The organism is Acidovorax sp. KKS102 (assembly GCF_000302535.1).
In the GTDB taxonomy this organism is placed as follows: Bacteria; Pseudomonadota; Gammaproteobacteria; order Burkholderiales; family Burkholderiaceae_C; genus Acidovorax.
In genome coordinates this window covers 1-226,419 of record NC_018708.1, presented here as the reverse complement: position 1 = coordinate 226,419, position 226,419 = coordinate 1, and the positions used below count along the sequence as shown (strand labels likewise).

The following is a 226,419-nucleotide window of genomic DNA, read 5'->3' as shown; positions in this document are numbered from 1 at the left end:
AGGCCGCCACGCGGTCGCCTGCGAACTCGGGCGCCAGCGCTATTGCCATGGCAGCGATGTCGCGGCGGCCCTGCAGCGGGCCCCAGGGCTGGCGCTGCAACACGGCGGTGCGCAGCTGCTCCAGCGCCTGCTCGCGGCTGGTGGCAGTGCCCTTGCGCCATTCGGCGGGATTGCGGCGGTAGAGCTTGTCGGCCAGGCGCAGCAGGCCTTCCAGGTTCTCTTGCATGGCCAGGGTGGCCATGCGGTTGGCGTCGGACTGGGCCAGCTCGGCGGCATGGGTGGGCGTCCCCTTCACCTCGCCGCGCGGCGTGGGGGCGTTGCTGGCACAGCCTGCCAATACGCAGCAGGACACCGCTACGCCAGCCCACCGGCCCGGCAATCCCCGCAGCAGCAGCAACAACAAAAACGGCCCTCTCATGGGGCCGATTATGGGTGGCGGCTGAGCGTCCCTGACCGCCGGTGAAGGGCGGTTGACATTGTTTGAAGAAGCGCGCTCAAGGCCTTTGTTACGACGCTGCCATGGCCGATGCAGGCAGGCCGAACAGGTGGTCGAACACCCAGTTGAAGACAAAGGTGTAGCCAAGGAAGAACACGATCAGCCCCAGGTCCATCACAAACGCGTGCCACAGGCTCACGCCAAACCACCAGGCAAACAGCGGCACCAGCGTGAAGACCAGGCCGCCCTCAAACCCGATGGCGTGCGCCACGCGCCGCGCCACGCTGCGCCCGCGCACGGGCTGGCGCGCCTCCCAGCGCTCGAACGCCCAGTTGAAGACGATGTTCCAGACGATGGCGATCGCCGAGGCCGCCACCGCCACCACGCTCGAATGCCCAGCGCCCTGGCCCGTGAGCAGCGCCAGGCCCACCGTGGCGGCGCCAATGGCGATCAGCTCGTACAGGGTCACGTAGATCACGCGGCGTTTGACGCCTTGCAGGCCAAAAAGAGTCGGTGTCTTGTCCATGGCCGGTACTTTATATTCGCCGCACTGACACATAAAGTCAGCTTGTTTCAGTTTTACTGATAGATAAAACCGCCATGGCCTTCAACTCCGACAGCGTGCAGGTGTTTCTGACGGTGCTCGACCACGGCTCGTTCTCGGCCGCCGCGCGGGCGTTGTCGCGTGTGCCGTCGGCCGTGAGCATGACCATTGCCCACCTGGAGGCCGAACTGGATGTGCAGCTGTTTGACCGCAGCGGACGCGAGCCCCGCCCCACCGCCGCCGCCCGCGCACTAGAGCCCCAGGCCCGGCTGCTGGCGGGGCAGCTGCAGCAGCTCAACGCCCAGGCGCTGGCGCTGACCCAGGGGCTGGAGGAGCGGCTCACGCTGGCCATCGCGCCCGAACTGCTGGCTGCGCGCTGGACGGAGGCGCTGGCGGCGCTGGCGCAAGAGCACCCGCTGCTGCAGATCGAGGTGCTGGCCGCGCCGCAGGTGGATGCGCTGGCGCTGCTGCACAGCGGCCGCGCACAGCTGGCGCTGGTGTTCGAGCGGCCCAGCATCGACGGGCGCGAGGGCTTTCAGGAAGTGGGCACCGAAACCCTGGTGGCGGTGATGGCGCCGCAGCACCCGGTGCTGGTAGCCGCCCGTGCCGCCGCCCAGGCACGGGGTGCATCACCCGAAGACGCCATGCTGCGCGAAGAGCACCTGACCACCACGCGCCAGATCGTGGTGGCCAGCCGCGACCTGGCGCAGACCGACCCGCGCTTTGTGTTTGCCCGCCACCACTGGCGCACCGACAACCACCTGGCCGCGCTGGGCCTCATCGAAGCCGGGATGGGCTGGGGCTGGCAGCCGCGCGCGCTGGTGCAATCGCGCATCGAGGCGGGGCGACTGGTGGAGATGCCGTTCGAGAACCTGAGCAACGGCGCCGCGCTGTGGGTGGACGTGGTGTGGTCCAAGGAACGGCCGCTGGGCCTGGGCGCGGCGCGGTTTGTGGCGTTGATGCGGGACCAGCGGGCGCTGGAGGCCGAGCTGGCGTGAATTGCAGCCTTTTTGGGCGGTAGCGCTATTCAATCATGCCTCTGTAGCTACTGAATTCATAGCATTTCTTTCGACGGTGGAATCGGCGTAGTCACGACTCTCGCCGTCCTCGGGCACCCACAGGCGGTGCGCCCACCCGCCGCGCTGCGCCAGGGCGCGCACCTGCGCGCGGGTGGTGGGGCAGTGGTCCAGCGCCTCCAGGTGGTTGACGACCACGGCGCCGGTCGTCAGTGCGGCGGCCTGCGCAACCTCGGCGGCGTCCATCAGGATGTCGGCGCCCAGGTCGAACCGGGCGCCACCGGCGGGCAGCACGGCCACACCGGGCTGCAGGCGCTGCAGGCAGTCGCGCACCGGGGGCGTCAGCACGGTGTCGCCCGCCAGGTACACGCTGGGCTCGCCCGGCAGCTCCAGCAGGTAGCCGTGGCCGTGTTCCATGAAGCGCGCCACCCAGCCCCGGCCGTGGGTGCAGGCCACGGGCGTGACCTGCCCGCCCAGCGCAAACGGCTGGCGGCCCTCGCCCGCCAGCGGCTGCACCTGCAGGCCGCGCTGCGCGAGGTAGGCGGCGTCGTGTGGCACGCAGAAGACGGGAATCTGGCGCTCGCGCAGAAACTGCTTGCCCGCGCGGTCCAGGTGGTCAAAGTGCCCGCGCTGGCAATGGGTGATGAGCGCGTGGGTCACGCGCTGCAGCGCGGCGTCGGCCTCGGCGGGCAAATCCACCAGGGGGTTGCGCTGGCGCCGGGTGCCCAGGTAGCGCAGCGCAGGCAGGCTGCCCCGGGGCGCGAGCATGGGGTCCACCAGCAGGCCGACGGGGCGGCCCGCGTGCTGGAACTCGAGCAGAACGGTGGCGTTGCGCAATTGGGTGATGAGCATGGGGGGCTTTCAGTGGGAGGAGGTGCTGCCATTGTTGAAAAGCAGGCCTCCCGCGAAAATGGCGCAGATTGACAATTTCTTGCGCTTTTTTGCCACCCATGGTTTCCCCATCCTCCACACCCCAGCCGCCACTGCGCGTGGCACTGCTGCTCTACCCGGGCTGCATGCCCGCCGGCCTGTTTGCGGCGGCGGACATGGCACGCGCCGCCAACCTGCGTGCGCAGGCCAGCGTGATGGACATCTGCTGGGCGGGGGTGGACCGGTTGCCCGTGCCCACCTGGCAGGGCCCCGCGCTGGCCCCCACCGTTGCGCTGCAGCAGGCTGAGGCCGATGTGGTGCTGGTGCCGGGCCTGTGGCTCTCGTCGCCTGACCAGCTGCAAGGGCCGCTGCAGCAGCTGGCCCCGGTGGTGCAGGCCTTGCGCGCGCTGCCCCGGCGCACGCAGGTGTGGAGCTACTGCGCGGGCGTGCTGCTGGCGGCCGCCAGCGGGCGGCTGCGCGGCCAGGGCGCCACGGCAACCTGGTGGTTGCGTGCCGCGCTGGAGCAGCAGTTCGCGCAGGTGAACTGGCGCTTTGACGAGCCGCTGGTGGCCGGCCCCACCGCCACCACGGCCGCCGGGGCCAACGGCTATCTGCCGCTGATGCTGCACGCGCTGGCCGCCCGCCTGCCAGCCCAGGCATTGACCGACCTGCAAGAGCTGCTGATGCTGCCCCGCCCCCGCACGGCGCACCCGGCATTTGCCGGGCATGACCTGATGACGCTGGCAGACGCCGACCTGCGCCGCGCCATGCTGTGGGTGCAGCGCAGCCCCGCCACCGATCTGCGGCTGCCGGCGCTGGCCCAGGCGCTGGGCCTCTCGCCCCGCACACTGGCGCGGCGGGTGCAGGCCCACACTGGCCTGACGGCGGCCCTGTGGATGCGCCGCATCAAACTGCGCCAGGCCAGCGAGGCGCTGTGCGACACGCCGCTGCCGCTCAAGCGCATCGCCGAAGACCTGGGCTTTGCCAGCGAGGCCGGACTGCACCGCGCGTTCCGCCAGACCACGGGGCAGACGCCGCTGGCCTACCGCATGGCGCATGGCGCGCGCTGAGCAGCTTTTGCGGCCAGTTTGGATTCGAATCCGCCCCAAGCGCTAGTGAATCATACCTTGAAAGCTATCAATTTTATAGCATCATTTTTTGAACACGAGGAAAACCGCCCCCACGCTGCTGACGTACGATGGCCTATCGAGGAGCCCGCATGAACCACCCGTTTCACAGCAGCAACAAAGACGTGGCCCAGCGCTGGTCGCAATGGCAGCCGGACGCGCCGCAGCATGACGATGACAAGCGGCCCGACGGCCAGCCCGAGCGGCGCAAGGCCGGCAAACACCGCCGCACGGTGTCGCTCAAGGACTTTGACCCGTCGGCCAAACCTTTTTCGCTGGGCGACAAGCTCAGAGACAAAGCCGTCACCGAGTCCATTGCGCAAGAGCTGGACACACTGCAGAACCTGTTCTACGCCGACAAGCGCTACAAGCTGCTGGTGATCCTGCAGGGCACCGATACATCGGGCAAGGACGGCACCATCCGGGGCGTGTTTGGCCGTATGAGCGCGCTGGGCGTGCACGCCGTGGGCTGGAGCGCGCCCACCGAGGCCGAGCGCGCCCACGACTACCTGTGGCGCATCCACCAGAAGGTGCCTGGTGCGGGCGAGATCACGGTGTTCAACCGCAGCCACTACGAAGACGTGCTGGTGCCCGCCGTCAACGGATGGATCACGCCCGAACAGCACCACCAGCGCTTTGGGCACATCAACGACTTTGAGCGCATGCTCACGCATACCGGCACCATCGTGCTCAAGTTCATGCTGCACATCAGCGCTGACGAGCAGCGCGAGCGCCTGCAGGAGCGCCTGGACGACCCGGCCAAGCACTGGAAGTTCTCGATGAGCGACATCGAGGCCCGCAAGCAGTGGAGCCAGTACCAGAAGGCCTACGAAATGCTGCTGGCCGCCACGCACACGCCCTGGGCGCCGTGGACCATCGTGCCTGCCAACTCCAAGACCCACCGCAACCTGATGATCGCCACGCTGGTGCGCGAAGTGCTCACCGGCCTGGACCTGCGCTACCCGCCAGGCGACCCGGCGCTGCAGAAGATCCGCATCGAATAGGCCCGCTCCGCCTGCGGCCCATGCGAGGGTTGGGCGCAGTGCCCATACCTACTGCAGCTTGTGACCGCAGTGTTCGCAAAAGCGGTCGTCCGCGTGCACCACGCCCGCGCACTGGGGGCACCGGGGGCTCGGGTGCGCGGCCACGGGGGCGCTGGCGCCAACAGGCGCAGCGGCGGCAGGTACTGCTGCGGGGGCCGCCGGGGTCTGCGCCTTGTCCTTGAGCTCAGCCACACGGGCGTTGACGTCCTGCAGCGCGGAGTCGGTAGCCGAGCGTATGGTGCCTCGGTCCACCTTGTCCGAAAACTCGCACCAGGTGAGGACGCCCACCATCAGCGGCAACAGGAACACGAAGGCCGATGCGGTGACAAACACCAGTGCATAGCCAACGCCCGCGCCGACCCAGTGGCTGCTGCCATAGCCACCCACCAATGCATTCCAGTCGAACCCCATGCCCGTGCCGATGATCGGCGCTGCCAAGCCGCCCACGATAAGGCTGGAGATGCCGACCAGGCCGAACACCATGGCCGCAAAGATGCCCGACAACAACAAGCCGCCAACGATTTTGCCGATGGCCTCAAACGGGTGGTTGCGGGTGATGCTCCAGGCGATGGATAGCGCGTGCATCACACGCTCCCCGTCCCAGATTGCAGGGCCCACGATGGACACGGCCACGTAGTACCCCAACAGCGCCAGCGCCACCGTGAGCACCAGCAGCGGAACCGCCATGACCAGCAACACAGGGCCAATGCCGGGCAGCTTGCACACGAGCAGCACCAGCGCCACGCCCAACAGCACCGCGCCATACAACAGCAGCATCAACAGCCCGGCGCCCACCAGCTTGGGAAGGCTGAACAGGCCCGCCACGCAGTAGCTCAGCACGCCCCGATAAGGTCGCCCGCGCGCCAGGTCGGTAAGGCATACGCCAGCACCGCTGGTCCCGGCGATCACGAGCACCAAGGCCAGCAACCCCAGGAGCATGGGAAAGATGATGGACGTATGGGCCAACATGCTGCCAAGCGCACCCAGCAGTCCAGCGCCCAGGTAGGACGCACCCATCACGGCCACCGCCTGCCAGCAGCTCAGGGCCTCGGGCAGGCGAAAGATCGAATACGGGTGGTCATCTTTGGCAAGAAGTCTCTGGGCCTGATTCATGGTCGTTTCCCTCTCTCTGTTGTTGTGGTGTTGCGTTGTGGTTTGCTTGCGCTCATTGGCCTCACGGGCACTCGGGGATACGACCCCAAGCGTCGCCGCAGAAATTCTGGCGGGTGCGCGCCAGGCAAGTGGCGCGCGACAACTCGTTGCTCATGGCCGCGCACTGCGCCAGCGCGCCACGCAGGCGGGCCAGGCTGTCACCGGGCGACGGCATGGGCCGTGCCACTGAAGGCCAAGGCGCGTCGTCGGTCGGCGCCGCAGAGCGCTTGGTGCTACTGGGTGGCGGTACAGCATCGGACACACGGGGCACGGTGACGGGGGTGAACGGCGGCTCGGCTACCGCTGGCGCAGACGCGGGTACCGGGGACGGTAGGGTGACGGTGGCGGCAGGTGCAGCGGCCGCTGCTCGCGTCCGCTCCGATTCGATGATTTCTTCCACCGGTTCGGCACGGGCGGGGGCAGACTCGGCCGCGCTGGGGGCATCAGGCACGGTAACAGGCGCTGCGATGGCAGGGGTCTGGGACATGGTCGAAGCGGTATCCGGCCGGCCCAACAGGTACCAGGCCGCAGCGCCGACTACGGCGAGCACGGCTGCAGCTGCCAGCACGTAGGCCGCGACAGGGCGCTGGCGAGCCGCAGCAGCTGCAGGGCGTTCGTCATCCTCGAACATGAACTCCATCGGCGGGGGAGCTGCGGGTGCGGGCACCGCTGGGGGCGTCACGGCCCGCGCAGCGTCAGTGGCAAGTGGCTCGGGGTGCAGCAGTGGTGCAGGGTCTACAACGGCCGCGACCACAGGGGCATCAATGGGTTCCGCAACAGGATCGAAGGTCGGCTTGACGACCGAATCAGCAACGGTGTCCACGTCAACGGCAAAGATTGGGGCAGGCGCCTCTGTAGGCACAGGCTTTGGCACTGCCTCGCTAGACACGGTCTGCGTAACCAGAGAATGTCCGCACTGCGCGCAAAACCGCGCTGCAGATTTGTTGCGGGCCTGGCATTGCGGGCAGGGGGTGGTCAGCTCAGCGCCGCAGGTGGTGCAGCAGCGGGCGCTGTCACGGTTGTGGCCATGGCAGGCAGGACATATCACACTCATTGAAATCCCTCTCTCTTCATAACCCAGTATCCGGTTCTGTGCCCGGTCGGCCGAGTCTAGACGCTATGGATGGCCCAAAGATGACGGCACCGTTCTGCGCGGCTTGACTCAGCGCAAATTGCCGCACTGCAGCATTGGAACGCGTTTTGTCAAACCATGCACAAAACGCATAACCCACAAACACACCGGCCTTGGACAGTGCCCCAGCCCAGGCATAAGCTTCGCAGCCTGAACTGATCCCACAAGGAAATTCACCATGTCAAACCCTGTCGGCGCCCCCGCCGCACAATCCCACCCCCTGCCCTCGTACCTGCAGGCCGACCACCTCGGCCCCTGGGGCAACTACCTGCAGCAGGTGGACCGCGTCACCCCTTACCTGGGCAGCCTGGCGCGTTGGGTGGAAACGCTCAAGCGCCCCAAGCGCATCCTGATCGTGGACGTGCCGATTGAGCTGGACAACGGCACCATCGCCCACTACGAAGGCTACCGCGTGCAGCACAACCTGAGCCGCGGCCCCGGCAAGGGTGGCGTGCGTTTTCACCAGGACGTGACGCTGTCCGAGGTGATGGCCCTGTCGGCCTGGATGTCGGTGAAGAACGCGGCGGTGAACGTGCCCTACGGCGGCGCCAAGGGCGGTATCCGCGTGGACCCCAAGAAGCTCTCGATGGGTGAGCTGGAGCGCCTCACGCGCCGCTACACCAGCGAGATCGGCCTGCTGATCGGCCCGTCCAAGGACATCCCTGCACCTGACGTGAACACCAACGGCCAGGTCATGGCCTGGATGATGGACACCTACTCGATGAACGTGGGCGCCACCGCCACCGGCGTGGTCACCGGCAAGCCTGTGGACCTGGGCGGCTCGCTGGGCCGTGTGGAAGCCACCGGCCGCGGTGTGTTCACCGTGGGCGTGGAAGCCGCCAAGCTGACCGGCCTGGCGCTCGACGGCGCCCGCGTGGCCGTGCAGGGCTTTGGCAACGTGGGCGGCATTGCCGCCAAGCTGTTTGCCGAAGCGGGTGCCAAGGTAGTGGCGGTGCAAGACCACACCGGCACCATCTTCAACAGCAAGGGCGTGGATGTGCCCGCCCTGCTGGCGCATGTGAAGACCCGTGGTGGCGTGGGCGGCTTTGCCGGCGCCGACGTGATGAAGGCCGAAGAGTTCTGGGGCGTGGATTGCGAGATCCTGATCCCTGCCGCGCTGGAAGGCCAGATCACCAAGGACAACGCGGGCCAGATCAAGGCCAAGCTCGTGATCGAAGGCGCCAACGGCCCCACGACCACCGAGGCCGACGACATCCTGCACGACAAGGGCGTGCTGGTGCTGCCCGATGTGATCGCCAACGCCGGTGGCGTGACAGTGAGCTACTTTGAGTGGGTGCAGGACTTCTCCAGCTTCTTCTGGAGCGAGGACGAGATCAACGCCCGCCTGGTGCGCATCATGCAAGAGGCCTTTGCGGGCATCTGGCAAGTGGCGCAAGAGCACAAGGTGAGCCTGCGCACCGCCACCTTCATCGTGGCCTGCCAGCGCATCCTGCACGCCCGCGAAATGCGCGGCCTGTATCCGTAAGCCCTCGCCCGCCCCACCGGCCCGCCTCTTACCCGGGGCAGGCCGTCACACCACCGCCAGCCGCTGCGATCCAGCCCTGGCGGTTTTTCTTTGCCCAGGCCTTGCGCAGCCACCGTGGCTGTTGCGCCGTGGCGACGCAGCAAGCGCGCGCAACGGCCGTTCAAGGCCCCAGAACGACCGCGCAGCCGCCGCAGAAACCAAAAGATACGCACGCATACAAATGGTGATCTTTCCACCGGACCCTGCGTGAAAAACTGCCTGGACTTCGCACTCACGCCGTCTTCGGGAGATTCTGGTGGCCCTTCCATCCCTGCGCAGCCTGCTGGCGCGCTTTCTGCTCAGCCGCCTGCGCACCGCGCGCTCTGTGGCCCGTCTGGCGTACCGCCTGCACCCCCACAAACCCGCGCTCATCGACCGGCGCGGCACCCTCACCTATGCGCAGTTGCAGGATCGCGTGTACCGCCTGCAGGCCTGGATGCAGGCCCAGGGCGTAAAAAAAGGGGACGTGGTCTTCACCTGGATGCCCGAGACCGGAGAGCAGTACGAAACCCGCCTGGCCACGTTCGAGAACGGCACCATCTTTGCCAGCTTTCACAAACACCTGCCGGCCGAGGCAGCGCTCACGACCATGGGCCGCGTCAAGCCCACCGTCTTCATCCATGACCCGCTGCTGAGCGCGCCCATCCTGCAGGCCGTGCGCGAGCAGCTGCCCTGCCTGCGCGTGCTGGCGCTGGGGGATGAATACGAGCGCGCCCTGGCGCAGCAGACCCCCTCTGCGGGAACGGCCGACGTGCACGAGGACGATGTGTTCGCGCTGCACATGACCTCGGGCACCACGGGCCTGCCCAAGTCCATCGGCTACAGCAACCGCAAGTACCTGGACAGCGTGCGCCTGATCTCCCGCGCCATCGACTTCAAGCCACCCGCCAACGGGCCGGACGTGAACATGCTGGGCCTGCCGCTCACCGGCCCGGGCTCGGGCCTGGTGCTGCCCACGCTGCTGGCGGGTGCGGCGCTGGTGATGCCCGAGGACTTCCGCGCCACCACGCTGGCCGGGCTGATCCAGAAGCACCGCGTGTCGCGCGCTTTCCTTTCGCCCTCGGCCATCATCGACCTGCTGGACGAGCCCACGCTGGGCCAGTACGACCTGTCGTCGCTGACCCATATGCCCTACGGCTCGGAGATGATGCCCGCGCCCAAGATCGCCGAGGCCATCCGCCGCTTCGGGCCCATCTTCCAGCAGGGCTACGGCTGCCTGGAGGCCCTGCCCCCCATCACCTGGCTGCTGCCCCACGAGCATGTGGACGCGCAAGGCAACCCGCTGGGCAACGACATCCTCTCCACCGTGGGCCGCGTGATGCCGGGCGTGGACGTGGTCATCCGCGACGAGCAGTTTGCGCCGCTGCCGCTGGGCCAGATGGGCCTGATCACCGTGCAGACGCCGGTGCGGTTTGATGGCTACTGGCTGGACCCGGAAAAGACCAGCGAGACCCTGCGCGACGGCTGGGTGGTGATGGGCGACCTGGGCTATTTCGATGCTGCGGGCTATCTGCACGTGCTGGGCCGCAGCGCCGACCGCGTGGTGCGCCACGGCCAGGCACTCAACCCGCGCGAGATCGAGGAAGTGGCGCACTGCCACCCGGCCGTCAAGGAGGCCTGCCTAGTGCAGCATGGCACCGCCGCCGTGCTGGTGGCCAGCCTGCGGCAAAGCTGGCGCAACGACCGGGGCACCCAGGCCCTGGAGCACGATCTGGCGGAGTTTCTGGTGCAACACCTGCCGCCCGAGATGCAGCCCGACGATGTGCGCCTGGTCACCGAGATTCCGCGCAGCTTCCTCAACAAGATGCTGCGGCGCGAGGTGCGCCTGATGCTGGAGGCCATGCCGCCGCGCAGCAGCGCGGCGCACACGGCGCGCGCAGAGCCTGTGGCGGGCTCGATGGCGACGGCTGCCCAGGCCGAAGCGATGGCATCCGCGCACCCATGACAGCCCCCATGAACATGCAGCCCACCCCACACATCCGGCTGAGCCTGGGCACCAAGCTCGGCTACGCAGTGGGCAACGTCGGCCTGCAGATGCTGATTGCGGCCATGAGCTTCCTGCTCATGATCTTCTACACCGATGTGGCCCTGGTGCCTCCGGCCGTGGCCGGTGCGGCGCTGCTGGTGGGCAAAGTGTGGGACACCATCAACGACCCGCTGTTTGGCTGGCTGACCGACCGCACGCGCTCGCGCCACGGCCGCCACCGCGTGTACCTGATCTACGGCGCCCTGCCCCTGGCGGTGGTGGCTGCCGCCGTGTGGATGGTGCCGCCGGGCCTGAGCCCCTGGGCAGCGTTTGTGTGGATCGCCGTCACCTACACCTTGTTCGACACCGTGATGACGCTGGTGCAGCTGCCCTACCAGGCCATGGCCGCCAACATGACGCAGGACTACGACGAGCGCACCAGCCTCACGGCTTTTGCATCCATGGGTGCCCTGCTGGGGTTTTTTGCGGGCAGCGTGTTCATGCCCCTGCTGGTGCGGGCCGCGCCCGATGCACGCACGGGCTACGCACTGGCAGGCGCCTGTTTCGGGCTGGCCGCCGGGGTCGCTGTGGCCGTGGTGGCCTGGCGCGTGCGCGAGCCCGCCACCACCGGCGACTTATCGCCTGCGGCCCCAAACCCTCCAGCAGCCACACCCGGCTGGGCGTCGGTACGCAGCACCCTGCTGGCCACTCTGCGCAACCGCCCGTTTGTGATGCTGGTGAGCGCAGCCGGGCTGGTGCGGCTGGGCCTCACGCTGGTACAGGCCTCGCTCGCTTATTTCGTCATCTACCAGCTGCAGGGCGACAAGGGCGATCTGCCACGCTTCATGGGCATCCTGCTCGCGGTGGTGGGCGTCTCGCTGTTCGTCTGGAAGCGCGTGGTGGACCGCTGGGAGAAAAACCGGGCCTACATCCTCGGGCTGGTGTTCTGCTGTGCGGGGCTGGTGGCGCTGTACTGGGTGGGCCCAGGCCAGCAGGCCCTGGTGACGGGCATCCTGGTGGTGGTGGGCATTGGCATGGGCGCGCACTGGATCGTGCCGTTTGCCATGGTGCCCGACACCATCGACCACGGCCACATGCAAGCGGGCGAGCGGCAGACCGGCATGTACTACGGCCTGTATGGCCTGGTCGACAAGCTGGCTCGCACCCTGGCCACGGTGCTGGTGGCCGGCATGCTGGAGCTGACCGGTTATGTGCCCAACGTGGCCCAGTCTGCCCAGGCGCTGCAAGGCATCACGGCCATGACGGGCCTGCTGCCGGCGCTGTGCCTGGTGCTGGCCATTCCGCTGCTGATGGCCTACCCCATCACCCGCGCCCGCCATGCAGACCTGGTGCGCAGCGTGGGCGCTGCCGCCCCGGCGGAGACGGCCAGTGCGGCAGCAGTGGCCGCAACCCCTGTGCGCCAGAGCGAACACACCACCCGCCCTGCGTGGGAGCCCTCACGCAACCTGCCCGGCGGTGGGCACGACTTCGCACACAGTGGTTAGAGAACATCCGGGAGCGCCCTCAGGCAGACGACGCTGGCCCGACGGGTTCGGGCGGCAACACGCCGCGCAGCGCCAGACAGAAGGGCTGCGCACACTCAGCACGCGCTGCATACGGGCAGCCCACGGTCTCGCACAGGCCCGATGCCCCGTTGCGCGCCCGCGCGTCCTCGCGCGGCACCTGGCCGCTGGCTTGCAGCACGGCCATCTGGGTCCAGGGGTCCAGGCGCCCTGTGGCCTGCTGCAGCATGTCGCGGCCATACACGGTGGCAGCCAGTTGGGGCTGCAGGTCCAGCACCAGCAGCGCGCTGGTGCGCGGCGCGGCAGCATCCATGCCCTGCAACACCAAGGCCATGACCCCCGATTGCAACGCCTGTCCGCCGCCCGCAAAAGGCACCTGCAGCGCGCCGCCCGCAGCGGTAGCGCCCGCGCCCAGGCTTGCGCTGACTTGCGCCGCCGCAGCGCCCACAGCGGCAGGTGACGCCTGGGCCGCCAGCCACGGCACCGGCGCACGCAGAGTGAGCGCCATGCCACGCGGCCCCTCAGGCGTCGACACCACGCCCTGGCGCACCAGCCAGGTTTGCAGCGGCGGCTGGTCGGCATCCAGCGCGCCGCTCTCCAGCGCCTGCGCCATGCCGATGGGCCAGGGCTGCGCGGCCACCACGCGCTGCGACACTCCAGCCTGGGCAGTGACCTGCGCCACCAGGGCACTCACCATCCGCAGCAGCGGTGCGCTGAGGCCCGACGCGGGCCAGGCCGTGCCACTTGTGGCGGAGGCAGCGGACGCCGCGACATTGCCAGACGTACCCGGGGTTGCGCCACGGGGCAGCGCCGATGCCCCCGGTGGCGAGGCCCGCGCGGCCCCCTCACCCCTTGCGCCCTGCAAGCGGCCATCGGCCCCGCCCGCCCGGCGCGGGTCGAAGCCCGCCGCCAACTGTTCGCGCGCCTGGGGCGAGATGCTGGCCTGGTCCGCCGGTGTGGGCAGCGGCCCGCCGGGCGGACTGGGTGAGGTGACCGAGGGCGGCGGCGCGCTGGGGTCTGCCGTGGGCAACGGCGAGGGTGCGGCGGGTAAAGCAGGTTTGGGCTTGTCCAGCCCCAGCAACGCCGTCTGCCGCTGCAGCGCCGCCTCGGCCAGGAACTGGGCCACGGGCGGCAGTGCCGTGCGGGACGGATCGATCGGGAGGGTCATGCCGGGTTGCCTGGGGAATGGATGTCCGATTCTGTAGTGATTCGTCCGGCGTGAACAGGCCATGGTGCGGGCAGGCCTGCCGCGCGCATCAGCTATCAACTACATAGCAAAAGGTGCAATAAAGTCCTGCGCTACCGGCACTTTTTGCCCACAATCCGGTTCCACCGCCCGCCGCGTTGCCTCTCAGTGCGCAGCCACCTCCCCGCCATGCCCCCGCACACCACCGCCCGCCCGCGCCTTGTTGATCGCCACCCCACACCCCACACCGGGGTTGCGCCTGCACTGCTGATGGCCGTGCTGGGCTTCCTGCTGTTCAGTGGGTGGATGTATGCGCCGCAGTGGGAGCGCGCCTTCCGCTCGGACGGCTCGCCGGTGTCGTGGCTGTCGAGTGCGCTGCTGCTGGCGCTCAGCATCACGGCCCTGCGGATGGTGGGGGACCGCGCCCTGCCCCGGCAGCTGGGTGCTTGGCTGGCGCTCTCGTTTTTTGTACTGGCGCTGGACGAGCAGTTCATGCTGCACGAGCTGTGGAAGTTCCGCTGCCATGAATGGACGGACGCCTGCCGCTGGGCCCCCGTGCGCGAAGCCCCCATGCTCGCCGTGGCGGTGGTGGGCCTGCTCACCATGGCCTGGCTGCACCGCGCCTTGCTACACACCGGCACCCGCGCCCTGCTGTGGGCGGGCCTGGCTGTGGGCTGGCTGGCGATTGGTGTGGACCAATGGCCCGAAGTGCAAGCGCGCTGGCCCCGCCTGCCCGAGCTGCCCACCCTGCTGGCCACGCTGGAAGAAGGGCTGGAAGTGCTGGCCGAGGCGCTGGTGTTGGGGGCGTTGTTGCGTCAGCCAGGGCGGCGATAAGAGGGAGACGCCGTGCAGATCCGCTGGCAGACAGATGAGAGCCATGCCCGACGTTCAGCAGTACTCAGCTGAACTGCTCATAAAACACATCAATCGGGCTCGTGGCGACCTTGGCCTGGAGCGGAAAAATCTCCCAGGGATTTTCAACGCTCATGTCATCAAGGCGAGCCAACAATTGATCCCGTACAGCCGCTTTCACTTCCTGTCGCCAGTTCAAGACCTGGCCCCAGGTTGAACTCCCATTCAAATGCAATGGAAACCGCACAGCTTGCACTGATGCGCTATAGGCCAGAGGAAAGAGCCGCCTGTAGGCGTGAAGGTTGTAGAGCCACGAAACGCCACGCACTGTTGTAGCCATTGGCGCACTTCGCTGAACATGTGCAAACAAGTCGCGCAGGTCTGACATCCTCGCGCCGACGTTCTCAACGGCCAATGGACTGGAATTGAGTCCACTTGGCGGTAGAAAGTGGATGCGCAAGGTACCGGTGGCATCGGGCGGGTCGTACGAGAAGCAGCCAAACGACCGTTCGAGTTCGGGGTAGGAGTGGGGCCGCTGGTACTCGGCGCACAAGGCGAGTTGGGCAGCATGGTCACTGCCTGTGCTTTGAACTCTGGCCAAGAAGCGATGCCATTGAGTCTCGCCGGCGTTGCCCCAAAGGTTTAGCCTGCGTCGCAGGTTAGTACAACGGTCAATGGCCACGTCAATTGGAACCGCCGCTTTCACCGCATAGTGCGCGGCAAACTTCAATTGAAGAGAAAAATAACATTCAAGCATTGAATTGGACGGTGACACTGGCTCGCCGACTGCCGCTCCCAGCCGAACGTTGTCCAGCAGCCTCCCCTCACGTGCACTCCTGATCCACCCAATACCCCGCCGGAAACCACTGGCCGTTGATATTGAGGTACCAGCGCCATTCAAAAATGGGCTCAAAGCTCATGCCCCCTGGCGAAGGGGTGTCGATGCGCAGGATGTCCGCCACGCCGTCGCGGTCCAAGTCAATCTCATGCACCATCACGGCGGTGTTCTTGCGCTGGGGCTTGTCCCGGATGGGCGGGTCCGCGGGCTGCATCCAGCTCGTGGCGTAGCGCCGGGTCTTCACCTTCACCGCGTCCGGCGGAAGCTTTGCGGGCAGCACCAGGCGGGTCAGTACCTGGGCACTGTCGGACAGCTTGGCATAGCCGCGCACGGGCTGGGCTTCTTCACCAGGGTCGTTGAACCCACGGCCGGGGTAGTGGCCGCCGCAGTAGTGGTCTTCGTTGCTGATGTCCCAATAGCGCTGGCGCACAGTATGGGCGCCCACCAGGCCTTGGTGGGTGATGGCATAGATGGTCAGCGCAGGTGCGAAGGCCTGGTCGGCAGTGCCCACGTCCCAGAAGCCGGTGATGTACTCGATTTCTGGACCACTGTGGCGATTGAACCGCCCCACGGGCACACCGGTAGGGATGACGCTGATGCGGGTGCCCGCCACGGCGGCCAGGCCGTCGGCATCGGTCTCGTGCAGCAGGGCCACGCTGGTGTGGGAGCGAAAGTACGAAGGGGCGATGGCTGGCAACGTGGGCGGGGCGGCCAGGGGTGCCACGGCAGGGATGTGGTCCACGGCACGGGTGGCCAGCTTCAGGTCATCCAGCGGGTTGACGGAGCGGCCCCGGTCGATTTCCTGCTCGGGCCGCAGCACCACGCCAGCGCGCATGAGCTTCTTGGCGGCTTCCCACTCAGCTCGGGTGGGGTACTGCACCGGCATTTCATGCGCGTGGCTTTTGGCCAGCGCGGGCAGCTGCAGGGAAGGCGGGCGTGGCAGGGCATTGCCGTAAGCGCGCAGGCGGTTGGGTGACGGAGCGACCCAGAAGGCGCGGGCGGCGTCCTTGCCCGCCTGGGCCAGGGTGAGGGGCTGGTCGGCCAGCAGGTTGCAGGCCACATGGGCTTGCAGGGGCTCCGCCAAAGGCGGGCCCAGCCGGGCATCGCCTGCGTAGAGCACGGCACACCAGCCGTCGCGCTCGGTGAGCTGTTGCAGCGCGGTGTTGGCGGGCACCTGGGCCACGATGCGGGCCGAGGACTGGGTCGACTCGCGCAGGTTGACCCACGAGCCCTGCACGTAGCGCTGCTTGGCGGTGGCAACGCCCTGCCCCTGTGCAGCGGCGCTGCCGCTGAAAACCACGGCCAGTGCAGCAGCCGCGATCACCCGGTGGGGGCTGCATTCAAAAAGAGTTGTCATTCCGGAGCCCCGGGGCGTGCTCAAAAGAATCAGACTGCCAGCGCAGGCTCTGGCTGGGCGGCGGGCGGTTGCGACTCGATCACCCGCGCCAGCAGCGCGCCGCTGTAGCGTGCGGGCAGCGGAATCCACACGCGCACCGGGCTGCCCTGGGCGACCTGCACAGGCTGGCCTTCCACGTTGCGCATTTCCTGCAGGCGCACGTTGGTGTTGCCGCTGGGGTGCACCACTTCGATCAGGTCGCCCACGGCAAAGTGGTTCTTGGTTTCCACCTGCACCCAGTCGCCCGTCAATCCCACTTCAGCTTGCCCCTCAGCCCCCAGCACCTCACCCACAAACTGGCTGCGTTGCGTGGTGGAGTGGCCGTTGATGTAGTTCTGGTAGTCGTTGCTCGGGCGGCGCTCCAGCAGGCCGCCGGTGTAGCCGCGGTTCGACAGGCCTTCCAGCTCGATCAGCAGCTCGGGGTTGAAGGGACGGCCCGCCACGGCATCGTCAATCGCGCGGCGGTACACCTGGGCGGTGCGGGCCACGTAGTACAGGCTCTTGGTGCGGCCTTCGATCTTGAGCGAATCGACACCGATCTGCGTGAGGCGGGCCACATGCTCCACCGCGCGCAGGTCCTTGCTGTTCATGATATAGGTGCCGTGCTCGTCTTCCATGATGGGCATGAGCTGGCCGGGGCGGCCGGCTTCTTCGATCAGGTAGACCTTGTCGGCCTTGGGGTGGCGTTGGCCGCTGCCGGTGGTGGAGAACGATTGCTCGGCCTTTTGCTGCGCGGCCTCGAAGTTGAAGTCGCCGTCCATCTTCTGCGCAATGGCTTCGCCCGTGGTGGGGTCGATGTCGGCGTCGTGCGTGGCGTAGTTCCAGCGGCAGGCGTTGGTGCAGGTGCCCTGGTTGGGGTCGCGGTGGTTGAAATAGCCGCTGAGCAGACAGCGGCCCGAGTACGCAATGCACAGCGCGCCGTGCACGAACACTTCCAGCTCCATGTCGGGGCATTCCTGGCGGATTTTTTCGATCTCGTCCAGGGCAAGCTCGCGCGAGAGGATGATGCGAGACACACCCATCTTCTGCCAGAACTTCACCGTGGCCCAGTTGGTGGTGTTGGCCTGCACGGACAGGTGGATCTCCGTCTCCGGCCACTTCTCCTTCACCATCATGATGAGGCCTGGGTCGGCCATGATGAGCGCGTCCGGCTCGCAGTCGATCACGGGCTCGATGTCGCGCAGGTAGGTCCGGATCTTGTCGTTGTGCGCAATCAGGTTGCTGGTCACGAAGAACTTCTTGCCGCGCGCGTGGGCCTCGTCAATGCCTTGCTTGATCTGCTCCAGGCGGAACTCGTTGTTGCGCGCGCGCAGCGAGTAGCGCGGCTGGCCGGCGTACACCGCGTCGGCGCCAAAGTCGTAGGCGGCGCGCATCTTGTCGAGCGAGCCAGCGGGCAAGAGGAGTTCGGGGGCTTTGAGCGTGGTCATGGGGTGGCCCAATCTAAAAATCGTCGGGGGTCGGGTTCAGCGGGGCATCAGGGGCAGGCCGCCGAGCATGCCCACGGCCTGGGCTGGAAACTCTTCGGCATCAAACGCCTTGTCGCCATCGGCGTCCTGCACACCGTTGGGCACCAGGCCCTTGAAGTCGAACTGGCGCGGGTCCATGAAGTGTGAAGGCACCAGGTTGCGCAGCGCCACGGCCATGTTCTCGATGCGGCCGGGGTAGAGCTGTTGCCAGTCGCGCAGCATCTGGCCGATCTGCTTGCGCTGCAGGTTCTCCTGGCTGCCGCAGAGCGTGCAAGGGATGATGGGGAACTGGCGGTGCTCTGCCCAACGCGTTAGGTCATCTTCGGCCACATAGGCCAGCGGGCGGATGATGAGGTGGTCGCCCCGGTCGCTCTGCACCTTGGGTGGCATGCCCTTGAGCTTGCCGCCGAAGAACATGTTCAAAAAGAAGGTCTGCAGCATGTCATCGCGGTGGTGGCCGAGCGCAATCTTGGTGCAGCCCAGCTCGTCGGCCACGCGGTACAGGATGCCCCGGCGCAGGCGGCTGCACAGGCTGCACATGGTCTTGCCTTCGGGGATGTGCTCTTTGACGACGCTGTAGGTGTCCTGCGTCTCGATGTGGAAGGGCACGCCCACCTTCGTCAGATACCCGGGCAGCACATGGGCCGGAAAGCCTGGCTGCTTCTGATCGAGGTTGACAGCGATCAGCTCGAAGCGGTTGCCGTTGCGCTGCTGCAGCAAACGCAGCACGTCGAGCATGGCGTAGCTGTCTTTGCCACCCGACACACACACCATCACCTTGTCGCCGTCTTCGATCAGGCCAAAGTCGCCAATGGCCTGGGCCACCTGGCGCACCAGGCGCTTTTCGAGCTTGAGCGCGGCGTGCGCGGCAGCCTTGGCGGCCGCTGCGGCTGCGTCGTCGCCCTCCACAGAGGAGGGTGCGGGCGGGGTGGCGGTATCAAGCATGGAGTGGACGGACCGGACGGCGAAACGGGAAGGAGCAATCAAGGGGGATTGCAAGGTTGCCGCACCCGGCGGCGCCTTGCAATGGGCTGCCGCACTGCGCTGGTACGGCATTCACTACTTTTTTTATAGCTGCTTGCGCTTATTGAATAAGCGCTAGAGGACGATTTGACTCAAATTCAGGCTTCTGCGGGGTAGAACATCTTGCGCGTAGGCACATCGGCTACCGCCTTGGCAATGGCGCCAATGTGGTCTGGCGTGGTGCCGCAGCAACCGCCCAGGATGTTGACCAGCCCCTCCGCCGCGAACTCGTGCACCAGGCGGCTGGTGATCTCGGGCGTTTCGTCAAAGCCGGTGTCGCTCATGGGGTTGGGCAAGCCGGCGTTGGGGTAGCAGCTGATGAACGTGTCCTCGGCCACGCGGTTCAGCTCCTGGATGTAGGGGCGCATCAGCGTGGCGCCCAGGGCACAGTTCAGACCAATGGCCAGAGGGCGCGAATGGCGCACGCTGTGCCAGAAAGCCGTCACCGTCTGCCCACTCAGGATGCGGCCGGAGGCATCGGTCACCGTGCCGCTGATGATGAGCGGCAGGCGCTCGCCGCTCTTTTCAAAGAACTCGTCAATCGCGAACAGCGCGGCTTTGGCGTTCAGGGTGTCGAAGATGGTCTCGACCAGCAGCACGTCAGCGCCGCCTTCGACCAGCGCTTCGGTCTGCTCGTAGTAGGCAGCGCGCAGGGTTTCAAAGTCGATGTTGCGGGCACCGGGGTCGTTCACGTCGGGGCTGATGCTGGCCGTCTTGGGCGTGGGGCCGAGGGCTCCGGCCACAAAGCGAGGCTTGTCGGGCGTCGAATATTTGTCGCAGGCTGCGCGCGCCAATTGGGCGGAGCGCAGGTTCATCTCGCGCGCCAGATGGGCCATGTGGTAGTCCTCCTGCGCCACGGTGGTCGCGCCGAAGGTGTTGGTTTCGATGAGGTCGGCCCCGGCCGCCAGGTAGCGCTCGTGGATGTCGCGGATCACGTCGGGACGGGTGATGCTAAGCAGCTCGTTGTTGCCCTTCACGTCGTACGCAAAGTCCTTGAACCGGTCGCCCGCGCCATCGGGGCCGGTGTAGCCCTCGCCCCGGTACTGCGCCTCGCCCAGCTTGAAGCGCTGGATCATGGTGCCCATGGCACCGTCGAGGATGACGATGCGTTGGGCGAGGATGTCGGGGAGCTGCGGGGCGCGGGTGTAGGTGATCTGCTGCATGGCGCAATTGTAAGAAGCGGCGGTTCAGGGCGCCGCTGGGGCCTCTTCGGCAACGGGACGCAAGGCCAGCAGCAAATCGATCAGCAGCGTCAGCGCCGGATGGCGGTGCGCGTTGCGCCGCGCGATGAGTTCGTACGGCTCGCTGCGCGACTTGAGCCGCAGCGGCAGGCGGGCGACCATGCCGTGCTGGCAGACGTAGTCGGCCACGTCGTCCGACACCAGGGCCACCAGATTGGGGTTGTGGCTCAGCAGCGAAAGCGTGGCCAGCGCGGATGTGGTCTCGATCAGATGCGTCGGAAAGAACAGGTTCTCTTCGAAGAATTCGCGCTCCAGCGTGCGGCGCATTGGCATGTGCGCGCGGTACACCACCCAGCGGCTGGCAGACAGATCCTGCAGCGTGATCGATGCCAGGCCCGCCGCCGGATGCGCCTGGTGCGCGATGACGGCGAGAGACTCATCCTTGACCACGACAGTGTCGTACAGGTGGGGTTTGGGACTGACCGACGAGCGGCAGATGGCCGCGTCCAGCCGCCCCTGGTCGATGAGCGCAAGCAGACTTTCGCTGGTGTCCTCGACGATCTCCACCGAGATGTCCGGCTGCTGGTCCATCAGCTGCGTGAGCGCCCGCGTCAGGAGCGGCACCGCGCCCATGATGGTGCCTACGGCAATGCGGCCACCTGCGCCACTGGCGATGGCGCTCAGCTCCTGCTGCAAGTGGCTGATGTCGGACTGGATCAGCCGCGCGAAGCGCACCGCGCAGGTTCCCGCTTCCGTAGGCACAAGCCCGCGGTTGGTGCGCATGAAGAGCGGCGCGTTGAGCGTGGACTCCAGCTCCTTCAACGCCTTGCTAGCCCCGGGTTGCGTCAGCCCCACGCGGTCCGCCGCCGCCAGCAGCGAGCCCTGCTCCGCCACCGCGATCAGCAACCGCAGCTGCCTGGCATGCAGACGCGACATCACAGAGTTGAGGTTGTAAGGGCTCTGCATTGACTCGGAGTTATAGCTGTATCGATAACGGTTAGTTTATTCGACGTCGCCTCACTCATAGACTTCCGCGATTGACGGATGAATATGAAAATTCTTGATATCAGGAGATAAACGATGGCGATGATCAACTACGTGACGGAAATCCGCTTCGGCGCGGGCAGTGCCGCTGAGCTGGCACAGGTGTGCCAGACACTCGGCTTCAAAAAACCGCTCTTCATCACCGACAAGGGCGTGGTTGCGGCGGGGCTGATCGAGCGCATCCTTGCCGTGAACGACCTGCCGCACTTTCACGTGTTTGACGGCACGCCCTCCAACCCCACCGAGGCGGCGGCGCGCGAAGGGGTGGCAAGCTTCCATGAAGCAGGCTGCGACGGCATCATCGCCGTGGGTGGCGGCTCGTCCATCGACCTCGCCAAGGCCGTGGCCGTGTCGGCCCGCCATCCGGGGCCGCTGCGCCAGTTCGCGCTGATCGAGGGCGGGCTTGCCCGCATCACGGCGGCCACGGTGCCGGTGGTGGCCATTCCCACTACGGCGGGCACGGGCAGCGAGGTCGGGCGCGGCGCGATCATCATCCTGGACGATGGCCGCAAGGTGGGCATCATCTCGCCCTACGTTATCCCCAAGGTGGCGCTGTGCGACCCGACGCTGACCGTGGGCCTGCCGCCGGGCCTGACGGCCGCCACCGGCATGGACGCCGTGGCGCACTGCATCGAGACCTTCCTCGCGCCCAGCTTCAACCCGCCCGCCGAAGGCATCGCCCTGGACGGCCTGCGCCGCGCCTGGAAGAACATCGAAACCGCCTTCCACGAGCCAAGCGACATCGAGGCCCGCACCAACATGATGAGCGCGTCGCTGCAGGGTGCGCTGGCCTTTCAGAAAGGCCTGGGCTGTGTGCACAGCCTGAGCCATTCGCTGGGCGGTCTCGACCCGCGCCTGCACCACGGCACCCTCAATGCGGTGCTGCTGCCGGCGGTGGTGCGCTTCAACCGCGAATCCGACACGGTCGTGCGCGACGAGAAGATCGACCGCCTGGCGCAGGCCATGGGCCTGCCGGTACACGTGTCGGTGGAGGATGCGATCCAGGACATGTCGCGCAGGCTCCGGCTCCCGGCCGGCCTGGGCGCGATGGGCGTGACGGCCGACCTGACGCCGCGCATCGTCACCGGCGCGCTGGCCGACCACAGCCACAAGACCAACCCGCGCGAAGCGAGCGCGGACGACTACGCCCGCCTGATCGAAGCAGCGATGTGAGCGCTTCTGCCCGCCCAGGGTGCGGGCGGCGATACCGCCACCGGCGCTCCCGGTGGTTGTCCCGTTTTCTTTTTCACAACGAGTCCGCCATGACCATGACCACGACCCTCACGGGCAAGATGCTGATCGGCGCCGCTGCGGTCGCCGGCACCGACGGAGGCCAATGCGCCTTCAACCCCGCCACGAACGCCGACATCGCCGAGCCCCGCTTCGGTTTCGGCACCGCAGCCGACGTGGACCGCGCCGCCATCCTGGCCGCGGCAGCGTTCGACGAATACCGCGCGCTGCCGCTGGCACGCCGTGCGGCCTTCCTGGAGGCCATCGCCGACAACATCATGGCGCTAGGCGACGCCCTGCTGGAGCGCGCCCATGCGGAAACCGGCCTGCCGCTGGCGCGCCTGACGGGCGAGCGCGGCCGCACCGTCGGCCAACTGCGTCTGTTCGCCAGCGTGGTGCGCGACGGCCATTTCCTGCACGCCACCATCGACCCCGCCCAGCCGCAGCGCCAGCCAATGCCGCGCGCGGACCTGCGGCTTGCCAAGGTGCCGCTCGGCCCCGTGGCGGTGTTCGGCGCCAGCAACTTCCCGCTCGCGTTCTCGGTGGCCGGGGGCGATACAGCCTCGGCCCTCGCCGCCGGCGCGCCCGTGGTGGTGAAGGCGCATGGCGCCCACCTGGGCACGTCCGAGCTGGTGGGCCGCGCCATCCAGAACGCGGTGCGCGAGCAGGGCCTGCCCGAAGGCGTGTTCTCGCTGCTGATCGGCGCCGGCCGCAGCATCGGCGAGGCGCTGGTGGCCCATCCCGCCATCAAGGCCGTGGGCTTTACCGGCTCGCGCCAAGGCGGCCTGGCCCTGGTGGCCATCGCCAACCGCCGGCCCGAGCCGATTCCCGTCTATGCCGAGATGAGCGCCATCAACCCGGTCTTTCTGCTGCCCGCCGCCCTGGCGCAGCGCGCTGACGCCATCGGACAGGCTTTTGCCGACTCGCTCGCCATGGGCGCCGGCCAGTTCTGCACCAACCCCGGCCTGGTGCTGGGCATCGACGGGCCGGATCTGGACCGATTCGTGCAATCCGCGGCTGAGGCCCTGGAACGCAAGAGCGCGCAGACCATGCTGACCGCTGGCATCCATGGCGCCTACCGCAGTGGCGTGGAGACGATGGCCGCCACGCCAGGCGTGCAGCGGGTGGCCGAGGGCCAGACTGCGAGCACCTTACACAACGCCGCGCAGGCCGCGCTGTTCACCACCGACGCCCGTACCTTGATGGAGCAGCCTGCGCTTTCGTCCGAGGTTTTCGGCCCCGCATCGCTGGTGGTGCGAGCGAAGGACGCGGATGAGCTGATCGCCGTGGCCGAGCAGCTGGAAGGCCAGCTCACCGCCACCCTGCATCTTGAAGACGCGGACCATCCGCTGGCCCGCCGCCTGCTGCCGGTGCTGGAGCGCAGGGCCGGCCGGTTGCTGGTCAACGGCTTCCCGACGGGCGTGGAGGTGTGCCATGCCATGGTGCACGGTGGGCCGTATCCGTCGACTTCCAACGCGATGTTCACCTCGGTGGGCGCCAGTGCCATTGACCGCTTCCTGCGACCCGTGTGCTACCAGGACCTGCCCGACGCCCTGCTGCCCGAGGCGCTGCAGCAGGCCAACCCGCTGGGCCTCTGGCGGCTGGTCGACGGCGCGCCCGTCCGCGCATGACGGCCATGCCACCGGCAGCCGCCCTCGCACCCTCCGACCTGCTGGCACGACTCAAGGAGATCGTCGGCGGCGGCCATGTGCTGACGGGCGATGCGTCCACGCGCCGCTACCGCAGCGGCTTTCGCTACGGCGGCGGCGACGTGCTGGCCGTGGTGCGCCCCGGCAGCCTGACGCAGCTGTGGCACACGCTGAAGGCCTGCCACGCCGCCGGCACCGTCATCCTCTGCCAGGCCGCCAACACAGGCCTCACGGGCGGCTCCACACCGATGGAGGGCGGCTACGACCGCCCGGTAGTGCTCATCAACATGCTGCGGCTCAAACAGCTGGACCTGCTGCAGCGCGGCGAGCAGGTGCTGGCCCAGCCCGGTGTCACGCTCGAACAGCTCGAACGCAGGCTCAAGCCGCTGGGCCGCGAGCCGCATTCCGTGATCGGGTCGAGTTGCATCGGCGCCTCGGTGACAGGCGGCATCTGCAACAACTCCGGGGGCTCGCTCATCCGGCGCGGTCCTGCCTTCACGCAGTTCTCGCTCTTCGCTTGCATCGACGAGGACGGCCAACTGCGGCTCGTCAACCACCTGGGCATGGCACTCGGCGACGATCCCGAGCAGATCCTCGCCACCCTGGAGAGTGGCCGTTTCGCTCGCGACGACCTGCCGGCCGAACCCGGCCGCATGGCCTCTGACCGCGAGTACTCGCAGCATGTGCGCGACATCGATTCCAGCGAGCCAGCACGCTACAACGCCGACCCGCGCCGCCTCTACGAGGCCTCGGGCTCCGCCGGCAAGATCGCCGTCTTCGCGCTGCGCCTGGACACCTTCGCGGCGGATACGGACACCCGAGTGTTCTACATCGGCACCAACCAGCCGCGCGACCTCGCGGACCTGCGCCGCCACATGCTGGCCTGCTTCGCTTCCCTGCCCGTGGCGGCCGAGTACATGCACCGCTCGGCCTACGATCTGAGCCGCACCTACGGCAAGGACCTGTTCGTCTACATCCGCAAACTGGGCACCGCGCGCGTGCCGCTGGCCTTCGCGCTCAAGAGCCGTTTCGACGCGCTCGCCGAGCGCTGCGGGCTGGGGCGGAACCTGGCCGACCGCCTGCTGCAGCGGCTCGCCAACCGGATGCCCGAACACCTGCCTGCGCGCATGAACGCCTTTCGCGACCGCTACGCGCACCACCTGCTCTTGAAGGTAAGCGACGCGGGCATCGAGGAAACGCGTGCCTATCTGCAGACCTTCATGGCCGAACGCCCGGAGGCAGGCTTCTTCGAATGCAATGAGGAGGAGGCCGGCGCGGCCTTCCTGAACCGCTTTGCCGTCGGCAACGCCACCAACCGCTACCGGGCGGTGCATGCCGACACGGTGGAAGACGTGGTGGCGCTGGACATCGCGCTGCCGCGCAATGCGCTGGAATGGTTCGAGATCCTGCCGCCGGAGCTGGCTGCGCAGGTCGAGCAGCCCATGTACTGCGGACATTTCTTCTGCCACGTGATGCACCAGGAATACCTGGTGAAGAAGGGCGTGGACTGCGCGCAGTTCAAGGAGCGCGTGCTGGCGCTTCTGGACGCGCGCGGCGCGAAGTACCCGGCCGAACACAACGTCGGTCACATCTACCGCGCAGGCCCGGTGCTCGAGGGCTTCTACCGCAGCCTGGACCCGACCAACACCTTCAATCCCGGCATCGGCCAGACCTCGACGCGGCATCGCTGGCGGGCGGTGTGCTGCGACGAGCATCGCGGGCCGCCCGGCCGGTGATACCGCGGTCCTTCGGGCCGGGCCCTGGCGGTCCGGCCCTTTTTTTGCGTCCGGCCCGCGCCCGTTCCGACCCGAGCGCCAGCCAAGAAGAAACGGCCTGAAGACCTCTTGCGAGTCTTCAGGCCGTGAGCCCGGGGCGCCGCAGCGCTCCCGTCGACCGGCGCAGGCTCGTGGGCCCGGCGTCAGCCGTCACCCATGGAACCAGCGCGCAGGCCCCGTGACCAGGATCGGGAAGAAGATCATCAGGAACATGACCGCGAACTCGGCCAGCATGAAGGGCAGCACGCCGCGCGTGACATCGTCCATGCGCATCTTGCCCACGCCGGCCACCACGTTCAGCACCACGCCCACGGGCGGCGTGATCAGGCCGATGGAGTTATTGATGATGAACATCACGCCGAAATACACCGGATCGATGCCCGCCGCGTTGACCACCGGCATCAGGATGGGCGTGAGGATCAGGATGGTGGGCGTCATGTCCATCGCCGTGCCGACGACCATCACCAGCACCATGATGGCGGCCATCAGCAGAATCTTGTTGCCCATGAAGGGCTCCAGCAGGCCCACCACCTTGGAGGGCAGGTCGGCCACGGTGATGAGCCAGGCGCTCACCATGGCGGCGGCGATCAGGAACATCACGATGGCGCTGGTCTTGGCAGCACCCACGAAGACGCGGTAAAGCTGGCGCAGCGTGAGTTCGCGGTACACGAAGGTCGCCACCACGAAGGCATAGACTGCGGCCACCACGGCGGCTTCCGTCGGCGTGAACACGCCCATGCGCAGGCCGACGAGGATGATGATCGGCAGCAGCAGCGCCCAGCTGGCCTCGCGCGCAGCGGCCAGGACTTCGCGCATGGACTTGCGCGGCGGCGGCTGGATCTTTTCACGCCGCACCAGCCAGGCCCAGGTCACCCACAAAGCTCCGCCGATCAGCAGGCCCGGCACGATGGCCGCCATGAACAGCTTGGAGATGGACACGTTGGCCGCTACGCCGAAGATGACGAGCCCGATGCTCGGCGGGATGACCGGGCCGATGATGCCTGTGGCTGCAATCAGGCCGCCAGCCTGGGCCTTGTCGTGCCCGGCCTTCACCATCATGGGGAGCAGCAGTGCCGTGAGCGCCGCCGCGTCAGCCACGGCCGAACCGGACAGCGCGGACAGCAGACAACCGGCCATGATGGTCACGTAGCCCAGGCCGCCGCGCACGTGGCCGACCAGCGACAGCGCCAGGTTGACGATGCGTTTGGACAGCCCGCCCACATTCATGATTTCGCCGGCCAGCATGAAGAAAGGCACGGCCAGCAGCGGAAAACTGTCGGCCCCGCCGATCAGGTTCTGGATGAGGATCTGCGCATCGAACAGGTCCAACTGCCACATGAGGGCCACGCCACTGGCCAACAACGCGAAGGAAATAGGCATGCCGATGGCCATCGCCAGCAGCAGCGACGCAAGAAAAACCGCGATGGTCATGATCAGGAACTTGTGGAGTGTTGGGAGCCACCAGCGGGGGCGGCGGGAGAGGTGCCGGGCGCGCCTAGCGACCCGTGCGGACCGAGCGCCTGGGCCAGGGCTCCGGCTTCTTCGGACTCCTGGATGGCCACCAGCTCGTCCACCGACAGCCGGCCTGTCAGCAGCCGGACGCCATCCGTCAGCAAGATAAGGGCAGCACACACGGCGAAGACCGCCCCGGCGGCATACACGATGGCCATGGAGGCGCCGGTGACGGGCGCTTCGGTGTCCCAGTTGATGCGCACCTGCGCCAGACTGCCTTCATACAACAGCCACAGGATGTAGAGCATGCAGGCGTAGCTGGCCGCCAGGCAGAGCTTTTTGCCCGCCACGGGGAGCCGCGACACCAGCATGTCCACGCCCAGGTGCGCCCGTTCTCGCAGGGCCACCACGGCGCCCAGGAACGTGATCCAGATGAAGAGCCAGCGGGCCACTTCTTCGGAGATCGCGATGCCGGAGTTGAAGCCGTAGCGCAGCACCACGTTGCCGAAGACCAGGATCACCATCAGCGCCAGCATGAGCGCGATCAGGAATTCAAAGATGCCGCAATAGATGTCGATGATTTTTCGCACGAGATCGTCCCCTGAGCGAAGGTCGCTGTGTTGTTATGGTTTTTAAGAAAGGCCGAAGCCACCGGCCAGTGCGCACATCCGTGCACGCGCACAGACCGGCCGAAGCGCGCTTGCACGCCGCGACCGAGCGCGCCTGTTGGTTATTTCTGCTTGATCTTCTGCAGTTCGGCGAAGAAGCCGCGCGTGATCGCCGGGTCGTACGTGGCGGCGAACTTGTCGGTGACGGGGCGCACCACGGCCTCCATGCGCTGCAACTCGGCGGGGCTTACGTCGTTGATCTTCATGCCCTTGGCCTTCACTTCCGCCATCGCCGAGGTGGTCGCCTGGCGGCTGAGCGCGCGCTGGTAGGCCTGCGCCTCTTTGAAGGCGGCCTGCAGGATCTGCCGTTCGCTGTCGGAGAGCTTGTCCCAGAAAGGCTTGCCGGCCAGCACGATCAGCGGGCTGTAGACGTGGTTGGTGTTGCTGGCGAACTTCTGCACCTCATAGAACTTCGAGGTGTCGATCAGCACGTAGGGGTTCTCCTGGCCGTCCACGGCCCGCGATTCGAGCGCGCCGTACAGCTCGCCGAAGGGCAGCGGCGTCGGGTTGGCGCCCAAGGCCTTGAAGGCTTCGATGAACACGGGGTTGGGGATCACCCGCAGCTTGAGCCCTGCGAAATCCTCTGGCTTCTGGATGGGCCGAGCGCTGTTGGTGACGTTGCGAAAGCCGTTCTCCCAGTACCCCAGGCCGATGAGACCCTTGGCGGGCAACCGCTCGAGCAGCGCGGCGCCAGCAGGCCCGTCAAGCAGCGCTTCGGCCTGCGCCGTCGTGGAGACAAGGAAGGGGAAGTCCAGCAGGCCGAATTCCTTGATCACGGACGCAAGCGAAGTGGTGGTAGGGATGAAGAGTTCCTGCGTGCCGCCGCGCAGCGCGCCCAGCTGCTGGGCTTCGTTGCCCAGCTGCGAGGCGGGGAATTCCTTGATCTTCAGGCGCCCACCGCTCTTTTCGGCCACCAGTTCGGCGAACTTGCGTGCGGCTTGCGAGATGGGAGCATCGGGCTGGGCCTGGTGGCCCACGCGGATCGTGCGGTCGGCATAAGCCTGGGCGGCCGCGTGCAGCGACACGCCCGAAACGAGCAGGGCCACCGCGAGGCGGCGCAGCGAGGTGATTTTTTTCATGACAGTCTCCTTCATTGTTTTGACGGGTAAGCAGCTGCGGGCTGCCATCCGCATGTGCGAATGCGCCTGCCGCCAGGCGGTTGCGCTGGCCCGTGGGGGGCCATGCCGTGACGGCCGGTATTTGCGCAAGTCAAGTCTAGTGGCCGCAATTTGCGAAATGAACTGACGACTGGGGATATGGATATAGCCACAAGCAATACCAGGACAGGGCTTGGCAGCCATGCATGAGTCCGGGTCGATGGTGTGCACGGGCTGCGCAGCTATTGCACGCGAGGGCAGAGCGGCGGCGGAGCGCGCAATGGAGCTTCATCGCAGTGAGGGTCTGACTGGCCGGCAGCGCGATATTTCAAGCCTTTTCGGCCCTCAGCGCTTATTGCATATGCGCCAGCTGCTATCAATAGGAGAGTTCATGTTTTGTCTTTCATGGCGCATTTCGCTCCCGAGCGGCCGCCCAAGGCCGCTGCGGGTGATTCCCGTCCTACCGGGGATTCCGTGCTTTTAAAACCCCAAGAATATTGATCACCAACTACATTACAGATTGCAATATAGCCACCTCAATTGCAGTCACGTCTCCTGACCAGTTTCGTCACCGCAACGCCTGCGCACCGCGGCGACTCGCCGTCCCCTGCAGGCTGATCTTTGCGACCTTTGTCGCCCCAGTGGATCTGTCGAGCTGCAGTCCACCGAGTCCGTTCAATGCTCACGCAGGCTGCTTTAAGCGCTTGCGTTCCAGACTGAGTGCACCCCATTTCACAGACAGCCATTTCCATGGGCCCGTTCGTCGTTTCGCCCTCGACACATCCGACCGACTGCGGCCGCTTCTTCCGCGCCTCGTTTTCCGTCCACCGATCCCAGGGCAACGGCAGCTACAGCCGCGTGTTCCGCTTTGACAAAGCCTTTGCCTCGCGCGAAGCCGCACGGCTTTTTGCCGTCACCCAAGGCTGGCTGCAAACGAGCATGGCGCACCCGCCTGCGTGCTGACAAAGCACCGCAAGGCCCGAACGCATCCTGAATCCCCCTCCCGGTTGCCGCGGATTCCTGATTCGCACAACCGCCTCCCCACGGCGCGCTCTTGCTGGCGCGCCAGCATTCTTCAGAAAGGCTCCCCCATGAGCACCAAGATCTCCGTGGGTAACCTTCCCTACTCCGTGACCGATTCCAGCCTGGAAAGCAACTTCGCCGAATTTGGCGGTGTCTCCTCCGCCAAGGTCATGATGGCCCGCTAAACCGGTCGATCCAAAGGCTTCGGTTTTGTCGAAATGGTCAACGCCGAAGTGGCGCAGGCCGCCATCTCCGCACTGCACGGCGTCTCCGTGGATGGCCGCACGATTGTGGTCAACCTGGCGCGTCCCCGCGAAGACAGCCGTGGCGCAGGCGGCGACGGCGCCCAGGGCTACCGCTCCAGCACACGCTCCGACGTGGGCTATGGCAACGGTGGCTACGGCGGTGGCCGCTACTGAGCCAGACAGCTCCCTGTAAAAAGCCGGCACTCAGGGGCCGGCTTTTTTTCGCCCTGCCCATCCGCCGACGCGCCCCGGTGGACGGGCCCACGGCCCGGCGGTGGTAGACGCCGCCGCACGGGGCGCAGCACCCGGCGCACAATACGCGCTTCGCCAGCGGCACGCCCGCCAAGAAATATCAGTCAAATCAGCCTCTAGCGCTTTATTTATAAGCGCTGATAGCTATCAAATTCAGAGTCACCGCTTGTCTTCCCGTCCATCTTCCGCGCTGTCGCCTGCCCAATCGGTTTTGCAGGATGTCTTTGGCTACGAGGAGTTCCGCGGCCCGCAACAGGCCATCGTTGAGCATGTGATTGCGGGCAGTGACGCGCTGGTGCTCATGCCCACGGGCGGCGGCAAGTCGCTGTGTTATCAGGTGCCAGCCATCGTGCGCCAGCAGCAGGGGCGTGGGGTCACCATCGTGGTCTCGCCGCTGATTGCGCTGATGCACGACCAGGTGGGCGCGCTGCACGAGGCGGGGGTGTCTGCCGCGTTTCTCAACTCCACGCTGAGCTATGACGAGACGCAGGACGTGGAGCTGCGGCTGCAGACTGGCGACATCACACTGCTGTATGCCGCGCCCGAGCGGCTGAACACGCCCCGGTTCCTGGGCCTGCTCGACAGTCTGTACCACGGCGGTCACCTGTCGCTGTTTGCCATCGACGAGGCGCACTGTGTGAGCCAGTGGGGCCACGACTTCCGCCCCGAATACCGCGCGCTCACGGTGCTGCACGAGCGTTATGCGGGCGTGCCGCGCATTGCGCTCACGGCCACGGCCGATGCGCTGACGCGCGCCGACATCGTGGAGCGGCTGCAGCTGGAGGGCGCGCAGCACTTCGTGAGCAGCTTTGACCGGCCCAACATCCGCTACCGCATCGAGGAAAAGAAGGAGCCGCTGGCGCAGTTGCTGCGCTTCATCGAGCGCGAGCACCCGGAGGACGCGGGCGTGGTGTACTGCCAGTCGCGCAAGCGCGTGGAGGAGATGTCGGCCGCACTGGTGGACGCGGGCCTCAAGTCCCTGCCCTACCACGCCGGCCTGCCTGCTGAGGTGCGCCAGCAGAACCAGGACCGCTTCCTGCGCGAGGAAGGCATCGTGATGGTGGCCACCATCGCGTTCGGCATGGGCATCGACAAGCCCGATGTGCGCTTTGTGGCGCATGTGGACATGCCCAAGAACATCGAAGGCTACTACCAGGAGACCGGCCGCGCAGGCCGCGACGGGCTGAATGCCGACGCCTGGATGGCCTACGGCCTGCAGGACGTGGTGAACCAGCGCCGCATGATCGACGAGAGCCCCGCAAGCGAGGAGTTCAAGCAGGTGATGCGCGGCAAGCTCGATGCGCTGCTGGCCCTGGCCGAAGCCACCGATTGCCGGCGCGTGCGGCTGCTGGGCTACTTCGGGGAACACTCCACACCCTGCGGCAACTGCGACAACTGCCTGAACCCGCCTGCGGTGTGGGACGGCACGGATGCCGCCCGCAAGCTGCTATCCACCATCTATCGCGTGCAGCAGGCCAGCGGCCTGAGCTTTGGCACCGGCCACATCATGGACATCGTGCGCGGCAAGGACACCGAGAAGGTGAAGCAGTTCGGGCACGACAAGCTGTCCACCTTCGGCGTGGGCAAGGAGTATTCCGAAGCGCAGTTGCGCGGCGTGCTGCGCCAGCTGCTGGCCACCGGGGCCGTGGGGCTGCAAAAGGTGATGCTGGAAAGCGGCCACAGCTTCGACACGCTGAGCCTCACCGACGGCTCCCGCCCCGTGCTCAAAGGGGACGTGCCCGTGCTGCTGCGCGAATCCACGGCCAGCGCGCCCGCCAAGCGCACGCGCCGCAGCACGGCACCGCCCGCCGCTGCCGCCAACCTGGGGCCCGATGCCCAGGCACGCTTCATCAACCTCAAGGCCTGGCGCGCCGAGGTGGCACGCGAGCACAACCTGCCCGCATATGTGATCTTTCACGACGCCACACTGGCTGCGATTGCCGAGCGCAACCCCGCGTCCCTGGACGACCTGCAGGGTATCAGCGGCATGGGGGCGAAGAAGCTGGAGGCTTACGGGGCGGAGGTGCTGAGGGTGTGCCAGCAAGGCTGACGCTCTGCGCTAAAGACCGAGTCCGCAACAAAAAAACCGGCCTCTGGGGCCGGTGAAGGGAGGTGCCCTCAGGCCCTACCGATGGATGGGGAACGGCTGGAGCGCCCAGCCATTGGGCCTATCAATGGCAATCAGCGGTTTCTTCCTCTTCGATGCGTGGATAAAAGTCGTGGTCCTCGCGCTGCATGCGTTCAAACACGCGGCGCAGCACCACATTGGCTTCACTGCGAAAGCCCTCGGCATCGCGCCGAACCTGTTCGGCAGTGTTCCAGCGGCGTGCGAAGGCGTCGTAGGCGCTGGCAATGGAGGCCATCTCGCTCTGGTACTGGCGCCCCATGCGCGCCAGGTCTGCATTGCCGCCGCGCTGCAGTGCGGGGTACAGCACCTGGTCCTCCACGGCCAGGTGCAGCTTGATGGTGCCGCTCATCGCAACGATGCCCTGGGCGATGGTCGTGGCGTTGGCCTCCACACCGGCATGGGCCAGGGCGCGCAAGGTGGCGATGCTGCGCAGGATGTCGGTGTGCTGGTGTTTGAATTTGTCGAGGTTCATGTTCGCTCCTTGTGGGATGAATAAGGGCCTGCGCTGCCGCCGGGGATGGTGGTGGCAGCGCACGGCGCGGGTCAGCGGCGGGTCTCCGCCAGGGTGGCGCCTGCAGGGACGGCTGGCGCACGCGATCCCAACACGCCGCTCACCACCTGCCAGGCCACGGCCAGCGCGCCGACGATGAAGACCACGTCGCCGAAGGTGCGCACCCAGCGCAGCGTCTGGATGAAGGGCTGCTGCATGAAGGCCTCGCCCCGGGCGTACCACAGGCCTTCGCTCACGCTGGCGTGGAACTGGAACAGGCCGATGGGCAGCAGGCTGGTGGCAATCATCAGCACCAGGCCCGCGTTGAGCCACCAGAAGCCCGTGGCCATGAGCCGGTCGCTGAATACCAGCTGCGGCCGGATGTAGCGCAGCACCAGCAGCGTGAAGCCCAGCGCCAGGAAGCCGTACACACCGAACAGCGCGGCATGCGCATGCACGGGCGTGGTGTTCAGGCCCTGCACGTAGTACAGCGAGATGGGCGGGTTGATCATGAAGCCAAAGACGCCCGCGCCCAGCATGTTCCAGAAGGCCACGGCGACGAAGCACATCAGCGGCCAGCGCAGCCGCGCCATCCAGGGCGCGCGGTGCTGCAGGCGCCAGTGTTCCCAGGCCTCGTGGCCCAGTACCACCAGGGGCACGACTTCAAGCGCACTGAAGGCTGCGCCCACCGCCATCACCGGCGTGGTGGTGCCGGCAAAGTACAGGTGGTGGAAGGTGCCAGGCACGCCGCCCAGCATGAAGAGCGAGGCCGAGGCCAGGCTGGCCGTGGTGGCCATGCGCACCGACACCAGCCCCAGCGTGGAGAAAATGAAGGCCAGTGCCGTAGTGGCGAAGACTTCAAAGAAGCCCTCGACCCACAGATGCACCACCCACCAGCGCCAGTACTCCATCACCGACAGGTGCGTGCGCTCGCCATAGAAGAAGCCGGCGCCGTAAAACAGGCCGATGGCGATGACCGATGCAGACAGCAGCGCCAGCAGGTTCTTGTCGCCGGGCTGGCGGAACGCCGGCAGGATGCCGCGCAACATCAGCACCAGCCAGAAGGCCACGCCGGTGAACTTGCCGATCTGCCACAGGCGGCCCAGGTCCACGTATTCATAGCCCTGGTGACCCAGCCAGAAGTTCCACTCGGGCGGCATGATCTGCGCAATCGCCAGGTAGTTGCCCGCGAACGAGCCCACCACCACGACCACCAGCGCCCAGAACAGGATGTCCACACCGAGCTTCTGGTACGCCGGGTCTTTGCCGCCGTTGATGAGCGGTGCGAGGAACAGGCCGGCCGCCAAAAAGCCCGAGGCGATCCAGAACAGCGCGCTCTGGATGTGCCAGGTGCGCACCAGCGAGTAGGGGAACCACTGCGACACATCGATGCCGTAGAACTGCTGGCCCTCCACCGTGTAGTGCGCCGTGAAACCGCCCAGCAGCACCTGGAAGCTGAACAGCGCGACGATGAGGAACAAATACTTGCCCAGGGCACGCTGCGAGGGCGTGAGCGGCACGCGTGCCAACGGGTCCTGGCGGGGCGGCTCGGGGTCGGCCTCGTCGTGCTTGCGCAAAAACGCCCAGCCCCACACGAGAAAGCCCACGCCCGCCATCATCACCACCACGCTCATCACCGACCAGACCATGTTCTCTGCCGTGGGCTTGTTGCCGATGAGCGGTTCGTGCGGCCAGTTGTTGGTATACGTTGCTGTCGTACCCGGGCGCTCCGTGGCGGCGGCCCAGGCCGTCCAGAAGAAGAAGCCCATCATCTGCGCGCGACGCTCGGCACTGGGCAGGGTGTTCTCCTTCATCGCGAAGTGCTCGCGCGTCTTGTGCAGGGCGGGTGCATCGCTGAAAAGCTGGTCGTAGTACAGCGCCGTTTTTGCGATCGCATCGGCCCGCGTGGACGACACCGTGGCCACGCCGGTGGCGGGGTCGTAGGTGTTGGTGCGGTACTCGGTCTTCATGCGATCGCGCAGCACGGCCTGCGCGGCGGCGCCGATGTCTGCAAAAGGTTTGCCGTGCGTGCGCTCGGCCGCGACGTCGAGCCAGTTGAGCAGCTCGCGGTGCAGCCAGTCGGCCGTCCAGTCGGGCGCCTGGTAGGCACCATGGCCCCAGATGGAGCCCAGCTGCATGCCGCCCACCGACTGCCAAGCGGTCTGGCCGTCCAGGATGCTGTCATGGGTGTAGAGGACTTCGCCCCCGGCCGTGGCGATGCGCGCGGGGATGGGCGGCGCGGTGCGGTACACCTCGGCGCCGTAGTAGCCCAGCAGGCTGAAGGTGACGATGAGCACGCCGATCAGCGTGAACCAGAGCTTGCGGTAGTTACCCATGGCGGGCCTCCTGCTTCGATGAGACGGCGAACGGGCGGGGCCAGCGAGGGCTGGCCGCCGGGAGACGGGCGGCGGGACGGACCGCCCGGAGGGCCAAACAGGCCGCAGGTGGACAGGATGTGATGATCATGGTGAGGTGACGAGTGAGTCGATCCACCCCCCTATCGCAAGCGCCGGGCCAGCGGCGGCACCCAACAAAATCAATCGCTTACGAAGTTCATGGTATTTATTACCCCAACGGATTGGGGTTAAATTCACCCATATGAGGTAAAAATCACCATGGATCACCAACCCCTGCTGGCCGACCTGTCCACCGATCTGCCGCAGGCCGTGCGCCTGCAGCGGCTGGTGGACCACCTGCGCGCCCGCTTTCACTGCGGCGCTGTGGCGCTGCTGCAGCTGGAACAGGACCACCTGCGCCCCGTCGCCGTGGACGGCCTGGTTCGCGAGGCGCTGGGGCGCCGCTTTGCAGTCGGCCAGCATCCGCGGCTCGCGGCCATCCTGGCGCGGCGGGAGGTGACCTGCTTTGACCATGACAGCACCCTGTCCGACCCCTACGACGGCTTGCTCGACACCCTGGTGGGCGAGCCCCTGCCCGTGCACGACTGCATGGGCGTGAGCCTGCAGGTGGACGGTCAGCCCTGGGGCGTGCTCACGCTCGACGCCCTGCAGACCGGCACCTTTGGCGAGGTCGCACGCGCTGCGCTGGCCGACTGCAAGGTGCTGGTGGAGGCCGCCGTGCGCATCTCACGGCTGGAGCGCGAGGTGCAGGCGCTGCGCAGCGCACCCCACAGCCGTGGTGCCGACGACGAGCGCCCCACCCGCGCGGGCGAGGGCGACATGGAGATCGTCGGCCAGAGCGAGCCCCTGTTGCGCCTGCTGCACGAGCTGGAGGTGGTGGCGGGCTCGGACCTGCCCGTGCTGCTGCTGGGCGAAACCGGCGTGGGCAAGGAGCTGTTTGCGCGCCTGCTGCACCGCCAGTCGCCGCGCGCTGCACGCCCGCTGGTGCATGTGAACTGCGCGGCGCTGCCGGAGTCGCTGGCCGAGAGCGAGCTGTTTGGCCACGTGCGCGGCGCGTTCTCGGGCGCGGTGACCGACCGACCCGGTCGCTTTGAGGCCGCCGAGGGTGGCACGCTGTTCCTGGACGAGGTGGGCGAGCTGCCGCTGGCCGTGCAGGCCAAGCTGCTGCGCACGCTGCAGAACGGCGAAATCCAGCGCCTGGGCGCCGACCGGCCACGCCGTGTGGACGTGCGGGTGGTCGCCGCCACCAATCGCAACCTGCGCGAGCAGGTGGCTGCGGGCGACTTTCGCGCTGACCTGTATCACCGGCTCTCCGTGTACCCCGTGCCCATCCCGCCGCTGCGCGAGCGGGGCAACGATGTGCTGCTCATTGCGGGCCGGTTTCTGGAGTTGAACCGTGCGCGCCTCGGTCTGCGCAGCCTACGGCTGTCGGCCAGCGCGCAAGAGGCGCTGCGCCGATACCCTTGGCCCGGCAATATCCGCGAGCTGGAGCATGTGATCAGCCGGGCCGCCCTCAAGGCGCTGAGCCGGGGCGTGAGCCGCACCGACATCGTGACGCTGGAGCCCGTGCTGCTGGACCTGGACGCCCACGCCGCCAGCGCAGCCCCTGCCCCGCTGGACGCGAGTGCTCCCGCTCAGGCCACAGAGCCACCCGCGACTGCCTCCACGACGGACACAGCCGGCAGCCCGCTTCGCGACGCCGTGGATGCTTGCCAGCGGCACGCCATCACCCAGGCGCTGGCGCGCCACCAGGGCAACTGGGCCCAGGCCGCGCGTGCGCTGGAGGTGGACGCGAGCAACCTGCACAAGCTGGCGCGCAGGCTGGGTCTCAAATAGATCATCAAAATTGATAGCTGCTAACGCATGATCCTCTAGCGCTTGGGGTACTTTTCACTCCATTTTTCGGCCTGCACCCGCCGCCGCGCTCCAACGGCGCGCATTGCGCCACAATCGGCCCATGCTGACCCTTCAAGACATCCGCGACGCCGCCACCCGCTTACAAGGCCAGGTGCTGGACACCCCCTGTGTCGAATCCAAGACGCTCTCGCAGATCGTGGGTGCGCAGGTGTTCCTCAAGTTCGAGAACCTGCAGTTCACCGCGTCCTTCAAGGAGCGCGGCGCCTGCAACCGGCTCACGCTGCTGACCGACGAGGAGCGTGCGCGCGGCGTGGTGGCCATGAGCGCTGGCAACCACGCCCAAGGCGTGGCCTACCACGCACAGCGCCTGGGCCTGCGCGCAGTCATCGTGATGCCGCGCTTCACGCCCGGCGTGAAGGTGGAGCGCACGCGCGGATTTGGCGCCGAGGTGGTGCTGCATGGCGACACGCTGGAAGAAGCCCGCGCCCATGCCTATGCGCTGGCAGACGCGCAGGGCCTGACCTTTGTGCACCCGTATGACGATGAAGGCGTGGCTGCAGGCCAGGGCACGCTGGGCCTGGAGATGCTGCAGGCCGTGCCCGACCTGGACACGCTGGTGATTGCCGTGGGCGGCGGCGGATTGATCTCTGGAGTTGCCACGGCCGCCAAGGCGATCAAGCCGGGCATCGAAATCATCGGTGTGCAGACCGCGCGCTTTCCGGCCATGGTCAACGCCGTCAAGGGCACGCACCACTCGCAGGGCACGTCAACAATAGCCGAGGGCATTGCCGTGGGAACCCCGGGCAAGATCACACAGGAGATCGTCAAACGTCTGGTGGACGACCTGGTGCTGGTGGACGAGGGCGACATCGAGCAGGCGGTGCTGATGCTGCTGGAGATTGAAAAGACCCTGGTCGAAGGCGCAGGGGCTGCTGGCTTGGCGGCGCTGGTGCGCTACCCCGAACGCTTCAAGGGCAAGCGCGTGGGCCTGGTGCTGTGCGGCGGCAACATCGACCCACTGCTGCTGGCGGCCATCATCGAACGCGGCATGGTGCGCTCGGGGCGCCTGGCGCGCATCAAGGTCAGCGCACGCGATGTGCCCGGCGTGCTAGCGCGCATCACCGCCACGGTGGCCGACGCAGGCGCCAACATCGAGGAAGTGCACCACCAGCGCGCCTTCACCATGCTGGCCGCGCAGAACGTGGAGATTGAGCTGGTGCTGCAAACCCGGGGCAAGACCCATGTCGATGAGGTGCTGGGACAGCTGCGGGCGGCAGGCATGCAGGCCGACCTGATCTGAGAGCCTGTGCATAGAGACCACAGGGTTTTGCCCCTGCGCAGGTTCTCGCGGCTAGAATTGCGCAAGTTTTAAGCATCTGGAGCCCACCATGTCTGACCACCACACTTCGCACGCCTCAGCAACGCCATCGAACGACCCCGTGGAAAACGTCGTTCACGTGGTCCCCGTCGTGCTGCCGGTGGTGGGCGGCATCATGATGTTCCTGCTGGCGTTCATCGCCGTGATGATGGCCTGACCGCTCCGGCAGGCATCACCCCCACAGCCCCGCAGTGCGGGGCTTTTTTTCGTCTCGCCCCCACATTCCATCCTCGTTTGACCTGGAGAACCCCCATGAGACCCGGACACGCACTCGTCCTCTTTTCCGGAGGCCAGGACTCCACCACCTGCCTGGCCTGGGCCCTGGAGCACTTTGCCCATGTGGAAACCATCGGCTTTGACTACGGCCAGCGCCACCACATCGAGCTGCAGGCGCGACAGACGGTGCTGGCGTCGCTGCGCGCGCAGTTTCCGCAGTGGAACGCCCGGCTGGGCGACGACCACATGCTGGACCTGGCGGTGCTGGGCCACATCAGCGACACCGCGCTGACCAGCGACGCCGAGATCCAGATGACCGCCGCCGGCCTGCCCAACACCTTTGTGCCGGGGCGCAACCTGCTGTTCTTCCAGCTGGCGGCCGCCGTGGGCTACCGGCGCGGGCTGCACACCCTGGTGGGCGGCATGTGCGAGACCGACTTCTCCGGCTACCCCGACTGCCGAGACGACACGCTCAAGGCGCTGCAAGTGGCGGTGTCGCTGGGCATGGGCCAGCGGTTCACGTTCGAGACGCCCCTCATGTGGCTGGACAAATCCGAAACCTGGGAGCTGGCGCGGACCCTGGGTGGGCAAGCACTGGTCGATCTGATCGTGAACGACTCGCACACCTGCTACCACGGCGTGCGCGACACGCTGCATGCCTGGGGCTATGGCTGTGGCACCTGCCCGGCCTGTGCGCTGCGCAAGGCGGGCTTTGAGCGCTGGAGCGGTGCGGCGACCCGGCCTTAAAACCTGTTTGGAGTCTTTTTGAACAGGTTCTCGAGCCCCAGCCCGGCACCTGCAGGGCGTCGGATTTCATGCATAACCTCATGTTTTTTTTGCATGGTTTTGACCCCTGTCTGACAGACAAATGGGCGGCAGATTCATAAAATTGACATCCCAGCCGACCCGCGGAATCCGTGGAACTAGCCTCCACCCGTGGGGCTGACACACGCTCCCGCCCGCCGACTGAGCACGAAAGCCGTTTTTTCAAAGGCAGCGCTCAGCACCGCAATTGCGCCAGGCCTCGCCGTGACCCGTTCGGTCCGCTTCCTTTGAAAAAACGTTTTTTCAACTTAGGAAGCTCCCCGATGAACGCACCCACGATGCAGGGCCTGAATCTCAACGCCCCCGCTTACGTCAAAAACGCCCGACTGCTCGCCTGGGTGGCCGACATGGCCGCCCTGTGCAAGCCCGATAGCATCTACTGGTGCGATGGCTCCCAGGAAGAGTACGACCGCCTGTGCCAGCAGCTGGTCGATGCCGGCACCTTCAAGAAGCTGAACCCCGCCAAGCGCCCCGGCAGCTTCCTGGCCTGGTCCGATCCATCGGACGTGGCCCGCGTGGAAGACCGCACCTACATCTGCTCGGCCTCCAAGGAAGACGCCGGCCCCACCAACAACTGGATGGCTCCCGCTGAAATGCGCGCCACGCTGCAGCCGCTGTTTGACGGCTGCATGAAGGGCCGCACCATGTACGTGGTGCCCTTCAGCATGGGCCCTTTGGGCAGCCACATTGCCCACATCGGCGTGGAGCTGACCGACAGCGCCTACGTGGCCGTCAACCAGCGCCTGATGACCCGCATGGGCAAGGCCGTGTACGACGTGCTGGGCGTGGAAGGCGAGTTCGTGCCCTGCATGCACACCGTGGGCGCGCCCCTGGCCGAAGGCGAGAAGGACACGACGAGCTGGCCTTGCAACCCCAAGGTCAAGTACATCGTGCACTACCCCGAAACGCGCGAAATCTGGTCCTACGGCTCGGGCTACGGCGGCAATGCGCTGCTGGGCAAGAAGTGCCTGGCCCTGCGCATCGCCTCCACCATGGGCCGTGACCAGGGCTGGCTGGCCGAACACATGCTCATCCTGGGCGTGACCAACCCCCAAGGCAAGAAGTACCACGTGGCAGCGGCCTTCCCCAGCGCGTGCGGCAAGACCAACTTCTCGATGCTGGTGCCGCCCGAGGCGGGCTTTGCCGGCTGGAAGGTCACCACCATCGGTGACGACATTGCCTGGATCAAGCCCCATGCCGACGGCAAGATGTACGCCATCAACCCCGAGGCTGGCTACTTTGGCGTGGCCCCCGGCACCAACATGCACACCAACCCCAACTGCATGCGCAGCCTGGACAAGGACGTGATCTTCACCAACGTGGCCCTGACGGACGACGGCGACGTGTGGTGGGAAGGCATGGAAAAGGACACCGGCAAGCTGCCCGATCACCTGATCGACTGGCAAGGCAAGGACTGGACGCCCCAGATCGCCAAGGAAACCGGCGCCAAGGCTGCGCACCCCAACTCGCGCTTCACCGTGGCTGCCACCAACAACCCAGCCCTCGACCCCCAGTGGGACGATGCCAATGGCGTGGCCATTGACGCCTTCATTTTCGGCGGCCGCCGCTCCACCACCGTGCCGCTGGTGACCGAAGCCCGCACCTGGACCGAAGGCGTGTACATGGCTGCGACCATGGGCTCCGAAACCACCGCCGCCGCCTTTGGCGCCCAGGGCGTGGTGCGCCGCGACCCCTTCGCCATGCTGCCGTTCTGCGGCTACAACATGAGCGACTATTTCCAGCACTGGCTGAACATGGAAGGCCAAATTGCCGCCACCGGCAAGGCGCTGCCCAAGGTGTTCTGCGTGAACTGGTTCCGCAAGGACGAAGCCGGCAAGTTCGTCTGGCCCGGTTATGGCGACAACATGCGCGTGCTCAAGTGGATGATTGACCGCATCGAAGGCCAGGCCCAAGGCCAGGAAACCATGTTCGGCGTGGCCCCGCAGTACGCCGAGATCAACTGGACCGGTCTGGATTTCAGTGCCCAGAAGTTCGACGCCGTGACCAGCATCGACAAGGCCGCATGGGCGGAAGAGTTCAAGCTGCACACCGCCCACTTTGAGCAGCTGGCCTACCACCTACCCCAGGCACTGCTCGATACCAAGGCGCAACTGGAAAAGCGCCTGGCGGCCTGATACGCCCATTCGATCCAGGAAGCTCCCCCACTCAAAGCCGTCTCGCACTCGCGGGACGGCTTTTTTTCGCCTCCGCGCTGCAGCTACAGCAGCGGCCTGGAGCACCAGGAATGGGGCATGTGGGGCATGACAAACGCAGACACAAAAAAAGCCGTGGCGTCTGCCACGGCTTAAATTCGCTGGATTGCGCAGCGTGTGCTGCGCTAAACCCTCAGTTCAGTAGTACTTGCGAATGCTGTCCACGGTGGGAATGCCCATTGCGTGGTTCAGCTCGGCCATGATGCGGGGGTCCTTCAGGGCCACTTGCCAGGTGCGCTGGTCTTCAGCGGCGCGGCGACGGCTTTCGGCCCAGGCCAGCGCGGAACCGCGCAGCGCCACACCAGCGCGACGGGCGGGGCTGGTCAGCAGGGCCAGCGCAGCAAAGGCCACGAGCCACAGCACCATCCAGGCAGCCAGCAGGTGGCCTTCGGTCCAGGTGTCGATGACCTGGTTGGCAACCACCAGCAGCGCGGAGACCACGGCGGCCAGCAGCAAGGAGGCAGCGCCACGCGCGCCGTCAAAATGGGCGGCAGCGCTCTTCAGGGCGGCGGCAGCGTTTTCGGCGCGGACAACGCCGGGGTGTTCGGTGGGGTACTCAACGTGTGCAAAGGCGGTCATTTCGGTTTCCCTTTTCTAACGCTTGTGGCGAGATTGCCGGGCGATGGGGTGATATTAGGGTTTACCCTTTGCATGTTCAAGTTTATATTTTGAATCATTGATATTCATTTCAGTGATGAATATGCTTTGAGACCACCATGACCCCTTTGAACTTCCGCTCCCTGGACCTGAATCTGCTGCGCGTCTTTGACGAGGTGATGGCCGAGCGCAGCCTCACCCGGGCCGCGCACAAGCTCTCCATCACCCAGCCGGCCGTCAGCAACGCCATGCGGCGCCTGCGGGACGTGGTGGGGGATGAACTGGTGGTGCGCAGTGGCCAGGGCGTGGAGCCCACGCCTCGCGCGCTGGCCCTGTGGCCGCCAGTGCGCGAGGCTCTGGCCCATTTGCAGGAGTCCCTGGCGCCCGGTCACTTTGACCCGGCAACGGCCGAGTCCACCTTTGTGCTGGCCATGGCCGATGCCACGGCGGCGACGCTGGTGCCCGCCCTGGTGGAAATCATCGAGCGCGAAGCCCCTGGCATCTCCATTCGCGTGCTGCCGCTCACCACGCGCGACCCCCGGCGCCTGCTAGAGGAAGAGGCGGCCGACATGGCCGTGGGCTACTTTCCCGCAGCGCTGGCCGACCTCACCGCGCGGGCGCAATCGGGCGGCGTGGTGGCCTTTGAAAGTCGCCGACTGTACGACGGCGAATACGTGTGCGTGATGCGCCAGGGCCACCCTTTGGCCGACGCCCCGCTGACGCTGGACACCTACTGCGCCGCGCGGCACATGCTGGTGAGTTTTTCGGGCCGCCCTTTTGGCTTCATCGACGAAGCCCTGGCGTCGCTGGGCCGCGAGCGCAAGGTGGTGATCACGGTCAATCAGTTTTTCACGGCAGGGCGGGTGGTGTCGGGCTCGGACCTGTTGACCGTGCTGCCACGCCACTTTGTGCCGGTGACCGGCATTGCCGACGCCCTGGTGCAACGGGCCCTGCCGCTGGACGTGCCCGCCGTGCACGTAGATGCCCTGTGGCGCCGGCGCGGCCCCCAGCAGGCCGCGATGACCTGGCTGCTGCAGGCCCTCGCGCGGTCAGCGCGACGCACCTTCCCCGGGCAGGACCTGCACGGCACGCCGTAGACTGCACCCATCTGCGCCCAATCTGATGAATATCCAGCTTCTCTCCGACCTCCATCTGGAGGCTCACCCGCACTTTGTGCCCGAACCCGCCCCCGGCGCCGATGTGCTGGTGCTGGCGGGGGACGTGGGCTCCTACCAGCAGGGCTCTCAACTGGACGACGACGACTTCGGCCTGGCCCGGTTTTCGACGTTGCCCCAATATGCAGGCTGGCCGACCCCCGTGCTGTTTGTGCCCGGCAACCACGAGTACGACGCCCAGGACTTCGATGCCGCGCACCTGCGGCTGCGCCAGACCTGCGAGCGCCTGGGCATTGTGTGGCTGGAGCGCGAAACCCTGGTGCTGCAAGGCGTGCGTTTTGTCGGCACGACGCTGTGGAGCGATTTCGACGCACTGGCCGACCATGAGGGCACGACCGACCTCACACGCCGGCTCAAGCTGCGCGACAAAGCCTTTCGCGCGGCCAACTTCTACCTGCGCAAGACCGGGGGCACGCGCCACACAGAGCCGTTTCTGGCCGAGCCCATGCGCGAGCAGGCGCTGGTCTGCCAGCAGTGGCTGCGCGATGTGCTGCAGCAGCCTTTTGACGGCCCCACCGTGGTCGTCACCCACTTTGCGCCCAGCCTGCGCAGCGCCGACCCCCGCTACGGTCTGGTGCCTGGCACAGCAGGGTTTTGCAACGCACTGGACGACCTGCTGATGCACACCCCGCTGTGGCTGCATGGCCACCTGCACGCGCCGAGCGACTACACCGTGCAGGGCCAGCGCAGCGACGGATCGCCCTGGCAGTGCCGGGTGGTGGCCAACCCGCTCGGTTACGCACGCAAGGGCGAGCAGGCAGCGTTTCAGCCGCGCTGCGTGGTCACCGTATGATCAGCATGCGGTTCGTACGAATCCGCCACGCGCCGAACAGAACAACATGACCCAGGTCAAGACAACAGGCACCCGCGCAGAGTAGTCTGCCCCATCCCTTTTCGGAGAACACCATGAACATCCTGCTTGCTGTCGATGGCAGCGCCTACACCAAGAAAATGCTGGCCTACCTGGCCACCCACGAAGAACTGCTGGGCGGCACCCACACCTACACCGTGCTGACGGTGCAGGCCCCGCTGCCTCCCCGCGCCCGTGCCGCGCTGGGCAAGGAAGTGGTGGACAACTACCACGCCGAAGAAGCCGAAAAAATCCTCGCACCGGTGTGCAAGTTCCTCGGCCGCCATGGCGTGGATGCCAAGCGCAGCGTCAAGGTCGGCGCGGTGGGCGAAACCATCGCCAAGGTGGCAGACACCGGCAAGTTCGACCTGTTGGTCATGGGTTCGCACGGCCATGGCGCCATCGCCACGCTGGTGATGGGCTCGGTGACCACCCAGGTGCTGGCGCACAGCAAGGTGCCGCTGCTGATCGTTCGCTGAACGCGCGGGTCCGCTGCGCAACCGCGCAACACCGTCCAAAAGCCCTGCCTTGCAGGGCTTTTTTTCATCTCGTTACGACTGAATGGTTATTGAATAACCAATCAGTTTACTTTCGTACCAAATGGTTATACATTCGCGCCACGCCCATCTTGGCGTGTCAATTCCATCGAAACCGAGAGGAACGACCCATGAAGAAGACCCTGATTGCACTCGCTCTGACCGCTGGCGCCACCTTCAGCGCCATGGCGCAAGACATCGTCGATACCGCTGTGAAAGCGGGCAACTTCAAGACCCTGGTGGCCGCCGTGCAGGCCGCCGGTCTGGTGGACACCCTCAAGGGCCCCGGCCCATTCACGGTGTTTGCCCCCACGGACGAAGCCTTCGCCAAGATCCCCAAGGCCACGCTGGACGGCCTGCTGGCCGACAAGGCCGCACTGACCAAGGTGCTGACCTACCACGTGGTGCCCGGCAAGGTCATGGCCAGCGACGTGAAGGCCGGCAAGGTCAAGACCGTGCAAGGCCAGGAACTCACAGTGAGCACGAGCATGGGCGTGATGGTCGACCAGTCCAAGGTCATTGCCACCGACGTGGCCGCTAGCAACGGCGTGATCCATGCGATCGACACGGTGCTGATGCCCAAGTAAGCCACCGGCACCACCGCTCTTTTCACCCACCATCCATTCACGAGGAGAAGCCGCCATGAATACCGTATTCAATCGCCGCACCGTCCTGATGGCTGCCGCCCTGGGCGCCAGCACCACCCTGCTGCAAGCCTGTGGGGGCGGAGACGACGAGCCCCAGCGCAACATTGTCGAGCTGGCCCAAAACACCCCCGAGCTGAGCATCCTGGTCGAAGCCGTGGTCGCTGCGGGCCTCGCGCCCACGCTGAGCACGGGCACGCTCACCGTGTTTGCGCCCACCAACGCAGCGTTTGCCGCGCTGCTGACCGAACTGGGTGTGACCAAGGAAGCGCTGCTGGCCAACAAGCCCCTGCTGACCGCCGTGCTCACCTACCACGTGCTGGGCAGCAAGGTGATGCGGGCCGATGTGCCCTTGGGCAAGGCGATCACGCCGGTGTCGGGCGGCTTCTTCAAGATCGAGTCGAACAACGGCCTGAAGATCACCGACGGCCGCAATCGCGTGAGCACCATCACCAGCACCGACATCCAGGCCAGCAACGGCGTGGTGCATCTGGTGGACAAGGTGCTGCTGCCCGCCGACAAGGACATCGTGGCCACCGCCTCGGCGCTGCCCGACTTCAGCATCCTTGTCGAGGCCGTGGTGGCCGCCGGGCTGGTGAGCACACTGCAAGGCGCTGGGCCCTTCACCGTGTTTGCGCCCACCAACGCAGCGTTTGCTGCCTTGCTGACCGAGCTGGGCGTGACCAAGGACGCGCTGCTGGCCAACAAGACCCTGCTGACCCAGGTGCTGACCTACCACGTGGTGCCCGCGCGCGTGCTCAAGGCCGAAGTGCCCGTGAACACCGCCATCACCACCGTCCAGGGCCAGACCTTCACCATCAACTCCAGCTTGGTGATCACCGACCAGAACATGCGCACCAGCAACATCGTGGCTACCGACGTATTCACCAAGAATGGCGTGATCCACGTGGTGGACAAGGTGATCCTGCCGAAGTGACAGGATCCCAGGTGCTGCGCGCCCCCACCGGCGCAGCACCCACACAGCAAAAAGCCCGGCGTGCCGGGCTTTTTTTATCGATGCGGCTTATCGTGCCGCCATGTCAACGCGCTGCCAGCCCGTCAAAACAGGTGCGCACCACCAGGTCCACGATTTCGGCGTCCGAATACTGCCCGCCTTCCTTGAGGAAGCTCACTACCGGGTCGCAGGCGCGCGCATACAGCGTGTAGAGCACCACCAGCGGCGGCAGCGTGGGGCTGATCACCCCCTGGGCCTGGGCCTGGGTGATCCACTCCCCGATCTGGTCGCTCACCGCCACCAGCCCGTTCAGGTAGTCCTTGTTGGCCATGAGCACCGCGCGCAGCGTGGAGTTGCGGCTGGGCAGCAGGGGCATCTCGTTGGTCAGCAGACGTTCCAGCGACCAGCGCACCAGCGCATGCAGCTTCTCCAGCGGCGGCATTTCGGCGGGCAGGCCTGCCAGGTAGGTCTGCACGCGCCCCAGGATCTGCACCATGGCGGCACTGCACAGTTCTTCCTTGCTGCAGAAATGCTTGTACAGGCTGGCCTTGGCGATGCCGACGGCGTTGGCCACGTCGTCCATGGTCATGGCGTCGAAGGCCTTTTCACCCAGCAGGCGGCAGGCGGACTGGAGGATGGCATCCTCGCGGGCCTGGTGCATCTGCTCCTTGAACGAAACTTTGGGTTGCGGCGTTTGCATGGTGTCCATTTTATACATTGCAGTAAAAAATAAATGACGAAGTTGCAATGCAACTACGTCGTTCACGTTTTTGACAGCACAAAACGTGCCGCGCACCCCGCCGCAGGGGCGCAGCCAGACGGCCTTTGAACACGTTCTTAGGACACCAGCGCCTGGGCCGCAGCGCTGGTCAGTGCCGACGACAACGCATCCAGCAACTCGGACTCCAGGTTCCAGCAATGCCAGTACAGCTGGATCGGCAGCGACCGGCCGGGGGCCAGATCCACCACGCTGCCATCGGCAATGGCACCCCGTGCCAGCAGTTCTGGCACCACGCCCACGGCCCAGCCAGCGGCCACCGCGCGCATCTGCGCCTCGGAGCCCGGCACAAACAGGTGGTTGAGCGCCACGCGCTTGAGGCCAAACGCACGGGCCACGAACTCGGCCGCCATGTCGTCCTTGCGGTTGAACGACAAAAACGACACGTCGCGGAAGTTGTGGGGCGTCAGCCCCTGCGGCAGGTACTGCTGTGCGTAACTGGCCGACGCCACCGCCACATAGGGCATGGCCCCGAGCGGCACCATCTTGCAGCCACGCAGCGCCTGCTTGAGCGTGGTCACGCAGCCCAGCACCTGCCCGGAGCGCAGCCATTCCTGCGTGAAGTCCTGGTCGTCCACGATGATTTCGAGCGGCAGGCGCTGGCGCACCAGGTCGTGCAGAGCACCCATGGCCCAGGTGGCGATGCTGTCGGCGTTGATGGCGATCGAGATGCGCTCGTCTTCGCGCGATCCGCCCGGTGCGCTGGGCGCCAGCTCCTGCAGGTCGCGCTCCAGGTCGGCGCGCAGCAGGCGCATCTGCTTGGTGTGCTTGAGCAGCAGCTGCCCGGCCGACGTGGGCCGCAGCGGGCGGCTGCGCACGATGAGTACCGAGCCCACCTGCGCCTCCAGCGCGCGCAGGCGCTGCGAGACGGCCGACTGCGTGACGTTCAGGCGCTGCGCAGCGCGCTCGAAGCCGCCCTCTTCAACGATGGCGGCAAGGCATTCCAGGGCGGCGGGATCGTAGGTGCTCATGGTCTCGGACTCGAACAAAAGAGGGTTGTCTCCTCAGCGCTATCCATTAGGTGCGCTGATGTTTTTGGAGTAAGTTTAATTTTGCTTTTAGTTGAATGCAATGTCGCGCACACTGCGCCCCATCGTGTCCCGCACTGGGGCGGGTGGCACGCAAAGGCTCACAAGGCATTCCGCATATGAAAACCATTGTTCTCGGCGCCGGCATCATCGGCATCAGCACAGCGTGGCACCTGCTGGAACGCGGTCACGAAGTCATCGTGATCGACCGCCAGCCCGATGCAGCACTCGAAACCAGTTTTGCCAACGCGGCGCAGATCTCGGTGAGCTACTGCGAGCCCTGGGCCAACCGCGAGGCGCCGCTCAAGGCGCTCAAGTGGATGTTCGACAAGGAAGCGCCGCTGCTGTTTCGCCCGCAGATGGACTGGCAGCAATGGCGCTGGGGCCTGCAGTTCCTGGCGCAGTGCAACGATGCGGCCTTCGAGCGCAATGTGCAGCAGATTGTGGCGCTGGGCGCCTACAGCCATGCCGCGCTGAAGGACCTGGTGAAAACCACCGGCATCGAATACAACCGGCTCGAACGCGGCATTGCCCACTTCTACACCGACCAGAAATCGTTTGACGCCGCAGGCCATGCCGTGGAGCTGATGCGCAAGCACGGCGTGCAGCGCCGCCTGGTCAGCCGCGACGAGCTGCTCAAGATCGAACCGGCCTTCAAGGCCTACGGCGACAAGATCACCGGCGGCACCTATACCAGCACCGACGAGAGCGGCGATGCACGGGTCTTCACCCAAGAGCTGGCCCGCCGCTGCGCGGCACGGGGCGTGCAGTTCCTGTACGGCCACGATGTGCTGCGTCTGAACAAGATTGGCAATGCTATTGATTCAGTAGCAGTCATGCCAAATTCCGCTAGCGCAAGCGGCAAAAAGGACTTCATATTGAAGGCGGACGCCATTGTGGTGGCCTGCGGCTCGTACAGCGCGCCGCTGCTGCGCAGCGTGGGCGTGGACCTGCCGATCTACCCCGGCAAGGGCTACAGCGCGACCTTCCCGCTGCTCAAGCCCGAGGGTGCGCCCATGGTCTCCACCATTGACGACGGCAAGAAGATCGCCATGAGCCGCCTGGGCAACTTCCTGCGCGTGGCGGGCACCATCGAACTGAATGGCTGGGACCTGACCCTCGACAGCTCCCTGGCCCGCGCGCGCTGCCACATGCTGTCGCGCCGCATCGAGGCCATCCTTCCCGGCGTGTGCGACACCCGCACGCCCGAGGAAGGCGGCAACCCGCAGTACTGGACCGGCCTGCGCCCCGCCACGCCCACCAACATCCCGTTCATCGGGCGCACCCGCGTGGGCAAGCTCTGGGTGAACGCGGGCCACGGCACACTGGGCTGGACGCACGGTGCGGGCTCGGGCAAGGCCCTGGCCGAGCTGATAAGCGGCGAGCAGCCTGCAATGAATTTCGGCTTTCTGGGAGCCGAAGCCGTGCGCGCGCCGCGCACCGTGGTCGCGGCCTAAGATCGTGAACACGTTCTAAGGGGCGGCTCCCACAGCGCGCCTGCAGACAAGGGCCGGTGCCGCTACGATGCCGGCCATGTCTGCACCCCATTACCTCTTCCTCACCACCTCGACCCGCGAACCCGGCCACCTCGGCAACACCGAATGGCTGGCGCGGCAGGCCGCTGCCGCCCTGCCTGCGGGCACGGAGCAAACCTGGCACCACCTGGCGCGCATGCAGTTGCCGCCCTTTGTGGACCAGCGCCACACCACCGGCGCCTACGCACCGCCCGAGGGCGACATGAAAACCCTGCTGGATGCCACGCTGGCCGCCAGCCACATCGTTTGGGTGGCGCCGGTGTACTGGTACAGCATCCCCTCGCCGCTCAAGACCTACCTCGACCACTGGAGCGCCTGGATGCGCGTGCCGGGCCTGGACTTCAAGGACGCCATGGGCCGCAAGACGCTGTCGCTCATCACCACCAGCGGCGACCGCACCAAGGCCCAGCCCATGATCGATTCGGTGGCGCTGTGCGCGCAATTCCTGTCCATGACCTGGGGCGGTGCGCTGTGGGGCAAGGGCGGCCCCCCGGGCGCCGTGCAGGCCGATGCGCAGGCTGTGGAGGCGGCCAGCCGCTTCTTGGCTACTCCCGCTGCGGGCTGATCTCAGCGGTCCAGCGAAGCACGCTGGGCCAGTATGCCCAGCCACTCATGCAGCGCCAGGCTGCTGTCGGACAGCGCCGAGGCGCGCGGCAGCACGCGATACAGCTTGCGCGCCTGCCCCCCTTTGAAGCCCATGGGCGCCGGCAGCACCTGCAGCCCGGCCTGCTCAAAGTCCCGGGCGGCACGCACCATGTGCCAGCCGTGGGTGACGAGCGCGATGCGCTCGATGCCTGCGGCCTTGAGCAGGACGGCCGACCTGGTGGCGTTGTTGCGGGTGTCGAGGGACTCCACTTCGGTCCAGCGCACCCGGCCCTTGAACTCCCGCTCCACCACATCCTTCATCACCAGCGCCTCGGCCCGTGTGCCGCCTGTGGAGCCCCCCGTGGCCAGGATGGGCAAACCCGTCTGCTGCTGCAGGTAGGCGGCATAGCGAACCCGTTCGCGCGCACCCCGGCTGAGCACGTCCACCCCGTATTCAGGCGCCACGGTGTCGGCACCGCCGCCCAGCACCACGATGGCCTGCACTTTCGCCTCGGGCAGCTGGCGCGGCGTGACGGCGGGGTAGCGCTCCAGGCTGCGCACCAGCGCGTCCGACACCGGCGGCCAGGACAGCACCAGCACCGACAACAGCGACAACACCACCAGCGTATTGCCCGTGCGGCGGTGGTAGCGCGCCAGCCACAGGCCAAACAGCGCCAGCACGATGCTGGACACCGGCGGCAGCAGCAGCGCGGACAGAATTTTCTTGAGGGCAAACAACATGGAGAAAGAAGGCAGCGTTCATGCCCGGGCGCGGCGGCCGAGCGAGCCAAGATCAAATGGGTCAGTGCAGCGTGCGCCGGTGGGCCAGAAAATCGAGCAGCGCAGCGTCAAACCCCTCGGGGTCTTCCAGCTGGGGCCAATGCCCCACATGCGGCAGCAGCACCGTCTGCGCATCGGGCAATACCTGGGCCAGCGCCTGGAGGGCTGCCGGCGGAGTGCACCGGTCCTGATCACCGCCCACCAGCAGCACCGGCATGGCCAGGTGCGCCAGCGCGGCGGCACCCCGGTCAAACGTGGGCAGGGCCTCCAGGGCGCGGCGGTAGGCGCCCGGGAACACCTGGCCCAGCGCGTGGCCCGCCAGCCGCACGCCTTCGGGCAGGGCACCGGTGCCGATGCACTGCGGCACCAGGGTCTGGGCCAGTTGCTCCATGCTGCCGCCCGCGTCCAGGGCCTTGAGGGCCTGCTCGCGCGGTGCCACCCAATCCTGCACGGCCTGGGCATCCAGCGCCGGGCCGCCCGCGCACAGCACCATGCGGCGCACCCTGGACGCATCGCGCACGGCGGCCTCCAGCGCCACCATGGCGCCCATGCCGTGGCCGACCAGCGTGACGGGGCCGCAGCGCAGCGCCTCGATCAGCGCGAGGCAGCTTTGTGCCAGCGCCTTGAAGGTGTAGGGCTCCACAGGCGCGCTGCGGCCATAGCCGGGCATGTCCCAGGCCACGGCCCGGTAGCCAGCGGTGGCCAGGGTCTCCACCTGGGGCGCAAAGGTGAGGTGGTCGCCGTCCGCGTCGTGCAGCATGAGCACGGTGGGGCCGGAGCCGAGGGTGGTGAAGGTGGGAAGCAATGCGGCCATGCGGTGAAAAGCAGATGTAAACCCCGCAACAGCGCAGCGGAGGGTGGCGCCTGATAATAGGTCCTGTCGCTTGCCCCCACGCCGCCACCGCTGGCGCCGCTTTTGTGAACCCTTCGCTCCCCCGCCCCGCCCTCGCCCTGCCGCCGAGCTTTTCGACCCGCGAATTCCGCAATGCGCTGGGCATGTTCGCCACGGGTGTGACCATCGTGACCGCCCGCAATGCGGCGGGTGAACTGGTGGGGCTCACGGCCAGCTCGTTCAATTCGGTGTCGCTGGAGCCCCCGCTGGTGCTGTGGAGCCTGTCGCACGGCGCCAGCACCATGCCGGCGTTTGCCAACGGCTCGCACTACGCCATCCATGTGCTGGCAGCGGACCAGAAGGACCTGGCCGAACGGTTCGCCACCCGCGGCATTGACCGCTGGGCCGGCCTGGAGCACCGTCCCGGTATCAGCGGCGCGCCGCTGCTGGCCGGTGCCGCCGCCACGTTCGAATGCTTCAACCGCAGCCAGTACAAGGAGGGTGACCACACCATCTTCGTGGGCGAGGTGGAGCGCTGCGAGCACCGCGAGGGCGCATCGCCCCTGCTGTACCACGGCGGCAAGTTCTACACCGAGCACCCTCTGTGACGGCGCCCGCCATCGTCGTACGCCACGTGAACGTTGGCACCGCCCGGCGCCTGAAGGTGGGCGAGCGGTCAGTGCTCACCGCCATCAGCAAAACCTCCGTCGCCGGCCCCGTGGCCGTGGGCCCGCTGGGGCTGGCGGGGGACGAGCAGGCCGACCTGAGCGTGCACGGAGGCCTGACCAAGGCGGTGTATGCCTACCCCGCCGCGCACTATGCGTTCTGGCAGGCCCAGCGCCGCGAGCGGGGCGTGAGCCTGTTCGACGAAGCGCTGCCACCGGGCTTCATGGGCGAGAACCTCACCATTGACGGGCCGCTGGAGCATGAGGTGTTTGTGGGCGACGAGTGGCATTTCCCGGACTGCGTGCTGCGCGTGGCGGCGCCGCGCGAGCCCTGCTTCAAGTTCAATGCCGTGATGGGCTTTGCCCAGGCCGGCCGCGCCATGGCGGTGGCGGGCTGCTGCGGCTACTACCTGGCGGTGGACCGGCCCGGCACCATCGCCGCCGGGCAGACCGCGACGCTGGTCGCAGGGCAACGCGGGCTGAGCATTGCCCAGGCTTTTGCGGGCAAGTTCGCCAAGCACGCACGTTGATCTGGCTGCGGCACGACTCCCGCGCCGCAATCCGCCCAACCTATTCCGTGGTCACCAGCTGGCGCGCCTGCGCCTGCAGCTGCGGGAACACCTTGCCCACCAGCTGCAGCTGCGCCGCCATGAGGCTGTGCGCGCTGGGCGCTGCCGGCACCGTGCCCCACTCGCGCAGCACCTGGGCCACCGCCGGGGCGCTGTGGGTGTTGCGCACCCGGCCGGACTGCTGCGCGCGCTCCAGCTCCAGCGCCAGCTGCTGCAGAGATGCCAGCAGGCTTTGCGCCAGTTCGCGCGTGGCCTCGTCGATGGGCTGAGCGGCTGCGCCACCGCGCTGGGCGCCCAAGGCCGACAGATAGTTGAGCTGGGTGTGCGAAAGACACAGGAAATTCCCTACCACCTCGGCATTGCCACGCACATGCAAGGGCTCCTTGAGCATGGCGCTGTACGAGTTGGACAGCGCGGCATCCGCGTTGTGGGCATTGCGCCGGGCCAGGCGGTAGGCCAGGTGGTCGCACTTGCCTCCCTGGTACTGCGCCAGGATCTCCCGCAGGTACAGCGCCTGGGTCTGCAGCACCTGGGCGGCCAGCCGGGGCCAGTGGCGCGACTGCCACGACGGCAGCACCAGCCACGAGGCCACGGCCGCGATCACGCAGCCCACCACGGTATCGAGCAGGCGCGCAGAGATCACGCCGCTGGCCGCGCCCATCTGGTGAAAGCTGAGCAGCAGCAAGGTGGTGACCGCCGCCGTGGCCAGGGTGTAGCGGGTGTGCCGCGCCCCAAAAAACACCGCGCCCCCCAGCACCAGCAATGCGGCCTGCACCAGCTCGCCCGGAAACAGCTGGATCACCGCCCACCCGAGCGCGAGCCCCATCGCCGTGCCCTTGGCGCGCTCCATCAGCCGCGTCTGCGTGGCCGCGTACTGCGGCTGGCTCACGAACACAATGGTCAGCAAGATCCAGTACCCGTGCGGGTCGGCCGTGGCCTGCATGAGCGCAAAGCCCACCATGAGGGACAGGCTCAGCCGCAGGCTGTGGCGCAGCCAGGGGGACTGCAGCTGCCAGTGCGAGCGCAGGCGCGCCCAGGCATCGCGCAGGCTGCGGGGCTCGCGGTCAAACAGGGCGTAGTCCACTGCCGCTTCCGCGGTGTGGGCGGGCAGCGCCAGCGCACCGGCAAACACCCCGGCCAGTGCGGTCAGGTTGTCGGCCAGCGCCTGCAACGACCGCAATGCACGGGACTGGGCAGGCAGGGACGCAGCACCAACGGACTGCGGCTGGGACGCCAGGTGCGCCACGGCAGCCTGCATGTCCTCGATGGCACGGGCCGTCACGCCCCAGTGCTGGGGCACCGTCTGCGCCTCGATCGCCGCCGACAGCTTGAGCGCCTGCTCGCCCAGCAGCGTGAGCACCCGCTGGCAGCGGTACAGCACGTCGCTGTGAAAGAACGACTGGGCGAGCAGGTCGTAATGCTCGTGGGACGAACTCACGCGCTCGTGCACGTCCTGCGCCGCCAGGTACTGGTGCATGGCGGTCTGCAGCCACAGCGGGGGCGTGCCCCGGCCCATGCGGCTGATCAGGCTTTCCTTGGTGGCGTTGAGGGCGTCCACCACGCGGCCGTTGTGCAGCGCCAGCGCCATGCGGCGGCGTTCCAGGTCCACATCCCGCACCGGCTCCAGCAACAGCGCCTTCAGGCGCAGGTATTCGCCCAGCATGGCGTAGAGCTTGGCCAGGCGGTAACGCACCGGCGCGCGCGGCAGCACGGCATGCCACAGCACCGACACCACGCCGTACCAGGCCGCGCCTGCCAGCATGCGGGGGATCGCGTCACCCGCGCCCGCACGGCTGCTGTGGGCGGCCAGCCCCGCATAGATGAACAGGATGAGCGACCCAAAGGCAATGGCGCGGTAGCGCTCGCTCAGCGCCCCCAGCATGGTGATGCCAAAGGCCAGCAGCGCCATCACCCCCATCAGCACCCAGGGCCAGGACACCGCCGCCCAGACGGCCCCGGCCATGAGACCAAAACACGCCAGCGCCAGGCACTGCGCCCGCAGGCGCCCGCGCCAGCTGTCGTCGGTTTCGGTGAGTGCGCTGGCGATCACGCCCAGCAGCACGGGCATCAGCTCGGCCCGCCAATCGGCCCACCAGCCATAGGCCAGCACGGCAGCAAGAGCCACAAAGGCACGCGCGCCGCGCGTGACGCCCTCATGATTACGCGCACGCTGCCAGCTGAGTTTCCAGGTTGTGTCCACAGGAGCCTTGTTGCCGAGAGATTAGGGATTACCCTAGTACATCTAGCAATTGTCAGGCCAAATCAGGCCCCACCAGCCCAAAAAGAAACCCTGCCGCGCGGGTTACGGGGCAGGGTCTGGGGCGATGCCGGGGCGCGATGGGAGTACGCGGCCCGGTGGCCGTGACGGCCTATCGCACGGTATCGGGCAGCTCGATCTTGACCTCCAGCACTTCCAGGTTGTCCTGGCGCTCCAGGTGCACCTTGAGGTCGTCGGGGTTGATCTTGACGTACTTGGAGATCACCGCCACCAGCTCGCGTTGCAGCGCGGGCAGGTAGTCGGGCTCGGACGCATTGCGGCCGTTGCGCTCGTGCGCCAGGATGATCTGCAGCCGCTCCTTGGCAACGCTGGCGGTTTTTTTCTTCTCGCCGAGCAGGAAGGACAGGAAAGAAGCCATGGCTATTTGCTCCCGAACAGGCGTTTGAAGAAGCCGGGCTTTTCGGCGTCAATGAAACGCAGCGGCTTGTCCTGTCCCAGGAAGCGGTCGATCACATCCTTGTACGCCTCGCTCACATCGCTGCCCTGCGCGTGGATGGCGGGCGTGCCCTGGTTGGACGATTGCAGCACCACTTCGGATTCTGGAATCACGCCGATCAGCTTGATGCGCAGGATGTCCTGGATGTCTTCCAGGCTCAGCATCTGGCCGTCCTGCACGCGGCTGGGGTTGTAGCGCGTGATGAGCAGGTGTTCCTTGATCGGCTCGCCGCCTTCGATGGCACGCTTGGTCTTGCTGCCCAGCATGCCCAGGATGCGGTCGGAGTCGCGCACCGAAGACACCTCGGGGTTGGTCACCAGCAGCGCCTCGTCGGCAAAGTGCATGGCCATCAGCGCGCCGCTTTCGATACCGGCGGGCGAGTCGCAGACGATGTATTCAAAGTCCATCGCGGCCAGGTCCTTGAGGACCTTTTCCACGCCGTCTTGCGTCAGCGCGTCCTTGTCGCGCGTCTGGCTGGCAGCCAGCACGAACAGGTTGTCGCACTGCTTGTCCTTGATGAGCGCCTGGTTCAGGTTGGCCTCGCCCTGGATCACGTTGATCAGGTCGTACACCACGCGGCGTTCGCAGCCCATGATGAGGTCCAGGTTGCGCAGGCCGACGTCAAAGTCGATCACGGCGGTCTTGTGGCCGCGCAGGGCGAGGCCGGTGGCAAAGCTGGCGCTGGTGGTGGTCTTGCCCACGCCACCTTTGCCGGAGGTCACGACGACGATTTTGGCCATGTGTTGCTGATTCTCTGTGGGTTGGTACGAATGAAATGGGGAGCTCAGGCGAGCGGCTCGATGAGGAGCTTCTCGCCTTCCAGACGCACCTGGGCCGGCTTGCCGCGCACCTCGGCGGGCAGCTCGGTCTCGGTGGTGCGGTAGATGCCTGCGATGGAGACCAGTTGCGGCTCCAGGCAGGTCGAAAAAATACGGGCTTCGGTGTTGCCCCGTGCACCGGCAATCGCGCGGCCACGCAGCGGGGCATAGACGTGGATGTTGCCATCGGCAATCACCTCGGCTCCAAAGCTCACCACCGCCATCACCACCAGATCGGCGCCGCGCGCGTACACCTGCTGGCCGGAGCGCAAGGGTTTGTCCACCACCACCGTGCCGGGGCCGGGCATGGGCACTTCGCGTACCACTTCCACCTCGACCTCGCGGATCACCTCGCGCACCACTTCCTGCACCGGCGCAGGCGCCTCGGCACGCGCGGGGGGCGCATCGGGAGCCGCAGCCAAGCCCGCAGTGCGTGCCGCCTCCATCTGGGCAGGGCTGCCGCCGCGCACGGCCACGGGCAGGGTGTTGTGCTGGCGCAGCGCGGCTGCGATGGCGGCAAAGTCGATGGGCGCTTCGGCCTCACGCACGGGCGCCAGGTCGATCAATACAGGGTCGTTGTCAAAAAAGCCCGGGGCATCGGCCACGCGCTCGGCCAGGTCGGCTGCGAACTGGGCGGCGTCAGTGGTCTTGAGCAGCACCGCCACCACCGACAGCGAGGCGCTCTTGAGGTCAAAGCTGGAGCGGGACTGCGCCGCCGTCGTAAGGGCCATGAGGGGATAGGAAAAGGAACGCGGGAACCTGTTTCAGAAGGCGCAAAGTGTACCGTGGGCCTGTGTAAGCGTCCGTATGCACCTTTCCGTTGTGCGCAGGGGCCCGCAAGGTGGCCAGCAGATGCACCGAGGCGACCGGCAGAGCAGGCGCGCCGTTTGATAATGCACCGATGCCTTCCACCCGCAAAACACACCTCGACGCCCTTGCCATCTCCCTGCTGCTCGCCTGCTGCATGTTCTGGGGCTTCCAGCAGGTGCTGGTCAAGGCCACGGTGGCCGAGGTGGCGCCAGTGTTCCAGGCCTTTGTGCGTTTTGCGCTGGCGACGGTGGCCGTGGCGGCCTGGTGCCTGTGGCGTGGTGTCAGCCTTTCCGGCGCGGGCGAGCCCGCCGGGGCCACACGCGCCGGACTGCTGGCGGGGGCGCTGTTTGCGGGCGAGTTTGCGTGTATCTACCTGGGCCTGCAGTACACCACCGCGTCGCGGCTCACGGTGTTTTTGTATGCGTCGCCCTTCTGGGTGGCATTACTGCTGCCGCGTTTCATCCCCGGTGAGCGCCTGCAGGGCTGGCAGTGGCTGGGCCTGGCCGCGGCCTTTGTGGGCGTGGGGCTGGCGCTGGGCGACGGGCTGCTCGGCCATGCCAGCACGGCACTGCCACAAGGCTGGCTGGGGGATCTGCTGGGGCTGGCTGCAGGCCTGATGTGGGCGCTGACCACGGTGGTCATCCGCACCACGCCCCTGGCGCGTGTGGCCCCCGCCAAGCAGCTTTTCTATCAAGTGGCGGTAAGCACCGCGGTGTTGCCGGTACTGTCACTGGGCCTGGGCGAGGCCTGGGTCTGGCAGTTCAGCGGCTTTGCCTGGGGTTCGCTGCTGGTGCAGGCCCTGGTGGGCGCGTTTGTGAGCTACCTCGCCTGGATGTGGATGCTGGCGCACTACCCGGCCACCAAGATCTCGGTGTTCGTGTTTCTCACGCCCGTGTTTGCGCTGCTGTTTGGCGCGCTGTGGCTGGGTGAGCCTGTGACGCCCGGGCTGGTGGCGGCGCTGGTGCTGGTGGCAGCGGGCATCGTGCTGGTAAACCGGAGGCCTGCGGACTGAGGCACTGCGACCTGTGCAGCAGCCCTAACGCCATTCGACGCGGTTTCTGCCCGCGTTCTTGGCGGCATACAGCGCCTCGTCGCTGAGTCCGATCTGCGCGTCCAGGGCTCGGGTGGAATCGTCTGGAATGCCGGCATGCACACCGACGCTGAGGGTGATCGGCACCGTGGCGTTGGCCAGCCGCACGGGCGGCGACTCGATGGCCTTGCGCACATGCTCTGCCAGGCGCAGTGCACCGGCTTGGTCGGTGGCAGGCAAGACCGCCAGAAACTCTTCTCCGCCATAGCGGGCGACCACATCGCCCTGGCGCAGCCGCTGGCGAATGCGCAGTGCCACTTCGCGCAGCACGGCGTCTCCGGCCAGGTGGCCATAGGTGTCGTTAACGCGCTTGAAGTGGTCGATGTCCAGCATCAGGAAAGCCAGCGGTTCCCCCTGGCGCCGAGCGCGCGCGCCCAGCGCTGGCAGCAGGTCTTGCAGGGCACTGCGGTTGTACAGACCGGTGAGGCTGTCGTGCGTGGCAAGGGCGTGCTGCTGCTCCAAGGCAAATTCCATCTGCATCAGCACAAAGCCCATGCTGTTGACCAACAGAACGGCCATCACCGCAAAATAGGTCAGTCCCTGCACCTGGCCCGGCACGTTGTAGACCGCATCCCAATCCGACGCCCACACCATGTAAGCGGTGCGCACGACCAGCGTGAGCACCAAGCCCGCGCAGCCGGCAATCAGGACCCAGCGGCCCGTCAGGCGCCGCTCGACCAGCGCGGGGCCCCAGGCCTGGTACAGCAACATGCCGGCCATCACGCTCTGGATGCCGGCAACCAGGATGTTGCGCCAATGGTCGTCCCGCATGAACCACAGCACCACCACCATGTTGACGGCGAGCGGCAACCACACCAGCGCCGAGCGCACAGGCTGAGCGCGGTGCCGCTGAAACGACGCGATCGCCAGCGTGTGCAGCACCAGCGTCAGGCCGCTGAGCAGGTTGGTTGCCAGGATCGACACTTCGGTCCAGCCGAATGCCCGCAGGCCGAACGCCGGGTAGGACAGCGCATTGACCACCAGCCCCAGCCCCCACAACGCCAGTCCCCGATGCAAGCGGGCACGCAGGGCCACAAACACAATCGGCAGCGCCTGGGCGGTCGCAGCGGCCATGGTGGCGGCCAGCAAGGTGGCAAGGTCGAGCGTCATGGACAAGGTGCAGGGGTGAGGCCGACCGCTGGAAGAGGCAGCGTGGGCCATTCGATCCAGGCAGTCTAATGCGCGCCGGGCTGGGATACCTTGATCCGACGAGGCCACAGGGTGCTTTGGCAGCCTGCACCGCTGCGGCAATAACCGCAGAGTGCCCACCCCCGCATGTGAAAATCCCCCGCATGCCACCCCGCCTGCCCCCGCTGAACGCGGTCCGTGCCTTTGTGGCGGCGGCGCGGCACCAGAGCTTTACCCACGCAGCACTGGAGCTGCACGTCACCCACAGCGCCATCAGCCGCCAGATCAAGGCGCTGGAGGCCCACCTGGGCGTGGACCTGTTCGAGCGCAAGACGCGGCAGGTGCTGCTCACCGCAGCGGGCCACCAGTTTCACGCGCAGGTCGGCCCTGCGCTCGCGCAGATTGGCGCCGCCGCCGAGGCGCTGCGGGGCGACGCCGGGCTGCGCAGCGTCAAGATCAATGTGCGGCCCAGCTTTGCGGTGCGCTGGTTGATCCCCCGGCTGCCCGGCTTTGTGGCCCAGCACCCGGACATCGAACCCCAGGTCATCACCAGCACGCTGACGCCAGACCATGCCACCGAGGCCTTCGACCTGGCCCTGCGGCGCGGCCCGCGCGGGTGGCCGCCGGGCATGCAGGTGCAGCCGTTTCTGGAGGATGAGGCGCTGGTGGTGGGCGCGCCCGCCCTGTTCGCCCAGCGCCCGGTGACACGGCCCGATGCGCTGTCGGCCCATGTGCTGCTGCTGTCCAAATCGCGCAGCAAGGACTGGGAGAGCTGGAAGAAGCTGGTGAGCGCCCCCGCGCTGCAACCCGCCAGCTGCCTGCAGTTTGACCACCTGCACTTTGTGCTGCAGGCCGCCCTGGACGGACTGGGTTTTGCCGTGGCCCCGGTGTCATTGATCACCCACGACCTGGCCTCAGGGCGGCTGGTGTCGCCGCTGCCCAGCTTGCGGCTGCCGCTCACGCGGCACTACCTGGGCATGGCGCCGGACCCATCGCCGGAGACGCTGCGTTTTGTGCAGTGGCTTCAGGACGAGATCAGCGCCTGAGCGGGAGGCCGGGCCGGGAGTACAAGGCCCCCACGTGCCCGTTTTGCCCGATTTCTGCACAAATCGGGCGGTAGCGCTAGTGCATCATGCGCTAACAGCTATATTTTCAATAGCAAAATCATTCACCATCGCCCATCCACCGTGCAGTGCCCGACACGCGGATGGAGCTGCCGGGCACGGGCCCGATCTCGGCCCGCAGGCGCGAGCGCATGCCCATGTCCTCGCCCTGCACCACATCGATGGCGCCGCCGTGCGGCCAGCCCAGGTCGCGCAGGTAGCCCGCCAGCGCGGCGGTGGCGGCGCCCGTGGCCGGGTCTTCCAGCACGCCGCCCGAGGCAAAGGCATTGCGGGTGTGCAGCAGGCGGTCCGACTCCACCCACACCAGCACGATGGTGACGAGCTTGGCGTTCACCATCAGCGTGCGGCCCGCGTCCAGCGCGTAGTGCATGGCCGCCAGCGCCCCACGGCTGCGCAGCGCCACCACCAGGTGGTCGGCCCCGCCGTGGATGAGCGCGGGCGGTATGCGCGGGTCCAGATCGGCCGCGCTGAGGCCAAACAGGGCCAGCGCATCGGCAAGCAGCCCCGCAGGCACAGGCCCGCTGCGCGTGGGGGGCGACTGCAACGCCGCCTGCACCAGATCGCCAACGCGGCGGCCTTCGACCGTGATCTCGGCCTGGCTCAGCGACAGCGCAAACACGCCGTCGCCCTCGCGCTGCGCGAGCGCGGCGCCCAGGGCAATCGTGGCGTGACCACAAAAGGGCACCTCGCTCTCAGGCGCAAAGTAGCGCACGCGCCAGCGGCCATCGCCGAGCGGCGCGGCAAACGCGGTTTCAGAAAAGCCGACTTCGGCAGCAATGCGCTGCATGTCGGCGGGGCTGGGCAGAGCGTCACCGATCCACACACCGGCGGGGTTGCCGCCCTGGGTGCCGTCGGAGAACGCAGCGATTTTTTGGAGTGCCATGGGGTTCAACGTGCAGAAACAGGGGACGACCCCGCGAGTGACTCAGAGCTTGGGAATGCGGATCCGGCTGATCATCAGCGACCCCGACAGCGCAAACAGCAGCACCAGCGGGTGCAGCGTGAAACCGCCGATCAGCAGCTTGCCAAACCACAAGTTCTCGCGCACCGCACCCAGCCAGGCGGCCAGTGCCAGCAGGCCCACCAGCACGATGGAGGTGGGGATGGGTGTGCCTTCAAAGTATTTGACCTTGCCATCGTCGCCCGACAGCGTTTCGGCGGTGACGTTGTAGCGCGCCAGGCGCGACACGCCGCAGGCCACAAAGTAGGCCAGCACGATGCGGTCGTACAGGCCCTGCATGCCGCAGCCATAGGCAATGATGGCCGGAGCCACGCCGAACGAGATCACGTCGGCCAGCGAGTCCAGCTCGCGGCCCATGGCCGAACTTTTCTGGCGCCAGCGGGCGATGCGGCCGTCCAGCACATCAAAGATCAGCGCGGCCAGCACCAGGGCACATGCAAAGTACACATGCACCACATTGCTGGTCTCCAGGTACGACATGACCGAGAACAGCGCGCCCACGCCGCAGACCGCGTTGCCCAGCGTGAACCAGTCGGCAAGGTGGAACTCACGGATCATCGAAAAACGTTTGGGCGGTTGCGGAGTGTTCATGGAGGAAGGGCGCGCGGAGGCGCGCGCAGTGGCAATCAACAAGGTCCATTATGGGTGTGCCGCACCGCAGGGGATCGTTAACCCTCTCTGACATCTGCGTGACTGCTTTTGCGCGGACACACAGACAGACTGTGGCCACGCGGCGGGCGCGGCAGGGTAGGACGATGCCGCATCCGCCCTGTGACTGACCCGACCTCCCCCACAAGACCCGAGATAAGACCCGAGACACGCCATGCGCCTCCCTCAGATGCCCCCGCTCCACCTGCCTTTTGCCCCCGGTGCCCCGGTGCGCAGCCTGCAGGATGTACAGCGGATCGAAGCCCGCCCCCTGGCCGAGGCGCTGCCGGTGCAGAGCACCTACGAGATTTTTGTGAACTCGGCGGCGGCGTTTGGCGACAAGACGGCGCTGACCTTTTTGCCTACCGCAGACCCTGCCGCCGAACCCATCCGCTGGTCGTACGCGCAGCTGCTCACCGGCATCCACCAGACGGCCAACCTGCTGTACCACCTGGGCGTGGGCCCCGAAGATGCCGTGGCCGTGCTACTGCCCGGCTGCCTGGAATACCACCTGGCCCTGTGGGGCGGCGAGGCGGCGGGCATCGTGCAGCCGCTCAACCCCATGCTCACCGACGAGAAGATCGCGGCCATGATGCAGCTCGCCCGTGCCAAGGTGCTGATTGCCTACGGTGGCGAAGGCGACCTGGGCTACTGGAGCAAGGCCCTGCGCCTGCGCGCCCTGGTGCCCACGCTGCAGACAGTGCTGCGCGTGGCACCGCACGATGAGGCGCCGGGTGCCGCGCCCGCCCTGCCCGCTGGCGTGCTGGACCTGGCCGCGCGACACCAGCACCCGAGCGACCACCTGGTGAGCGGCCGCCGCATCGCAGCCACGGACATCGCCGCGTACTTCCACACCGGCGGCACCACGGGTGCGCCCAAGCTGGCCCGCCACAGCCACGGCGCACAGGTGTTCACCGCCTGGGGCAGCGTGCAGATGCAGGGCATACGGCCCGAGGACGTGGGCATCAACGGCTACCCGCTGTTCCATGTGGCGGGCGTGCTGCCGGGCTCGCTGGCGGCGCTGTCGGCGGGGGTGGAAACCATCATCCCCACCACCGGCCTGTTCCGCAACCGCGAGGTGATTGCCAACTACTGGCGGCTGGTGGAGCGCTACCGCTGCACCTACCTGTCCGCCGTGCCCACGGTGCTGGCAGCGCTGGCCAATGTGCCGCTGGACGGGGCCGACATTTCCACCCTGCGCTACTGCCGCACCGGCGCGGCCATCCTGGCGCCCGAGCTGGCGGCGCGGTTCGAGCGGCTGTTCAACCTGCACATCCACGAAAGCCTGGGCATGACGGAGATGGCGGGCATCTCCACCATCACGCCCCCCGGCGTGAACGCGCCCGCAGGGTGCGTGGGCTGGCGGCTGCCCTACACGCAGTTGCGCGTGGTGGCGCTGGATGCGCAGGGCAATGCCTCCGACCAAGACCTGCCGCAGGGCCAGCCGGGCATGGTGCTGTTCCAGTCACCCAACCTGTTCTCGGGTTTTCTGGATGCGGCCGACACCGCCAAGGCCTTCACCCATGACGGCTGGCTGGCCACGGGCGACCTGGGCTTTGTGGACGAGCAGGGCCGCCTGCACCTGAGCGGCCGCTCCAAGGACCTCATCATCCGCAGCGGCCACAACATCGACCCCAAGGTGATCGAGGACGCACTGGGCGCCCACCCCGCCGTGCAGCTGTGCGCCGCCGTGGGCGCACCCGATGCCTATGCGGGCGAGCTGCCCGTGGTGTACGCCACGCTGCGGCCCGGCGAGCAGGTGACCGAAGCGGAGTTGATGGCCTTTACCGCCGAGCGCGTGGACGAGGCTGTGGCCCGCCCGCGCTGGGTGCAGGTGATCGAGACCATGCCCGTGACCAACGTGGGCAAGATCTACAAGCCCGAGCTGCGCCAGCGCGCCGCCTGCTACACGGTGCAGGCGCTGGTGGATAGCGTGTGCGCAGAAGCCCCAGGCAGCCCCCGCCCCCAGGTGCAGCCCGAGGGCGACAACGCCGTGCGCGTGACCGTGGCCCCGGGCCCTGACGCTGACACGCTGCAGGCCCGCCTGCGCGAACTGCTCGCGCCCCTGCCCCTCACCGTGCGGGTCACCACCGCTCCCGCCGCAGGGAGCCCCCAGACCGCATAAGCCCATGGCGTGACAGCCAGGCCACGGCCCGCCACCATGCATCGCGGAGCCCGCAGAGTGATTTTTATAACCATGACAGGAGACAAACCCATGCCCTTCCACGCATTCACCCGCCGTTCCTGGCTCGGCGCTGCCGCGCTGGCCGCTGCCACCACCTGCACCGGCACCGCCGCCTGGGCGCAGGCTGCCTACCCCAACAAGTCCATCAAGGTGGTGGTGCCCTTCGCCCCCGGCGGCGCCACCGACGTGCTGGCGCGCGTGCTGGCCGAAAAGATGGCGGTGGGCCTGGGCCAGCCCATGGTCATCGACAACAAGCCCGGCGCAGCCGGCATCATCGGCACCGACGCGGTGGCCAAGGCCGCGCCGGACGGCTACACGCTGCTGCTGGCGCTGAGCAACTCCATGCTCACCAACCAGTTCCTGTACACCAAGCTGCCCTACAGCCCCGAGAAAGACATCGCGCCCATCTACCAGATCGCCATCGCCCCCCTGGTGCTGGTGGCCCACCCCAGCGTGCCGGTGGCCACGGGGCCCGAGCTGCTGAAGTACATCGCCGCCAACAAAGGCAAGGTGGCTTATGGCTCGTACGGCACGGGCGCCTACCCGCACCTGGCCGGCGCGTACATGAGCCAGTCGCAAAACGCAGACATGAGCCACGTGGCCTACCGGGGCGAGGCGCCTATGGTGCAGGACCTGCTGGGCGGGCAGATCCAGATTGCTTTTGCGAGCGCACTGCAGGTCAAGGCGCACATCGACGCCGGCAAGCTCAAGGCCATTGGCGTGAGCGGCGAGCGCCGCATGGGCACGCTGCCCAATGTGCCCACACTGGGCGAGCAGGGCCTGAACGACGAGGCCTACCGCGTAGCGGGCTGGCTGGCGTTTGGCGCCCCCGCAGGCACACCGCCCGCCATCCTGGAGCGCGTTGCGGCCGAGGTGCGCAAGGCCACCGAGCATCCCGATGTGGCCCAGCGCATCACGGCCATGGGCTTTGATGTGCAGAAGAGCTCCCCGGCGTTGTTCACCGCCGCCATGAACAAGGAACGTCCGGTGTGGGAGCGGCTGATCAAGGCGTCTGGCGCGAAGCTGGACTGACCCCCTGGGGCGCAGCGCGCCTCAGTGCCGCACTAACTCTTGCATCCAAACAAGGTGCTAGCGCTTATTGAATAAGCGCTAGCAGCTATTATTTTTGGAGCGCACTCACCCGCTGCTCCGCAAACGCCACATACCAGTCCAGACACCCCGGGTTGGCCATCGCGTCCTTGTTGACCACCTTTTCGATGGGCTGGCCCAGCAGCAGCTTTTTGATGGGCAGCTCCTGCTTCTTGCCGCTCAAGGTGCGTGGCACCTCGGCCACCGCAAAGATGTCGTCGGGCACAAAGCGTGGGCTCAGCGCCGTGCGCACGGCGCCGTTGATGCGCGCACGCAGGGCGTCGTCCAGCGCGTAGCCAGGGCGCAGCACCACAAACAGCGGCATGTAGCTCTCGCGGCCCAGGTATTCCAGGTCCACCACCAAGCTGTCGAGCACTTCGGGCAAGGCCTCCACCGCGCTGTAAATCTCGCTCGTGCCCATGCGCAGGCCGTGGCGGTTGATGGTGGCATCAGAACGGCCATAGATCACGCAGCCGCCGTTGGTGCCGATCTTGAGCCAGTCGCCATGGCGCCAGACCGCGCCCATGCTGGCGGGGCCGTCGCCACCGCCGGGCTGGCGGCCGTGGCCTGCGGGGTACATGTCGAAGTAGCTCGACAGATAACGCGAACCGTCCTTGTCGCCCCACAGGTACAGCGGCATGGACGGAATGGGCTGCGCGCAGACCAGCTCGCCCACCGCGTCCTCCACGGGACGGCCCTCGGCGTCCCACGACTCCACGGCTGCGCCCAGCATGCGGCATTGCATCTCGCCGGGCACCTGCGGCATCTCACGGTTGCCGCCGATGAAGGCGCCGCAAAAGTCGGTGCCCCCTGAAATGTTGTTCCACCAGATATCGTGCGTACCAATGGCCTCGAACTGCGCCGTGCCCCACTGCTGCACCTCGGGCGACAACGGCGATCCCGTGGTGCCCAGCGCGCGGATGCGGGTGAGGTCGCCATAGTCGCTGAGCGTGATGCCCGCCTTCATGCAGTTGGCAAAAAACGCCGCGCCCGCACCGAAAAAGGTCACGCCCGTCTCGGCTGCAAAGCGCCACAGCACGCCCCAGTCGGGGTGGTCCTTGCTGCCGCCGGGGTTGCCGTCAAAGATGACGCAGGTGGTGCCCGAGAGCAGGCCGCTGAGCTGCGCGTTCCACATCACCCAGCCGGTGGAGCTGTACCAGTGGTAACGCTCGCCAAAGCTGTTGGCCTCGTAGCTGCAGCCGATGTCGTTGTGCAGCACCTTGAGCTGCAGCGCCACCAGCACCGTGCCGCCGTGGCCGTGCACGATGGGCTTGGGCAGGCCGGTGGTGCCGCTGGAGTAGACGATCCACAGCGGGTGGTCGAACGGCAGCCACATGGGCTCGAAAGCCGCCGTTTCAGCGTCATTTCGGGCGGTAGCGCCAGTCCAGCTTGCCCAGCCAGCTATCGAAACAGAAGCATCCAGATTGCCCAGCAGCACCGCGTGCTGCACGCTGGGCAGGTCCTCGCGCAGCTCGGCCAGCACGGGGCGGCGGTCGTGGTCGCGGCCGCCGTAGCTCACGCCGTCCACACCGATCAGCACCTTGGGCTCGATCTGGCGGAAGCGGTCAAGCACCGCATGCGTGCCCATGTCGGGCGCGCAGATGCTCCACACGCCGCCAATGCTCACCGTGGCCAGGAAGGCGATCATGGCCTCGGGCACGTTGGGCAGGTAGGCGGCCACGCGGTCGCCGGGCTGGACGCCCTGGGCCTTGAGGTGCAGCGCCAGCGACGCCACCTGGCGGCGCAGCTCGGGCCAGCTCAGCTCGCGGTGCTGGCCCTTTTCGTTGCGGCTGATGATGGCGGGCAGGCCCGCCGCGTGGGCGGCATCCACATGCCGCAGCGCCTGGCGTGCGTAGTTGACCTGCGCACCGGGGAACCACAAAGCGCCGGGCATGGTGTTCTTTGCCAGCACGGCCGTGTGGGGCGTGGGCGACTGCAGCTGGAAGTAGTCCCAGATGCTCTGCCAGAAGGCGTCAAGGTCGGTGGTGGACCAGCGCCACAGCGCGTCGTAGCTGTCGAACTGCAGACCGCGCTGGTCGCGCAGCCAGTTCTGGTACAGGCGGATCTGGGGGATGTAGGGCGGGGTTGTGTGTGTTGTCTCCATGGCGACGCAGCGTACCAGCGGGCCCATCCACTGACCATGCTGGCACGTCTCCAAATTGACAGCGTCCCTGCGCTTGACTGCGGTATTTCCCGCGGCCGTGGTGGGGTGTTACATAAAATTGCGGCTCCTCCCTCTCTGCGTGCAGCTTCTTTGCTGCCTGACGGCCGCCTTTTCTGGCGCATTCGTCCGCAGGTAAACCGCCTTGCCGCGCCACCGCTGCGCGCATCGGCATGGAGGCATCCGTACCCCGGTCACCCGGGTGTGCGTGGGCTTCCAGGGCCACGCATTGCTGCGTCGGGCCCGCCTTTTTTTCGTGATGTGTTTTGGCACGCTCCTGTCTGCCCCCTTGGCTGCGCGTTGGCGCGCACCAGGCAGCCCGGGAGACCGCCTTTCGTCGTCTTTGGCCGACGGAGTCTGCCGGGTTTTGCCGCTGGTACTGAACAGCGCGCCGGTGCCTGATAAGCGCCCGGCAGCACATCCTTTGTTGATCTTCGAGAAAGGTGACTCCATGGAACTTCTCATCTCGGCGGGGCTGATCCTCGCCATCGTGCTCTGGGGCGTGGTTGCGCCCGATTCGCTGGGCACCGTGTTCGACACGGCCCTGGCGGCCATCACGCGCAATTTCGGCTGGTTCTACCTGTGGGTGGTGCTGGGCCTGGTGGTGATGGCGCTCATCCTGGCCTTCAGCCGCTATGGCGATCTGAAGCTGGGGCAGGAGGACGACGAGCCCGAGTTCTCCATCGGCGCGTGGTTTGCCATGCTGTTTGCGGCGGGCATGGGCATCGGCCTCGTGTTCTGGGGTGTGGCAGAGCCCATTTCGCACTACGGCACGCCGCCGCCCGGCATCGCGCCCAATACGCCCGAGGCTGCCAACGCAGCCATGCGCTACAGCTTTTTCCACTGGGGCCTGCACCCCTGGGCGGTGTACAGCATCGTCGCGTTGGCGATCGCGTTTTTCCAGTTCCGCCGTGGCGGCTCAGCCCTGGTCAGCACGGCGGTGATGGCGCTGCCCTGGGCGCCGCTGCAGCGCATCGGGCCCGTCGTGAACATCCTCGCTGTGATCGCCACGGCCTTTGGCGTGGCCGCATCGCTGGGCATGGGCGCGCTGCAGATCAACAGCGGCCTGGCAGCCACGATGGGCGTGCCGGTGAACGAGGCCTGGCAGGTGGGCATCATCGTGGTGACCACGGTGCTGTTCCTCACCTCGGCCGTGTCGGGCGTGGCGCGGGGCATCAAGTGGCTGTCCACCATCAACCTGGTCATGGCGGCGCTGCTGGCGCTGGCGGTGTTCGTGTTGGGCCCCACGGTGATCATCATCGACAGCTTCACCAAGACGCTGGGCAGCTACCTGAGCGAGTTCGTGCGCATGAGCCTGCGCATGACGCCGTTCCGCGACAGCGGCTGGGTGAGCGGCTGGACGGTGTTTTACTGGGCCTGGTGGGTGAGCTGGTCGCCCTTTGTGGGCCTGTTCATCGCACGCGTCTCGCGCGGGCGCACGATTCGCGAATTCATCCTGGGCACCGTGCTGGCGCCCACGCTGGCCGCGTTTGTGTGGTTCTCGGTGTTCGGCGGTACGGCGCTGCACCTGGAGATCATGCAGGGCGTGCCTCTGTCGGAAGCCGTCAAGGCCGATGTGTCCACCGCACTTTTTGCCATGTTCAACGCGCTGCCCTGGGGTGCCGTGATGTCGTTCGTGGCCACCGTGCTGGTGCTCGTGTTCTTCGTCACCTCGGGCGACTCGGCCACGCTGGTGTTGGGCATGATGAGCACCGGCGGCAATGAGAACCCGTCGGCGCGCGTCAAGATCACCTGGGGCGTGCTGGTGTCGGGCATCGCCATCAGCCTGCTGCTGGCCGGCGGCGTGAAGGCGGTGCAGACCGCCACCATCGTGTTCGCGCTGCCGTTCACCGCCGTCATCCTGCTGATGGCGCTGGCACTGTGGCGCGGCGTGAAAGCCGACTGGGAAGCCGACGACCGCCGTGACCGCGCCCTGCGCCGCCGCATGCGCGAGATGGTGGGCCCAGCGCCCAGCGCAGGCCACCCGGCCGCACCCGACACTTCAGCACCCCGACCAAACGCCCCGCGCTGACGGCGACCGGCCCACCCTTGCGGCCCGTCATGGAGATGCGGTCTGACACACAAGCGCCCCCCAGCCGGGGGTGAAGGTGGGTCTATCATCCGCAGCCACATTGGTGTGCGGCAACGGGCCGCAACACATCCTCGACGTCGCTGCCCATGAAAATGCTCCTGTCCGCCTGGCCCGCCCTGGCCCTGTTGTTGCCCGTGCTGTGGCTGGTGTCGGTCATCGTGTTGCTGGCCAAGGGCAACCGGCGCGCGGTGGCGCAGCTGATGGCCTTGCTGGCGTGTTTTCTGATCGGTGCGCTGCTCATGGAGTTCTTCACCTTCATGGGCGCCCTCATGGCCCGATCGGGCAGCCAGCACGCCACGCCCACACTGGGCGCCGGCACGCGCCAGTTGCTGGAGACCATGGCCAACCCCCGCTCCATCACCGCGCCGCCGCTGTCGCTGGCGGCTTGGGCGGCGTACAGCATCCCGGCGGGCTACCTGTGGCTGCTGGTGGCGTGGGTGCTGCACCTGCGCGGCAAGAAGGCGGGCCCGGCCAAAAAGAAGTCCGCCAAAAGCCCGCGCAAGGCTGCCAAAGACTGAGTTTTATGGGGGCGGTTTCAACAACGAAGTGCACCAGTCCCCAGTGTAAGTGGGGTCACTTTGTAGCCGTGGAACACCTCATGCGGAGTCTTCCAGCCCAAGCATCTGCGGGGTCGGTGGTTGAGCCGGTACACGGCTTGGAGCACCTCTTGCTCGCTGGCCTTGCCCAGATCGCTGCCCTTGGGGAAGTAGTGGCGTAGCAGCCCATTGTGGTTCTCGTTGAGTCCTCGCTGCCAGGGGCTGTGCGGGTCAGCAAAGTACACCTTCGTCTTCAGGCGTCTGTGCACCCACCTGTGCTCGGCGAACTCCTTGCCGTTGTCCAGCGTCAGGGTGTGGCGGCGCTTGGGATGGGGCCTGAGCATTTCGATGATGGCCTGGCCCACCGGCTCGGCCTGGCGCCGCTGCACACGCTGCGCCAGTGTGTAGCGCGAGCGCCGCTCGGTCAGGGTCACCAGCCCTGCCAGCCCACCCGCACCCGAGACGATGGTGTCGCCCTCCCAATCCCCCAGGCGCGCTCGCTTGTCCACGATGGCGGGGCGCTGTGCGATACCCACGCGATCGCGCAGTTGCCCCGCACCCTGTGTGCCTTGCGCCGGCAATGGCCGCAACGCAGGCGCGGTGCAGCTTGTCCCATGCGGCGCAGCCGGTTGTAGATGCAGGTGTGGCTGATGCGCAGGCGCCTTTCCAGCCCCAGGCGGGCGGCTGCCTGCTGAGGCGACAGGTCCAGCTGCAGATACGACAGCACCAGCTCCCACTGGGCACCGTCAAAGCGCTGAGCGTTGGTCTGGCCGCTTTGGCGCGAGAGAGCCTGTTGATGGGCGTTGTGGGCTTGGTAGGCTGTGCTGGCGTCGCTGTTGCGCCGGATCTCGCGGGCAATGGTGCTGCGGTGGCGCCCCAGGCGCAGGGCTGTCTGTGTGATCGACAGCCCCACGTCGCGCAGGCATTGGATTTGGTAACGTTCGCTTTGGCTCAGATGGGTGTAGTTCATGGTGCACTTGGGTTGACTGGCAGGTCACACAAGTCATCTTCACTTACTTGTCTGGGCCTACCTTTTGGCAACGTGCACTTCGTTGTTGAAACCGCCGGGTTTTAGCCCTGAAGCGCTAGAACCATATGCCTGAACAGCTATTTTTTATATAGCACCACAACGCCATGGCTTGACGCAGGGCAAAGCGTGCCCCGACCCGCCCGCCCACAATGGCGCGCGGCCCCCCCGTCCCGGGGCGGGCACCTTGTCACCCTGCATTCCTCCCGCCATGACCACCCACCACAGCGACGTCCTCATCGTCGGCGCAGGCCCGGCGGGCCTGTCGCTGGCAACTTCCCTGGCGCAGGCCGGGTTCACCGCCACCGTGGTCGAGCAGCAGAGCGACAGCACGCTGGCCGCGCCCGCGCCGGACGGCCGCGAGATCGCGCTGACCCACCCCAGCCGCGACACATTGCAGCGCCTGGGCAGCTGGGACCTGCTGGCCGCGCATGAGGTAGGCACCATCTGCGAAGCCCAGGTGCACGACGGCCCGCTGGGCCAGCACAGCGCGCTGCAACTGAGCACCCCGCAGACCCCGGAGGGTGCAGCGCCCGGCGCGCTGGGCTTCATCGTGCCCAACCATGCGCTGCGCCGCACCGCCTACGCCGTGGCGGCGCGCACGCCGGGGGTTCAAATCGTCACCCAGGCCCAGGTCACGCGCGCAGCCACGCTGGCCGGGCATGCAGAGCTGGACTATGTGCCGGCCGGTACCTCTGGGGCGCCAGCCCAGCGCCTGACGGCCCCGCTGCTGGTGGCCGCCGACAGCCGCTTTTCGGCCACGCGCCGGCAGCTGGGCATCGGCGCGCAGATGACCGACTTTGGCCGCACCGTCATCGTCTGCCGCATGCACCACGCCCTGCCCCACGGCAACGTGGCCCACGAATGCTTTGGCTACGACCGCACGCTGGCCGTGCTGCCCCTGCCCGATGACCCACAGGCGGGGCATGCGCTGTGCTCGGTGGTGGTCACGGCGGGTGCGGCCGACGCGGCGGCGCTGATGGCCCAGAGCGCCGAGGCCTTTGCCGCCCAGGTCCAGGCCCAATTCAACGACCGGCTGGGGCCCATGGCGCTGGTGGGCGAACGCCACGCCTACCCGCTGGTGGCCGTGTATGCCCAGCGCTTTGCGGGCCACCGCTGCGCGCTGCTGGGCGACGCCGCCGTGGGCATGCACCCGGTCACGGCCCATGGCTACAACCTGGGCCTGGCAGGGGTGGAGCGGCTCACGGCCGCGCTGGTGAGCGCGCGCCAGCGCGGGCAGGACATCGGCAGCGCCGACGCGCTGGCCCCTTACGCCCAAAGCCACCACCGCCACGCCTGGCCCATCTACCAGGGCACCAACGCCATCGTGCGCCTGTACACCGACGCCCGCCCGGTGCCCCGCCTGCTGCGGCAACTGGTGCTGCAGGGCGCGCGGCGCCTGCCACCGCTGCAGGCGGCCATCATGGGGCAGCTGACGGGCCAGCCACCCCAATGGATGCGCGCACTGGCGCTCAGGCCGTAGCCGCGCCCTACAACAGGCGCAGCGGGAGTAACGGGTAGCCCCCACTGCGGGCAATTCGCCAAAGACGACTCAGTGGGACTTCATTCCCTGATTCCCAGCGTCGCCAGGCCATACAGCGGCGCACCCAGGCACGGGCGCCACAGCAAGTCCATGGCGATGCCCGGCCAGCCATAGCCCTCCGCCACGCTTTGCTCACGCAGCAACTGCAGGCGCGGGTGCATGGCCTCCAGCTCCGCCATGCGGCCCACGCCCCAGCGGAACTCTGCACCCGTAGCCCGCACGCTGGCGTGGCGGGCCGCGCAGCCCACGGCCCGGCGCGTCATCACGTCCAGCACCATGCGCGAGCCTGGCGGCGCATGCTGCGCAAACTCGGCCAGCACGGCATGCACCTGCGCGGGCGGCAGGTACATCAGCACGCCTTCGCACACCAGCAGCACCGGCGTGGCGCTGCGCTGCGTGGGCAGCCCCAGCCGCTGCCACCAGCCGGGTTGTGACAGGTCCAGATCGGCGTGGCGCGTGCGCGGGCACGGCGGGGGCAGCAGCGGCCGGCGCAGCGCCATCACCTCGGGCAGGTCGGCATCGAGCCACTGGTTGGCCCCCCCGTCCAGCCACTGGAAATAGTGGGTCAGCCCACACCCCAGGTTGACGCCCAGGGCCTGCGGGTGCGCGGCAAAAAAGGCGCGCCCCGCCTCCTGAATGGCCCGGGTGCGCCACAGCACATGCAGCACCGTGTGCAGGTCGTCCAGGGTGCCGTTCACATCGGCATCCATCTGCGCCAGCAGCGCCGGGGCCACGGCATCGTGGCAGTCCAGCCAGGGAAAATAGCGGCCCCCATGGGCGCGCGCCGCCAACGGGATGAGCAGGGTGCTGGGGACGGGGGGCAGCTGCGCGCGCTGCAGCGGCAGGCTGACAGCGCAGCGGGTCACGCCCTCTGCGGTCGCAGCGCTGCGCGGCGGTCGGACAACACGGCGTCGGACAAGGGACTGCGGCACGGGGCGCTCCTCCGGTGGCAGCGGGCGCCACGGTTGGGTGGAATGCGGAGGCCCAAGGTCAGGGCAAGGGCCTGCGACCATTCTGAAGGGTCGGCCTCAGTCTGTCGTGAATGACCGCAGCGCGTACTGCGGTATGTCAATGCGCTGGCAGGCCCCTCAGCACGTGTTCACGTTCTCAGTCCTTCATCAGCGCCCACACCAGCGCCACCCCGGTCGCCAGCAGATCGCCGGTGAACGAGTTGTCGCTGGCATCGCTGCTGGCCGTGGTGAACGCACGCTTCTGGCGCTCGCGCTCGGCCCGGGCGCGGTCGCGCTCCAGGGCCACCAGGGCGTCGCCAATGTCCACGGGCGATGCTGGCGCCACCGGTGCCTTGGCGCTGGCGGCGGCATAACCCTCCATGGCGCGCACCACGGCCTGGGGGTCGATGAGGGAGAACGCGGCGCGGCAATAGGGGCAGGCGTGGTCCTTGCGGATGTCCACGGGCGCGCCGCAGCTGGTGCAGTAGATGGCGCCCACGCGTTGGGCCAGGTCGTCGATCTCGGGGCGCGTCATGTGGCGCACAAAGCCCTTTTCGACCATGAAGGACGAGAAGCTGCTGAAGCGCCCGTGCTGGCGCCCGCAGCGGTAGATCATGTAGCGGCCGCTGCGCACCACGTCGAAGCCTTTGGCCAGGCTGGTGTTGCAGCGCGGGCAGGCCATGCTCTCGGCCAGGGGCTGGTGCTGGTCGGTGCGGTGCTCGTGCAGCAGGCGGAACAGCTCGACCACCGACTGGGGCGAGAGCTTGAGGTTTTCGTGCCGGTCAAACCACAGGCCCTGGCAGGCAAAACAAATGTCCAGCTCCAGCGTGTGCCCCTGGTTGCTGGTGAACCGGTGCGCCTCCATGGGCTGGCGGCAAGAGGGGCAGGACGGCAGAGGGTGCATGGCGGCGGTGCCTGTGGCAGGCAGAGCAGAGGTTGGCGCAGATGCTAACCCGGCACAACGCGGGTGGACGCCTGGCAACTGACGCGCAGGTTCACGGCAAGGCCATCCCCATCCACTAGCATTCGCGCCTCAACAACAAGGAACCAACAAGATGGGATTCATGAACTGGCGCGTGAAAAGCGCTGAGGTGTTGCAACAAGGCGGCGTGATCGCGCCGGACGAGCGACTGCCCTGGCCGCAGACGGCGGTGATGGGCGTGCAGCACGTGATTGCGATGTTCGGCGCCACGGTGCTGGCGCCCATCCTGATGGGCTTTGACCCGAACGTGGCCATCCTGATGAGCGGCATCGGCACGCTGATCTTCTTCCTCGTCACCGGCGGCAAGGTGCCCAGCTACCTGGGGTCGAGCTTTGCGTTCATTGGCGTGGTGATTGCGGCCACGGGCTATGCGGGCCAAGGGGCCAACGCCAACATCGGCGTGGCGCTGGGCGGCATCATTGCGTGTGGCCTGGTCTACACCCTCATCGGCGCGCTGGTGCAGGCCATTGGCACGGGCTGGATCGAGCGCTTCATGCCGCCCGTGGTCACCGGCTCGGTGGTGGCGGTGATCGGGCTGAACCTGGCGGGCATCCCCATCAAGAACATGGCGGCCAGCAACTTCGACAGCTGGATGCAGGTAGTGACCTTTGTGAGCGTGGGCCTGGTGGCCGTGCTCACGCGCGGCATGGTGCAGCGCCTGTTGATCCTGGTGGGGCTGATCGTGGCCAGCATCATCTATGCGGTACTGACCAACGGCCTGGGCCTGGGCAAGCCCATGGACCTGACCGCACTGGCCAACGCCGCGTGGTTTGGTTTGCCCAACTTTGCAGCCCCGCAGTTCAGCGGCAATGCGATGCTGCTGATTGCGCCCGTGGCCATCATCCTGGTGGCCGAGAACCTGGGCCACGTGAAGGCCGTGACGGCCATGACCGGCCAGAACCTGGACCGCTACATGGGCCGCGCATTCATCGGTGACGGCATTGCCACCATGGTCAGCGGCAGCGCGGGCGGCACGGGCGTGACCACCTATGCCGAGAACATCGGCGTGATGGCAGCGACCAAGATCTATTCCACCGCCGTGTTCCTGCTGGCGGGTGTGTTTGCGCTGGTGCTGGGCTTTTCCCCCAAGTTCGGCGCACTGATCCAGACCATTCCGCTGCCGGTGATGGGCGGTGTGTCCATCGTGGTGTTTGGCCTGATTGCAGTGGCGGGCGCCAAGATCTGGGTGGACAACAAGGTGGACTTTTCGCAGAACAAGAACCTCATCGTGGCGGCCATCACCCTCATCCTGGGCACGGGCGACTTCACGCTGAAGTTCGGCCAGTTCGCGCTGGGCGGCATCGGCACCGCCACGTTCGGGGCGATCCTGCTGTACGCGCTGCTCAACCGTCGCAGGAGCTGAGCAACGTAAGCTGCGGCGTCTGCCTCAGGGCAGGCCTCGCAGCCATTCAAGCACTTGCGCCGCAGCGACATCAGGGGTGTCGATGTGGCCAGCCGACACGACAAGGTACTTGCTCGCAGGGTGATCAGGGGCCTTGCGATAAGCAAAATCCTCGCCCGCTGCGTACAAGGGGTCGTTTGTGCCGATCACCCATAAAAACGGTACGGGCTTCTTGAAGGACGCTGCCGTCCCCGGCATGTGGCCCAACCCTGCGGGATCAAAGTAGCTCCAGAGCACGTCGGCCGACATGCGGATGCTCTGGCGCTTGCCTTGGTTGAGGTCGTCCATGGCCAGTTTTTCACTGCCCTGGCCGGCCTTCACGAGTTCACGCGCCTTGTGCACGGCGTCCTTGCCGATCCCGTTGGAATACATGTACGCAGGCGCATGTCCGGGCGCCAGCGCCACCACCGCATCGGCATCCCCCTCTTGCGCCATGTAGGCCATGGCGGCATTGGCGCCAAAGCTCTGCCCCATGACCACCACGCGCTGGTACCCCTTGGCACGCAAAGCCTGCACCTGGGAGCCCACTTCCTTGAGCGCCTGCGGATACGGGATGTCGTAGTTGCGCCGGCGGGACCACGGCATCTCGATGGCGTTGACGGCGCAATAGGGCTCCAGCCGACGCCCGAAATGCCCGATGAATTGCGGACTGCCCCATTTGCCATGCATCAGGATCACTGCGCACGGCTTGGCCGCTACGTCCTGCGCGTTGGCGTGCTGCACGGTCCCTCCGAGGGCTGCGGCCAATGCGGCCATACACAGCAATACATGCGGTCGCAATACGGCAGTCGGTTGTCCGGCCATGTTCGTTCCCCTTTTGGATGGGTGATTGCCACCGCGAACCGCTGGATGGTCTCTTTCTGGGGCAAGCCAGCGAATTTTAGGCAGTAGCCAGGTAAAGACAAGCCCGAAACCGAGCCGGTGGCACCCCCTGGCGAACAAGGGTTAACACTTATCATCACCCGCCCCCGCGTCTGTCTTGCGGGGCTGTCTTTGCGTTTACCCCTTCGTCAATTCGTTACCGAGGGTGGGGCCGCCGTCCAACGGCCCTATTCCCATTGTTGAACTGGAGTTTTTCCATGTCCCTGGCCGATCGGGTGCTGTACCCCGACTTTCTCTCCCGCACCATGACCGCCGACGAGGCGGCCGCCCTGATCCCTGCCGGTGCCCATGTGGGCATGAGCGGATTCACCGGCGCGGGCTACCCCAAGGCCGTGCCCGGCGCGCTGGCGCGCCGCATCGAAAGCCTGAACGCGCAGGGCCATGGCTTCAAGATCGGGCTGTGGACAGGCGCCAGCACCGCACCTGAGCTGGACGGTGCGCTGGCCCAGGTGGACGGCATCGAGATGCGCCTGCCCTACCAGTCCGACCCCACGGTGCGCCGCCAGATCAATGCGGGGCAGATGCAGTATGTGGACATCCACCTGTCGCACGTGGCGCAGTTTGTGTGGTTTGGCTTTCTGGGCAAGCTGGATGTGGCGGTGGTCGAGGTGGCGGGCGTGTTGCCCGACGGGCGGCTGATTCCGTCGTCTTCGGTGGGCAACAACAAGACCTGGCTGGACCAGGCCGACAAGGTGATCCTGGAGGTGAATGCCTGGCACAACCCGGCGTTGGAAGGCATGCACGACATCTACTACGGCACCGATGTGCCGCCACACCGCAAGCCCATCCCGATGACGGAGCCGAACCAGCGCATCGGCGAGCCCTACCTGCGCTGCGACCCGAACAAGGTCATCGCGGTGGTGGTGACCAACCAGCCCGACCGCAACAGCCTGTACGCCGCGCCGGACGACACCTCCAACCGCATTGCGGGCCACATCATCGAGTTCTTGCAGCACGAGGTGAAAAAAGGCCGCCTGCCCCCAGACCTGCTGCCGCTGCAGTCGGGCGTGGGCAACATCGCCAACGCGGTGCTGGCCGGGCTGAACAACGGCCCGTTCGAGAACCTCTCCGCCTACACCGAGGTGCTGCAGGACGGCATGCTGGACATGCTGCGCTCGGGCAAGCTGGCCAGCGCGTCGGCCACGGCGCTGTCGCTGAGCCCGGCGGCCATGCAGGACTTCAACGACCGCATCGGCTATTACAAAGAGCGCATCGTGCTGCGCCCGCAGGAGATCAGCAACCACCCCGAGCTGATCCGCCGCATGGGCCTGATCGCGATGAACGGGATGATCGAGGCCGACATTTACGGCAACGTGAACTCCACGCATGTGATGGGTTCGGCCATCATGAACGGCATTGGCGGCTCGGGCGACTTTGCGCGCAATGCCTACTTGTCGATCTTCATGACGCCCTCGCTGGCCAAGAACGGCAGCATCTCGTGCATCGTGCCCATGGCCTCGCATGTGGACCACACCGAGCACGATGTGCAGATCCTTGTCACCGAACAAGGCCTGGCCGACCTGCGCGGCCACTCGCCCTCGCAACGCGCCGAGATCATCATTGACCGCTGCGCACACCCGGACTTCCGCCCCGCGCTGCACGACTATGTGGCCCGCGCCAAGCGCGGCGCCGTGGGCCAGCACACGCCGCACCTGCTGAACGAGGCGCTGTCGTGGCACCAGCGGTATGTGGAGACGGGCAGCATGCGCGCGCCCGCAGGGCCTGCCAGCGCTGCGTAAAGCGAGCCGCGTTGGGCCTGCAGGCTTTTGACAGCCAATTGCCAGCTTGGGCCGATAGGATCAGCGTTAACCCTAGGTCTATTGGCCTCCCCCTGTCCACCCCCACCAGCCCCCATCCGGGGCTGGTGGCATTTTTGCCTGCGAGTTTTTTTATATCCCTGCAACGCCGTCAGTTCACCCAATCCCTCGTGGCCGCCAGCGCCGGCCTGCTGCTTGCCCCCTCGTCGCGCGCCGTGGGCGTGCAAGACCCCATGGACGCCAAGAGCGTGACCATTGGCTGCTCGCTGGGAACGACCGGCGCGCTGGCCAGCCTGGGCAAGGAACTCAAGCAGGGGCTGGACGCAGGCTTGGCCCAGGCCAACGCCAAGGGCATCCACGGCCGCGAAATCAAGCTGCTGGCGCTGGACGACGGCTACGACGCTGCCCGCTCCGAAGACAACGTGCGCAAGCTGATTGCCGATGCCAACGTGGTGTCGCTGATCTCCTGCATGGGCACCGCCAACAACCAGCGCATCCTGCCGCTGGTGGACGAGGCGCAGATCCCCTACGTGGCCCCGCAAAGCGGCGCCACCTCGCTGCGCAAGGCCGAGTACCGCTCGGTGTTCCACGTACGCGCGAGCTACACCGACGAAGCCCAGCGCCTGGCGCAAAAGCTGGTGTCCATGGGCATCACCGAACTGGCCGTCGTGTACCAGGACACCGCCTTTGGCCGCGAGTTTCTGGCCGATGTGACCAAGGCCATGGCCGCCGCCAAGCAGCCCGCACCCAAGGCCTTCAAGCTCGACGCCCAAGGCGCCCAGGTGGCGGATGTGGTGGGCAAGGCCGTGGCTGCCAAGCCCAACGCCGTGCTGCTGGGCACGGCGGGCGACATCACCGCCACGCTGGTCAACGAGTTCAAGAAAGTGTCGCCCAGCACGCCGCTGGCCGCCACCAGCGTGGCGCTGTCGGGCGACAACCTGCGCCAGCTAGGCGGCAAGGCCTCGGGAATTGCGCTGTCGATGGTGCTGCCCGACGCGGCCCGCACCAGCTTTGCCGTGGTGCGCGACTACCAGAAGGCCATGCGCGCACTGGGCTACCAGGAGTTCTCGGCCCGCAGCTTTGAAGGCTATGTGAACGCCCGCGTGCTGGCCGAGGGCCTGGAGCGCGCCGGCCGCGACCTGACCCGCGCCAAGCTGCGCAACGCCCTCGCAGGCATCCGCAGCAATGACCTGGGCGGCCTGTCCATCGACTACGCCAGCGGCGCGCCGTATGTGGGCTCGCGCTTTCTGGACCTGGGGGTGATGGGCGCCAACGGGAAGTTTGTGGGCTGAGGCTAGGCGGCACAGGGCGGCGCCACGGGCCTTGGCACAATCTGTGGCTTGCACTGACTTGGCCCCGCCCCGTGAACACCATGCCCATCTGGAAGAAACCCATCGACCTGGCCCTGCTGAAGGCCGCCAACCGCAACACCGCCGTAGAGCACCTGGGCATTGAATTTGTCGAGGTGGGTGACGATTTTCTGCGCGCCCGCGTGCCGGTGGACCACCGCACCATCCAGCCTTTTGGCCTGCTGCACGGCGGCGTCAGCGTAGTGCTGGCCGAGTCCATGGGCTCCACCGGCGCTTACTACGCCCTGCCCGAGGGCTACCGCGCCGTGGGACTGGACATCAACGCCAACCACCTGCGCTCTGCCACCAGCGGCTGGGTGACCGGCACGGCGAAGCCGGTGCACATCGGCCGCACCACACACGTGTGGCACATCGATCTGCACAATGAAGCGGGTGAGCTGACCTGTGTGTCGCGCCTCACCATGGCGATCCTTGCCCCCCGGTAGGGGTCATCCCCCTGAGCGGCTTCGCCGCTTCCCCCTTCTCTCGCATCGCTAGCGCGCTCCGGGAAGGGGGACACCGCCAGCGCGGCGGGGCGGCCCTTGCGCGGCGGTCCTGGTCTGGCAACGCGCCCGTGGCAAAAGCTGGAGGTGTTTTTTGATGAAATCGGCCCCAAGCGCTAGATAAATATGCGCTGGCTGCTATTTATTCAGTAGCATTCTGCTGCGCCAAGCGCTCGCTTTTCCAGTACACGTCATCCCCGCCATCCATGCGGTTGAGCACGCGGGCCAGCACGAACATCAGGTCGGAGAGGCGGTTGAGGTACTGGCGCGGCGCGTCGTTCAGGGCCTCTTCGTTGCCCAGGGCGACGACGGCGCGTTCGGCGCGGCGGGCCACGGTGCGGCAGATGTGCGCTTGCGATGCGGCGCGCGTGCCTGCGGGCAAGATGAACTCCTGCAGGCGCGGCAGCGCGGCGTTGTGGTGGGCCAGGGCTTCGTCCAGCGCCAGCACGGCTTCGGCCTTGAGCAATTCAAAGCCCGGGATCGACAGCTCACCGCCCAGGTTGAACAGCTGGTGCTGCACCTCGACCAGCAGGGTGCGGACTTCATCGGGCATGGGCTCGCACAGCAGCAGGCCGATGTGGGAGTTGAGCTCGTCCACATCGCCCATCGCGTGGATACGCAGGCTGTTTTTGGAGACGCGCTGGTTGTTGCCCAGGCCGGTGGTGCCGGCGTCGCCGGTGCGCGTGGCGATCTGTGAAAGTCGGTTGGCCATGTGAATGGGTGCGGTTCAGCGAACGGAAGATGCCGGATTGTCCCCCGAGCGGCCATCCCCCTTTTGCCCGCACGGTCGAGACGCCAAAGCGCCCCTGCGCGGCGGGACGCAGGGGCGCTTGGGGGCGTGGAGAAGTTTCCCCACAGGTTTCCCCACAGTTGGCGGGCGAAGCCGCCGGGGTTATCAGTGGGTTGCCGACGTGCGGTTCAATTTATCGATGTCTGCCGTGGAAACGCCCGTGTTGGTGGGCTGCATCTGGTTCCAGGCCTGTGCGTGGTAGGCATCCCATTCAGCACGCGACACCATGCCGTCGCCATTGGTGTCCATCAGCCGCGCGTTCACGCGCATATCGGCCTTGGCAGCGGCCTTGCCGCCGGCTGCGCTGGGGTTGATCTCTGCCACGGGGGCTGCTCGGCCATTGCCGGCAGCGGGGTCAGCGGGAGCCGCTGTGCTGCGGCTGGCACGCTGATCGACCTTGTTCTGGGCTGCAGAGGCTGCCACACCACCCGATGCCGTGGGGTTCACCTCAGAGGGTGGGCGGGCGGTGTTGTTGGCAGGCGCCTGGGCCAGTGCGGCGCTACAGGCGAAGGCAGCGAGTGCGGCGAGAACGGTTTGCTTTTGCATGGAATGGCTCCTTGGTGGAAGTTGAACAACAGCATCCCGGAGGACACATGCAGTCCATTGTTGGAAGGAGTGCGGGCAGACGCTGTAGGACACGCACGGGCCTGCCGGTCATCCCCCCATCGTCCCGGCGCGTAGGGCGCAGCGCGAAACGAGGCCCTGGTTTGCGCCTACTTTTGGCTACATCCGCGGCGAGCCCAGACACAAAACACGGCCGCCGCGTTACACAGCGCAGGCAAATGTAGAGCGAGGCAACAGCAGGCAAGAGTGCTGGCGTGGGGCCGCTGGCTGCGGTGCAATGCAAGCCTGTTCAACTTCAAAGGAGCTTCGCTTCATGAAAGCACTGCAACGACGCAACTACTCGTTCGACACCCGCAGCGTGATGCTCTTCGCCGCGCTCTCCCTGGGGGGTGTGGGTGCCTTGCAGGCACAGACCTCCTCCTCTTCCTCTCCTCCCCAATTCGGCCCTGCGAGCAAGAGCACTGCACAGTCAGGCTCAGGTTTTTCGGTGGGGCCCAGCAGTGGCGGCGTCTCCACCGCTGCCGCTGCCGCCTTTGACAAGGCCGACAGCAACAAGGACGGCCAGTTGAGCGCACAAGAGGCCGCTACGCTGCCAGCCATCAGTCAACGTTTCAAGGAACTCGATACGGACAAGAACGGATCATTGTCCCGCGCAGAATTCGACAAGGGGGTGCAGTCCTGACCCTGCCCACCGCTTGCCTGCCCTGAGCCAGAGGCCTGAGTAGGCGCAACTACCAAAATGCAAAGCCTGCCCGCGCTGGAACTCCAGGGCGCGGGCAGGCCTTTGTGCGTACGAACAGCGACAGATCGATTTCAGTCGTGCAACGACGACAAGAACTGCTGCAGTTCCGGCGTCTGGGGGCTGCCAAACAGCTCAGCAGGTGCGCCCTGCTCGTGCACCCGCCCCTGGTGCATGAAGATCACGCGGTCGCTCACCTTGCGGGCAAACGCCATCTCGTGCGTGACCATCATCAGCGTCATGCCTTCTTGCGCTAACGACTCCACCACGCGCAGCACTTCGCCCACGAGTTCAGGGTCCAGCGCCGAGGTGATCTCGTCGCACAGCAGCACCTGCGGCTCCATGGCCAGCGCGCGGGCTATGGCCACGCGCTGCTGCTGGCCGCCCGAGAGCTGGTCGGGCATGGCGTCAAACTTCTCGGCCAGCCCCACGCGCGCTAGCAGCTGGCGCGCCTGCGCCTCGGCCGCCTTGGCATCGCGCGCCTTCACCAAGGTGGGCGCAAGCATGATGTTGCGGCCCACGCTGAGGTGCGGAAACAGGTTGAAGCTCTGGAAGATCATGCCCACCTGCTGGCGCAGCGCGCGCATGGCCGTGGGGCTGTCGTGCAGCAGCTTCTGGCCGTTGACGCTGAGCGCGCCTTCCTGAAACTCTTCCAGCCCGTTCACACAGCGCAGCAGCGTGCTCTTGCCCGAGCCGCTCTTGCCGATGATGGCAATCACCTCGCCGCGCTGCACCTTGAGGTCAATGCCCTTGAGCACTTCGTTGCTGCCGTAGGACTTGCGCAGGGCGGTGATGTCCACGATGGGGGCCTCGCCCACCACGATGCCGTCGTGCGCGGGGACCGGGGTGGTTTCAACGGCGGTTGCCATGGAGTTTCCTTTCAAGCGATTGCGCCACCAGGCTCACGGGGAAGCACAGGGCAAAGTACAGCAGCGCCACACAGGCGTAGACGAGGAAGGGCTGGTAGGTGGCGTTGGAGATCATGCTGCCCGCCTTGGTCAGCTCGACAAAGCCGATGACCGAGGCCAGCGCCGTTCCCTTGATCACCTGCACCAGAAAGCCCACTGTGGGCGGCACCGCAATGCGCAGCGCCTGCGGCAGCACCACATGGCGCAGCTGCTCGCCAAAGTTGAGCGCGAGGCTTTGCGCGGCCTCCCACTGCCCTTTGGGGATGGAGGCCACACAGCCGCGCCAGATCTCGGTGAGGTAGGCGCTGGTGTAGAGCGTGAGCGCCACGGCGGCGGCCGTCCATGGCGATGTCTTGATGCCAAAGAGCGCAATGCCAAAGTACGCCAGAAACAGCTGCATGAGCAGCGGCGTGCCCTGGAACACCTGCACATAGGCGCCCACGGCGCGGTCCACGCCACGCAACTTGGACAGGCGCAGCACCAGCAGCACCAGTCCCACCAGGCCACCACCGATGAAGGCGATGAGGGACAGGGACACCGTCCAGCGCGCTGCCAGCAGCAGGTTGCGCAGGATGTCCCAGAGAGAAAACTCGACCATACCGGCTTACCTCCCGACCAAGAAACGCGCCCCCACCCACATCAGCAGGCGGCGGGTGAGCATGGACAACACCAGGTACACAGCCGTGGCCAGGATGAAGGCCTCGAACGCGCGGAAGGTGTTGCTGGAGATGAGGTTGGCGGCGTAGCTCAGCTCGGGCGTGGAGATCTGCCCACACACGGCCGAGCCCAGCATCACGATGATGATCTGGCTGACCATCGCGGGCCACACCTTTTGCAGCGCGGGCGGCAGCACCACACGCCGGAAGGTCTGGCCCGGCGTGAGCGCCAGGCCGTGTGCGGCTTCGATCTGGCCACGGGGCGTGGCCTCGATGCCCGCGCGGATGATCTCGGCCGAATACGCGCCCAGGTTGATCACCATGGCCAGCACCGATGCGAACTCGGGCGAGAGCTTGAGCCCCAGCGCGGGCAGGCCAAAGAACAGGAAGAACAGCTGCACGATGAAGGGCGTGTTGCGCACCAGCTCCACATAGCTGGCCACGGCCCAGCGCAGCGCAGTGGGCCGGTGGCCCAGGTTGCGCGCACGCGCCCAGGCGCAGGCTGTGCCCAGCAGCAGGCCCAGCACGGTGCCCACGATGGTGAGGCCAATGGTCCAGACCACGCCGCGCACCAGCAGCGGCCACGACGCAAGGACGGCAGAAAAATCGAGCGCAATCAGCATGCTTGTGCCCTGCGGCGCTTGTCGCGCCACAGGCCCTTGGGTTTCAGCAGATCATCCGGTGCGCCGTATCACAGGGGCAGGTCGCCCGCAGGGCGGCCCAGCCACTTGTTCGACAGCTTGTCGATGTCACCCGACTTGCGCGCCTCGGCAATGATTTCGTTCACGCGCAGGCGCAGCTTGTCTTCGCCCTTGGCCACGCCGATGAAGTTGGGGCTGTCCTTGAGCAGCAGCTTGTATTCGGTCTGCAAGTTGGGGTTCTTGACCATGATGGTGCCCGCCGTCGATGCGCTGGTGGCAATGGCCTGCGTCTGGCCCGACACAAAGGCCGCAATGCTGGCGGCGTGGTCTTCAAAGCGCTTCACGTCCACACCGGGGGGCGCGACCTTGGCCAACTCCTGGTCTTCCATCGCGCCGCGCGTCACGGCCACCGTCTTGCCCGCCAGGTCGGCAAAACTCTTGATGTTCAGGCTCCTGCTCGCAAACACGGCCTGGAAGAACGGTGCGTAGGCGGCCGTGAAGTCGATCACCTTCTCGCGCTCGGGGTTCTTGCCCAGCGTGGAGATCACGAGGTCGGCCTTCTGCGTTTGCAGGTAGGGGATGCGGTTGGCGCTGGTCACGGGGATGAGTTCGACCTTCACTCCCAGCTTGGCGCCGATGTAGTTGGCCATTTCCACGTCCAGGCCCTGGGGCTTGAGGTCGGTGCCGACAAAGCCGTAGGGCGGGTAGTCGGTGGGGATCGCGATCTTGATTTCCTTGGCCTTGAGGATGTTGTCCAGCGCGTTCTGCGCGTGGGCGGCGGGCGCCATCAATGCCACTGCGAGGCCGGTGGCGGCGAGCACGCCCAGGGTCAGGCGGCGGGTGGACGAGGTGACGGTGCGGACGGTGGTCATAGCAAGGCTCCTAGGTAGGTGGATGCGTCGGCGTGTGCATCTGGGTCAGACGCTGGGGAGGGGGAACTCTTGGCCGCGCGGGGCTTGCGCGCACGGGCTGGTGGGGTGGCTGGTGCAGGGCTCTTGCTCACCGGTGCCAGCGCGTCGCGCAGCCCGGCCAGCGGATCGCTGCTGGCCTGCAGGCGCAGGGCCGATTGCACGGTGCCGATGTGCTCGGACATGAGTGCCTCGGCGCCGGCAATGTCGCCCGCCTCCAGCGCCTCGACGATGCGCACGTGGTCGGCGCAGCTCTGCGCCGCATCGTGCGATGACTGGTAGAGCATGGCGATGAGCGTGGTGCGCGCCGTGAAGTCACGCAGCGTGTCGGCCAGCAGGCTGTTGCCCAGGCATTCGGCCAGGCACACATGGAAGTCGCCCAGCAAAAAGCTGCGCATGCCCACATCGGTGCCGGCCAGCGCGGCTTTTTCGCGCTGCAGGTGGCTTTTGAGCTGGCGCAGCGCCGCCTTGTCCACCACCTTGAGCTGGTGCAGCAAGCCCAGTTCAATCACGCGGCGCGCCTCGAAGGCCTCGCGCGCTTCGTCCTGCGATGGCTCGATCACATACCAGCCGCGCCGGGCACTCACGGTGACGATGCCGCGTGTGGCCAGCCGCGTGAGCGCCTCGCGCACGACGGTGCGGCTGCAGTCGAACAGCATGGCCAGCTGCTGCTCGCCCAGGCGCGAGCCGGGCGCGAGCTTTTGCGCCATCACGGCTTCGATGATGCGGTTGCTGATCTCGGTGGCGGTGGTCATTGCCTGCGGTATCGCAGGTTCCGTGCCAACTGGTATACAAGCTCAATGCACCAGCCTGGCGCACGGAGGCTGTGCACCATGGGGGCGGCCTGCCCCGCAACGATGCACAGGACTGCGCCAGGTCGATACCAGGGGATGCTGGTGCATGGATGTGGTGCGCACGCGTTGGCGGGCCGCCATCTACGTACGGCGCCCCAACGGCCACACAAAACTATCGCCCTTGCTCAGGGGGAAACAACAAAGCCCTCAGAGGCCAGCAAGCCGTTATGCGAGCCCAGCCAGGCGCGAGAGCCAGGACAGCACCAGCACGCCCCCCACTGCCGCCAGCACTGCCGGATGCCACCACGGCCAGCGCGCCACGCGGCGGCGGCCTTGGGCGCCTTCGACCACCGCCTGGCCCGCCAGCAGCACCAGCCACAGCAACAACACCAGCGCGCCTGGGCTGGCGGCCCAGGCGGCCGCCCAATCGCCCTGGACCAGGGCTGCACAGGCATGGGTGCCGCCGCACAGCGGGCAGGGCATGCCCGTCAGCGCGCGAAACCCGCAACCCACGCCCAGCCCATCCTGCCCCAGCCACCAGGGTGTGGCGGCCATGGCCAGCGGCCAGCCCAGGCCGAACATCAGCCGCAGCCGCCGCGCGCTCCTATCCAGCGGCTGCCAGGAGGGCGTGCCGCCCGCCGGCACCACGGCGGGTCCGGGGTCAGAGGGGAGGCAATGCGACCGGTTCATCGCCCACCAATTGGCGTGCCATGTAGTACGAGCCGATGGTGGACAGCGGCAGCGTCAGCAGCGCGCCCACCCAGCACAGCAGAAAGCCCAGCGAGCCCACAATGCCCAGCACCAGCGAGCAGAAGAAGGCCGAGCCCAAGTTCTTGGTCACGATACTCCAGGCCTGGCTGAAAGCGGCCACACCGTCGCGCTCACCGCGCGCCACCAGAAACAACGCCACCGGGGGCAGCGCCATGATCAGCAGGCCGGGAATGAAACACAGCATGAAGCCCAGCGACACGACCAGCGAGCTGATGAGCCCCGCCACAAACGCGGGCACAAAGTCATCAAAGCCCCGAAAGACATCGCCGATCTGCACCGCTTCGCCGCGCGTCTCGCGCTCGATCATGCGCATGTAGCCCACCATCATGGGCCCGGCCAACAGGCCCGCGCTGATACCGGCGACCACCATCACCAGCAAGGTGCACACCACATGGGTGAGCACGTTTTTCTTGAAGGTGCCCCAGGCACCCGACAGGCAATCTCCCACACTGGCTGAAGCCATGGCAATCCCTCTCTCTGTAGTTGGTTGGTCGCGCACAAGCGCCGGCCCAGTGTAGCGAGCCAGCTGCTGCTGCGGTACCCCTGGCGAGGGGTCCCAGTGAGCGGATCGCTACAGCACGCCCTCCCACAGCGCGAACCGCTCAGGCTGCGCGTGGGGCGCACAGAACAGTGTCTCGCCCACATGCTCGACCGGCGGCTGTGCGCCGACATACGGCGCCCATCCAGGGTGGCCATCCCGCGCAAACGCCACCCAGCGCTGCTGAAGCGCCTCGGACAACGCAGCGGGCGGCGCGGGCCCTGCCAGCTCCTGCCCCGTGGGCGTGTGAAGATTGCCGAACACAAATGGCAGCTCCACACCGTGCGCTGCGCCCAAGCGCCCGCGCCACTGCGGCGAGGGCCAGGTGAACTCATAGCCATAGGCGCTGCGGGCCCACCGGCTGGCCAGCGCGGCAATGCGCTGAGCGGGCACGCGGTAGTAGTAGTCGGACTGCAGCGCGCACAGCCACTCCCCGTGCGTCTGCTGCGCGGGCGGCAGCATGTGGCGCAGAGCTTCTGCGGCATCGGTGGTCAAGTCCACGTCCTGCGCAAAGGCATGGACCTGCGCCTCCGTCACCCGGTCGATGGCGCCGCCGGGCACGTGGTAAAGGCGCATCTCCTGCGCGTTGCTGCCCACCAGCACCTGCAGGTCGGGCGACTGGGCCGCCCACTGCTGCGCCAGCGCCTCCAGCGGCGGCGCGGTGAGCACCTGGCCATCGACCACGGGCCGCAGGGGAAAGAAGTTGCGCCCGCCCAGCCCGTGCTGCTGCCGCAGCGCAGGCTCGGACGCCAGCCGGTGCACAGCGTGCAGCACGGCGGTCTGCGGCGCTCCTCCCAATGCAGCCAGGGTGGGCTCCACCCCGGCCAGCGTGGCTACGGCGCGGCGCGCGGCGGCGGCTTCCTCCAAGGTCTGGCAGGCCACGCTGGGGCTTTGCAGAATGGCGCGCTGGAACAGCCCACGCGACGCAGGCATGCCCATCAGGCAGGCCAGGGCCCCGGCACCGGCCGACTGGCCGAACACCGTGGTGCGCGACACATCGCCGCCCCAGGCGTGGATATGGTCCCGCACCCACTGCAGTGCCAGCAGCAAGTCCAGCAGGCCGCGATTGGCAGGCGCAGCCTGCTCCTCGCCGTCGAAGTGCAAAAAACCGTCTATGCCCAGCCGGTACTGCACCGACACCAGCACCACGCCCCGCCGCGCCAGCGCCGCGCCGTCGTACAGGGGCTCGCTGGCCGCACCGCGAAAGAAGCCGCCGCCATGCACCCACACCATCACGGGCAGATGCGCGCCAGGTTCAGCGGGCGGCGCCCACACGTTGACGGCCAGGCAGTCGTCGCCCCCCAGCATGGGCGCATCGGCACGCGCGGCGCGGGGCAACTGCGGCGCCATGGGCGCGAACGCCGTGGCATCGCGCACACCGGACCATGGCGAGGCAGGCACCGGCGCCGCAAACCGCAGCGCGCCGCGTGGCGCCTGCGCGCAGGGCATGCCACGGAAGACACGTACGCCCTCCTCCCACAGGCCGCGCAGCTGCCCGCCGTGGGCCAGCGTGACCCGGGGCTCCGCAGTGCCCACCGTCATTCGGTGGCCAGTCCCAGCTTGTCGATCAGTGGGCGCCACACGGCGGCATCGCGTGCCGCCCAGGTGCGCGCATCGGCCGGCGCGGTGGCAGTGAGCGTGACGTTCATGGCTTCGAGGCGGGACTTGTACTGCGCATCGCCGCCCCGGCATTTCTCTGTGACGGCATTGAGCCGGTTCAGCAGATCGGGCGGCGTACCTGCCTTGGCCACCACGGCAATCCACGCGGGCCGCGCCAGGTCGCTGGCGGCGGGCAGGGCTTCGGCGATGGTGGGCACATCGGGCAGCAACGGGGAGCGCTGCGCACCAAACAGTGCCAGCGGCACCAGCTTGCCCGCCTTGACCTGCGCGGCCGCCGTGCCAATCACCAGCGTCATCGCGTGGATCTGCTGGCCCATGAGTGCGGTGAGGCCCGCGCCCTCGCCCACAAAGGGCACATGAGTACCGGGCACGCCCAGCTTCTCGACGAGTGCGGAGGTCAGCAGGTGCGCTGGGCTGCCCTTGCCCGGCGAACCGAAGTTGATACCGCCCGGCGTGGCACGGGCCAGCTTCTGCAGATCGGCCAGGCTGCCAATGCCCTGCCCTGCGGGCACGGCCAGCACCAGCGGTGACGTGCCCAGCACAGCCACGCCGTCAAAGTCGCGCAACGGGTCGTAGGGCTGCTGCTTGTAGACGTAGGGCGTGATGGTCATCTGCGACATGCCGATGCTCAGCAGGTTGTAGCCATCGGCCGGCTGGGCCTTGAGGTAGTTGACGGCCAGGATGCCGTTGGCCCCGGGCTTGTTCTGCACCACCACCGGCTGGCCCAGCTCGCGCGCGGCGCAATCAGCCCACACGCGGGTCATCGCGTCCGAACCGCTGCCCGGCGGCTGCTGGGCGATGAGCTGGATGGGCTTGGCCGGGTAGGCTGCGGACTGCTGTGCCAGGGCGCTGCCGGCCAGGCAGGCGAGTGCGGCCAGCGCGACCGTGCGTGGAACGCGCGTGAATGCTGAGGTCATGGTGTGTCTCCTGGTGATTTTTTTCGATGGATGTACGCGTTGCGTGGCGTGCAGGCGGGAGATGCCGCACACCACAACAAGCAGACAAATAGACAAATGGGGGATCAGCGGCGGCGTGTGCGCGCCTTTGGAGGCGCAGCAGCGGCTTCGCACCGGGTGGCGATCCATTCGGCCAGGCAGTCCAGTTGCGCCTGCTGGGCGGCATCGGGCACGGAGGGCGGTGCGGGAGCAAACAGCTGCAACAGCCCGAGCCCGCGCAGCGACGACAGCACCAGGCCTAGCAGGCCATCGCGGTCGGGCTCTGCCGCCAGTTCGGGGAAGGCGCCGAAGAAGCCTTCGTGCATGCGCGCCTGCACGCTCCGTCGCAGCTCCGCAATGTGGCCCAGCACTTCGGGCTGGTTGCGGCAGCCCAGGTAGATGTTCCAGGCCACGATAAAGCGCGGCTGCGCATAGACCAAGCTCCACACGGCCTGCACAAACTTCGTAGCCCGTTCGCGCGCAGGCAGCGCGGCGCTGGGCCAGAGTTCACCCGAACGCACGGTGGACTCGATCAGCTCACTGAGCACATTCATCATCAGCACCGCTTTCGACTCGAAGTGGTGCTGCACCGCGCCCGAGGTCATGCCCGCCGACTTGGCCAGCTCGTGGATGGACATCTCCTCCAGGCTGCGGTGCTGGATCACGTCGATGGCCGTGGCAATCAGGTGCTGGCGCGTGGCGGCGCTGCGCTCGGCATGGGTGCGGCGCGTCCCGGCCTTGGGGGAAACACGGTGGTTCATGACGCTTTCACAATATACATTTCAAACGTAATGTATTTATGCAGACGCAGACCCACAAGCCCGTGAATACCCGCATCCCCACCCGGGCTCAAGCTGGGCGAGCCAGGACCTGTCCACGGGGCCGAACCTAGAATGCTTCTCACTGACCGCACCCACCGGAGACACACACCATGAACGCCCCCACCGCTGCCGCCCACCTGCTGCCCGAAATCCAACTGCGCGACGTGCCCCAGGCCCTCATCGATGCACTGCAGGCCCGCTTCGGCGCGCAGTGCTCGCTGGCCCAGGCCGTGCGCGAGCAGCACGGGCGCGACGAGGGCTCGCTGCAGGCCCCGCCGCCCAGCGCCGTGGTGTTTGCCGAAAGCACGCAAGATGTGGCCGACGCGGTCAAGCTGGCCAGCCAGTACGACGTGCCCGTGATCCCCTACGGCGCGGGCTCGTCGCTCGAAGGCCACCTGCTGGCCGTGCAGGGCGGCATCAGCATCGATGTGAGCCGCATGAACCAGGTGCTCAGCATCAACGCCGAAGACCTCACCGTGACGGTGCAGCCCGGCATCACGCGCAAGCAGCTCAACGAAGCCATTAAGGACACGGGCCTGTTCTTCCCCATCGACCCTGGCGCTGATGCCAGCATTGGCGGCATGAGCGCCACGCGCGCCAGCGGCACCAACGCCGTGCGCTACGGCACCATGCGCGAGAACGTGCTGGCGCTGGAGGTGGTGACCGCCAGCGGCGAAGTCATCCACACCGGCACCCGCGCCAAGAAAAGCAGCGCGGGCTACGACCTCACGCGCCTGATGGTGGGCAGCGAAGGCACGCTGGGCATCATGACCGAGATCACCGTGCGCCTGTACCCGCTGCCCGAAGCGGTGAGCGCCGCCATCTGCTCCTTCCCCAGCATCGAAGCGGCCGTGCGCACCACCATCCAGATCATCCAGATCGGCGTGCCGATTGCGCGCGTGGAACTCATCGACCACCACACCGTGCGCATGGTGAACGCGCACAGCAAGCTGACCCTGCGCGAAGAGCCCATGCTGCTGATGGAGTTCCACGGCTCGCCCGCCAGCGTGAAGGAACAGGCCGAGATGGTGCAAGACATTGCCAGCGAATTTGGCGGCCAGGCCTTTGAATGGGCCAGCACCCCCGAAGAACGCACCCGCTTGTGGACCGCCCGGCACAACGCCTACTTTGCAGCCGTGCAAAGCCGCCCCGGCTGCCGCGCCATCAGCACCGACACCTGCGTGCCCATCAGCCGCCTGGCCGACTGCCTGCTCGAATCGGTGGACGAGGTCGAAGCCAGCGGCATCCCCTACTTCCTCGTCGGCCACGTGGGCGACGGCAACTTCCACTTCGGCTACCTCATCGACCCGAACAGCGCCGAAGAACGCACCAAGGCCGAAGCCATGAACCACACCCTGGTGGCCCGCGCCCTGAGCATGGGGGGCACCTGCACAGGTGAACACGGCGTGGGCATCCACAAGATGGGCTTTTTGCTGGACGAAACCGGCACCGGCGCGGTAGACATGATGCGCGCCATCAAGCGCGCGCTGGACCCGAATAACATCCTGAACCCCGGCAAGATTTTTGCGATGTGAGGGCATGGGGCCGTCCCCCGGGACGGCGGAACCCATGGCCGATCGAGCCGCAAAAAGATGGCGGGGGTGCCACCGGGTGCATCTCCGTACCCATCAATGAACAACAAGAGAGGTCAACGTGGGTGCTTGGGGAGCGGGTCTCTTTGCCAACGACACAAGCTGTGATGTTCGCGACGACTATGTCCGGCACCTGACGCACGGACTCTCTGCCGAGGAGGCTTGCCAGAAGATCCTGGCCCAATACGGCGATCTGCTCACCAACACGGAAATCGCCTGCCTCGTGTACCTCGCCCTGGCCGACACCGCATGGCGCTATGGGCGACTGGATCAGGCACTGAAAGACATAGCCCTTTCGCTGCTGCAGGCGGGTGGCGATATTGATGTGTGGGAGCGGGATACACCTGACGACGTCGCATTGCGCCGCAAAACCCTTCAGGCACTGGAGGCCCGCCTCCACACGCCCCAACCGCCGGAAAAGCCGATTCGGGTTTCACCACCGCAGCCAAAGAAGACCAGGACCACAGCCCCTGTGGGAACGGTTTTCTCTTTGGACCTGCCCCTAGGAGGCTCGGCCCTGTTGGTGCTGGTGGGGTTTGCGGAGCTGGAGAACAGCGTGGATCCCGTCTTTTCGGTCCTCGGCCAGCGCTTTGCCTCGCCATCAGAGATGCCCGCACAGGTTACCGAGAGCGATGCGACGCTGGTGCTTTCAAAGACCTCTTATCAGCCCTATCAACACGTCGCCATTCTTCCCAAGGACGAAAGAAAGAACATACTTTCCGGGCTTGGCCAAACCAGTATCCCGGTGGCCGGCGCCGTGCCTTACCAACGCGAGCGTACGGTGTGGTTGGCCCTGGGGCGCATTGCCAAAGAAATCGACGCGCACTTGGCTACCGAGCCTGCGCGTGCATAGCACCACGCCCCTGCCCCTGACGTGTGTTGCGTCCGTGCGAGCGCGTTTTGACAGTGCACAGAAAGCCTATGCCATTTGACATGTACGCCAACGACCAGCACGAAGCCATCCAGCACCAGGAAGAGTTCATCTTTGCGCTGGCCCAGGCCAACGCTCCTCAGTTCCCGGCACTTTCAGCGCTATGGGAGGCGTACTACGACGATCCCCGTATCTCATCCGCACAAGCCAGCGCACTGTTGCATGAACTGATTGCGCTGCTGGCTATCAACGGCGGTAGCGCCAACAAGTCCCTGGTGAACACCGTCGTTCGTTTGTTGCCCTTTTTCAGCATGGCCAGCCAAGGCGGTCATGAGATCAGAACGCAGAGTGACTGAGAAGATGTGCCCGCGCATCTAGAAAGCGCAGAAGCGGGCATGGAGTTGCTCCGGTCACCCGGCCTGCCACTGCTGGATGAGTGCGGGGCGCTAACGTGAAGATCACCAAGCGATTCATGTACTTTCGGCCGAATGCAACGACCTACGGCATGCCAGTTTCCAGCGTGGCGCGCGAATCCGGCGGCGCTTCTTCCCGATCGTGCATGCCGTAGTCCCGTACCACAGCGGCCACACGCAAACGGTAGTCACGGAAAATGCTGGCGCGGCCCAGCCGCTGGGTGTGACGGTGGGCTTCCATCTGCCGCCAACGGGCCACGGCTTCCTCGTCGCGCCAAAAGGACAGCGACAGCAAACGGCTTGGCTCGGTCAGGCTCTGAAAGCGCTCAATGGAAATGAAGCCATCCACTTGCTCCAGCAGCGGACGCAGCGCTGCAGCCGCTTGAAGGTAGGCGTCCTACTGGCCGGGCGCTGGTTGAACTTCAAAGATCACGGCCATCATGCAGCAGGCTCCTGGCGGTGGGCAGGCAAGCCCAATGTGCCTTCCACCCCCTGCGTGAACGTGCGCTCCTCGCGCAGGATGAAGCACTTTTCCTGCGCCAGCGCAAAGTTGGCACGGCCTTCGGGGTCGGCGCGCAGGCAGGCGCGGTAGGCCTCGTAGGCGGCCAGCGAGTCAAAGCCGATCAAACCCCAGGCCTCGTAGTTGCTGCCTTCGTGTGGCAGGAAGTAGCCCAGCAGGTGGCCGCCGCAGCGGGGAATGATCTGGCCCCAGCGGCGCGCGTATTCGGCAAACGCCTCGCGCTGAAAGGGATCGATTTCGTAGCGAATGAAGCAGGTGATCATGGCGTTCAGGAGTGGCTGGTGGACAAGGGCTTCACGATAGGCGGTTGACGGCGCTCAATGGTTCGCCCAAGATCGAACCATGAAAGACGGCCCCCACATTGCGCGCATTGCCGCGCTCATCGGCGACAGCGCACGCGCCGAAGTCCTCACCGCCCTGATGGCAGACCGCGCCCTCACGGCCACCGAGCTGGCCGACATTGCAGGCGTGACCAAGCAGACCATCAGCGCCCACCTCGCCAAGCTGCTGGATGCGGGCCTGATCGCCGTGGAGAGCCAGGGCCGGCACCGTTACTTCCGGCTGGCGGACCGGGATGTAGCCCACTTGCTGGAGTCGCTGATGAACGTGGCGTTTCGCGCCGGTGCCGTGCGGCTGCGCGCCAGCCCCCGGGAGCCTGCGCTGCGCCGCGCGCGCATGTGCTACGACCACTTGGCGGGCGAGGTGGGCGTGCAGTTTTATGAAGCACTGGTACGCCAGGGCATGCTGCAGGCCACACCCCAGGGGTCGGCCATCACGCCCGCTGGCGCGCAGTGGTTTGCGCACGTGGGGATCGACACGTCCACGTTGGGGCAGCAACGGCGCATGGTGTGCCGCCCCTGCCTGGACTGGAGCGAGCGCCGCCACCACCTGGGCGGCGCCCTGGGCGCGGCGCTGCTGCAGTGCCTCTTCGATGGGGGATGGGCCCACCGCGCTCAGGACTCGCGCGTGGTGCACTTCACCCCCAAGGGCGAGCTGGCGCTGCGCCAGTGGCTGGCCACCCACCCGGATGCCCCGAACCCCAGCGCCGCACAAGGCCCCGCACCATGCTGAATACCCTGCTGCTTTTCATCGCCACGGCCCTCGCTGAAATCGTGGGCTGCTACCTGCCCTGGCTCTGGCTCAAGCAAGGCAAGCCCGCGTGGCTCCTGTTGCCTGCTGCCGCGAGCCTGGCGCTATTTGCCTGGCTCTTGACGCTGCACGACACCACTGGCGCAGGCCGCGTGTATGCGGCCTACGGCGGGGTCTATATCGGGGTGGCACTGGTATGGCTGTGGGCGGTGGATGGCATCCGCCCCACGCCGTGGGATGTGGCGGGGGTGCTGGTGGCGCTGGCCGGCATGGCAATCATCATGCTGCAACCTGCGCGCTGACGCAGACTTGCGCCGTGGGCCGGGCGCAGACCAGCACCTCAGGAAGCGACTCAGTTCACCTTGATCAAACGCCAGTCGATGCGGTTGTCCGGCCGCTGCACCAGCTCCACGTTTTTCTTCATGGCCCAGGCCAGCATCTGGTTGTGCAGGGGGATGTGGGCCACGGTGTCGTTCTGCAGCTGCAGGCCTTCGGTCAATAAGCGGTTGCGCACGGGCAGGTCGGTCTCGGTCTTCACGCGGTCCACGATGTAGTCCATGCGCTCGTTGCTATAGCGGCCCAGGTTGTAGTTGCCGTCGCCGCCCGTGGTCTTGGTGCGGGTGAGCGACTGCAGCGTGTAGAGCGCATCGAACGTGGGCACGCCCCAGCTCAGCAGCGCGATGCTGGCCTCGTGGCGCTGGGCCATGGGGTAGTAGCTCACGGCGGGCATGGTGCGCAGCTTGGCCTTGACGCCGATGCGCGACCACATGGCGGTGATCGCCTGGCACAGTTGCTCGTCCTGCACGATGGCGTTGTTGCTGCAGGCAAAGTCCACCTCAAAGCCATCGCTGTAGCCGGCATGCGTCAGCAGCTCTTTGGCGGCATTGGGGTCGTAGGGCAGACGCTTGTCCACCGCGTCGGTCCACCCGTTGACCAGGGGCGACACCATGGCGCCGGTGGGTTTGGACATGCCGCGCATGGTCACGCGCTGCAGCGTTACGCCATCGATGGCCTGGTACAGCGCCTTGCGCACGCGCAGGTCCTTCAGCGGGTTCTTGCCCTTGATGTTGCTGCTCGGCAGCTCGTCGCGGAACTGGTCCATGGCCAGGTACACGGTGCGGTTCTCCACCATCTCCATCACCTTGAGGCTGGGGTTGGCCTTGAGCCGGCCCAGGTCCTGGATGCTGGTGTCGCGCACCATGTCGACCTCGCCGGAGAGCAGCGCGGCGACGCGCGTGGCCTCGGACTTGATCGGCAGATAGGTGATTTCGGTCACGTTGCCTTCGACCTTGCCGGCATTCCACCAATGGGGATTGGTGGCGAACACGATCCTCTGGTCGGGCACCCATTCCTTGAGCACGAAAGGCCCGGTGCCCATGGCATTGCGGTGCGAATAGGTTTCGTCCTTCGCCTTGATGTCCTTGGGCTCCACTGCGTTGTTCTTCTCGGCCCAGGCCTTGCTCATCACGCGCAGCTCGGTCAGCTGGTTGAGAAGCACGGGGTTGGGGTTTTTCAAAAAGATGTCGATGGTCTCGCCATCCACCTTGGCAATGCGGTCCATGCCCTGGGTGTAGATGGCGTAGGTGGAGGTCTTGCTCATCGCGCGCTGCAGCGAATAGACCACATCGTCCGCCGTCATGGGCGAGCCGTCGCTGAACTTCACGCCCTGGCGCAGCTTGAAGCGCATCTGCGTGGGGCTGACCGGCTGCCACGACGTGGCCAGCAGCGGCTCCACCCTGAGCGTGCGGCTGTTGAACATCACCAGCGATTCATACACCGCCGCATGGATGCCGTTGCCCAGAGCGCTGTTCTGCGAATGGATGTCCATGGTCTGGATGTCACTGGAGCCGGACCACTTGAAGGGTTTGGCCGACACGGCGGGGGAAACAACGACTGCCAGGGCCAGGGTGGCTGCCGCTGGCAATGAAAACTTGAATGGCATGAAAACTCCCTCATCAATGAAGCGTTACGAACCGGCAATATGCAGCAGGACGCGCACCAGCCCAAGCGCTTGGCAAGCGGTGTGGTGCCGGTGATTCATCGCTGGCGCCAGGACCATCGCGCAATCACTGCGCCTGGGATACGCGCAGCCAACTGGCCGCGCATGTCACGGCTTTTGCGGCACAGCCAGCGGGTACCGCGCCGCCGCTGCATCCGTCCCCACCTGCAGCAGGTTGATCACCCCCATCACATCGTCCACCAGCCACACGGCCTTCTCCAGCGCGTCGGACTGCGCATGCGACTGCACGCAGCCCTTGAGCGTCACCAGCCGCCGCTCGCCCAGCACCCACACGCTGGTGTCGTCAAAGCGGCCGTCCTGCTGGATGTAGCGCTGCACGCGCGGGATGATCTCGGCGTCGTACAGGTAGGAGTTGGGCAGGCGACAGCGCCCCACGCGGTGACAACTACCGCCATGTTGGGAGCGCACATGCGCCAGCTCGCGCACCTCGGCCTCGGTGTACAGCGGGCCCTCAGGCACGGGGCATTGCGGGATGGCGCTGGTGACTTGGACGAAAGGGTCGTTGAAGGCGTTGGTGCGCGGGGGAGCGTCGGCAGAAGCCTGGGCGGCGACCCCTGCAGCGCACAGGGCCATGGCCAAGCCGCCCAGCAGGGCACAAAGCGACCGATACGACGGATACAAACGCATGGATGAATCCCCGGCTGCGGACCAGCGCCGCAGGCGACGCCATCCTACGGGCGTGGTGTTCTGCAGTAAAGACAGGCGCCGGTACGCAGAACGCGGCGCAGTCCTGCAGACGGCGCAATCCACAACGGGATGATGGAGGGCGCGCTCCAGAAGCCGGACGACCCCGCAGACCAAACGCTTCATTATTGATAGCAAATAAGGCATATAACACCGGCGCATGCAGCAGATTGAATGCCCAAAGCGCCTGCAACAGCCCGCCGCGCAAGCCCGGGCAGCCCCACCGACTTTGCCTTGCCACCTACGATGCCACACGCATGTCCCGCAATGAATTGATCGTCCACCGCCCCGAAGGCCTGTACTGCCCGCCTGGCGACTTCTACATCGACCCCTGGCGGCCGGTGGAGCGGGCCGTGATCACGCATGCCCACTCAGACCACGCACGCATGGGCTCGGCCCACTACCTGGCACACGAGGGCAGCGCGGGCACGCTGCGCAACCGGCTGGGCGCGGGCATTGATCTGCAGACGCTGGGCTATGGCGAGGTCATCGACCACCATGGTGTGCGCGTGTCGCTGCACCCGGCCGGGCATGTGCTGGGCTCGGCCCAGGTGCGCATTGAACACGGCGGCCAAGTATGGGTGGCCTCGGGCGACTACAAGCTGGAAGACGATGGCACCTGCCCGCCCTTCGAGCCGGTGCGCTGCCACACTTTCATCACCGAATCCACCTTTGGCCTGCCTATCTACCGCTGGCCGTCGCAGCCCGCGCTGTTTGCCGACATCAACGCCTGGTGGGCCACGAATGCAGCGGCGGGCAAGGCCAGCGTGTTGTATGCGTATGCCTTTGGCAAGGCGCAGCGGCTGCTGCATGGCGTGGATGCCAGCATCGGGCCCATCGTGGTGCATGGCGCGGTGGAGCCGCTCAACACCGTGTATCGCGCGGCCGGTGTAGACCTGCCAGCCACACTGCGTGTGACGGACCCGGGCCTGACCAAGGCGGACCTGAAACGCTCACTGGTGCTGGCCCCGCCCTCGGCAGCGGGCACCCCCTGGCTCAAGCGGTTTGGCGAACACTCCGACGCCTTTGCGAGTGGCTGGATGCTGGTGCGCGGCGCGCGCCGCCGCCGGGGCGTGGACCGGGGCTTTGTGATGAGCGACCACGCCGACTGGCCGAGCCTGCAGAAAGCCATTGGTGCCACGGGCGCGGAGCGCGTCATCGTGACGCACGGCAGCACGGCCGTGATGGTGCGCTGGCTGTGCGAGCAGGGGCTGGACGCCCATGTGTTCGCGACCGAATACGGTGCCGATGACAACGAAGACGATGCAGGGGCTGCACCCGAGCCAGACAGCGAACCCGCACCCGAGGTGACTGCATGAAGGCCTTTGCCCAGCTGTTCCAGGCGCTCGACGCCACCACCGCGCAGTCGGCCAAACTGGCGGCGCTGGTGGCTTATCTGCGTGCTGCACCGCCCGCCGATGCGGCCTGGGCCACCTACTTTCTGGCAGGCGGCAAACCGCGCCAGATGGTGCCCACCAAGCGCCTGAAGGCGCTGGCGCAAGAAGCGGCCGGCCTGCCCGAGTGGCTGTTTGAAGAAAGCTACGAGGCCGTGGGCGACCTGGCCGAAACGCTGGCGCTGCTGCTGCCCCCGCCCACCCAGCCCACCGAACTGACGCTGGCCGAATGGATGGCCCAACTGCTGCCCCTTCGCGCCCTGCCGCCCGACGAGGCCGACGCCCACCTGCGCACGCAATGGAACATGCTGGCGCCCGAGCAGCGCTTTGTGTACTTCAAGCTCATCACCGGCAACTTCCGCGTGGGAGTGTCGCGCTTGCAGGTGACGCAGGCGCTGGCCACCGTAAGCGGGCTCGACCCCAAGCGCATCGCACACCGGCTGATGGGCTACACGCAGATCGGCCGGCAGCCGCAGGCCAGCGACTACCAGGCGCTGATCGCGCCGGTGGATGACGATGCCTGTGCGCAGGATGCTGCCGATGCAGGCCAGCCCTACCCGTTCTTTTTGGCCCACCCGTTCAACCAGCCCGTGGCCGAGATGCCCACACTGCTGGGCGCACCCGGCGACTGGCTGGTGGAATGGAAGTGGGACGGCATCCGCGCGCAGATCGTGCGGCGCGCGGGCGAGGTGTGGGTGTGGTCGCGTGGCGAGGAGCTGGTGACCGACCGCTTTCCCGAGTTGGCCGATGCCGCGATGGCGCAGCTTCCCGATGGCACGGTGGTCGATGGCGAGATCCTGGTGTGGCTGCCGGGCGAACCCCAGCCCCGCCCCTTTGCCGACCTGCAAAAGCGCTTGGGCCGCAAGACGCTGGGCCCGAAGCTGCTGCGCGAGCTGCCTGTGGTGCTGGTGGCCTACGACCTGCTCGAACACGCTGGGCAAGACTTGCGCACAGAGCCGCAGCAGGCGCGGCGCGCACTACTAGAGGCTACGCTGCAACGGCCTGACGACACCACCGTCGCACCCGCACCGCAGAAGACCTTGCGTCTGAGCGAGTTGCTGCACGGCGCCGACTGGCCGGACCTGGCGCGCCAGCGCGAGGCCGCGCGCAGCATAGGCACCGAGGGCTTCATGCTCAAGCACCGCAGCGCGCAGTACGGCGTGGGCCGCACCAAGGATGTGGGCGTGTGGTGGAAGTGGAAGATCGACCCCATGAGCGTGGACGCCGTGCTCATCTACGCCCAGCGCGGCCACGGCCGCCGTGCCAGCCTCTACACCGACTACACCTTCGCCGTGTGGACCGGGCCGCAGGACGACCCGGAGCGCCAGCTCGTGCCTTTTGCCAAGGCCTATTCGGGCCTGACCGATGCCGAGATTACGCAGGTGGACGCCATCATCCGCAAGACCACGCGCGAAAGCTTTGGCCCCGTACGCAGCGTGGATGCGACGCTGGTGTTTGAGCTGGGCTTTGAAGGCATCGCAAAGAGCCCACGCCACAAGAGCGGCATTGCCGTGCGCTTTCCGCGCATGCTGCGCTGGCGGCAGGACAAACCCGTGGCCGAGGCCGATACCTTGCAAACGCTGATGGCGTTGTTGCCCGGGCAGGACGTTGCGGCATGAGCACCACCCGCCGCCTGCGCAAGGCCCTGACCCCGGTGGCACCGAGTGCCGCAGCCGCCTGGATGGCGGCGCGGGGCTGGCAACCCTTTGGCTTCCAGCACGACGTGTGGCGCGCGATGGGCGAGGGCCGCTCGGGCCTGCTGCATGCCACTACAGGGGCTGGCAAGACCTATGCGGTATGGCTGGGCGCGCTGCAGCACTTGGCACAGGCGGATGCTGCACCTGCGCCCGAAGGAGCCCCCAAAGCCCCCAAAGCACCCAACGCCCGCACCGCCCTGCGCACGCGCCGCGCTGCGGCACCGCCCCTCACCGTGCTGTGGATCACGCCCATGCGCGCACTCGCTGCCGATTCGCTGCGCGCCCTGCAGGCACCGTTGCCCGACCTGGCCCCCACCTGGACCAGCGGCCTGCGAACCGGAGACACCGCCAGCGGCGAGCGCGCCGCGCAAGATCGCCGCCTGCCCACGTTGCTGGTGACCACGCCCGAAAGCGTCTCGCTGCTGCTGGCCCGCGCCGATGCGCGTGAGCGCCTGGCCAGCGTGCGCTTGGTGGTGGTGGATGAGTGGCACGAGTTGGTGGGCAACAAACGCGGCGTGCAGGTGCAGCTGGCGCTGGCGCGCCTGTCGGGCTGGAACCCGGCGCTGCAGGTGTGGGGCATGTCGGCCACGCTGGGCAACCTGGAGGAGGCCCTGCACACCTTGCTGCCGCAGCCCGTGCCCAACGCTCCGAGCGCATCGCAACCACCGCCCGCCGTGCTGGTGCAGGGCCGCATCGACAAGCGGCTGGAGGTGCAGGTGATGCTGCCCGCGCGGGCCGATCGCTTTGCGTGGGCGGGCCACATGGGGCTGAGCCTGCTGCCGCAGGTGGTGCAATCGATCGAAGCGGCCGCGTCCACGTTGGTATTCACCAACACCCGGTCGCAAGCCGAGCGCTGGTACCAGGCGCTGCTGGAGGCGCGACCCGACTGGGCGGGCACCCTTGCGCTACACCACGGGTCGCTGGGGCATGAGGTGCGCGACTGGGTGGAGCAAGGCCTGAAGGCCGGGCAGCTCAAGGCCGTGGTGTGCACATCGAGCCTGGACCTGGGCGTGGACTTTTTGCCGGTGGAGCAGGTGCTGCAGATCGGTTCGGCCAAGGGCGTGGCGCGGCTGGTGCAGCGTGCGGGCCGCTCGGGCCATGCGCCGGGGCGCAGCTCCAGCATCACGCTGGTGCCCACGCACAGCCTGGAGCTGGTGGAGGCCGCCGCCGCGCGCCACGCGCTGGCGCAGGGCCGCATCGAAGACCGGCACACGCCGCGTGCGCCGCTGGATGTGCTGGTGCAGCACCTGGTCACCGTGGCGCTGGGCGGCGGCTTTGTGCCCGATGCGCTGTTGGCCGAGGTGCGCCGCGCACCCGCCTACGCTGCGTTGGCCGACAACGACTGGCAGTGGGCGCTGCAGTTCGTGCGCCAGGGCGGCGCATCGCTGGCCACCTATCCGGACTTTCACCGCGTGGTACCGGACGACGAGGGTGTGTGGCGCGTGCCCGATGCGCGCCTGGCGCGCCGCCACCGCAGCAACATCGGCACCATCGTGAGCGACGCCGCCATGCAGGTGCAGTTTGTGAGCGGCGGGCGCCTGGGCTCGGTGGAAGAGAGCTTCATCGCGCGGCTGCGCAAGGGCGATGTGTTCATGTTTGCAGGCCGGCTGCTGGAGCTGGTGCGCACCCAGCAGATGACGGCCTATGTGCGCATCGCCCCCAAGGGCAGCGCCGCCCTGCCGCGCTGGAGCGGCGGGCGCATGCCGCTGTCGAACACGCTGGCCGATGCGATGCTCGAGCAGCTGGCGCAGGCCGAGCGCGGCGAGTTCTCCACGCCCGAGATGCGCTGCGCCCAGCCGCTGCTGGAGCTGCAGCAGGCCTGGTCGGCCCTGCCCACACCCGGCCGCCTGGTAGCCGAGACGCTACACACCCGCGAGGGGTGGCACCTGTACCTGTACCCGCTGGCGGGCCGCTTGGTGCACCTGGGCCTGGCCGGGCTGCTGGGCTGGCGCGCGTCGCAGCAGGTGCCCAACACCTTCTCCATCGCGGTCAACGACTACGGACTGGAGCTGCTGTCGGCCAAGCCCGTGGACTGGGCCACGCTGCTGCCGCGCCTGATTGGCGAGGGCACACGCACCACCATCGGTCGCGGGCTCGAAGACGAAGTGCTGGCCAGCCTGAACGCCACCGAGATGGCGCGCAGGCGCTTTCGCGAGATCGCGCGCATTGCCGGGCTCATCTTTCAAAGCCACCCGGGCGAGCAGCGCAGCAGCCGCCAGCTGCAGGCCTCGTCCTCGCTGTACTACGACGTGTTTGCGCAGTACGACCCGGGCAACCTGCTGCTGGCCCAGGCCCGTGCCGAGCTGCTGACGAACGAGCTGGACATGGACCGCCTGGCGCACACACTGCGCGGCATGCAGGCACTGACCCTGTCCATCCACGCGCTGGAACGCCCCACCCCATTCGCCCTGCCGCTGATGGTGGAGCGCTTTCGCGAGCGCCTGAGCACCGAGACCCTGGCCGACCGGCTGGCGCGCATGGTGCAGGCGCTGGAGCAGGCGGCCGACGTCACCACCGGCACCCACCTTGCGCAGCACGCAGTGCAGCCCACGGACATGGTGTGGGACCTGCCCGAAAGCTCTGGGCCCCGCACACCACGCGCGCGCCAGGCTGCGGCTGGGGACGCCCCCCGCCGCGCCCGCGGACGCCACGGATTCTGAGCACGATGACCACGCATCCCTTTCACACATCCGTCCCCGAGACGCAGGCCGTCCCTGCGCTCCCCATGGGTGCGCACGCCATCACCCTGCCCTGCGGCACGGCCCTGCAGCTGTTGCCCCAGCGCGCGCTGTGGTGGCCCGCGGCGCGCATGGTGATGGTGGCGGATGTGCATTTCGGCAAGGCGGCCACCTTCCGCCGCGCGGGCCAGCCGGTGCCCCATGGCACCACGGCCGACAACCTGGCGCGGCTCGATGCACTGCTGGCGGCCACCGGTGCTGACCACCTGGTGTTCCTGGGGGACTTTCTGCACGCACGCAGCGGCGCGGCCGATGCGCTGTGGCGGCAGTTGCTGCCCTGGCGCCAGCGCCATGCGCATGTGGCGATGACCCTGGTGCGCGGCAATCACGACATGCATGCGGGCGACCCGCCGGCGGCGCTGGCACTGGCGCAGGTCAACGAGCCCTGGTTGCCCTGTGCCGATGCGCCGGTGCTGGCCTGCCACCACCCGCAGGCCGTGGCGGGCCACACGGTGATTGCCGGGCACCTGCACCCCACGCTGCGGCTGCGCGGCCCGGCGCGGGATGCGCTGCGGGCGCCCTGCTTTGGCTGGGGTGACGGGCAGTTGGTCCTGCCCGCCTTCGGGGCCTTCACCGGCACGGCGCCCGACACCCTGCCCGCGCACTGGGCGCAGTTTGCGGTGCTGCCGGGCCGGGTGGTGGCTGTTCCAGGGACTTTTTCGTAGGGTCTGCAGGGGGTGGCGCGCGGGCGCCAAGACGATCAAACTGCAGGGGGCCGCAGGGTGATTACCACCTATTTGGTGAAAAAAAGTGCCCTGGGCTTATGATAATTTTGCATTGTGAGATTCGATTGCAAAAACAGCGGGCTGTGACAGCCCCGAGCAAGGAGAATCAGAGAGCATCCGCGTTTGGCCCCGCTGCGACGCAGCCGGGGGCATCTACCTACTCTGTTTCGTGAGACAAGCCATGACGACCCAGCAACCATCCATCATTTACACCCTGACCGACGAGGCACCCCGTCTGGCCACGGCTTCCTTCCTGCCCATCATCCGCACGTTTGCGGCGCCGGCAGGCATCAACGTGCTGGAGAGCGACATCTCGGTGGCGGCACGTATCCTGGGTGAGTTCCCCGACTACCTGACCGAAGAACAGCGCGTGCCCAACAACCTGGCCGAGCTGGGCAAGAAGACGCTGCAGCCCGATGCCAACATCATCAAGCTGCCCAACATCTCCGCGTCCGTCGCACAGCTCAAGGCCGCCATCGCCGAGCTGCAGTCCAAGGGCTACGCGCTGCCTGACTACCCGGACCAGCCCAAGGACGACAAAGAAAAAGAAATCAAGGCCCGCTACAGCAAGTGCACCGGCTCGGCCGTGAACCCTGTGCTGCGCGAAGGCAACTCCGACCGCCGCGCCCCCAAGGCCGTGAAGGAATACGCCCGCAAGAACCCGCACAGCATGGCCGAATGGAGCCAGGCCTCGCGTTCGCACGTGTCGCACATGCACGCTGGCGACTTCTACCACGGCGAAAAGTCCATGACGCTGGACAAGGCGCGTGACGTGAAGATGGAGCTGATCACCAAGAGCGGCAAGGCCATCGTCTTGAAGCCCAAGGTCAGCCTGCTGGACCGCGAAGTGATCGACAGCATGTTCATGAGCAAAAAGGCGCTGCTGGAGTTCTACGAGAAGGAAATCGAAGACGCACGCAAGACGGGCGTGATGTTCTCGCTGCACGTCAAGGCCACGATGATGAAGGTGTCCCACCCCATCGTGTTCGGCCACTGCGTGCGCATCTTCTACAAGGACGCGTTCGCCAAACACGCCAAGACTTTTGAAGAGTTGGGCGTGAACGTGAACAACGGCATGGTGGACCTGTACACCAAGATCGAAACCCTGCCGCAAAGCCAGCGCGACGAGATCAAGCGCGACCTGCACGCCTGCCACGAGCACCGCCCCGAGCTGGCCATGGTCGACTCGGCCAAGGGCATCACCAACTTCCACTCGCCCAACGACATCATCGTGGACGCCTCCATGCCCGCCATGATCCGCAACGGCGGCAAGATGTGGGACGCCAACGGCCGCCTGAAGGACGTGAAGGCCGTGATGCCCGAATCGACCTTCGCCCGCATCTACCAGGAGATCATCAACTTCTGCAAGTGGCACGGCGCGTTCGACCCCCGCACCATGGGCACCGTGCCCAACGTGGGCCTGATGGCCCAGCAGGCCGAGGAATACGGCAGCCACGACAAGACCTTCGAGATCCCCGAAGACGGCGTGGCCAACATCACCGACCTGGCCACCGGCGAAGTGCTGCTGTCGCAAAACGTGGAGCAAGGCGACATCTGGCGCATGTGCCAGACCAAGGACGCCGCGATCCGCGACTGGGTGAAGCTGGCCGTCACGCGCGCCCGCAACTCCGGCATGCCCGTGGTGTTCTGGCTCGACTCGTACCGTCCGCACGAGGCGCAGCTGATCACCAAGGTCAAGATGTACCTGCACGAGCACAACACCACCGGCCTCGATATCCAGATCATGAGCCAGGTGCGTGCGATGCGCTACACGCTCGAGCGCGTAATCCGTGGCCTGGACACCATCAGCGCTACCGGCAACATCCTGCGCGACTACCTGACCGACCTGTTCCCCATCATGGAACTGGGCACTTCGGCCAAGATGCTGTCCATCGTGCCTCTGATGGCTGGCGGCGGCATGTACGAAACCGGTGCGGGCGGCTCGGCTCCGAAGCACGTGCAGCAGCTGGTGGAAGAAAACCACCTGCGCTGGGATTCGCTGGGCGAGTTCCTGGCGCTGGCCGTGTCGCTGGAAGACCTGGGCCTCAAGAACAACAACCCGCGCGCCAAGTTGCTGGCAAAGACGCTGGATGCCGCCACGGGCAAGCTGCTGGACAACAACAAGAACCCATCGCCCAAGACCGGCCAGCTGGACAATCGCGGCAGCCAGTTCTACCTGGCCCTGTACTGGGCGCAAGAGCTGGCCGCGCAGACCGAGGACGCCGAGCTGGCCGCCAAGTTCGCGCCCCTGGCCAAGCAGCTGACCGAGAACGAGCAGAAGATCGTGCAAGAGCTGAACGCCGTGCAGGGCCAGCCCACCGACATCGGTGGCTACTACCTGCCCGACGTGGCCAAGCTGGACGCAGTGATGCGCCCCAGCGAGACGTTGAACAAGGCGCTGGCTTCGGTGGCCTGATCCTATTCAGCCGCTCCAACGCAAAGGCCCCGCAGTGCGGGGCCTTTTTTGTTTCGAGTGACCCGTCCTGCCTGGCGTTGACACGAGGACCTTTCAAAAAGGGTATGTGTCATGGAATCAAGTGTCAAACGCACGCAGCGCGACTACACACTGGCCTTTAAGTTGGCGGTGGTGGAGCAGGTGGAAAAAGGCGAGCTCACGTACAAACAGGCGCAGCAGCACTACGGCATCCAGGGTCGCTCGACGGTTCTGGTCTGGCTGCGCAAGCACGGTCGCCTGGGCTGGAGTCCTGCGGCATCATCTGCAGCCATGCCGATAGACAAGAAGAACACTGTTGCTCTCACGCCCGAGCAGCAGATCAAGGCGCTGCAGGTGCAGCTCGCACAGGCGCAGGAGAAGGCCAGGCTATTCGAAGCCGTCATCGACGTGCTGCGCAAGGACTATGGGGTGCGCATCGTAAAAAAGCCTTTGGGCAAGTCCTCGCGCAAAACCTCATCGCAGGGTTGAGCGTGAAGAGGGCTTGCCAGCATATGGGCCACAGCCGTCAGGCGTATTACCAGGGTAGGCGCCGCGAGGCCGATCGCTTGGCGAATGCGCAGACGGTGGTGGAGTTGGTGCGCGAGCAGCGCATGCGCCAACCACGCATAGGCACGCGCAAGCTGCACCACTTATTGCAGGAGCCGCTACAGCGCCGAGGCATCGACTTGGGCCGCGATGCAATGTTCGACGTCCTGCGCAATGCCAGGCTGCTGGTGGCACCCCGGCGGGCGTATCACAAGACAACAGACAGTCACCACCGCTTCAGGCACCATCCGAACCTTCTCAAGGTAGGGCCGCAACAGATCCACGCCAGCGGCAGCGAGCAGGTCTGGGTGGCTGACATCACCTACTTGCCCACACACGGCAAGTTCGTCTATCTGAGCCTGGTCACGGATGCGTATTCCAGGAAGATCGTCGGCTGGCACGTGCATGAGAGCCTGCAGACCGAAGAGGTGGCGCAGGCCATGAAGATGGCGCTCTCGGGGCGACAGAGCAGCCGACAGTTGGTGCACCACTCCGACAGGGGTATCCAGTACTGCGCGACGTACTACCAGGCCCTGCACAAGCGCCACGGCGTGATCTGCTCGATGACGGACGGCTACGACTGCTACCAGAACGCGCTGGCCGAGCGGGTCAATGGCATCTTGAAGAGTGAGTTCTTGCTGCAGCGCCCCGCCGATCTGGGGCAGGCCAGACGCATGGTCGAGCAGTCAGTCGACATCTATAACTGCGAGCGACCGCATCTGTCGCTGAAAATGCAAACGCCCGATGCAGTGCATCGGGCGTCATTGGCCGGATAGTCCGGCTGGAGTTTTTAACCGTCCTGGGTGTCAACGCTATTCAGGACGGGTCAGAGACCTGGGAGTTAGCGCGACCACCGAGGGCCGTGCGTCGCGGCCGATGCCTTGTCCGCCGCGCAGCCCCCAGGGCCACGTTCTCAGGGACGGTCGCGGTCTGCCACGCGGCTGCTCAGGGGCTTGGGCACATAGGTCGGCACAAAGGCGCAGCCCTTGCCAAAACGCGCCTCGTTGGCCGGGCACTGCTGGGCAATGCCCTCGGGCGTGGGCTTGGCGCCCTCGTCCACCCAGCGCAGCAGCGCCGCCATGAGCGTGGGGTAGGTCGGGTCGCTCAGGTAGCTGTGGGTGTTGTGCTGGGTGAAGGTCTGCACCAGGCGCGCCGCGCTGCCGCCTTGCGCCATGGTGGCCCGGAAGGCCGCGTCCAGCTCGACAAAGGCCGTGGGGTCGTCCACGCCCTTGACGGTGAGCACCGGCACGGGGATGCGGCCGGTCAGGTCTGTGTCCTGCGCAAAGCGGGCCACGGCAGCAGGGTCGGCCCGGTAGCGCAGCACGGCGGCGTTCAGCGCGGCGTCGTCGGTCGAACCGCGGTATTGCACACCCCGGTTGCCAAATGGGCTGGCGCCTCCCGTGCGGTGCTGCACCACGTCGCGGAAGTGGAAGGTGGCCCAGTTCATGTGGCCCTGGATGGAGCTGGCCGGGATGCGGATCACGTCCACGATGGTTTTGACTTTGCGCTGCTGCTCGGGCGTGCGCTCGGCCACCGGCTTGTTCAGCGCCAAGCATTCGTTCACGCGTGCGGCCAGGTCCGCCTGGGTCATCGTCGCGTCGGCGGGCAGGCCGATGTTCAGCGGGTACTGCGCCTCGTTGGGCCGGGGGTGGTTGTTGCACAGGTACTGGTAGACCACGCGCAGGTCGGTGCGGAAGTCGTACGAGCGGGTGCCGCCCGCCAGCACCCCGCTGGTGAGCAGCACGGCGTCGTAGGGGCGCTTGCCGTCGGCCGTGGTCTGGAACATCTCCGCCCCCTTGGCCGCCACGCTGGCGCCCCAGGACTGGCCGTGCAGGATGGTGCGCTGCGGCTGGGCCACATGGCGCACAAAGATCTGGCGCAGCCGCTCGGTGTCCTCGGCGGCGGCACGCACCTCGACGCCGCCCTGGCGGAAGGTGCTGCCCGCCCACGCGTACCCCGCGCGGACCATGATGGCCCAGCGCTCCAGGTCCTCCACCGACCGCTCCATCTTCGGCGCGCCCAGGGCCGGGCCGCCGTGGGCGTGCAGCACCAGGTGGCCGTTCCACTGCTGCGGCACCGCCACCAGGTAATACGCACCGGCCGAATCCTTGCCCGACAGGCAGCGGGCGATGGGCGCCAGGTCCTTGGGGCACGGGGTGGCCGTGGGCGCAGCCTCAGCAGCGGCACTCACCGGCGCCGAGGCTGGTGGTTGTACAGGCACCGGCGCGCAGGCCGAAAGCAGGCAGGTCACGCCGGCCAGCGCCAGGGCTGGCAGGGTGCGTGGTGTGGCATGGGGGGTGGGCATGGGTCGAGTCTCCGTTGTCTTTTTTGTCCGCGCTGGGCACCGTGTTCAATACTACAAATTTGATAGCATCTTAGGCATGTTTCACTAGCGCTACGGACCATTTTGGCCCATATCTGCGTGCCACGCCCCACACGGCAGCACCCGGGGCACCTTGCCGCCCCGGGACAGGGCTCAGGGTCAGAACTTGCCCATGTAGTCGCGCTTGCCCAGCTCCACGCCGTTGTGGCGTGCGATGGCGTAGGTTGCGTTCACGTGGAAGAAGAACTGGGGCAGGCCGTAGTGCAGCAGGTAGTGTTCGCCCACAAACTGCTTCTCGCGCGGCGTGCCGGGCTGGATGGTGATCTGGCGCGTGGCGGCCTCGGCAAACGCGGCCTGCGGCAGGCTGTCGATGAACGCCAGCACGGTGCGGATGCGCTCGTTCAGGTCGGCAAAGCCGGGGCGCTCGGCGTCGGGCAGCGAAGGCACCTCCACACCGGCCAGGCGCGCGGCCACGCCCTTGGCAAAGTCGCAGGCGATCAGCACCTGGCGGGCCATGGGGAACATGTCGGGGAACAAGCGGGCCTGCAGCAGCGCGTCCGGCTCGATCTTGCGGGCCGTGGCATGGGCCTCGGTCTTGGCCAGGATGTCCTGGAGCGAGCCCAGCATCTGGCGAAAGACGGGGATGCTGGCGTTGTACATGGGGTTCGTCATGGGCAGGGTCCTGGAAGTGTGTTGAAAACAAAGGGCGCCGCTCTGGTGTGGTGTTGCGCGCTGGATGGCACATTGAAAACCGATGGATTTTTGGTCAGGGCAAGGCGCAAACCGCAGCGATACCCGGAGGTATCGCGAGGATTTGCAACGCAGCCCTGGCCGAAAAGACGCGGTTTTTAAGTGCCAGATAGCGTGCAACACCACACTAGGCCCTGCCAACCAGGGCCCCGGCGCCACCGACCGCGATTGCAACACAGGCCCGCGCGGCGTGCTGGCCGCCGTGCGTATCCCCTCCCCCCCGGACCCTTCAGGCCGCCGCAGGCACAGGCCGCGCCGCCCGTGCGGCCACGCCCACCCCCACCAGCGCCGCCGACACCACGCTCAGGCCCAGGGTCACGGCCGAGCCGTAGAAGATGCCCGCCGTCATGCCGTGGTCCAGCATGGCGCCGAACACCGGGGCCGCCAGGCAAAAGCCCAGGTCCAGCCCCGAGTACACCGTGCCATACACGCGGCCCGTGGCGCCGGGGGGCGCGGCGCGCTTGATCAGCATGTCACGCGAAGGCCCGGCCAGGCCTGTGCCCAGCCCTGCCACCGAGGCCACCACCAGCGCCACCATGCCCGGCAGCAGCCCCGAGGCCACCACCACCAGCAGCGCGGCCGAGCCGAGCAGGCACACGGAGATGATCTTCTCCAGCCGCTGCACACGGCCCACCAGAAAGCCGCCCACCAGCATGCCCGCCGCGCCGCACAGCATGTAGCCCGTGACCACCATGGCCGTCACGCTCAGCGGCAGGCCGTACATGGACTGCAGCGCCGGGCTGGCAAAGCTCTGGATGGCGCTGAGTGCACAGGTGCTCCAGAAGAAGAACGAGAAACACAGCCACACCGAGGGCAGCTTGAGGAAGGCCATGGGGTGCTCGGGCTTCTCCGCCGCCGCACCGCCACCGCCCTTGGCCTGGTGCGCCCATGCGCCCTGGCGGTCGTCAATCGCGTCGCGGTTCCACACCATGATGGCCAGCACGGTGAGGGCCAGCAGGCCGCCGCACAGGCAGGCCGTGCGCCACGAGCCCGTGGCCGTGGCAATGCCCGCCATGAACACCGGCGCCGTCGCCCAGCCCAGGTTGCCGCTGATGCCGTGCACCGAAAAGCCATGCCCCAGGCGCTGTGGTGACACGCGCTTGTTCAGAATCGTGAAGTCCACCGGGTGGAACGGCGCATTGCCCAGCCCGGCCAAAGCCGCCGCCAGCAGCAGGCCCGTGTAGCCCTGCGCCGTGCCCGCCGCAAGGCCTGCGGCCGCAAAACTCGACAGCGCAAAAAACATCACCGGCCGCGCGCCCACGCGGTCCACCAGGAAGCCCGACAGCGCCTGGCCCACGCCCGAGATCACGAAGAACACCGACACCAGCAGGCCCAGCTCGGAATAGCTGAAGCCGAACTCCCCGATCAGCCACGGAAACAGCGGCGGCAGCAGCATGTGAAAGAAGTGCGAGCTGCCGTGGGCCAGGCCGATGAGGCCAATGGTGCGGGCGTCCTGCCGCAAGGGGACAGGGTTGGCGAGGGTGCTGGAGGAAGAAGCAGTCATGGGCTCGATCTTAGGCAGCATGGCCTCGGCAGGTTTACGATAGGCAGACAACTTCTATCGCAAACATGCCAAACCCGCCCACCGAACTCGCCGTGCCCGCCGAACCGGGGGTGGAGCACTTTGCGGCCCAGGCCGTGTCCCGCGCGCCTGCCGGCAAGCCGCGCGGCATGTCGTACGTGGACTCGCTCACGCCCGAGCTGTTTGTGCCCACCGCCGCCCGCCCGGTGCGCGCCAAGCTGCGCTGGCTGGCCGCCGACACGCAGGTCATGCCCCACAGCCACCCGTGGGCTCAGGTGGCGATATCGACCACGGGCGTGATCCGCCTCACGGTGAACCACGGCACCTACATCGTGCCGCCATCGCGCGCGCTGTGGATTCCGCCCGGCGTGGAACATGCCGTGACCATGGTCGAAGACGCCGACCTGCGCACGCTCTACTTCCACCAGCCCCGGGGCCGCTGTGGCCCCGGCGTGCCGCGCGACCAGGAAGACGCCTGGCGCCAGTGCCGCGTGCTGGAGGTGTCCGACCTGCTGCGCGCCCTGGTGCGCGAGATGCCCACCACGCCCGACGGCGGCCCCGCGATCAGCCCCGCCGACCTGCGGCGCGAACAGCATTTGAGCGCCCTGGTCAGGGGCGAACTGGCCCGCGCCGCCGCCGTGAAGCTGGGCGTGGACCTGCCCCAGGACAAGCGCCTGCGCCACCTGTGCGAAGCCGTGCTGGCCGACCCCACGCGCCACGACACCCTGGCCGACTGGGCGCAGGACACGGGCGCCAGCCCCCGCACCGTGGCGCGGCTGTTCCGCTCCGAACTGGGCAGCACCTTCACCCAATGGCGCCAGCAGGTCATCCTGGCCAAGGCCGTGTCGCTGGCCGCCGGGCGCATGCCCATGGGCCAGATCGCCGCCGAGCTGGGCTATAGCGCCAGCGCCTTCAGCGCCATGGTGCGCAAGTCGGTGGGGCAGCCGCCGGGGCGGTTTTTGGGGCAGCAGCAGCCGGCGGCCGTGGTCCCGTAGCCCCGTGCGTTTCGTGCAGCCGAGGCGCCGGGCCTCATGCGCCAGGTCTGTACAGGCTTTGCAGGCCCATGCTTGCCTCATATTGGCTCATATTGCCGCTATGCGATAGAACCACATGCCTGGACAGCTATCAAAAAATGAGCATTCTGATGCCCCAGTGGCTGCAGTGCGCCGCAACTGCCGTTAAGGTTGCGGTCTGTTATCGCCCCACCCTGCCGAGTCCATGACCACGCCACAGCCCCCACGCACCTTCCACAGCTACGAACCCCGCCAGGGCCACGGCCTGCCGCACGACCCGTTCAACGCCATCGTGGGGCCACGCCCCATTGGCTGGATCTCAACGCAAAGCGCCACAGGCGCCACCAACCTGGCGCCGTACAGCTTCTTCAACGCGTTCAACTACGTGCCGCCCATCGTGGGCTTTGCCAGCATTGGGTACAAAGACACGGTGCGCAACGTGCAGGCCACGGGCGAGTTTGTGTGGAACCTGGCCACCCGCGACCTGGCCGAGGTGATGAACCAGAGCTGCGCCGCCGTGCCGCCCGAGGTCAGCGAGTTCGATCTGACCGGCCTCACCCCCCTGCCCTCCACCCGCGTGCGCCCGCCGCGCGTGGCCGAAAGCCCGGTCACCTTTGAATGCCGCAGCACCCAGATCCTGCAGCTGCAGGGGGTGGATGGCGCCCCGGTGGATACCTGGCTGGTGCTGGGCGAGGTGGTGGCCGTGCACATCGATCAGGCGCTGCTGAAAGACGGCGTGTACGACACCGCCAATGCGGGGCACATCCTGCGCGGCGGCGGCCCGGCGGACTATTTCACGGTGGGGCCGGAGCAGTTGTTCAGGATGTACCGGCCGCGCTAGGAGCCTGCTGCTCTCGCAGCAGTCGCAGTGGCGCACACAGCCCGGCGGCCGGTTGACGGGCCCATTGCTCGGTCCAGGCCCACACCTGCTGCACGCCGTCCATCCCTGCGGCGGCACGCTGCAGGCCGTGGTCGGCACCGTCTATGCGCCGCGTGCAGTAGGGCGCGGTGCGCAAGGCGGCCAGCTCCGCAAAACGTGTGTAGGCCACGGCGGGCACCAGCGCATCGTCGCTGCCCCACACCTGCAGCAGCGGCCAGGGGCCTTGCAGCAGGGGCAGGGTCAGCGGCCAGTTCCACAGGTCGCGCCAGTAACCCAAGCTGCGCCCCTGCACCACCACGCTGTCGTGCGGAGCGCCCGCCACGATCTGGCCCAGCGCTGCCCAGTCGTCCTGCACGCCCAGGCGGCGGGCCTGCAATGCCCCAGCCTCCTGCGGGTCCAGCCCGCTGGAGCCGATGAGCACAAGGCCTGCGAGCTGCGGCACCTCGGGCGCCAGTGCAGGCAACAGCTCAGCCCCTTCAGAGATGCCCACCATCAGCTGCGGCACGGCTGGCTGGCCCTGACGCTCCGAGGCATCAGCACGCAGGGCCGCACGGGCGTGTGCGAGCCAGGTGGAATGCCGGTCCAGCGAAACAAAGCTGTGCGGGCAGTCGGCGGGGGCGGTGCGGGCTCCGGGGTCTACGCCCGGCTTGTGCAGCACCAGCACCTGCGCGTGCAGCAGGCCCGCAAAGTAGCGGTCCGCGATGGGCCCCATGCCCGCGCAGCCCGAGCCAGGGATGACGATCACACGGTAGCGCAGCGGCGCGGTGCGCTCCGCGCGCTGCAGGGTGTGGAGCACGGCGCCGCCCGCACCCGGCACGGCCCGCTGGATGAAGCCAGCGCCCGGCGCCGGGCCCTGTTCTATGGCCGGCATCGCAGGGTCCGGCTGTGCCGCACTCGCGCCCCCATGTGCGTGGGGGGCCACGCAACCCGTCAGCGTCAAGGCCAGGGCGGCAGATGCAAAAAAGGCCAGCGCTGGGCTGGCCTTGGGGAGAGCAGGCACCGCACAGGCCGGGGCCCACGAGGGCTGCGGGTGCACGGTGGGGCGCACGGCGGCTTACTTGAGGATCAGCACCTGCTCAGGCTGCTGCGGTTGCGGCAGAGGCATGGGCTGGCCGCCCTGCTGGTACACCACAGGTGGGCGCACGCCGCGCGCCAGATTCGCGTCGGTGTAGCCCAGTTGCACCGCGAGCTGCTGGTACACGTCCTGCGCCAACGACAGCGAGGTTTCACGCATCACCTTGGCCCGGTTGGGAGGCGCAATGTCGCCACGGATCGAGAGGATCTTGGTGTCGTTGCCTTCGCCCTGGGCGGAGAACGCGGCCTTGATCTCGTAGGTCTTGGTGTTGATGAGCGAGAAGTCGGCCAGCAGCTGCAGGCCGTACTGGCGCGTGGCGCTGGTGGTGCCCTGCAGGGGCGAGAGCGCATCGGTGAACTCGATGCTGGACACCACGCCAAACAGCACGTAGTCGGCGCCGTTGAACTCGCCCTTCTTGATGCGGGTGATCACGTCGTTGACCTGGGGCTGCGCCTGGGGCGTGGCCATCTTGCCGCCCTGCACCTGGTTGAGCACCTGCTCGGCCTTGCTGGGCTGGGGCTTGCCGGCGTCAAAGCCCTTGCCCTGCACCAGGCGGAAGTACGTGCCCTGCAGGATGGCGCCCTTGATGTCGTTGGTGTAGCCGCCCAGCTCGCGCTGTTCGATGTAGCTGTAGCGCCCGGCCACATAGGTGCCGCTGGCCTGCTCGGACGCCTGCATGGACTGCTGGCCGGAGTACGAGCCCCCGCCGCCGTACATGCCGTGGCTGTGGCTGCCGCCCTGGCTGCCCTGCGCGCTCATCTGGCTGCTGCGCTGGTAGGTGCCGGCCATGAAGTACTCGGACACGCGCTGGGCGTAGGCCAGGTCGGTCACGGCGATCTTGGGCGCGGCGCCGGGCTGCTGCGCCTGCGCGCCCGTGCCCCAGGCCAGCGTGGTGGCCGCGATCACGGCCAGGGCCGTGTGGAGGGTGATTCTGCGTTGCATGGTGTGGTCCTTGGGGAGATCAGCGCTTGCTGGTCTTGCGAATTTCTTTCTCGTCCTGCCATTCGATCGTGCCTTCCTGCACATCAAACAGCTTCAGCGTGAACTTGTAGTACACGTCCTTGGTGCTGTTGTTCTGCTTGACGATGCTGGTCAGCTCGCCTTCCATGCTGTACTTGGCGGCGGTCATCTGGCCGACCTTGGCGGTGGTGCCCTGCTTGTACAGGCCGCTCTGGTTCTGGCGCTGCAGCTCGTCCACACCGGCCTGCATCTCGTTGATGGAGCGCACAAAGCGTACCTTGCCGGACTTGACCAGCGCGGTCTGGATGGAGTTCATCACGTTGGTGGTGTCGATGTACTCGCTGGTCTTGTTCTTGACGGTGGAAATGGTCACCGTGGGGCGGCCTTGGAAGATGCCGGTTTCGAGCAAGCCGCCGGTCATCTTCTCGGCAATCATCTGCAGGTCGGTGGAGCCGAATTCGTTGGTCACCAGCTCGACGGCCTTGGCATCACCGTAATTGACCTGGCGGTCAAAACGCACGGTGGGCGACGACAGGTTCTGGCAGGCCGACAGGGCCAGGGTACTGGCCGCAAAGGCCAGGATCAGCGCGCTGCGCTGGATGCGGTTCTTGGTTGTCATGGTTTTACTCCTCACTCAAACAGGGATTGGCGCGGCGTGATCAGCGCGGCTCCACATTCATTTCCAGGCGCAGGTCCACAGCGGCGCTGGTGGGCGCCACGCTCTTGACGGTCTGCTGGCCCAGGCCCAGCACGGTCATCTGCTTCCAGGACTCGCCGTCGCCCACCTGGTTGCCCACGTTGTCCAGCCACTTGAAGCGGTAGAACACGGTGCGGTCGGTGCGGCCCATGTTGGCCATATCGGCCTGCACCACCAGGATGTCGTTCTTGCGCACGATGCGCATCTCGCGCACAGCGATGCTGTTGGCCTCACCGCGCAGGGCCACCTTGGCGGCCACGGCCAGCGGTGTGGCAGGGTCATGCAGTTGGGCGCTGGCGCTGCCAGCCAGGGTCATCAGGGCCGCACACAGCACGGCAGGGATCGCGGCGGGGACAAAACGGGTTCTCATGCCAGAGGCTCCTTGAATGGGATCAGAAACAGGGGTCAGTTCTTGGCGGCTGCAGCGGGCTGGGCGGCCGTGGGCTTGACGGTGGACGAAGGCACGGTGCGGGCGCGGTTGTTGTTGGTGGTGCGCACCGGGGCGGCAGGCGCCGCAGCCGCGGCTGCAGGGGCCGGCTGGGGTGCCGCCGCCACCGTGGGCAGCTGGCCCAGCATGGCCACGTCGCCGATCAGCACGCTGTTGTCATACATGCGCAGGGGCACCAGGGCGTACTGGCCGTCGATCTTGATCGGCTGGGGCAACTGGCGGCCGTTGATGGAGACAGTGTGCTCGCCAGGGGGCAGGTAGCCACGGGCCACATACACGCGACCGGGCAGCATGCGCCACATGCGGTCGTCGGCCTGCTCGGTGGCCACCGAGGCTGCAGCGCCAATCAGGCCGCCGATGAGGCCGCCACGCTTTTGCAGCTCGTTCTGCAGCACGCCCTTGGCCACGGCGCGGGTGAAGCCGCGCAGCACCATGCCGGGCATTTCGTCCTTGAGCGCACGGCGGGCCATCACGTTCACGTCCACCACTTTTTCGAGCTTGAGGTCGGTACCGGCGGCCGACACCACCGTCAGGGGCGCGTCCTTGGAGGGCTCGATCACGGGATACGAAATGCTGGCGGTGACCATGCCACGGCCGGTGGGCACGGGGAGGGTGAAGGCCTTGGGCTTGCGTGCAGGCGCGTCACCGGCCTCGACGATGAAGAGCACGTCGGTCATGCGCTGGCGGCGCTTCCAGGTGAAGCCGGTGCGGTTGTCCAGGCCGCGCAGGCCTTCTTCCAGCACGGGGGTATCGGGCTTGAGCTCGATGGCCTTGCGGTAGCCGGGCGCAGCCAGGCCAGGCTCGTTGAGCATTTCGTACAGGAAGCCGGCGAGGTAGTGGGAGAGCGCGTTGGAGTAGCCGTTCTTGAGGGCCAGCACTTCGGGGTCGTTGAGCGTTTCGACCGGGTAGCCATTCAGCTCCTTGCCGCCCGAGGTGGCGCCCTTGGACTTGGCCTCTTCTTCGGCCGCCAGGGTTTCCTTGGCGCGGAACTCGGCAATGATGGCTTCGCGCTCGTGCGTGCGCTTGATGTCCACACGGGCGTTTTCAAAATCGCCCACGGCCATGCGGTTGAGCGCCAGGCGGGTGGTCAGCCACACCTTTTCATAGTCCTGGCCTTCGTAGACCTTCAGGCGCTCGCTCACCAGGGCCGCGCCCACGGTGCCCATCAGCTTGGAGGGGTTGGTCTTGGCGGTTTCTTCCCATTCCTTGACCTTGTTGTCGGCCAGCAGGAAGGCGTTGGTGCTGTCGGGGTACCGGCGGTCCATGCGCAGCAGCTCACCGCGCTCCATGTTGAAGAGCAGCGCCGTTTTTTCTTCTTCGGTCTTGGCCGTGCTCTCCAGGCTGGCCAGCGCGGCGGGGATGCCGCCACTGCGCCCGGCGGTCTGCATGTCGGTGGCCGTTTTGTCGTGGCTCTGCATGGTGGCGCAGCCGGTGAGGGCAGCGCTCAGCGCCAGCACCCACAGCAGGCGCGGACGGAAACGGGATGGGTGGGCGGTCATGGATGCTCCTTGCAGATCGGTCGGTTGCTCACCAGAAACACCCCGCACTCCCCGCGCGCAGCCGCGCAGCAGCCCTCCGAAGGGAGGGTGCTGTGAATACGGCGTGCGTGGTGGAAGTCCGGTCAAGGCGGGTGCTGGCAGCCCGTGCGCCCCCTCCCGGTGCGGATACGTGCTGTGTGCTGCCCCCTCTGGCTGTGAGTTTCTTGGTTGTTGTGTATGGGGTTGTAGCCAGCCGCACAATGTAGCAAAAGCTTGTATCTTTTCTGTAACCGTGTGGGGCCGTCGACACAGACGGACACAGGTGCGGGCGCATGGATTGCATGGTGGGCATGTCATCTCTCCTGCGGCTGGCGCGGCATCCGGTACAGCCACACCACCCGCCCACCGGGTGCACGCAGCTGGGCACTGGGCAGCCAGCCGGGCACCGCAAACTCCAGGCTCACCAGCCAGGCGCCGGGCGCCAGTTCGGCCTGGGCCTTGGCGGCCGCGCGGGCCATGCTTTCGGGCCGCTGGAACAGGTACACCATCTGGTAGGCGCTCCAGTCGGCCTTCCACATGTCGGCACGCTGCACCCGGGCCCAGGGGCAGCGCAGGGCGCACAGCAGGCGCAGCGGCCAGCTCCACTCCAGCCCGTCGAGCTGGACAGCGGGATAGGCATGGCGCAGCGCCTTGAGACCATCGCCCAAACCACAGCCTGCATCGAGCACGCGCGCGCCCAGCGGCAGCGGAGCCTGCACGGCCAGAGACTGCAGCGCGTGGCGCGGCGTGGGAAACAGGGGCGCATCGCGCCACGCATTGAGCGGGTAGACCAGCAACAACAACGACAGCGGCACCAACCACGCCCACGTGGGCAGGCTGGCCGTCCCCAGCAGCGCCAGCGACAGAGGGAACCCGGCGGCAATCAGCCCGCGCCGCCACCAGCTGTCGCCCAGCACACTGGCAGCCGTGCCCAGCAGGCAGGCCACCAGCAAGGCGGCCACCGGTGGAACCGCGCGCTGCAGCGCAACAAAGATCAGCCACGCGCACGCCCACGCCGCCAATGCGGGCAGGGGCCAGGGCATGCGCAGGGCGAACATGGTTCTCCGTTCTCAGCGGCCAAAAATGCCGCGCAGCAGATTGACGGGGTTGACCACGTTGCCCGCGTCCGTGCCGCCGTCGCCTGCCGGTGGCTGGCCTGCGGGCGCGCCGCCCATGCCGCTGGAATAAGCGCCTGTGCCGCCCGACGGTGCAGCGGGTGCTGCGCCCATGCCGCCACGGCGCCCCTGCATCTCCTCGCCCAGCATGGCCATGGTGTGCGACTTCACCCGCACGCGCACCGACCATTCAGGCTCCCACGCAGCCTTGGGGTCGGCCGGGCGGGGTGGGTACACGATGTGGCTTTCGCCACCGTAGGCCATCATGCGCAGCATGGGTGTGGCGTCGCGCCCGCCGCCCGCAAAGATGCCTTGGGGAATCGCGCATTGCGTGGTCTCGGGCTGCAGCAGCACGCGCTCCTTGAGCCAGCGGTCGATGGTGGCGGGCGAGAGGTAGTCGAACAGGCCCATGCCGGTGTCGGGCGTCTCGGCGCTGGACCACATGATGAGGTCGTCCCCGCTTTGCGACATGGCGTGCAGGTAGTAGGCGCGCGCATTGCGCACCGGCTGCCAGCTGGTGCCCATGCTGTCCTGCGGCTTGCCGGTGGTGCGCAGGTCGATAGCGGGCATCAGGTCCTGCGCCGCGCCCAGAGTGAACTTCATCGAGGCTGGCACGCCGTCGCCCCGCACCTGGTGCTCGCCCACCACCGAGCTGTCCCGCGACAGGCTGACCTGGTTGCGTTCGTTGGGGTACAGCGCATAGGCAGGGCCCACGCGCGGGCCCCGGTCGGGCACAGCACGGCCTGCAAAGGCCTGGGCGTAGTCGGAGGGCTTGGCACGCGCCAGATCGATGACGCGGGGCTGGCCCGCACGCACCGCGCTACCGCAGCCCCAGTACAGCAGGATGCGGCCCTTGGGCTGCTGTTGCTGGTACTCACGGGGCACTTCGCCCGGCTCAGTCTGGGTGGGCTGGGCGCGCGGGGGGATCAGAGGCAGGGACTCGCCCATGCGCATGCCGGGCGGGATGGACTGGCTGGCTTCTACGCCGGGGCGCAGGCTGTTGTGCAAAGCGATGTCGATGACACGCGGCGGCATGATGGACATGGCGCGTGCGTTGCCGTACGAGGTGTTGCTGCCGCCCCCCATGCCCGGCGCTGCGCCGCCGCCCATGCCCCCCATGAGGCCCCCGAGCATGCCGCCGCCACCGGGCAGGCTGTCCATCTCGGGCATGCCGGCCATGGTGCCGGTGGACAGGTCCATCCACAGCTGCACCTTGGGGGCCTTGGTGTTTTGGGCCTGGGCGCCCAGGCTGGCAATGCACAGGCCGGCGGCCAGGCAGGCGGGGGTCAGATAGCGCAAAGGGGTTGTCATCGGGTCTGCTCCAGGAGATACGTGGATCACCCGGCAAACCATCGTGGGCCGCAAAGCGGCTTCGTCGCCGCCCTGTGAAGAGGCCTTGCGGTCAACCCGGGTGTGTTGAACGCAGCGCAGTGTAGGCCCCGCAAGGACGCATTTTGCCCGTGCAAGTTACTTGTGGAAACCGTTTCTGTGCGCTATTTCACGCCATCTTGCGCGGCGACAACGCCGCGCCCCGGAGCGACGAGCGGGTCAGCCGCGCAGGCGGTCGATCAGCCCGTTGAGCGCCTCCAGCGACCCGAACTGGATCGCCAGCTCGCCCATGTCCTCCACCCGGCCGTTGCGCTTGACGCTCTTTTTCACGCGCACCTCGACCTCGGCCATCAGCAGGTCCGAAAGCTCTTCTTCCACACGCTTCAAGTCGCGCGACTTTTCCTTCTGGCGCTTTTGCGGCACCAGGCTGAACTCGGCACCGATCTTCTTGACCAGCGCCTCGGCCTCGCGCACCGACAGCTTCTTGGCCGCGATCTGGTTACCCGCCGTGATCTGCGCGGCGCGGTCCAGCGACAGCAGCGCACGCGCATGGCCCATGTCGATGTCGCCCGCCATCAGCATGGTCTGCACCGGCTCGGCCAGATTCAACAGGCGCAGCAGGTTGCTGGCGGCGCTGCGCGAGCGGCCCACCGCCTGCGCAGCCAGCTCGTGCGTGAGGCCAAACTCCTTGACCAGGCGCTGCAGGCCCTGGGCCTCTTCCAGCGGGTTCAGGTCTTCGCGCTGGATGTTTTCGATGAGCGCCATGGCGGCGGCCGACTCGTCGGGCACATCGCGCACCAGCACCGGCACCTCGGCCAGGCCCGCCAGGCGGGAGGCCCGAAAACGCCGCTCGCCCGCAATGATTTCGTACAACGCCCCCTCTTGGCTGAGGGTACCCATCGCAGGGGAGGGCCCCTGCGATGCTCGTTCCTGGCGGCGCAGCCGAGCTTGTTCGTCGCTGAGGCGACGAACAAGAATCGGCTGCATGATGCCCTGGGCCTTGATGGACTCGGCCAGCTCGTACAGCGCGCCCTCGTCCATGCGCGTGCGCGGCTGGTACACCCCCGGCACCAGTTCGGACAGCGGCAGGCTGCTGGGCAGACCCGCTTCGGCGGCCTGGGCCTGTTCCACTTTGTCTTCGACCTTGGGGCCCAGCAGGGCTTCCAGGCCTCGGCCGAGGCCCTTGGGTTTTTTGGTGACCATGAAATGCGTCTCGCGAAAGGAAAAAGGAAAGGGGAAGAATCAGCGGTCGATGATGACCAGCGTGCCGTGGCTGCCCGGCGCCACCGCGTGGGGCACGCCTGCGGGCACGATGAACACCTCGCCCGCGTTCACCTCGGTGACCTGCCCTTGCAGGTCCAGGCGCATGCAGCCGTCCAGCACCAGCAGGGCTTCGTCAAAGTCGTGCGACTCGTCGGGGTAGGCCGCGTCATCCATGCGCAGCACCTTGAGGTTGGCACCCGCAGCGCGGCCCACCACCGTGGAGTTCCAGGCGCGGGGCAGTTGGTCGGCCAGGGCAGACAGGCTGATCTTGGTCATGGGTCGTTGGCCAGGGTTCAAAACGTCACAGTGCGGAGCGGCTCGCCACGCGGCGCCGCTTGCGGCTGCGCCACAGGCGCAACCACACACCGAACCCGATGGCTAGCAGCACCAGGGCCAGCATGAACTGCCCCAGCGCGCCCACCACCACCGCACTGCTGGGCAGCAGCCAGGCCAGCACCACCTGCAAGGCGTCGCCAAGCCAGTAGAAGTCAGCCGTGACCCGCCGAGTTGGAGGGACAGCGTCGCCCGCCATCACCGGCGGGCGCTTGCGCCAAAAAACCCAGCGGCTCATGCCGGGGTGGCGAGCTGCATCAGCCAGCCCCGCCCCTCGTCCCAGTCGCCCAGCCCGGATTCGGCATTGATGTGCCCCCGCTCGCCATAGTCCACAAACCGCGCACCCCAGGCCTGCGCCAGCCCTTCGGCGCGCTCGAAGCTGCAGTACGGGTCGTTGCGGCTGCCCACCAGCACGGCCGGGAACGGCAGCGGCTGGCGCGCAATGGGCGCCCAGCCGTGGATCTGCGCGGCCAGGTCGGGCCGCTCCACATCGCCCGGCGCCACCAGCAGCGCGCCGCGCACCTTGGCCGCATGGCGGGTGTGTGCCGCCCACCAGGCGGTGAGGATGCAGCCCAGGCTGTGCGCCGCCAATACCACCGGGCCGTCGGCATCGGCCACGGTCTCTTCCAGGCGCGCAGACCAGTCGCCGCGCAGCGGGCGCATCCAGTCGTGCTGCTCCACGCGCTGGTAGCCATGCGCAGCCTCCCAGCGGCTTTGCCAGTGGTCGGGGCCAGAGTTCTGCCAGCCGGGCAGCAGCAGGATGTTGGAGGCTTTCATTACTATCAATTTAATAGCTAGCAGCGCATATCATTCAAGCGCCTGCGGCCATTTTGGCCATGGAGGCTGCGGCTGGGGGCATGGTTTTCACACGCGCAACCATCTCCTCGGCAAACTCCACAAAGGCCTGGCTGCCCTTGGCGGCCGGGTCGAACACCACACCGGGCAGCCCGTAGCTGGGCGCCTCGGCCAGGCGCACGTTGCGCGGGATCACGCTGTTGAACACCTTGTCGCCAAAATGGCCCTTGAGCTGGTCGCTCACCTGCTGCTGCAAGGTGATGCGCGGGTCGAACATCACGCGCAGCAGGCCGATGATCTGCAGGTCGGCATTGAGGTTGGCGTGCACCTGCTTGATGGTGTTGACCAGGTCCGTGAGCCCTTCCAGCGCGAAGTACTCGCACTGCATGGGCACGATCACGCCGTGGGCGCTGCACAGTCCGTTGAGCGTGAGCATGGAGAGTGACGGCGGACAGTCGATGAGCACAAAGTCGTAGTCGCCATCGGCCTCGGCCAGCGCGGCCTTGAGGCGCCTTTCGCGGTGCTCCAGCGCCACCAGCTCCACCTCGGCGCCCGCCAGTTCGCGGTTGGCGCCCAGCACCCAGTAGCCACATTTGTCCGACAGCACGGCCGCCTCTTTGACCGAGGCGGATTCGAGCAGCACGTCGTACACCGTGAGGTCGAGGCTGCGCTTGTCCACGCCCGAGCCCATGGTGGCGTTGCCCTGCGGGTCCAAGTCCACCATCAGCACGCGCTGACCGATCTTGGCCAGGCCAGCGGCGAGGTTGACGGTGGTGGTGGTCTTGCCCACCCCACCCTTTTGATTGGCAACGCAAAAAATCTTGGCCATGTGGGTGCTGCAGTTCGTGTGGTGTTATTTGGAGATGGCCAGCTTGATGCCAAAGCCGATCAGGAAGACGCCCGCGACTTTTTCCAGCGCGCGGCCGATGCGCGGGTTGGCGCGCATGCGCTCGGCCAGGTGGTGGGTGAGCAGCACGGCGATCAGCCCATAGAGAAATGTCAGTGCCGCCACCGTGGCCGCCATCACGCCAAAGGTCAGCATGCCCTGGTGCCGGGCCGGGTCCACGAACAGCGGGAAGAACGCCATGTAGAACACGATGGCCTTGGGGTTGAGCAAGGTGATGAGACCGGCCTGCTTGAAGTAGTGGCGCGGCTCGATGTTCAGCACGGGTGCATCGCCGGGCTTTGCGGTGAGCATCTTGAAGCCCAGCCACGCGAGGTAGGCCGCGCCCAGCCATTGCACGGCGTTGAAGGCCGCCGGGTACGTGGCCAGCAGCGTGGCCACACCGGCCACCGCCGCCCACATCAGCACCTGGTCACCCGCAATCACGCCCATGGTGGCGGCCAAACCGCCCCGGATGCCGCCCTTGCTGGTGGAGGTGATGAGCGCCAGATTGCCCGGGCCTGGGATGAGCAGGAACAACACAATGGCAGCGACAAAGGCGCCGTAGTCTGCGATGCCGAACATGGTTTCTCCTGGTGCGCGGGGAGGGTGCGATGGGAAGATGCACCCGGGTGAGCAGCCGAGTTTACGCGAGCCCCCTGCCCTGGCTGTCGAAAAGTCGGTGCCGCAGCGCCGAGGCCATCAGACCGGCTTCATCCAGACGATGCAGCGCTCGGCATCCAGGCCCGGCACCGTGAGCTGTTCCACGTGAAACACCGCCACATCCGTAGGCAGCGCAGCGATTTCATCCTCGGGATGTTTGCCCTTCATGGCCAGCCACACGCCATGGGACGCGGCCAGTGCGCTGCGCGACCAGGTGACAAAGTCCGGCAACGAGGCAAACGCACGGCAGCTGATGAGGTCGAACGGCGTGGTCAGCGTCTCGACCCGCGCATGCACGCCGTGCAGGTTGCGCAGCTTGAGCGCCACCGCCGCCTGCTGGATGAAGGCCGCCTTCTTGCCCACGGTGTCCACGCAGCTCACATCCACCTCGGGGCAGCAGATCGCGAACACCACGCCGGGCAGGCCGCCGCCCGATCCGACATCCAGCAGCTTCACCGCCGCCACCCCGCCCTGCTGCAGGCCTGCCACATGCCTGCGCAGCGGCGCCACGGCGGCCAGGCTGTCCAGCAGGTGGTGCGTCATCATCTCCTGCGGGTCGCGCACGGCGGTCAGGTTGTAGACCTTGTTCCACTTCTGCAGCAACGCCAGAAAGTCCATCAACAGCCCGACCTGCGCATCGCTCAAGCCCAGCGCCAGGGCATCGGCCCCGGCTTGCAATTGCTGACGCAGGCTGTCATTGTTGCTGTTCACCACCATCGTCATGCCGTCACTTCGCCTTCTGCCTTGGCGGGCGCTGCCGGGGCCACCGCAAACTCCTTGAACCCGCCCTTCTTCAGATGCACCATCAGCAGCGAGATCGACGCGGGCGTGATGCCCGTGATGCGCGAGGCGTGGCCCAAGGTCTCGGGCCGGTGGCGGCTGAGCACCTGGCGCGCCTCGATGCTCAGGGCCGTGACCTGCATGTAGTCCAGGTCGGGCGGCAGGCGCAGCTTTTCATTCACGTGAAACCGCATCGCGCTTGCGGCTGAACGCGCCCCAGCGCGCGTCATCCACCAGGCCCATCCGGCGCCCCACTTCGGTCAGGCGCATGTCCGCGTTGTCCTCCCGCAACTGCAGGCGGAACTCGGCGCGGCTGGTAAACATGCGGTAGGGCTCGGTCACGCCCTTGGTAATCAGGTCGTCCACCAGCACGCCCAGGTAGGCTTCGTCGCGGCCGGGCAGCCAGGGGGCATCGCCCCGGCACTGCAGCGCAGCGTTGATGCCGGCAAACAGGCCCTGGGCCGCCGCCTCTTCGTAGCCGGTGGTGCCGTTGATCTGCCCGGCAAAGAACAGACCCTGGATCTGGCGCGTCTCAAAGCTGCTCTTGAGCGAGCGCGGGTCAAAGTAGTCGTATTCGATGGCGTAGCCCGGACGCAGGATGTGCGCGTTTTCCAGCCCCGGCATGCTGCGCACCAGGTCGTACTGGATGTCGAACGGCAAGCTGGTGCTGATGCCGTTGGGGTAGTACTCGTGCGTGGTCAGGCCTTCGGGTTCCAGGAAGATCTGGTGGCTGTCCTTGTCCGCAAAGCGGTTGATCTTGTCTTCCACACTCGGGCAGTAGCGCGGGCCCACGCCTTCGATCTTGCCGGTGAACATGGGGCTGCGGTCAAAGCCGCTGCGGATGATCTCGTGTGTGCGCTCATTAGTGTGGGTGATCCAGCAGGGCACCTGCCGGGGGTGCATCTGCGCATTGCCCATGAAGCTGAACACAGGCACTGTGCCCTCGTTCACGCCGCCGGGCATGCCGTCGCCGGGTTGCTCGGTGCACTTGCTGAAGTCGATGCTGCGCCCGTCAATGCGCGGCGGCGTACCAGTCTTGAGCCGCCCTTGGGGCAGCTTCAGCTCTTTGAGGCGTGCCGACAGCGACACGGCAGGCGGGTCCCCTGCCCGGCCCGCAGCGTAGTTGTTCAGGCCAACATGGATCTTGCCGTCCAGGAAGGTGCCCGCTGTCAGCACCACGGTGCGCGAGCGGAAGCGGATGCCCACCTGCGTCACCGCGCCCACCACCCGGTCACCTTCCACCATCAGGTCGTCCACCGCCTGCTGGAAGAGCCACAGGTTGGGCTGGTTCTCCAGCATGCGGCGGATGGCGGCCTTGTACAGAATGCGATCGGCCTGCGCCCGCGTGGCCCGCACCGCAGGGCCCTTGCTGCTGTTGAGAATGCGGAACTGGATGCCGCCCTCGTCCGTGGCCAGCGCCATGGCGCCGCCCAGCGCATCCACTTCCTTCACCAGGTGGCCCTTGCCGATGCCGCCGATGCTGGGGTTGCAGCTCATCTGCCCCAGCGTCTCGATGTTGTGGGTCAGCAGCAGCGTTTTGCTGCCCATGCGCGCGGCGGCCAGCGCGGCCTCGGTGCCAGCATGGCCACCGCCGACAACGATCACATCAAATTCCTGGGGGTACAACATGGGGAACACTCCGGGGCCACGGTGGGCCCGACATTCAAAACCGTCTGCCGTCCTGCGACGGCCCCACAAGAGCGGGTCGCACGGCGGCGGGCTGCGCCACCACCGGCCCATCAAGGCGGCAAGGGTGCAAGGGGAAACCCGCGATTTTCCCACCTTTGCATGCTTTTTGTGCAAAGCCTTGGGCACAGCGGCTGCACCAACCGTCCGCAGTGCGGATGGCCGCCGCTGCCTGGGGCAGATGTTCCACGTGAAACAAGCACCAGCCCCCACACACCGGGGTCAGCAGCTTGCAGTATTCCTGCCCCGGCTTTGTGCTCCAATGGTTCGCATGACCACCCAACTTCTCATCTTCGCGGGCAGTACCCGCCAACAGTCCTTCAACCGCAAACTGGCCCACGCCACTGCCGCCATCGCGCGCGATGCGGGGGCCAGCGTCACGCTGATGGAGCTGTCGGACTTCAACATCCCGCTGTACAACGCCGACCTCGAAGCCCAGGGCACGCCCGCCGATGTCATCCGCCTCAAGGAAATCCTCTGGCAACACCCGGCCTGGATCATCTGCTCGCCCGAGTACAACGGCAGCTACACCGCCCTGCTCAAGAACACCATCGACTGGGCCTCCAGCCCCGTCAAGGGCAACCCGGACTGGCAGGACGGCGGCAAGAGCTTTCGCGGCAAGGTCGTGGGCATGCTGAGCGCCTCGCCCGGCGCACTGGGCGGCCTGCGCTCGCAGAGCCATCTGGCGCCCCTGCTGATCAATGCTGAATGCTGGCTCGCACCCAAGGCGTTTGCCCTGGGCTCCGCAGGCAGCGCGTTTGACGACAGCGGCAACCTCATCCAGCCAGCCCACCGCGACCGCGTGCGTGCCGTGGTGGACCAAGTGCTGTGGGGTGCCAGCCGCCTGCAGCCTGCTGGCGGTCAATAAGGCGGCCCGCCCGTGGACTGCCGCCCAGGCTGCGGCGCCTGCTGCACCGCTCCTTCCATCAGCTCGCCCATCCCCGGCATGCCGCTGGGTAAGCCGGCGGGGGTGCGGTGCATTCAGCTGGGGGACGATGCGCGCTGCCGCATCTTTGGCCAACCCGAGCGCCCGGCGGTGTGCGCAGGGCTGATGCCCTCTGCCGAGATGTGTGGCAGCAACCAGGCGCAGGCCCTGCACTACCTGTCGCAGCTGGAATCGCTCACTCAACCGGCCCCGCGCTCATAGCCGGTCTTGCGGGGCCCCGAGAAGCAATGTAGGTGTTTCAAGCCCCAAAGTGACCCCAAGCGCAAGTGCCACATGCGCCAGCAGCTATCAAAATAGTAGTTGCAAGCGAGGCTGTCACAAACTGCAGGTATGCGCCGTCTGTGCTTCACTGAAGCACTCCACCGCCGCCATTGCCATGACCACCACCGACCCGTTCACCACCCTGCGCCCTCGCCTCTTTGGCATTGCTTACCGCATGCTGGGCGTGCGGGCCGATGCCGAGGATGTGCTGCAGGACGCCTGGCTGCGCTGGAGCCGCACCGACGCCAGCACCCTGCAGTCGGCCGAGGCCTGGCTGGTGACCATCGTCACGCGGCTGTCCATTGACCGGCTGCGCGCGCTCAAGGCCGAGCGCGAGGCCTATGTGGGCTGGTGGCTGCCCGAGCCGCTGGTGGAGCTGGACGCCCACACGCCCGAGTCGGCCGCCGAGCTGGCGGGCGAGCTGTCGGTGGCCTTTCTGTACGTGCTGGAGCGGCTGGGGCCGGAGGAGCGCGCGGCCTTTTTGCTGCGCCAGGTGTTCGACTACGACTACCCCGAGATCGCCGCCCAGCTGGGCAAGACCGAGGCCAGCTGCCGCCAGATGGTGCACCGCGCCAGCGAGCGTGTGCAGCAGGCGCGCACCCGCTTCGAGGTGCCGCAGGCGGTGCACCACCAGTTGCTGCAACGCTTCATGAAAGCCGCCCAGAGCGGTGACCGCCACGCCATCGAGGCGCTGCTGAGCGAAGACGCCCAGCTCATCGGCGACGGCGGCGGTGTGGTGCCATCGTTCCCCAAGCCGCTGGTGGGGCCGTTTCGCATCACCAACCTGTACTGGGCGCTGTTCCGGCGCCTGGGCGCACAGGTGGTCTACCGCATGGCGCTCATCAACGGCGAGCCGGGCCTGCTGCGCTATGTGGACGGGCGCATCGAGTCGGCCCAGGCGTTTGTGACCGATGGCGAGCGCATCATGGCCATCTACGCCGTGCGCAACCCGGACAAGCTGGCAGGCATCCCGGCCACGCTACCGCTGTAAAGACACGGAGACAGCGCTGTTCGTGCGAACCGCTGCGCAGGCGGCCCCGGCAAGCGCGCCAGGGCAGAAAAAGAGCAGGCCTCCTGTCACAACCCGGCACGGCGCAGCGTCTTGATGGGTATGGAAGACGGCAATGCAGCCACATGGCGACATCGCCACAAGGCCCCGCACCAGCGCCGTCTTTCACGACCGTCATCAACAACCCTTTGCCATCACCCAGGAGATTTCCATGTCGCAACACAGCGCCCGCCTGCCCTACCACCAACTGTCGTCCAAGGCCTTCATGGGCCTGGTCAACGTCTCTGAAACCATCAAGAAAGGCCCGCTGGGCACCCGGCTGGCCGAGCTGGTGTTCCTGCGCGTTTCGCAGATCAACGGCTGCGCCTACTGCATGGACATGCACTGGAGCGCGCTCGTCAAGGACGGCGCCGACCCGCGCCATCTCAACGCCGTGGCCGGCTGGCGCGAGGCCCCGTTCTTCAGCGAACGCGAACGCGCCGCGTTTCGCTGGGCCGAGATCATCACCGCCACGCCCCACAGCGACGCGAGCGATGACGAATACGCCAAGCTGAAGGCCCTGTTCTCCGACGCCGAGATTTCCGACCTGGGCTTTGCCATCGCCGTCATCAACGCCTGGAACCTGCTGAACGCGGGCATGCGCGCCCCGATCCCGCAGGCCGGCTGAGCGCTGGCAGGTGTGGGGTACGGACCGGTGGAAGGCACATCGGCCCGTGGAGCCTGCCAAAGGCAACAGACACCAAAAATCGGGTCAAACCGGCTGGTAGCGTTAGTGAATATTGCCTTTATTGCTATCAATAGTGAAGCATAAAACACCCCACACATGGCCACGGGTGTAGCCTGCCTGACAGACCCGGCCACCGCACCGCCCTACAGTGGTGTCTTTCCACCTACAACACCGGAGACACCCACCCATGCTCAACATCCCCTCGCTGCAGGGCAGCGTCAGCCCTGAAGAATGGCAGCTGCGCTGCGACCTGGCCGCCTGCTACCGGCTCGTCGCGCTGTACGGCTGGAGCGACCTGGTTTTCACTCACATCAGCGCCAAGCTGCCCGAGTCGGTGTCGGGCGCGGGTGAGCACCACTTCCTCATCAACCCCTACGGCCTCATGTTCGACGAGATCACGGCGTCGAGCCTGATCAAGGTGGACATGCAGTGCAACAAGCTGCACGAATCGCCCTTCCCGGTGAACCCTGCAGGCTTCGTGATCCACAGCGCCGTGCACGAGGCCCGGCCCGAGGCGGGCTGCGTGCTGCACACCCACACCCGCGCTGGCGTGGCCGTGAGCGCGCAAAAGGGCGGCGTGCTGCCCATCAGCCAGCAAAGCACCTTTGTGCTGGGCTCGCTGGCGTACCACGAGTACGAAGGCGTGGCCTTCCGCGACGAGGAAAAGCCGCGCCTGCAGGCCGACCTGGGCGATGCCAACTTCCTCATGCTGCGCAACCACGGGCTGCTGACGGTGGGCAAGACCATTGCCGACGCCTTCCTGTCCATGTACACCTTCGAGAACACCTGCCGCATCCAGATCGACGCGCAGGCTGGCGGCGAACTGACGCAGGTGAACCCGCAGATCGTGAGCGGCGTGGCCCAGGCCATGCGCGTGCAGACCGGCGGCCTGGGCGGTGCCTTTGCCTGGCCCGCGCTGCTGCGCAAGGTGCAGCGCGACCTGCCAGGCTACAACACCTAACAACCCTGTGTCGCCTTGGGCGCCCTCCACCCAGAGGGACGCCGCACGAGCGGCGGGGCGGCTCCTCCACGGCGGCAATGGCTCAGGCCGTGCCAGTGTCCGCCCCCGGCGGCCTGTGCAACATCGGCCGCCAGCAAAAAAGCTGCGCAGCGCATAGGATCTGCGGTTCCCGACTGTTTTCAAGGACCGATCCATGAAGCTTTACTACTCCCCCGGCGCCTGCTCCCTGTCCCCCCACATCGCCCTGCAAGAGGCCGGCCTGGCCTACACCCCCGTGCTGGCCAGCACCAAGAGCCACAAGCTGCAGGACGGCACCGACTACTACACCATCAATGCGCTGGGCTACGTGCCCGTGCTGGAGCTGGACAACGGCGAGCGCCTGCGCGAAGGCCCGGCCATCGTGCAATACATTGCCGACCAGGTGCCCGACAAACAACTCGCCCCCGCCAACGGCACCCTGGCGCGCTACCGCCTGCAAGAGTGGCTGACCTTCATCGGCACCGAGCTGCACAAGGGCTTCAGCCCCCTGTTCAACCCCGCCACCCCCGAGGAGTACAAGCCCATGGTGCGCGAGCGCCTGCTGCAGCGCCTGCAGTGGGTGGACAGCCAGCTCGCCGGCAAGCAGTACCTGATGGGCGACCAGTTCACCGTGGCCGACGGCTACCTGTTCACCGTGACCAACTGGACGCAACCCACCAAGCTCGACATCTCCGGCCTGGCCAACCTGGCGGCCTACCGCGAACGCGTGGGTGCCCGCCCCGCAGTGCAGGCGGCCATGAAGGCCGAAGGCTTGCTGAAATAGGGACACTCCCCTGAGGCGCTGCGCGCCTTCCCCCCGCTCTCGCTACGCGGGCAGGGGGACAACGCCCTCGCTCCGGGGCGGCCCTTGCTCGGCGTTCCTGGCCTAGGCCCCGCCAGTATCGATTGGGAGCACGTAGCTCGACGCGCGGCCAAAACCCCATTGTGCTACAGCGGCTTCTGCCGCCACGCCACCAGCGCCCCCACCCACAACGCGCAGGCCGAGAACACCAGCCCGCGCGCCAGGCCCCCGGGCCCGTCGGCGATCCAGCCCACCACCGTGGGCCCCACGATCTGACCGGCCGCAAACACGATGGTGAACGCGCTGATGCCGCTGGCCCACAGCGCCTGCGGCAGGTTGTGCCGCACCAGCGCCGTGGTCGATGCCACCACCGACAAAAACACCCCGCCAAACAACAGCCCCGAGGCCAGCACCACCGGCCACGCGCCCGTGATGGCGGGCAGGATGGTGGCCACGCCCAGCAGCGCATTCAGGCGCGCCAGCGCCTCACCGCCCCGGCTGCGGTCCAGCAGCCCGGCCCAGATGCGCGACGACAGCACCACGGCCAGCCCCAGGAGGGCGTAGAACAGCGTCACCTCGCCCGCACCCCGCCCCTGCTCGCGCAGCAGCGCCACCACAAAGGTCATGTAGCCGATATAGCCCACACCAAACAGGCCGTAACCCAGCAGCGCAGGGGCCAGCGCCCGCCAGCGCACACGGTCGGGCGCTGCAGCCGACGGTGTGGTCCCGGATGCCGCGGCCACAGGTGCAGCCAGCCCGCTCAACACGCGCGCTGGCCACAGCAGCGCCAGCGTGGCCGCCACGCAGGCCAACGCGAGCGCCCACCAGGCCCAGGTCCAGCCATGCGGCGCAGGCGCCACGCCCAGCACCGCAGGCACCAACAAGGCCGACAGGCTGATACCCCAGCCCGTGCCGCCATAGTACAGGCCCAGCAGCAATCCGCTGCGCCCCGGCACCTGCGCACCCAGCCGCGCCGCGAGCAGGCCCCCGGCAATGAACACCAGCGCACTGGCCCCACCGGCCAGCAGGCGCTGCGCCAGCAAGGGCGTTGCCTGCGTGAAAAATCCGCTCAGGCCCATGAATACCGTGGCCATCACGGCGCCCACCACCAGCACTGCGCCCGGAGCCGCGCGCCGCAACAGCCAGGGCGTGACCAGAGCACCGAGCAAGTAGCCCAGCGCATTCGCCGTGTTCATGCCCCCGGCCAGCGTGTACGACCAGCCCAGGTCTTCGCGCATGGGCGGCAGCAACAAGGCATAGGCAAACCGCGTGATGCCCAGCGAGATGGCGGCGCCCATCGACAGGGCCACGGCGAGCCACAGGCTGCGCAACGGGGAGATGGAAAGCGGTGCGGAGGGCGGTGGCGAGGGCATGGCGGTCCATTCTCATGCAACCGCACCCGCGCCGCTTGCGCCGCCGGGACAGCACGGGGTAACACAAAACCGGAGCCCTTGTTGACGCCAGTGTGCTGCACGTTTTGCGCTGCAGCATTAAGCTCCAAGAGCCTGTTGGCGATCTCGCAGGGGATCGCGTTGGAGCGCAATCGGGATGAGTGGATGCTTCGGATGCGCCGCATGGGCTCATGCCCATGCAAGCAGCTGGGGCGTCCAATCACCCGATTTCGCTCCAACCCTTCGGGCAGTGGTCTTTGCGGGCGGTCTGCGGCGTTGCGGCGCTTGTGGATAGCCGGGGCTATCCACTGCGCACCGCGCCTTGCATCCCATCCCGCAAAGACCGCTGCGCGACCCCTGGGAGATCGTCAACAGGCTCTTTGCTGCTTTTTTGGCACATCGCCTTTCTCCAGGACTTCTCACCATGACCTCTTTGTTTGAACCCACCCGCGCGGGCGACCTCCAGCTGGCCAACCGCATTGCCATGGCGCCGCTCACGCGCAACCGCTCGCCCGAAGCCATCCCCACCGACCTGGTCGCCACCTACTACGCACAGCGCGCCAGCGCCGGTCTCATCATTTCCGAGGCCACGGCCATCAGCCCGCAAGCCCAGGGCTATGCCGATGTGCCGGGCCTCTATGGCACCGAACAGCTGGACGGCTGGAAGAAGGTGACCCGCGCCGTGCACGATGCCGGTGGCAAGATCGTGGTGCAGCTGTGGCATGTGGGCCGCGTCTCGCACACCGACCTGCAGCCGGGCAACGCCGCCCCCGTCGCGCCCTCGGCCGTGCAGGCCCACACCAAGACCGTGCTCATCAAGGACGGCGTGCCCACCTTCACACCCACGTCCATGCCCCGCGCACTCGATGCCGAAGAGATCCCCGGCATCGTGCAGGACTACCGCCACGCTGCACGCAACGCGATTGCGTCGGGCTTTGACGGTGTGGAAATCCACGCAGCCAACGGCTACCTGATCGACCAGTTCCTCAAGACCGGTGCCAACCAGCGCACCGACGACTATGGCGGCAGCATCGCCAACCGCGCGCGCCTGCTGCTGGAAGTGACCCGCGCCATCGTCGAGGAAATCGGCGGCGGCCGCACCGGCATCCGCCTGTCGCCCGTCACCCCCGCCAACGACATCGTGGACGCCGATCCGCAGCCGCTGTTCGACCATGTGGTGCGCCAGCTGGCGCCCCTGGGCCTTGCCTACATCCACGTGATCGAAGGCGCCACCGGCGGCCCGCGCGAGGTGGAAGGCCGCCCGTTTGACTACGCCGCCCTCAAGGCCGCCTACCGCGCAGCGGGTGGCAAGGGTGCCTGGATGGTCAACAACGCCTACACGCGCGAACTGGCCGATGCCGCCCTGGCCAACGGTGCCGACATCGTGGCCTTTGGCCGCCCCTTCATCGCCAACCCCGACCTGGTGGCGCGCCTGAAGGCCAACGCCCCGCTCAACGAGGTGAACCGCGCCACGCTGTACGGCGGCGGGGCCGAGGGGTACACGGACTACCCGGCGCTCAGCGCCTGAGTCTCCACCGAGCGGCGCTGCCGCTCAGGAGGGTGAACCGAGCCCGATTGGGCTCGGCGCCCGCATCACGATGCGGGTGAACAGGCGGTCGTACGCCGCATCGCGCGGCTTGCCGGGTGCCAGCGGGTTGGTGTTGCTGGCAAAGGCCGCGTCGATGGCGGTCCAGTCGCCCGGCTGCAGGGCCTCCTGCGCGGCGGGCAGCACCACGGTTTCTTCCAGCCGCATGTGCTCCAGGTAAAAGCGGATGTAGCGCTCCAGCGCCAGCGCAAACGCCTCGCGGCGCGCATCGCCCATCAGCTCCCAGCCCAGCAGCAGGTGCTGCAGTTCGCGCACCGCGGCCTCGCCGCCGGCATGGTCTCGCTCCAGCTGGGCGATGGCCTCGGCCGCCTGGGGTGAGCGCTCGGCCACCTTGGGGAACAGCCACTGCGACTCCTTGGGGTGGTGCTGCCGCTCGGGAAACTCGTCGATGTAGAACAGCATCGCCCGCATCACGTCAAAGAACGCAGCAGGCTCGTCACCCGGGCCCTGGTCCAGCATCAGGCGCAGCGAGTGCAGCACCGCTGCGAGCGACGCATGCTCCTCGCGAATGGTTCGCAGACTGATCGACGACATGGCGCACTCCCCAGGTTCAACAAGGCCCCAAGGGTGCCACGCGCTCCCCGGTGCGCCCATGACGCAGGTCAATAAACCGCCGGGCAGCACCGCCCACAAAAAAGCCCCGCAGACCAGGCCTGCGGGGCTCGTCGAAACAAAAGGCCTGGCGCGGTCAGTGCGTCAGGCGTGCCTGCACAGGACCTGCAGCCAGCGCCTGGGGCGCCTGGTCTGCATAGGGGGCAGCCACTGCGCCGCCGTGGCCATAGCCACCGGCCGATTCGGCCAGACGGAACTGCTGCACCACGTGCGACAGGCGCGCGGCCTGCTCGCGCAGCGACTCGGCAGCGGCGGCAGATTCTTCCACCAGCGCCGCGTTCTGCTGCGTCATGCGGTCGATCTCGCCCACGGAGCTGTTCACCTGGCCAATGCCAGCCGATTGCTCGGACGCTGCGGCCGTGATCTCGCCAATGATGTCGCCCACGCGCTGCACGCTGCTCACGATGTCCTTCATGGCCGTGCCCGCTTCTTCCACGTGGCGCACGCCGCCGTCCACGGCCGTCACGCTGCTCTGGATCAGGCCCTTGATGTCGCTGGCCGCCGCCGCACTGCGCTGCGCCAGGCTGCGCACCTCGCTGGCCACCACCGCAAAGCCCCGGCCCTGCTCGCCTGCGCGGGCCGCTTCCACGGCCGCGTTCAGCGCCAGGATGTTGGTCTGGAAGGCGATGGAGTCGATCAGGCCGATGATGTCGCCGATCTTGCGGCTCGATGTCGAAATCTCATGCATGCTGGCCACGGCCTGCTGTACCACGCCGCCACCGTGCGTGGCCATCTGCGAGGCCGACGCGGCGAGCTGGTTCGCCATCTGCGACGACGACGCCGTCTGTTGCACCGTGGACGTGAGCTGCGACAGCGAAGACACAGCTTCTTGCGCGTTACTGGCCGTCTGCTCGGTGCGTTGCGACAGGTCCTGATTGCCCGTGGCGATCTCCTGGCTGGCCGTGGCGATGTTGCCGCTGGCATCCCGCACCTGCGCCACCAGTGCGCTCAGGCCTTGCTGCATGTCGCGCAGCGCGCGCTGCAGGTCGGCCACTTCGTCCTTGCCCTCGGCGGCAATGTGCTGCGACAGGTCGCCGCCCGCAATGGCCTGGGCCATCTTGCGCGCTTCTTCGAGGGGCTTGCAGATGGAGTTCATGTTCATCAGCGTGGTGGGCACCACCACCACCACGGTGATCAGCACCGCCAGCACAAACAGCCACTTGGTCTGGTTGGACACTTCGCTTTGCTGCGCCACCGACTTGGCTACTTCGGCGCGCAGCACCGCGTCCAGCTCGGCCATCAGCTTGTCGGCCTCGGCAAACTCGGCCACCGCCTTGCCGCTCATGCGGTTGGCAATGGTGGCGGTGTCGTAGCCACCCGCCTCCAGCTGGCGCGCCACGTGCGCAAACAGCTCGCGGTAGCTGTCCAGGCGCTTGACGATGTTGCGCACCACCGGGTTGTCAGAGTCCTCCTCACCTTCCAGGAACTTGTTGGCAATCTTCTTGGCCTTGTCTTGGCTCTCCACCCACTTGGCCTGCGCGGCTTTCACGGCTTCGGGCTTTTCGTAGCCAATGATCATGTCCTTCTCGAACTGGCGGATGGCACCCATCTCGCCCCGCAGCTCGGCCATGTAACCCACCTCGGCGAACGAGTGGTCCATGAAGTCCTGGCTCATGTTGTGGATGCGGAACATGCCCAGCATGCCCGCGCCCCCCAGCAGCCCCAGCAGCCCCAGCACCACGCCAATGGCACCCAGCATGCGCAAACGTATGGTGAACTGCCGCATGAGCGAGAAGAGATTCATGATCTGTCGTCCTTGATATAGCTATGCCAATGCGGTCGCCGCACCTCCCCCGAGGCGACGGATTCGCAACAAATCGTTGCAGTTTGCCAGACATCGATGACCGTGCTGTACGTATTTATCACATGCGCCACCGCTTGAGTAGAAGAGCATTCGCCATCACGCTGACCGAACTCAGCGCCATGGCCGCGCCCGCCACCACCGGGTTCAGGTAACCCAGCGCCGCCAGCGGAATGCCCGCCACGTTGTATGCAAACGCCCAGAACAGGTTCTGGCGGATCTTCATCACCGTGCGGTGCGAAATATCCAGTGCCGCCGCCACCAGCATCGGGTCGCCGCGCATCAGCGTAATGCCCGCTGCGTGCATGGCCACATCAGTCCCGTTGCCCATGGCCATGCCCACATCGGCCGCCGCCAGCGCGGGGGCATCGTTAACGCCGTCGCCCACCATCGCCACATGATGGTGCTTGCCATCAGTGCCCTGTTGCAACGCAGCCACCTTGGCCGCCTTGTCGCCCGGCAGCACCTCGGCCATCACCTCGCCTGCGGCCGGGTCCAGCCCCAGGCGCCGGGCCATGGCCTCGGCCGCGCCCCGGTTGTCGCCCGACACCATCACGGTGCGAATGCCGCGCGCCTTGAGCGCGGCCAGCGCCTCGCGCGCACCGGGCTTGGGCTCGTCGCCAAAGGCCATCAGCGCCCTCAACGCCAACCCTTCCGTGACCCGTTGGGCCACGGCGGACACCGTGGCGCCTTCGCGCTGCAACGCCTCCGCGCGGTCGGACAACGGGCCCAGTGCCACCCCCAGCTCCTGCATCCAGCGCAGGCTGCCCACCAGGTAGCTCTGGCCATCCACCTCGCCCTCGGTGCCGCGCCCGGGCACGGCGCGCACGTCCTGCGCCGTGGCCACGTTAATCTGCCGCTCGCCCGCAGCCGCGACCACTGCGCGCGCCAGCGGGTGTTCGCTGCCACTTTGCACAGCGGCCACCGCCGCCATCACCGCGCTGTCATCCAGGCCGGGCACCACCTCAAACGCCGTGAGCCGGGGCCGGCCCACGGTCAGCGTGCCGGTCTTGTCAAAGGCCACCGTGTCCACCTTGTGCGCCAGCTCCAGCGCCTGCACGTCCTTGATCAGGATGCCGTGTTTGGCCGCCACGCCCGTGCCCGCCATGATGGCCGCGGGCGTGGCCAGCCCCAGCGCACAGGGGCAGGCAATCACCATCACGGCCACGGCGTGGATCAGCGCCGCCTCCAGCCCCGCGCCCATGGCCAGCCAGCCCGCCAGGGTCACCAGCGCCACCACCAGCACCACCGGCACAAAAATGGCCGACACCTGATCCACCAGCCGCTGGATGGGCGCCTTGGCGGCCTGGGCGTCTTCCACCAGCCGGATGATCTGGGCCAGCACCGTCTCGGCGCCCACGGCCGTCACCGCCATCACGATGCGGCCATCACCATTGATCGAGCCACCTGTGAGCGCCGCGCCCACATCGCGCGCCACCGGCAGGGGCTCGCCCGTCAGCATGGATTCATCCACCTGCGTGTGGCCCTCGTGCACCGTGCCATCCACGGGGATGCGCTCCCCCGGCCGCACCACCAGCTGGTCGCCCACCAGCACTTCAGCCACCGGCACATCCACCTCGCCAGATTTGGTGAGCAAATGCACCACATCCGGCCGCAGCGCATGCAGCGCGCGGATCGCGGCCGTGGTCTGGCGCTTGGCGCGCGCCTCCAGCCACTTGCCCAGCAGCACCAGCGTGACCACCACAGCCGACGCCTCGAAGTACAGGTGCGGCACATGCCCCGGGTGGTCCGTGGGTGCCGTGAGCCACAGCCACATCGACAGGCCCCAACCCGCGCTGGTGCCCAGCGCCACCAGCAAGTCCATGTTGCCGCTCAGCGCCTTGGCGGCGTGCCAGCCCGCCTTGTAAAACCGCGCCCCCAGGATGAACTGCACCGGCGTGGCCAGCACAAACTGCACCCAGGCGGGCAGCATCCAATGCTGGCCAAACAGGTCGCCGATCATCGGCAGCACCAGCGGCGCTGACAACAGCAGGCCAATGCCCACGGGCATGAAGCCGGCCCAAGGGGACAGGTCTTCGGCCACATCCTCTTGCCCCGCCGCACGCGGCTCGTAGCCCGCATTGCGCACCGCGCGGCGCAGCACCGCCTCCATCGCAGCGGCGTCAGCGCCCACCTGCGTCACAAAGGCAATGCGCGCAGACTCGGTCGCCAGGTTGACCGAGGCCTCCTGCACGCCCGGCACCTTGCGCAGCGCGCGCTCCACACGGCCCACGCAGCTCGCGCAGGTCATGCCAGAAATGCCCAGGTCCAGCGAGTGCACAGACCCGGGCGCGGTGTTGGGGGGGGTGGTAATGGTGTTCATAGCGGGGATGCTGATCCTTGACGTGATGGCAAGGTCAAGCATTGATCTTGATCAACCCTCACATCATGAGTGTCTTGCGCAGCGTTTGACTCTGCCACGATGTCAAGCTTCAACATTCGCTTCGGTCGCATCCACGGCCACATTTCCAAACCAACAAGGACACACCATGGCAACCAACACCACAACCTTCCAAGTACAGGGCATGACCTGCGGCCACTGCGAACGCGCCGTCACCCAGGCCGTGCAGCAGGTAGACCCCAACGCCCAGGTGCGCATCGACCGCGCCAGCGGCAAGGTGGACGTGGACAGCACCGCCCCCCGCGAAGCCCTGGCCGCCGCCATTGCCGAAGAAGGCTACACCGTCGCGGCTTGAGAGGCTGAGAGTCTTCTGCCTCTGAGCGCCGCGCCACCACACACCCCAACGAGGGCCACACCATGACAACGCCCCAGTCCGCCAATACCGCGCCGACCGCGCGCACCAAGGCCGCAGCGCCCCGCGCCATCGCCTGGCCCGTGCCCATCGGCGTCGCCGCCCGGCGCGCCGGCATCTCGGCGCGCATGGTGCGGCACTACGAATCGCTGGGCCTCATCAGCGGTGTGGCGCGCACCGACAGCGGCTACCGCCAGTACACCGAGGCCGACGTGCACGCCCTGCACTTCATCCGCCGCAGCCGCGACCTGGGCTTTTCGATGGAAGAAATCGCCGAGCTGCTGGGCCTGTGGCACGACCGCAGCCGCGCCAGCAGCCAGGTCAAGCGCATCGCCCAGCAGCACATCGACGACCTGAGCGAACGCATCGCCCAGATGCAGGCCATGCAGCGCAGCCTGCAAACGCTGGTCTCCTGCTGCAAAGGCAACGACCGGCCCGACTGCCCCATCCTGGACGACCTGGCCTCCGGGCAGGCAGAACAACACGCCCCCCGGGCCTTGCGCAAAACGCTACCAAATCAATAGCTGCTCGCGCATATTCCACTATCGCTTGGTGCCAAAAAGGCCCCAAACTGCGCCCGCCGGGCCCCCGGCGGCTCCGCGTGGCAGACTTGCAGGCTTTCCTACAGCCCCTTACAGACTGCCCCCATGCTCACCGGTGACCTGCGCAACAAAGTCGATCAAGTCTGGAACGCCTTCTGGTCCGGCGGCATCGCCAACCCCATCGAAGTCATCGAGCAGATCACCTACCTGCTCTTTCTGCGCGCCCTCGACAGCGACCAGACCCGCGAAGACAACAAGGCCCTGCGCCTCAAAACCCAGCCTGTGCGCCTCATCCCCGCAGGCGTGGATGCGCAAGAGCGCCCGCACGACAACATGCGCTGGTCGCGCTTCAAGAACATGGCCCCGGCTGAAATGTTCGACGCGCTCAGTAACCAGGTCTTCCCCTTCCTGCGCGGCCTGCAAGCCTCGGGTGGCCCGGCGGCAGAAAGCGCCTTTGCCCGCCACATGGCGGGTGCCCGCTTCACCATCCCCACGCCCGGCCTGCTGGCCAAGGTGGTCGATTTGCTCGACACCATTCCCCTCGACGACCGCGACACCAAGGGCGACCTGTACGAATACATGCTCGGCAAGATCGCCTCTGCCGGGCAAAACGGTCAGTTCCGCACCCCGCGCCACATCATCGATTTGATGGTGGCCCTGACGGCACCCACGCCGCAAGACACCATCTGCGATCCAGCATCAGGCACCTGCGGATTCCTCGTGGCCGCAGGCGAATACCTGCGCCGCACCTACCCCGACATGCTGCGCGTGCCCGCGCAAAACGCGCACTTCCACAGCGGCATGTTCCACGGCTACGACTTTGACAACACCATGCTGCGCATCGGCAGCATGAACATGGTGCTGCACGGCGTGGAGCACCCCGCCATCGAATACCGCGACTCGCTCGCCGAAGGCGCGGCGGGTGATGCCGAGGCCTACAGCCTCATCCTGGCCAACCCACCTTTTGCAGGCAGCCTCGACTACGAAAACACCGCCAAGGACTTGCAGCAAACCGTCAAAACCAAAAAGACCGAGCTGCTCTTCCTCGCCCTGTTCCTGCGCCTGCTCAAAACCGGCGGGCGGGCGGCGGTGATCGTGCCCGACGGCGTGCTCTTTGGCAGCAGCAAGGCCCACAAAGAACTGCGCCGCAAGCTGGTGGAAGAGCAGAAGCTCGACGCCGTCATCAGCCTGCCCGGTGGCGTGTTCAAGCCCTACGCGGGCGTCAGCACCGCCATCTTGCTGTTCACCAAAACCATGAGCGGCGGCACCGACCATGTGTGGTTCTACGACATGCAAGCCGACGGCTGGAGCCTGGACGACAAACGCCAGCCCCTGCTGGATACAAGCCTTTTAGGCCTCCAGCCCTTACTGGACAAGCGCGAGCAGCTATCAGAAGCAGAGCACGCCAAAAACAACTTGCCCGACGTGCTGACCCGCTGGGCACAGCGCAATGGCACCGAACGCGAGCGCCCCCGCACCGCCCAGAGCTTTTGCGTGCCCAAGGCCGACATCGAGGCCAACGGGTATGACCTGAGCATCAACCGCTATAAGGAAGTGGTGCATGAGCAAGTGCAGCACCGCGCGCCGGGGGAAATCTTGGCGGAGCTGCGGGCGCTGGAGGATGAGATTGCGCGGGGGATGGGGGTGTTGGAGGGGATGTTGAAGTGAGTCATTGCCCAAGCGCCACATTGAATGAGGTCTGCGCTTTTCAAAACGGCGGCACGCCAAGTAAAGCCATTCCGCGCTACTTCACAGGCGATATTCCATGGATAACCGGTGCCGATTTAGTCGGCCCCGTTGCAAGAAGCGCCCGCAGCTTCATCACGGAAGAAGCCATTACATCTTCTGCGACTAACAAGGTTCCGGCGGGCACTGTTTTGCTTGTTACTCGTACCAGCGTTGGAAAGGTAGCGATTGCAGGCACGGAGCTTTGCTTTAGCCAGGACATCACTGCACTGCTTCCAGATTCAGCCAAGCTGGATGCGGGCTATCTGGTGCATTTTTTGCGCACGAAGGAAGAGCATTTCAGCAGGTACGCGCGAGGGGCAACGATCAAAGGCATCACACGCCAAGTCGTGGCTGATCTTGTGATCCCGCTGCCACCGCTGCAAGAACAACGCCGCATCGCCGCCATCCTCGACCAAGCCGAAACCCTCCGAACCCAACGCCGCACCGCCCTGGCCCTGCTCGACAGCCTCACCCAGTCCCTCTTTCTCGATATGTTTGGGGACCCGGTGGCGAATCCGAAGGGGTGGCCCAAAGTTCCACTAACCCAAACGTGTGCATCTCCCGACGACATTCGCTGCGGGCCTTTTGGTACGCAACTCTTGCGATCAGAATTTAAGACTGAGGGTGTGCCGCTTTGGGGCATAAAGAACGTCAACGCTAAGTTCGAAATCCCGACCCATGAGTTCGTTGACGAACAGACCGCCAACCGGCTGTCTCACTATTCGATTGAGCCACTGGATATCGTGATGACGCGTAAAGGTACTGTGGGCAACTGTGCTGTCTATCCGACCAGCTTTCCATCAGGCGTAATGCATTCAGATTTACTTCGGCTTCGCGTTTCGTCAAAAGTCTGCCTGAGCACGTTCCTCAGTCACCAGCTACATCACAGCCAGGATGTGGAGCGTCAGCTGACATTGATAAGTGGTGGTGCTGTGATGCCAGGAATAAACGTGTCACGTCTGAAAGAACTGTTGGTTTTTTTACCCCCCCTCCCCCTCCAACAAACCTTCGCCACCCGCATCGCCTCCATCGAAGCCCTCAAAGACACCCACCGCCGCGCCCTGGCCGCGCTGGATGCGCTGTTTGCCTCGCTGCAGCAGCGGGCGTTTGCGGGGGCGCTTTGAACCGCCAATGGCCGCACAATCCCATGTCACGGTCCACTTTTAAGGAGAGCACCATGGACAGAATCACCCTCGAGCCCGGCAAGCGTGGCGGGCGGCCCTGTGTGCGCAACTTGCGCATCACGGTGTACGACGTGCTGTCCATGCTCTCCAGCGGCATGTCCACCCCGGAAATTCTGGACGACTTCCCGGAACTCACCGAGCAGGACATCCTGGCCGTGCTGGCGTTTGCCGCCGAGCGGGAACACCAGGTTGTTTCGCTCAAAGCGCAATGAAGCTGCTGCTGGATGAAAACCTGTCGCGCCGCCTGGTGCCTTTTCTGCAGCACGCTTACCCGGGCACCAGCCAGGTCGTGCTGCTGGGCCTGGAATCGGCCTCGGACCGCGAGGTGTGGCAAAAGGCCAAAGACGACGGCTACGTGATCGTGACCCGCGATGCGGATTTTCAAGAGCTCTCGCTGGTGTGGGGGCAGCCGCCCAAGGTGGTGCGACTGCGCACACTGAACCAGACGCGAGCCGCTACGCTGAAGGTGCTGCTCGACCACCGCGAACTGATCGTCGAATCGCTGGTAACCCACGGTCTGGCGTCGGTAGAGATCATTCCTTGAAGCCCCGCCGCCGCTCCCTGGCCGTAGCACTACTCCATGTGCTGTGTGCCTCGCTGCAGCAGCGGGCGTTTGCGGGGCAATTGTGAACGAGGGTAGCAATCCCGCCGCTCGGGTGCGCTCACCTTCCGGGCTGTGCACCCACTCAGTCCATACGGCAGGCTGCACACCGAGTGCAACCGGCCTTGGCGCACAGCCTGCTTTAAACCCGATGGTCGCTCCATCCGTCAAAGCGGTCTTTGCCTCCTCAAAATTTCTTTGAAAATCAATCACTTATAAAACCCGTCGGCCTTGATGAATAAGCCAGCCAATACAGGTTAAAGACGGCTGGAAGAGTGGCCCACCGCACACCGCCTTCGCGCGTCACTGTCGAAAAAACCAGCCCTCTGAAAATGTTCCCATAGGGACAAATTCACGGAATTCGTGCACCATCCTTCCAAATTTGACCTTATGGGATCACTTTTCGGTTGTGTGGGCTGCCCCCAATGGGCGCCGGGGCCAACGGCGCGCAACCATCGTTGCGAAAAATTGCCCTCATAAGAGCAAAAATGCGGTCAGCGACCGTGAAACCGGCTAATATGACCCGATAAGGTCAAAAAATGAAGCTCCAGGTACCCGATCTTTCCCCGCTGGCCCAGCGCCTGGCTGCCGAGCGCAAGCGCCAGGGGTTGTCGCGCACGCAAGCGGCAGCGGTGTGCAATGTGAGCCCGTCTTTCATCCGCGATGCAGAGAGCACGCCCGAACGCTGTTCACTGGGCAAGCTGCTGCTGCTGGTGCAAGGCTTGGGCTTGTCGGTGCAGGTGGTGGGCTGGGGCGACGAGGTGACCGGCATGGCACTGCCGCCAGATGCCACACCCCACGCCCAGGGCGGGCCCAGCGCATGATTCGGCTGCGCGTGTGGGCCAATACCCGCCCCATGGGGTGGTTTGGGCACGCCGCCGCCGAGTTTTTCTTTGAGTACGACGCCCAGTGGCTCGCCCAGCCAGGGGCATATGTGCTGGCGCCGCAATTCGCGCTGGGCCCACAGCGCTACACCGGGGCGCTGGTGCGCAATTTTTTCGAAAACCTGCTGCCCGAGGGCGAGGCGCTGGAAGACATCATCAGCGCGCTGCACATGCGCCAGGCGTCCAGCTTTGACCTGCTGGGCAAGCTGGGGCAGGAATTGCCGGGCGTGATCGCGCTGCTGCCCGAGGGCGAGCGCCCGTCCGCAACGCAGGAATATGCGCCACTGGCACTGCCCACACTGAGCGAGCGCCTGGCCGCGCGCCAACGGGTGCCGCTGCTGGTGTCGAACGACGCCGCCACCATGTCCTTGGCGGGCGCGCAAGACAAGGTGGGCCTGCGCTACGACAGCAAAAAACGCCACCTGTTTGACAGCGTGGGGCCATCGCCCACCACGCACATCCTCAAGCCCGACACACGCCAGCTGCGCTACACGCCCAGCGCCATCAACGAATACGCCTGCATGCTGCTGGCCAAGGCGCTGAAGCTGCCCGTGCCCAAGGTGTGGCTGCTGCGCGTGCCGGAGGCCGCGTACGTGGTGGAGCGCTACGACCGCGTCCTGACGGCGGGCAACATCGTCGGGCTGCACCAGATCGACGGCTGCCAACTGCTGGGCCATGGGCCGGGCTGGAAGTACGAGCGCAGTGGCGGCCTGGTGAGCCTGCCCAAGCTGGTGCAGGCCCTGCGGGCGTTGTCGGTGCGCGGCCGCGATCTGCTGGAGATGCAGCGGTGGGTGATGTTCAACTACCTCATCGGCAATGCGGATGCGCACGCCAAGAACCTGTCGGTGCTGATCGACGACAAGGGCTACCGCCTGGCGCCGTTTTACGATCTGCTGTGCGTGCGGGCCTATGGAGATACCGGGTTGGCCTTGTTCATTGGCGACGAGGAAAACTTTGACGCCGTGGGCCGCCACTCCTGGGAGGCACTGTGCGAGGACTGCGGCTTTCGTCTGGACGAAACGCTCAAGGAATTCCGCTCGATGGCGTCAGCACTGCCCGCCGCATGGGAGAAAGTGCGTACGCAGATCGAGAAGAAAAACAAACCGACATCGGCAGAGCTCGCATTGCTGAACACCATGGGCGGTGTTTTTGAGGAACACTGCCGCAACGCGCTGTCGATGACTGGCTGAACAAAAAACCCGCCGCGCAGACGGCGTACACCGCAGAGGAGAGGCAACCCCGTGAGCTATAGCGCTGCATCGAACTTCGGCTTCCTGCAACCCGACTGGCCCGACCTGCTGGCCGAAGCCCGCCGTGCCGAGGCCGCTGCCCACGCCGACCCGCGCACCGCCTGCTTTTACGCCCGCCGCACGCTGGAGCTGGCCGTGGCCTGGCTGTACCAGGCCGAAGGGGGCCGGGGCGGCAGCCTGCGTATGCCGTACAAGGCGGATTTGTCGGCCTACCTGTTCGAGCCCAGTTTTCAGCAACTGGTGGGCCCGGCGGTACACGCCAAGATGGATGTGATCCGCCGCCTGGGCAACCAGGCGGTGCACCACGCACGCCCGGTGCCGCAGCAAGATGCGCTGAACGCACTGCGCGAGCTGTTCCATGTGGCCTTTTGGATGGCGCAGCACTATGCGCGCCGCGTGGGTGACCGGCCTGCGGCGGGGCTGCAGTTTCGCGCCGATCTGCTGCCACGCCCTGCCGCTATCGACTCTGCCCAAGAACAAGCGGCCAGCCGTGCCGCCCAGGCCGCCGCGCAAGAGGCGCTAGCCCAACAAGCCCAGGCCCTGGCAGAGCGCGACGCCGCCCTGCGCGAGGCCGCTGCCCGCAATGCAGAACTGGATGCGGAACTGGCCCGCTACCGCTCCGAGATTGCCGCCGCCAAGGCCGCCAACGCCGCGCAACCCGCCACCGCCCACGACTACAACGAGGCCGCCACGCGCGACCTGTTCATTGACCTGCTGCTGAAAGAAGCGGGCTGGGCGCTGGACCAGAAGCGCGACCGTGAATTTGAAGTGCAGGGCATGCCCAACGGCCAAGGCAAGGGCTTTGTGGATTACGTGCTGTGGAGTGGCGAAATCCCCCTGGCCATTGTGGAAGCCAAGCGCAGCCGTCGCAGTGCCCAAGAGGGCCAGCAGCAGGCCCGCCTGTATGCCGACTGCCTGGAAAAAAGCACCGGCCACCGCCCCGTGATCTACAGCACCAACGGTTATGAACACTGGATGTGGGACGACACCACCAGCCCGCCGCGCCCGGTGCAAGGCTTTCACACCAAGGACGAACTGGAGCTGATGCACCAGCGCCGCACCACGCGCAAGCCGCTGGCCAGCCTGCCGATTGCGGCGCGCATTGTGGAGCGCCACTACCAGCAGCGCGCCATTCGCCGCATCGCCGAAACCTTTGAGCGCGACCAGCACCGCAAGGCCCTGGTGGTGATGGCCACGGGCGCGGGCAAAACCCGCACGGTGATTGCGCTGGTGGACTTGCTCATGCGCGCAGGCTGGGCCAAGCGCGTGCTGTTTTTGGCCGACCGCGTGGCGCTGGTGAACCAAGCGGTGAATGCCTTCAAGGCCCACTTGCCCGATGCGGCGCCGGTAAACCTGGTGACCGACCGCGCCACCGAGGGGCGGGTGTACGTGTCCACCTACCCCACGATGATGGGGCTCATCAACGAAAGCGCCAATGCGGGTACAGGCGGCCAGCGCCGCTTTGGCGTGGGGCACTTTGATTTGATCGTGGTGGACGAGGCGCACCGCTCCATCTACCAAAAGTACCGCGCCATCTTCAGCTACTTTGACGCCCTGCTGGTGGGCCTGACAGCCACGCCCAAGGACGAGATCGACCGCAACACCTACAGCCTGTTTGGCCTTGAAAGCGGTGTGCCCACCGATGCCTATGGCCTGGACGACGCGATTGCAGAGGGCTTCCTGGCCCCACCCAAGGCGATTTCGGTGCCGCTGAAGTTCCAGCGCCAGGGTATTCGCTACGACGAACTGAGCGATGACGAAAAAGACCAGTGGGATGCGCTGGAGTGGGACGAAGAAGGCGGTGAGGCCCCCGACGAAGTGAGCGCCGAGGCAGTCAATCAGTGGCTGTTCAACACCGACACCGTAGACAAGATGCTGGCCCTGCTGATGGAACGCGGCCACAAGGTGGCGGGCGGCGACCGGCTGGGCAAGACCATCGTCTTTGCCAAGAACCAGCGGCACGCCGAGTTCATCCAGCAGCGCTTTGACGCGAACTACCCCGAATACAAAGGCCTGTTCGCGCGCACCATCACCTTCAAGACGGAGTACGTGCAGTCGCTCATCGATGACTTCTCCAAAAAGAACGATGCCCCGCACATAGCGATTTCGGTGGACATGCTGGACACCGGCATTGACGTGCCCGAGGTGGTGAATCTGGTGTTCTTCAAGATCGTGCGCTCCAAGGCCAAGTTCTGGCAGATGGTGGGGCGCGGCACGCGGTTGTGCCCTGAGCTGTACGGGCCGGGGCAGGACAAGAAAGACTTTTTCATCTTCGACTTCTGCCAGAACCTGGAGTTTTTCAGCCAGGAGCTGGAGGGTAGTGAAGGCGCGGTGGCTCAGCCACTGTCACAGCGCCTGTTCAATGCGCGGCTGGAGTTGATTGAAGTGCTGGACAAGCGTTTGAGCAGCAACGGCGTGGCCGATGAGGCACAGCAATCGCCTGTGCTGACCGAGGCCGCCATTCGCCGCGACACCGCTGATCTGCTGCACAGCATGGTGGCGGGCATGTCGCTCGACAACTTTGTGGTGCGCCCGCAGCGCCGCTGGGTAGAGGCGTGGGCGCAGCCGGATGCATGGAAGCGCCCCAGCCCCGAACAACTGGCCGAGGTATCCACGCACCTGTCGGGCCTGCCCACCGCCGTACGCGACGATGACGAAGACGCCAAACGCTTTGATGCCCTGCTGCTAAACACTGAGTTGGCCCTGCTGCGCAGCGAACCAGCCCTGGCGCGGCTGCAAACCAAGGTGCAGCAACTGGCCAATGGTTTGCTGGAGAAAGCGAACATCCCCGCCGTGCGCGAGCACCTGCTGCTGATCGAGGCCGTGGCGGGCGACGAGTGGTGGCAGGACGTGACCTTGCCCATGCTGGAGCAGGCGCGGCGCAAGCTGCGCGGCCTCATCAAGCTCATCGAAAAAAGCAGCCGCAAGGTGGTCTACACCGACTTTGAAGACGCCATTGGCGAGACCGGCGAAGTAGATTTGCCCCTGGTGGCCAGCGCGGTGGACTTTGACCGTTTTCGCGCCAAGGCCAAGGTCTTTTTGCGCGCCCACGAAGATCGGCTGGCGCTGCACAAGCTGCGCCGCAACCAGCCCCTCACGGCCGCCGACCTGCAAGAGCTGGAAGCCCTGCTGCACGAAGCGGGCGGCACGGACGGCGACATCGATCGTGCGCGCACGCTGCACACCAGCCTGCCGGTGTTTGTGCGCTCGCTGGTCGGGCTGGACCGCGAGGCGGCCATGGCAGCGTTCTCGACTCTGATTGGCGCGGGCCAGGCCAGCGCCAGCCAGTTGCAGTTCATCGAAGAAATCGTGCAGCACCTGACCGAGCACGGCGCCATGCCCGCCGCTCGACTCTATGAGTCACCATTCACCGATATCCATGCCCAAGGGCCGGATGGCGTGTTTGATGGCAACAAGGTGGAGCAACTGTTCCAGGCGCTGCAGGGTCTGGAACTGCAGCAGGCTGCGGCGTAAGAGTAGCGAACCAACCGCCATCACTATCAAATAGATAGCTGCTAGCGCTTACTCAACGTGCGCTAGCGACCCATTTGACTCCAATAAACGCCCGAGGCGAAATATCAGCCCCCAGCAGGCCGGACGGCGGCCTTGGCTGTGCCTCTCGCCGCCCTGGACTTGGGGGCGGGCATGACAGAGGCATGCAGCGCAGTGCTGTCCGCTGGCCGCCGCAACACCCCATCACACAGCGTCGCAATGCACTGCTGCGCCACCTGCTCGGGCGTGTATTCACCATCGGGCTGGTACCAGCGGCCGATCCAGCTGAGCGCTCCGGCAATCACAAAGGCCGTCATCTTCGGGTCGCAGGGCTGCAGCGATCCTTCGGCCACGCCCTCGGCCACGAGGCGGCGGAATTCCTGGTCGATGGCGGACTTCAGGCGGCGCAGCTCCTTGCGGCTTTCGGGGGGCAGCTGCTCGTCGCCCACGCGGATCAGGCACATGCCGAAGTCCATGGTGACGATGCGCGCGTACACCTGCATGCAGGTCATGAGCTGGTCAATGGCCTTGCCGCCCGCAGCGCGCGAGGCGTCAATCCCCTCCAGCATCATCGTGAGCCCCTTGCTCACGCACTGCAGCAGGATCTCGTCCTTGTTCTTCACGTAGTAGTACAGCGTTGGCTTGGTCACGTTCAGCCGCGCGGCGATGTCGTCGAGCGAGGTCGCGTGAAAGCCGCGTTCGTTGAACAGCTGGGCCGCTGCCTGCAGCACGGCATTGCGCTTGGCCTCGCGCTGGCGCTCGCGGTGTGACACCGGGGGCCAGGGAGACGCCGCAGCGGTCGGGGCTGGCGCAGGGGCGGCTGGGGCCGACCCAACCTTCGCGGTTTTTTTGACCGGCTTGGCCAGCTTGACCTGTGTGGCAGCGGGTGCAGAAGACGGCGCTGCGGCGGTGGGGGTGGCGCTGCGGCGGCGGGTTGCCACTTTGGCGTGGGGCATGGATGGCAGTTCCTCGGGAAAGTACGGATGCTGATGAGGGTCGCGGCTTCCAGAATCTACTTGCGAGTAAACAGTTTACGCACAAGTAGGAAATTTGCGCTGGGTTCCATCGAAATTTCTGTCAAAAGCTGCAGTCAACCCGTATTAGAAAGCCAATGGAGACAACCCCTTCCGGCCCCGCTGCTGCCACGCCCCTGCTGCAGGTGCAGGGCGTGACCCTGGCGTTCGGTGGCGTGAAGGCGCTGACCGGCGTGGGGTTTGATGTGCAGCCCGGCTCCATCACCGCCGTCATCGGCCCCAACGGTGCGGGCAAGACCTCGCTGTTCAACACCATCTCGGGCTTTTACCGGCCCAGCCAGGGGTCCATACGCTTTCAGGGGCAAGACATCACCCGCGTGCCCGCACCGCAGCGCGCCAAGCTGGGCCTGGGCCGCAGCTTTCAGAACATCGCGCTGTTTCGCGGCATGACGGTGCTCGACAACATCAAGCTGGGCCGCCACGCGCACCTCCAAACCAATGTGCTTGATGCATTGCTGTACTTCGGCCGCGCGCGCCGCGAAGAGGCCGAACTGCGCCGCGACATCGAGGAGCGCATCATCGACTTCCTCGAAATCGACCACATCCGCCACGCCCCCGTCTCGGCCCTGCCCTACGGCCTGCAAAAGCGCGTGGAGATGGCGCGGGCCCTCGCCATGCAGCCGCAGATCCTGATGCTGGACGAACCCGTGGCCGGCATGAACCGCGAAGAGACCGAAGACATGGCGCGCTTCATCCTCGATGTGCGCGAGGAATGGGGCGTGACGGTACTCATGGTCGAACACGACATGGGCATGGTGATGGACCTGTCGGACCACGTGGTGGTGCTCAACTTCGGCCAGGTCATCGCGCAGGGCACGCCCGCGCAGGTGCAGGCGGACCCCGAGGTCATCCGCGCCTACCTGGGCGCTGGCGATGTGGGCGACCTGCGCGCCAGGCTGCAGGCCAGCAGCCACTCCACCAACCCGCAGGGAGCCGCATGATGGACTGGGCCTACCTGTTTGAGATCAGCCTCACCGGCATCGCCGGGGGCGGTCTCTACGCACTGGCCGCACTGGCTTTCGTCATGGTCTACAAGGCCACCCGCGTGGTCAACATCGCCATTGGCGAGCTGCTGATGGTGGGCGCCTACCTGTTCTTCACCTTCGCATCGATGTTTGCGCTGCCGCTGTGGCTGGCCATCCCCGCCGCCGTGCTGGGCACGGGCCTGCTGGGCGCGGTGATCGAGCGCACCATGATCCGCCCGCTGCTGGGCGAGCCGCCGATCTCCGTGTTCATGGTCACCGTGGGCTTGGCCTCGGTGCTGGTGGGCCTGGTGGAGATGATCTGGACGGCCGACCAGCGCCGCCTGCCCGACTTCATGCCCACGCAGCCCATCATGGTGGGTGACGCGTTCCTCGCGCCCAAGGTGTTCTGGGGTGCAGTGATTGCCGTCGTTTTCATCGCAGCCGTGCTGGTGGTGTTCCGCTTCTGGCGCGGCGGCGTGGCCCTGCGTGCCACGGCCAGCGACCAGGCCGCCGCGTATTCGGTGGGCATCAACGTGCCGCGTGTGTTCTCGCTGGCCTGGGTGGCCTCGGCCATGCTGGCTGCCATCTCCGGGATCATCGTTGGCTCGATTGGCGGCATCTCGTCCAGCATGGGCGTATTCGGACTGTCGGTGCTGGTGGTGGTCATCGTGGGCGGGCTCGACAGCGTGCTGGGCGCGCTCGTCGGCGGCATCCTCATCGGCCTGATCGAGGCGCTGGCCGGGGCCTACCTGGGTGGCGAATACAAGCTGCTGGCCACGTTCATCGTGCTGGTTGCGGTGCTGCTGGTGCGGCCCTATGGCTTGTTCGGCACCCACGAAATCGAGAGACTGTAAAAACATGAACCCCCACGTTCATCACCTCGTGTATTCACTGCCCCCCAAGGGGGCGCAGGCCTCCCTTGGGGCGGCCCGGCGGCAGGCCTGACCCATGCGCATCGGAACCCTCAAGGAAACCTACATCGCCGACGCGGCGCTGTTCGACTCGCGCACGCAAAAAGTGTGGCTGGCCGTGGGCGCTGCGCTGCTGGTGCTGTTCCCCTTCATGGCCAGCGACTACTGGCTCTACCTGGCCTGCCTGGTCAGCATCAATGTGGCCAGCGCCACGGGGCTCAACATCCTCACGGGCTACACGGGGCTGGTCAGCCTGGGGCAGGCCGCCTTCATGGGCCTGGGGGCTTACACGGTGGCCGTGCTGGAAACCAAGGTGGGCACGCCCTTTGTGCTCAACCTGCTGGCCGGTGGCTTTGTCGCCATGCTGGGCGGCATCGTGGTGGGCATCCCTTCGCTGCGCGTGAAGGGGCTGTACCTGGCGATTGCCACCATTGCCGCATCGTTCATCGCGCACTTCATCTTTGCCAACTGGAAGTTCACTGGCGGCACCGGCGGCCTGAGCGTGCCGCCCGCCAAGCTGTTCGGCATGGCGCTCGACACCTCGTTCCGCCTGTACTGGCTCATCGTGCCGGTCACCCTCCTCATGCTGCTGGGCGCGGCCAACCTGTTCCGCACGCGCGTGGGCCGTGCCTTCATCGCGATTCGCGACCGCGACATCTCGGCCGAGGTGCTGGGCATACCGCTGCTGCGCTACAAGCTGCTGTCGTTCGGGCTGTCGTCGTTCTATGCGGGGGTAGCGGGCGGGCTGTGGGCGTACTTCTTTCGCGTGGTCACGCCCGAGAGCTTTCCGCTGCTGATGTCCATCTTTTTCCTCGCGGCCATCATCGTCGGCGGCATGGGCTCCATCCTGGGCGGCATCCTGGGCGCGGTGTTCATGACCATGGTGCCCGAGCTGCTCAAGCTCGTGGTGGACCTGATGCCCGGCGGCAGCGAACTCACGGTGTTCCTCTCGCCCGTGCGCACGGTCATCTTTGGTCTGCTCATCATCGGTTTTCTCGTCTTCGAGCCCCATGGCCTGGCCGAAGTGTGGCGGCGCGTCCGCCGTTTCTTCCATCTCTGGCCCTTCCGCAACTAAATCAAATGGAGACAACTATGGACACACTACGCACTTCCATCCAGCGCCGCCAACTCTTGCTCGGAGCCGCTGGCGCCGCTGCCCTCACCAGCCCGCTGTCGGTGCTGGCCCAAGGCGCTGAAGAGATCGTGATCGGCGGCTCCATCCCGCTCACCGGCGTGTTCGCGTTTGCGGGCGTGGGCATCAACGCGGGCATGGGCGACTACGTGAAGATGCTCAACGACGCGGGCGGCATCAAGGGCCGCAAGGTCAAGTACGTGCCCGAAGACACGGGCTACAAGGTCGATGTGTCGGTGGCGGCGTTCAAGAAGATCACCAGCCAGAACAAGGTGAACCTGTACTACGGCGACTCCACGGGCTTCTCCAAAACCATCAACCCCGAGCTGGACCGCAACGGCAACATCCTCATGGCCGGCGCGTCGTTTGCCACCGAACTCAACGACCCCAAAAAGTACCCCAACCAGTTCCTCGTGGGCCCCGACTACACCGAGATGTTCGGCATCCTGCTCAAGCACATCGCCAAGGAAAAGCCCGGTGCCAAGGTGGCCTTCGTGTACTCCGATTCGGAATTCGGCCGCGACCCCATCGAGTCCAGCGAAGCCATGGCCAAGCAACTGGGCCTGTCGGTGCCCATCAAGATCATGACGCCCGCCGGCAGCGTGGACGTGTCGGGCGAGGTCATCAAGCTGCGCCGCGCAGCGCCCGACTACACCATCTTCCACGGCTACATCCTCGCCCCCATCCCCGAGTTCATCACCCAGGGCAAGCAACAGGGCATGACCAGCAAATGGATGGGCACCTTCTGGACCATGGACAGCTCCACCGTCATGAAGATGGGCGAGGCCGCCGACGGCTTCATGGGCGTGATGCCCTACCGCTACTACTACGACACCGAGAAGGCGCCCATGCTGGAGAAGATCCGTGCCATGCGCCCCGAGTACCAGAGCACGGCCTACATCCAGGGCTTCCTGGCGGCCATGCTGTTCACCGAATCGGCCAAGCGCTGCCTGGATGCGGGCAAGCCGCTCACCGGTACCAACCTCAAGGCTGCGCTCAACTCCATCAAGGACTTCGACACGGGTGGCCTGATTGGTGTGCCGATCACCATCAGCGGCAATTCGATCCCCGTAGGCCGCGTGTACCGCGCCGACATGAAGGCCCAGAAGATGGTGGCCGCCTCCGACTGGATCAAGCTCTGACCCTGCTGTTGCCATGACCCAGCCAACCCCGGCCCACGTCCTCGAAGTCAACAACATCGAGGTCATCTACAACAAGGTGGTACAGGCCCTGCGCGGCCTGTCGCTGGCCGTGCCGCGGGGGCAGATCGTGGCGCTGCTGGGCAGCAACGGGGCGGGCAAGAGCACCACGCTCAAGGCGATCTCGGGCCTGCTGGCGCTGGAGGATGGTGTGGTCGAAAGCGGCAGCATCCACTTCAACGGCCAGCCCACAGCCGCCGTGGCCCCGCAGCAGCTGGTGCGCAACGGCCTGAGCCATGTGATGGAAGGCCGCCGCGTGTTCGAAGACCTCACGGTCGAAGAGAACCTGGTGGCAGCGACCTATGCGCTCACGGGGCGCAAGGATGCGACGCCGGACTTTGATCTGGTCTACAGCTACTTCCCGCGCCTGCACGAGCGGCGCAAGGGCCTGGCCGGTTATCTATCGGGCGGTGAGCAGCAGATGCTGGCCATTGGCCGCGCGCTCATCGCGCAGCCCCAGCTCATCCTGCTCGACGAGCCCTCGCTGGGCCTGTCTCCCAAGCTGGTCGAAGACATCTTCACCATCATCGCGCGCATCAATGCCGAGCGCGGCACCAGCATGCTGCTGGTGGAGCAGAACGCCACCGTGGCGCTGGCCGTGGCGCACCGGGGCTACATCATGGAGAACGGCAAGATCGTGATCGACGGCACGGCCGAGCGCCTGGCCAACGACCCTGACGTGCGCGAGTTCTACCTCGGCATGGGTGGGGGTGGCGAGGCCAAGAGCTTCAAAGAGATCAAGCACTACAAGCGCCGCAAAAGATGGCTGTCATGACGCTCCCCGACCTCACCCTGCCCCAGATGCTGCGCGAGCGCGCGCGCACCGACGCGCAGCGCATCGCCATCCGGCAAAAGGACTTCGGCATCTGGAAGCCCTTCACCTGGGCGCAGTACCACCAGCGCGCCAGCCACTTCGGCCTGGGCCTCAAGGCACTGGGCCTGCCTGCGGGTGGGCATGTGGGTGTGATCTCGGAGAACCGGATCGAATGGGTGCTGGCCCAGATGGGCGCGGGCCTGGTGGGCGCCGTGACGGTGGGCGTGTACCCCACCAGCCCAACCAACGAGGTGGCCTATGTGGTGGGCCATGCCGACATCGAGATCATGGTCTGCGAAGACCAGGAGCAGACCGACAAGCTGCTGGCCGCACTGCCCGAGCTGCCGCGCCTGAAAAAGATCGTGGTCATGGAGACCAAGGGCCTGCGCAGCTTTGCGCCCGAGGTGCGCCAGTTCATCACCACCTTTGACGAGGTGGAGCAGCTGGGTGCGGCGTCGGGCCAACAAGCGGTCATCGACGATGCCCTGGCGCGCCAGCGGCTCGACGATGTGGGCCTGATGATCTACACCTCGGGCTCCACCGGCAAGCCCAAGGGCGCGATGATTTCGTACCGCAACATCCGGGGTGTGGTGCCGGGCATCGTGGACCGGCTGGAGCTGTCGCAAGGCACCACGCACCTGTCATACCTACCGCTGTGCCATGTGGCCGAGCAGATGCTGACCAGCTTTGTTCCCGTGTACATCGGCTCGCAGGTGAACTTTGGCGAATCCATCCGCACCGTGCAGGAAGACCTGCGCGAAGTCGCGCCCACCATGTTCCTGGGCGTGCCGCGCATCTGGGAAAAGCTGCACGCCGCCATCCACATCAAGCTGCAGGAAACGGGGGGCCTGCGCCGCGCGCTGTTCCACAAGGCCTACAACGCCTGCAAGCCCCTGGCCGAAAAGCCGCGCAGTGCCTGGAGCGCTGCCGACAAGCTCACGTATGCCGCCAGCTACTGGCTGGTGTTCCGCGCGCTGCAGAACTTCATTGGCCTGCGCAATGCCCATGTGGCACTCACCGGCGCCGCACCCATTCCGCCCGACGTGGTGCGCTTCTTCCGCGTGCTGGGCGTGCCGCTCATCGAGGTGTATGGCCTGACCGAATCCACCGGTATGGTCACGGGCCACCGTCTGGACCATGTGGTGGTGGGTACCGTGGGCGTACCCACGCTGGGCGTGGAGCACCGCATTGCCGACAACGGAGAACTCCAGATCCAAGGCGACATGGTGTTCGCGGGCTACTACAAGAACCCCGAGGCCACGGCCAGCAGCATCGTGGACGGCTGGCTGCACACCGGCGACGTGGTGCGCGAGGAGCACGGCCAGATCAAGATCGTGGACCGCCTCAAGGACATCATGATCACCGCCGGTGGCAAGAACCTCACGCCGTCCGAGATCGAGAACACCATGAAGGGCAGCCCCTTCATCAAGGAATGCATCATCGTGGCCGAGGCGCGCAAGTTCGTCGGCGCACTTGTGATGATCGACTACGAGACCGTGGGCAAGTGGGCCGAGGCACGGCGCATTCCGTTCACACACTTTCGCTCGCTGGTGGAACACCCCGAGGTGCGTGTCCTCATCGACGCCGAAATCAACCAGGGCAACCAGCGCCTCGCACAGGTCTCGCAGATCCGCAAGTTCCACCTGCTCACCAAAGAGCTGGACCACGACGACGGCGAGGTGACCGCAACGATGAAGGTGCGCCGCGCGAGCATCTACAAAACCTATGCGGCCGAGATCGAGGCGCTGTACCAATAGCCCAGGGCTCGGCGCATGGGGACCCATTTACTATCAAAACAGGAGCTGATAGCGCAATATCCACTGGCGCTTGAAGCGGATTGGACATGAAAAATACCGCCACAGACCCTGCAGCATCCTCCCATGCACCGTCCGCGCCCTCTCCACAGCAGCCGCTGCTCCTGGAGCGCAACGGCACCATCGCCACGCTGCGCTTCAACCGCCCCGAGGCACTCAACGCCATCGACGTGCCCATGGCCAATGCCTTTCTGACCGCTGTGCAGTCCATAGCTGCCGACCCCGGTGTGCGCGCCGTGGTGCTGTGTGGCAGCGGCCGGGGCTTCATGGCCGGGGGCGACCTGGCCACGCTGCGCGCCGATCCGGTGCAGGGCGCCATCGACATCCTCACGCCACTCAATGCCGCCCTGCAGTTGCTCGCGCAGATGAACGCGCCGGTCATCGCCCAGGTGCATGGGGCGGCCGCCGGTGCAGGCTTGAGCCTGGTGCTGATGGCCGACTACGTGATCGCTGCGGAAGGCACGCGCTTCAACCTGGCCTACATCAACTTGGGCACCAGCTGCGACGTGGGCGCCTCGTGGGCGCTGCCACGCAGCGTGGGCGTGCGCCAGGCGCTGGAGATCGCGCTGCTGGGCGAGGCCTTCACAGCCGACGACGCGCTGCGCCTGGGCCTCGTCAACCGCGTGGTGCCCGGCGCCGAGCTGGGCAGCGTCACCGCCGCCCTCGCCCAGCGCCTGGCCAACGGCCCCACGCTGGCCTACGGCGCTATGAAGCGCCTGATGCGCGCGTCGATGGACCACACGCTGCCCGAGCAACTGGCCGCTGAAAAGGACGCCTTTGTGCACTGCGCAGGCACCGAAGACTTCCGCGCAGGGGTGGAGGCGTTTCACCAGCGCCAGAGCCCGCAGTTTGTGGGGCGGTAAAGCCAGCGCAACTGCATCGCCGGCAGCCTCTTCCTTATCTTCAAGCAGAGCCCTTACACTCGCGCCAACAAGGCAAGCTGCTGTTCAAAATCGCGGGTGTTCTCGCCGGGGTCGTGTTCGTTGCTTTTGGAATGCAGGAGCGGTCCGAGCTTTCGAGAACGCTCAAGCTCGGCAAACACGCCGTGGTCGAGCCCATTACGCAGTACACAGAGTTCAAGAAAAGCGGTTCTTCCACCTACACCGCCGAGTTCCACTACAAGACCGACAGCGGCCAGCAAATGGTGGTGAAACACAGCTTCCCGGAAGAGATCCTCGCCGAATTCAAGGCCCATCGCCCGGTCGAGATCGCCTACATGCCCAACGACCCCAGCAGCTTTGTGTTTGTGAAGCAGCAGTCTTCATGGACGCTGGTGGCAGTGGGCGGTGCATTGATGCTGGCCGCGCTGCTGCTGGCCTGATCGGCGGTTCGACCTTCTGCACCGAACGCCCTTGTGCAAGGAGCGGTGCTGGGTGAACGCACCGGCCCACAGCATTGGACTGAATCGCGGAACAGTGAGTTGACCCGCCAGCCATTGATGGCGGCCCCGTCGGCCCTTAGAGTGACGCCATGGCGACAACCACCCACACGACTCCACGCACTCTCTGGCCCCTGCGGCGCAACATGGGCACGCGCATCCCCGGAGGCAGGCCATGATCACCATCCGCCCCTCTTCCGAACGGGGCCGGTCCTCCACCGGCTGGCTGCACAGCGCCCACAGCTTTTCGTTCGGCGACTACTTTGACCTGCGCCACCAGGGCCATGGCAATCTGCTGGTGCTCAACGACGACACGGTGGCGCCCGGCAAAGGCTTTGGCACACACGGGCACCGCGACATGGAGATCGTGAGCTATGTGCTCGACGGCGCCCTCGCCCACCAGGACAACCTGCACGAGCGCGCTGGCCAACACGCTGGCGGCCCGGTGGCCTCCGGGGCTCCAGGCGATACACCACCAACAGCTCCCACCGGCATCCTGCGCCCCGGTGATGTGCAGCGCATGAGTGCGGGTTGGGGCGTGCAGCACAGCGAGTTCAACGCGCTGCAGGACCAGGACACCCACTTCCTGCAGATCTGGATCAAGCCCCTGTTCACCGGCGTCCGTCCCAGCTATGCGCAAAAACACTTCCCGCCCGCTGACCGCCGGGGCCGCCTGGTGCGCATTGCATCGCGCCGGGGAGAGGACGGCTCGGTGAGCATGAACGCCGACGCCTCCATCTGGGCAGGCTTGCTGGATGGCAGCGAAACCGCCACGCAAGTGCTGAACCCTGAACGCCTGGCCTATGTGCACGTGGCGCGGGGCGCGCTGCAAGTCAACGGCATCGCACTGTCTGGTGGCGATGGCGCTTTGCTGGACGGCGAAACCACGCTGACCCTGCACGACGGCCACGATGCCGAGGTGCTGGTGTTTGACCTGGCGCGGCGTTAAGACGCCTGACGCTCCACCAGCGCACGGAACTGCCCCCCATGACCCCCGACAACGCCTTCCTCCACCTGCCCGAACTGCAAGGCCGGCTGACCCCCGCCCATGCCTCGGGCCTGCGCCTTACCGATGAGGTGCTGGCCGAATGGGACGCCCAGGCGCGCTGCCAGGGCCTGCCCGCCCACTGGCGCCTGCCAGATAACGAGGTTGAGCAATCCCGCCGCGAGGTGCTTTCCACCATCACCTCCGAGCAGCAGGATCTGTGGGTGTTTGCCTATGGCTCGCTGATGTGGAACCCAGGCTTTCACTTTGGCGAAGTGCGCCGCGCCTGCCTGCCCGGCTTCGCACGCCGCTTTGCCCTGAGCACCACCATCGGCCGGGGCACGCCCGATTGCCCGGGCCTGGTGCTGACCTTGCAGCGCACGAATGGCGCTGATCAGGTGGGCTGCGAGGGCCTCGCATTCCGCATTCCGGCACCGCTGGTGGAGGACGAGTCCCGGATGCTGTGGCGGCGCGAGATGATCACGGGTGCCTACTGCCCGCAACTGCTGCCGTTGCCAACGCCACAAGGCGAGGTGCAGGCGCTGGTGCTGGTTGCCAACACGGCCCACACCCACTACCGGGGCGACATGACACTGCAGGCCACAGCCGCGACGATTGCCACCGCCTGCGGACGCATTGGCAGCAACCGGGACTATCTGGAGCAACTGATGCAGCAGTGCGAGGTGCTGGGCATTGAAGACACCTATGTACGTGAGCTGGCGGCGTTGGTGGATGCCGCCTGCGGCCGCAGCCGCTGAAGCCACCATGGCCCGGCGGGCCACGGTGTCAGAACGGTGCCGATTCCGGGTCGGTATCGACGGGCACTTCGCGGGGACCAGTCACCACCCCACCCCCAGCCACTTTGCGCGCCGGGGCAGAGGGTACTTCTGCGGCCATCGGTGGCCGTGATGCCGCTGGAGCGGTTTCCGCCCGGTCGCTGGCCACGGCCTGCGCTGCACTCGCCACCCCACTCTCCGACTCCCCTCCCAGCGCCTCGATCAGGTCCGGAATCAGCTTGACCAGTTCGCCCGTGGCGATCGCCACGTCGGTGTCAAAGCCGCCGTCGTCCGCCTTGGTGCCTTCAAACACGGTGTCGAGGAACGACACTTTCTTGATCTGCAGGCCTTCGGTGAGCATGAAGCTCACGCGGTCGTCCCAGGTGAGTGCCAGCTTGGTGGGCAGCTTGCCCGCGTCGATGTGGGCCTGCACCTCTTCGATGTCGAGCGGGTGGCGGGCATAACGCACCACGGCTTTTTCTTCGTTGGCGCTTTTCAATTCGCACTCGCGGTCCACCGTGAAGCCTACAGGCGGCTCCTGTTCCTTGAGCCAGTGGGCCATGGCAGCCTGGGGGCTGGTCTGGGTGTCGAGCAGCGACACCGACAGGCCGGGCAGCGATTCGACCAGCAGGGTCACCACTTCATCGGCACGCCCTTGGCTGGACGTGTCCAGCACCAAGAGGCGCGAGGCCGTATCGATCCAGATCCACATCGAGCCCTGCTTGGTGAAGGCCATGGGCAGCAGGTCCAGCTTGGCCTCGTCTTTGAGCTCCTTGCTTTCCTTCTTGCCGGGCTTGCGGCCGGTTTCCTTTTCGATGCGTTCGGCCTTTTCCTTGACCTTGCGCGCCAGCACGCTGCCGGGCAGCACCTTGGTCTCGACCATGAAACGCAGGATCCACTGCCCGCCCACCGATTCGACCAAGGGGCCATGTAGTTCACCCCGGGGGGGCACCCAGCCCAGCGACTTCTCTTGCGTGGCGCCACATTCCTGGAACGGGGCCTTGGCCAGGGCATCCTCTACTTGCGTCAGCTCGACCTGCCATTGCGGAGCAATGCGGTACACGATCATGTTCTTGAACACGGAAAACCTTTGGTTGGGGTCGCTGCGGACAACGACACAGACACGGAACCCGCCATTGTCGGCGGTCGCCACCCAGGCGCTGGGCCGCTGGGGCACAGGCAGCCCTTGAGGGAGTAAAAACGCTACACAATCAATAGCAAACAAGGCATCTGCCACTAGCGCATCGCCGACTATTTGCTCAAAATTATCTCGGAGGCCACTTTGCAAGCGTTCGCTGCAACTTTACACAGCCTCACCCAACGCGCACGGTGGCGATACGTGGGCGGCAGACACTGGACTCCAATCGCTGAAACGGTCGTTGCAGCGAGCTCACCACCGCGAAAGGACTTCCACCATGGCCTCCCGTTTCTCTCACCCCCTCTCCCACCGTATTGCCGCCACTGCCCTGCTCGCCGCCATGGCCTTGCCTGTGCTGGCCCAGCAACCCCCTGCAGCGCCTGCTGCACCCACCGCGCCCGCCAAGGCTGCTGATGGCCGCCATGAACGCCACCACGGCGACATGGCACAGCGCCATGCCAAGCGCCTGGCAGACCTGAAAGCCCAGCTCAAGCTGACCCCTGCCCAGGAATCGGCCTGGACCACCTTCACCACCGCCATGCAGCCCGGCGAACGTCCCGCCCGCCTGGACCGCCAGGACATGGACAAGCTGACCACGCCGGAACGCATCGACCGCATGCGCGCAATGCGCGCCCAGCATGCTGCCGAAGCCGACCGCCGCGGCGAAGCCACCAAGGCCTTCTACGCCACGCTGACGCCCGAACAGCAAAAGACCTTTGATGCCCAGGCCCACCGCGGCCACCCCATGGGGGGCATGCGGGGTGGTGAGGGCCGCCACGGGCATGGCGACCACCATGGCGGCATGCGCGGGGGCGAAGGCCGTCCGGGCCCTGCCCCCACGCCTGCGCCCGCCAAGTAAGGCGTGGCTCTGAACTGGGGGCGACAGGCGCCGAAGCCTGTTGTCGCCCAGGGACTGTTTCAAGCCCCTCTGCCATTCCCCACCCTGCCAACCCGGCGTTCTACAAAGAACGCCGGGTTTTTTCTTGGACGGTCCCACTCCGGAGGGGGCCGTACAGGGCCATGAGACGAGCCAGGGTGCGCAACCCACGCGGCTGTGGATAACCCTGGGCACATTTTTGGCACAACCAAGCAGTTATCCACACAAAACGCCGCCGCCCGAAAGTTGTTGTCGACGAGCCCCGCACTTTGCGCGCGCCGCCCCACATACTTTGCAGCGACGCAAGTGCGCGCCAGCGTTGAAGAAAAAGCGCTTGTCCACAAAAACAGGCGTTCTCTACTACTACTGCTATTTATATATAAAGCCTTTAAGGAATAACCAGAACCCCCAATCCGGGTACCTATCCACCGCAGGTGACCGGCCCATCGGCCGACTGGACAACCTGACAGACAGGCGATTGATGCCGGAATGGGGAAGTACCGGCACGGCCCGGCGGTCCTGTCCGGTGGATCGCTCACACCCTTGAGAGGCTGTAAAAAGAAGTTGCTGGTGGGGGCGATGCCCTTCATGCCGCACCAGAGGATGCAATGCTTCCGCCACCTGGGGCACCCCATCCGCCTTCAACCAGAGGGGATGGCGCTGTCCCACCGGCTTCGCCCGAACCCTTGCAGCCAAGCAGAAGGAGCATGGTTTCCACTCATTTGCTATCAATTAACGAGCATTCAGGGCACGAAGCTGTAGCGCTCCCCTTCGTTTTGGGCCCATTTCCTGCCACAGATGCGCGCGGTGCGTAAAACTGGGGATAGTTTTGGCACAACCGGGTGCTTATCCACAGAAAACTGCGTGGCACCGCTTTTGTCCCCGCTCGGGCGACAACGGGAGCAGGGCGGGGTGCACAGGGTTGGCAGCGGGCTAAGTGCGCGCCAACGCTGGCAAAAATGCAGTTGTCCACACGCCGGGCCGCCCTCTACTACTACGACTATGTATTTATAAAAGACATAAGAAGAAGACAGAGGACAACTGGGGCCACGCAAACGGCAGGGTTGGATGAAAGCCGCACCCACATGCCGGGCGTACCAGTGCTGGCCCAGGATCCAAGATGCGATCTGGAACCGCCCAGAAGGCCGTGGAGGGCCTTGGGCGCAAAAGCAGGCCCAGGGGGCCGAAACAGACCCACAGGCCGCTCACGGGCCTCCTGAGGCCCTCAGAAGGGAGTTAGGGGGTTAAGAGGCTTGGGATGTGGACAAGCGCCGGGAACACCCGGCGGGCGCCGCTTACGCCTGCGAGGTGCGCAGGAAGCTGTCCAGGACGTCCACCGACAGCGCCTTGCTGAACAGGTAGCCCTGGTAGAGCTGACAGCCAGCCCGGGCCAGCAGCGCGCATTGCTCGGGCGTTTCCACGCCTTCGGCGATCACTTCCAGCCCCAGGCTGCGCGACAGGCCGATGATGGTGTCCACAATGGCGGCGTCGTTGGGGTCGGTCAGCAGGTCGCGCACAAAACTCTGGTCGATCTTGAGCTGGTCGAGCGGCATGCGCTTGAGGTAGCTCAGGCTGGAGTAACCCGTACCAAAGTCATCCAGCGAGAAGCCCACCCCATACGACCGCAGCGCGGTCATGGTGGCGATGGTGGTTTCCATGTCTTCCACCAGCAGGCTTTCGGTCAGCTCCAGCTTGAGCTGGGCCGAGGGTGCGCCGGTGATGGCCAGCACGCGGGCCACGTCGTCCACAAAACTGGCATGGCGGAACTGGCGCGAACTCACGTTCACGGCCATGGTCAGGTGCGACAGGGCCGGGTCGCTCTGCCAGCTGGCCAGCAGCTTGCACGCGGTATGCAGCACCCAGCGGCCCAGCGGCAGGATGAGGCCCGTCTCTTCAGCGAGCGGGATGAACTGTGCGGGCGACACCATGCCGCGCTGCGGGTGGGCCCAGCGCACCAGCGCCTCCACCCCCACGCAGCGGCCCGACTGGTGGATCTGCGGCTGGAAGTGCAGCAAAAACTCTTCCTGCATGAGCGCCGAGCGCAGGTCGGTTTCCAGCCCCGCGCGCGCCGTGACCACGGCCTGCATGTCGGGGTCAAAAAAGCGCAGTGTGTTGCGGCCCGCCGTCTTGGCCTGGTACATGGCCAGGTCCGCCTGCTTGAGCAGCTCGCCCACCGTGGTGTGCTCGCCGGTGAAGGGCGCAATGCCGATGCTGGGCGTGCTGCGGTACTGGTAGCCCTGCAGCGCATAGGGCACGGCCAGCATGGCCAGGATCTTTTCACCCACGCCCCGGGCGTGCAGCGCCAGCTCGTGCGGCTTGGGGCTGAGTTCTTCCAGCATGACCACAAACTCGTCGCCCCCCAGCCGGGCCACCGTGTCCACGCTGCGCACGCAGGTGTTCAGGCGCTGCGCCACCTGCTGCAGCAGCAGGTCGCCCTGGTCGTGGCCCAGGGTGTCGTTCAGGGTCTTGAAGTTGTCGAGGTCGATGAACAGCAGCGCCCCGCCCTGCTGGCGCCGCTGCGCGGTGGCCAGGGCCTGGTGCATGCGGTCCATGAGCAGCATGCGGTTGGGCAGGCCGGTGAGCGCGTCGTAGAACGCCAGGCGCTGGATCTCGCGCTCGCTGGCCTTGCGCTGGCGGATATCGGTGTTGATGGCCAGGATGGACTGCGGCTGGCCGTCGTCGCCCCGCACCAGCGTCCAGCGGCCTTCCACCTCGATGGTGCTGCCATCGCGGTGGCGCTGCACGATCTCGCCCGTCCACTCGCCCTGCTCCAGCACTGTCTGCGTGGCGTGCCGGAAGTGCGTGGGGTCTTCGTACAGCAGCGTCTCGATGGACTGCCCCAGCGCCTGCAGCTGTGACCAGCCGTACAGGCGCTCCGCGCTCTTGTTCCAGAAGATGATGCGGTGGTCCAGGTCGCGCACCAGGATGGCGTCCTGCGCCTTGTCCAGCAGCGAGGCCTGGTGGCGGATGCGGATGTCGGCCAGCTGCCGCTCGATCTCGGCCGACGCACGCGAGGCGAAGATCTGCAGCGTGGAGGTGATGAAGTCCGTGTCCGCAATCGCGTGGCGGAACAGCACGAAGACGATGCCCACCACCTCGCCGTCGGCATTGCACAGCTGCTGGCCCACATAGGCCTGGGCACCCACCGCGCGCAGCACGGGGGCTTCGGGGTACAGCTGCTGCACCTTGTCGGTCACCACATGGGTGCGCTGCGACATCAGCAACAGGCTCGGTGTGCCATCCAGGCTGTATTCGTCGTTGGGCAGCATCTGGCCGTCGAGCACGGCCGCCAGCGTGACGACCCGAGGCGCCTGGCCCTGCGACTGCGGCAGCAGCCGCACCACGCAGCCGCCCTGCGCATCCAGCGCATCGGCCATGTTGCGCACCAGCTGCACAAAAAATTCGGTGCCCGTGCTGGCCGACACGGCGGCCGCCACCTTGAGCACCGAGGCCTGCAGCCGCTGCTGCGCCTTGTGCGCACGCAGGCTGGTGATGCCGATGGCCAGGTCGTTGGACAGCTCCTGCAGCAGCGCGGCCTCTTCGGGGCTGATCTGCAGCACGTCGGGGGCATACAGGTACAGCAGGCCAAAGCTGCGCTCTTGTGCATGGTCGCGCGCATGTTCGCGCAGCGGCAGGCAGATCACCCCGTGAAAGCCATGCTCCAGCATGCGCTCGGTCCAGTCGGCAAAATCTCCTTCGGTGCGGATGTCCTGCACGATCACCGGCCGGCCGGTGCGCACCGCAATGCCCGCCGGGCCCCGGCCATAGGGATCGTCGGCCGACCAGCTCAGGTGCAGGTTTTCCAGGTAGTTCTGGTTGTAGCCCGCATGGGCCACCGGGCGGATGGATTTGCGCTCGTCGTCCATGGCAAACCCCACCCAGCCCATGCGGTAGCCACCGATGTCCACCGCAATCTGGCAGATGGCCTGCAGCAGTGCGGTCTCGGACGTGGCGCGCACCAGGGTCTCGTTGCACGCGCTCAGCAGGCGCTGGGCGCGGCCCATGCGTGCCAGCTCGCGTTCGGTGCGCAGGCGTTCGGTCACGTCGGTGGCCAGCACCTGGCGGGCCGGGCGCCCATTGAAGCTGATGCTGCCCGCCGTGATCTCCACATCCATGAAGCTGCCGTCCTTCTTGATGTGGCGGCTGATGACGGGCTTGTTGCGCTGGTCCATCGGAACGGCGCGGATGTTGGCCTCGACGTTGGGGCGCCGGTCAGCGGGCCACAGATCCAGCATCGACATGGTCAGCAGCTCGGACTCGGTGTAGCCGTAGTGGCGCTCCATCGATCGGTTCACGGCCTGCAGCTGCAGGGTTTCGCGGTCGTACACCCACATGGGATGCGGGTGCTCGTCAAACAGCATGCGGTATTGCTGCTCGGACGCATGCAGTTGCCCGGCCACATGCCGCAGCTGCACCATGGCACCCAGCGACTCGGTCAGGATCTCCAGGTGCGCCACATCGCGGCGTGAAAACGCATTGACCTTGTCCGATGTGACCTTGAGCGACCCGACGATGGCGTCGCCACTGCGCAGCGGCACCGCCATCACCGACCGCACGCCGTGGCGGTGGGGCATCGACGCCATGTCCCAGCCCTCGGCCTCGGTGTCGTTGCACACCACGGTCTGGCCTTTGCTGAGCGCGGGCCAGAGCAGGCTCTGGTCCACCGCCAGCAGGTTGCCCACCGGGCGCACATGGTCACCGGCCGATGCCTGCGCCACCAGCTGTCGGCCTTGCAGCAGCTCCACCATGGCGCCGCGCGCTTCGGTCTGGCGCAGCACGGTGCTGGCCACCAGCTGCAGCACCTCAGGCAGCGGCATGTCCAGCGACGAGATGCGCTGCTGCACCTGCAGCAGCTCGGCATGGTTCTGTGCGTCGCGCTGGGCGTCCAGGTCGGCCAGCTTTTGCGCGCTGATGTCGGTCATGCCGCCCACCATGCGCACGGCCTTGCCCTGCAGGTCGCGGATGAGGAAGCCCCGGTCTAGCACCCAGGCATAGCTGCCATCCTGGCGGCGAAAGCGGTACTCGTCCGACCAGTGGTTGGCCGTGCCGTCGATGGCGGCATGAATGCCTTCCAGTACTTCGGCGCTGTCATCGGGGTGCAGCCGCAAGGTCCACGAGGTGCTGTCCGGCGGCAACTGGTCGAGTGGCACACCGAACAGGGTCTGCATGCCTTCGTTCCACCACATGGCATCGGTGTGCAGGTTCCAGTCCCACACCGCGTCGGCGGTGGCGCGAGAGACCAGGTGAAAGCGCTCTTCGCTTTCACGGCGGGCCTGCCGGGCCTGGTGCTGGGCCGAGATGTCCTGAAACGCCCCCTGTATCCGCACGATGCGGCCCTCGGCGTCGCGCACCGCCTGCCCGGTGGTGCGCACCCAGAAGTGCCGACCCGCCAGTGTGACAAGTTCTGCCTCCAGGTCAAACGGTGTGCCGTGGCGGATGCAACTCTCAAACGCTGCCAACATGGCCTGCCGGTGCGGGGGCAGGTACAGCTCCATGATCTGTTCCACCGAGCCCATGCGTCCCGCAATGCCGAAGGCGGCGGCGATCTCCTGCGACCAGTTCAGCTGCAGGCTGGGCAGCTCCACGATCCACCCGCCAATGCGGGCCATCTGCCCGGCCACGCGCAGGGTCTCGCTCTGGGCCAGCAGTTCGGCATGCATCTTGTCGCGCTGCTGCACCAGGTCGGCCAGCACCTGCTTTTGGCGGCGCAGCTCCAGCTGCACCATGGCCTGCTCGGCCAGTATGCGCAGGCCCTCCAGCTGCTCGGCCTCGATGTGCCGGGGAATGGAGTCCAGCACCGCCAGCGTGCCCAGCGCCTGCCCCTCGGGGGTGACCAGCGGCACACAGGCGTAAAAGCGCACATGGGGGTCCTGCGTGACCAGCGGGTTGTGGGCAAAAACCGGGTGCTTGTGGGTGTCGTTGACCACCATGGGCTCGCGGCTGCCGCTCAGTGCATGCGCGCAGAACGCAATCGCGCGCTCGGTCTCCTTGAACGGTACACCCACTGCGGCCTTGAACCACTGCCGGTCGCTGTCCACGAAGTTGACCACCGCCATGGGGCACTGGCACACGCGCGCGGCCAGGGTGGCCAGCTGGTCAAAGCTGTCTTCCGTCGGGGTGTCGAGGATCGCGTAAGACTGCAGCGCCTGGAGCCGTGCGGCCTCTGCGGTGGCTTGCGCTGGCGGCATGGTCAGTCCACCGTGGCGCCGCTGCGCACGCAGCGGCCCAGCCTGGTCAGTGCGACCAGGCCATGGGTGGCGGGGCGGAGTAGCGTCGGCAAGGCAATCGGGCAGTAGAGGGAGCGTGCAATGCGGCTGCACCGCGCGCTCAGGGTCACAGCGCCACAGGCACTGTGGTAAAGAGTGTGAATGCTACACCGCACGGCCCTTGCTGGCGACCTGCGCCCATGGGGGTTTGCCCCAAAAAAACACAGTGTTCTAACCTTGCGCAGTCACCCAGGCAACCTTCGCGCAACGCGAGGCTTGCTAACGTGGCCCCATGCAGATTTCCGAACTCGCACAACAGGCCTCGGTGTCCGTCCACGCGCTGCGCCACTACGAGCGGCTGGGCCTCATCCGCCCGGACCGCCGGGCCAACGGCTATCGCGACTACCCGGCCCGCATGCGGCGCGAGGTGGTGTTCATTGCCATGTCGCGGCAGTTGGGCTTCAGCCTGCCGCAGATAGCGCTGCGCCTGGACGAATACCGCGCCGGCACCCTGGGCATTGATGACATGGTGCAGGCCTTGGAGGAGCGTGTGGACGCCATCGACCAGCAGATCGCTGCCCTGCAGTCCCAAAAATCCACGGTGCAGGCGCACCAGGCCTGGTTGCTCAACCCGTTGCGCCAGCAGCCGCAGCGGTCGTCATCTGCGGCGCGGCAAACCCGCTCGGGCACCGCCACAACACCCGCCAGACCCTGGCCGCGTGTGCGCGGACCGGCAGCCCGCAAGCCCTAGCCCACGGGCCCGCACAACCCCCTCACCAGGAGACAACCACCATGACTGTTCCACCGATACCCCAGTCCAGCGATACCGAGTCCCACCCACCCCAAGCCATGATGGAAGCCTTGAAAGGCATGGTGCTGGCCATGCCCATGGCCCGCACACTGGGGCTGCGCTTTGTGCATGCCGAGCCCGGGCGGGTGGAGGTGGAGATACCGGTGAGCGAGGCCTTCAGCTTTCGCCCCGGTCAGTTGCAGGCCACGGCCGTGTTTGCGGTGGCCGACTTTGCGGCGGTGGCCGCGGCAGGCAGTGTGTTGCCGCCCGGCTGGACCAATGCCACGGTGGACACCACCCTGAAAATTGTGGCCCCCGCGCAGGGCGAATGCCTGCGGGCGCGCGGCCGTGTGGTGGATGCGGGGCGCCTGCTCACCGTCTGCGCGGCCGATGTGTGGGCGGTGGATGCCGCGGGGCAGGAGCGGCTGTGCGCCACGCTGCTCGCCACAGCGCGCAACATCGACACCGGCGCCCCACGCCCGCCCCGGGGCTGACCGCTGCTGCGGTGCCCGTCAGGCTTTCTGGCGCCGTGCCCGCACGGCCGCCGCCAGCCCTTCGAGCACTGGCACGGTCTGCGCCATGCTGATGCAGGCATCGGTCACCGACACGCCTTGCGCCAGCGGCTGACCGGGCACGATGTCCTGTCGGCCTTCCTGCAGGTGGCTCTCGATCATCAGGCCGGTGATGCGTGCGTCGCCTGCGGCAATCTGCTGCGCCACTTCTGCCGCCACGGTGATCTGGCGCTGGTGCTGCTTGCTGCTGTTGGCATGGCTCACGTCGATCATCACCTGCTCGCGCAGGCCGGCGGCCTTGAGCACGGCGCAGGTTGCGTCCACATCGGCGGCGCTGTAGTTGGGCTGCTTGCCACCGCGCAGGATCACGTGGCAGTCCTGGTTACCGCGCGTTTCAAAAATCGCGGCCTGGCCCATCTTGGTCATGCCCATGAAGGCGTGCGCGGCGCTGGCCGCCAGGATGGCGTCACTCGCCACCTTCACGCCGCCGTCGGTACCGTTTTTGAAACCCACGGGGCAACTCAACCCGCTGGCCAGCTGGCGGTGGCTCTGGCTCTCGGTGGTGCGCGCGCCGATGGCGCCCCAGCTCACCAGGTCACTGATGAACTGCGGCGAGAGCAGGTCCAAAAATTCGGTGCCCACCGGCAGTCCCAGCGCCAGCACGTCCAGCAGCAGCTGGCGGGCCAGCTCCAGCCCCTCGTTGATGGCAAAGCTGCCGTCCAGGTGCGGGTCGTTGATGTAGCCCTTCCAGCCCACGGTGGTGCGCGGCTTTTCGAAGTAGACGCGCATAACCACCAGCAGGTCCTGCGCCAGCGCGTCGGCTTGTTCCTTCAAGGAGCGCGCGTACTCCATGGCTTGGCCATGGTCGTGGATGGAGCATGGCCCCACCACCACGATGAGCCGGTCGTCCTGCCCGTGCAGCACGCGCGAGATGGCGGCGCGGCTGGTCTCGACCAGGGCCTGAGCGGCCTCGGGCGCGGGCAGCCATTCCTGCAGCAGCGCGGGCGTGATCAGCGGCCGCACGGCCTTGATGCGCGTGTCGTCAATGCGCGTGGTGTCGTGGGTGGAAACAGGGGTGGCGGATCGGTGTGCGTGGGTCATGGTGGCTTCGATTGTCTTAGAACGTGTTGCTCAGGTGGTGCGCCGCGCGGTGCAAATGGGCCATGAAATGGCGCACGGCAGGCTTGAGCGCCGCGTCGGCGCGGGCCAGCGCGCCCAGGCTCAGCCTGAGCGGCCCTTCGGCCACCGCCACCACCTGCAGGTGCTGCACCGCGAACGGGTGCACGGCGATCTGGCGCGGCAGCAGGCCCACGCAGTTGCCGCTGGCGACGATGGACAGCAGGCCCAGCGTGGAGTTGACCAGCGCGCCGGCGGGCGGCGGCGGCAGGCCGTGGGTTTCGAACAGCGTCCTGGCGTAGCCCGAATCCGCGTTGGCGCCCGTGTACACCCAGGGTGCGCGGGCCAGCTCGGCCAGGCTGCGGGCGCGGGCCAGCGGGTTGCCCTTGCGCACAACGATGACCATGTCGATGGGCATCAGCGTCTCCACGGCGAACTCGCCGGGCGGCAGGTGCTCAGGCAGCGGGCCCAGGGCGATGTCCACCTCGCCCTTGCGCAGGCGCGTGAGCTGCGCGATGTACAGCTCCTCGTAGATGCGCAGCTGGATGCCCGGGAACTCGCGCCCGAAGGTGCGCAGCGTCTCGGGCACCAGCAGCATCACGGCCAGCGGCACAGCGCCGATGGTCAGAGAGCCCGTCATGTCCCCGTCGAGCTGGCGGATCTGCTCCACCGCTTGCGCCAGCTCGCGGTCGGCCGCCACGGCGCGCTCGTACAGCGCGCGGCCCTGCGCTGTGGCGGCCACGCCCGTGGTGGAGCGCACCAGCAGCGTGGTGGACAGCTCGCGCTCCAGCTCGCGGATGAGCTTGGTGAGGGCTGGCTGCGAGATGCGCAGCCGCTTGCCCGCCGCGCGCAGGCTGCCTTCTTCCACGGCGGTGATCAGGGCGCGCAGGCTCGTGAGCTTCATGGATAACCATGATAACGGCCGGTTATCGCGCAGGCCAACGCGGCATCTTCCGGCCGTGGGGTCCGGTTTCTAGACTTCGCTGCCATTGACCCAGGTCATCGAATGGCAGCCGCCGAATGCAGCTTGTTTGACGGTGCGCAAAGACCCGGGCGAGTACCGAACCCTAGGAGACAGACACGATGGAAGAACCCCAGGTACCAACGTCGCCCGCCATGCGCAGGCTGGAGCAATGCTGCGACGCGAGCGCGGCCGTCGGCGCGCTGGTGCTCATCGCCGTGGCGCTGATGACCACGGTGAGCGTGGTCGGCCGCGCCTTCTTTTCCCACCCCATCCTGGGCGACGTGGAGCTGGTGCAGCTGGGCTGCGCGGTGGTCGTCACCTCGTTCCTGCCGTACACGCAGTTCCGGCGCGCGAACATCATCGTGGACTTCTTCACCACCGGCGCCAGCGCCGCCGCGCAGCGCCGCATGGACGCGCTGGGCGTGCTGCTCTACACCGCCGTGCTGGCGCTCGTCACGTGGCGCGTGGCCGTGGGCGGCATCGACATTTACGCGGCGGGCGAGCGCTCCATGCTCATGGACCTGCCGCTGTGGATTCCCTACCTGCTGATGCTGCCCGGCCTGGCGCTGTGCGTGGCCATCGGCGCCGTGCAAGGCGCGGCCCTGCTGCGCGGTGATAGAGAGGTGACGGCATGACCACGATGCAGATCGGTCTGGCGATGTTCGTCGGCATGCTCGCGCTGATGGCCGTGCGCGTGCCCATCGCCATCGCCATGTTCGTGCCCGGCGCCGTGGGCTACGTGTGCCTGTCGGGCTGGATGCCGCTCTTGGCGCAGCTCAAGAACTCGGTGTACGGCCGCGTGTCGGTATACGACCTGTCGGTGATCCCGCTGTTCATGCTCATGGGCGCCATGGCCGTGCAGGGCGGGCTGTCCAAGGCGCTGTTCGACTTCGCCAACGCGCTGCTGGGGCGCTTCCGTGGCGGCATGGCGATGGCGGGTGTGCTGGCCTGCGCGGCGTTCGGCTCCATCTCGGGCTCCACGGTGGCCACCACCGCCACCATCGCGCAGGTGGCCTATCCGCAGATGCGGCGCATCGGCTACTCGGGGCGGCTGGCCACGGCGGCGCTGGCCACCGGCGGCACCATGGGCGTGCTGCTGCCGCCCTCGGTCACGCTCATGGTCTATGCCATCCTGACCGAGCAGAACATCACCAAGATGTTCCTGGCCGCCTACGTGCCCGCGCTCATCGCGGCGGTGGGCTACATCCTGGCGATCGCCGTCATCGTGCGCATCCACCCCGACCAGGCCCCGGCGGCGCAGCGCGCGTCGGGCGCCGAGGTGCTGGCCTCGGCCCTGCGGGTGTGGCCCATCGTCGCCATCTTCGCGGTGGTGTTCGGCGGCATCTACGGCGGGCTGTTCACCGCCACCGAGGGCGCGGCCATCGGCAACGTGCTCACCGGCATCATCACCCTGGCGCGGCGTCAGATGGACCGCGAGAAGTTCGTGGCCGCCGTGCGCACCACGGCGCAGACCAGCGGGATGATCTTCCTGATCTTCATCGGCGCCGACATGATCAACGGCGCGCTGGCCCTGTCGCAGCTGCCCACGCAACTGGCCGAGCTGGTGGGGCACCTGAGCATTCCGCCGCTGCTGGTGATGGCGGGCGTGATGCTGTTCTACGTGGCCCTGGGCTGCGTGATGGACGAGATGAGCATGATCCTGCTCACCGTGCCCACGCTGTTCCCCGTCATCATGGGCATGGACTTCTTCGGCCTGCCCGCCGCCGACAAGGCGCTGTGGTTCGGCATCCTGATCCTGACCGTGTGCGAGGTCGGGATGATCTTCCCGCCCGTGGGCCTGAACGTCTACATCATGAACGGCCTGGCGCGCGACGTGCCCATGGTCGAGACCTACAAGGGCGTGGTGCCCTTCCTCATCACCGACGCGATGCGGCTCGCGCTGCTCATCGCCTTCCCCGCCACCGCGCTGTGGCTGGTGCACCGGCTCACCTGATTCTTTACCGGAGACAACCCCATGAAAACGCTTCGCCATGCCCTGGCCGCCTTCGGCCTGTCCGCCGCCTTCGCGCTGCCCGCGCAAGCACAGCAAGAAGTCACGCTGAAAGTGCACTTCTTCCTGCCGCCCACGTCGTTCGCGAACACGCTGTTCATCCAGCCCTGGTGCGACAAGGTCGCCAAGGAGTCGAACCAGCGCATGAAGTGCCAGCTCTACCCGTCGATGCAGCTCGGCGGCACGCCGCCGCAGCTTTTCGACCAGGTGCGCGACGGCGTGGCCGACGTGGTGTGGACGCTGCCCGGCTACACGGCCGGGCGCTTCCCCAGCCTGGAAGCGTTCGAGCTGCCCTTCACCATGAAAAGCCCCGAGGCCACCAGCAAGGCCCTGTGGGACTACACGCAGCTGCACAGCCAGGCCGAGTTCAAGGACGTGCATCCGCTGGCCTTCCACGTCCACGGCCCCGGCGTGTTCCACATGGCGTCCAAGCCCGTGCGCGGCATGGCCGACTTGCGCGGGCTCAAGCTGCGCGCGCCCACGCGCCTGACCAACAAGTTCATCGCCATGCTGGGCGCCACGCCCGTGTCCATGCCCGTGCCGCAGGTGGGCGACGCGCTGTCCAAGGGCGTGATCGACGGCGCCGTGGTGCCTTATGAAGTGGTGCCCTCGGTCAAGCTCGACGAGCTGGCCAAGTACCACTCCGAAACCGACCCCGCCGAGGCCGCGTTCTACACGTCCACCTTCGTCTTCGCCATGAACAAGGCCAAGTACGAATCGCTGCCCGCCGACCTGAAAAAGGTCATCGACGCCAATTCCGGCCGCGACCTCTCGGGCCGCATCGGCAAAGCCTTCGTGCAGGCCGACGCCGAGGGCAACAAGCTCACCGCCAAAAACGCCCACAACGTGATCCCCGCCAGGGAACTGGCCGCCTGGAAAAAGCTGGGCGACAAGCTCGCGGCCGACTGGGTGAAGGACACCACCGCCAAGGGCCTGGACGGCGCGCAGCTGCTCAAGGACGCGCGCGACCTGATCGCCAAGTACCAGGCGCAGTGAGTTTTTGCTGACGACACACACCACGACAAGGAGACACCCATGCAACCCCGATTCAAACGCCACGCCCTCGCCGCTGCGCTGCTGTCCGCTGCGGGCCTGATGGCCGCCTGCGGCGGCTCGTCCGCCACGCCCGACGCGGAAGACACCGCGCTGAAATTCGACGCCAGCGCCTACACCACCGTCAACGTCACCGTGGACGGCGCGGCCATGAAGGTGCGCCAGTACCGCGTGGTCTACGTCGCCAAGCCCGTCAAGATGGCGCTCACCCAGCAGACCCTGATGGGCACCGCCACCACGATTGCCGATCCCTACGTCTACCAGACCATGGTCGTCTCGGTGCCAGAGGCCCAGGCCAGCGACCAGAAGGCGGCGCTGTACGTGGCCGTCAACAACGGCGGCTGGTTTGCCAGCGCGGTTTCCACCACCATCACCGAAGGCAAGGCGTTCGCCAGCACCAACGACACCGACAACATCGGCGCGGCGCTCAAGGCGGGCTACGTGGTGGTCAACGTGGGCACGCGCAGCCGGGGCATCGTGGCCGAGGACGGCAGTTGGGCGGGCAAGGCGCCTGCGCCGGTGGTGGACACCAAGGCCGCCATCCGCTACCTGCGCCTGAACGACAGCCTGATGCCCGGCTCGGCCGAGCGCATCGTGCTCAACGGCACCAGCGGCGGCGGCGGGCTGACGGCGGCGGTGGCGGCCAGCGGCAACAGCGCGGACTACCTGCCGTACCTGGCCGACATCGGCGCGGCGGGCATCGACGGCGCGGGCGCATCCACCCTCAAGGACGACGTGTTCGCCGCCGTGGCCTACTGCCCCATCAACAACCTGGGCAACGCCGACGCGGGCTACGAGTGGGAATACGGTGCCGTGCGCAGCGACGCCAACACCCCCGCCCTGGGCGGCGTGGCCTACAGCGCGGGCGCGCAGAAAGCGGCCTCGGCCGAGATCGCCGCCACCTTCCCCGCCTACCTCGACGGCCTGGGCCTGGGCGTGACCAGCAGCACCCTGGCGGCAGCCGTCACCGCGCAGTTGAAGGAAGAGATCGAGCGCCAGATCGCCAAGGGCACGGCCGTGCCGCAACTGGGCGGGAGCTTTACCACCGCGCGCGCGACGCTGCCCAACGACTGGCTGACCCTGACCGGCACGGGCACCAGCGCCAAGGTGGCGAACATCGACTACGGCAAGTTCGTGGCCTACGTGGCGGCCAACCAGCAGCTCAAGTCGGTGGTGGCCTTCGACGCCGTGGGCGTCACGGGCAACCCCAACATCAGCGGCGAGACCAACCTGTTCGGCTCCGCCGCCAACCGCTACGCCAACTTCACCGCCTGGAGCTGGAACCACAACACCGTCGCGGGCGACGCCTCGGGCCAGGACGACACCGGCCAGGACTGGGCCGCCTACACCGCCAGCAGCTCCAACACGCTGGCCCGGCAGATCAAGCTGATCAACCCCATCGCCTACCTGAATACCAGCGCCGACGCCGCGCCCTACTGGTACGTGCGCCACGGCATGGTGGACCGCGACACGGCCTTTGCCATGCAGGAGACGCTGTACCAGGCGATCAAAAAAGACCCGTCCGTCAAGGACGTGAGCTTCAAGCTGCCCTACCTCGTGGGCCACAGCGGCAACTACGACGTGCAGGAAGCCTTCGCCTGGATCAAGGCCAAGCTCGACGCCAACCCCTGACCTTCATACCTTCATACCTTCATACCTTCATACCTTCATACCTTCATACCTTCATGGCCACCATCATCGGCGGCATCGCCGCCTCGCACACGCCCACCATCGGCTTCGCCTACGACCGCGACAAGCGCGGCGACCCGGTGTGGGCGCCCATCTTCGAAGCCTTCGACCCCGTGCGCCGTTGGGTGGACGAGCGCCAGCCCGACGTGCTGCTGTTCATCTACAACGACCACGTCACCTCGTTCTTCTTCGACCACTACTCGGCCTTCACGCTGGGCGTGGGCCCGCACTGGGCCGTGGCCGACGAAGGCGCGGGCGCGCGCGACCTGCCCGGCGTGCAGGGCCACCCGGAATTCGCCGCACACCTGGGGCGCAGCCTGATGGCGGATGAGTTCGACATGTCGTTCTTCCAGGACCGGGCGCTGGACCACGGCTGCTTCTCGCCCCTGTCCATGCTGTGCGCCAGCGACGCGGCCACCGGCTGGCCCGTGCGCCTGGTGCCGCTGCAAGTGGGCGTGCTGCAGTTCCCCATTCCCACGGCGCGGCGCTGCTACCGGCTGGGCCAGGCGCTGCGCCGCGCCATCGAGAGCTACCCCGAGCCGCTCAAGGTCGGCATCGTCGCCACGGGCGGCCTGTCGCACCAGGTCCACGGCGAGCGCGCGGGCTTCAACAACACCGCGTGGGACCAGCAGTTCCTGGACCTGTTCGAGAACGACCCCGAGCGCCTGGCGAATATGACGCATGCCGAGTTCGCCGAGTTGGGCGGCGTGGAAGGCGCCGAGGTCATCATGTGGCTGGTGATGCGCGGCGCGCTGTCGTCGCAGGTGCGCTGCCTGCACCGCAGCTACTACCTGCCGTCCATGACCGGCATCGCCACCGCCGTGTACGAGAACCTGGCGGGCGAGCCCCCGGCGGCGGAACTGGCGCGCCACGCCGCGCACGTGAACGTGCAGCTGGCCGGCGCTGAGCGCCTGGCGGGCAGCTACCCCTTCACGCTGGAGCGCAGCGTCAAGGCGTACCGGCTCAACCAGTTCCTGTACGGCCTGATCGACCCCGCGCGCCGCGCCGCCTTCCTGGCCGACGAAGAGGCCGCCTACGAGCGCGCCAGCCTGCCCGAGGAAGAGCGCGCCATGGTCCGCGCGCGCGACTGGCGCGCGCTCATCCGCTACGGCGTGATCTTCTTCATGCTCGAAAAGCTGGGCGCGGTCGTGGGCGTGTCCAACCTGCACATCTACGCCGCCATGCGCGGCGAAACGCTGGAAGCCTTCCAGCGCACGCGCAACGCGCCGGGCGCCCTGTACTCGGTGGCGGGCAAGGACGCTCGCCCGCTCGCCTGGGACGTACCCGCCAGCACCTGACAACCACCGCGACAAACCCCCCTCGCTTTCCCCACCCTTTCCCACAACCCAAGGAGACAACATGAAGAAACTCAAGCCCCTGGCCCTCGCGGCCCTCGCCACGGCCGCCCTGTCGGCCCAGGCGCAGTCCAGCGTGACCCTGTACGGCGTCGTCGATGCCGCCGTCGAACACCTCAGCGGCAGCGGCGCCAGCGTCACCCGCATGCCCGGCCTGACCGGCGGCCAGGCCCCGTCGCGCCTGGGCTTTCGCGGCAGCGAAGACCTGGGCGGCGGCCTGCGCGCCATCTTCACGCTGGAGCAAGGCTTCGGCGTGGACAACGGCAGCCTCAACCAGGGCGGCCGCGCCTTCGGCCGCCAGGCCTTCGTGGGGCTGACCGCGCCCTGGGGCACCGTGAGCCTGGGGCGCCAATACTCCATGCTGTTCTGGTCCCAGCTCGACGCCGACATCCTCGGCCCGGCCATGTTCGGCTCGGGCTCGCTCGACAGCTATTTGCCCAACGCACGCGTGGACAACGCAATCGCCTACCGGGGCACGTTCAACGGCTTCACCGTGGGCGCCACCTACAGCTTCGGCCGCGACGCGGTCAACGCGGGTCCCAGCCCCTCAGGCACCAACTGCGCGGGCGAAAGCGGCACCGACAGCAAGGCGTGCCGCCAGTGGTCGCTGCTGGCCAAGTACGACACCGCCGCCTGGGGCGTGTCGGCGGCCGTGGACGAGATCCGCGGCGGCGCGGGCGCCTTCGCAGGCCTGACGGACAGCAGCCTGACCGACCGCCGCTCCACCGTCGCGGGCTGGGCCAAGTGGGGTGATCTGAAGGTCGGCGCGGGCCTGATCGCGCGCCGCAACCAGGCCAGCGCCGCCACGCCGCGCAGCAACCTGTGGTACGTGGGGGCGGCCTACCCCATCACCCCGCAGTTCGTGCTGGATGGCGAGGTCTTTCAGCTCGACTACAAGAACAGCGCCAACCAGGCGACCCTGTTCGCGCTGCGCGGCACCTACCACCTGTCCAAGCGCACGGCGGTGTACGCCACGGCGGGCCACATCTCCAACGACGGCACGCTGGCGCTGTCGGTCAGCAACGCGGCGGCGGGCGGCACGCCCGCGGCAGGCGGCTCGCAGACCGGCATTGGCGTGGGCATCCGCCACACGTTCTGATCCGGGTCCGGTTTTTTTGCAGACACGCCCTGCCAAGGGCCGCCGCCTGGTGGGGACTGCCGCCCGCTGTTTCCAGCACGGGGCGTGGCCTGCTTTTTTGCTTTGATCAGGGCCGCCGGAACGACGCGCCCTGCCGCGCCCAGTGGCGCGACTGCAGGCTGTCCATGCGCACCGTGCCGCCCGTGGACGGCGCATGCACAAACCGCCCTTCGCCCACATAGATGCCCGCATGGCTGGGCTGGCGGCCCGTGCCAAACACCACCAGGTCGCCCGCGCGCAGCTCGCTGCCGTTGATGGGATAGCCCCAGGTATTGAGCTGCGCCACCGTGCGCGGCGGTGGTGTGCCCACCTGGTTGCGGTACACGTAGCCGATCAGCCCGCTGCAATCAAAACCCGAGTCGGGAGTATTGCCACCGTAGCGGTACGGCGTGCCCACCAGGCCCAGCGCGTGGATGGCGATGTCGTGCGCCTGCTCGGGGGTGAGCGGTGGCGTGGTGCGGGAAGGGGCCGAGGCCGATGGAGGGAAAGAAGGGGACGGAGGCCGCGACGTGCCGCAACCGGCCAGCACCAGCAGGGCGGCAGTGCAGACGGCGGCAAGGCCCAGGGGGTGAAAAGAGCGCATGGGCCGAAGGGTAACGGATAGGGCGGCGCGCAGCACCCTACCCCACCGGCCGCCAGGGGATATTGGCCCCAAGTGCCGCCAGCGCTTGTCCTTCAAGCGCCAGCAGCTATCGTTTTGATACCGCAGCCGCTTATGCCACCGCCACGGCTTGGGCCGCCATGCGCCGTGCCATCAGCCGGTTGGCCACGCTCACGATGGCGTTCACCGAGGCGGTCACGATGTTGTGGCTGGCGCCTGCGCCAAAGGTGGAGCCCGCCACGCCGTCCATGGCCGCTTCCACAATTGCCAGCGCCTGGGCGTTGGCGCCCGTGCCGGTGGCGCGTTCTTCGTAGTGGTCTACGCGCAGTGGCAGGCCGAGCGCGTCCACCGTCGCGGCAATCGGCCCGTTGCCCTGGCCGCGCAGGGTATGGCGCGTGCCGTCGATGGTCACGTCCAGCTCGATGCCCTGCCCTTCTTCATCGATGCGGTGGCTGTGGCAGGTGATGGCGGCCTGTACTGTGGCGTGTACGGGTGCCTGCAGGTAAGTGGCCTGGAACAGGCTCCACAACGCATCGCCCGTCATCTCGCTTTCGCTCGCGTCCGTCTGGCGCTGCACCACGGCGCTGAACTCCACCTGCATGCGGCGCGGCATCACCACGCCGTGTTCGCGTTCGAGCAAGAACGCGATGCCGCCCTTGCCCGACTGGCTGTTCACCCGGATCACGCTGTCATACGTGCGGCCGAGGTCGGCCGGGTCGATGGGCAGGTAGGGCACTTCCCACAAGGCGTTCGGGTCTTGCGCAGCAAAGCCCTTCTTGATCGCGTCCTGGTGCGAGCCCGAGAACGCGGTGAACACCAGGTCGCCCGCATACGGGTGGCGTGGATGCACGGGCAGCGAGGTGCATTCTTCGGCAATGCGCGCGACCGAGGTGATGTCCGAGAAGTCAAGGTTCGGGTGCACGCCCTGCGTGTACATGTTGAGCGCCAAGGTCACGATGTCCACGTTGCCGCAGCGCTCACCGTTGCCAAAGAGGCAGCCTTCCACACGGTCGGCACCGGCCATCATGGCCAACTCGGCCGCCGCCACGCCTGTGCCCCGGTCGTTGTGCGGGTGCACCGACAAGACGATGTGCTCGCGTGGCGACAAGTGGCGATCCATCCACTCGATCTGGTCGGCAAACACGTTGGGCGTAGCGTTTTCCACCGTGGTGGGCAGGTTGATGATGATGGGGCGGCCAGGGCCTGCGCCCCAGGTGGCGATGGCGGTCTGACAAGCCTTGAGCGACACGCTGAGCTCGGTGGCACTGAAGGTTTCTGGCGAGTACTGCAGGGTCCACTGCGTTTCGGGCTGGGCGTCGGTGAGCTGCTTGAGGTAGCCCACGTGGTGGCTGATGAGCTGCATCACCTGCGTCACGTTCATGCCGAACACGATGCGCCGCCAGGCGGGCGCGGTGGCGTTGTACAGGTGCACGATGGCGCGGGGTGCGCCCTTCACGGCTTCTACCGTGCGGGCAATCAGGTCCTCGCGCGACTGGGTCATGACCATGATGGTCACGTCGTCGGGGATCAGGTTCTCGTCGATGAGGCGGCGCACAAAGTCAAAGTCGATTTGCGACGCGGCCGGAAAGCCGACCTCGATCTCCTTGAAGCCGATGCGCACCAGCTCGTGAAAGAGCTTCATCTTGCGCTCGCCGTTCATGGGCTCGAACAAGGCCTGGTTGCCGTCGCGCAGGTCGGTGGAGAGCCACACGGGGGCGCGGGTGATGCTGCGGGTGGGCCATTGGCGGTCGGCGAGCGCAATGGGGGCGATGGGCTGGTACTTGGTGGCGGGCTTGGCAATCATGAGAGGCTCCACGAACGGTGTGTGCGGTGTGCAAAACAAGCAGCACGGTGCACGGGTCAATCGGAATCGAAAGAAATCAAAACGAATGACATCCCCTGCAGCCCTTTGCGTATGCAAAGGCTGGTTCGCGGGCCGGGGTCAGGGGGAGATCAGGTGTTGCGCTGAGCGAATCAGGCAACGAGGGAGGCGAACGCAGGCAGACCCCGGCCAGGCACTAGACCTAGCGATAGGGTGGATAGAAGCATGCTGCGTTGCATAGGGGGTCGAAGATAGCACAGCGCTGCCGCCGCGCGCAACCCTTTGCATGAAATCTGCCTATGGCGCTGGTCGAACACGCCCTATTAGCTATTGAAAACATAGCAAACAGGGCTGTTAGCATGGCGCCCTTGCAGTCCCCACCGATGGCGCAGTCCGTGCGGGTGGGCACGACCGGCCCCGATTCAGGAGACCCCATGCCTTACCTGTTGCTCATCATGGAACCCCACGGCCAGCGTGCCGAGCGGGGCCTGGCCGGTGGTCAGGAGGCCTATGCCCGCATGCAGCGTTATGGGGCAGGATTGCAGGCCCGTGGCCTGTTGCGCGCCAGCGAGTCACTGGCCTCGACCGAACAGGCCGTGAGGCTGCAGGTGCGCGATGGGCAGACCCGCCTGACCGACGGGCCGTTTGCCGAGACCAAGGAAATGGTGGGCGGCTTCTTTCTCATCGACTGCGCCACGCGCGAAGAAGCCGTTGCCATCGCCCGCGAATGCCCAGCCGCCGAGTGGGCCACGGTAGAGGTGCGCGAGCTGGCGCCCTGCTACCAGTAGGCGAGCAAGCGCAGTCCCGGCGCAGCGGCACCCCAGCAGCAGACCGCAAAAAATTTTCCGGAATTTTCCGGATCGCTGTCGAAAACGCGGGGCCCCGTTCGTCGTACAGAGGAAGGCCATGCATTGCGCTGTGGCCCGACCTTGTATCCACGACTTCTGGAGGACTTTCCCATGCGCTTCATGATCATCATCCAGGCCACCACCGAATCCGAACAAGGCTGCATGCCAACCGCAGCCCTGATGACCGCGATGGCCCGCTACCACGAAGAACTGGCGCGCGCCGGCGTGCTGCTGGACGCCAGCGGCCTGCAGCCTTCCGCCAAAGGCTGGCGCGTGGGCTACAGCGCCAGCGGCACCCGCACCGTCACCGACGGCCCCTTCACCGAGACCAAGGAGCTGATCGCGGGCTACACACTCATCCAGGTGCGCAGCCGCGACGAGGCGCTGGAATGGACCCGCCGCTTTCCCAATCCGCGCGGCGAGGGCCTGGAGGCCGAGATCGAGGTGCGACAGCTCTACGAAATGGAAGACTTTGCCGGCGTGGATGGCGTCGAGCAGTTCCGCGACCTCGAAACCCTGCGCGGCTGATGCGCGGCGTGAAGGACATCCCCATGGTCAAAACCATCGTCCTCGTGTTGCTGGCGGCCCTGGCGCTGCTGCTGGCGTTTGCCGCCACCCGCCCCGACACCTTTCGCGTGGAACGCAGCCGCGTCATTTCGGCCCCGCCCGAGCGCGTATTCGGCCTCATCCACGACCTGCGCCAGTTCAACACCTGGAACCCGTATGAACGCAAGGACCCGGCCATCCAGGGCCAGTACAGCGCCGCCACCCGCGGCCCTGGCGCACGCTACGCCTGGCAGAGCGACAAGGTGGGCGTGGGCAGCATGGAGATCGTCGAGGCCACTGCGCCCCGCCGCGTGGGCATGAAGCTCGACTTTGTGAAGCCCTTTGAAGCGCACAACCAGGTGGAATTCACCCTTCAGCCCGAAGGTGCAGGGGCCACGCGCGTGACCTGGGCCATGCAGGGCCCCGTGCCCTACCTGGCCAAGATCGCCCACCTGGTGTTCAACATGGACCGCATGGTGGGGCAGGACTTTGAGGAGGGCCTGGCCAACCTGCAGGCCGTGGCGCAGAAGCCCGCCCCATGAAGGCGCGCCACCGCCCCTTCACCTTTGCCAAACCCATCGTTTCCCTTTACCGTCATCACCCTTCTGGAGAGTCGTCATGCATGCACAGATTTTCGTGAACCTGCCCATCGACAACATGGCCCGCTCGCAGGCGTTCTTCCGCGCCCTGGGCTACGAGTTCAACCCCCAGTTCACCAACGACCAGGGCGCCTGCCTGGTGGTGGGCGAGAACCTCTTCGTGATGCTGCTCGTCAAGAGCTTCTACCAAACCTTCACCGACAAAACGATTGCCGACGCACGCACCACGTCGGAGGTGCTGGTGTGCTTCTCGTGCAGCAGCCGGGAAGAGGTCGATGCCCTGGTGGACAAGGCCGTGGCCGCAGGCGCCACCACGCCGCGCCCGGCACAGGACCTGGGCTTCATGTACTCGCGCAGCTTTGACGACCTGGACGGCCACACCTGGGAGTTTGTGCACATGGTGGACGCCAGCCAAGCCCTGGGCTGACGGCCGGTGAGCGCGCCCGCCCTGCCCGACCGCGATGCCCTGCACCGCAGCATTGACTCGGTGTGGCGCATCGAGGCCGCGCGCATCATCGCCTGCGTGGCGCGTATGACGCGCGACGTGGGCCGGGCCGAGGAGCTGGCGCAAGACGCTTTGGTGGCCGCGCTGGAGCACTGGCCCCAAGATGGCCTGCCCGCCAACCCCGCCGCCTGGCTCATGACCACCGCCAAGCGTCGTGCCATCGACCACCTGCGCCAGCAGGCCCTGCACCAGCGAGAGCACGAGGCACTGGGCCACGACCTCGAAGCGCTCGAGGCGCAGTACGCGCCCGATGTGGTGGACACCCTCATGCACGCCGAGCAGGACGACATCGGCGACGACCTGCTGCGCCTCATCTTCACCGCCTGCCACCCCGTGCTGCCCACCGAGGCCCGTGTGGCCCTCACCTTGCGGCTGCTGGGCGGTCTCACCACGGCCGAAATCGCGCGCGCCTTTCTGGTGCCCGAGCCCACCGTGGCCCAGCGCATCGTGCGTGCCAAGCGCAGCCTCACGGCCGCGCAGGTGCCGTTTGAAGTGCCCGGCGCGGCCGAGCGCGCGCCGCGCCTGGCCTCGGTGCTGGAGGTGATCTACCTCATCTTCAACGAAGGCTATGCCGCCACGGCGGGTGACGACTGGATGCGCCCCGCGCTGTGCGGCGAGGCCCAGCGCCTGGCGCGGGTGCTGGCCAGCCTGGCGCCCGACGAGCCCGAGGTGCAAGGCCTGGTAGCCCTGCTCGAAATCCAGGCCTCGCGCCTGCCCGCACGCACCGATGCACAGGGCCAGCCCGTGCTGCTCATGGACCAGGACCGCGCGCGCTGGGACCACCTCCTGGTGCGCCGGGGTCTGGCCGCGCTGGACAAGGCCGAGCAGTTGGCACGCGCTGGCAAGCCCTGGGGACCCTACGCCCTGCAGGGCGCCATTGCCGCCTGCCACGCACGCGCCCGGCAGGCGCAAGACACGGACTGGCCCCACATCGTGGCGCTGTACGACGCACTGCTGCAGGTGGCGCCCTCGCCCGTCGTAGCGCTCAACCGCGCCGTGGCCGTGGGCATGGCCGAGGGGCCGGAGGCCGCGCTGGCGCTGGTCGATGCCCTGGCCAGCGACCCCCTGCTGCGCCACTACCACTGGCTGCCCAGCGTGCGCGGGGACCTGCTGGCGAAGCTGGGCCGAGGAGATGAAGCGCGGGCCGAGTTCGAGCGCGCAGCCAGCCTCACCCGCAACGCGCAGGAAAAGGCGCTGCTGCTGGCCCGCGCCTGCGGCTGAAGGCCGTTGTTGCGCGCACCCTCACCCCGCTGCAAGGACACCCCCCTCATGCCCCACCCTGCCCCTGAATACCCGCTGGAAGGCGGCTGCACCTGTCGCCATGTGCGCTACCGCCTGCTCACGCCCCCGCTGTTTGTGCACTGCTGCCACTGCCGCTGGTGCCAGCGCGAAAGCGGCGCGGCCTTTGCGCTGAACGCGATGATCGAGGCCGACCGCGTGGAATTGCTCGCAGGCACCCCGGCGATGGTGCACACCCCGTCAGAAAGCGGCCTGGGCCAGCAGATTGCACGCTGCCCGCACTGCCAGGTGGCGGTCTGGAGCCACTACGCAGGTGCGGGCCCCGTGATGGCCTTTGTGCGCGTGGGCACGCTGGATGCGCCGAACCACCTGCCGCCCGACATCCACATCTTCACGGCCTCCAAACAGCCCTGGGTGGTGCTGCCGCCAGGGACACCCGCCGTGGAGGAATATTACGAACGCGAAGGGTTGTGGCCTGCGCAAAGCACCGCCCGTCGCCAGGCGCTGCTGCCGCGCATACAGGCCTATCGGGTGGCTGCAGGGCTCGACCCGGCCTGATGGCGCGTGCCGGGGGCGGGCTCAGCGCCTGCGGCGCTTTTTGAGCGTCTGCCCCTGTGGCGTGGCGGCCTTGGGCGCCAGCCCCAGGGCGGCGCGGGCCAGCGTATCGGCTGCACCGTTGCGGTGGCGGGGAATCCACTGGACCTGGGCTTGCGGGAACTGCCGCAGTGCCTCGCGTGCTTCGTCAAACAGCGTCGCCAGCCGCGTGATCGGTGCCGTGGGATGGCTGCCCAACTGCTCCACCAGCACGCTGTTGTCGCTGAACACGTGCACTTGGGTTGATGTGGCAATGCCCTGCTGCGCCAGCCACTGCAGCGCCAACATCAGCGCGCGCAACTCGGCCTCGTTGTTGCAGCCGGTGAAGGTGGTGGCTTCGGAGATCTGGTGCTGCACGGTGCCGTCGGGGCCCGTCAGCACCGCGCCCAGGCCCATGCGCCCGGGGTTGGGCCAAGCACTGCCATCGCAGTGGATCACCCAGGCACCAGGAGCGAGCGGCGCGGCCGCCCGTACAGCGGTCACTTGTAGAACGCTTCGACCGTGCCCTTGATCTTGATGAGCAGCGGCTGGCCCTTGCGGTCCACCGTCTTGCCGGCGGGCACCTTCACCCAGCCTTCGCTGATGCAGTATTCCTCCACATCAAAACGCTCCTTGCCGTTCAGGCGGATGCCGATGTCGTGCTCGAACACGGCGGCCACATGGTGCGGGCTGCGGGGGTTGACCGACAGGTGGTCGGGCAGGGGCGGCAGGGCGGGGGTGTTGGGGGTGGTGGCTTCGGTCATAGAGGTCTCAGCGAGAAAGGAAAAAACGCAAAGCGCGGATTCTCCGGCATTTGCGTTGCGGGTCGTCCCGGCGTTCGATCATCGCCCCAGCGGCGCCACGCCGATCAGCCACGCATGGCCCCAGAACGCAAAGCCCACCCAGGCCACGGCGCCCACCACCACAGCCGCCGCCGTGCCTGTAGCGCTGCCCGCCGCGTACACGGTGCCCTGCGCCCGGTCGCGCTGGCGCGCGGCGCGAAAGCTCAGCACGGCCCACAGCAAGAAGCTGCCAAACAGCAGCACATCGGCCAGGTTGCCGTTGGACAGCAGATGCGCCAGCGCCCACACCTTCACGCCCAGCACCATGGGGTGGTGCAGCCGGGCCTTGAGGGCATTGCGCGGCACATAGGTGGCGGCCAGCAGCACAAAGGCGATCAGCGTCAGCAGCGCTGCGGCGTGCCGCATGCCGATGGGCGGCACCCACAGCACCACGGGCTGCTGCCGCGCCAGGCCATAGCCCCAGACGACGAGCGCCAGGCCCACGGCCGACACCAGCGAATACAGCCCCTTCCACGGCATCTCGCCCAGGCGCGTCCGCATGTGGGTGCGCCAGCCATCGGCCACGATGCGCACCGAGTGCACGCCCAGAAACAGCACCAGTCCCAGTACCAGATACCCCATGGCCAAGCCTTTCATGTTGTCGTCGTGAACAGGTTTTGAGGACGAAGGCGGGGCTGCGCCACCGGTGGCAAAGCTCCGTCGTGCAAGTCCTGATCGATTATCGGCAGAGCAGGCGATTGCACCCGTTGCGGAGGGACTTGCGCGGCCCCTGCAGACGCATGCTCTGGAGAACGGTCGTCAGCCCTGGATTCGAGTCAAAAATGCCGCAAGCGCTAGTGAATCATGCGCTAGCAGCTATTAATTCAATAGTAACTGTGCAGCAACATCGCCAGCGGGCAGGTCGGATCAGGCGCCTGCATGCTGCGCCAGCAGCGCCCCTATCTTGGGCTTGGCGCAGCGCTGCAGCGTTTGCAGCAGTGTGTAGCTGGGCTCGGCCACCCGCCAGCGTGTGCGCAGGTCGTGCTGCATGCGGGCCAGCAGCGCGGCAGCCATCTCGGCGTCCGCCAGCGCCCGGTGGGCCTGGCCCGTGCGCGGCAGGCCGTGGTAGTCCACCAGCGTGCCCAGTTGGTGGCTGGGCGCCTCGGGGTACAGGCGCCGCGACAGCAGCACCGTGCACGCAAACGGCTGCGGTGCAGCCAGCCCGGCCAGGGCCAGCTCGGCCTGCCAGAACTTGCTGTCGAAGGATGCGTTGTGCGCCACCATGGGCGCATCACCCACAAAACGCGCGGCGTCCTGCATCACCTGCGCCGCGTCGGGTGCGGCGTTCACCATCGCGTTGGTGATGCCGGTGAGCTGGGTGATGAACGACGGGATCCACACCCCAGTTTTCATCAGGCTCTGGAACCGGTCCACCACCTGGCCGCCCTCCAGCAGCACGATGGCCACCTCGGTCGCGCGTGCGCCCTGGCCGGGCGAGACGCCGGTGGTTTCAAAGTCGATGACGGCGATGGGGGACATGGGCTTGCGTGCGAAAAGGAAGGATTGTGCCGCCGCCCCGCAGGCCATCCTGTGCGCCCAGGGTGTCTGTGTGCCTCCCTGCTTATCCAGTGCGTGGCCTACACTGCCCCACTCCTTCTCTGGATGCATGGAGCCGAGCACACCATGAAGAAAAACGCCGCCCCGCCCGCCTGGCTGCGCGCGGCGCTGGACTACCTGCCGCAATGGCTGGACTTGCAACTGGAGCGCTACCGTCAGCCCGGGTGTTCCGTGGCCATTGCGCGCGGCGGCGAAACGGTGGCGGAGCTGGCGCTGGGCGTGTCCGACATGCGCACCCACAAACACTAGAACCTGTTCAAGGTCTTTTTGGAGTTGCACAAGTACCTTGCCGGGATGGGATGCCAGGCGCGGTGCGCAGCCAATAGCTTGGCTATTGACAAGCGCCGCAACGCCGCAGACCGCCCGGCAAGGCACTTGCCCGAAGGGTTGGAGTGAAATCGGGCGATTGGACGCCCCGGCTGCTTGCATGAGCACGAGCCCATGCGGCGCATCCGAAGCATCCACTCATCCCGATTGCACTTCAATGCAATCTCCAAAAAGACCTTGAACAGGTTCTTGCCCCGGCACCGCCTGCGCATTGCTTCGCACTCCAAGACCTTCACGGCAGCGGGCGTCATGCTGCTGCGCGAGCAGGGCCAAGTCGGGCTGGACGACCCCATTGGTCGCTATGTCGATGGCCTGCACAAGGACCTGGCCCGCGCCCGCATTGGCGAGCTGCTGTCGCACAGCGCGGGCGTGACACGCGACGGCCCCGATGCCGGCCAGTTTCTGGACCGGCGGCCATTTCTCTCGCGCGCCGAGCTGCTGGCGGACCTGCGCGCCAAGCCGCCGCTGGAGGCGGGCGTACAGCTCAAGTATTCCAACCACGGCTACGGCCTGCTGGGGCTGATGATGGAGCAGGTGACCGGCACGGACTACGCCACCTGGATGCAGCGCCACGTGATCGCCGCCGCAGGCCTGGAGGAGACCGCCCCCGACATGCCCCATCTGCCCCGGCGCGCGCCCTTGGCCGTGGGCCACAGCAGTGAGTTTCCGTTCGGCCAGCGGCTGATCGTGCCGGGTGACAACCCGTGCGACGCCATGGCCCCGGCGGCCGGGTTTGTGTCCACCGCGTCGGACGTGGCCCGCTTCTTTTCGCAGCTGGCGCCGGACAGCCCGCAGAGCATACTCTCGCCCGCCAGCCGCCGCGAGATGGCGCAGCGCCGCTGGCGCGACCCCTGCAACCTGTTCGAGTCCCACTACGGGCTGGGCACCATGCTCAGCGCGCCGGGACCGCGCGAATGGATGGGCCACACCGGCAGCCTGCAAGGGTTCCTGTCGCGCACAGCGCGCTACCCCGCGCTCGACCTCACGGTGACCGTGCTCACCAATGCGCAGGACGGCTTGTCCACCGAATGGGTGGAAGGCATTGCCAGCATCTTGTTTGCGTTCCAGCAGCATGGTGCGCCGGGCAAAAAGGAAGCCGCCTGGGCGGGGCGCTGGTGGAGCCTGTGGGGCGCCAGCGACCTGGTGCCCATGGGCAAGGTGGTGTGCCAGGTGGCGCCCGCCATGTTCGTGCCCTTCAACGCGGCCACCACCGAGCTGGTCGTCACCGGGCGCGACACCGGTGTGGTGCAGAAAGCCTCGGCCTACGCCAGCCCGGGCCAGCCGGTGCGCCGCGTGCGCGACGCCAGCGGCACGCCGACCGAGCTGTGGGTGGGCGGCACCCAGCTGTTGCCCAAGGACGCGATGGTGGCCGATGCCACCCGGCGCTATCGCAAGGCGCGCAATGCGCCGCGATAACGCTGGTTGCGCCTTTCGGTCAAGGCGTTGCTATTGATTGTGTAGCTGCAAGGGCATGATGCACTAGCGATAAAGACCGATTTGGTTAACAAATTCGGTGCAGCAACCGGTGCGTGGGGCCTGGCATGCCAAGCCCAACGCTGCTGCTCCGTGCCGGTCAGGACAAGGTCAGTTCCTTGTGCTCGCCCAGGTGGCGCGGGGGCTCCCCGGTGATCGCGGCCTTGGCCATCTGGAACAGTTGCACCATCTTGCTTTCGTCCACATTCCAGTACTCGGCATGGCGGATGCGCACTGCGAGCAGCGCCAGGTCGGGGTCGGACACGCCGCCTGGGAACCAAGCCTTAGCCATGGGGGACCACAGGGCTTCCTTCAGCGCGCGGTCCTCCACAAACCGCGCCTGGCCGGACACGGACACATAGCTGTCTTCGTCCGGGTCGGCATACGACACGTTCACTTCGCCGTCGGTCAACAGGCGCTCGTACAGCTCGCCCGACTGGGAGATGAAGAAGTACAGCTCGGCCTGCTCATCCAGCTGCCGGTTCTGGGTGGTCAGCGGGTGCGCGTGCAGCATGCCCGTGGACGTGCGGTGCGTGAGCATGCCAAAGCGGATGTCCTTGATGAGCTTCCACAGGGTCTCGTGGGCGGGGGATTCAGTGTGCATGGGGCCTCCAGCAGGGGGTGGGGAGTCGAAAGGGTCCGCGCCATTTGGGTGTTCGCGCGGCCATCCATGCACTCTAGGCACCCTCGCTGCACCCTGGCGTCGGCGTGCAGCGCCGATGCCTGTGGGTGCTTGTCTGACACGGGGTGCTGCGCCCCGCGCCGATCAGGCCTTCTTGAGAAACTCTGACTTGAGCAGCATGCTGCCCAGGTCCGTCTTGCAGTCCACGTTGTGGCCGTCGGCGCCATCGACCAGGCGAATGCTCTTGATCTTGGTGCCCTTTTTGAGGGTGGACGACGAGCCCTTGACCTTGAGGTCTTTCACCAAAATCACCGCATCGCCATCGGCCAGTGGGTTGCCGTTGGCATCACGTACGGCATCGCGCATGATGCCCTCGCCTGCATCGGCGTCGGCTTCTGCTGCATCGGCCACTTGCGGCCATTCAAACGCGCAGTCGGGGCACACGTAGTTGCTGCCATCGGGGTAGGTGTTCTCCAGGCCACATTGGGGGCAGGCAGGTACGGTGTGGGGCATGGGGGTCCTCTCTGGGGTTGTTGTAGTGGTTATGAATTCAAAGGGGGCAAAGTATCACCGCTTCACAGCGGTGCACGTTGCTCCAGCGCAAACGGTGGCAAGCCCTTGAGCAGCCGCTGCCCGTAGCTGGTGCGCGTCAGGCGCTTGTCGTAGCAGTACACATGCGCCATGTCTTCTTCGGTGCGGATCGCGCGACCCACCCATTGCGCCAGGCGGATGGCGGTGGCGGGCACCACCAGTTCGCTGAAGGGGTCGCGGCCCACGGCGCGCAGCCACTCGGCGCGGGCCTCGCCCACCGGGTCGTCAGGCGGGGCAAAGGGCAGCTTGGTGATGAACACCGATTCGCACAGGCGTCCCGGCAAATCCAGCCCCTCGCCAAACGACTGCATGCCAAAGATGACCGAGGGCTCGCCGTTCTCCACCCGCTCGCGGTGGCGCTTGAGCAGCTGCGTGCGCGGCAGTGCGTTCTGCACCAGCACCACGCTGCGCATGGCGGTGGGCAATGCATCCACCGCTTGGCGCATTTGCTCGCGCGAGGTGAACAGCACCAGCGCGCCGTATTCCACGCGCGCAATGTCGTGCAGAAGCGCATCGACCATCTCGGTGGTGAACTGTGCAGCGTTCTTGGGGTCGGCGCGCGTCTCGGCGGCAATCAGCGTGCCTTGCGCCGCGTAGTTGAAGGGGCTGGGGACTTCCAGCGTGGTGGTAGCCGCGTCGCCATGCAGACCCGCCTCGCGCAGAAAGAAATCAAAGTGCCCGCAGCTGGTGAGCGTGGCCGATGTGAGCACCGCGCCGCGCACCGCGCTCCACAGGTGGTTGCGCAGCGTGGTGCCGGGCAGGATGGGGCTGGCGTGCGCCTTGACCACGATGAAGTCACCGTCCACCTCCAGCGTGAACCACTTGGCGGCAGGCACTGCGCCCTCAGGCGCGTCTTGCAGCAGCAACTGGGCCGTGGCGTGCAGCTCTTCCAGGCGCGGGGCCAGCATGCCGATCTGCGCGTACAGCGTGGACAGGCGCTTGGCCTCATCGGGCTTGTCGCGCATCTCGGCACGCAGGGCTTTGCTGATGGCGCGCAGCGCGTCGAGGAAGCCTTCGGCACTGGCGGCCAGCAGGCCCAGCGGCGCAATCAGCGGCTCGGGCAATTCGCCCCGGGGCACGCGAACGCGCGCCGGGCCCCAGGCGCTGGGCTGGCGCAGGGGATTCTCTGCACGAATCCTCGCGCCGTGGGCATCTGCGGGCTCGGGCGGTCTGCCGCGTTGGAAATGCTCGCCATAGCGCCCGCTATGGCTGTGCTTTGCGCCTTGCAGCCCATCCCGATCCGCAGCGCCCACTTGCCGCTCGATTCGTCCAGAGAATCCCTTGAGCTGTTCGCCATACACATCCATCACGATGCGCGCCAGGTCTTGCAGCGTCTGCCGCAATTGGGCCGAATGCTTGGGGATGTCGGCAATCTCTTCGACCTCCAGCAGCGCACCAATGCGCAGGCCCCGGCTGGACAGGCGCTCGATCCAGGTAATGCGCGACAGGTCCATGCTGCACGCAAATTGATCCAAAGCGGTCGATGGCAGGTGGTGGGCTTCATCCAGCACCAGCAAACAGTTGTCCAGTTCGGGCAGTACGCGCGCGCCCAGTGACGACAGCAGCAAATCGTGGTTGGCCACGATCACCTGCGCGCCCACCAGCTCCTTGCGCTTGTCGTAGTAGGTGCACTGGCTGAAGGCCGGGCAATGCTTGCCGGTGCACGATGCGCCCTCGGCCGCCACGGGGCTCCACACTTCCGGTTCAGGGGGCGTATCGAGACTGTCGCGGTCACCATCCCACGCACCTTTGGACAGCGTCTGAGCCATCGTCGAATAGAACTGGATGCGCGCCTCGGTCTCGTGCCGGGGGCGCTTGGCGCGGGCCGCGGCTTCTTCCTCGGCAAACAGGTCGTCTTCGCCCTCCTCCTCCGCCTCGCCATGGCCTGCCAGGCGGTCCAGCTTGAGCTTGCACACATAGCGCCCGCGCCCTTTGGCCAGCGCAAATTTGAAGGGCTGCGGCATCAGCGCGGCCAATGCAGGCAGGTCCTTGTTGACCAGTTGCTCCTGCAGCGCCACCGTGGCCGTGGAGATCAACACCCGCGTGCCGCGCGCCAGCGCCAGCGCAATGGCGGGTGCGCAATACGCCAGCGACTTGCCCACGCCCGTACCCGCCTGTATCACGGCAATGGAGCGCGTGGGCGCGGGATCACCGCTTTCTTCGTCCACCTTGCCCAGCGTGGCACTGCTGAATGTACGCGCCACCTGCTGCGCCATCAGCCGCTGGCCTGCGCGGCTGCGAAACCCCTCGGTGGCCTGCACCACCGCATCGAAAGATTCAAGGGCCTGCGCGGCCCACACCTGTTGAGACATACAGTAGTGTCGCATGCTCCAGACGGCCTGGCCGCCGACCGTGCGATGCGGCCAAATTCTGGCCTTGTAGCAACCCCTTGGCCGCACAATCCGCGCACGACGACACCATAAAAGGGGATGCGATGCGAGGGAGAACAGCGCAGGCTGCAGGCCTTGGCCTGCACGGGGTCAGGGCGTGGCAGCAAGCCTTGGCGCAATGGCTGGGCTGGGCGGTGCTGGTCGTCTGCCTGGTGGCCAGTGGGGGAGCCGGCGCGCAAACCAAAACGTCGCCAGCGGTGGCGCAGGCAGACAAAACCCAGGAGCGCCGGCGCTTGCTCGCGCAGCAAGTGCTGCCCACCGACCCGGCACGGTTTGCCTGGGGGCGCGCGGCCGAGGCCGTGGGCCAGGGGGCGGATGCGATTTATCTGCGGCTGGCCTTGGCGGACGATTGGCTACGGGCGCTCGAAGGCGCGCCGGCGCCCGCAGCGAGCAGCATCGAAGCCGCCATCGCCCATGGCCGGGAGCTGGACCCCTATTTTCTGGAGCGCCGTGCCCAGGCCGTGTGGACCACCATCCTGAAGGCGCAGCAGTTGCGGGTTGAGTGGGATCGCGATGGCCCCGAGGTGCCCCGCCCGCCCGAGCTGGATGCGCTGGGGGCTGAGCTGGTGCAGGAGGGGCCGGGCTTGTGGGTGCGGCGGGCGCAGGACGGACGGCTTCGGGGGCTGTACCTGTGGGTGGGTGTGCGCAACATGCTGGCCGAACCCCTGCCCCTGCCGGAATTCGCGCTGCAGCTGGGCCGCACCGGCATGCAACCAGCGGCGCCGCGGCTGCAATGCGCACTACCCCGCTACACCACGCGGCAGCTGGTGCCGCCGCAAACCACCCAGCAGTACCTGTGCAGTGCGGTCGAGGGCGGCTACGGGCTGCCACCCGCTGGCGTCAGCTGGCTAGCGCAGATGGGGCACTGGTTCAGCCAGGGGGCGGCGCTGCAGACCGTGATTCCCCAGTACGACCAGGCCCTGTCGCGCACCGTACGCATCCTTGTGCAGATGGACAACCCGGCGGTGGACAGCTTTCTGCGCGGCGCCCGTGAATCCACCGAGAAGCAGGAACAGCTGCAAAAAGAACGGTCCCAGGCGGAGGCCGCAGCAGCTAAGAAGGCCCGTGAAGCAACGCCAGCGCGCCGCTCTGGCGAGTCACTGCCGCTCTGGCTCAAGCGGCTGGCGTTCCTGGGCGGGGTGCTGGGCGCATTGACGCTGTATGGCCTGCTCGCGCACCACGTCAGCGTGGCGGTGGCGTCCGGGGTGCTGTGGTGGGGCCTGGCCATTCCGAGCGCGATCGTCCTGCACTCGATCTGGACCATGGGCGGGACCGATGGCTGGGGCAAACTCGCCGCGATCATCATGTCCGGGGCCGCCATCGTGGCGCCTTTCGTAGGCACGCTCGCCGCTTACACGGTCTACAAGCTGGTGGTAAGCGAACAGGCGCGCCGCAAGGCAATCCTCTTCTTGCTTGGCGTGGTCGTGTTCCTGCTGCTCCATGCGCTGGAGCGATGGTTGCTTTGGTGACAACAGACTCCGCGCGCCCGCAGCAGCGCAGGGCCTGGGCCTACAACGCGGTGTGGCTGGCGCCGCTAGGGTGGAGGGACTTCATGTTGGATACCAAGGCCCCGTATGAAAACGACCCCCACTGCCCCCCGAAAGGAAGAGGAGGTTATCCCCTCCGCCCCCGTCCCCGCCCGCACCGAGCGGCGCGTGAACACCACCCAGCCCGCTGCGCAGCCCGGCAGCGGCCCCGAGGATCTGAGCGCCCCGGAAGGCCGCCTGCCGCATGAGCGCGACCAGTCCATCGATATGACCGACGGCGTGCGCCACCCCGAAATGGAGCAGGCCTACGAAGACCTGGAACGTGGCCTGCAGGACACGGACCGTGGGGTGCCAGCCCAGCAGGCTTATCAGAAGCAAAAAGATTAGGTCGAGCCAATTGGCCGTACACGTTCTTGTTTGAGCCCTGAGGTCCTAGCGAAGCCGGAGCTGAGGGGTGCCTGAGTTGGCCACGTGCAGGCTTTCTTGACGCAATCAGCGCAGCTGAAATGTTCTGCTTGTCACGAACTGCAGCTACTGTGGAGCGATATTTTCTTGCTCTCGAATAAGCAGATATTGAAAGTCTCCTGCGCACTCAAGAGTACCGATGCGATCTGGCCGTAAAGTCCAACTGCAAATACGAAGTTGATGAATGAGGCGGCCTTCTAAGTGTCACATCCCGGACGATTGCATAGACTCCAAACGCTATCCACTCTTCATGGCGCGAGCGGTTCTAAAGGAGTTGATAGAGTCCTTGCAATCCACCCAGGGAGTGAAGCCATGTTGATAGCCCTGCACAAGAACGCCCGCACCACGCCCGCCGTGCGCGCCGAGATCGCAGCCAGCAATGAACCAGCCAGCGTCCTGGCCCAGCGCTTTGGGATCACTGAGCAGACGGTCTACAAGTGGAAGAAGCGTTCCGTCTTTGCAGACCGCTCTCACACTGCCCACCACCTGCAGACCGTGCTTACGCCAGCACAAGAAACAGTGGTGGTTCACTTGCGGCGTACCTTGCTGCTGCCTTTGGATGACCTGCTGGCCGTGACACGGGAGTTCATCTGTCCCCATGTCTCGCGCTCCGGGCTGGACAGGTGCTTGCGCCGCCATGGAGCGGGCAACCTCAATGCTCTAAAGCCCCAGCAGCCTGCGCTGGCCTACAAGACCTTCAAGAGCTACGAGCCAGGCTACGTGCACATGGACGTGAAGTACCTGCCCCAGATGCAGGATGAGAGCAGCCGGCGCTACCTGTTCGTGGCTATCGATAGGGCCACGCGTTGGGTGTTTGTGCAGCTCAAGTCCAACAAGACCGCCGCCAGTGCACAGGCCTTCCTCAAGGCGTTGCACAAGGCCTGTCCGATCAGGATCAACAAGCTGTTGACCGACAACGGCAAAGAGTTCACGGACCGTCTGTTTGCCAGCCGGGAACGCGAACCCAGCGGCAACCATGAATTCGATCAACTGTGCCAGGAGTTAGGCATCGAGCACCGACTGACCAAGCCCAGAACACCCAGAACCAACGGCATGGTGGAGCGATTTAACGGCCGCATTGCGGACGTTTTGAAGACCCACAGGTTCAACAGCCGCGAAGACATGGAGCAAACCCTGCTGCGCTATGTGGCCTTGTACAACCACCAGTTACCGCAGTCAGCGCTCAAGAGCAGTACGCCGATGCAGGCGATGAAAGAGTGGTACCAGACCCACCCGCACCTGTTTCACAAGCGACTATATGATCGTACGGGATGCGACATCTAAGTAGCATGGTGCGAGATCAAATTCGTCGTGAATAAGGCGACTGCTGACAGTTTTTGCACTCTTAAAAAAATCCTGAATCTCACCACCTGAAAAATCCACATCTGATGGGCGGCAGACTTCAGAATCGCCGGATACATATTTATAAGATCCTACGATGGTCTTAGGCTGAAAAAAAATATGAAGAATCCTAAGACCAACGCCGCCAATGTTGCCAATGCAGCGAGGCAGGCGAACTTCATTTCCAAACGGCGGTAGCCGCCTCTCCAGGGTTTTTGTAAGAGACGGCGGGATGGCGGTATACGTCCTGCAGAGAAATGGAGAAGTGGGCATACAGCTCTCCAGTCAACCATTGCAATGAGTTGTTTTGCTCGGAAGTCACCGACTCATAAGTTTTTGCGTCAATGCTGCGGCCTACGATTTCGATGCCGATCGAGTCGCCGTTGATGGGGTAGCGCTGTGGGTATGTCTTGGCCCGCTCGTGCGCGTCCAGCGCTTTGACATGGTTGGACCATGACATCGCTTGGATTCGAGCCATCGCCACGCTGTCACATGAGGGCTTATCGATTTCCAAGCATCGGGAGCGAATATGCCGTCCCACGTGTTGGCATCGCATCAGCAAACTCGCGGTCTGATAGACCTGCCCGTTCTTGTCTATCAGAAAATGCGCGCCGTGCGGATTTTTTGCATAGCTGTTGAATGTTTGCTGGGCGGTGGATGAGTCTGTTTGGTGTAGGACCAGCGCTACGACAGAACTCAACGGCCCATGTTCCAAGTTGAGGAAGCGACGAACGATGATGCGACCGTCGCTGATGATTCCCTCGGGTGATACTTTAAGCATTCATGTATCGTATTTTTTCCGTGGGGCTTGTTGACGTTTCTGTTGTTAGAGGATCGAAATCCTTGTGACGATTTGAAATACAGAAATCGGTGACCACCACCTAAATCGGCTACCTCAACGCCCGCTCGATCCGGTCCCGCCGCACCGTCGTCTTGGGCACCTTGAACGGGAACCACATGCGCACGTCTTCTTCCAGGCCGATGCCGTGCATGTAGTTGTAGATGGCCTTCTTCAGGCCCGCGCCCAGCGCGTCGTGGTCCACGCCCGTGGGGTCGATGAAGGCCACGTCGTTCTTCGCAAAGTCGCCCGGCGGCAGCGGCGCCAGGGTCACGCCGTATTCCTCGGGGTTTTGGCCCACAGGGGAATGCACGGTACAGGCAAAGCGGTGGAAGAAACCACTCTGGATGCAGCCATTGGCGAACAGCTGGCGCACGTATTCGAGCGCGTCCACCGTGTCCTGCACCGTCTGGGTCGGGAAGCCGTACATGAGGTACGCATGCACCAGGATGCCTGCGTCGGTGAAGGCCTTGGTCACGCGCGCCACCTGGTCTACGGACACGCCCTTTTTCATCAGGTTGAGCAGTCGGTCTGACGCGACCTCCAGCCCGCCCGAGATAGCGATGCAGCCGCTGTCCGCCAGCAGCTCGGCCAGGTCGGGGGTGAAGGTTTTTTCAAACCGCACATTGCCCCACCAGCTGATGCCGGTGCCGCGCGCGATCAGCTCGGTGGCCAGGGCCTTGAGTGCCTTGGGCGGCGCGGCCTCGTCCACAAAGTGAAAGCCTGTCTGCCCCGTCTCGCGCACGATGGCCTCAATGCGGTCGGCCAGCACGGCGGCGCTCGCGCCTTCGTAGCGGCTGATGTAGTCCAGGCTCACGTCGCAGAAGCTGCACTTCTTCCAGTAACAGCCGTGTGCCACGGTGAGCTTGTTCCAGCGCCCATCGCTCCACAGCCGGTGCATGGGGTTGAGCATGTCCAGCAGAGACAGGTAGCGGTCCAGCGGCAGGCCGTCCCAGGTGGGGGTACCCACCTCGGCGAAGGCGATGTCCGCTTCCATCATGTTGACGTACTGCACCGCGCCATCGTCACCGCGCACGAAGGTGCGCACCAAGCGCTGGCGGCCGCGTTCACCGCGCAGGTGTTCCAGCAGCGCCAGCAATGGGCGTTCGCCCGCGTCCAGCGTCACGTAATCAAAGAAGTCGAACACACGCGGGTCGGCCAGCTCGCGCAGTTCGGTGTCCACAAAGCCGCCGCCGAGCACGGTGGCGATGTGTGGGTGCCGCGCCTTGATGGCCTGCGCGATGCGGAAGGCTGCGTAGACAGAACCGGGGAACGGCACCGATAGCAGCACCACGGTGGGCTGGTGCTTGGCGATGGCCTCGTGCGTGAGCTGCTCCAGCATCTCGTCCACCAGCGTGGGCGGCGCAGCCAGGGCGTTGGCCAGCGGGTCGAACGTGGGTTGGCTGCCCGCCAGCGATTCGGCGTAGCGCACAAACTCAAAGCGCTCGTCCACCGCGTCGCGCAGCACGTCGGCCAGGTCGTTCAAATACAGCGTGGCCAGGTGCTTGGCTTTGTCTGTCAGGCCCAAAGCGCCAAAGGCCCAGCCCAGCGGGTCGCCGCCTTCGTCATCCACGTACACATCCAGCGTGGCAAAACGCGGCCCTTCGGGCAGGTAGTTGCGGCCCACGATGCGGTGGGCCAGCGTGCTGTCGCGGCCCTGCAAGAAGGCAATGGCCGGGCCGATGGTGGCGAGGTAGCGGTCCTTTTGCGCCGCAAAACTTTGCACGGCAGGGCTCTGCTTTTTGGCGGGCAGCGCGTCCACCTTGGCGGCCACGGCGCGCAGCCCTTCGGGCGAGAGCAGGCGCAGCACCAGCGCCAAGGCCAGGTCTTCCTGGGACGCCGTCACCCCCCGCGAACGCAGAAAGCCCGTGAGGTAGGCGGTGGAGGGGTATGGCGTGTTCAGCTGCGTCATCGGGGGGATGACGGAGAGCACGCGGCACGGAGAAGAGGCCATGGAACTTGGGGTTGTGAACGCAGATTATCCCGGCCCCCGCGTGGCCGCGTGCGCGTGTGGCCTCTGCGGCAGGCGCACGGCCCTGCGCTGGTGGCGTGACGGTCGCCTCAGCCCTCGGTCGTCAGGCCGCTGCGGGCATGCGCCAGCGCGTCGTGTGTGCCCCGACGCGCGAGCTTCACGCGGTACATCGTCTGGTCGGCCACGCGCAGCACCTCTTCGATGCTGCGCTGTTGGTCAGGGGTGATGGTGACCACGCCAACGCTGGCGCCGCCGTAGTCGAGCGATGCGCCGGGCAGGTCAAACCGCCCTTGCGTGGCCTGCGTGATGCGATGGCTGAGCGCATCCTGCGCGGAATGCGCAGAGTCGCCCGCGTGATCGCTCAGACTGACCACCACAAACTCGTCCCCGCCCAGGCGCGCAGCCAGGTCCTCGGTTCGCAGCACGCTCCGCAGGCGCTCTGCTATGGCTACAAGGAACTGGTCGCCCACCTCGTGGCCGTGGGTGTCGTTGATGGCCTTAAAGCCGTCCAGGTCCAGGAACGCGATCTGCACACCCATCTGGCGGCGCCGGCCCTGCGCCAGCATCCGGTCCAGAGCCTGCACGAGGGCGCGGCGATTGGGCAGGCCGGTGAGCTGGTCTGTGGCGGCCACGGCGGCGAGCTTTTCGTTGGCGACCAGCAGCTTTTGGATGAGCTGTTCGCGTTCCACCTGTTGGCCGATGAGGTAGGCAAACAGCGTGAGGATGCGCTCGGCCTCGGGTGTGCGCGGGCGGCGCTGGGTGCTGGCCGCGCACAGCGTGCCGTACAGCGCGCCATTGCCCATGCGCACGGGCTTGCTCACATAGGTGCGGATGCCGAGGTCGCGCGCGGCCTGAGAATCGCCCCAGCAGGCCGGTACGTCGTCCGTGAAGGTGCGGCCCTCTTCGAGTGCTCGTTTGCACAGCGTGTCGTTCCAGGGCACGGTCAGGCCTTCGGGGATCTGCATGGCGCTGGAATTGCGCGCATACAGCACATGCTGCACGCCCCGAACTTCGTCAATGGACGTGAGGTAAGTGGACTCCAGCCCCGTCACAGCCTCCAGCATTTCCAGCAGCGGGCGCGTCAGCTCCTCCACGGACCGTGCGGTGGTGACGGATTCGGACAGATGGTCGAGAAGTTCGCTCATACGCCAGAAATTATGCGCTGCCGGGCCGCTATTGACCACGGCGGCCTGTAGCCGCGAATCAGTCGATGGGGGAGGGCTCTGAACGAGGAAGATAGTTGTTCTTCACCCGCACATAGTGCTCGGCCGAATACTTGAGGTACGCAATCTCTGCATCGGTGAGCGCGCGCTGGCGCACCGCAGGGCGGCCGATGTAGAGGTAGCCGCTCTCCAGCACCTTGCCCGGCGAGACCAGGCTGCCCGCGCCCAGCATCACGCGGTCTTCGATGATGGCGTCGTCCATCACGATGGAGCCCATGCCGATGAGGCATTCGTTGCCGATGCGGCAGCCGTGCAGGATGACCGAATGCCCCACCGTCACGTAGTCGCCGATGACCAGCGGCGAGCCCTCGGGCTTGCTGGCGTTGCGGTGCGATACATGGCCCATGGTCAGGTCCTGCACGTTGCTGCACACGCCCACGGTGATGCGGTTCACATCGCCGCGCAGCACGGCGTTGCACCAGACCGAGCTGTCACGGCCCAGGGTGACGTCACCGATGACCTGGGCAGAGTCGTGGATGAAAACGCCGGTGTCCAGAACCGGGGCGGTGTCGAGGTAGGGGGCGATGGGCATCGTGGTGTCAGGCTGCGTGGAAAGAACGGGCGAGCGTAGTGCAAATCGCCCCGTGTGCCGGCGATCTGGCCAGAGTGGTGGCGGTGATCAGCGCGCGGGCGCGCGGCGCGCGGTGGGCTTGGCAGGTGTTGCGCCCCGGGCTGCCGCTGCCTTGCCGGTGCTACCAGCCTTGGCCTTTTTTGCCGGGGGGTGTGCCTCTTGAGTGGGCGCAGCGTAGAACCCCAGAAACATGTCCACCGCATCGCCCAGCACCTGCTGCTGCTGCGCTGCGCTCAGGGGCGGCTGGCCCATGGCCAGCTGGGGCCAGAACGCAAAGGCCTTGACCATGCCCTGCAATTGCTGCGCGGCATAGGGCACGTCCATGGCGGCGCGCAGGCGGCCGTCCTGCTGGGCGGCGCGCAGCCAGCGCGGCAGGCCCTCCTCCTTGGCCGAGAGCTTGGCGGTGATGCCGCGCGCGCGTTCGGGCGAATGCATCATGTCGGCCATGGCCACGCGGCTCAGGTCGATGAAGCTCGCGTCGTTGAGCAGGCGCATCTTTTGCGCCAGCAGCTCCAGCAGCTGGTCGCGCAGCGGGCGCGCGGGTGTGTAGGCCAGTTCGTCCGGCGACTGGCTGCGCTCCCACATCAGCAGCAGGATGGCCTCGAACAGCTCTTCCTTGCTGGGGAAGTGGTTGTAGACCGTGCGCTTGGACACATCCGCCGCTGCCGCCACGCGGTCCATGCTGGTGCCGTTGAAGCCGTGTTCGCGGAACTCGCCGATGGCGGCCTGCACGATGGCATCGCGCTTGCGGTCGGTCAGGCGAGGGGTGGGCTGGGAGGCGATCATGCGCAAATTTTACACCGGGTAGTTTACTTTTATGAAAAGTGAACTACACTGTGCAGTGTAATTTCTATGTCGCAGATCCGGTGCCCTTCCCTTTCGCCCATCGCCGCCGTCTGCTCCCGGCAGTTTGTGTCGCCCTCGTTGTACTGATCGCCATGGCCTACAGCCTCTTTTCCCGCGCCGCCCAGCCGGCGGCCGCTTATGAACAGTCGCCGCAGTTCGCGGGTGGCAAGTTTCGCAACGCGGCGCCGCGCCATGCGCTGGGCGCCCTCAAGACGTTGCAGGTGATGTGGCGCTTTGCCACCGGCAAGCCTGACGACTCCGTGCCGCGAGAGCCCGTGCCGGTGTATGCCGTGATGCGGTCGGATTTGCTGGCCGCGCCCGACCTGAGCCTGTGGCGCCTGGGGCACTCCACCCTGCTCTTCAAGATCAACGGCCAGTTCTGGTTGACCGACCCAGTGTTTTCCGAGCGGGCCTCGCCCTTCCAGTTCCTGGGGCCCAAGCGTTTTCATGCACCGCCCATCACCATCGACGAGCTGCCGCCCATCACCGGCGTGATCCTGTCGCACGACCATTACGACCACCTGGACTACGCCGCCATCCAGAAGCTCGCACCCAAGGTGGAGCACTTCATCACCCCGCTGGGCGTGGGCGACCGGCTCATCGGCTGGGGCGTGCCTGCGGACAAGGTGCAGCAGTTCGATTGGTGGCAGGGCATCACCATCAGCGGGCTGCAGCTGGTGGCCACGCCTGCGCAGCATTTCTCGGGCCGGGGCCTGTCAGACGGCAACAGCACGCTGTGGGCCTCGTGGGTGCTGATCGCGGGCCAAGGCGCCGACCAGGTCCGCGTCTTCTTCAGTGGCGACACGGGCTACTTCGACGGCTTCAAGGCGATTGGAGAGCGGTTTGGTCCGTTTGATCTGACGCTGATCGAAACCGGCGCCTACAACGCCGACTGGCCCGACATCCACATGCACCCCGAGGAGAGCCTGCAGGCCCATCTGGATGTGCAGGGACGCCATCTGTTCCCCATCCACAACGGCACCTTCGACCTGTCGCTGCACCCGTGGGTGGAGCCGTTCGAGCGCATCACTGCGCTGGCGGCGGCAGCGCAGGTGCCGCTGGTGGCGCCCATCATGGGCGAGCGGCTGGACATTCGCGCGCCCGCGCTGTCCACGCACTGGTGGCGCAGGGTGGAGCCGCAAGCAGTGGTTCAGACGGAGGGCCTTGGCGCGGCCCTGGCCCGGCAGCCTGGCGCGTGGTGACGCACCAGCGCCCGCATCACCGCTGACGCACGAGGTCCCCCACCACGCGGGCCGCCGCGCGGATCTCTGCCTCGTCAAACCCCGCATACCCCAGCAGCCAGCCCCGGCGCGCCGACTGCATCGCATAGCGCGACAGCGGCGCCAGCATTACGCCCGCCGCCAGCGCCTGGCGGCTCAGGGTTTCGTCGTCGGTGCCGGGGGCTACCTCGTGCAGCAGGTGCATGCCGCGATCACTGGTGGCCACCTGCCAGGCGCCGTTGCTGGCCTCGGCCAGTGCGGTGCGCAGCATGTGCTGCCGGTGTAGGTACAGCTCGCGCATCTGCCGCAGGTGGCGCAGCAGATGGCCTTCGGCAATGAAGCGCGCCAGCACCGCTTGCGCGTCGCCCGGTGCATGCCGGTCGGTGATGGCGCGGGCCATGGCAAAGGCCTCCACCAGCGCGGGCGGCACCACCACAAAGCCCAGGCGCAGGCCGGGGTGCAACGTCTTGCTGAAGGTGCCCACGTACAACACGCGCTCCGAGCCCGGCAGGCTGCACAGCGCGGGGACCCGCTGGGCAGCGCCGCCGTACTGGAACTCGCCGTCGTAGTCGTCTTCGACCACCCAGGCGTCGTGTGCGCGCGCCCACTGCAGCAGCGCCTGCCGCCGCGCGAGATTCATGCACACGCCGGTGGGGAACTGGTGCGTGGGCGTGACGACGGCCATGCGGGCATGGGGCCACTGCGTCGCAGCGGTGTCGATGCGCAGGCCGTCTCCATCCATGTCCACCGGCCGCGCCAGCGCGCCGTGGCCCAGCAGGCTGGCGCGGATGCCGGGGTAGCCGGGGTCTTCCACCAGCACCTCGTCGCCCACGTCCAGCAGCAGCCGCGCAATCAGGTCAATGCCCTGCTGCGAGCCCGAGCACACCACCACCTGCGCCGCATCGCAGCGGATGCCGCGCGACGCCCACAGCCACTGCGCCACGGCCTGGCGCAGGTCGGGGTCGCCGGCCGGGTCCAGGTACTGCGCGCGGTGGCTGCGCTGGCCCGTGCTGGCCTGGCGGGTCAGGCGGTCCCACAGCGCAAACGGAAAGGTGGCGACCTCGGGCGCGCCAATGCGAAACGCCTTGGCCGCCGCCAGGGGCGGGCGCCAGCGCGCCGCCGTGTCGGCGATCAGCTGCCCCCGGCGCGACAGGCCCCGGGGCGGCGCCACCAGGCCTTGCGCAGCGGGCAGTGTGGCGGCCACGGCCTGCGACACATAGGTGCCGTCGCCCACGCGAGCCTCCACATAGCCCTCGGCCTGCAGGCGCTGCAGGGCCCACAGCACGGTGTTGCGCGACACGCCCAGGCTGGCCGCATGTTCGCGCGAGGGCGGCAGGCGCGTGCCCGCGCGCAGGCTGCCCTGCTCGATGGCGCGCCGCAATTGGGCGTACACCTGCTGGCGCAGGGTGGCGGTGGTTCGATTGGCTCCGGGGCTGGGCACTAATTGGCCCTTTCAATGGGGCGTTGCACTCATAAACTGAAGAACCATTGTAAAAACCCGGGCCGCAGCTTGCCGGCCTGATCCTGTTGAAAGCACCCCATGGCCGAGCACACCGCCACCATCACCTGGTCCCGTGGCAACGACGACTTTCTGGACAAGCGCTACCACCGTGCCCACACCTGGCAGTTTGATGGCGGCGCCACCGTGGCCGCGTCGTCGTCGCCCCACGTGGTGCCGCTGCCGTACTCCGACGCGGCGGCGGTGGACCCGGAAGAAGCCTATGTCGCCGCGCTGTCGAGCTGTCACATGCTGTGGTTCATGGACTTTGCCAGCCGCGCGGGCTACCGGCTCAACCACTACACCGACGCGGCCGTAGGCACCATGGCCAAGAACGCAGAGGGCCAGCTGGTGGTCACCCATGTGCAGCTGAGGCCCGTCACGCGCTTTGATGCGGCGCACGCGCCCAGCGCTGCGCAGCTGGACGAGCTGCACCACCGCGCCCATACATCGTGTTTTCTGGCCAACTCGGTCAAGACGCAGATCGACTGCGCCCCGGTGCTTGAAGTCGAAGGGGGCTGACATGGCCAACCCCAACCGGCAGTTTCAGGTGGCCGATGCCGCCGCCCAGCAAGCCCTGGTACGTGCCCAGCCTTTGGCCACACTGGTCATTGCGCACGAAGGCGCGCAACACGTCAATCACATCCCGCTGTACCTGGACCCGGCGCGCGGCCCGCAGGGCACGCTCATCGGCCACGTGGCCCGCGCCAACGCGCTGTGGCCGCTGTTGCCCCAGCAGGCGGTGGCGGTGTTCCACGGCCCGCAGGCCTATGTGTCGCCCTCGTGGTATCCGTCCAAGGCCCTGGACGGCAAGCAGGTGCCCACCTGGAACTACGCCACCGTGCATGCCCACGGCGCACTGAGCGCGTTTGACGACCCCGCGCGTCTGCGCGGCATCCTGCACACCCTGAGCGAGCAGCACGAGGCCCACCGCCCCGGCCCCTGGCGCATCGACGACGCGCCGCCCGACTACATCGACAAGCTGCTGCGCGCCATCGTGGGCATCGAGCTGGCGGTGGAGCGCTGGGAGGGCATCTGGAAGGTGAGCCAGAACCGCACCGACACCGACCGCGCCGGTGTGGTGCAGGGCCTGATGGCGGAGGGCACCAGCGCGGCCGAGGACATGGCGGCGCTGGTGCTGGGCCGGTTGATGGCGTGATGGCTGCGACCGGAAGGGGCTATCAAAATTGATAGCGTCCCAGCCATGATGCACTAGCGCTACCGCCCGTTTGGTGCCAAAACCTCGTGCTAAAGCGTTTTCAGGCGCCTTTCACCCTTCCAGTGTCTCCACCCGCAGCGTGACCACCGGCCCCGCCACTGCAGGGTGCGCCGCCAGTGCAAACACGGCCAGGTCCACGGTGGACTGCGCCACGGCATCGGTCAGCACCAGCACCTGAGGGCCGCTGCCGGGGGGCAAGGCCTTGTCGAGCGCCAGTGCCACCTGCAGCACCGGCACCTGCTGCGCAGCCAGCCAGGCGCCCACGGCCTCGATCTGCTGGGCGCTGTGCACCGGCACGCGTAGATAGTGGCGGGTGTGCACGGCCGCCCGGGGCAGTACCGCCAGTTGCTCGTCCACGGCCTGGGGGTGGAAGCCCAGGTGTGGCACGCGCTGCGCCGCGTGGGTGCCATCGAGCCGCGCCACATCCACCAGGTCGGCAATCACGGCCGATGCGGTCTGCTCCGCCCCCGCGCCCGCGCCGTAGTACATCGTCACGCCCGACGCATCGCCCTTGACCATCACGGCGTTCATCGACCCGTTCACATGCGCCAGCAAATGTGTGGCGGGCACCAGCGCGGGCTGCACGCGCAGCTCAACCCCCTCTAAATTGCCTTCTGCGTCACCTTCCTTGCGCCGCTTGGCCACGCCCAGCAGCTTGATGCGAAAGCCCAGTTGCTCGGCGCATGCCACGTCCAGGCCCTGCAGTGCGGTGATGCCCTCCACCTGCGCATCGGCAAACCGCACCGGCATGCCAAACGCATTGGCCGCCAGCAGCGAGATCTTGTGCGCGGCGTCCATGCCTTCGATGTCAAACGTCGGGTCGGCCTCGGCGTAGCCCAGCGCCTGGGCCTGCGCCAGCGCTTCGGCAAAGCCCACACCCTCGTCGCGCATCTTGCTCAGGATGAAGTTGGTGGTGCCGTTGATGATGCCCGCCACCCACTCGATGCGGTTGGCCGTGAGGCCCTCGCGCAGCGCCTTCACGATGGGGATGCTGACCGCCACCGCGCCTTCGTAGGCCACGGCCACGCCGTGCTGGCGCGCGGCGGCAAAGATCTCGTTGCCATGCTCGGCCAGCAACGCCTTGTTGGCGGTGACCACATGTTTGCCCGCGCGGATGGCGGCCAGCACCCAGTCGCGCGCGGGGCCGGTGCCGCCGGCGGCCTCCACCAGCACATCCACGTCGGGGTGCGTGGCGACTTGCATCGGGTCGTTGGTCAGCGCCACGTCCTTGCCCACCACACTCATGGCGCGGGCCAGGCTGCGGGCGCAGACCACCACCAGCTTGATGCCCCGGCCCGCGCGGGCGGCAATCAGCGCCTGGTTGCGCGCCAGCACGCGAAAGGTGCCTGCGCCCACGGTACCAATGCCAATCATGCCCACGCGCAGGGGGCGCATGGCCGTGGCGGACGACGGCAACAACGGGGCTTCGAGGGACTGGACGGGATCGCGGTACATGGACTTCTCCGGCTAACGAGCAAACAAAAAAACCCAGCTGCCAGAGCTGGGTTTCGTGCATTCGTCTTGGGGGAGAAGAGAGCGATCACCAGGTGGCTGCCGAAACGGCCACCTGCGCGTGCTCAGGTGGCCGCGGTGGTAATGGTGGTAATCATTCGTGCACCCAGTGCCCGCTGTTCACCACTGGCCCGCGTGAGTGCGGGCGGCATCATGCCCATGCCTTGGAAGGCAGCGGCGCGTGCGGTGGTGATGGGGAGAGAGGTGAACGACATGAAGGGCGCAGTGTACCGGATGCAGGCCGGGGCCTGTCAACCTGCCTGTACGCGCTTATGCGCATCTGTTTGCGCTTGTGTGAGCCTGTGGCGCAACGGCCTCACCGGGCCTGGGTGGCCGCCACCCGCACCATGCGGATCGCATCGAATGGGCAGCGCACCGCACACAGCGCGCACCCGGTGCAGCCGGGCGCATCGTGCAGGGTGGAGCACTTGGGGCCCCAGGGCCCCGTACCCAACACCTGCAGCGACAGCACATGCGGCGGGCACACCGCAATGCACCAGCCGCAGCCGGTGCAGCGCTGGGGGTCGATGGTGGGCAGGGCCTTGGGGGTGGTGTTGGTCATGGGGTGCGGTGGTGCTGGCAGTGTGCCCCTGGAGCGGGCTCCCCACAAGGAGCGCGCTACAGTGCCCCCTATGAACGCAGAACCCCACTCCACCATCACCCGCCATCTGTTGATCACCGGCCAGGTGCAGGGCGTGGGCTACCGCTGGTCCATGGCGCAGGCCGCCAATCGACTGGGCGTGACGGGCTGGGTGCGCAACCGCCAGGATGGCCGCGTGGAGGCCTGCGCCTGGGGCCCGGAACCCGCCGTGCTGGCGCTCATCGACTGGGCACACCAGGGGCCAGCACATGCGCGGGTGGACCGCGTGGTGGTGGGCAATGTGCCCGATGGCGGCGAGGCCCCGCAGGGCTTCACGCAGCGCGAGACGGTGTAGCGCCCAGCTGCCTGAGCAACTCCATCGCCCCTGCCGGCGCCCGCTCTTTGGCGCCGTTGATGAAGTACACAAACACATCGCGGGGCCGCTCGCCGCTGGTCCAGGTGCGCACGCCCTGCGCCCACTGCGCAATCGCATCGGCGGTGTAGCCCGTGGGCACATCGGCCTGGCCACGCATCAGCCGCAGGTAGGCAAAGTCGGCCTCTGCATCCGCGATGGCGGGAAATTGGTCGGAGTCGGTGTACACAGGCACGCAGCCATACCGGCGCGCCAGCGCCACAAACGCTGGCGTTGCAAAACTCGGGTGGCGCACATCCAGCGCGTGGCGCAGCCGCAGGCCGTCCACCTGCTGCGGCAGCAGGGCCAGAAAGGCCTCGAAGTCGCCCGGCTCAAACGCCTTGGTGGGCATGAATTGCCACACGATGGGCCCGAGCTTGTCCTTCAGTTCCGAGATACCACTGTCGATAAACCGCGCGATCGAATCGCCCGCCTCGGCCAGCACGCGCCGGTGCGTGGCAAAGCGGTTGGCCTTGAGCGAGAACACAAAGCCTTCGGGCGTTTCATCGCGCCACTTGGCAAAGGTGGGGGGGCTTGAAGGTGCTGTAGTAGGTGCCGTTGACCTCGATGGCCGTGAGCTGTCGGCTGGCGTACTGCAGCTCCTTGCTGTGCGCCAGTCCTGCGGGGTAGAAGCTGCCGCGCCAGGGCTCGAAGGTCCAGCCGCCAATGCCGACGCAGATGCGTGGGGTGCTGTCACTGGGCTCGGGGTTGCTGGCAGAGATGTCCACGGTGTTGTCCTTCAGGAGTCCACGGAGCGGTCACTGTAGCAGCGGCGTGCCTGGCAGCTCGACGCGCGCTTCCAGCCCCTGCGCGCCGTCCGCTCGGGGCCCCAGCACTAGGCGGCCGCCCAGTGCCTGGGCCAGTTCGTTCGCAATGGCCAGGCCCAGGCCGGTGCCGCCCGTGCCCCGGTTGCGCGAATCCTCCAGCCGCACATAGGGCTGCAGCACGGCGGCCAGGTCCGCCGGGGGGATGCCAGGCCCATGATCGGTGACGCGCACCAGGCACTGGCCTGGCCTCTCTGCCTCCAGCGTCAGCTCAGCGGCGCCTGCAAACTTGAGCGCGTTGTCCACCAGGTTGCACAGCAGGCGGCGCAGGGCCTGGGGGCGGGTGTCGCAGGTCACATCCACTGCCTGCAGCACTTGTACCGGCAGGCCGGCATCGGCGTAGTCGCGCGCAATGCTCTCCACCAGAGCGCGCAGGTCCACGCGCTGCGGGGGCTCGCGCACGGCCTGCGATGAGCGCGCGTAGGCAATGCCCTCTTCCACCAGCGACTGCATTTCGGCCAAGTCGGCGTGCAGCTTGTCGCGCAGCGTGGTGTCGTCCAGCAGATCCGCGCGCAGGCGCAGCCGGGTGATGGGTGTTTGCAGGTCGTGCGAGACGGCGGCCAGGATCTGCATGCGTTCCTGAAGATGCGCCTGGATGCGCTGCTGCATGTGGTTGAAGGCAACGGCGGCGCGCACCACTTCGCGCGGGCCGTCTTCAGCCAGCGGCACGGTGGGGCGGTCGGCGCCCAGCGCATCGGCCGCATCGGCCAGCGTGCTCAGGGGCCGCGTGGCTGCACGCACGGCCCACGCGCACAGGCCCACCAGCAGCGCCAGCTGCAGTGCCAGCGCGCCCAGCACCCAGGGCGATATCTGCAGCCGGGGCTCGTCCATGTCCACGGCCAGGGGCGTACCGTCGGCCAGGCGCAGCTGCAGCCGCAGCTCGGTGCCCGGCACATGGGGGTCGATCACCTGCACGGCCCGGTCGGCAGGCAGTGTGGCTGCCATAGCGCTGGCGACCAGGCGTGCGAGCTGGGACGGGTCTGCGGGGGCGTCCAGCGGTTCGACCAGCGCAAAGCGGTAGTTGCGGCGCGCCAGCCGGTCCACCCACTGTGCGCGCTCGGCAGCGGGCAGGCGCTCCAGCATGGCGACCGAGCTGGCTACGTCACTGGCGAAATACGACACCATGGCCCGCCGCATGGTCATGCTGCGCTCGGTGAACGCGAGCACAAACGTCAGCGCATGTGCCAGCGCCAGGCCCAGTGCCATCACCAGCAGGATGCGCCCGAACAAAGAGCGCGGCCACCAGCGCAGCGTCATGGCGCGGCTCCTGCGGGTGCTGCCGCAGCTTGCACATCGGCGCAGAACACATAGCCCTCGTTGCGCACGGTCTTGATGTAGCGCGAGCCGCGTGCGCCATCGCCCAACCGCTGGCGGACGCGGCTCACCAGCAGGTCGATGGAGCGGTCGAACACATCGGCATCGCGCCCCTGCGTGAGCTGCAGCAGTTGGTCGCGCGTGAGGATGCGCTGCGGGTGGTCCAGCAGCACGCGCAGCAGCCGGTACTCGGCGCCCGACAGCGCTACCACCGCGCCCGTGGCATCGAGCATATGGCGTGCCGTGGTGTCCAGCCGCCAGTCGCCAAACGCAAGGTGGCGCGCGGGCTCTGCCACGGCCAGGTTGGGCGGCAGCATGCGCGTGCGCCTTAGCACGGCGTGGATGCGCGCCAGCAGCTCGCGCGCGGCAAAGGGTTTGGTCAGGTAGTCGTCTGCACCCAACTCCAGGCCCAGGATGCGGTCCGCCTCGTCGCTGCGCGCGGTGAGCATGATGATGGGCAGCGGCGGCGCGCCGGGGCTGCGCAGCTCACGGCACAGGGTGATGCCGTCGGTACCCGGCAGCATCAGATCCAGCACCAGCAGGTCGATGCGCTGGGTGGCCAGCACCTCGCGCATCTGCCGCCCGTCGGCGGCCACGCTCACCTGCAGGCCCTGGCGCTGCAGGTATTCGGCGGCCAGCTCGCGGATGCCGGCGTCGTCATCGACGATCAGGATGTGGTCGGGCGGGTGCGTCGTCATGGCGGCCATTGTCCGGGCTTTGGCGTGCGTGCGGTGGGGCGACTTCGGGCCCGTATGTATCTGAACTTGTCTGCCCGGCGCGCCGACAAGCGCGCATACCAAAAGCCCCTGGCCAGACAAATCGCCGATACCTGCGCTGGCTTCAATGCGGTCTTCCTGAACTTCACGAGGACCTTGCCATGAAACCATTCATCGCCGTGACCGCGCTGCTGACCCTGGGCCTGGCGCAGGCAGCCAGCGCGCAAGAGGCTGCGGCAGCGCCGCCAGCCGCTGTGGCGCCTGCACCGGGTGCAACCCATCCTAAAGCCCCCTTGGGCCGCTGGATCACCGAGAGCGGCAATCTGGAAGTGAACATCGCCCCCTGCAACCCCGCCGGTGGCAACGCCCTGTGCGGCAAGGTGGTGCGGGTGCTGGCCAACCGCTCCATGAGCGCGCCGGGCGCTGACATGGCGGCGGCCGACGCGCGGCCTGCACTGGGCATGACGCTGCTGTCGGGCCTGCGCCCGGCGGAGGGCGGCAGCAGCGAGTACCAGGGCGAAATCTACAACCGCGAGAACGCCAAGACCTACCGCGTCAACCTGACGCCAGCCGAGCCGGAGCAACTGCTGGTGCACGCGTACGTGGGCATTCCGCTGTTCGGCAAGACCCAGGTGTGGCGCCGCCCAGCGGCCGAGCAGGGGAGCGGGCAATGACCATGGCCACCACCTCGCCCTGGCTGGCCGTGGCCGCCGGCATGCTCACGGTGGGAGCGCCCTGCGTGTTGCCCATGCTGCCCGTGGTGCTGGGGGCCTCAGTGAGCGGTGCCGACTCAGCGCGCCGCACACGCCCACTGTTCATTGCCCTGGGCTTTGCGCTGTCGTTCGCGGCCGTGGCACTGCTGTTCAGCAGCTTCACGCAGGTGCTGGGTGTGTCTCAGGAAGGCCTGCGCCGGCTTGCCGCCGTGATGCTGCTGGTGTTTGGCGTGCTCACGGTGTGGCCCCGGCCGTTCCAGTGGCTCAGCCAACATGCGGGCGGCGTGCTCAACCGCATGGCCAGCCTGGGCATGGGCAGCGGGGGCGGCAACTGGGGCGGACTGCTGCTGGGCCTGAGCCTGGGCGCGGTCTGGACACCCTGCGCCGGGCCGGTGCTCGCCTCCATCCTCACCCTCATCGCTACCGAGCCACCGGGGGTGGGCACCGCCGTACTGCTGCTCGCGTATTCCACCGGCGCAGCACTGCCCATGCTGGCCATTGCCTATGGCGGCCAGGCTGCTGCCACCCATGTGCGCCGCATTGCACGCCACGCACACCGCGTGCAGCAGGTGTTTGGCGTGGTGGTCATTGCCATCGCGCTGGCCATGCTGTGGGAGGTGGATGGGCAAATCACCGTCTGGCTTACGCAGTTTTATCCCTCGGGCTGGGGCGGCCTGTAAGGGGCGACACCCCACCGATTGCAAGGAGCTTTCACCATGACATTGCACCCCTCTTCCCCGCGCTTTTCCGAGCGTCGTGCCTTTTTGGCGTCGATGGCCGCTGCACTGGCGGCCCCCGGCTTGGCGTATGCAGCGGGCCCCTCCAGCCCCGCCAGTCCCGCCGCCGCGTTGCCCGACCTGGGCGCTGCGCCCGAGTTCACCGGCATCGAGCGCTGGCTCAACTCCGAACCGCTGAGCCTGGCGCAGTTGCGCGGCCGCGTGGTGCTGGTGGACTTCTGGACGTACGCATGCATCAACTGCATCCGCACCCTGCCCCATGTGAACCGCTGGGCCGAGCAATACACGCCCCAGGGGCTCACCGTGGTGGGCGTGCACACGCCAGAGTTTCCGTTCGAGCGCCCGACCGCCAACGTGGAAGCCGCCATGCGCCGCCATGGCGTGAAGCACCCGGTGGCACAGGATAACCGCTACGGCACGTGGAAGGCCTACAGCAACCAGTACTGGCCCGCCACCTACCTCATCGATGCGCAAGGCCGCATTCGCTACAAGCACTTTGGCGAAGGCGAATACGAGCGCACCGAAGGCGTGATCCGCACGCTGCTGGCCGCGCCGGGCTGATCGGCCCGACCGATTCCGTTTTCTTTTTTTGTTCTTCCCCATCTCACGTTTCTTGACCGAGGCCTTCTCACCATGCGCTCTCTTCATCGCCACCTCACCCCTTCCTTTACCGCCGTCGCCCTGGCTTGTACCCTGCTGGGGTTTGCGCCTGCCAGCCAGGCCCAGGCCCCCCAGCTGCCGCCGCCAGACGCCACCAACCCCGTGACCCTGCAGCTGATGCAGGGCTTCCCTCCGGCGCCCGACAAGATCGTGCGCCTGGCCAACATCCTCAAGTACCCCAACGTGCGCTGGGCCGCGCAGCACCTGCGCGAACTGGGGCCCACGGCCACCATCTGGCGGGGTGCCGCCGCGCCCAGCGCACTGCCCGCCGCGCCGCGCGCCTTGCCCGACACCCTGGCGTTTGCTGACGACAAAGGCGCGCCCACCACGCTGGCCGACTGGCAGAAGGCCACCTACACCGACGCCCTGCTGGTGCTGCACCGGGGCCGTGTGGTGTACGAGCGCTATCACATCGGCATGCAGCCGCAGCAACCGCATGTGCTGTGGTCCATGAGCAAATCGCTGGTGGGGCTGCTGGTGACGGAGCTCATCCAGGAAGGCGCCATCGACGCCGGTGCGCGCATCGTGCGTTACCTGCCCGAACTGGCCAACAGCGCCTGGGCCGATGCCACCGTGCAGCAGACCCTGGACATGACCACCAGCGTCAAATACGCCGAAGACTTTGCGGACCCCACCTCCGGTGTCTTTCAGTACCTGGCCGCTGCGGGCCTGCAGCCTGCGCGCCCCGGCAGCAATGGGGCCAAGAGCATGGTCGAGCATCTGCCCACCGTGCAGAAGGACGGCGAGCACGGCACCGCGTTTGCCTACAAGTCGGTGGACACGGAAGTGCTGGGCTGGCTGCTGCAGCGCGTGACCGGCAAGAGCTACGCCACGCTGCTGTCCGAGCGCATCTGGTCCAAGCTGGGAACGCAGGAGGACGCGTATGTGTTTGCCGATGCCAACGGCGGCCAGTCCACCAGCGTGGGCGTGAACGCCACTTTGCGTGACCTGGGCCGTCTGGGCGAGATGCTGCGATCCAACGGCCGCTTCAACGGCCAGCAGATCGTCTCGCCCGCCACCATTGCCGAGCTGCGCAAAGGGGCCGACCCCGCCCAGTTCAGCAAGGCCCCGGGCACGGCCATGCGCGCGGGCTACTCGTACCACAACCAGTGGTGGATACCCCACGATGCCGATGGCACCTTTGAAGCCAAAGGCCTGATGGGCCAGCACATCCACATCAACCCGGCGGCCGAGCTGGTGGTGGTGAAGTTCTCCACACACCCCGTGCCCAACACCGCCTTCACCCACGCGCTGGACCGGCAAGCCTTCGCCGCACTGGCCAAGGCCGTGCGCTGAGCCTGCCCGCACATTGTTGCTCCACCCTCATCGAGGACCGTTTCACCATGTCCCCCCAACCCTGGCTGGCCAGCTATGGCGCCATCCCTGCCCACATTGATCCCGACAGCCATCCCAGCATCGTGCACCTGCTGTGTGCCGCCATGCAGCGGTACGCGCATCGGCCCGCATTCACCTGCCTGGGCCAGACGCTGACCTACGCACATGTGGACCAGCAATCCCGCGCGTTTGCGGCCTACCTGCAGAACGTGCTGCGCGTGCGCAAGGGCGACCGCATCGCCGTGATGTGCCCGAACCTGATGGCGTTTCCCATCGCCATGCTGGGCATTGCGCGCGCAGGCTGTGTGCAGGTCAACGTGAATCCGCTCTACACCCCGCGCGAGCTGGAGTACCAGCTACGGGACGCAGGGGCGCGGGTGATGGTGATCTATGCCGGGTCTACCGCCACCCTGGCCGCCATCCAGGACCGGGTGGAACTGCACAGCATCATCACCGTGGCACCCGGCGACGGCACTGCGGCCGACCTGGCAGGCCCGCCGGTCGATGCCCGCCTGCACACCACCACCTCGTTCGCGCGCGCCCTGGCCGAAGGCGCCACCCTGCCCTTTGCACCACCCGTGCTGGAGGTGGGCGACTTGCTGTTCCTGCAGTACACCGGGGGCACCACGGGCCTGTCCAAGGGCGCCATGCTCACGCACCGCAACCTGGTGGCCAACGTGGAGCAGTTCAAGGCCTTCGTGCCCGATGCCCTGCGCCCCGCACAGGAGGTCGTCGTCACGGCCATTCCGCTGTATCACATCTTCGCGCTCATGGTGAACCTGATCAGCTACTTTGCGGTGGGTGCGCGCAACTGGCTGGTGCCCAACCCGCGTGACCTGGACGGGTTGATCGACGTGCTGAACGCCGCGCGCCCCAGCGTGTTCATGGGGGTCAACACGCTGTACGCCGGGCTGGCGGCGCACCCCGGCACGCAGGGCGTGTACTTCTCCAACCTGCGGCTGGCGGGCGGCGGCGGCGCTGCCATCCTCCCCTCGGTATCCGCCCGCTGGCAGGCCAGCACCGGCCAGTTCATCCGCGAAGGCTACGGCCTGAGCGAGACCAGCCCCGTGGTGGCCTTCAACCTCGCATCGGTCACTACGTTCAGCGGCAGCACCGGCCTGCCCCTGCCCTCCACTGACGTGCGGTTGCTGGATGACGAGGGCCACCCCGTGCCCCTGGGCCAGCCTGGCGAGGTCTGCGTGAAAGGCCCCCAGGTCATGGGCGGCTACTGGCAGCAGCCCGAGGCCAACGCAGCCGCCTTCACCCCCGACGGCTACTTCCGCACCGGCGACATCGGCCAGCTGGACGAGCGCGGCTTCCTCAAGATCGTGGACCGCAAGAAGGACATGGTCATCGTGTCAGGCTTCAACGTCTTTCCCAACGAAGTCGAGGCCGTGGCCACCGCCTGCCCCGGCGTGCTGGAATGCGCCTGCATTGGCGTGCCGGACGAGAAAACGGGCGAGGCGCTGCGGCTGTATGTGGTGCGCGCGGCGGGCACTGCGCCACCGGTGGATGCAGACCAGATCGCAGCCCATTGCCGCGCCGCACTCACCCCCTACAAGGTGCCCCGGCAGATCGTGTTTGTGGAGGCCCTGCCCAAGTCCAGCGTAGGCAAGATCCTGCGCCGCGAATTGCGCGACATGGCGTGAGCGCGGGGAGCGGTGGATTCTGAGGCGGCGGGCTTGCGCAGATGAGATTTGCGAGACACCTCAGCGCGTGTCTGTCATCAGCCCCGCCGCTGCAGATCCCGCGCCCCGTAAGCGCAGTAACCCGGCTTGGGACTCTTCTTCTGCGGGTGCAGGCGGCAAGTCTCGGGCCGCTTGTCATACACCGTGCACAGCCGCGTCTTGGGGTCGAGAAAGTTGCAGTCTCCACTCGCCCGCCGCGCCATCGTGAAGATCGCGTTCTTGTGGTTGAAGTGGTCGATCAGCCGCGCCTTTTGCAGCCGCTTGGCAATGTGGCGGATTTCTTCATGCTCGGCCTCGAACGGGTCCACCAGTTCCAGCCGCACCAGGTCCGACAGCTGCACTTCCAGCGGCATCGTGCAGCAGTTGGCCGCGCAGGTGTCGCACAGGCCTGCGCGGTAGCGGGTCCAGGTGTCCAGGCGGTCTACGTCAACGATGGCGATGGGGGAGCGCATGCTTGAACTCATTGCTGACAATCAGAACAACAAGGACTGCGGTCATGGGGTTGCGACGTATCTTGTGCTACACACATTGAGCCTATTCCAAGATGGATGGTGGAACTAAGCATTGCGCTTAGCTAGCGAAGAGTTGCTACAATCACGTTAGGCATAGCCTACGAGGTTGCCGATCATTGGTAGCCGACAAAAGCCCGCAATTGCGGGCTTTTGCTTTTTTAGGCTGTCGGGAAACAAGAGTACTTGATGCCTTGTAGACCGTTTTCTTCAGTACAAAGCATGTCAAGTAGCTTGTGATTGTCCTTTAGAGCTTTGTAGTTTCGGTCATTTGTGTCGTATCCACCTCTACAAGCTGGCCATAGAACAAGGTCAGCAAGTTGCATAAGCTTGGAAGATTTGGTGCGAACACCAAACTCCAATAGCGCAGATTTCAACTGAACATTGGTGAGCGGCCTGTATTTCGCAGAGTTACTTTCGTTGAATGGGAGCCCTTTGGATCGCATGTCATCAAAGTAACTTTTCATTCGTGATTCAGTTTTGATGTCACTGCGCTCTACAAATACGCGCATGCGTGCTTCGTGATGCAGTGCGAATTTAGCGGCGCGTTCGACAGCAATGTTGAATGCCGTTTTGCATAGGCTCCATCGCCTTTGCCCGTACTGCGCCAAGTAGCGAGCGTTATAGCCAGGTCTGTGAACGACACACGCAAGAACAACAATTGGACTTTCAATAATGAGCTGGGTGAGATCACCGTAAAACTCATTTTGAATTTCTTTGGTTAGGCCGCCAAGCCAGCCAAACCCTCCATTCCGATTTCGTATGTTGTAGGACCTAAGAGGAGCCTCTCCGACCTGATCCCATTTCGCTCTGAAATTGTCGATGCGATCTTCAACAGCAGCCTTCTGTGTGACGTCTACGATCAATCCACCCAATGCAAACCAGTCTGGCTCTTTATTCTGGAGGTCTGGCTTGCGATCAGGATCTCTTGATCCTGAGTCATCCATGTAAAAGAGCAGTTCGTTTTTATGCTTCTGCATTTAAGTGTTGAGGGATGAAATTGGTCAGGGTTAAGATTTTTCTCATCCTCAAACGTCAATATTCCCCGCCCGCAGCGCATTCGTCTCAATGAAGTCCCGGCGCGGCTCCACCTCATCCCCCATCAGCATCGTAAACACGCGGTCCGCTTCGATCGCATCGTCGATCTGCACGCGCAACAGGCGGCGCACATTGGGGTCCATCGTCGTTTCCCACAGCTGCTCGGGGTTCATTTCGCCCAGGCCCTTGTAGCGCTGGCGGCTGGTGGTGCGTTCGGCTTCGGCAATCAGCCACTTCATGGCCTGGCGGAAGTCGCCGACCTTTTCTTCCTTCTGCTTGTCGCCTTCGCCGCGCATCGCCTTGGCGCCTTCGGCCAGCAGGCCGCGGAAGGTTTCGGCGGCTTCGGCCAGGGCGGCGTAGTCGGCGCCGTGCACGAAGTCTTGCGTGATGACGCTGCTTTTGATGTTGCCGTGGTGGCGGCGGCTGATGCGCAGCAGGGGCTTGTCGGTGCGGGCGTCGAATTCGCCGGCCACTTCGGCGGGTGCGCCGGTGGTGTTCAGTTCGCGCAGCTTGGCTTGCAGGGCCACGGCGCTGGCTTCGGCATCTTGCACGGAGTCGAGCTTGAGGCTCACACCGTCGGCAATCGCGCGCAGGGCTTCGGCGTCCATGAAGTTGCCTAGGCGGGCGATGACGCTTTCAGCGATCTGGTGTTTGCGCGCCAGCTCGGCCAGGGTTTCGCCCGTCAGGGTTTGCGGGTTGGCGCCACCGGTGGTCACGCTGGCGTGGTTCAGCGCAATGCGCAGCAAGAAGCCGTCGAGCGCGGGGGCGTCCTTGAGGTACAGCTCTTCCTTGCCGGCCTTGACCTTGTACAGCGGTGGCTGTGCGATGTAGATGTGGCCGCGCTCGACCAGCTCGGGCATCTGGCGGTAGAAGAAGGTGAGCAGCAGGGTGCGGATGTGGGCGCCGTCCACGTCGGCGTCGGTCATGATGATGATGCGGTGGTAGCGCAGCTTGGCCACATCAAAGTCGTCGCCGCCCGTCGTGCCACCGGCCTTGCCGATGCCGGTGCCCAGGGCGGTGATCAGCGTGAGGATTTCGTTGCTGGTCAGCAGCTTTTCGTAGCGGGCTTTTTCCACGTTCAGGATCTTGCCGCGCAGGGGCAGGATGGCCTGGAATTTGCGGTCGCGGCCTTGCTTGGCAGAGCCGCCGGCGGAGTCACCCTCGACGATGTATATCTCGCACAGGGCGGGGTCTTTTTCTTGGCAGTCGGCCAGTTTGCCGGGCAGGCCCATGCCGTCGAGCACGCCCTTGCGGCGGGTCATTTCGCGGGCCTTGCGGGCGGCTTCGCGGGCCTTGGCGGCCTCGACGATCTTGCCGCAGATGATCTTGGCGTCGTTGGGCTTTTCTTGCAGGTAGTCCGTCAGCAGCTTGCCCACGATGTCTTCGACCGGTGCGCGCACTTCGCTCGACACCAGCTTGTCCTTGGTCTGGCTGCTGAACTTGGGCTCGGGCACCTTCACGCTGAGCACGCAGCACAGGCCTTCGCGCATGTCATCGCCAGTGACTTCAACCTTGGCCTTCTTGGCCAGCTCGTTCTCTTCGATGTACTTGTTGATGACGCGGGTCATCGCGGCGCGCAGGCCGGTGAGATGGGTGCCGCCGTCACGCTGGGGAATGTTGTTGGTGAAGCACAGCACTTGCTCGGTGTAGGCGCTGTTCCACTGCATGGCCACTTCCACGCCGATGTGCGTGCCGGGGATGCCACCGTACGTCTCGGCTGGGCGCTCGCCTGCGGCGTAGAACGAGGTGGGGTGCAGAACGGTCTTGCCCTTGTTGATGAACTCGACAAAGCCGCGCACGCCGCCGGCGCCGGAGAAGTCGTCTTCCTTGCCGCTGCGCTCGTCCTTGAGGCGAATGCGCACGCCGTTGTTCAGGAACGAGAGTTCGCGCAGGCGCTTGGCCAGGATCTCGTAGTGGAAGTCGTTGTTCTCTTTGAAGATCTCGGTGTCGGGCAAAAAGTGCACTTCGGTGCCGCGCTTTTCGGTCTCGCCGGTCACCTTCATAGGGCTGACTTCAAAGCCGTCCACGGTGGCCAGCAAGCGGTCTTGCACAAAGCCGCGCGCAAATTCGATCTGGTGCACCTTGCCTTCGCGGCGCACAGTCAGGCGCAGCCATTTGCTCAATGCGTTCACGCAGCTCACTCCCACGCCGTGCAGGCCGCCGGAGACTTTGTAGCTGTTCTGGTTGAACTTGCCGCCTGCGTGCAGTTCGGTCAGGGCAATTTCTGCCGCCGAGCGCTTGGGCTCGTGCTTGTCGTCCATCTTCACGCCGGTGGGGATGCCACGGCCGTTGTCGGTCACGCTGATGGAGTTGTCGGTGTGGATGGTGACGACGATGTCGTCGCAGTGGCCGGCCAGGGCTTCGTCGATGGAGTTGTCCACCACCTCGAACACCAGGTGGTGCAGGCCGGTGCCGTCACTCGTGTCGCCGATGTACATGCCGGGCCGCTTGCGCACGGCCTCCAGGCCTTCAAGGATGGTGATGGCGCCTTCGCCATAGCTTTCGCTGGCGCCGGCCTGGTTGGTGTCGATCTTGTTGACGGTGGGCTCCACATGGCCGGAGACGCCGGAGGATTCGGGCTCGGAGGGAATGTTGTTGTCAACGGTCATGGTGGGCCTTGGGATCCGTGGAAACCGGGGTTTCCAATATGTTCAATGGTCAAATTGGGCGCAAGCGCATATTGAATATGCGCTTGCAGCTATCAATACAGTAGCAATTGCAGTGTGGCGATGCAACGGTGAAGCAGGGCGGGTGTCACGCCGCCTCAGATGCGCATGGGCATCACGACGTACTTGAAGCTGTCGTTGTCTGGGATGGTCAGCAGCGCAGAGCTGTTGCCATCCGAAAGCTCCACCTTCACCATGTCCTGGCCCATGTTGGCCAGGGCGTCGATGAGGTAGGTCACGTTGAAGCCGATCTCGATGGTGTCCCCACCGTAGTCGATGTCGAGCTCGTCCACGGCCTCTTCCTGCTCGGCGTTGTTCGACGCCACGCGCAGGGTGCCGGGCTCCAGGTTCAGGCGCACGCCCTTGAACTTGTCGCTGGTCATGATGGCCGTGCGCTGCAGGCTGGCCAGCAGCGGGGCGCGGCCCAGGGTGACGCTGTTCTTGTGGTTCTTGGGGATCACGCGGTTGTAGTCGGGGAACTTGCCCTCTACCAGCTTGGTGACGAACTCCATGCCGCCAAACGTGAACTTGGCCTGGTTGTTGGCGAACTGCATCTCGATGTGGGGCTGGTTCTCGCCACCCGCGTCGGACAACAGGCGCTGCAGCTCGATCACGGTCTTGCGCGGCAGGATGACTTCCTGCTTGGGCACTTCGACGTCCAGCGTAGCGCTGGCAAAGGCCAAGCGGTGGCCATCGGTGGCGACGAGGCTCAGGGTCTTGCCCTCGGCCACGAACAGGATGCCGTTGAGGTAGTAGCGAATGTCCTGTACGGCCATCGCAAACGACACCTGGCCCAGCAAGTCCTTCAGCGTCTTTTGCGGCACGGCGAACACGGGGCCAAAGGCGGCGGATTCCTGCACCAGCGGGAAGTCTTCAGCCGGCAGGCTTTGCAGCGTGAAGCGGCTCTTGCCGCCCTTGAGGATGAGCTTGGACTGGGCCGATTCAAGGCTCACGGTCTGGTCACCGGGCATGGTGCGCAGGATGTCGATGAGCTTGCGCGCGCCCACGGTGGTGGTGAAGTCGCCGGTGTCGCCGCCCAGTTCGGCGGTGGTGCGGATCTGGATTTCGAGGTCGCTGGTCGTCAGCTGCAGGGCATTGCCCGTCTTGCGGATCAGCACATTGGCCAGGATGGGCAGCGTGTGGCGGCGCTCGACGATGCCAGCCACGGACTGCAGAACCGCGAGAACCTTGTCTTGTGTTGCCTTCAGGACGATCATGTCATCAACCTCTTGTGGATTTTCTAAACCGGTGCGTCGGCAGCGGCACGGGTGGTGCCCCCCCTGCTGCCCAATCCGTCATTTTGCCCTGTAAGCGGCTGTTCGCCTTCTTGGGTGCGCAATGAACAAGTTCTTACAGACACCCGCCTCAGGGAGCGCATGGGGCATCAGCCTTTCAGCGTCTGCTCCAGCACGTGCAGCTGCTGGTTCAGCTCGGTCAGCTGCTGGCGCTCGCCCGCAATCTTGCGCACGGCATGCAAGACGGTGGTGTGGTCGCGCCCGCCGAACAATTCTCCGATCTCGGGAAGGCTCTTTTGCGTCAGCTCCTTGGCCAGGTACATCGCAATCTGGCGCGGGCGGGCAATGCTTGCCGGGCGCTTCTTGCTGTACATGTCGGCGACCTTGATCTTGTAGTAGTCGGCCACCGTCTTCTGAATGTTTTCCACAGAAATCTGCCGGTTCTGGATGGACAGCAGATCTCTGAGGGCTTCGCGTGCCAGCTGGATCGAAATCTCTTTCTGGTTGAAGCGCGAGTACGCCAGGATCTTGCGCAGCGCGCCTTCCAACTCGCGCACGTTGGAGCGCACGTTCTTGGCGACGAAGAAGGCCACTTCTTCGGGAATCTCAGTGCCTTCGACGCGCGCCTTGTTGATCAGGATGGCCACGCGCATTTCGAGCTCGGGCGGCTCGATGGCGACCGTGAGGCCCGAGTCGAAGCGAGATACCAGCCGCTCATGGATGTTGGCCAGCCCCTTCGGATACGTGTCCGACGTCATCACGATGTGCGACTTCTTGGCCAGCAGGGCCTCGAACGCGTTGAAGAATTCTTCCTGCGTGCGGTCCTTGTTGGCGAAGAACTGCACATCGTCGATCAGCAGCAGATCGAGCGAGTGGTAGCGCTCCTTGAACTCGTCGAAGGTGCGGCGCTGGTAGGCCTTAACCACATCCGACACGAACTGTTCGGCGTGGATGTAGAGAACTTTGGCGTCGGGCTTGTCCTGCAGCAGGCGGTTGCCCACAGCGTGCACCAAGTGGGTCTTGCCCAGGCCCACGCCGCCGTAGATGAACAGCGGGTTGTACAGGTGGCCGGGCATGCCCGCCACGTGCATGGCGGCCGAGCGCGCCATGCGGTTGGCCGTGCCTTCCACCAGGGTCTCGAACGTGAGGGCGGCGTTCAGCCGATTGCGGAACGCGCCCGCCGTGGCGTCGTCACTGCTGCTGGACGGGGCTTCGGCCGGTGCTGCGGGGCTGGCGGGTTCTTGCGCAGTGGGCCGCACATAAGTACGGGCAACGGATTCGCGCTGAGCGAGCGCTAACTCCAGCGTGACCGGCTGGCCGTACAGGCCTTCGAGCAGCGCGGCAATGCGGCCCGCGTATTGGGCACGGATCCAGTCGAGCTTGAAGCGGTTGCCCACAAGCAACGTGACTTTGGAAAAGTCTTCGGCCACTTGGGCCACCAGGGGCTTGATCCAGGTGTTGAATTGTTGTTCTGGCAGGTCTTGCGCCAGTTGCTCTACGCAGGCTTGCCACAGGCCCTGACCGGCATCTGCGCCGGGCGAATGGGGGGGGCTGCGGGTGGGTTCCTCGATCATTGCGGGGGAATTCTTATTGTGGATAGGAGGAACGGTGTGAGGCGGCGGATTGTAGCTTGTCAAGGAGTTATCCACAATTTGACGGCGGCTGTCATCCGGGGGAATCCGGGGTTGCCAGGCCGGGCCGATGGGGCCTGAAACGGCTGGGCGCCGCAGCCTCTGCGGCGCGCCGATAAAGGCCTGCCTTCCAAAAGGCATTGCCAGTCGGCCACAAGCCTGCGATAATTTTGGGTTTCCCTGAATGTGTTCAGGGTGATTTGACCCGGCGCGCCGTTATTTCTGCCCCGTGGGTCTGTCTTCAGGCGGTGTTTCATACACAGCGTGGTGTACAGATTGCAGGGGGTTCAAGAGCAGCAGTCCGGAACTGAACC

Annotated in this window: 207 protein-coding genes and 5 pseudogenes (1 of these 212 only partly in view); 107 read left to right on the top strand and 105 right to left on the bottom strand. The window is 66.6% G+C overall.

Features of this window, described 5'->3' with window-relative positions; all coding sequences use genetic code 11:
- Both C380_RS01035 and C380_RS01030 read right to left on the bottom strand, forming a co-directional pair.
- A protein-coding gene (locus C380_RS01035) for a hypothetical protein (RefSeq protein ID WP_043565037.1) crosses the window boundary here: on the bottom strand, nt 1-418 show its 5' portion. The gene continues 347 nt to the left of window position 1, outside the view; only the first 418 of its 765 coding nucleotides appear in the window; its start codon is at nt 416-418; its stop codon lies off the left edge, out of view.
- Between the two features lie 88 nt (nt 419-506).
- Nucleotides 507-962: a PACE efflux transporter gene (locus C380_RS01030; RefSeq protein ID WP_015012034.1), complete on the bottom strand. Its 456-nt coding sequence runs from the start codon at nt 960-962 to the stop codon at nt 507-509.
- 74 nt (nt 963-1,036) lie between these two features.
- Here C380_RS01030 and C380_RS01025 point away from each other — a divergent pair, with 74 nt between their 5' ends.
- Nucleotides 1,037-1,978: a LysR family transcriptional regulator gene (locus C380_RS01025; protein ID WP_015012033.1), complete on the top strand. Its 942-nt coding sequence runs from the start codon at nt 1,037-1,039 to the stop codon at nt 1,976-1,978.
- Nucleotides 1,979-2,011: 33 nt separating this feature from the next.
- On the opposite strand, the gene C380_RS01020 is transcribed toward C380_RS01025, so the two are convergent.
- A complete protein-coding gene (locus tag C380_RS01020; RefSeq protein WP_015012032.1) occupies nt 2,012-2,848 on the bottom strand; it encodes an MBL fold metallo-hydrolase in 837 nt (278 codons plus the stop codon).
- Nucleotides 2,849-2,946: 98 nt separating this feature from the next.
- On the opposite strand from C380_RS01020, the gene C380_RS01015 reads away from it, so the two are divergent.
- Together C380_RS01015 and C380_RS01010 are read left to right on the top strand one after the other, a co-directional pair.
- Nucleotides 2,947-3,936 (top strand): GlxA family transcriptional regulator, encoded by a 990-nt coding sequence (locus C380_RS01015; protein ID WP_043565035.1) that lies wholly within the window; start codon nt 2,947-2,949, stop codon nt 3,934-3,936.
- A gap of 149 nt (nt 3,937-4,085) precedes the next feature.
- Entirely contained in the window at nt 4,086-4,997 is a 912-nt protein-coding gene (locus C380_RS01010) for a polyphosphate--nucleotide phosphotransferase (RefSeq protein ID WP_015012030.1), read from the top strand.
- 48 nt (nt 4,998-5,045) lie between these two features.
- On the opposite strand, the gene C380_RS01005 is transcribed toward C380_RS01010, so the two are convergent.
- From C380_RS01005 to C380_RS25750, 3 genes and pseudogenes are all read right to left on the bottom strand, one after another.
- Complete coding sequence (locus C380_RS01005; protein ID WP_015012029.1) at nt 5,046-6,149, bottom strand: zinc ribbon domain-containing protein; 1,104 nt, start codon at nt 6,147-6,149, stop codon at nt 5,046-5,048.
- A gap of 61 nt (nt 6,150-6,210) precedes the next feature.
- A complete protein-coding gene (locus C380_RS24810) occupies nt 6,211-7,011 on the bottom strand; it encodes a hypothetical protein (RefSeq protein ID WP_238544061.1) in 801 nt (266 codons plus the stop codon).
- Between the two features lie 99 nt (nt 7,012-7,110).
- A pseudogene (locus C380_RS25750) lies at nt 7,111-7,242 on the bottom strand (zinc ribbon domain-containing protein); the annotation flags it as partial.
- A 256-nt stretch (nt 7,243-7,498) separates the two neighbouring features.
- Between C380_RS25750 and C380_RS00995 the strand changes: the two are divergent.
- The 3 genes from C380_RS00995 (at nt 7,499) to C380_RS00985 (ending at nt 12,316) form a co-directional block, all read left to right on the top strand.
- Nucleotides 7,499-8,806, top strand: coding sequence for a Glu/Leu/Phe/Val dehydrogenase (locus C380_RS00995; protein WP_015012027.1), 1,308 nt, complete (start codon nt 7,499-7,501; stop codon nt 8,804-8,806).
- A 295-nt stretch (nt 8,807-9,101) separates the two neighbouring features.
- Nucleotides 9,102-10,790, top strand: coding sequence for a class I adenylate-forming enzyme family protein (locus C380_RS00990; protein WP_015012026.1), 1,689 nt, complete (start codon nt 9,102-9,104; stop codon nt 10,788-10,790).
- The gene (locus C380_RS00985) at nt 10,787-12,316 is read left to right on the top strand and encodes an MFS transporter (RefSeq protein ID WP_238544060.1); all 1,530 of its coding nucleotides are present in this window, start codon (nt 10,787-10,789) and stop codon (nt 12,314-12,316) included. The genes C380_RS00990 and C380_RS00985 overlap by 4 nt, the downstream gene beginning before the upstream one ends.
- A 19-nt stretch (nt 12,317-12,335) precedes the next feature.
- Here the strand turns inward: C380_RS00985 and C380_RS00980 are convergent, their stop codons facing one another.
- Complete coding sequence (locus tag C380_RS00980) at nt 12,336-13,502, bottom strand: hypothetical protein (RefSeq protein WP_015012024.1); 1,167 nt, start codon at nt 13,500-13,502, stop codon at nt 12,336-12,338.
- A gap of 207 nt (nt 13,503-13,709) precedes the next feature.
- Between C380_RS00980 and C380_RS00975 the strand changes: the two genes are divergently transcribed.
- Nucleotides 13,710-14,354, top strand: a complete 645-nt coding sequence (locus C380_RS00975) for a hypothetical protein (protein ID WP_015012023.1) — start codon at nt 13,710-13,712, stop codon at nt 14,352-14,354.
- 64 nt (nt 14,355-14,418) lie between these two features.
- Here C380_RS00975 and C380_RS24175 read toward each other — a convergent pair whose 3' ends face one another.
- The 6 genes from C380_RS24175 to C380_RS00950 form a co-directional block, all read right to left on the bottom strand.
- Nucleotides 14,419-15,129, bottom strand: coding sequence for a hypothetical protein (locus tag C380_RS24175; RefSeq protein ID WP_083871569.1), 711 nt, complete (start codon nt 15,127-15,129; stop codon nt 14,419-14,421).
- A gap of 67 nt (nt 15,130-15,196) precedes the next feature.
- Nucleotides 15,197-16,567: an SH3 domain-containing protein gene (locus C380_RS00970; protein ID WP_238544059.1), complete on the bottom strand. Its 1,371-nt coding sequence runs from the start codon at nt 16,565-16,567 to the stop codon at nt 15,197-15,199.
- Between the two features lie 29 nt (nt 16,568-16,596).
- Complete coding sequence (gene yegQ, locus C380_RS00965) at nt 16,597-18,033, bottom strand: tRNA 5-hydroxyuridine modification protein YegQ (protein WP_015012021.1); 1,437 nt, start codon at nt 18,031-18,033, stop codon at nt 16,597-16,599.
- 36 nt (nt 18,034-18,069) lie between these two features.
- Nucleotides 18,070-19,017 (bottom strand): tRNA 2-thiocytidine(32) synthetase TtcA, encoded by a 948-nt coding sequence (gene ttcA, locus C380_RS00960; protein WP_043565031.1) that lies wholly within the window; start codon nt 19,015-19,017, stop codon nt 18,070-18,072.
- A 176-nt stretch (nt 19,018-19,193) separates the two neighbouring features.
- Complete coding sequence (locus tag C380_RS00955; RefSeq protein WP_015012019.1) at nt 19,194-20,258, bottom strand: homocysteine S-methyltransferase family protein; 1,065 nt, start codon at nt 20,256-20,258, stop codon at nt 19,194-19,196.
- 24 nt (nt 20,259-20,282) lie between these two features.
- Nucleotides 20,283-21,212 (bottom strand): LysR family transcriptional regulator, encoded by a 930-nt coding sequence (locus tag C380_RS00950; protein ID WP_148279904.1) that lies wholly within the window; start codon nt 21,210-21,212, stop codon nt 20,283-20,285.
- Nucleotides 21,213-21,356: 144 nt separating this feature from the next.
- Here C380_RS00950 and C380_RS00945 point away from each other — a divergent pair, with 144 nt between their 5' ends.
- From C380_RS00945 to dld, 3 genes are all read left to right on the top strand, one after another.
- Nucleotides 21,357-22,493: an iron-containing alcohol dehydrogenase gene (locus C380_RS00945; protein WP_015012017.1), complete on the top strand. Its 1,137-nt coding sequence runs from the start codon at nt 21,357-21,359 to the stop codon at nt 22,491-22,493.
- An 89-nt stretch (nt 22,494-22,582) separates the two neighbouring features.
- Nucleotides 22,583-24,181, top strand: coding sequence for an aldehyde dehydrogenase (NADP(+)) (locus C380_RS00940; RefSeq protein ID WP_015012016.1), 1,599 nt, complete (start codon nt 22,583-22,585; stop codon nt 24,179-24,181).
- Complete coding sequence (dld, locus tag C380_RS00935) at nt 24,178-25,935, top strand: D-lactate dehydrogenase (protein WP_015012015.1); 1,758 nt, start codon at nt 24,178-24,180, stop codon at nt 25,933-25,935. Before C380_RS00940 ends, dld begins: the two co-directional genes overlap by 4 nt.
- Nucleotides 25,936-26,124: 189 nt before the next feature.
- Here dld and C380_RS00930 read toward each other — a convergent pair whose 3' ends face one another.
- The 3 genes from C380_RS00930 to C380_RS00920 form a co-directional block, all read right to left on the bottom strand.
- Nucleotides 26,125-27,405 (bottom strand): TRAP transporter large permease, encoded by a 1,281-nt coding sequence (locus C380_RS00930; protein ID WP_015012014.1) that lies wholly within the window; start codon nt 27,403-27,405, stop codon nt 26,125-26,127.
- Between the two features lie 2 nt (nt 27,406-27,407).
- Complete coding sequence (locus C380_RS00925) at nt 27,408-28,016, bottom strand: TRAP transporter small permease (protein WP_015012013.1); 609 nt, start codon at nt 28,014-28,016, stop codon at nt 27,408-27,410.
- A gap of 140 nt (nt 28,017-28,156) precedes the next feature.
- A complete protein-coding gene (locus tag C380_RS00920) occupies nt 28,157-29,173 on the bottom strand; it encodes a TRAP transporter substrate-binding protein (protein WP_015012012.1) in 1,017 nt (338 codons plus the stop codon).
- Nucleotides 29,174-29,941: 768 nt separating this feature from the next.
- Between C380_RS00920 and C380_RS00915 the strand changes: the two genes are divergently transcribed.
- The 3 genes and pseudogenes from C380_RS00915 (at nt 29,942) to recQ (ending at nt 32,761) form a co-directional block, all read left to right on the top strand.
- A complete protein-coding gene (locus C380_RS00915) occupies nt 29,942-30,154 on the top strand; it encodes a hypothetical protein (RefSeq protein WP_015012011.1) in 213 nt (70 codons plus the stop codon).
- 128 nt (nt 30,155-30,282) lie between these two features.
- Nucleotides 30,283-30,633, top strand: a pseudogene (locus tag C380_RS00910) (RNA recognition motif domain-containing protein).
- A 268-nt stretch (nt 30,634-30,901) separates the two neighbouring features.
- Nucleotides 30,902-32,761: a DNA helicase RecQ gene (gene recQ, locus C380_RS00905; RefSeq protein ID WP_043565874.1), complete on the top strand. Its 1,860-nt coding sequence runs from the start codon at nt 30,902-30,904 to the stop codon at nt 32,759-32,761.
- Nucleotides 32,762-32,882: 121 nt separating this feature from the next.
- Here recQ and C380_RS00900 read toward each other — a convergent pair whose 3' ends face one another.
- Together C380_RS00900 and C380_RS00895 are read right to left on the bottom strand one after the other, a co-directional pair.
- Nucleotides 32,883-33,311: a hemerythrin domain-containing protein gene (locus tag C380_RS00900; RefSeq protein WP_015012009.1), complete on the bottom strand. Its 429-nt coding sequence runs from the start codon at nt 33,309-33,311 to the stop codon at nt 32,883-32,885.
- A gap of 71 nt (nt 33,312-33,382) precedes the next feature.
- Nucleotides 33,383-35,665: a nitric-oxide reductase large subunit gene (locus C380_RS00895; protein WP_015012008.1), complete on the bottom strand. Its 2,283-nt coding sequence runs from the start codon at nt 35,663-35,665 to the stop codon at nt 33,383-33,385.
- Nucleotides 35,666-35,944: 279 nt separating this feature from the next.
- On the opposite strand from C380_RS00895, the gene norR reads away from it, so the two are divergent.
- The 5 genes from norR (at nt 35,945) to C380_RS00875 (ending at nt 42,097) form a co-directional block, all read left to right on the top strand.
- Nucleotides 35,945-37,522, top strand: coding sequence for a nitric oxide reductase transcriptional regulator NorR (gene norR / locus C380_RS00890; RefSeq protein WP_015012007.1), 1,578 nt, complete (start codon nt 35,945-35,947; stop codon nt 37,520-37,522).
- A gap of 121 nt (nt 37,523-37,643) precedes the next feature.
- Complete coding sequence (locus tag C380_RS00885; protein ID WP_015012006.1) at nt 37,644-38,843, top strand: threonine ammonia-lyase; 1,200 nt, start codon at nt 37,644-37,646, stop codon at nt 38,841-38,843.
- 88 nt (nt 38,844-38,931) lie between these two features.
- Entirely contained in the window at nt 38,932-39,078 is a 147-nt protein-coding gene (locus tag C380_RS25200; protein ID WP_015012005.1) for a hypothetical protein, read from the top strand.
- 95 nt (nt 39,079-39,173) lie between these two features.
- Nucleotides 39,174-39,884 (top strand): 7-cyano-7-deazaguanine synthase QueC, encoded by a 711-nt coding sequence (gene queC / locus C380_RS00880; protein WP_015012004.1) that lies wholly within the window; start codon nt 39,174-39,176, stop codon nt 39,882-39,884.
- A gap of 341 nt (nt 39,885-40,225) precedes the next feature.
- Nucleotides 40,226-42,097, top strand: coding sequence for a phosphoenolpyruvate carboxykinase (GTP) (locus C380_RS00875; RefSeq protein WP_015012003.1), 1,872 nt, complete (start codon nt 40,226-40,228; stop codon nt 42,095-42,097).
- Nucleotides 42,098-42,313: 216 nt separating this feature from the next.
- On the opposite strand, the gene C380_RS00870 is transcribed toward C380_RS00875, so the two are convergent.
- Nucleotides 42,314-42,754 (bottom strand): hypothetical protein, encoded by a 441-nt coding sequence (locus C380_RS00870; protein WP_015012002.1) that lies wholly within the window; start codon nt 42,752-42,754, stop codon nt 42,314-42,316.
- Between the two features lie 137 nt (nt 42,755-42,891).
- On the opposite strand from C380_RS00870, the gene C380_RS00865 reads away from it, so the two are divergent.
- The 5 genes from C380_RS00865 to C380_RS00845 all read left to right on the top strand — a co-directional run bounded on the left by C380_RS00865 (nt 42,892) and on the right by C380_RS00845 (nt 46,914).
- Complete coding sequence (locus C380_RS00865; protein WP_015012001.1) at nt 42,892-43,869, top strand: LysR family transcriptional regulator; 978 nt, start codon at nt 42,892-42,894, stop codon at nt 43,867-43,869.
- Between the two features lie 25 nt (nt 43,870-43,894).
- Nucleotides 43,895-44,740: a metallophosphoesterase gene (locus tag C380_RS00860; RefSeq protein WP_015012000.1), complete on the top strand. Its 846-nt coding sequence runs from the start codon at nt 43,895-43,897 to the stop codon at nt 44,738-44,740.
- Between the two features lie 113 nt (nt 44,741-44,853).
- The gene (locus C380_RS00855; protein ID WP_015011999.1) at nt 44,854-45,276 is read left to right on the top strand and encodes a universal stress protein; all 423 of its coding nucleotides are present in this window, start codon (nt 44,854-44,856) and stop codon (nt 45,274-45,276) included.
- Nucleotides 45,277-45,464: 188 nt separating this feature from the next.
- Nucleotides 45,465-45,920, top strand: a complete 456-nt coding sequence (locus C380_RS00850) for a fasciclin domain-containing protein (RefSeq protein ID WP_015011998.1) — start codon at nt 45,465-45,467, stop codon at nt 45,918-45,920.
- Nucleotides 45,921-45,975: 55 nt separating this feature from the next.
- The gene (locus C380_RS00845; protein ID WP_015011997.1) at nt 45,976-46,914 is read left to right on the top strand and encodes a fasciclin domain-containing protein; all 939 of its coding nucleotides are present in this window, start codon (nt 45,976-45,978) and stop codon (nt 46,912-46,914) included.
- Nucleotides 46,915-47,017: 103 nt separating this feature from the next.
- Here C380_RS00845 and C380_RS00840 read toward each other — a convergent pair whose 3' ends face one another.
- Together C380_RS00840 and C380_RS00835 are read right to left on the bottom strand one after the other, a co-directional pair.
- Nucleotides 47,018-47,641: a TetR/AcrR family transcriptional regulator gene (locus C380_RS00840; protein WP_015011996.1), complete on the bottom strand. Its 624-nt coding sequence runs from the start codon at nt 47,639-47,641 to the stop codon at nt 47,018-47,020.
- A gap of 128 nt (nt 47,642-47,769) precedes the next feature.
- On the bottom strand, nt 47,770-48,681 hold the full coding sequence (locus C380_RS00835; RefSeq protein ID WP_015011995.1) for a LysR family transcriptional regulator ArgP: 912 nt from the start codon (nt 48,679-48,681) through the stop codon (nt 47,770-47,772).
- A 176-nt stretch (nt 48,682-48,857) separates the two neighbouring features.
- On the opposite strand from C380_RS00835, the gene C380_RS00830 reads away from it, so the two are divergent.
- The gene (locus C380_RS00830) at nt 48,858-50,195 is read left to right on the top strand and encodes a D-amino acid dehydrogenase (RefSeq protein ID WP_015011994.1); all 1,338 of its coding nucleotides are present in this window, start codon (nt 48,858-48,860) and stop codon (nt 50,193-50,195) included.
- 67 nt (nt 50,196-50,262) lie between these two features.
- Entirely contained in the window at nt 50,263-50,838 is a 576-nt protein-coding gene (locus C380_RS00825; protein ID WP_015011993.1) for a flavodoxin family protein, read from the top strand.
- A 2-nt stretch (nt 50,839-50,840) separates the two neighbouring features.
- Here the strand turns inward: C380_RS00825 and C380_RS00820 are convergent, their stop codons facing one another.
- Both C380_RS00820 and C380_RS00815 read right to left on the bottom strand, forming a co-directional pair.
- Nucleotides 50,841-51,599: a YdcF family protein gene (locus tag C380_RS00820; RefSeq protein ID WP_015011992.1), complete on the bottom strand. Its 759-nt coding sequence runs from the start codon at nt 51,597-51,599 to the stop codon at nt 50,841-50,843.
- A 61-nt stretch (nt 51,600-51,660) separates the two neighbouring features.
- On the bottom strand, nt 51,661-52,452 hold the full coding sequence (locus C380_RS00815) for an alpha/beta fold hydrolase (protein ID WP_015011991.1): 792 nt from the start codon (nt 52,450-52,452) through the stop codon (nt 51,661-51,663).
- A gap of 104 nt (nt 52,453-52,556) precedes the next feature.
- Between C380_RS00815 and C380_RS00810 the strand changes: the two genes are divergently transcribed.
- Nucleotides 52,557-53,078: a flavin reductase family protein gene (locus tag C380_RS00810; RefSeq protein WP_015011990.1), complete on the top strand. Its 522-nt coding sequence runs from the start codon at nt 52,557-52,559 to the stop codon at nt 53,076-53,078.
- Nucleotides 53,075-53,665 (top strand): MOSC domain-containing protein, encoded by a 591-nt coding sequence (locus tag C380_RS00805; protein WP_015011989.1) that lies wholly within the window; start codon nt 53,075-53,077, stop codon nt 53,663-53,665. The genes C380_RS00810 and C380_RS00805 overlap by 4 nt, the downstream gene beginning before the upstream one ends.
- A gap of 40 nt (nt 53,666-53,705) precedes the next feature.
- On the opposite strand, the gene yccS is transcribed toward C380_RS00805, so the two are convergent.
- From yccS to minC, 4 genes are all read right to left on the bottom strand, one after another.
- A complete protein-coding gene (gene yccS / locus C380_RS00800) occupies nt 53,706-55,904 on the bottom strand; it encodes a YccS family putative transporter (protein ID WP_015011988.1) in 2,199 nt (732 codons plus the stop codon).
- Nucleotides 55,905-56,073: 169 nt separating this feature from the next.
- Nucleotides 56,074-56,340 (bottom strand): cell division topological specificity factor MinE, encoded by a 267-nt coding sequence (gene minE / locus C380_RS00795; RefSeq protein WP_015011987.1) that lies wholly within the window; start codon nt 56,338-56,340, stop codon nt 56,074-56,076.
- A 2-nt stretch (nt 56,341-56,342) separates the two neighbouring features.
- Nucleotides 56,343-57,158, bottom strand: coding sequence for a septum site-determining protein MinD (gene minD, locus C380_RS00790; protein ID WP_015011986.1), 816 nt, complete (start codon nt 57,156-57,158; stop codon nt 56,343-56,345).
- 44 nt (nt 57,159-57,202) lie between these two features.
- A complete protein-coding gene (gene minC / locus C380_RS00785; RefSeq protein WP_015011985.1) occupies nt 57,203-57,967 on the bottom strand; it encodes a septum site-determining protein MinC in 765 nt (254 codons plus the stop codon).
- A gap of 170 nt (nt 57,968-58,137) precedes the next feature.
- On the opposite strand from minC, the gene C380_RS00780 reads away from it, so the two are divergent.
- The gene (locus C380_RS00780) at nt 58,138-59,058 is read left to right on the top strand and encodes a DMT family transporter (protein ID WP_015011984.1); all 921 of its coding nucleotides are present in this window, start codon (nt 58,138-58,140) and stop codon (nt 59,056-59,058) included.
- A 24-nt stretch (nt 59,059-59,082) separates the two neighbouring features.
- Here the strand turns inward: C380_RS00780 and C380_RS00775 are convergent, their stop codons facing one another.
- Complete coding sequence (locus C380_RS00775; RefSeq protein ID WP_015011983.1) at nt 59,083-60,246, bottom strand: diguanylate cyclase; 1,164 nt, start codon at nt 60,244-60,246, stop codon at nt 59,083-59,085.
- 182 nt (nt 60,247-60,428) lie between these two features.
- On the opposite strand from C380_RS00775, the gene C380_RS00770 reads away from it, so the two are divergent.
- Nucleotides 60,429-61,310 carry a LysR substrate-binding domain-containing protein gene (locus tag C380_RS00770; RefSeq protein ID WP_015011982.1) on the top strand — a complete coding sequence of 294 codons (882 nt, stop codon included), beginning with the start codon at nt 60,429-60,431 and terminating at the stop codon, nt 61,308-61,310.
- 118 nt (nt 61,311-61,428) lie between these two features.
- Here the strand turns inward: C380_RS00770 and C380_RS00765 are convergent, their stop codons facing one another.
- Nucleotides 61,429-62,271 carry a PhzF family phenazine biosynthesis protein gene (locus tag C380_RS00765; protein ID WP_015011981.1) on the bottom strand — a complete coding sequence of 281 codons (843 nt, stop codon included), beginning with the start codon at nt 62,269-62,271 and terminating at the stop codon, nt 61,429-61,431.
- 42 nt (nt 62,272-62,313) lie between these two features.
- Nucleotides 62,314-62,940, bottom strand: coding sequence for a CDP-diacylglycerol--serine O-phosphatidyltransferase (gene pssA / locus C380_RS00760; RefSeq protein WP_043565028.1), 627 nt, complete (start codon nt 62,938-62,940; stop codon nt 62,314-62,316).
- A 232-nt stretch (nt 62,941-63,172) separates the two neighbouring features.
- Here pssA and C380_RS00755 point away from each other — a divergent pair, with 232 nt between their 5' ends.
- Both C380_RS00755 and C380_RS00750 read left to right on the top strand, forming a co-directional pair.
- Nucleotides 63,173-65,122 carry an acyl-CoA synthetase gene (locus tag C380_RS00755; protein WP_015011979.1) on the top strand — a complete coding sequence of 650 codons (1,950 nt, stop codon included), beginning with the start codon at nt 63,173-63,175 and terminating at the stop codon, nt 65,120-65,122.
- Between the two features lie 90 nt (nt 65,123-65,212).
- The gene (locus C380_RS00750; protein WP_015011978.1) at nt 65,213-66,214 is read left to right on the top strand and encodes a tripartite tricarboxylate transporter substrate binding protein; all 1,002 of its coding nucleotides are present in this window, start codon (nt 65,213-65,215) and stop codon (nt 66,212-66,214) included.
- Nucleotides 66,215-66,302: 88 nt separating this feature from the next.
- On the opposite strand, the gene C380_RS00745 is transcribed toward C380_RS00750, so the two are convergent.
- The gene (locus C380_RS00745) at nt 66,303-68,375 is read right to left on the bottom strand and encodes an acetoacetate--CoA ligase (RefSeq protein WP_043565872.1); all 2,073 of its coding nucleotides are present in this window, start codon (nt 68,373-68,375) and stop codon (nt 66,303-66,305) included.
- 508 nt (nt 68,376-68,883) lie between these two features.
- Here C380_RS00745 and C380_RS00740 point away from each other — a divergent pair.
- The gene (locus C380_RS00740; RefSeq protein ID WP_015011976.1) at nt 68,884-70,464 is read left to right on the top strand and encodes a BCCT family transporter; all 1,581 of its coding nucleotides are present in this window, start codon (nt 68,884-68,886) and stop codon (nt 70,462-70,464) included.
- Nucleotides 70,465-70,610: 146 nt separating this feature from the next.
- Nucleotides 70,611-71,042, top strand: coding sequence for a hypothetical protein (locus C380_RS00735; RefSeq protein ID WP_015011975.1), 432 nt, complete (start codon nt 70,611-70,613; stop codon nt 71,040-71,042).
- Between the two features lie 17 nt (nt 71,043-71,059).
- Here C380_RS00735 and C380_RS25745 read toward each other — a convergent pair whose 3' ends face one another.
- Together C380_RS25745 and C380_RS25740 are read right to left on the bottom strand one after the other, a co-directional pair.
- Nucleotides 71,060-71,569, bottom strand: coding sequence for an IS30 family transposase (locus C380_RS25745; protein ID WP_369750476.1), 510 nt, complete (start codon nt 71,567-71,569; stop codon nt 71,060-71,062).
- Nucleotides 71,491-72,030, bottom strand: a complete 540-nt coding sequence (locus C380_RS25740; RefSeq protein ID WP_015011973.1) for a helix-turn-helix domain-containing protein — start codon at nt 72,028-72,030, stop codon at nt 71,491-71,493. The genes C380_RS25745 and C380_RS25740 overlap by 79 nt, the downstream gene beginning before the upstream one ends.
- Nucleotides 72,031-72,298: 268 nt before the next feature.
- On the opposite strand from C380_RS25740, the gene ubiM reads away from it, so the two are divergent.
- Complete coding sequence (ubiM, locus tag C380_RS00725; protein WP_015011972.1) at nt 72,299-73,570, top strand: 5-demethoxyubiquinol-8 5-hydroxylase UbiM; 1,272 nt, start codon at nt 72,299-72,301, stop codon at nt 73,568-73,570.
- Between the two features lie 80 nt (nt 73,571-73,650).
- Here ubiM and C380_RS00720 read toward each other — a convergent pair whose 3' ends face one another.
- Together C380_RS00720 and C380_RS00715 are read right to left on the bottom strand one after the other, a co-directional pair.
- Nucleotides 73,651-74,562 (bottom strand): class I SAM-dependent methyltransferase, encoded by a 912-nt coding sequence (locus C380_RS00720; protein WP_238544058.1) that lies wholly within the window; start codon nt 74,560-74,562, stop codon nt 73,651-73,653.
- 175 nt (nt 74,563-74,737) lie between these two features.
- A complete protein-coding gene (locus tag C380_RS00715) occupies nt 74,738-75,484 on the bottom strand; it encodes a zf-TFIIB domain-containing protein (protein WP_043565026.1) in 747 nt (248 codons plus the stop codon).
- A 151-nt stretch (nt 75,485-75,635) separates the two neighbouring features.
- On the opposite strand from C380_RS00715, the gene C380_RS00710 reads away from it, so the two are divergent.
- Entirely contained in the window at nt 75,636-76,925 is a 1,290-nt protein-coding gene (locus C380_RS00710) for a solute carrier family 23 protein (RefSeq protein WP_015011969.1), read from the top strand.
- A 24-nt stretch (nt 76,926-76,949) separates the two neighbouring features.
- Here C380_RS00710 and C380_RS00705 read toward each other — a convergent pair whose 3' ends face one another.
- On the bottom strand, nt 76,950-77,768 hold the full coding sequence (locus tag C380_RS00705; protein WP_148279901.1) for an alpha/beta fold hydrolase: 819 nt from the start codon (nt 77,766-77,768) through the stop codon (nt 76,950-76,952).
- Nucleotides 77,769-78,043: 275 nt separating this feature from the next.
- Here C380_RS00705 and C380_RS00700 point away from each other — a divergent pair, with 275 nt between their 5' ends.
- From C380_RS00700 to C380_RS00690, 3 genes are all read left to right on the top strand, one after another.
- A complete protein-coding gene (locus tag C380_RS00700; RefSeq protein WP_015011967.1) occupies nt 78,044-79,585 on the top strand; it encodes an acetyl-CoA hydrolase/transferase family protein in 1,542 nt (513 codons plus the stop codon).
- A gap of 158 nt (nt 79,586-79,743) precedes the next feature.
- Nucleotides 79,744-80,895, top strand: a complete 1,152-nt coding sequence (locus C380_RS00695; RefSeq protein ID WP_043565868.1) for an ABC transporter substrate-binding protein — start codon at nt 79,744-79,746, stop codon at nt 80,893-80,895.
- A gap of 80 nt (nt 80,896-80,975) precedes the next feature.
- Nucleotides 80,976-81,398: a hotdog fold thioesterase gene (locus C380_RS00690; protein ID WP_015011965.1), complete on the top strand. Its 423-nt coding sequence runs from the start codon at nt 80,976-80,978 to the stop codon at nt 81,396-81,398.
- A 199-nt stretch (nt 81,399-81,597) separates the two neighbouring features.
- Here the strand turns inward: C380_RS00690 and C380_RS00685 are convergent, their stop codons facing one another.
- Both C380_RS00685 and C380_RS00680 read right to left on the bottom strand, forming a co-directional pair.
- Nucleotides 81,598-82,167, bottom strand: coding sequence for a cob(I)yrinic acid a,c-diamide adenosyltransferase (locus C380_RS00685; RefSeq protein ID WP_015011964.1), 570 nt, complete (start codon nt 82,165-82,167; stop codon nt 81,598-81,600).
- Between the two features lie 183 nt (nt 82,168-82,350).
- Nucleotides 82,351-82,791 (bottom strand): hypothetical protein, encoded by a 441-nt coding sequence (locus C380_RS00680; protein ID WP_015011963.1) that lies wholly within the window; start codon nt 82,789-82,791, stop codon nt 82,351-82,353.
- Between the two features lie 331 nt (nt 82,792-83,122).
- On the opposite strand from C380_RS00680, the gene C380_RS00675 reads away from it, so the two are divergent.
- Nucleotides 83,123-83,491 (top strand): EF-hand domain-containing protein, encoded by a 369-nt coding sequence (locus tag C380_RS00675; RefSeq protein ID WP_015011962.1) that lies wholly within the window; start codon nt 83,123-83,125, stop codon nt 83,489-83,491.
- A gap of 131 nt (nt 83,492-83,622) precedes the next feature.
- On the opposite strand, the gene C380_RS00670 is transcribed toward C380_RS00675, so the two are convergent.
- The 10 genes from C380_RS00670 to C380_RS00625 all read right to left on the bottom strand — a co-directional run bounded on the left by C380_RS00670 (nt 83,623) and on the right by C380_RS00625 (nt 92,080).
- On the bottom strand, nt 83,623-84,417 hold the full coding sequence (locus C380_RS00670) for an amino acid ABC transporter ATP-binding protein (protein ID WP_015011961.1): 795 nt from the start codon (nt 84,415-84,417) through the stop codon (nt 83,623-83,625).
- A complete protein-coding gene (locus tag C380_RS00665; RefSeq protein ID WP_015011960.1) occupies nt 84,401-85,054 on the bottom strand; it encodes an amino acid ABC transporter permease in 654 nt (217 codons plus the stop codon). Before C380_RS00665 ends, C380_RS00670 begins: the two co-directional genes overlap by 17 nt.
- A gap of 6 nt (nt 85,055-85,060) precedes the next feature.
- Nucleotides 85,061-85,735 (bottom strand): amino acid ABC transporter permease, encoded by a 675-nt coding sequence (locus C380_RS00660; RefSeq protein WP_015011959.1) that lies wholly within the window; start codon nt 85,733-85,735, stop codon nt 85,061-85,063.
- 68 nt (nt 85,736-85,803) lie between these two features.
- Nucleotides 85,804-86,625, bottom strand: a complete 822-nt coding sequence (locus C380_RS00655) for a transporter substrate-binding domain-containing protein (protein ID WP_015011958.1) — start codon at nt 86,623-86,625, stop codon at nt 85,804-85,806.
- On the bottom strand, nt 86,622-87,416 hold the full coding sequence (locus tag C380_RS00650) for a GntR family transcriptional regulator (protein ID WP_015011957.1): 795 nt from the start codon (nt 87,414-87,416) through the stop codon (nt 86,622-86,624). Before C380_RS00650 ends, C380_RS00655 begins: the two co-directional genes overlap by 4 nt.
- 264 nt (nt 87,417-87,680) lie before the next feature.
- Nucleotides 87,681-88,103 carry a DUF2752 domain-containing protein gene (locus C380_RS00645; protein WP_043565025.1) on the bottom strand — a complete coding sequence of 141 codons (423 nt, stop codon included), beginning with the start codon at nt 88,101-88,103 and terminating at the stop codon, nt 87,681-87,683.
- A 13-nt stretch (nt 88,104-88,116) separates the two neighbouring features.
- Nucleotides 88,117-88,689 (bottom strand): hypothetical protein, encoded by a 573-nt coding sequence (locus C380_RS00640; RefSeq protein ID WP_015011955.1) that lies wholly within the window; start codon nt 88,687-88,689, stop codon nt 88,117-88,119.
- A gap of 108 nt (nt 88,690-88,797) precedes the next feature.
- Entirely contained in the window at nt 88,798-90,306 is a 1,509-nt protein-coding gene (locus C380_RS00635; protein WP_015011954.1) for a carboxylesterase/lipase family protein, read from the bottom strand.
- Complete coding sequence (locus C380_RS00630) at nt 90,303-91,301, bottom strand: tripartite tricarboxylate transporter substrate binding protein (RefSeq protein WP_015011953.1); 999 nt, start codon at nt 91,299-91,301, stop codon at nt 90,303-90,305. Before C380_RS00630 ends, C380_RS00635 begins: the two co-directional genes overlap by 4 nt.
- Before the next feature lie 104 nt (nt 91,302-91,405).
- Complete coding sequence (locus C380_RS00625; RefSeq protein ID WP_015011952.1) at nt 91,406-92,080, bottom strand: TetR/AcrR family transcriptional regulator; 675 nt, start codon at nt 92,078-92,080, stop codon at nt 91,406-91,408.
- 170 nt (nt 92,081-92,250) lie between these two features.
- On the opposite strand from C380_RS00625, the gene C380_RS00620 reads away from it, so the two are divergent.
- The 3 genes from C380_RS00620 (at nt 92,251) to C380_RS00610 (ending at nt 94,959) form a co-directional block, all read left to right on the top strand.
- A complete protein-coding gene (locus tag C380_RS00620) occupies nt 92,251-93,675 on the top strand; it encodes an FAD-binding oxidoreductase (protein ID WP_015011951.1) in 1,425 nt (474 codons plus the stop codon).
- Nucleotides 93,676-93,793: 118 nt separating this feature from the next.
- Nucleotides 93,794-94,585, top strand: coding sequence for a hypothetical protein (locus tag C380_RS23895; protein WP_015011950.1), 792 nt, complete (start codon nt 93,794-93,796; stop codon nt 94,583-94,585).
- Nucleotides 94,586-94,665: 80 nt separating this feature from the next.
- Complete coding sequence (locus tag C380_RS00610) at nt 94,666-94,959, top strand: hypothetical protein (RefSeq protein ID WP_148279900.1); 294 nt, start codon at nt 94,666-94,668, stop codon at nt 94,957-94,959.
- A gap of 142 nt (nt 94,960-95,101) precedes the next feature.
- Here C380_RS00610 and C380_RS00605 read toward each other — a convergent pair.
- A pseudogene (locus tag C380_RS00605) lies at nt 95,102-95,458 on the bottom strand (antibiotic biosynthesis monooxygenase).
- The gene (locus tag C380_RS00600) at nt 95,455-95,799 is read right to left on the bottom strand and encodes an NIPSNAP family protein (RefSeq protein ID WP_015011947.1); all 345 of its coding nucleotides are present in this window, start codon (nt 95,797-95,799) and stop codon (nt 95,455-95,457) included. The pseudogene C380_RS00605 and the gene C380_RS00600 overlap by 4 nt, the downstream one beginning before the upstream one ends.
- A 79-nt stretch (nt 95,800-95,878) precedes the next feature.
- Between C380_RS00600 and C380_RS00595 the strand changes: the two genes are divergently transcribed.
- Nucleotides 95,879-96,607 (top strand): helix-turn-helix transcriptional regulator, encoded by a 729-nt coding sequence (locus C380_RS00595; protein WP_015011946.1) that lies wholly within the window; start codon nt 95,879-95,881, stop codon nt 96,605-96,607.
- Nucleotides 96,601-96,927 carry a YnfA family protein gene (locus tag C380_RS00590; protein WP_015011945.1) on the top strand — a complete coding sequence of 109 codons (327 nt, stop codon included), beginning with the start codon at nt 96,601-96,603 and terminating at the stop codon, nt 96,925-96,927. Before C380_RS00595 ends, C380_RS00590 begins: the two co-directional genes overlap by 7 nt.
- A 50-nt stretch (nt 96,928-96,977) precedes the next feature.
- Here C380_RS00590 and C380_RS00585 read toward each other — a convergent pair whose 3' ends face one another.
- Nucleotides 96,978-98,567 (bottom strand): ABC transporter substrate-binding protein, encoded by a 1,590-nt coding sequence (locus C380_RS00585; protein ID WP_015011944.1) that lies wholly within the window; start codon nt 98,565-98,567, stop codon nt 96,978-96,980.
- A gap of 165 nt (nt 98,568-98,732) precedes the next feature.
- On the bottom strand, nt 98,733-99,272 hold the full coding sequence (locus C380_RS00580; RefSeq protein WP_015011943.1) for a BON domain-containing protein: 540 nt from the start codon (nt 99,270-99,272) through the stop codon (nt 98,733-98,735).
- A 314-nt stretch (nt 99,273-99,586) separates the two neighbouring features.
- On the opposite strand from C380_RS00580, the gene C380_RS00575 reads away from it, so the two are divergent.
- The 6 genes from C380_RS00575 (at nt 99,587) to C380_RS00545 (ending at nt 109,639) form a co-directional block, all read left to right on the top strand.
- Nucleotides 99,587-100,648, top strand: a complete 1,062-nt coding sequence (locus tag C380_RS00575; RefSeq protein ID WP_015011942.1) for a ligase-associated DNA damage response exonuclease — start codon at nt 99,587-99,589, stop codon at nt 100,646-100,648.
- The gene (locus tag C380_RS00570) at nt 100,645-102,342 is read left to right on the top strand and encodes an ATP-dependent DNA ligase (protein ID WP_015011941.1); all 1,698 of its coding nucleotides are present in this window, start codon (nt 100,645-100,647) and stop codon (nt 102,340-102,342) included. The genes C380_RS00575 and C380_RS00570 overlap by 4 nt, the downstream gene beginning before the upstream one ends.
- Nucleotides 102,339-105,080, top strand: a complete 2,742-nt coding sequence (locus C380_RS00565) for a ligase-associated DNA damage response DEXH box helicase (RefSeq protein WP_015011940.1) — start codon at nt 102,339-102,341, stop codon at nt 105,078-105,080. The genes C380_RS00570 and C380_RS00565 overlap by 4 nt, the downstream gene beginning before the upstream one ends.
- A 5-nt stretch (nt 105,081-105,085) precedes the next feature.
- Nucleotides 105,086-105,823 (top strand): ligase-associated DNA damage response endonuclease PdeM, encoded by a 738-nt coding sequence (pdeM, locus tag C380_RS00560; RefSeq protein WP_015011939.1) that lies wholly within the window; start codon nt 105,086-105,088, stop codon nt 105,821-105,823.
- Between the two features lie 241 nt (nt 105,824-106,064).
- Nucleotides 106,065-108,299, top strand: coding sequence for an NADP-dependent isocitrate dehydrogenase (locus C380_RS00555; protein ID WP_015011938.1), 2,235 nt, complete (start codon nt 106,065-106,067; stop codon nt 108,297-108,299).
- A gap of 111 nt (nt 108,300-108,410) precedes the next feature.
- A protein-coding gene (locus C380_RS00545; protein ID WP_369750442.1) for an IS3 family transposase occupies nt 108,411-109,639 on the top strand; the annotation gives its coding sequence in 2 pieces (ribosomal slippage) (nt 108,411-108,756 and nt 108,756-109,639; 1,230 coding nt in all).
- Between the two features lie 137 nt (nt 109,640-109,776).
- Here the strand turns inward: C380_RS00545 and C380_RS00540 are convergent.
- From C380_RS00540 to C380_RS00530, 3 genes are all read right to left on the bottom strand, one after another.
- Complete coding sequence (locus C380_RS00540; RefSeq protein ID WP_015011935.1) at nt 109,777-111,168, bottom strand: hypothetical protein; 1,392 nt, start codon at nt 111,166-111,168, stop codon at nt 109,777-109,779.
- Nucleotides 111,169-111,345: 177 nt separating this feature from the next.
- Nucleotides 111,346-111,858 (bottom strand): DUF1993 family protein, encoded by a 513-nt coding sequence (locus C380_RS00535; protein WP_015011934.1) that lies wholly within the window; start codon nt 111,856-111,858, stop codon nt 111,346-111,348.
- Nucleotides 111,859-112,165: 307 nt separating this feature from the next.
- The gene (locus C380_RS00530) at nt 112,166-113,440 is read right to left on the bottom strand and encodes an MFS transporter (RefSeq protein ID WP_015011933.1); all 1,275 of its coding nucleotides are present in this window, start codon (nt 113,438-113,440) and stop codon (nt 112,166-112,168) included.
- A gap of 65 nt (nt 113,441-113,505) precedes the next feature.
- Between C380_RS00530 and C380_RS00525 the strand changes: the two genes are divergently transcribed.
- The gene (locus tag C380_RS00525) at nt 113,506-114,453 is read left to right on the top strand and encodes a helix-turn-helix domain-containing protein (RefSeq protein WP_015011932.1); all 948 of its coding nucleotides are present in this window, start codon (nt 113,506-113,508) and stop codon (nt 114,451-114,453) included.
- A 223-nt stretch (nt 114,454-114,676) separates the two neighbouring features.
- Nucleotides 114,677-115,312, top strand: coding sequence for a flavin reductase family protein (locus tag C380_RS00520; protein WP_015011931.1), 636 nt, complete (start codon nt 114,677-114,679; stop codon nt 115,310-115,312).
- Here C380_RS00520 and C380_RS00515 read toward each other — a convergent pair.
- The 15 genes and pseudogenes from C380_RS00515 to mnmG form a co-directional block, all read right to left on the bottom strand.
- A complete protein-coding gene (locus C380_RS00515) occupies nt 115,290-116,399 on the bottom strand; it encodes a hypothetical protein (protein WP_015011930.1) in 1,110 nt (369 codons plus the stop codon). The genes C380_RS00520 and C380_RS00515 overlap by 23 nt on opposite strands.
- 6 nt (nt 116,400-116,405) lie before the next feature.
- Entirely contained in the window at nt 116,406-117,368 is a 963-nt protein-coding gene (locus C380_RS00510; protein WP_015011929.1) for a hypothetical protein, read from the bottom strand.
- A gap of 19 nt (nt 117,369-117,387) precedes the next feature.
- The gene (gene lpoB / locus C380_RS00505; protein ID WP_015011928.1) at nt 117,388-118,005 is read right to left on the bottom strand and encodes a penicillin-binding protein activator LpoB; all 618 of its coding nucleotides are present in this window, start codon (nt 118,003-118,005) and stop codon (nt 117,388-117,390) included.
- A 40-nt stretch (nt 118,006-118,045) separates the two neighbouring features.
- Nucleotides 118,046-118,453 carry a YcfL family protein gene (locus tag C380_RS00500; RefSeq protein ID WP_015011927.1) on the bottom strand — a complete coding sequence of 136 codons (408 nt, stop codon included), beginning with the start codon at nt 118,451-118,453 and terminating at the stop codon, nt 118,046-118,048.
- Between the two features lie 35 nt (nt 118,454-118,488).
- Entirely contained in the window at nt 118,489-120,030 is a 1,542-nt protein-coding gene (locus tag C380_RS00495) for a COG3014 family protein (protein ID WP_015011926.1), read from the bottom strand.
- Between the two features lie 332 nt (nt 120,031-120,362).
- A complete protein-coding gene (locus C380_RS00490) occupies nt 120,363-121,106 on the bottom strand; it encodes a hypothetical protein (RefSeq protein ID WP_015011925.1) in 744 nt (247 codons plus the stop codon).
- Between the two features lie 12 nt (nt 121,107-121,118).
- A complete protein-coding gene (locus C380_RS00485) occupies nt 121,119-122,474 on the bottom strand; it encodes a hypothetical protein (RefSeq protein ID WP_015011924.1) in 1,356 nt (451 codons plus the stop codon).
- 237 nt (nt 122,475-122,711) lie between these two features.
- The gene (locus tag C380_RS00480; protein ID WP_015011923.1) at nt 122,712-123,695 is read right to left on the bottom strand and encodes a ParB/RepB/Spo0J family partition protein; all 984 of its coding nucleotides are present in this window, start codon (nt 123,693-123,695) and stop codon (nt 122,712-122,714) included.
- A gap of 39 nt (nt 123,696-123,734) precedes the next feature.
- The gene (locus tag C380_RS00475) at nt 123,735-124,031 is read right to left on the bottom strand and encodes a cupin domain-containing protein (RefSeq protein WP_015011922.1); all 297 of its coding nucleotides are present in this window, start codon (nt 124,029-124,031) and stop codon (nt 123,735-123,737) included.
- Between the two features lie 25 nt (nt 124,032-124,056).
- Complete coding sequence (locus tag C380_RS00470) at nt 124,057-124,326, bottom strand: hypothetical protein (protein WP_015011921.1); 270 nt, start codon at nt 124,324-124,326, stop codon at nt 124,057-124,059.
- The gene (locus tag C380_RS00465; RefSeq protein WP_015011920.1) at nt 124,323-124,865 is read right to left on the bottom strand and encodes an alpha/beta hydrolase; all 543 of its coding nucleotides are present in this window, start codon (nt 124,863-124,865) and stop codon (nt 124,323-124,325) included. The genes C380_RS00470 and C380_RS00465 overlap by 4 nt, the downstream gene beginning before the upstream one ends.
- Before the next feature lie 34 nt (nt 124,866-124,899).
- Nucleotides 124,900-125,712 (bottom strand): ParA family protein, encoded by an 813-nt coding sequence (locus tag C380_RS00460; protein WP_015011919.1) that lies wholly within the window; start codon nt 125,710-125,712, stop codon nt 124,900-124,902.
- A 24-nt stretch (nt 125,713-125,736) separates the two neighbouring features.
- The gene (locus tag C380_RS00455; RefSeq protein ID WP_015011918.1) at nt 125,737-126,351 is read right to left on the bottom strand and encodes a LysE family transporter; all 615 of its coding nucleotides are present in this window, start codon (nt 126,349-126,351) and stop codon (nt 125,737-125,739) included.
- Between the two features lie 117 nt (nt 126,352-126,468).
- Entirely contained in the window at nt 126,469-127,152 is a 684-nt protein-coding gene (rsmG, locus tag C380_RS00450; protein ID WP_015011917.1) for a 16S rRNA (guanine(527)-N(7))-methyltransferase RsmG, read from the bottom strand.
- Nucleotides 127,149-128,838, bottom strand: a pseudogene (gene mnmG / locus C380_RS00445) (tRNA uridine-5-carboxymethylaminomethyl(34) synthesis enzyme MnmG). Before mnmG ends, rsmG begins: the two are co-directional and overlap by 4 nt.
- A 328-nt stretch (nt 128,839-129,166) precedes the next feature.
- On the opposite strand from mnmG, the gene C380_RS00440 reads away from it, so the two are divergent.
- From C380_RS00440 to gstA, 6 genes are all read left to right on the top strand, one after another.
- Complete coding sequence (locus tag C380_RS00440) at nt 129,167-129,763, top strand: NADPH-dependent FMN reductase (RefSeq protein ID WP_015011916.1); 597 nt, start codon at nt 129,167-129,169, stop codon at nt 129,761-129,763.
- 12 nt (nt 129,764-129,775) lie between these two features.
- Complete coding sequence (locus C380_RS00435; RefSeq protein ID WP_015011915.1) at nt 129,776-130,042, top strand: YkgJ family cysteine cluster protein; 267 nt, start codon at nt 129,776-129,778, stop codon at nt 130,040-130,042.
- 175 nt (nt 130,043-130,217) lie between these two features.
- Entirely contained in the window at nt 130,218-131,093 is an 876-nt protein-coding gene (locus C380_RS00430; protein WP_015011914.1) for an RNA polymerase sigma-70 factor, read from the top strand.
- A 229-nt stretch (nt 131,094-131,322) separates the two neighbouring features.
- Nucleotides 131,323-131,778 (top strand): carboxymuconolactone decarboxylase family protein, encoded by a 456-nt coding sequence (locus C380_RS00425; RefSeq protein WP_015011913.1) that lies wholly within the window; start codon nt 131,323-131,325, stop codon nt 131,776-131,778.
- A 247-nt stretch (nt 131,779-132,025) separates the two neighbouring features.
- Nucleotides 132,026-132,799, top strand: a complete 774-nt coding sequence (locus tag C380_RS00420; RefSeq protein ID WP_015011912.1) for a class II aldolase/adducin family protein — start codon at nt 132,026-132,028, stop codon at nt 132,797-132,799.
- 193 nt (nt 132,800-132,992) lie between these two features.
- Nucleotides 132,993-133,601, top strand: coding sequence for a glutathione transferase GstA (gene gstA / locus C380_RS00415; protein WP_015011911.1), 609 nt, complete (start codon nt 132,993-132,995; stop codon nt 133,599-133,601).
- A 164-nt stretch (nt 133,602-133,765) separates the two neighbouring features.
- On the opposite strand, the gene C380_RS00410 is transcribed toward gstA, so the two are convergent.
- Complete coding sequence (locus C380_RS00410) at nt 133,766-134,992, bottom strand: YbfB/YjiJ family MFS transporter (RefSeq protein WP_015011910.1); 1,227 nt, start codon at nt 134,990-134,992, stop codon at nt 133,766-133,768.
- Between the two features lie 442 nt (nt 134,993-135,434).
- Between C380_RS00410 and C380_RS00405 the strand changes: the two genes are divergently transcribed.
- Nucleotides 135,435-136,538, top strand: a complete 1,104-nt coding sequence (locus C380_RS00405) for an alkene reductase (protein WP_015011909.1) — start codon at nt 135,435-135,437, stop codon at nt 136,536-136,538.
- 24 nt (nt 136,539-136,562) lie between these two features.
- Here the strand turns inward: C380_RS00405 and C380_RS00400 are convergent, their stop codons facing one another.
- From C380_RS00400 to C380_RS00390, 3 genes are all read right to left on the bottom strand, one after another.
- Nucleotides 136,563-137,150: a hemerythrin domain-containing protein gene (locus C380_RS00400; protein WP_015011908.1), complete on the bottom strand. Its 588-nt coding sequence runs from the start codon at nt 137,148-137,150 to the stop codon at nt 136,563-136,565.
- 154 nt (nt 137,151-137,304) lie between these two features.
- Nucleotides 137,305-138,972 (bottom strand): methyl-accepting chemotaxis protein, encoded by a 1,668-nt coding sequence (locus C380_RS00395; RefSeq protein ID WP_015011907.1) that lies wholly within the window; start codon nt 138,970-138,972, stop codon nt 137,305-137,307.
- Nucleotides 138,973-139,090: 118 nt separating this feature from the next.
- On the bottom strand, nt 139,091-141,352 hold the full coding sequence (locus C380_RS00390) for a cation-translocating P-type ATPase (protein ID WP_015011906.1): 2,262 nt from the start codon (nt 141,350-141,352) through the stop codon (nt 139,091-139,093).
- Nucleotides 141,353-141,518: 166 nt separating this feature from the next.
- On the opposite strand from C380_RS00390, the gene C380_RS00385 reads away from it, so the two are divergent.
- The 9 genes from C380_RS00385 (at nt 141,519) to C380_RS00345 (ending at nt 151,445) form a co-directional block, all read left to right on the top strand.
- Nucleotides 141,519-141,725 (top strand): heavy-metal-associated domain-containing protein, encoded by a 207-nt coding sequence (locus tag C380_RS00385; RefSeq protein ID WP_015011905.1) that lies wholly within the window; start codon nt 141,519-141,521, stop codon nt 141,723-141,725.
- Between the two features lie 62 nt (nt 141,726-141,787).
- Nucleotides 141,788-142,306, top strand: a complete 519-nt coding sequence (gene cueR, locus C380_RS00380; protein ID WP_015011904.1) for a Cu(I)-responsive transcriptional regulator — start codon at nt 141,788-141,790, stop codon at nt 142,304-142,306.
- Between the two features lie 123 nt (nt 142,307-142,429).
- The gene (locus C380_RS00375) at nt 142,430-143,992 is read left to right on the top strand and encodes a class I SAM-dependent DNA methyltransferase (protein WP_015011903.1); all 1,563 of its coding nucleotides are present in this window, start codon (nt 142,430-142,432) and stop codon (nt 143,990-143,992) included.
- Between the two features lie 20 nt (nt 143,993-144,012).
- Complete coding sequence (locus C380_RS00370; protein ID WP_168162341.1) at nt 144,013-145,176, top strand: restriction endonuclease subunit S; 1,164 nt, start codon at nt 144,013-144,015, stop codon at nt 145,174-145,176.
- Nucleotides 145,177-145,229: 53 nt separating this feature from the next.
- Nucleotides 145,230-145,448 (top strand): DUF433 domain-containing protein, encoded by a 219-nt coding sequence (locus tag C380_RS00365; RefSeq protein ID WP_015011901.1) that lies wholly within the window; start codon nt 145,230-145,232, stop codon nt 145,446-145,448.
- A complete protein-coding gene (locus C380_RS00360; RefSeq protein ID WP_015011900.1) occupies nt 145,445-145,780 on the top strand; it encodes a DUF5615 family PIN-like protein in 336 nt (111 codons plus the stop codon). Before C380_RS00365 ends, C380_RS00360 begins: the two co-directional genes overlap by 4 nt.
- A gap of 596 nt (nt 145,781-146,376) precedes the next feature.
- Entirely contained in the window at nt 146,377-146,661 is a 285-nt protein-coding gene (locus C380_RS00355; RefSeq protein ID WP_015011899.1) for a helix-turn-helix transcriptional regulator, read from the top strand.
- The gene (locus C380_RS00350) at nt 146,658-147,911 is read left to right on the top strand and encodes a HipA domain-containing protein (RefSeq protein ID WP_015011898.1); all 1,254 of its coding nucleotides are present in this window, start codon (nt 146,658-146,660) and stop codon (nt 147,909-147,911) included. The genes C380_RS00355 and C380_RS00350 overlap by 4 nt, the downstream gene beginning before the upstream one ends.
- Before the next feature lie 51 nt (nt 147,912-147,962).
- Nucleotides 147,963-151,445: a DEAD/DEAH box helicase family protein gene (locus tag C380_RS00345; protein ID WP_015011897.1), complete on the top strand. Its 3,483-nt coding sequence runs from the start codon at nt 147,963-147,965 to the stop codon at nt 151,443-151,445.
- A 104-nt stretch (nt 151,446-151,549) separates the two neighbouring features.
- Here the strand turns inward: C380_RS00345 and C380_RS00340 are convergent, their stop codons facing one another.
- Nucleotides 151,550-152,419 (bottom strand): TetR/AcrR family transcriptional regulator, encoded by an 870-nt coding sequence (locus C380_RS00340; RefSeq protein WP_015011896.1) that lies wholly within the window; start codon nt 152,417-152,419, stop codon nt 151,550-151,552.
- 155 nt (nt 152,420-152,574) lie between these two features.
- Here C380_RS00340 and C380_RS00335 point away from each other — a divergent pair, with 155 nt between their 5' ends.
- The 10 genes from C380_RS00335 (at nt 152,575) to C380_RS00290 (ending at nt 162,453) form a co-directional block, all read left to right on the top strand.
- On the top strand, nt 152,575-153,438 hold the full coding sequence (locus C380_RS00335; protein WP_015011895.1) for an ABC transporter ATP-binding protein: 864 nt from the start codon (nt 152,575-152,577) through the stop codon (nt 153,436-153,438).
- A complete protein-coding gene (locus C380_RS00330; protein WP_043565023.1) occupies nt 153,435-154,316 on the top strand; it encodes a branched-chain amino acid ABC transporter permease in 882 nt (293 codons plus the stop codon). Before C380_RS00335 ends, C380_RS00330 begins: the two co-directional genes overlap by 4 nt.
- A 94-nt stretch (nt 154,317-154,410) precedes the next feature.
- Nucleotides 154,411-155,448, top strand: a complete 1,038-nt coding sequence (locus tag C380_RS00325) for a branched-chain amino acid ABC transporter permease (RefSeq protein ID WP_015011893.1) — start codon at nt 154,411-154,413, stop codon at nt 155,446-155,448.
- A 17-nt stretch (nt 155,449-155,465) separates the two neighbouring features.
- On the top strand, nt 155,466-156,647 hold the full coding sequence (locus C380_RS00320; protein WP_015011892.1) for an ABC transporter substrate-binding protein: 1,182 nt from the start codon (nt 155,466-155,468) through the stop codon (nt 156,645-156,647).
- A 13-nt stretch (nt 156,648-156,660) separates the two neighbouring features.
- Complete coding sequence (locus C380_RS00315; protein ID WP_015011891.1) at nt 156,661-157,479, top strand: ABC transporter ATP-binding protein; 819 nt, start codon at nt 156,661-156,663, stop codon at nt 157,477-157,479.
- The gene (locus C380_RS00310) at nt 157,476-159,275 is read left to right on the top strand and encodes a long-chain fatty acid--CoA ligase (protein ID WP_015011890.1); all 1,800 of its coding nucleotides are present in this window, start codon (nt 157,476-157,478) and stop codon (nt 159,273-159,275) included. Before C380_RS00315 ends, C380_RS00310 begins: the two co-directional genes overlap by 4 nt.
- Before the next feature lie 86 nt (nt 159,276-159,361).
- On the top strand, nt 159,362-160,195 hold the full coding sequence (locus C380_RS00305) for an enoyl-CoA hydratase/isomerase family protein (RefSeq protein ID WP_015011889.1): 834 nt from the start codon (nt 159,362-159,364) through the stop codon (nt 160,193-160,195).
- A 113-nt stretch (nt 160,196-160,308) separates the two neighbouring features.
- Nucleotides 160,309-160,653 (top strand): hypothetical protein, encoded by a 345-nt coding sequence (locus C380_RS00300; protein WP_148279898.1) that lies wholly within the window; start codon nt 160,309-160,311, stop codon nt 160,651-160,653.
- Between the two features lie 232 nt (nt 160,654-160,885).
- Complete coding sequence (locus C380_RS00295) at nt 160,886-161,659, top strand: pirin family protein (RefSeq protein WP_015011887.1); 774 nt, start codon at nt 160,886-160,888, stop codon at nt 161,657-161,659.
- Nucleotides 161,660-161,697: 38 nt separating this feature from the next.
- Nucleotides 161,698-162,453 carry a gamma-glutamylcyclotransferase gene (locus C380_RS00290; RefSeq protein WP_015011886.1) on the top strand — a complete coding sequence of 252 codons (756 nt, stop codon included), beginning with the start codon at nt 161,698-161,700 and terminating at the stop codon, nt 162,451-162,453.
- Nucleotides 162,454-162,481: 28 nt separating this feature from the next.
- On the opposite strand, the gene C380_RS00285 is transcribed toward C380_RS00290, so the two are convergent.
- Complete coding sequence (locus C380_RS00285; RefSeq protein ID WP_015011885.1) at nt 162,482-163,552, bottom strand: recombination-associated protein RdgC; 1,071 nt, start codon at nt 163,550-163,552, stop codon at nt 162,482-162,484.
- Between the two features lie 334 nt (nt 163,553-163,886).
- Between C380_RS00285 and C380_RS00280 the strand changes: the two genes are divergently transcribed.
- On the top strand, nt 163,887-164,468 hold the full coding sequence (locus tag C380_RS00280) for a Spy/CpxP family protein refolding chaperone (RefSeq protein ID WP_015011884.1): 582 nt from the start codon (nt 163,887-163,889) through the stop codon (nt 164,466-164,468).
- A 1,313-nt stretch (nt 164,469-165,781) separates the two neighbouring features.
- Here the strand turns inward: C380_RS00280 and C380_RS00275 are convergent.
- The gene (locus C380_RS00275; protein ID WP_015011883.1) at nt 165,782-170,674 is read right to left on the bottom strand and encodes an EAL domain-containing protein; all 4,893 of its coding nucleotides are present in this window, start codon (nt 170,672-170,674) and stop codon (nt 165,782-165,784) included.
- A 310-nt stretch (nt 170,675-170,984) separates the two neighbouring features.
- Between C380_RS00275 and C380_RS00270 the strand changes: the two genes are divergently transcribed.
- Together C380_RS00270 and C380_RS00265 are read left to right on the top strand one after the other, a co-directional pair.
- The gene (locus C380_RS00270; RefSeq protein ID WP_015011882.1) at nt 170,985-171,443 is read left to right on the top strand and encodes a MerR family DNA-binding transcriptional regulator; all 459 of its coding nucleotides are present in this window, start codon (nt 170,985-170,987) and stop codon (nt 171,441-171,443) included.
- Between the two features lie 101 nt (nt 171,444-171,544).
- Nucleotides 171,545-171,976 carry a PaaI family thioesterase gene (locus C380_RS00265; RefSeq protein ID WP_015011881.1) on the top strand — a complete coding sequence of 144 codons (432 nt, stop codon included), beginning with the start codon at nt 171,545-171,547 and terminating at the stop codon, nt 171,974-171,976.
- An 18-nt stretch (nt 171,977-171,994) separates the two neighbouring features.
- Here the strand turns inward: C380_RS00265 and C380_RS00260 are convergent, their stop codons facing one another.
- On the bottom strand, nt 171,995-173,095 hold the full coding sequence (locus C380_RS00260) for a 3-deoxy-7-phosphoheptulonate synthase (RefSeq protein ID WP_015011880.1): 1,101 nt from the start codon (nt 173,093-173,095) through the stop codon (nt 171,995-171,997).
- Nucleotides 173,096-173,111: 16 nt separating this feature from the next.
- Nucleotides 173,112-174,014, bottom strand: coding sequence for a LysR family transcriptional regulator (locus C380_RS00255; protein ID WP_015011879.1), 903 nt, complete (start codon nt 174,012-174,014; stop codon nt 173,112-173,114).
- A gap of 179 nt (nt 174,015-174,193) precedes the next feature.
- On the opposite strand from C380_RS00255, the gene C380_RS00250 reads away from it, so the two are divergent.
- The 6 genes from C380_RS00250 (at nt 174,194) to C380_RS00225 (ending at nt 181,281) form a co-directional block, all read left to right on the top strand.
- Nucleotides 174,194-174,709, top strand: a complete 516-nt coding sequence (locus tag C380_RS00250; protein WP_015011878.1) for a TRAP transporter small permease — start codon at nt 174,194-174,196, stop codon at nt 174,707-174,709.
- Entirely contained in the window at nt 174,706-176,028 is a 1,323-nt protein-coding gene (locus C380_RS00245) for a TRAP transporter large permease (protein WP_015011877.1), read from the top strand. Before C380_RS00250 ends, C380_RS00245 begins: the two co-directional genes overlap by 4 nt.
- A gap of 21 nt (nt 176,029-176,049) precedes the next feature.
- Nucleotides 176,050-177,081 (top strand): TRAP transporter substrate-binding protein, encoded by a 1,032-nt coding sequence (locus C380_RS00240; RefSeq protein WP_015011876.1) that lies wholly within the window; start codon nt 176,050-176,052, stop codon nt 177,079-177,081.
- A 39-nt stretch (nt 177,082-177,120) separates the two neighbouring features.
- On the top strand, nt 177,121-178,770 hold the full coding sequence (locus C380_RS00235; RefSeq protein WP_015011875.1) for a subtype B tannase: 1,650 nt from the start codon (nt 177,121-177,123) through the stop codon (nt 178,768-178,770).
- 53 nt (nt 178,771-178,823) lie between these two features.
- Nucleotides 178,824-180,125 (top strand): gallate dioxygenase, encoded by a 1,302-nt coding sequence (locus C380_RS00230; RefSeq protein ID WP_015011874.1) that lies wholly within the window; start codon nt 178,824-178,826, stop codon nt 180,123-180,125.
- 61 nt (nt 180,126-180,186) lie between these two features.
- Nucleotides 180,187-181,281, top strand: coding sequence for a porin (locus tag C380_RS00225; RefSeq protein WP_015011873.1), 1,095 nt, complete (start codon nt 180,187-180,189; stop codon nt 181,279-181,281).
- A gap of 106 nt (nt 181,282-181,387) precedes the next feature.
- Here C380_RS00225 and C380_RS00220 read toward each other — a convergent pair whose 3' ends face one another.
- Together C380_RS00220 and leuA are read right to left on the bottom strand one after the other, a co-directional pair.
- Nucleotides 181,388-181,903 (bottom strand): C40 family peptidase, encoded by a 516-nt coding sequence (locus C380_RS00220; protein WP_015011872.1) that lies wholly within the window; start codon nt 181,901-181,903, stop codon nt 181,388-181,390.
- Between the two features lie 130 nt (nt 181,904-182,033).
- Nucleotides 182,034-183,725 (bottom strand): 2-isopropylmalate synthase, encoded by a 1,692-nt coding sequence (leuA, locus tag C380_RS00215; RefSeq protein WP_015011871.1) that lies wholly within the window; start codon nt 183,723-183,725, stop codon nt 182,034-182,036.
- A gap of 452 nt (nt 183,726-184,177) precedes the next feature.
- Here leuA and C380_RS00210 point away from each other — a divergent pair, with 452 nt between their 5' ends.
- From C380_RS00210 to C380_RS00185, 6 genes are all read left to right on the top strand, one after another.
- Complete coding sequence (locus C380_RS00210; protein ID WP_015011870.1) at nt 184,178-184,531, top strand: YciI family protein; 354 nt, start codon at nt 184,178-184,180, stop codon at nt 184,529-184,531.
- 171 nt (nt 184,532-184,702) lie between these two features.
- Entirely contained in the window at nt 184,703-185,119 is a 417-nt protein-coding gene (locus tag C380_RS00205; RefSeq protein ID WP_015011869.1) for a YciI family protein, read from the top strand.
- A gap of 23 nt (nt 185,120-185,142) precedes the next feature.
- On the top strand, nt 185,143-185,679 hold the full coding sequence (locus C380_RS00200; RefSeq protein WP_043565848.1) for an SRPBCC family protein: 537 nt from the start codon (nt 185,143-185,145) through the stop codon (nt 185,677-185,679).
- Nucleotides 185,680-185,755: 76 nt separating this feature from the next.
- The gene (locus C380_RS00195) at nt 185,756-186,163 is read left to right on the top strand and encodes a VOC family protein (protein WP_015011867.1); all 408 of its coding nucleotides are present in this window, start codon (nt 185,756-185,758) and stop codon (nt 186,161-186,163) included.
- Between the two features lie 6 nt (nt 186,164-186,169).
- Nucleotides 186,170-187,462, top strand: a complete 1,293-nt coding sequence (locus C380_RS00190; protein ID WP_015011866.1) for an RNA polymerase sigma factor — start codon at nt 186,170-186,172, stop codon at nt 187,460-187,462.
- 48 nt (nt 187,463-187,510) lie between these two features.
- Entirely contained in the window at nt 187,511-188,038 is a 528-nt protein-coding gene (locus tag C380_RS00185) for a GFA family protein (RefSeq protein ID WP_015011865.1), read from the top strand.
- Between the two features lie 21 nt (nt 188,039-188,059).
- On the opposite strand, the gene C380_RS00180 is transcribed toward C380_RS00185, so the two are convergent.
- The 4 genes from C380_RS00180 to C380_RS00165 all read right to left on the bottom strand — a co-directional run bounded on the left by C380_RS00180 (nt 188,060) and on the right by C380_RS00165 (nt 190,374).
- On the bottom strand, nt 188,060-188,557 hold the full coding sequence (locus C380_RS00180) for a ribonuclease HI family protein (RefSeq protein WP_015011864.1): 498 nt from the start codon (nt 188,555-188,557) through the stop codon (nt 188,060-188,062).
- Nucleotides 188,554-188,817: a DUF3297 family protein gene (locus tag C380_RS00175; RefSeq protein WP_015011863.1), complete on the bottom strand. Its 264-nt coding sequence runs from the start codon at nt 188,815-188,817 to the stop codon at nt 188,554-188,556. The genes C380_RS00180 and C380_RS00175 overlap by 4 nt, the downstream gene beginning before the upstream one ends.
- A gap of 78 nt (nt 188,818-188,895) precedes the next feature.
- Nucleotides 188,896-189,477, bottom strand: a complete 582-nt coding sequence (locus tag C380_RS00170; RefSeq protein WP_015011862.1) for an NnrU family protein — start codon at nt 189,475-189,477, stop codon at nt 188,896-188,898.
- 285 nt (nt 189,478-189,762) lie between these two features.
- The gene (locus C380_RS00165) at nt 189,763-190,374 is read right to left on the bottom strand and encodes a PolC-type DNA polymerase III (protein WP_043565843.1); all 612 of its coding nucleotides are present in this window, start codon (nt 190,372-190,374) and stop codon (nt 189,763-189,765) included.
- Between the two features lie 144 nt (nt 190,375-190,518).
- Here C380_RS00165 and C380_RS00160 point away from each other — a divergent pair, with 144 nt between their 5' ends.
- Both C380_RS00160 and C380_RS00155 read left to right on the top strand, forming a co-directional pair.
- The gene (locus tag C380_RS00160; protein WP_015011860.1) at nt 190,519-190,701 is read left to right on the top strand and encodes a hypothetical protein; all 183 of its coding nucleotides are present in this window, start codon (nt 190,519-190,521) and stop codon (nt 190,699-190,701) included.
- 267 nt (nt 190,702-190,968) lie between these two features.
- Nucleotides 190,969-192,195 carry a serine hydrolase gene (locus C380_RS00155; RefSeq protein ID WP_015011858.1) on the top strand — a complete coding sequence of 409 codons (1,227 nt, stop codon included), beginning with the start codon at nt 190,969-190,971 and terminating at the stop codon, nt 192,193-192,195.
- Nucleotides 192,196-192,352: 157 nt separating this feature from the next.
- Here the strand turns inward: C380_RS00155 and C380_RS00150 are convergent, their stop codons facing one another.
- The 3 genes from C380_RS00150 to dinG form a co-directional block, all read right to left on the bottom strand.
- On the bottom strand, nt 192,353-192,856 hold the full coding sequence (locus C380_RS00150) for a pyridoxamine 5'-phosphate oxidase family protein (protein WP_015011857.1): 504 nt from the start codon (nt 192,854-192,856) through the stop codon (nt 192,353-192,355).
- Between the two features lie 162 nt (nt 192,857-193,018).
- Entirely contained in the window at nt 193,019-193,387 is a 369-nt protein-coding gene (locus C380_RS00145) for a zinc ribbon domain-containing protein YjdM (protein ID WP_015011856.1), read from the bottom strand.
- 62 nt (nt 193,388-193,449) lie between these two features.
- Nucleotides 193,450-195,777 carry an ATP-dependent DNA helicase DinG gene (gene dinG / locus C380_RS23890; RefSeq protein ID WP_015011855.1) on the bottom strand — a complete coding sequence of 776 codons (2,328 nt, stop codon included), beginning with the start codon at nt 195,775-195,777 and terminating at the stop codon, nt 193,450-193,452.
- Between the two features lie 122 nt (nt 195,778-195,899).
- On the opposite strand from dinG, the gene C380_RS00135 reads away from it, so the two are divergent.
- The 3 genes from C380_RS00135 to C380_RS00125 all read left to right on the top strand — a co-directional run bounded on the left by C380_RS00135 (nt 195,900) and on the right by C380_RS00125 (nt 199,091).
- Nucleotides 195,900-197,324 carry a hypothetical protein gene (locus C380_RS00135; protein ID WP_238544057.1) on the top strand — a complete coding sequence of 475 codons (1,425 nt, stop codon included), beginning with the start codon at nt 195,900-195,902 and terminating at the stop codon, nt 197,322-197,324.
- Between the two features lie 105 nt (nt 197,325-197,429).
- Nucleotides 197,430-197,729 carry a hypothetical protein gene (locus C380_RS00130; RefSeq protein WP_015011853.1) on the top strand — a complete coding sequence of 100 codons (300 nt, stop codon included), beginning with the start codon at nt 197,430-197,432 and terminating at the stop codon, nt 197,727-197,729.
- Between the two features lie 390 nt (nt 197,730-198,119).
- Nucleotides 198,120-199,091 carry an IS481 family transposase gene (locus tag C380_RS00125; protein WP_015011852.1) on the top strand — a complete coding sequence of 324 codons (972 nt, stop codon included), beginning with the start codon at nt 198,120-198,122 and terminating at the stop codon, nt 199,089-199,091.
- Nucleotides 199,092-199,326: 235 nt separating this feature from the next.
- Here the strand turns inward: C380_RS00125 and C380_RS00120 are convergent, their stop codons facing one another.
- The 5 genes from C380_RS00120 to C380_RS00100 form a co-directional block, all read right to left on the bottom strand.
- A complete protein-coding gene (locus C380_RS00120) occupies nt 199,327-199,929 on the bottom strand; it encodes an N-acetylmuramoyl-L-alanine amidase (protein ID WP_015011851.1) in 603 nt (200 codons plus the stop codon).
- A 109-nt stretch (nt 199,930-200,038) separates the two neighbouring features.
- Nucleotides 200,039-201,940: a radical SAM protein gene (locus C380_RS00115; protein ID WP_015011850.1), complete on the bottom strand. Its 1,902-nt coding sequence runs from the start codon at nt 201,938-201,940 to the stop codon at nt 200,039-200,041.
- 107 nt (nt 201,941-202,047) lie between these two features.
- A complete protein-coding gene (locus tag C380_RS00110) occupies nt 202,048-203,103 on the bottom strand; it encodes a sensor domain-containing diguanylate cyclase (protein ID WP_015011849.1) in 1,056 nt (351 codons plus the stop codon).
- Between the two features lie 58 nt (nt 203,104-203,161).
- Entirely contained in the window at nt 203,162-203,713 is a 552-nt protein-coding gene (locus C380_RS00105; protein WP_015011848.1) for a gamma carbonic anhydrase family protein, read from the bottom strand.
- Nucleotides 203,714-203,800: 87 nt separating this feature from the next.
- On the bottom strand, nt 203,801-204,538 hold the full coding sequence (locus C380_RS00100) for a TetR/AcrR family transcriptional regulator (RefSeq protein WP_015011847.1): 738 nt from the start codon (nt 204,536-204,538) through the stop codon (nt 203,801-203,803).
- A gap of 152 nt (nt 204,539-204,690) precedes the next feature.
- On the opposite strand from C380_RS00100, the gene C380_RS00095 reads away from it, so the two are divergent.
- Nucleotides 204,691-205,800 carry an MBL fold metallo-hydrolase gene (locus tag C380_RS00095; protein WP_015011846.1) on the top strand — a complete coding sequence of 370 codons (1,110 nt, stop codon included), beginning with the start codon at nt 204,691-204,693 and terminating at the stop codon, nt 205,798-205,800.
- A gap of 16 nt (nt 205,801-205,816) precedes the next feature.
- On the opposite strand, the gene C380_RS00090 is transcribed toward C380_RS00095, so the two are convergent.
- Entirely contained in the window at nt 205,817-207,259 is a 1,443-nt protein-coding gene (locus tag C380_RS00090; RefSeq protein WP_015011845.1) for a PLP-dependent aminotransferase family protein, read from the bottom strand.
- 99 nt (nt 207,260-207,358) lie between these two features.
- Here C380_RS00090 and C380_RS00085 point away from each other — a divergent pair, with 99 nt between their 5' ends.
- Both C380_RS00085 and C380_RS00080 read left to right on the top strand, forming a co-directional pair.
- Nucleotides 207,359-207,838: an OsmC family protein gene (locus tag C380_RS00085; RefSeq protein ID WP_015011844.1), complete on the top strand. Its 480-nt coding sequence runs from the start codon at nt 207,359-207,361 to the stop codon at nt 207,836-207,838.
- Between the two features lies 1 nt (nt 207,839).
- Complete coding sequence (locus tag C380_RS00080) at nt 207,840-208,475, top strand: FMN-binding negative transcriptional regulator (RefSeq protein ID WP_015011843.1); 636 nt, start codon at nt 207,840-207,842, stop codon at nt 208,473-208,475.
- Nucleotides 208,476-208,586: 111 nt separating this feature from the next.
- Here the strand turns inward: C380_RS00080 and C380_RS00075 are convergent, their stop codons facing one another.
- From C380_RS00075 to C380_RS00070, 3 genes are all read right to left on the bottom strand, one after another.
- Nucleotides 208,587-209,990: a homoserine dehydrogenase gene (locus tag C380_RS00075; RefSeq protein ID WP_015011842.1), complete on the bottom strand. Its 1,404-nt coding sequence runs from the start codon at nt 209,988-209,990 to the stop codon at nt 208,587-208,589.
- 122 nt (nt 209,991-210,112) lie between these two features.
- Nucleotides 210,113-210,262: a hypothetical protein gene (locus C380_RS25195; protein ID WP_158641480.1), complete on the bottom strand. Its 150-nt coding sequence runs from the start codon at nt 210,260-210,262 to the stop codon at nt 210,113-210,115.
- A 101-nt stretch (nt 210,263-210,363) separates the two neighbouring features.
- A complete protein-coding gene (locus C380_RS00070; protein WP_015011841.1) occupies nt 210,364-210,609 on the bottom strand; it encodes an ATP-binding protein in 246 nt (81 codons plus the stop codon).
- Between the two features lie 70 nt (nt 210,610-210,679).
- On the opposite strand from C380_RS00070, the gene C380_RS00065 reads away from it, so the two are divergent.
- A complete protein-coding gene (locus tag C380_RS00065) occupies nt 210,680-210,982 on the top strand; it encodes an acylphosphatase (RefSeq protein WP_015011840.1) in 303 nt (100 codons plus the stop codon).
- On the opposite strand, the pseudogene C380_RS00060 reads toward C380_RS00065, so the two are convergent.
- The 3 genes and pseudogenes from C380_RS00060 to C380_RS00050 all read right to left on the bottom strand — a co-directional run bounded on the left by C380_RS00060 (nt 210,960) and on the right by C380_RS00050 (nt 213,875).
- Nucleotides 210,960-211,761 (bottom strand): annotated as a pseudogene (locus C380_RS00060) (DUF72 domain-containing protein). The gene C380_RS00065 and the pseudogene C380_RS00060 sit on opposite strands and share 23 nt — an antisense overlap.
- Before the next feature lie 36 nt (nt 211,762-211,797).
- Nucleotides 211,798-213,120: a HAMP domain-containing sensor histidine kinase gene (locus tag C380_RS00055; protein ID WP_015011839.1), complete on the bottom strand. Its 1,323-nt coding sequence runs from the start codon at nt 213,118-213,120 to the stop codon at nt 211,798-211,800.
- On the bottom strand, nt 213,117-213,875 hold the full coding sequence (locus C380_RS00050; RefSeq protein ID WP_015011838.1) for a response regulator: 759 nt from the start codon (nt 213,873-213,875) through the stop codon (nt 213,117-213,119). Before C380_RS00050 ends, C380_RS00055 begins: the two co-directional genes overlap by 4 nt.
- Nucleotides 213,876-214,054: 179 nt before the next feature.
- Here C380_RS00050 and C380_RS00045 point away from each other — a divergent pair, with 179 nt between their 5' ends.
- The 5 genes from C380_RS00045 (at nt 214,055) to C380_RS00025 (ending at nt 218,987) form a co-directional block, all read left to right on the top strand.
- The gene (locus tag C380_RS00045; protein ID WP_015011837.1) at nt 214,055-214,567 is read left to right on the top strand and encodes a DUF2147 domain-containing protein; all 513 of its coding nucleotides are present in this window, start codon (nt 214,055-214,057) and stop codon (nt 214,565-214,567) included.
- The gene (locus tag C380_RS00040) at nt 214,564-215,286 is read left to right on the top strand and encodes a cytochrome c biogenesis CcdA family protein (protein WP_015011836.1); all 723 of its coding nucleotides are present in this window, start codon (nt 214,564-214,566) and stop codon (nt 215,284-215,286) included. Before C380_RS00045 ends, C380_RS00040 begins: the two co-directional genes overlap by 4 nt.
- A gap of 36 nt (nt 215,287-215,322) precedes the next feature.
- Nucleotides 215,323-215,904 carry a thioredoxin family protein gene (locus C380_RS00035; RefSeq protein WP_015011835.1) on the top strand — a complete coding sequence of 194 codons (582 nt, stop codon included), beginning with the start codon at nt 215,323-215,325 and terminating at the stop codon, nt 215,902-215,904.
- A gap of 72 nt (nt 215,905-215,976) precedes the next feature.
- Nucleotides 215,977-217,299 (top strand): serine hydrolase, encoded by a 1,323-nt coding sequence (locus C380_RS00030; protein ID WP_015011834.1) that lies wholly within the window; start codon nt 215,977-215,979, stop codon nt 217,297-217,299.
- A gap of 47 nt (nt 217,300-217,346) precedes the next feature.
- Entirely contained in the window at nt 217,347-218,987 is a 1,641-nt protein-coding gene (locus C380_RS00025; protein WP_015011833.1) for an AMP-binding protein, read from the top strand.
- A 77-nt stretch (nt 218,988-219,064) separates the two neighbouring features.
- Here C380_RS00025 and C380_RS00020 read toward each other — a convergent pair whose 3' ends face one another.
- The 5 genes from C380_RS00020 to dnaA form a co-directional block, all read right to left on the bottom strand.
- The gene (locus tag C380_RS00020) at nt 219,065-219,478 is read right to left on the bottom strand and encodes a YkgJ family cysteine cluster protein (RefSeq protein WP_015011832.1); all 414 of its coding nucleotides are present in this window, start codon (nt 219,476-219,478) and stop codon (nt 219,065-219,067) included.
- A gap of 218 nt (nt 219,479-219,696) precedes the next feature.
- On the bottom strand, nt 219,697-220,515 hold the full coding sequence (locus tag C380_RS24165; protein WP_015011831.1) for a DUF3800 domain-containing protein: 819 nt from the start codon (nt 220,513-220,515) through the stop codon (nt 219,697-219,699).
- A gap of 48 nt (nt 220,516-220,563) precedes the next feature.
- Nucleotides 220,564-223,182, bottom strand: coding sequence for a DNA topoisomerase (ATP-hydrolyzing) subunit B (gene gyrB, locus C380_RS00015; protein ID WP_015011830.1), 2,619 nt, complete (start codon nt 223,180-223,182; stop codon nt 220,564-220,566).
- A gap of 155 nt (nt 223,183-223,337) precedes the next feature.
- Complete coding sequence (gene dnaN / locus C380_RS00010; protein ID WP_015011829.1) at nt 223,338-224,456, bottom strand: DNA polymerase III subunit beta; 1,119 nt, start codon at nt 224,454-224,456, stop codon at nt 223,338-223,340.
- 167 nt (nt 224,457-224,623) lie between these two features.
- Entirely contained in the window at nt 224,624-226,048 is a 1,425-nt protein-coding gene (gene dnaA / locus C380_RS00005; RefSeq protein WP_015011828.1) for a chromosomal replication initiator protein DnaA, read from the bottom strand.
- Between the last annotated feature and the right edge of the window lie 371 nt (nt 226,049-226,419).

What these genes read in the sequence shown, in the direction of transcription:
- C380_RS01030 (WP_015012034.1), bottom strand. Translation starts at nt 962, where the DNA reads ATGGACAAGACACCGACTCTTTTTGGCCTGCAAGGCGTCAAACGCCGC.
- C380_RS01025 (WP_015012033.1), top strand. Translation starts at nt 1,037, where the DNA reads ATGGCCTTCAACTCCGACAGCGTGCAGGTGTTTCTGACGGTGCTCGAC.
- C380_RS01020 (WP_015012032.1), bottom strand. Translation starts at nt 2,848, where the DNA reads ATGCTCATCACCCAATTGCGCAACGCCACCGTTCTGCTCGAGTTCCAG.
- C380_RS01015 (WP_043565035.1), top strand. Translation starts at nt 2,947, where the DNA reads ATGGTTTCCCCATCCTCCACACCCCAGCCGCCACTGCGCGTGGCACTG.
- C380_RS01010 (WP_015012030.1), top strand. Translation starts at nt 4,086, where the DNA reads ATGAACCACCCGTTTCACAGCAGCAACAAAGACGTGGCCCAGCGCTGG.
- C380_RS01005 (WP_015012029.1), bottom strand. Translation starts at nt 6,149, where the DNA reads ATGAATCAGGCCCAGAGACTTCTTGCCAAAGATGACCACCCGTATTCG.
- C380_RS00995 (WP_015012027.1), top strand. Translation starts at nt 7,499, where the DNA reads ATGTCAAACCCTGTCGGCGCCCCCGCCGCACAATCCCACCCCCTGCCC.
- C380_RS00985 (WP_238544060.1), top strand. Translation starts at nt 10,787, where the DNA reads ATGACAGCCCCCATGAACATGCAGCCCACCCCACACATCCGGCTGAGC.
- C380_RS00980 (WP_015012024.1), bottom strand. Translation starts at nt 13,502, where the DNA reads ATGACCCTCCCGATCGATCCGTCCCGCACGGCACTGCCGCCCGTGGCC.
- C380_RS00975 (WP_015012023.1), top strand. Translation starts at nt 13,710, where the DNA reads ATGCCCCCGCACACCACCGCCCGCCCGCGCCTTGTTGATCGCCACCCC.
- C380_RS24175 (WP_083871569.1), bottom strand. Translation starts at nt 15,129, where the DNA reads ATGCTTGAATGTTATTTTTCTCTTCAATTGAAGTTTGCCGCGCACTAT.
- C380_RS00970 (WP_238544059.1), bottom strand. Translation starts at nt 16,567, where the DNA reads ATGACAACTCTTTTTGAATGCAGCCCCCACCGGGTGATCGCGGCTGCT.
- yegQ (WP_015012021.1), bottom strand. Translation starts at nt 18,033, where the DNA reads ATGACCACGCTCAAAGCCCCCGAACTCCTCTTGCCCGCTGGCTCGCTC.
- ttcA (WP_043565031.1), bottom strand. Translation starts at nt 19,017, where the DNA reads ATGCTTGATACCGCCACCCCGCCCGCACCCTCCTCTGTGGAGGGCGAC.
- C380_RS00955 (WP_015012019.1), bottom strand. Translation starts at nt 20,258, where the DNA reads ATGCAGCAGATCACCTACACCCGCGCCCCGCAGCTCCCCGACATCCTC.
- C380_RS00950 (WP_148279904.1), bottom strand. Translation starts at nt 21,212, where the DNA reads ATGTCGCGTCTGCATGCCAGGCAGCTGCGGTTGCTGATCGCGGTGGCG.
- C380_RS00945 (WP_015012017.1), top strand. Translation starts at nt 21,357, where the DNA reads ATGGCGATGATCAACTACGTGACGGAAATCCGCTTCGGCGCGGGCAGT.
- C380_RS00940 (WP_015012016.1), top strand. Translation starts at nt 22,583, where the DNA reads ATGACCATGACCACGACCCTCACGGGCAAGATGCTGATCGGCGCCGCT.
- dld (WP_015012015.1), top strand. Translation starts at nt 24,178, where the DNA reads ATGACGGCCATGCCACCGGCAGCCGCCCTCGCACCCTCCGACCTGCTG.
- C380_RS00930 (WP_015012014.1), bottom strand. Translation starts at nt 27,405, where the DNA reads ATGACCATCGCGGTTTTTCTTGCGTCGCTGCTGCTGGCGATGGCCATC.
- C380_RS00920 (WP_015012012.1), bottom strand. Translation starts at nt 29,173, where the DNA reads ATGAAAAAAATCACCTCGCTGCGCCGCCTCGCGGTGGCCCTGCTCGTT.
- C380_RS00915 (WP_015012011.1), top strand. Translation starts at nt 29,942, where the DNA reads ATGGGCCCGTTCGTCGTTTCGCCCTCGACACATCCGACCGACTGCGGC.
- C380_RS00900 (WP_015012009.1), bottom strand. Translation starts at nt 33,311, where the DNA reads ATGAACCTCGACAAATTCAAACACCAGCACACCGACATCCTGCGCAGC.
- C380_RS00895 (WP_015012008.1), bottom strand. Translation starts at nt 35,665, where the DNA reads ATGGGTAACTACCGCAAGCTCTGGTTCACGCTGATCGGCGTGCTCATC.
- norR (WP_015012007.1), top strand. Translation starts at nt 35,945, where the DNA reads ATGGATCACCAACCCCTGCTGGCCGACCTGTCCACCGATCTGCCGCAG.
- C380_RS00885 (WP_015012006.1), top strand. Translation starts at nt 37,644, where the DNA reads ATGCTGACCCTTCAAGACATCCGCGACGCCGCCACCCGCTTACAAGGC.
- C380_RS25200 (WP_015012005.1), top strand. Translation starts at nt 38,932, where the DNA reads ATGTCTGACCACCACACTTCGCACGCCTCAGCAACGCCATCGAACGAC.
- queC (WP_015012004.1), top strand. Translation starts at nt 39,174, where the DNA reads ATGAGACCCGGACACGCACTCGTCCTCTTTTCCGGAGGCCAGGACTCC.
- C380_RS00875 (WP_015012003.1), top strand. Translation starts at nt 40,226, where the DNA reads ATGAACGCACCCACGATGCAGGGCCTGAATCTCAACGCCCCCGCTTAC.
- C380_RS00870 (WP_015012002.1), bottom strand. Translation starts at nt 42,754, where the DNA reads ATGACCGCCTTTGCACACGTTGAGTACCCCACCGAACACCCCGGCGTT.
- C380_RS00865 (WP_015012001.1), top strand. Translation starts at nt 42,892, where the DNA reads ATGACCCCTTTGAACTTCCGCTCCCTGGACCTGAATCTGCTGCGCGTC.
- C380_RS00860 (WP_015012000.1), top strand. Translation starts at nt 43,895, where the DNA reads ATGAATATCCAGCTTCTCTCCGACCTCCATCTGGAGGCTCACCCGCAC.
- C380_RS00855 (WP_015011999.1), top strand. Translation starts at nt 44,854, where the DNA reads ATGAACATCCTGCTTGCTGTCGATGGCAGCGCCTACACCAAGAAAATG.
- C380_RS00850 (WP_015011998.1), top strand. Translation starts at nt 45,465, where the DNA reads ATGAAGAAGACCCTGATTGCACTCGCTCTGACCGCTGGCGCCACCTTC.
- C380_RS00845 (WP_015011997.1), top strand. Translation starts at nt 45,976, where the DNA reads ATGAATACCGTATTCAATCGCCGCACCGTCCTGATGGCTGCCGCCCTG.
- C380_RS00840 (WP_015011996.1), bottom strand. Translation starts at nt 47,641, where the DNA reads ATGGACACCATGCAAACGCCGCAACCCAAAGTTTCGTTCAAGGAGCAG.
- C380_RS00835 (WP_015011995.1), bottom strand. Translation starts at nt 48,681, where the DNA reads ATGAGCACCTACGATCCCGCCGCCCTGGAATGCCTTGCCGCCATCGTT.
- C380_RS00830 (WP_015011994.1), top strand. Translation starts at nt 48,858, where the DNA reads ATGAAAACCATTGTTCTCGGCGCCGGCATCATCGGCATCAGCACAGCG.
- C380_RS00825 (WP_015011993.1), top strand. Translation starts at nt 50,263, where the DNA reads ATGCCGGCCATGTCTGCACCCCATTACCTCTTCCTCACCACCTCGACC.
- C380_RS00820 (WP_015011992.1), bottom strand. Translation starts at nt 51,599, where the DNA reads ATGTTGTTTGCCCTCAAGAAAATTCTGTCCGCGCTGCTGCTGCCGCCG.
- C380_RS00815 (WP_015011991.1), bottom strand. Translation starts at nt 52,452, where the DNA reads ATGGCCGCATTGCTTCCCACCTTCACCACCCTCGGCTCCGGCCCCACC.
- minE (WP_015011987.1), bottom strand. Translation starts at nt 56,340, where the DNA reads ATGGCTTCTTTCCTGTCCTTCCTGCTCGGCGAGAAGAAAAAAACCGCC.
- minD (WP_015011986.1), bottom strand. Translation starts at nt 57,158, where the DNA reads ATGGCCAAAATCGTCGTCGTGACCTCCGGCAAAGGTGGCGTGGGCAAG.
- minC (WP_015011985.1), bottom strand. Translation starts at nt 57,967, where the DNA reads ATGGCCCTTACGACGGCGGCGCAGTCCCGCTCCAGCTTTGACCTCAAG.
- C380_RS00780 (WP_015011984.1), top strand. Translation starts at nt 58,138, where the DNA reads ATGCCTTCCACCCGCAAAACACACCTCGACGCCCTTGCCATCTCCCTG.
- C380_RS00775 (WP_015011983.1), bottom strand. Translation starts at nt 60,246, where the DNA reads ATGACGCTCGACCTTGCCACCTTGCTGGCCGCCACCATGGCCGCTGCG.
- C380_RS00770 (WP_015011982.1), top strand. Translation starts at nt 60,429, where the DNA reads ATGCCACCCCGCCTGCCCCCGCTGAACGCGGTCCGTGCCTTTGTGGCG.
- C380_RS00765 (WP_015011981.1), bottom strand. Translation starts at nt 62,271, where the DNA reads ATGGCACTCCAAAAAATCGCTGCGTTCTCCGACGGCACCCAGGGCGGC.
- pssA (WP_043565028.1), bottom strand. Translation starts at nt 62,940, where the DNA reads ATGAACACTCCGCAACCGCCCAAACGTTTTTCGATGATCCGTGAGTTC.
- C380_RS00755 (WP_015011979.1), top strand. Translation starts at nt 63,173, where the DNA reads ATGCGCCTCCCTCAGATGCCCCCGCTCCACCTGCCTTTTGCCCCCGGT.
- C380_RS00750 (WP_015011978.1), top strand. Translation starts at nt 65,213, where the DNA reads ATGCCCTTCCACGCATTCACCCGCCGTTCCTGGCTCGGCGCTGCCGCG.
- C380_RS00745 (WP_043565872.1), bottom strand. Translation starts at nt 68,375, where the DNA reads ATGGAGACAACACACACAACCCCGCCCTACATCCCCCAGATCCGCCTG.
- C380_RS00740 (WP_015011976.1), top strand. Translation starts at nt 68,884, where the DNA reads ATGGAACTTCTCATCTCGGCGGGGCTGATCCTCGCCATCGTGCTCTGG.
- C380_RS00735 (WP_015011975.1), top strand. Translation starts at nt 70,611, where the DNA reads ATGAAAATGCTCCTGTCCGCCTGGCCCGCCCTGGCCCTGTTGTTGCCC.
- C380_RS25740 (WP_015011973.1), bottom strand. Translation starts at nt 72,030, where the DNA reads ATGAACTACACCCATCTGAGCCAAAGCGAACGTTACCAAATCCAATGC.
- ubiM (WP_015011972.1), top strand. Translation starts at nt 72,299, where the DNA reads ATGACCACCCACCACAGCGACGTCCTCATCGTCGGCGCAGGCCCGGCG.
- C380_RS00715 (WP_043565026.1), bottom strand. Translation starts at nt 75,484, where the DNA reads ATGCACCCTCTGCCGTCCTGCCCCTCTTGCCGCCAGCCCATGGAGGCG.
- C380_RS00710 (WP_015011969.1), top strand. Translation starts at nt 75,636, where the DNA reads ATGGGATTCATGAACTGGCGCGTGAAAAGCGCTGAGGTGTTGCAACAA.
- C380_RS00705 (WP_148279901.1), bottom strand. Translation starts at nt 77,768, where the DNA reads ATGGCCGGACAACCGACTGCCGTATTGCGACCGCATGTATTGCTGTGT.
- C380_RS00700 (WP_015011967.1), top strand. Translation starts at nt 78,044, where the DNA reads ATGTCCCTGGCCGATCGGGTGCTGTACCCCGACTTTCTCTCCCGCACC.
- C380_RS00690 (WP_015011965.1), top strand. Translation starts at nt 80,976, where the DNA reads ATGCCCATCTGGAAGAAACCCATCGACCTGGCCCTGCTGAAGGCCGCC.
- C380_RS00685 (WP_015011964.1), bottom strand. Translation starts at nt 82,167, where the DNA reads ATGGCCAACCGACTTTCACAGATCGCCACGCGCACCGGCGACGCCGGC.
- C380_RS00680 (WP_015011963.1), bottom strand. Translation starts at nt 82,791, where the DNA reads ATGCAAAAGCAAACCGTTCTCGCCGCACTCGCTGCCTTCGCCTGTAGC.
- C380_RS00675 (WP_015011962.1), top strand. Translation starts at nt 83,123, where the DNA reads ATGAAAGCACTGCAACGACGCAACTACTCGTTCGACACCCGCAGCGTG.
- C380_RS00670 (WP_015011961.1), bottom strand. Translation starts at nt 84,417, where the DNA reads ATGGCAACCGCCGTTGAAACCACCCCGGTCCCCGCGCACGACGGCATC.
- C380_RS00665 (WP_015011960.1), bottom strand. Translation starts at nt 85,054, where the DNA reads ATGGTCGAGTTTTCTCTCTGGGACATCCTGCGCAACCTGCTGCTGGCA.
- C380_RS00660 (WP_015011959.1), bottom strand. Translation starts at nt 85,735, where the DNA reads ATGCTGATTGCGCTCGATTTTTCTGCCGTCCTTGCGTCGTGGCCGCTG.
- C380_RS00655 (WP_015011958.1), bottom strand. Translation starts at nt 86,625, where the DNA reads ATGACCACCGTCCGCACCGTCACCTCGTCCACCCGCCGCCTGACCCTG.
- C380_RS00650 (WP_015011957.1), bottom strand. Translation starts at nt 87,416, where the DNA reads ATGACCACCGCCACCGAGATCAGCAACCGCATCATCGAAGCCGTGATG.
- C380_RS00640 (WP_015011955.1), bottom strand. Translation starts at nt 88,689, where the DNA reads ATGGCTTCAGCCAGTGTGGGAGATTGCCTGTCGGGTGCCTGGGGCACC.
- C380_RS00635 (WP_015011954.1), bottom strand. Translation starts at nt 90,306, where the DNA reads ATGACGGTGGGCACTGCGGAGCCCCGGGTCACGCTGGCCCACGGCGGG.
- C380_RS00630 (WP_015011953.1), bottom strand. Translation starts at nt 91,301, where the DNA reads ATGACCTCAGCATTCACGCGCGTTCCACGCACGGTCGCGCTGGCCGCA.
- C380_RS00625 (WP_015011952.1), bottom strand. Translation starts at nt 92,080, where the DNA reads ATGAACCACCGTGTTTCCCCCAAGGCCGGGACGCGCCGCACCCATGCC.
- C380_RS00620 (WP_015011951.1), top strand. Translation starts at nt 92,251, where the DNA reads ATGAACGCCCCCACCGCTGCCGCCCACCTGCTGCCCGAAATCCAACTG.
- C380_RS00610 (WP_148279900.1), top strand. Translation starts at nt 94,666, where the DNA reads ATGTACGCCAACGACCAGCACGAAGCCATCCAGCACCAGGAAGAGTTC.
- C380_RS00600 (WP_015011947.1), bottom strand. Translation starts at nt 95,799, where the DNA reads ATGATCACCTGCTTCATTCGCTACGAAATCGATCCCTTTCAGCGCGAG.
- C380_RS00595 (WP_015011946.1), top strand. Translation starts at nt 95,879, where the DNA reads ATGAAAGACGGCCCCCACATTGCGCGCATTGCCGCGCTCATCGGCGAC.
- C380_RS00590 (WP_015011945.1), top strand. Translation starts at nt 96,601, where the DNA reads ATGCTGAATACCCTGCTGCTTTTCATCGCCACGGCCCTCGCTGAAATC.
- C380_RS00585 (WP_015011944.1), bottom strand. Translation starts at nt 98,567, where the DNA reads ATGCCATTCAAGTTTTCATTGCCAGCGGCAGCCACCCTGGCCCTGGCA.
- C380_RS00580 (WP_015011943.1), bottom strand. Translation starts at nt 99,272, where the DNA reads ATGCGTTTGTATCCGTCGTATCGGTCGCTTTGTGCCCTGCTGGGCGGC.
- C380_RS00575 (WP_015011942.1), top strand. Translation starts at nt 99,587, where the DNA reads ATGTCCCGCAATGAATTGATCGTCCACCGCCCCGAAGGCCTGTACTGC.
- C380_RS00570 (WP_015011941.1), top strand. Translation starts at nt 100,645, where the DNA reads ATGAAGGCCTTTGCCCAGCTGTTCCAGGCGCTCGACGCCACCACCGCG.
- C380_RS00565 (WP_015011940.1), top strand. Translation starts at nt 102,339, where the DNA reads ATGAGCACCACCCGCCGCCTGCGCAAGGCCCTGACCCCGGTGGCACCG.
- pdeM (WP_015011939.1), top strand. Translation starts at nt 105,086, where the DNA reads ATGACCACGCATCCCTTTCACACATCCGTCCCCGAGACGCAGGCCGTC.
- C380_RS00555 (WP_015011938.1), top strand. Translation starts at nt 106,065, where the DNA reads ATGACGACCCAGCAACCATCCATCATTTACACCCTGACCGACGAGGCA.
- C380_RS00540 (WP_015011935.1), bottom strand. Translation starts at nt 111,168, where the DNA reads ATGCCCACCCCCCATGCCACACCACGCACCCTGCCAGCCCTGGCGCTG.
- C380_RS00535 (WP_015011934.1), bottom strand. Translation starts at nt 111,858, where the DNA reads ATGACGAACCCCATGTACAACGCCAGCATCCCCGTCTTTCGCCAGATG.
- C380_RS00530 (WP_015011933.1), bottom strand. Translation starts at nt 113,440, where the DNA reads ATGACTGCTTCTTCCTCCAGCACCCTCGCCAACCCTGTCCCCTTGCGG.
- C380_RS00525 (WP_015011932.1), top strand. Translation starts at nt 113,506, where the DNA reads ATGCCAAACCCGCCCACCGAACTCGCCGTGCCCGCCGAACCGGGGGTG.
- C380_RS00520 (WP_015011931.1), top strand. Translation starts at nt 114,677, where the DNA reads ATGACCACGCCACAGCCCCCACGCACCTTCCACAGCTACGAACCCCGC.
- C380_RS00510 (WP_015011929.1), bottom strand. Translation starts at nt 117,368, where the DNA reads ATGCAACGCAGAATCACCCTCCACACGGCCCTGGCCGTGATCGCGGCC.
- lpoB (WP_015011928.1), bottom strand. Translation starts at nt 118,005, where the DNA reads ATGACAACCAAGAACCGCATCCAGCGCAGCGCGCTGATCCTGGCCTTT.
- C380_RS00500 (WP_015011927.1), bottom strand. Translation starts at nt 118,453, where the DNA reads ATGAGAACCCGTTTTGTCCCCGCCGCGATCCCTGCCGTGCTGTGTGCG.
- C380_RS00495 (WP_015011926.1), bottom strand. Translation starts at nt 120,030, where the DNA reads ATGACCGCCCACCCATCCCGTTTCCGTCCGCGCCTGCTGTGGGTGCTG.
- C380_RS00490 (WP_015011925.1), bottom strand. Translation starts at nt 121,106, where the DNA reads ATGTTCGCCCTGCGCATGCCCTGGCCCCTGCCCGCATTGGCGGCGTGG.
- C380_RS00485 (WP_015011924.1), bottom strand. Translation starts at nt 122,474, where the DNA reads ATGACAACCCCTTTGCGCTATCTGACCCCCGCCTGCCTGGCCGCCGGC.
- C380_RS00480 (WP_015011923.1), bottom strand. Translation starts at nt 123,695, where the DNA reads ATGGTCACCAAAAAACCCAAGGGCCTCGGCCGAGGCCTGGAAGCCCTG.
- C380_RS00475 (WP_015011922.1), bottom strand. Translation starts at nt 124,031, where the DNA reads ATGACCAAGATCAGCCTGTCTGCCCTGGCCGACCAACTGCCCCGCGCC.
- C380_RS00470 (WP_015011921.1), bottom strand. Translation starts at nt 124,326, where the DNA reads ATGAGCCGCTGGGTTTTTTGGCGCAAGCGCCCGCCGGTGATGGCGGGC.
- C380_RS00465 (WP_015011920.1), bottom strand. Translation starts at nt 124,865, where the DNA reads ATGAAAGCCTCCAACATCCTGCTGCTGCCCGGCTGGCAGAACTCTGGC.
- C380_RS00460 (WP_015011919.1), bottom strand. Translation starts at nt 125,712, where the DNA reads ATGGCCAAGATTTTTTGCGTTGCCAATCAAAAGGGTGGGGTGGGCAAG.
- C380_RS00455 (WP_015011918.1), bottom strand. Translation starts at nt 126,351, where the DNA reads ATGTTCGGCATCGCAGACTACGGCGCCTTTGTCGCTGCCATTGTGTTG.
- rsmG (WP_015011917.1), bottom strand. Translation starts at nt 127,152, where the DNA reads ATGACGATGGTGGTGAACAGCAACAATGACAGCCTGCGTCAGCAATTG.
- C380_RS00440 (WP_015011916.1), top strand. Translation starts at nt 129,167, where the DNA reads ATGACCACCCAACTTCTCATCTTCGCGGGCAGTACCCGCCAACAGTCC.
- C380_RS00430 (WP_015011914.1), top strand. Translation starts at nt 130,218, where the DNA reads ATGACCACCACCGACCCGTTCACCACCCTGCGCCCTCGCCTCTTTGGC.
- C380_RS00425 (WP_015011913.1), top strand. Translation starts at nt 131,323, where the DNA reads ATGTCGCAACACAGCGCCCGCCTGCCCTACCACCAACTGTCGTCCAAG.
- C380_RS00420 (WP_015011912.1), top strand. Translation starts at nt 132,026, where the DNA reads ATGCTCAACATCCCCTCGCTGCAGGGCAGCGTCAGCCCTGAAGAATGG.
- gstA (WP_015011911.1), top strand. Translation starts at nt 132,993, where the DNA reads ATGAAGCTTTACTACTCCCCCGGCGCCTGCTCCCTGTCCCCCCACATC.
- C380_RS00410 (WP_015011910.1), bottom strand. Translation starts at nt 134,992, where the DNA reads ATGCCCTCGCCACCGCCCTCCGCACCGCTTTCCATCTCCCCGTTGCGC.
- C380_RS00405 (WP_015011909.1), top strand. Translation starts at nt 135,435, where the DNA reads ATGACCTCTTTGTTTGAACCCACCCGCGCGGGCGACCTCCAGCTGGCC.
- C380_RS00400 (WP_015011908.1), bottom strand. Translation starts at nt 137,150, where the DNA reads ATGTCGTCGATCAGTCTGCGAACCATTCGCGAGGAGCATGCGTCGCTC.
- C380_RS00395 (WP_015011907.1), bottom strand. Translation starts at nt 138,972, where the DNA reads ATGAATCTCTTCTCGCTCATGCGGCAGTTCACCATACGTTTGCGCATG.
- C380_RS00390 (WP_015011906.1), bottom strand. Translation starts at nt 141,352, where the DNA reads ATGAACACCATTACCACCCCCCCCAACACCGCGCCCGGGTCTGTGCAC.
- C380_RS00385 (WP_015011905.1), top strand. Translation starts at nt 141,519, where the DNA reads ATGGCAACCAACACCACAACCTTCCAAGTACAGGGCATGACCTGCGGC.
- cueR (WP_015011904.1), top strand. Translation starts at nt 141,788, where the DNA reads ATGACAACGCCCCAGTCCGCCAATACCGCGCCGACCGCGCGCACCAAG.
- C380_RS00375 (WP_015011903.1), top strand. Translation starts at nt 142,430, where the DNA reads ATGCTCACCGGTGACCTGCGCAACAAAGTCGATCAAGTCTGGAACGCC.
- C380_RS00365 (WP_015011901.1), top strand. Translation starts at nt 145,230, where the DNA reads ATGGACAGAATCACCCTCGAGCCCGGCAAGCGTGGCGGGCGGCCCTGT.
- C380_RS00360 (WP_015011900.1), top strand. Translation starts at nt 145,445, where the DNA reads ATGAAGCTGCTGCTGGATGAAAACCTGTCGCGCCGCCTGGTGCCTTTT.
- C380_RS00355 (WP_015011899.1), top strand. Translation starts at nt 146,377, where the DNA reads ATGAAGCTCCAGGTACCCGATCTTTCCCCGCTGGCCCAGCGCCTGGCT.
- C380_RS00350 (WP_015011898.1), top strand. Translation starts at nt 146,658, where the DNA reads ATGATTCGGCTGCGCGTGTGGGCCAATACCCGCCCCATGGGGTGGTTT.
- C380_RS00340 (WP_015011896.1), bottom strand. Translation starts at nt 152,419, where the DNA reads ATGCCCCACGCCAAAGTGGCAACCCGCCGCCGCAGCGCCACCCCCACC.
- C380_RS00335 (WP_015011895.1), top strand. Translation starts at nt 152,575, where the DNA reads ATGGAGACAACCCCTTCCGGCCCCGCTGCTGCCACGCCCCTGCTGCAG.
- C380_RS00330 (WP_043565023.1), top strand. Translation starts at nt 153,435, where the DNA reads ATGATGGACTGGGCCTACCTGTTTGAGATCAGCCTCACCGGCATCGCC.
- C380_RS00325 (WP_015011893.1), top strand. Translation starts at nt 154,411, where the DNA reads ATGCGCATCGGAACCCTCAAGGAAACCTACATCGCCGACGCGGCGCTG.
- C380_RS00320 (WP_015011892.1), top strand. Translation starts at nt 155,466, where the DNA reads ATGGACACACTACGCACTTCCATCCAGCGCCGCCAACTCTTGCTCGGA.
- C380_RS00315 (WP_015011891.1), top strand. Translation starts at nt 156,661, where the DNA reads ATGACCCAGCCAACCCCGGCCCACGTCCTCGAAGTCAACAACATCGAG.
- C380_RS00310 (WP_015011890.1), top strand. Translation starts at nt 157,476, where the DNA reads ATGACGCTCCCCGACCTCACCCTGCCCCAGATGCTGCGCGAGCGCGCG.
- C380_RS00305 (WP_015011889.1), top strand. Translation starts at nt 159,362, where the DNA reads ATGAAAAATACCGCCACAGACCCTGCAGCATCCTCCCATGCACCGTCC.
- C380_RS00295 (WP_015011887.1), top strand. Translation starts at nt 160,886, where the DNA reads ATGATCACCATCCGCCCCTCTTCCGAACGGGGCCGGTCCTCCACCGGC.
- C380_RS00290 (WP_015011886.1), top strand. Translation starts at nt 161,698, where the DNA reads ATGACCCCCGACAACGCCTTCCTCCACCTGCCCGAACTGCAAGGCCGG.
- C380_RS00280 (WP_015011884.1), top strand. Translation starts at nt 163,887, where the DNA reads ATGGCCTCCCGTTTCTCTCACCCCCTCTCCCACCGTATTGCCGCCACT.
- C380_RS00275 (WP_015011883.1), bottom strand. Translation starts at nt 170,674, where the DNA reads ATGCCGCCAGCGCAAGCCACCGCAGAGGCCGCACGGCTCCAGGCGCTG.
- C380_RS00270 (WP_015011882.1), top strand. Translation starts at nt 170,985, where the DNA reads ATGCAGATTTCCGAACTCGCACAACAGGCCTCGGTGTCCGTCCACGCG.
- C380_RS00265 (WP_015011881.1), top strand. Translation starts at nt 171,545, where the DNA reads ATGGAAGCCTTGAAAGGCATGGTGCTGGCCATGCCCATGGCCCGCACA.
- C380_RS00260 (WP_015011880.1), bottom strand. Translation starts at nt 173,095, where the DNA reads ATGACCCACGCACACCGATCCGCCACCCCTGTTTCCACCCACGACACC.
- C380_RS00255 (WP_015011879.1), bottom strand. Translation starts at nt 174,014, where the DNA reads ATGAAGCTCACGAGCCTGCGCGCCCTGATCACCGCCGTGGAAGAAGGC.
- C380_RS00250 (WP_015011878.1), top strand. Translation starts at nt 174,194, where the DNA reads ATGGAAGAACCCCAGGTACCAACGTCGCCCGCCATGCGCAGGCTGGAG.
- C380_RS00245 (WP_015011877.1), top strand. Translation starts at nt 174,706, where the DNA reads ATGACCACGATGCAGATCGGTCTGGCGATGTTCGTCGGCATGCTCGCG.
- C380_RS00240 (WP_015011876.1), top strand. Translation starts at nt 176,050, where the DNA reads ATGAAAACGCTTCGCCATGCCCTGGCCGCCTTCGGCCTGTCCGCCGCC.
- C380_RS00235 (WP_015011875.1), top strand. Translation starts at nt 177,121, where the DNA reads ATGCAACCCCGATTCAAACGCCACGCCCTCGCCGCTGCGCTGCTGTCC.
- C380_RS00230 (WP_015011874.1), top strand. Translation starts at nt 178,824, where the DNA reads ATGGCCACCATCATCGGCGGCATCGCCGCCTCGCACACGCCCACCATC.
- C380_RS00225 (WP_015011873.1), top strand. Translation starts at nt 180,187, where the DNA reads ATGAAGAAACTCAAGCCCCTGGCCCTCGCGGCCCTCGCCACGGCCGCC.
- C380_RS00220 (WP_015011872.1), bottom strand. Translation starts at nt 181,903, where the DNA reads ATGCGCTCTTTTCACCCCCTGGGCCTTGCCGCCGTCTGCACTGCCGCC.
- leuA (WP_015011871.1), bottom strand. Translation starts at nt 183,725, where the DNA reads ATGATTGCCAAGCCCGCCACCAAGTACCAGCCCATCGCCCCCATTGCG.
- C380_RS00210 (WP_015011870.1), top strand. Translation starts at nt 184,178, where the DNA reads ATGCCTTACCTGTTGCTCATCATGGAACCCCACGGCCAGCGTGCCGAG.
- C380_RS00205 (WP_015011869.1), top strand. Translation starts at nt 184,703, where the DNA reads ATGCGCTTCATGATCATCATCCAGGCCACCACCGAATCCGAACAAGGC.
- C380_RS00200 (WP_043565848.1), top strand. Translation starts at nt 185,143, where the DNA reads ATGGTCAAAACCATCGTCCTCGTGTTGCTGGCGGCCCTGGCGCTGCTG.
- C380_RS00195 (WP_015011867.1), top strand. Translation starts at nt 185,756, where the DNA reads ATGCATGCACAGATTTTCGTGAACCTGCCCATCGACAACATGGCCCGC.
- C380_RS00185 (WP_015011865.1), top strand. Translation starts at nt 187,511, where the DNA reads ATGCCCCACCCTGCCCCTGAATACCCGCTGGAAGGCGGCTGCACCTGT.
- C380_RS00175 (WP_015011863.1), bottom strand. Translation starts at nt 188,817, where the DNA reads ATGACCGAAGCCACCACCCCCAACACCCCCGCCCTGCCGCCCCTGCCC.
- C380_RS00170 (WP_015011862.1), bottom strand. Translation starts at nt 189,477, where the DNA reads ATGGGGTATCTGGTACTGGGACTGGTGCTGTTTCTGGGCGTGCACTCG.
- C380_RS00165 (WP_043565843.1), bottom strand. Translation starts at nt 190,374, where the DNA reads ATGTCCCCCATCGCCGTCATCGACTTTGAAACCACCGGCGTCTCGCCC.
- C380_RS00160 (WP_015011860.1), top strand. Translation starts at nt 190,519, where the DNA reads ATGAAGAAAAACGCCGCCCCGCCCGCCTGGCTGCGCGCGGCGCTGGAC.
- C380_RS00150 (WP_015011857.1), bottom strand. Translation starts at nt 192,856, where the DNA reads ATGCACACTGAATCCCCCGCCCACGAGACCCTGTGGAAGCTCATCAAG.
- C380_RS00145 (WP_015011856.1), bottom strand. Translation starts at nt 193,387, where the DNA reads ATGCCCCACACCGTACCTGCCTGCCCCCAATGTGGCCTGGAGAACACC.
- dinG (WP_015011855.1), bottom strand. Translation starts at nt 195,777, where the DNA reads ATGTCTCAACAGGTGTGGGCCGCGCAGGCCCTTGAATCTTTCGATGCG.
- C380_RS00135 (WP_238544057.1), top strand. Translation starts at nt 195,900, where the DNA reads ATGCGAGGGAGAACAGCGCAGGCTGCAGGCCTTGGCCTGCACGGGGTC.
- C380_RS00130 (WP_015011853.1), top strand. Translation starts at nt 197,430, where the DNA reads ATGAAAACGACCCCCACTGCCCCCCGAAAGGAAGAGGAGGTTATCCCC.
- C380_RS00125 (WP_015011852.1), top strand. Translation starts at nt 198,120, where the DNA reads ATGTTGATAGCCCTGCACAAGAACGCCCGCACCACGCCCGCCGTGCGC.
- C380_RS00120 (WP_015011851.1), bottom strand. Translation starts at nt 199,929, where the DNA reads ATGCTTAAAGTATCACCCGAGGGAATCATCAGCGACGGTCGCATCATC.
- C380_RS00115 (WP_015011850.1), bottom strand. Translation starts at nt 201,940, where the DNA reads ATGGCCTCTTCTCCGTGCCGCGTGCTCTCCGTCATCCCCCCGATGACG.
- C380_RS00110 (WP_015011849.1), bottom strand. Translation starts at nt 203,103, where the DNA reads ATGAGCGAACTTCTCGACCATCTGTCCGAATCCGTCACCACCGCACGG.
- C380_RS00105 (WP_015011848.1), bottom strand. Translation starts at nt 203,713, where the DNA reads ATGCCCATCGCCCCCTACCTCGACACCGCCCCGGTTCTGGACACCGGC.
- C380_RS00100 (WP_015011847.1), bottom strand. Translation starts at nt 204,538, where the DNA reads ATGATCGCCTCCCAGCCCACCCCTCGCCTGACCGACCGCAAGCGCGAT.
- C380_RS00095 (WP_015011846.1), top strand. Translation starts at nt 204,691, where the DNA reads ATGGCCTACAGCCTCTTTTCCCGCGCCGCCCAGCCGGCGGCCGCTTAT.
- C380_RS00085 (WP_015011844.1), top strand. Translation starts at nt 207,359, where the DNA reads ATGGCCGAGCACACCGCCACCATCACCTGGTCCCGTGGCAACGACGAC.
- C380_RS00080 (WP_015011843.1), top strand. Translation starts at nt 207,840, where the DNA reads ATGGCCAACCCCAACCGGCAGTTTCAGGTGGCCGATGCCGCCGCCCAG.
- C380_RS00075 (WP_015011842.1), bottom strand. Translation starts at nt 209,990, where the DNA reads ATGTACCGCGATCCCGTCCAGTCCCTCGAAGCCCCGTTGTTGCCGTCG.
- C380_RS25195 (WP_158641480.1), bottom strand. Translation starts at nt 210,262, where the DNA reads ATGTCGTTCACCTCTCTCCCCATCACCACCGCACGCGCCGCTGCCTTC.
- C380_RS00070 (WP_015011841.1), bottom strand. Translation starts at nt 210,609, where the DNA reads ATGACCAACACCACCCCCAAGGCCCTGCCCACCATCGACCCCCAGCGC.
- C380_RS00065 (WP_015011840.1), top strand. Translation starts at nt 210,680, where the DNA reads ATGAACGCAGAACCCCACTCCACCATCACCCGCCATCTGTTGATCACC.
- C380_RS00055 (WP_015011839.1), bottom strand. Translation starts at nt 213,120, where the DNA reads ATGACGCTGCGCTGGTGGCCGCGCTCTTTGTTCGGGCGCATCCTGCTG.
- C380_RS00050 (WP_015011838.1), bottom strand. Translation starts at nt 213,875, where the DNA reads ATGACGACGCACCCGCCCGACCACATCCTGATCGTCGATGACGACGCC.
- C380_RS00045 (WP_015011837.1), top strand. Translation starts at nt 214,055, where the DNA reads ATGAAACCATTCATCGCCGTGACCGCGCTGCTGACCCTGGGCCTGGCG.
- C380_RS00040 (WP_015011836.1), top strand. Translation starts at nt 214,564, where the DNA reads ATGACCATGGCCACCACCTCGCCCTGGCTGGCCGTGGCCGCCGGCATG.
- C380_RS00035 (WP_015011835.1), top strand. Translation starts at nt 215,323, where the DNA reads ATGACATTGCACCCCTCTTCCCCGCGCTTTTCCGAGCGTCGTGCCTTT.
- C380_RS00030 (WP_015011834.1), top strand. Translation starts at nt 215,977, where the DNA reads ATGCGCTCTCTTCATCGCCACCTCACCCCTTCCTTTACCGCCGTCGCC.
- C380_RS00025 (WP_015011833.1), top strand. Translation starts at nt 217,347, where the DNA reads ATGTCCCCCCAACCCTGGCTGGCCAGCTATGGCGCCATCCCTGCCCAC.
- C380_RS00020 (WP_015011832.1), bottom strand. Translation starts at nt 219,478, where the DNA reads ATGCGCTCCCCCATCGCCATCGTTGACGTAGACCGCCTGGACACCTGG.
- C380_RS24165 (WP_015011831.1), bottom strand. Translation starts at nt 220,515, where the DNA reads ATGCAGAAGCATAAAAACGAACTGCTCTTTTACATGGATGACTCAGGA.
- gyrB (WP_015011830.1), bottom strand. Translation starts at nt 223,182, where the DNA reads ATGACCGTTGACAACAACATTCCCTCCGAGCCCGAATCCTCCGGCGTC.
- dnaN (WP_015011829.1), bottom strand. Translation starts at nt 224,456, where the DNA reads ATGATCGTCCTGAAGGCAACACAAGACAAGGTTCTCGCGGTTCTGCAG.
- dnaA (WP_015011828.1), bottom strand. Translation starts at nt 226,048, where the DNA reads ATGATCGAGGAACCCACCCGCAGCCCCCCCCATTCGCCCGGCGCAGAT.